Source organism: Deinococcus humi (genome assembly GCF_014201875.1).
Lineage (GTDB): Bacteria > Deinococcota > Deinococci > Deinococcales > Deinococcaceae > Deinococcus > Deinococcus humi.
In genome coordinates, this window is record NZ_JACHFL010000001.1 from 166,226 (window position 1) to 387,537 (window position 221,312).

General features: G+C 65.0%; 221 protein-coding genes, 5 tRNA genes, 1 other RNA gene and 3 pseudogenes (2 of these 230 running past the window's edge). 100 read left to right on the plus strand and 130 right to left on the minus strand.

The features are described from left to right. Window positions 1-24: the 3' portion of a metal-sulfur cluster assembly factor gene (locus tag HNQ08_RS00825; protein ID WP_184127712.1), read on the plus strand. It extends 339 nt beyond the left edge of the window; the window shows 24 of its 363 coding nt (coding positions 340-363); its start codon lies beyond the left edge, outside the window; the stop codon is at window positions 22-24. A 75-nt stretch (window positions 25-99) separates the two neighbouring features. Here the strand turns inward: HNQ08_RS00825 and HNQ08_RS00830 are convergent, their stop codons facing one another. Beyond that, entirely contained in the window at window positions 100-780 is a 681-nt protein-coding gene (locus tag HNQ08_RS00830; RefSeq protein WP_184127115.1) for a zinc metallopeptidase, read from the minus strand. 195 nt (window positions 781-975) lie between these two features. Next, a complete protein-coding gene (locus HNQ08_RS00835) occupies window positions 976-1,251 on the minus strand; it encodes a stage V sporulation protein S (RefSeq protein WP_184127117.1) in 276 nt (91 codons plus the stop codon). A gap of 157 nt (window positions 1,252-1,408) precedes the next feature. Between HNQ08_RS00835 and HNQ08_RS00840 the strand changes: the two genes are divergently transcribed. After that, window positions 1,409-1,924: a hypothetical protein gene (locus HNQ08_RS00840; RefSeq protein ID WP_184127119.1), complete on the plus strand. Its 516-nt coding sequence runs from the start codon at window positions 1,409-1,411 to the stop codon at window positions 1,922-1,924. On the opposite strand, the gene HNQ08_RS00845 is transcribed toward HNQ08_RS00840, so the two are convergent. Continuing rightward, window positions 1,921-2,592: a pentapeptide repeat-containing protein gene (locus HNQ08_RS00845; protein WP_184127121.1), complete on the minus strand. Its 672-nt coding sequence runs from the start codon at window positions 2,590-2,592 to the stop codon at window positions 1,921-1,923. The two genes, HNQ08_RS00840 and HNQ08_RS00845, sit on opposite strands and share 4 nt — an antisense overlap. 11 nt (window positions 2,593-2,603) lie before the next feature. Next, a complete protein-coding gene (map, locus tag HNQ08_RS00850; RefSeq protein WP_184127123.1) occupies window positions 2,604-3,365 on the minus strand; it encodes a type I methionyl aminopeptidase in 762 nt (253 codons plus the stop codon). Between the two features lie 174 nt (window positions 3,366-3,539). On the opposite strand from map, the gene HNQ08_RS00855 reads away from it, so the two are divergent. After that, the gene (locus HNQ08_RS00855; protein ID WP_184127125.1) at window positions 3,540-4,391 is read left to right on the plus strand and encodes a M55 family metallopeptidase; all 852 of its coding nucleotides are present in this window, start codon (window positions 3,540-3,542) and stop codon (window positions 4,389-4,391) included. Window positions 4,392-4,460: 69 nt separating this feature from the next. Beyond that, window positions 4,461-4,880 carry a hypothetical protein gene (locus HNQ08_RS00860; RefSeq protein WP_184127127.1) on the plus strand — a complete coding sequence of 140 codons (420 nt, stop codon included), beginning with the start codon at window positions 4,461-4,463 and terminating at the stop codon, window positions 4,878-4,880. Between the two features lie 35 nt (window positions 4,881-4,915). Here the strand turns inward: HNQ08_RS00860 and HNQ08_RS00865 are convergent, their stop codons facing one another. Both HNQ08_RS00865 and HNQ08_RS00870 read right to left on the minus strand, forming a co-directional pair. Next, on the minus strand, window positions 4,916-5,842 hold the full coding sequence (locus HNQ08_RS00865) for a histone deacetylase family protein (protein ID WP_229789536.1): 927 nt from the start codon (window positions 5,840-5,842) through the stop codon (window positions 4,916-4,918). A 28-nt stretch (window positions 5,843-5,870) separates the two neighbouring features. After that, on the minus strand, window positions 5,871-6,476 hold the full coding sequence (locus HNQ08_RS00870) for an FMN-binding negative transcriptional regulator (RefSeq protein ID WP_184127129.1): 606 nt from the start codon (window positions 6,474-6,476) through the stop codon (window positions 5,871-5,873). Window positions 6,477-6,565: 89 nt separating this feature from the next. Here HNQ08_RS00870 and HNQ08_RS00875 point away from each other — a divergent pair, with 89 nt between their 5' ends. Next, complete coding sequence (locus tag HNQ08_RS00875; RefSeq protein WP_184127131.1) at window positions 6,566-7,579, plus strand: NAD(P)H-dependent flavin oxidoreductase; 1,014 nt, start codon at window positions 6,566-6,568, stop codon at window positions 7,577-7,579. Next, window positions 7,576-8,082, plus strand: a complete 507-nt coding sequence (locus HNQ08_RS00880) for a GNAT family N-acetyltransferase (RefSeq protein ID WP_184127133.1) — start codon at window positions 7,576-7,578, stop codon at window positions 8,080-8,082. The genes HNQ08_RS00875 and HNQ08_RS00880 overlap by 4 nt, the downstream gene beginning before the upstream one ends. 272 nt (window positions 8,083-8,354) lie before the next feature. Here HNQ08_RS00880 and HNQ08_RS00885 read toward each other — a convergent pair whose 3' ends face one another. Next, window positions 8,355-8,735 carry an ACT domain-containing protein gene (locus HNQ08_RS00885; RefSeq protein WP_184127135.1) on the minus strand — a complete coding sequence of 127 codons (381 nt, stop codon included), beginning with the start codon at window positions 8,733-8,735 and terminating at the stop codon, window positions 8,355-8,357. 115 nt (window positions 8,736-8,850) lie between these two features. Here HNQ08_RS00885 and HNQ08_RS00890 point away from each other — a divergent pair, with 115 nt between their 5' ends. Next, entirely contained in the window at window positions 8,851-9,867 is a 1,017-nt protein-coding gene (locus HNQ08_RS00890; protein WP_229789541.1) for a S1C family serine protease, read from the plus strand. 74 nt (window positions 9,868-9,941) lie between these two features. Next, entirely contained in the window at window positions 9,942-10,529 is a 588-nt protein-coding gene (locus HNQ08_RS00895) for a response regulator transcription factor (protein ID WP_184127137.1), read from the plus strand. A gap of 56 nt (window positions 10,530-10,585) precedes the next feature. Here the strand turns inward: HNQ08_RS00895 and HNQ08_RS00900 are convergent, their stop codons facing one another. The 3 genes from HNQ08_RS00900 to HNQ08_RS00910 are packed head-to-tail and all read right to left on the minus strand — an operon-like array spanning window position 10,586 to window position 12,178. Beyond that, window positions 10,586-11,587: an aldo/keto reductase gene (locus HNQ08_RS00900; RefSeq protein WP_184127139.1), complete on the minus strand. Its 1,002-nt coding sequence runs from the start codon at window positions 11,585-11,587 to the stop codon at window positions 10,586-10,588. Then, a complete protein-coding gene (locus HNQ08_RS00905; protein ID WP_184127141.1) occupies window positions 11,584-11,988 on the minus strand; it encodes a MerR family transcriptional regulator in 405 nt (134 codons plus the stop codon). Before HNQ08_RS00905 ends, HNQ08_RS00900 begins: the two co-directional genes overlap by 4 nt. 46 nt (window positions 11,989-12,034) lie before the next feature. Beyond that, a complete protein-coding gene (locus HNQ08_RS00910) occupies window positions 12,035-12,178 on the minus strand; it encodes a hypothetical protein (protein ID WP_184127143.1) in 144 nt (47 codons plus the stop codon). A gap of 17 nt (window positions 12,179-12,195) precedes the next feature. Between HNQ08_RS00910 and HNQ08_RS00915 the strand changes: the two genes are divergently transcribed. Then, on the plus strand, window positions 12,196-12,804 hold the full coding sequence (locus HNQ08_RS00915) for a metallophosphoesterase family protein (protein ID WP_229789545.1): 609 nt from the start codon (window positions 12,196-12,198) through the stop codon (window positions 12,802-12,804). 100 nt (window positions 12,805-12,904) lie between these two features. On the opposite strand, the gene HNQ08_RS00920 is transcribed toward HNQ08_RS00915, so the two are convergent. The 3 genes from HNQ08_RS00920 to HNQ08_RS00930 all read right to left on the minus strand — a co-directional run bounded on the left by HNQ08_RS00920 (window position 12,905) and on the right by HNQ08_RS00930 (window position 14,418). Then, window positions 12,905-13,609: a metallophosphoesterase gene (locus HNQ08_RS00920; RefSeq protein WP_184127145.1), complete on the minus strand. Its 705-nt coding sequence runs from the start codon at window positions 13,607-13,609 to the stop codon at window positions 12,905-12,907. Window positions 13,610-13,682: 73 nt separating this feature from the next. Continuing rightward, window positions 13,683-13,759 (minus strand) — tRNA-Pro (locus HNQ08_RS00925). Window positions 13,760-13,860: 101 nt separating this feature from the next. Next, complete coding sequence (locus HNQ08_RS00930) at window positions 13,861-14,418, minus strand: regulatory protein RecX (protein WP_184127147.1); 558 nt, start codon at window positions 14,416-14,418, stop codon at window positions 13,861-13,863. A 197-nt stretch (window positions 14,419-14,615) separates the two neighbouring features. Between HNQ08_RS00930 and rpsT the strand changes: the two genes are divergently transcribed. Beyond that, window positions 14,616-14,903: a 30S ribosomal protein S20 gene (gene rpsT, locus HNQ08_RS00935; RefSeq protein ID WP_184127149.1), complete on the plus strand. Its 288-nt coding sequence runs from the start codon at window positions 14,616-14,618 to the stop codon at window positions 14,901-14,903. Between the two features lie 78 nt (window positions 14,904-14,981). Here the strand turns inward: rpsT and HNQ08_RS00940 are convergent, their stop codons facing one another. From HNQ08_RS00940 to HNQ08_RS00950, 3 genes are all read right to left on the minus strand, one after another. Continuing rightward, window positions 14,982-15,347 (minus strand): hypothetical protein, encoded by a 366-nt coding sequence (locus HNQ08_RS00940; RefSeq protein WP_184127151.1) that lies wholly within the window; start codon window positions 15,345-15,347, stop codon window positions 14,982-14,984. Between the two features lie 74 nt (window positions 15,348-15,421). Further along, window positions 15,422-16,885 (minus strand): MocR-like pyridoxine biosynthesis transcription factor PdxR, encoded by a 1,464-nt coding sequence (pdxR, locus tag HNQ08_RS00945; RefSeq protein ID WP_184127715.1) that lies wholly within the window; start codon window positions 16,883-16,885, stop codon window positions 15,422-15,424. Further along, a complete protein-coding gene (locus HNQ08_RS00950) occupies window positions 16,858-17,169 on the minus strand; it encodes a hypothetical protein (protein WP_184127153.1) in 312 nt (103 codons plus the stop codon). The genes pdxR and HNQ08_RS00950 overlap by 28 nt, the downstream gene beginning before the upstream one ends. A gap of 175 nt (window positions 17,170-17,344) precedes the next feature. On the opposite strand from HNQ08_RS00950, the gene HNQ08_RS00955 reads away from it, so the two are divergent. The 4 genes from HNQ08_RS00955 (at window position 17,345) to HNQ08_RS00970 (ending at window position 19,664) form a co-directional block, all read left to right on the plus strand. Continuing rightward, a complete protein-coding gene (locus HNQ08_RS00955; protein ID WP_184127155.1) occupies window positions 17,345-18,529 on the plus strand; it encodes a class I SAM-dependent rRNA methyltransferase in 1,185 nt (394 codons plus the stop codon). Window positions 18,530-18,696: 167 nt separating this feature from the next. Next, complete coding sequence (locus tag HNQ08_RS00960) at window positions 18,697-19,368, plus strand: TrmB family transcriptional regulator (protein ID WP_184127157.1); 672 nt, start codon at window positions 18,697-18,699, stop codon at window positions 19,366-19,368. Between the two features lie 90 nt (window positions 19,369-19,458). Further along, a tRNA-Ala gene (locus HNQ08_RS00965) sits at window positions 19,459-19,534 on the plus strand. Between the two features lie 53 nt (window positions 19,535-19,587). Next, window positions 19,588-19,664, plus strand: a tRNA-Met gene (locus HNQ08_RS00970). Window positions 19,665-20,274: 610 nt separating this feature from the next. On the opposite strand, the gene HNQ08_RS00975 is transcribed toward HNQ08_RS00970, so the two are convergent. The 4 genes from HNQ08_RS00975 to HNQ08_RS00990 all read right to left on the minus strand — a co-directional run bounded on the left by HNQ08_RS00975 (window position 20,275) and on the right by HNQ08_RS00990 (window position 25,346). Beyond that, window positions 20,275-23,175, minus strand: coding sequence for a transglutaminaseTgpA domain-containing protein (locus HNQ08_RS00975; RefSeq protein WP_184127159.1), 2,901 nt, complete (start codon window positions 23,173-23,175; stop codon window positions 20,275-20,277). A 52-nt stretch (window positions 23,176-23,227) separates the two neighbouring features. After that, window positions 23,228-24,178 (minus strand): AAA family ATPase, encoded by a 951-nt coding sequence (locus tag HNQ08_RS00980; protein WP_184127161.1) that lies wholly within the window; start codon window positions 24,176-24,178, stop codon window positions 23,228-23,230. Between the two features lie 347 nt (window positions 24,179-24,525). Then, window positions 24,526-24,912 carry a VanZ family protein gene (locus HNQ08_RS00985; protein ID WP_425321328.1) on the minus strand — a complete coding sequence of 129 codons (387 nt, stop codon included), beginning with the start codon at window positions 24,910-24,912 and terminating at the stop codon, window positions 24,526-24,528. Beyond that, window positions 24,909-25,346, minus strand: a complete 438-nt coding sequence (locus HNQ08_RS00990) for a VOC family protein (RefSeq protein ID WP_184127163.1) — start codon at window positions 25,344-25,346, stop codon at window positions 24,909-24,911. Before HNQ08_RS00990 ends, HNQ08_RS00985 begins: the two co-directional genes overlap by 4 nt. A gap of 90 nt (window positions 25,347-25,436) precedes the next feature. Here HNQ08_RS00990 and HNQ08_RS00995 point away from each other — a divergent pair, with 90 nt between their 5' ends. Then, window positions 25,437-26,309, plus strand: a complete 873-nt coding sequence (locus HNQ08_RS00995) for a hypothetical protein (RefSeq protein WP_184127164.1) — start codon at window positions 25,437-25,439, stop codon at window positions 26,307-26,309. Window positions 26,310-26,379: 70 nt separating this feature from the next. On the opposite strand, the gene lepA is transcribed toward HNQ08_RS00995, so the two are convergent. Beyond that, the gene (lepA, locus tag HNQ08_RS01000) at window positions 26,380-28,203 is read right to left on the minus strand and encodes a translation elongation factor 4 (RefSeq protein ID WP_184127166.1); all 1,824 of its coding nucleotides are present in this window, start codon (window positions 28,201-28,203) and stop codon (window positions 26,380-26,382) included. 327 nt (window positions 28,204-28,530) lie between these two features. Here lepA and HNQ08_RS01005 point away from each other — a divergent pair, with 327 nt between their 5' ends. Both HNQ08_RS01005 and HNQ08_RS01010 read left to right on the plus strand, forming a co-directional pair. Beyond that, window positions 28,531-29,349: a hypothetical protein gene (locus tag HNQ08_RS01005; RefSeq protein ID WP_184127168.1), complete on the plus strand. Its 819-nt coding sequence runs from the start codon at window positions 28,531-28,533 to the stop codon at window positions 29,347-29,349. Between the two features lie 264 nt (window positions 29,350-29,613). Continuing rightward, window positions 29,614-30,423, plus strand: a complete 810-nt coding sequence (locus HNQ08_RS01010) for a GNAT family N-acetyltransferase (RefSeq protein ID WP_184127170.1) — start codon at window positions 29,614-29,616, stop codon at window positions 30,421-30,423. On the opposite strand, the gene HNQ08_RS01015 is transcribed toward HNQ08_RS01010, so the two are convergent. Continuing rightward, window positions 30,420-30,962 (minus strand): MOSC domain-containing protein, encoded by a 543-nt coding sequence (locus HNQ08_RS01015; RefSeq protein ID WP_229789547.1) that lies wholly within the window; start codon window positions 30,960-30,962, stop codon window positions 30,420-30,422. The genes HNQ08_RS01010 and HNQ08_RS01015 overlap by 4 nt on opposite strands. A gap of 21 nt (window positions 30,963-30,983) precedes the next feature. Further along, window positions 30,984-31,199 carry a hypothetical protein gene (locus HNQ08_RS01020; protein WP_184127174.1) on the minus strand — a complete coding sequence of 72 codons (216 nt, stop codon included), beginning with the start codon at window positions 31,197-31,199 and terminating at the stop codon, window positions 30,984-30,986. Between the two features lie 268 nt (window positions 31,200-31,467). On the opposite strand from HNQ08_RS01020, the gene secA reads away from it, so the two are divergent. Further along, complete coding sequence (gene secA / locus HNQ08_RS01025) at window positions 31,468-34,077, plus strand: preprotein translocase subunit SecA (RefSeq protein WP_184127176.1); 2,610 nt, start codon at window positions 31,468-31,470, stop codon at window positions 34,075-34,077. A 116-nt stretch (window positions 34,078-34,193) separates the two neighbouring features. On the opposite strand, the gene pdxH is transcribed toward secA, so the two are convergent. The 3 genes from pdxH to HNQ08_RS01040 all read right to left on the minus strand — a co-directional run bounded on the left by pdxH (window position 34,194) and on the right by HNQ08_RS01040 (window position 36,156). Next, entirely contained in the window at window positions 34,194-34,838 is a 645-nt protein-coding gene (gene pdxH, locus HNQ08_RS01030; RefSeq protein WP_184127179.1) for a pyridoxamine 5'-phosphate oxidase, read from the minus strand. Between the two features lie 96 nt (window positions 34,839-34,934). After that, window positions 34,935-35,792: a DNA-formamidopyrimidine glycosylase gene (locus HNQ08_RS01035; RefSeq protein ID WP_184127181.1), complete on the minus strand. Its 858-nt coding sequence runs from the start codon at window positions 35,790-35,792 to the stop codon at window positions 34,935-34,937. Between the two features lie 61 nt (window positions 35,793-35,853). Continuing rightward, a complete protein-coding gene (locus HNQ08_RS01040) occupies window positions 35,854-36,156 on the minus strand; it encodes a putative quinol monooxygenase (protein ID WP_184127183.1) in 303 nt (100 codons plus the stop codon). 43 nt (window positions 36,157-36,199) lie between these two features. Between HNQ08_RS01040 and HNQ08_RS01045 the strand changes: the two genes are divergently transcribed. Further along, window positions 36,200-36,856, plus strand: a complete 657-nt coding sequence (locus HNQ08_RS01045) for a pyroglutamyl-peptidase I (protein ID WP_184127185.1) — start codon at window positions 36,200-36,202, stop codon at window positions 36,854-36,856. Here the strand turns inward: HNQ08_RS01045 and trpS are convergent. Further along, complete coding sequence (trpS, locus tag HNQ08_RS01050) at window positions 36,847-37,857, minus strand: tryptophan--tRNA ligase (RefSeq protein WP_184127187.1); 1,011 nt, start codon at window positions 37,855-37,857, stop codon at window positions 36,847-36,849. The two genes, HNQ08_RS01045 and trpS, sit on opposite strands and share 10 nt — an antisense overlap. 534 nt (window positions 37,858-38,391) lie before the next feature. After that, window positions 38,392-39,423 carry an L-threonine 3-dehydrogenase gene (tdh, locus tag HNQ08_RS01055; RefSeq protein ID WP_184127717.1) on the minus strand — a complete coding sequence of 344 codons (1,032 nt, stop codon included), beginning with the start codon at window positions 39,421-39,423 and terminating at the stop codon, window positions 38,392-38,394. A 153-nt stretch (window positions 39,424-39,576) separates the two neighbouring features. On the opposite strand from tdh, the gene HNQ08_RS01060 reads away from it, so the two are divergent. Together HNQ08_RS01060 and HNQ08_RS01065 are read left to right on the plus strand one after the other, a co-directional pair. Next, window positions 39,577-39,720, plus strand: coding sequence for a hypothetical protein (locus HNQ08_RS01060; protein WP_169745418.1), 144 nt, complete (start codon window positions 39,577-39,579; stop codon window positions 39,718-39,720). Between the two features lie 61 nt (window positions 39,721-39,781). Further along, complete coding sequence (locus tag HNQ08_RS01065) at window positions 39,782-40,213, plus strand: uracil-DNA glycosylase (protein ID WP_184127189.1); 432 nt, start codon at window positions 39,782-39,784, stop codon at window positions 40,211-40,213. 9 nt (window positions 40,214-40,222) lie between these two features. Here HNQ08_RS01065 and mqnB read toward each other — a convergent pair whose 3' ends face one another. Then, complete coding sequence (mqnB, locus tag HNQ08_RS01070) at window positions 40,223-40,867, minus strand: futalosine hydrolase (protein WP_184127191.1); 645 nt, start codon at window positions 40,865-40,867, stop codon at window positions 40,223-40,225. Between the two features lie 79 nt (window positions 40,868-40,946). Here mqnB and HNQ08_RS01075 point away from each other — a divergent pair, with 79 nt between their 5' ends. The 4 genes from HNQ08_RS01075 (at window position 40,947) to lgt (ending at window position 44,020) form a co-directional block, all read left to right on the plus strand. Beyond that, window positions 40,947-41,675, plus strand: coding sequence for an SDR family oxidoreductase (locus HNQ08_RS01075; protein ID WP_184127193.1), 729 nt, complete (start codon window positions 40,947-40,949; stop codon window positions 41,673-41,675). A gap of 205 nt (window positions 41,676-41,880) precedes the next feature. Continuing rightward, complete coding sequence (tatA, locus tag HNQ08_RS01080; RefSeq protein ID WP_184127196.1) at window positions 41,881-42,129, plus strand: twin-arginine translocase TatA/TatE family subunit; 249 nt, start codon at window positions 41,881-41,883, stop codon at window positions 42,127-42,129. A 15-nt stretch (window positions 42,130-42,144) separates the two neighbouring features. Then, window positions 42,145-42,933, plus strand: a complete 789-nt coding sequence (gene tatC, locus HNQ08_RS01085; RefSeq protein ID WP_184127198.1) for a twin-arginine translocase subunit TatC — start codon at window positions 42,145-42,147, stop codon at window positions 42,931-42,933. 139 nt (window positions 42,934-43,072) lie between these two features. Beyond that, the gene (gene lgt / locus HNQ08_RS01090) at window positions 43,073-44,020 is read left to right on the plus strand and encodes a prolipoprotein diacylglyceryl transferase (RefSeq protein WP_184127201.1); all 948 of its coding nucleotides are present in this window, start codon (window positions 43,073-43,075) and stop codon (window positions 44,018-44,020) included. 267 nt (window positions 44,021-44,287) lie between these two features. On the opposite strand, the gene acnA is transcribed toward lgt, so the two are convergent. After that, a complete protein-coding gene (gene acnA / locus HNQ08_RS01095; RefSeq protein ID WP_184127203.1) occupies window positions 44,288-47,011 on the minus strand; it encodes an aconitate hydratase AcnA in 2,724 nt (907 codons plus the stop codon). A gap of 146 nt (window positions 47,012-47,157) precedes the next feature. On the opposite strand from acnA, the gene HNQ08_RS01100 reads away from it, so the two are divergent. Continuing rightward, window positions 47,158-47,991, plus strand: a complete 834-nt coding sequence (locus tag HNQ08_RS01100; RefSeq protein ID WP_184127205.1) for a hypothetical protein — start codon at window positions 47,158-47,160, stop codon at window positions 47,989-47,991. Window positions 47,992-48,194: 203 nt separating this feature from the next. On the opposite strand, the gene HNQ08_RS01105 is transcribed toward HNQ08_RS01100, so the two are convergent. The 6 genes from HNQ08_RS01105 to mraZ all read right to left on the minus strand — a co-directional run bounded on the left by HNQ08_RS01105 (window position 48,195) and on the right by mraZ (window position 53,858). Further along, complete coding sequence (locus tag HNQ08_RS01105) at window positions 48,195-49,400, minus strand: ABC transporter permease (protein ID WP_184127207.1); 1,206 nt, start codon at window positions 49,398-49,400, stop codon at window positions 48,195-48,197. A 130-nt stretch (window positions 49,401-49,530) separates the two neighbouring features. Then, the gene (locus HNQ08_RS01110) at window positions 49,531-50,169 is read right to left on the minus strand and encodes a 3D domain-containing protein (protein WP_184127209.1); all 639 of its coding nucleotides are present in this window, start codon (window positions 50,167-50,169) and stop codon (window positions 49,531-49,533) included. A gap of 497 nt (window positions 50,170-50,666) precedes the next feature. Continuing rightward, entirely contained in the window at window positions 50,667-52,019 is a 1,353-nt protein-coding gene (locus tag HNQ08_RS01115) for a peptidoglycan D,D-transpeptidase FtsI family protein (protein WP_184127211.1), read from the minus strand. Beyond that, window positions 52,010-52,501, minus strand: coding sequence for a hypothetical protein (locus tag HNQ08_RS01120; protein WP_229789548.1), 492 nt, complete (start codon window positions 52,499-52,501; stop codon window positions 52,010-52,012). The genes HNQ08_RS01115 and HNQ08_RS01120 overlap by 10 nt, the downstream gene beginning before the upstream one ends. Then, window positions 52,498-53,424, minus strand: a complete 927-nt coding sequence (gene rsmH / locus HNQ08_RS01125; protein WP_184127213.1) for a 16S rRNA (cytosine(1402)-N(4))-methyltransferase RsmH — start codon at window positions 53,422-53,424, stop codon at window positions 52,498-52,500. The genes HNQ08_RS01120 and rsmH overlap by 4 nt, the downstream gene beginning before the upstream one ends. 5 nt (window positions 53,425-53,429) lie before the next feature. Continuing rightward, the gene (gene mraZ / locus HNQ08_RS01130) at window positions 53,430-53,858 is read right to left on the minus strand and encodes a division/cell wall cluster transcriptional repressor MraZ (protein ID WP_184127719.1); all 429 of its coding nucleotides are present in this window, start codon (window positions 53,856-53,858) and stop codon (window positions 53,430-53,432) included. 377 nt (window positions 53,859-54,235) lie between these two features. Between mraZ and HNQ08_RS01135 the strand changes: the two genes are divergently transcribed. After that, on the plus strand, window positions 54,236-54,619 hold the full coding sequence (locus HNQ08_RS01135; RefSeq protein ID WP_425321329.1) for a DUF423 domain-containing protein: 384 nt from the start codon (window positions 54,236-54,238) through the stop codon (window positions 54,617-54,619). A 7-nt stretch (window positions 54,620-54,626) separates the two neighbouring features. On the opposite strand, the gene HNQ08_RS01140 is transcribed toward HNQ08_RS01135, so the two are convergent. Further along, window positions 54,627-55,223, minus strand: a complete 597-nt coding sequence (locus tag HNQ08_RS01140; protein ID WP_184127217.1) for a TetR/AcrR family transcriptional regulator — start codon at window positions 55,221-55,223, stop codon at window positions 54,627-54,629. A gap of 100 nt (window positions 55,224-55,323) precedes the next feature. On the opposite strand from HNQ08_RS01140, the gene HNQ08_RS01145 reads away from it, so the two are divergent. Both HNQ08_RS01145 and HNQ08_RS27810 read left to right on the plus strand, forming a co-directional pair. Then, window positions 55,324-55,638, plus strand: coding sequence for a DMT family transporter (locus tag HNQ08_RS01145; RefSeq protein ID WP_184127219.1), 315 nt, complete (start codon window positions 55,324-55,326; stop codon window positions 55,636-55,638). Further along, window positions 55,635-55,922 (plus strand): annotated as a pseudogene (locus HNQ08_RS27810) (DMT family transporter); the annotation flags it as partial. The gene HNQ08_RS01145 and the pseudogene HNQ08_RS27810, both read left to right, overlap by 4 nt. Before the next feature lie 98 nt (window positions 55,923-56,020). Here HNQ08_RS27810 and rnpB read toward each other — a convergent pair. The 7 genes from rnpB to HNQ08_RS01180 form a co-directional block, all read right to left on the minus strand. Then, window positions 56,021-56,459, minus strand: an RNA gene (gene rnpB, locus HNQ08_RS01155) — RNase P RNA component class A. Window positions 56,460-56,496: 37 nt separating this feature from the next. Further along, window positions 56,497-57,186, minus strand: a complete 690-nt coding sequence (locus HNQ08_RS01160) for an SCO family protein (protein WP_184127221.1) — start codon at window positions 57,184-57,186, stop codon at window positions 56,497-56,499. A 68-nt stretch (window positions 57,187-57,254) separates the two neighbouring features. Beyond that, entirely contained in the window at window positions 57,255-57,389 is a 135-nt protein-coding gene (locus HNQ08_RS27815; protein ID WP_268239989.1) for a hypothetical protein, read from the minus strand. Between the two features lie 149 nt (window positions 57,390-57,538). Then, a complete protein-coding gene (locus HNQ08_RS01165; protein WP_184127223.1) occupies window positions 57,539-60,004 on the minus strand; it encodes a cbb3-type cytochrome c oxidase subunit I in 2,466 nt (821 codons plus the stop codon). Next, a complete protein-coding gene (gene coxB, locus HNQ08_RS01170) occupies window positions 60,004-61,320 on the minus strand; it encodes a cytochrome c oxidase subunit II (protein WP_342355670.1) in 1,317 nt (438 codons plus the stop codon). Before coxB ends, HNQ08_RS01165 begins: the two co-directional genes overlap by 1 nt. A gap of 284 nt (window positions 61,321-61,604) precedes the next feature. Beyond that, a complete protein-coding gene (locus HNQ08_RS01175; RefSeq protein WP_184127225.1) occupies window positions 61,605-62,528 on the minus strand; it encodes a heme o synthase in 924 nt (307 codons plus the stop codon). Next, the gene (locus HNQ08_RS01180; RefSeq protein WP_184127227.1) at window positions 62,525-63,505 is read right to left on the minus strand and encodes a COX15/CtaA family protein; all 981 of its coding nucleotides are present in this window, start codon (window positions 63,503-63,505) and stop codon (window positions 62,525-62,527) included. The genes HNQ08_RS01175 and HNQ08_RS01180 overlap by 4 nt, the downstream gene beginning before the upstream one ends. Before the next feature lie 274 nt (window positions 63,506-63,779). Here HNQ08_RS01180 and HNQ08_RS01185 point away from each other — a divergent pair, with 274 nt between their 5' ends. Further along, window positions 63,780-64,259: a DUF420 domain-containing protein gene (locus HNQ08_RS01185; RefSeq protein ID WP_184127229.1), complete on the plus strand. Its 480-nt coding sequence runs from the start codon at window positions 63,780-63,782 to the stop codon at window positions 64,257-64,259. A gap of 103 nt (window positions 64,260-64,362) precedes the next feature. Here the strand turns inward: HNQ08_RS01185 and HNQ08_RS01190 are convergent, their stop codons facing one another. Next, a complete protein-coding gene (locus HNQ08_RS01190; RefSeq protein WP_184127231.1) occupies window positions 64,363-64,620 on the minus strand; it encodes a hypothetical protein in 258 nt (85 codons plus the stop codon). Between the two features lie 104 nt (window positions 64,621-64,724). Here HNQ08_RS01190 and HNQ08_RS01195 point away from each other — a divergent pair, with 104 nt between their 5' ends. After that, entirely contained in the window at window positions 64,725-66,059 is a 1,335-nt protein-coding gene (locus HNQ08_RS01195; protein WP_229789554.1) for an MFS transporter, read from the plus strand. A 73-nt stretch (window positions 66,060-66,132) separates the two neighbouring features. On the opposite strand, the gene cysS is transcribed toward HNQ08_RS01195, so the two are convergent. The 3 genes from cysS to HNQ08_RS01210 all read right to left on the minus strand — a co-directional run bounded on the left by cysS (window position 66,133) and on the right by HNQ08_RS01210 (window position 69,433). Then, on the minus strand, window positions 66,133-67,614 hold the full coding sequence (gene cysS, locus HNQ08_RS01200) for a cysteine--tRNA ligase (protein WP_184127235.1): 1,482 nt from the start codon (window positions 67,612-67,614) through the stop codon (window positions 66,133-66,135). Between the two features lie 171 nt (window positions 67,615-67,785). Beyond that, window positions 67,786-68,211 (minus strand): hypothetical protein, encoded by a 426-nt coding sequence (locus HNQ08_RS01205; protein ID WP_184127237.1) that lies wholly within the window; start codon window positions 68,209-68,211, stop codon window positions 67,786-67,788. Window positions 68,212-68,227: 16 nt separating this feature from the next. Further along, window positions 68,228-69,433 (minus strand): 23S rRNA (cytosine(2499)-C(5))-methyltransferase, encoded by a 1,206-nt coding sequence (locus HNQ08_RS01210; RefSeq protein ID WP_184127239.1) that lies wholly within the window; start codon window positions 69,431-69,433, stop codon window positions 68,228-68,230. 69 nt (window positions 69,434-69,502) lie between these two features. On the opposite strand from HNQ08_RS01210, the gene HNQ08_RS01215 reads away from it, so the two are divergent. Continuing rightward, the gene (locus HNQ08_RS01215) at window positions 69,503-70,198 is read left to right on the plus strand and encodes an amino acid ABC transporter permease (protein WP_184127241.1); all 696 of its coding nucleotides are present in this window, start codon (window positions 69,503-69,505) and stop codon (window positions 70,196-70,198) included. Window positions 70,199-70,236: 38 nt separating this feature from the next. On the opposite strand, the gene HNQ08_RS28055 is transcribed toward HNQ08_RS01215, so the two are convergent. From HNQ08_RS28055 to HNQ08_RS01255, 8 genes are all read right to left on the minus strand, one after another. After that, entirely contained in the window at window positions 70,237-71,067 is an 831-nt protein-coding gene (locus HNQ08_RS28055; RefSeq protein WP_229789556.1) for a TipAS antibiotic-recognition domain-containing protein, read from the minus strand. Between the two features lie 96 nt (window positions 71,068-71,163). Beyond that, window positions 71,164-72,633: an alpha-amylase family glycosyl hydrolase gene (locus HNQ08_RS01225; RefSeq protein WP_184127243.1), complete on the minus strand. Its 1,470-nt coding sequence runs from the start codon at window positions 72,631-72,633 to the stop codon at window positions 71,164-71,166. A 107-nt stretch (window positions 72,634-72,740) separates the two neighbouring features. After that, window positions 72,741-74,264 carry an aldehyde dehydrogenase (NADP(+)) gene (locus tag HNQ08_RS01230; RefSeq protein WP_184127245.1) on the minus strand — a complete coding sequence of 508 codons (1,524 nt, stop codon included), beginning with the start codon at window positions 74,262-74,264 and terminating at the stop codon, window positions 72,741-72,743. Beyond that, the gene (locus tag HNQ08_RS01235) at window positions 74,261-75,184 is read right to left on the minus strand and encodes a dihydrodipicolinate synthase family protein (RefSeq protein ID WP_184127247.1); all 924 of its coding nucleotides are present in this window, start codon (window positions 75,182-75,184) and stop codon (window positions 74,261-74,263) included. The genes HNQ08_RS01230 and HNQ08_RS01235 overlap by 4 nt, the downstream gene beginning before the upstream one ends. Before the next feature lie 58 nt (window positions 75,185-75,242). Next, on the minus strand, window positions 75,243-76,523 hold the full coding sequence (locus HNQ08_RS01240; RefSeq protein WP_184127249.1) for an FAD-dependent oxidoreductase: 1,281 nt from the start codon (window positions 76,521-76,523) through the stop codon (window positions 75,243-75,245). Continuing rightward, window positions 76,513-76,767, minus strand: a complete 255-nt coding sequence (locus HNQ08_RS01245; RefSeq protein ID WP_184127251.1) for a (2Fe-2S)-binding protein — start codon at window positions 76,765-76,767, stop codon at window positions 76,513-76,515. Before HNQ08_RS01245 ends, HNQ08_RS01240 begins: the two co-directional genes overlap by 11 nt. Then, window positions 76,760-77,878, minus strand: coding sequence for an NAD(P)/FAD-dependent oxidoreductase (locus HNQ08_RS01250; protein ID WP_184127253.1), 1,119 nt, complete (start codon window positions 77,876-77,878; stop codon window positions 76,760-76,762). The genes HNQ08_RS01245 and HNQ08_RS01250 overlap by 8 nt, the downstream gene beginning before the upstream one ends. Continuing rightward, window positions 77,875-78,846 carry a proline racemase family protein gene (locus tag HNQ08_RS01255; RefSeq protein WP_184127255.1) on the minus strand — a complete coding sequence of 324 codons (972 nt, stop codon included), beginning with the start codon at window positions 78,844-78,846 and terminating at the stop codon, window positions 77,875-77,877. Before HNQ08_RS01255 ends, HNQ08_RS01250 begins: the two co-directional genes overlap by 4 nt. Before the next feature lie 84 nt (window positions 78,847-78,930). Between HNQ08_RS01255 and HNQ08_RS01260 the strand changes: the two genes are divergently transcribed. Together HNQ08_RS01260 and HNQ08_RS01265 are read left to right on the plus strand one after the other, a co-directional pair. Next, a complete protein-coding gene (locus HNQ08_RS01260; protein WP_184127257.1) occupies window positions 78,931-79,701 on the plus strand; it encodes an AraC family transcriptional regulator in 771 nt (256 codons plus the stop codon). 37 nt (window positions 79,702-79,738) lie between these two features. Then, window positions 79,739-80,701 (plus strand): NERD domain-containing protein, encoded by a 963-nt coding sequence (locus HNQ08_RS01265; protein ID WP_184127260.1) that lies wholly within the window; start codon window positions 79,739-79,741, stop codon window positions 80,699-80,701. A gap of 16 nt (window positions 80,702-80,717) precedes the next feature. Here the strand turns inward: HNQ08_RS01265 and HNQ08_RS01270 are convergent, their stop codons facing one another. Then, on the minus strand, window positions 80,718-81,539 hold the full coding sequence (locus HNQ08_RS01270) for a pyruvate, water dikinase regulatory protein (RefSeq protein ID WP_184127262.1): 822 nt from the start codon (window positions 81,537-81,539) through the stop codon (window positions 80,718-80,720). 148 nt (window positions 81,540-81,687) lie between these two features. On the opposite strand from HNQ08_RS01270, the gene ppsA reads away from it, so the two are divergent. The 3 genes from ppsA to HNQ08_RS01280 all read left to right on the plus strand — a co-directional run bounded on the left by ppsA (window position 81,688) and on the right by HNQ08_RS01280 (window position 85,637). Then, entirely contained in the window at window positions 81,688-84,075 is a 2,388-nt protein-coding gene (gene ppsA / locus HNQ08_RS01275) for a phosphoenolpyruvate synthase (protein ID WP_184127264.1), read from the plus strand. A 506-nt stretch (window positions 84,076-84,581) separates the two neighbouring features. Further along, the gene (locus HNQ08_RS27830; RefSeq protein ID WP_268239990.1) at window positions 84,582-84,716 is read left to right on the plus strand and encodes a hypothetical protein; all 135 of its coding nucleotides are present in this window, start codon (window positions 84,582-84,584) and stop codon (window positions 84,714-84,716) included. A gap of 57 nt (window positions 84,717-84,773) precedes the next feature. Further along, window positions 84,774-85,637 (plus strand): IS5 family transposase, encoded by an 864-nt coding sequence (locus HNQ08_RS01280; protein WP_184127266.1) that lies wholly within the window; start codon window positions 84,774-84,776, stop codon window positions 85,635-85,637. A 15-nt stretch (window positions 85,638-85,652) separates the two neighbouring features. On the opposite strand, the gene HNQ08_RS01285 is transcribed toward HNQ08_RS01280, so the two are convergent. The 3 genes and pseudogenes from HNQ08_RS01285 to HNQ08_RS01295 form a co-directional block, all read right to left on the minus strand. After that, the gene (locus HNQ08_RS01285; protein ID WP_184127268.1) at window positions 85,653-86,183 is read right to left on the minus strand and encodes a hypothetical protein; all 531 of its coding nucleotides are present in this window, start codon (window positions 86,181-86,183) and stop codon (window positions 85,653-85,655) included. Window positions 86,184-86,306: 123 nt separating this feature from the next. Next, a pseudogene (locus HNQ08_RS01290) lies at window positions 86,307-86,882 on the minus strand (IS630 family transposase); the annotation flags it as partial. Between the two features lie 17 nt (window positions 86,883-86,899). Further along, window positions 86,900-87,265, minus strand: a complete 366-nt coding sequence (locus tag HNQ08_RS01295) for a helix-turn-helix domain-containing protein (protein WP_184127271.1) — start codon at window positions 87,263-87,265, stop codon at window positions 86,900-86,902. 146 nt (window positions 87,266-87,411) lie between these two features. On the opposite strand from HNQ08_RS01295, the gene HNQ08_RS01300 reads away from it, so the two are divergent. Both HNQ08_RS01300 and HNQ08_RS01305 read left to right on the plus strand, forming a co-directional pair. Next, window positions 87,412-87,597 carry a hypothetical protein gene (locus HNQ08_RS01300; RefSeq protein WP_184127273.1) on the plus strand — a complete coding sequence of 62 codons (186 nt, stop codon included), beginning with the start codon at window positions 87,412-87,414 and terminating at the stop codon, window positions 87,595-87,597. A 2-nt stretch (window positions 87,598-87,599) separates the two neighbouring features. Continuing rightward, window positions 87,600-87,989 carry a hypothetical protein gene (locus HNQ08_RS01305; protein ID WP_184127275.1) on the plus strand — a complete coding sequence of 130 codons (390 nt, stop codon included), beginning with the start codon at window positions 87,600-87,602 and terminating at the stop codon, window positions 87,987-87,989. Between the two features lie 215 nt (window positions 87,990-88,204). Here HNQ08_RS01305 and HNQ08_RS01310 read toward each other — a convergent pair whose 3' ends face one another. From HNQ08_RS01310 to HNQ08_RS01335, 6 genes are all read right to left on the minus strand, one after another. Continuing rightward, complete coding sequence (locus tag HNQ08_RS01310; protein WP_184127277.1) at window positions 88,205-88,900, minus strand: 4'-phosphopantetheinyl transferase family protein; 696 nt, start codon at window positions 88,898-88,900, stop codon at window positions 88,205-88,207. Between the two features lie 2 nt (window positions 88,901-88,902). Then, window positions 88,903-93,168, minus strand: coding sequence for a non-ribosomal peptide synthetase (locus HNQ08_RS01315; protein WP_184127279.1), 4,266 nt, complete (start codon window positions 93,166-93,168; stop codon window positions 88,903-88,905). Window positions 93,169-93,197: 29 nt separating this feature from the next. Then, window positions 93,198-94,859 (minus strand): AMP-binding protein, encoded by a 1,662-nt coding sequence (locus HNQ08_RS01320; RefSeq protein WP_184127281.1) that lies wholly within the window; start codon window positions 94,857-94,859, stop codon window positions 93,198-93,200. 349 nt (window positions 94,860-95,208) lie between these two features. Next, on the minus strand, window positions 95,209-95,637 hold the full coding sequence (locus tag HNQ08_RS01325; protein ID WP_184127283.1) for a P-loop NTPase family protein: 429 nt from the start codon (window positions 95,635-95,637) through the stop codon (window positions 95,209-95,211). Between the two features lie 17 nt (window positions 95,638-95,654). Continuing rightward, window positions 95,655-95,730: transfer RNA gene (locus HNQ08_RS01330), tRNA-Lys, on the minus strand. A gap of 26 nt (window positions 95,731-95,756) precedes the next feature. After that, the gene (locus tag HNQ08_RS01335) at window positions 95,757-96,914 is read right to left on the minus strand and encodes a glutamate ligase domain-containing protein (protein WP_229789558.1); all 1,158 of its coding nucleotides are present in this window, start codon (window positions 96,912-96,914) and stop codon (window positions 95,757-95,759) included. Between the two features lie 28 nt (window positions 96,915-96,942). Here HNQ08_RS01335 and purE point away from each other — a divergent pair, with 28 nt between their 5' ends. The 3 genes from purE (at window position 96,943) to HNQ08_RS01350 (ending at window position 99,263) form a co-directional block, all read left to right on the plus strand. Beyond that, window positions 96,943-97,491, plus strand: coding sequence for a 5-(carboxyamino)imidazole ribonucleotide mutase (gene purE / locus HNQ08_RS01340; protein WP_229789563.1), 549 nt, complete (start codon window positions 96,943-96,945; stop codon window positions 97,489-97,491). Beyond that, window positions 97,488-98,606 (plus strand): 5-(carboxyamino)imidazole ribonucleotide synthase, encoded by a 1,119-nt coding sequence (gene purK / locus HNQ08_RS01345; protein ID WP_184127287.1) that lies wholly within the window; start codon window positions 97,488-97,490, stop codon window positions 98,604-98,606. Before purE ends, purK begins: the two co-directional genes overlap by 4 nt. Window positions 98,607-98,705: 99 nt before the next feature. Further along, a complete protein-coding gene (locus HNQ08_RS01350) occupies window positions 98,706-99,263 on the plus strand; it encodes a GNAT family N-acetyltransferase (protein WP_184127289.1) in 558 nt (185 codons plus the stop codon). Window positions 99,264-99,269: 6 nt separating this feature from the next. Here HNQ08_RS01350 and argB read toward each other — a convergent pair whose 3' ends face one another. From argB to HNQ08_RS01375, 5 genes are all read right to left on the minus strand, one after another. After that, a complete protein-coding gene (argB, locus tag HNQ08_RS01355; protein ID WP_184127291.1) occupies window positions 99,270-100,019 on the minus strand; it encodes an acetylglutamate kinase in 750 nt (249 codons plus the stop codon). Window positions 100,020-100,097: 78 nt separating this feature from the next. After that, a complete protein-coding gene (locus HNQ08_RS01360) occupies window positions 100,098-101,066 on the minus strand; it encodes an MBL fold metallo-hydrolase (protein WP_184127292.1) in 969 nt (322 codons plus the stop codon). A 152-nt stretch (window positions 101,067-101,218) separates the two neighbouring features. After that, a complete protein-coding gene (locus HNQ08_RS01365) occupies window positions 101,219-102,295 on the minus strand; it encodes a PilT/PilU family type 4a pilus ATPase (RefSeq protein ID WP_184127293.1) in 1,077 nt (358 codons plus the stop codon). Between the two features lie 291 nt (window positions 102,296-102,586). Further along, window positions 102,587-103,204 carry a DinB family protein gene (locus HNQ08_RS01370; RefSeq protein WP_184127294.1) on the minus strand — a complete coding sequence of 206 codons (618 nt, stop codon included), beginning with the start codon at window positions 103,202-103,204 and terminating at the stop codon, window positions 102,587-102,589. A gap of 56 nt (window positions 103,205-103,260) precedes the next feature. Next, window positions 103,261-103,863: a 5-formyltetrahydrofolate cyclo-ligase gene (locus HNQ08_RS01375; protein ID WP_184127295.1), complete on the minus strand. Its 603-nt coding sequence runs from the start codon at window positions 103,861-103,863 to the stop codon at window positions 103,261-103,263. A gap of 177 nt (window positions 103,864-104,040) precedes the next feature. Between HNQ08_RS01375 and HNQ08_RS01380 the strand changes: the two genes are divergently transcribed. Both HNQ08_RS01380 and HNQ08_RS01385 read left to right on the plus strand, forming a co-directional pair. Further along, window positions 104,041-104,961 (plus strand): carbon-nitrogen hydrolase family protein, encoded by a 921-nt coding sequence (locus HNQ08_RS01380; RefSeq protein WP_184127296.1) that lies wholly within the window; start codon window positions 104,041-104,043, stop codon window positions 104,959-104,961. After that, window positions 104,951-105,481 carry a GNAT family N-acetyltransferase gene (locus HNQ08_RS01385; protein WP_184127297.1) on the plus strand — a complete coding sequence of 177 codons (531 nt, stop codon included), beginning with the start codon at window positions 104,951-104,953 and terminating at the stop codon, window positions 105,479-105,481. The genes HNQ08_RS01380 and HNQ08_RS01385 overlap by 11 nt, the downstream gene beginning before the upstream one ends. A 56-nt stretch (window positions 105,482-105,537) precedes the next feature. On the opposite strand, the gene HNQ08_RS01390 is transcribed toward HNQ08_RS01385, so the two are convergent. After that, a tRNA-Leu gene (locus HNQ08_RS01390) sits at window positions 105,538-105,621 on the minus strand. A 181-nt stretch (window positions 105,622-105,802) separates the two neighbouring features. On the opposite strand from HNQ08_RS01390, the gene rpsO reads away from it, so the two are divergent. Then, window positions 105,803-106,078 (plus strand): 30S ribosomal protein S15, encoded by a 276-nt coding sequence (gene rpsO, locus HNQ08_RS01395; RefSeq protein WP_184127298.1) that lies wholly within the window; start codon window positions 105,803-105,805, stop codon window positions 106,076-106,078. Window positions 106,079-106,149: 71 nt separating this feature from the next. On the opposite strand, the gene HNQ08_RS01400 is transcribed toward rpsO, so the two are convergent. Further along, a complete protein-coding gene (locus HNQ08_RS01400; RefSeq protein WP_268239991.1) occupies window positions 106,150-106,602 on the minus strand; it encodes a gamma-glutamylcyclotransferase in 453 nt (150 codons plus the stop codon). A gap of 31 nt (window positions 106,603-106,633) precedes the next feature. Further along, entirely contained in the window at window positions 106,634-107,329 is a 696-nt protein-coding gene (locus HNQ08_RS01405) for a S24 family peptidase (protein WP_184127299.1), read from the minus strand. Between the two features lie 148 nt (window positions 107,330-107,477). Here HNQ08_RS01405 and HNQ08_RS01410 point away from each other — a divergent pair, with 148 nt between their 5' ends. The 17 genes from HNQ08_RS01410 to HNQ08_RS01490 all read left to right on the plus strand — a co-directional run bounded on the left by HNQ08_RS01410 (window position 107,478) and on the right by HNQ08_RS01490 (window position 127,321). Continuing rightward, on the plus strand, window positions 107,478-107,858 hold the full coding sequence (locus HNQ08_RS01410) for a hypothetical protein (RefSeq protein ID WP_184127300.1): 381 nt from the start codon (window positions 107,478-107,480) through the stop codon (window positions 107,856-107,858). 121 nt (window positions 107,859-107,979) lie between these two features. Continuing rightward, entirely contained in the window at window positions 107,980-109,188 is a 1,209-nt protein-coding gene (locus tag HNQ08_RS01415) for a S1C family serine protease (RefSeq protein ID WP_184127301.1), read from the plus strand. Window positions 109,189-109,320: 132 nt separating this feature from the next. After that, a complete protein-coding gene (locus tag HNQ08_RS01420; RefSeq protein ID WP_184127302.1) occupies window positions 109,321-109,815 on the plus strand; it encodes a multidrug DMT transporter in 495 nt (164 codons plus the stop codon). A gap of 291 nt (window positions 109,816-110,106) precedes the next feature. Then, on the plus strand, window positions 110,107-111,612 hold the full coding sequence (locus HNQ08_RS01425) for a SulP family inorganic anion transporter (RefSeq protein WP_184127303.1): 1,506 nt from the start codon (window positions 110,107-110,109) through the stop codon (window positions 111,610-111,612). 221 nt (window positions 111,613-111,833) lie between these two features. Beyond that, a complete protein-coding gene (locus HNQ08_RS01430; RefSeq protein ID WP_184127304.1) occupies window positions 111,834-113,189 on the plus strand; it encodes an ArsB/NhaD family transporter in 1,356 nt (451 codons plus the stop codon). Window positions 113,190-113,327: 138 nt separating this feature from the next. Then, window positions 113,328-114,602, plus strand: coding sequence for a cation:proton antiporter (locus HNQ08_RS01435; protein ID WP_184127305.1), 1,275 nt, complete (start codon window positions 113,328-113,330; stop codon window positions 114,600-114,602). Between the two features lie 191 nt (window positions 114,603-114,793). Then, window positions 114,794-116,110, plus strand: a complete 1,317-nt coding sequence (locus HNQ08_RS01440; RefSeq protein WP_221283943.1) for a nucleotide sugar dehydrogenase — start codon at window positions 114,794-114,796, stop codon at window positions 116,108-116,110. Beyond that, window positions 116,107-117,066 carry a Gfo/Idh/MocA family oxidoreductase gene (locus tag HNQ08_RS01445; RefSeq protein WP_184127307.1) on the plus strand — a complete coding sequence of 320 codons (960 nt, stop codon included), beginning with the start codon at window positions 116,107-116,109 and terminating at the stop codon, window positions 117,064-117,066. Before HNQ08_RS01440 ends, HNQ08_RS01445 begins: the two co-directional genes overlap by 4 nt. 1 nt (window position 117,067) lies before the next feature. After that, window positions 117,068-117,658 (plus strand): acyltransferase, encoded by a 591-nt coding sequence (locus HNQ08_RS01450; RefSeq protein ID WP_184127308.1) that lies wholly within the window; start codon window positions 117,068-117,070, stop codon window positions 117,656-117,658. Next, a complete protein-coding gene (locus HNQ08_RS01455; RefSeq protein ID WP_184127309.1) occupies window positions 117,655-118,779 on the plus strand; it encodes a DegT/DnrJ/EryC1/StrS family aminotransferase in 1,125 nt (374 codons plus the stop codon). The genes HNQ08_RS01450 and HNQ08_RS01455 overlap by 4 nt, the downstream gene beginning before the upstream one ends. Continuing rightward, entirely contained in the window at window positions 118,779-120,047 is a 1,269-nt protein-coding gene (locus tag HNQ08_RS01460) for a lipopolysaccharide biosynthesis protein (RefSeq protein WP_229789669.1), read from the plus strand. Before HNQ08_RS01455 ends, HNQ08_RS01460 begins: the two co-directional genes overlap by 1 nt. A gap of 117 nt (window positions 120,048-120,164) precedes the next feature. Then, window positions 120,165-121,490: a hypothetical protein gene (locus HNQ08_RS01465; protein WP_184127311.1), complete on the plus strand. Its 1,326-nt coding sequence runs from the start codon at window positions 120,165-120,167 to the stop codon at window positions 121,488-121,490. 118 nt (window positions 121,491-121,608) lie between these two features. Continuing rightward, on the plus strand, window positions 121,609-122,829 hold the full coding sequence (locus HNQ08_RS01470; protein WP_184127312.1) for a glycosyltransferase family protein: 1,221 nt from the start codon (window positions 121,609-121,611) through the stop codon (window positions 122,827-122,829). Beyond that, window positions 122,816-123,727, plus strand: a complete 912-nt coding sequence (locus HNQ08_RS01475; RefSeq protein WP_184127313.1) for a glycosyltransferase family 2 protein — start codon at window positions 122,816-122,818, stop codon at window positions 123,725-123,727. The genes HNQ08_RS01470 and HNQ08_RS01475 overlap by 14 nt, the downstream gene beginning before the upstream one ends. Then, a complete protein-coding gene (locus HNQ08_RS27835) occupies window positions 123,727-125,505 on the plus strand; it encodes a sugar transferase (RefSeq protein WP_342355676.1) in 1,779 nt (592 codons plus the stop codon). Before HNQ08_RS01475 ends, HNQ08_RS27835 begins: the two co-directional genes overlap by 1 nt. Continuing rightward, entirely contained in the window at window positions 125,502-126,125 is a 624-nt protein-coding gene (locus HNQ08_RS01485) for an acetyltransferase (RefSeq protein WP_184127315.1), read from the plus strand. Before HNQ08_RS27835 ends, HNQ08_RS01485 begins: the two co-directional genes overlap by 4 nt. After that, a complete protein-coding gene (locus tag HNQ08_RS01490; RefSeq protein ID WP_184127316.1) occupies window positions 126,122-127,321 on the plus strand; it encodes a DegT/DnrJ/EryC1/StrS family aminotransferase in 1,200 nt (399 codons plus the stop codon). Before HNQ08_RS01485 ends, HNQ08_RS01490 begins: the two co-directional genes overlap by 4 nt. Here HNQ08_RS01490 and HNQ08_RS01495 read toward each other — a convergent pair. The 14 genes from HNQ08_RS01495 to HNQ08_RS01560 form a co-directional block, all read right to left on the minus strand. After that, window positions 127,240-128,163: a hypothetical protein gene (locus HNQ08_RS01495; protein WP_184127317.1), complete on the minus strand. Its 924-nt coding sequence runs from the start codon at window positions 128,161-128,163 to the stop codon at window positions 127,240-127,242. The genes HNQ08_RS01490 and HNQ08_RS01495 overlap by 82 nt on opposite strands. Window positions 128,164-128,236: 73 nt before the next feature. Beyond that, window positions 128,237-129,343, minus strand: coding sequence for an LptF/LptG family permease (locus HNQ08_RS01500; protein WP_184127318.1), 1,107 nt, complete (start codon window positions 129,341-129,343; stop codon window positions 128,237-128,239). Window positions 129,344-129,503: 160 nt separating this feature from the next. Next, window positions 129,504-130,550, minus strand: a complete 1,047-nt coding sequence (locus HNQ08_RS01505) for an LptF/LptG family permease (RefSeq protein ID WP_184127319.1) — start codon at window positions 130,548-130,550, stop codon at window positions 129,504-129,506. Between the two features lie 120 nt (window positions 130,551-130,670). Beyond that, window positions 130,671-131,522, minus strand: coding sequence for a hypothetical protein (locus HNQ08_RS01510; RefSeq protein WP_184127320.1), 852 nt, complete (start codon window positions 131,520-131,522; stop codon window positions 130,671-130,673). A 247-nt stretch (window positions 131,523-131,769) separates the two neighbouring features. Next, complete coding sequence (locus tag HNQ08_RS01515) at window positions 131,770-132,327, minus strand: hypothetical protein (protein WP_184127321.1); 558 nt, start codon at window positions 132,325-132,327, stop codon at window positions 131,770-131,772. Between the two features lie 503 nt (window positions 132,328-132,830). Continuing rightward, window positions 132,831-133,532 carry a DNA damage response protein DdrC gene (gene ddrC / locus HNQ08_RS01520; protein ID WP_184127322.1) on the minus strand — a complete coding sequence of 234 codons (702 nt, stop codon included), beginning with the start codon at window positions 133,530-133,532 and terminating at the stop codon, window positions 132,831-132,833. 128 nt (window positions 133,533-133,660) lie between these two features. Beyond that, window positions 133,661-134,818: a diguanylate cyclase domain-containing protein gene (locus HNQ08_RS28060; RefSeq protein ID WP_184127323.1), complete on the minus strand. Its 1,158-nt coding sequence runs from the start codon at window positions 134,816-134,818 to the stop codon at window positions 133,661-133,663. A 62-nt stretch (window positions 134,819-134,880) separates the two neighbouring features. Continuing rightward, window positions 134,881-135,828 (minus strand): nucleoside hydrolase, encoded by a 948-nt coding sequence (locus tag HNQ08_RS01530; RefSeq protein WP_184127324.1) that lies wholly within the window; start codon window positions 135,826-135,828, stop codon window positions 134,881-134,883. Window positions 135,829-136,275: 447 nt separating this feature from the next. After that, on the minus strand, window positions 136,276-137,796 hold the full coding sequence (locus HNQ08_RS01535) for a glycine--tRNA ligase (protein ID WP_184127325.1): 1,521 nt from the start codon (window positions 137,794-137,796) through the stop codon (window positions 136,276-136,278). A gap of 321 nt (window positions 137,797-138,117) precedes the next feature. Then, window positions 138,118-139,356: an MFS transporter gene (locus tag HNQ08_RS01540; RefSeq protein ID WP_184127326.1), complete on the minus strand. Its 1,239-nt coding sequence runs from the start codon at window positions 139,354-139,356 to the stop codon at window positions 138,118-138,120. Between the two features lie 86 nt (window positions 139,357-139,442). After that, window positions 139,443-140,978, minus strand: a complete 1,536-nt coding sequence (locus HNQ08_RS01545) for a 3-keto-disaccharide hydrolase (protein ID WP_184127327.1) — start codon at window positions 140,976-140,978, stop codon at window positions 139,443-139,445. Window positions 140,979-141,196: 218 nt separating this feature from the next. After that, window positions 141,197-142,594: an FAD-binding oxidoreductase gene (locus HNQ08_RS01550; protein WP_184127328.1), complete on the minus strand. Its 1,398-nt coding sequence runs from the start codon at window positions 142,592-142,594 to the stop codon at window positions 141,197-141,199. A 126-nt stretch (window positions 142,595-142,720) separates the two neighbouring features. Beyond that, complete coding sequence (mutS, locus tag HNQ08_RS01555; RefSeq protein WP_184127724.1) at window positions 142,721-145,267, minus strand: DNA mismatch repair protein MutS; 2,547 nt, start codon at window positions 145,265-145,267, stop codon at window positions 142,721-142,723. A gap of 158 nt (window positions 145,268-145,425) precedes the next feature. Continuing rightward, entirely contained in the window at window positions 145,426-145,608 is a 183-nt protein-coding gene (locus HNQ08_RS01560) for a hypothetical protein (RefSeq protein ID WP_184127329.1), read from the minus strand. Window positions 145,609-145,770: 162 nt separating this feature from the next. On the opposite strand from HNQ08_RS01560, the gene HNQ08_RS01565 reads away from it, so the two are divergent. Beyond that, entirely contained in the window at window positions 145,771-146,112 is a 342-nt protein-coding gene (locus HNQ08_RS01565) for a 4a-hydroxytetrahydrobiopterin dehydratase (RefSeq protein ID WP_184127330.1), read from the plus strand. After that, complete coding sequence (locus HNQ08_RS01570) at window positions 146,109-146,609, plus strand: acyl-CoA thioesterase (protein WP_229789569.1); 501 nt, start codon at window positions 146,109-146,111, stop codon at window positions 146,607-146,609. The genes HNQ08_RS01565 and HNQ08_RS01570 overlap by 4 nt, the downstream gene beginning before the upstream one ends. Window positions 146,610-146,812: 203 nt before the next feature. Here the strand turns inward: HNQ08_RS01570 and HNQ08_RS01575 are convergent, their stop codons facing one another. Together HNQ08_RS01575 and rnr are read right to left on the minus strand one after the other, a co-directional pair. Further along, window positions 146,813-148,831, minus strand: coding sequence for a DNA topoisomerase subunit B (locus tag HNQ08_RS01575; RefSeq protein WP_184127331.1), 2,019 nt, complete (start codon window positions 148,829-148,831; stop codon window positions 146,813-146,815). A 367-nt stretch (window positions 148,832-149,198) separates the two neighbouring features. Then, entirely contained in the window at window positions 149,199-153,206 is a 4,008-nt protein-coding gene (gene rnr / locus HNQ08_RS01580; RefSeq protein ID WP_184127332.1) for a ribonuclease R, read from the minus strand. A gap of 396 nt (window positions 153,207-153,602) precedes the next feature. Here rnr and HNQ08_RS01585 point away from each other — a divergent pair, with 396 nt between their 5' ends. The 5 genes from HNQ08_RS01585 (at window position 153,603) to HNQ08_RS01605 (ending at window position 160,557) form a co-directional block, all read left to right on the plus strand. Continuing rightward, the gene (locus tag HNQ08_RS01585) at window positions 153,603-155,888 is read left to right on the plus strand and encodes a RelA/SpoT family protein (RefSeq protein ID WP_184127726.1); all 2,286 of its coding nucleotides are present in this window, start codon (window positions 153,603-153,605) and stop codon (window positions 155,886-155,888) included. A 136-nt stretch (window positions 155,889-156,024) separates the two neighbouring features. After that, complete coding sequence (locus HNQ08_RS01590) at window positions 156,025-156,999, plus strand: hypothetical protein (RefSeq protein WP_184127333.1); 975 nt, start codon at window positions 156,025-156,027, stop codon at window positions 156,997-156,999. Between the two features lie 102 nt (window positions 157,000-157,101). Further along, the gene (locus tag HNQ08_RS01595; protein WP_184127334.1) at window positions 157,102-158,850 is read left to right on the plus strand and encodes a sensor histidine kinase; all 1,749 of its coding nucleotides are present in this window, start codon (window positions 157,102-157,104) and stop codon (window positions 158,848-158,850) included. Next, window positions 158,847-159,878, plus strand: a complete 1,032-nt coding sequence (locus HNQ08_RS01600) for a DUF4097 family beta strand repeat-containing protein (RefSeq protein ID WP_184127335.1) — start codon at window positions 158,847-158,849, stop codon at window positions 159,876-159,878. The genes HNQ08_RS01595 and HNQ08_RS01600 overlap by 4 nt, the downstream gene beginning before the upstream one ends. A gap of 25 nt (window positions 159,879-159,903) precedes the next feature. Continuing rightward, a complete protein-coding gene (locus tag HNQ08_RS01605; RefSeq protein ID WP_184127336.1) occupies window positions 159,904-160,557 on the plus strand; it encodes a response regulator in 654 nt (217 codons plus the stop codon). A gap of 127 nt (window positions 160,558-160,684) precedes the next feature. Here HNQ08_RS01605 and HNQ08_RS01610 read toward each other — a convergent pair whose 3' ends face one another. Further along, the gene (locus HNQ08_RS01610; RefSeq protein ID WP_184127727.1) at window positions 160,685-161,431 is read right to left on the minus strand and encodes a chlorite dismutase family protein; all 747 of its coding nucleotides are present in this window, start codon (window positions 161,429-161,431) and stop codon (window positions 160,685-160,687) included. 86 nt (window positions 161,432-161,517) lie between these two features. Next, window positions 161,518-162,537 carry an aldo/keto reductase gene (locus HNQ08_RS01615; RefSeq protein ID WP_184127337.1) on the minus strand — a complete coding sequence of 340 codons (1,020 nt, stop codon included), beginning with the start codon at window positions 162,535-162,537 and terminating at the stop codon, window positions 161,518-161,520. Window positions 162,538-162,754: 217 nt separating this feature from the next. Here HNQ08_RS01615 and HNQ08_RS01620 point away from each other — a divergent pair, with 217 nt between their 5' ends. The 3 genes from HNQ08_RS01620 to HNQ08_RS01630 all read left to right on the plus strand — a co-directional run bounded on the left by HNQ08_RS01620 (window position 162,755) and on the right by HNQ08_RS01630 (window position 168,419). After that, the gene (locus tag HNQ08_RS01620; protein WP_184127338.1) at window positions 162,755-165,106 is read left to right on the plus strand and encodes an NPCBM/NEW2 domain-containing protein; all 2,352 of its coding nucleotides are present in this window, start codon (window positions 162,755-162,757) and stop codon (window positions 165,104-165,106) included. Window positions 165,107-165,630: 524 nt separating this feature from the next. Then, window positions 165,631-167,970, plus strand: coding sequence for an NPCBM/NEW2 domain-containing protein (locus tag HNQ08_RS01625; protein ID WP_184127339.1), 2,340 nt, complete (start codon window positions 165,631-165,633; stop codon window positions 167,968-167,970). Between the two features lie 50 nt (window positions 167,971-168,020). After that, window positions 168,021-168,419 (plus strand): VOC family protein, encoded by a 399-nt coding sequence (locus HNQ08_RS01630; protein ID WP_184127340.1) that lies wholly within the window; start codon window positions 168,021-168,023, stop codon window positions 168,417-168,419. Window positions 168,420-168,499: 80 nt separating this feature from the next. Here HNQ08_RS01630 and HNQ08_RS01635 read toward each other — a convergent pair whose 3' ends face one another. After that, window positions 168,500-169,543, minus strand: a complete 1,044-nt coding sequence (locus tag HNQ08_RS01635) for a GGDEF domain-containing protein (protein WP_184127341.1) — start codon at window positions 169,541-169,543, stop codon at window positions 168,500-168,502. A gap of 381 nt (window positions 169,544-169,924) precedes the next feature. Next, entirely contained in the window at window positions 169,925-170,341 is a 417-nt protein-coding gene (ndk, locus tag HNQ08_RS01640; protein WP_184127342.1) for a nucleoside-diphosphate kinase, read from the minus strand. Window positions 170,342-170,485: 144 nt separating this feature from the next. Here ndk and HNQ08_RS01645 point away from each other — a divergent pair, with 144 nt between their 5' ends. The 4 genes from HNQ08_RS01645 (at window position 170,486) to dnaG (ending at window position 176,447) form a co-directional block, all read left to right on the plus strand. Continuing rightward, the gene (locus HNQ08_RS01645; protein WP_184127343.1) at window positions 170,486-172,465 is read left to right on the plus strand and encodes an ABC transporter permease subunit; all 1,980 of its coding nucleotides are present in this window, start codon (window positions 170,486-170,488) and stop codon (window positions 172,463-172,465) included. Further along, a complete protein-coding gene (locus HNQ08_RS01650) occupies window positions 172,465-173,379 on the plus strand; it encodes an ABC transporter permease (RefSeq protein WP_184127344.1) in 915 nt (304 codons plus the stop codon). The genes HNQ08_RS01645 and HNQ08_RS01650 overlap by 1 nt, the downstream gene beginning before the upstream one ends. Before the next feature lie 62 nt (window positions 173,380-173,441). Next, on the plus strand, window positions 173,442-174,464 hold the full coding sequence (locus HNQ08_RS01655) for a helix-turn-helix domain-containing protein (RefSeq protein ID WP_184127345.1): 1,023 nt from the start codon (window positions 173,442-173,444) through the stop codon (window positions 174,462-174,464). A gap of 207 nt (window positions 174,465-174,671) precedes the next feature. Continuing rightward, entirely contained in the window at window positions 174,672-176,447 is a 1,776-nt protein-coding gene (gene dnaG / locus HNQ08_RS01660; RefSeq protein ID WP_184127346.1) for a DNA primase, read from the plus strand. 189 nt (window positions 176,448-176,636) lie between these two features. On the opposite strand, the gene HNQ08_RS01665 is transcribed toward dnaG, so the two are convergent. Then, entirely contained in the window at window positions 176,637-177,770 is a 1,134-nt protein-coding gene (locus HNQ08_RS01665; protein ID WP_184127347.1) for a citrate/2-methylcitrate synthase, read from the minus strand. A gap of 95 nt (window positions 177,771-177,865) precedes the next feature. Here HNQ08_RS01665 and tsaB point away from each other — a divergent pair, with 95 nt between their 5' ends. Beyond that, window positions 177,866-178,420 carry a tRNA (adenosine(37)-N6)-threonylcarbamoyltransferase complex dimerization subunit type 1 TsaB gene (gene tsaB, locus HNQ08_RS01670; RefSeq protein WP_184127348.1) on the plus strand — a complete coding sequence of 185 codons (555 nt, stop codon included), beginning with the start codon at window positions 177,866-177,868 and terminating at the stop codon, window positions 178,418-178,420. On the opposite strand, the gene HNQ08_RS01675 is transcribed toward tsaB, so the two are convergent. The 5 genes from HNQ08_RS01675 to fba form a co-directional block, all read right to left on the minus strand. Next, entirely contained in the window at window positions 178,411-179,376 is a 966-nt protein-coding gene (locus HNQ08_RS01675) for an oxidoreductase (protein WP_184127349.1), read from the minus strand. The genes tsaB and HNQ08_RS01675 overlap by 10 nt on opposite strands. An 88-nt stretch (window positions 179,377-179,464) precedes the next feature. Continuing rightward, window positions 179,465-179,881: a CBS domain-containing protein gene (locus tag HNQ08_RS01680; RefSeq protein ID WP_184127350.1), complete on the minus strand. Its 417-nt coding sequence runs from the start codon at window positions 179,879-179,881 to the stop codon at window positions 179,465-179,467. A gap of 106 nt (window positions 179,882-179,987) precedes the next feature. After that, window positions 179,988-182,648: a S8 family peptidase gene (locus tag HNQ08_RS01685; protein ID WP_184127728.1), complete on the minus strand. Its 2,661-nt coding sequence runs from the start codon at window positions 182,646-182,648 to the stop codon at window positions 179,988-179,990. A gap of 199 nt (window positions 182,649-182,847) precedes the next feature. Further along, window positions 182,848-183,558, minus strand: coding sequence for a hypothetical protein (locus HNQ08_RS01690; RefSeq protein WP_229789572.1), 711 nt, complete (start codon window positions 183,556-183,558; stop codon window positions 182,848-182,850). Between the two features lie 160 nt (window positions 183,559-183,718). Then, on the minus strand, window positions 183,719-184,636 hold the full coding sequence (gene fba, locus HNQ08_RS01695; protein WP_184127352.1) for a class II fructose-1,6-bisphosphate aldolase: 918 nt from the start codon (window positions 184,634-184,636) through the stop codon (window positions 183,719-183,721). A gap of 128 nt (window positions 184,637-184,764) precedes the next feature. Between fba and HNQ08_RS01700 the strand changes: the two genes are divergently transcribed. The 7 genes from HNQ08_RS01700 (at window position 184,765) to dusA (ending at window position 189,715) form a co-directional block, all read left to right on the plus strand. Then, window positions 184,765-185,976, plus strand: coding sequence for an aminotransferase-like domain-containing protein (locus tag HNQ08_RS01700; RefSeq protein ID WP_184127353.1), 1,212 nt, complete (start codon window positions 184,765-184,767; stop codon window positions 185,974-185,976). Then, the gene (locus HNQ08_RS01705) at window positions 185,976-186,266 is read left to right on the plus strand and encodes a nucleoside triphosphate pyrophosphohydrolase family protein (protein WP_184127354.1); all 291 of its coding nucleotides are present in this window, start codon (window positions 185,976-185,978) and stop codon (window positions 186,264-186,266) included. The genes HNQ08_RS01700 and HNQ08_RS01705 overlap by 1 nt, the downstream gene beginning before the upstream one ends. A gap of 15 nt (window positions 186,267-186,281) precedes the next feature. Continuing rightward, window positions 186,282-187,091 carry a glutamate racemase gene (gene murI / locus HNQ08_RS01710; RefSeq protein ID WP_184127355.1) on the plus strand — a complete coding sequence of 270 codons (810 nt, stop codon included), beginning with the start codon at window positions 186,282-186,284 and terminating at the stop codon, window positions 187,089-187,091. Window positions 187,092-187,101: 10 nt separating this feature from the next. Next, complete coding sequence (rph, locus tag HNQ08_RS01715) at window positions 187,102-187,851, plus strand: ribonuclease PH (RefSeq protein ID WP_184127356.1); 750 nt, start codon at window positions 187,102-187,104, stop codon at window positions 187,849-187,851. A 95-nt stretch (window positions 187,852-187,946) separates the two neighbouring features. Further along, window positions 187,947-188,306: a DoxX family protein gene (locus HNQ08_RS01720; RefSeq protein ID WP_184127357.1), complete on the plus strand. Its 360-nt coding sequence runs from the start codon at window positions 187,947-187,949 to the stop codon at window positions 188,304-188,306. 78 nt (window positions 188,307-188,384) lie between these two features. Beyond that, window positions 188,385-188,612, plus strand: coding sequence for a hypothetical protein (locus HNQ08_RS01725; protein ID WP_184127358.1), 228 nt, complete (start codon window positions 188,385-188,387; stop codon window positions 188,610-188,612). Between the two features lie 65 nt (window positions 188,613-188,677). After that, window positions 188,678-189,715, plus strand: a complete 1,038-nt coding sequence (gene dusA / locus HNQ08_RS01730) for a tRNA dihydrouridine(20/20a) synthase DusA (RefSeq protein ID WP_184127359.1) — start codon at window positions 188,678-188,680, stop codon at window positions 189,713-189,715. A gap of 22 nt (window positions 189,716-189,737) precedes the next feature. Here the strand turns inward: dusA and HNQ08_RS01735 are convergent, their stop codons facing one another. The 6 genes from HNQ08_RS01735 to sufC form a co-directional block, all read right to left on the minus strand. Next, entirely contained in the window at window positions 189,738-190,754 is a 1,017-nt protein-coding gene (locus HNQ08_RS01735) for a hypothetical protein (protein WP_184127360.1), read from the minus strand. A 239-nt stretch (window positions 190,755-190,993) separates the two neighbouring features. Beyond that, window positions 190,994-191,587, minus strand: a complete 594-nt coding sequence (locus tag HNQ08_RS01740; protein WP_184127361.1) for a TMEM175 family protein — start codon at window positions 191,585-191,587, stop codon at window positions 190,994-190,996. Between the two features lie 166 nt (window positions 191,588-191,753). Continuing rightward, a complete protein-coding gene (gene sufD, locus HNQ08_RS01745) occupies window positions 191,754-193,106 on the minus strand; it encodes a Fe-S cluster assembly protein SufD (protein WP_184127362.1) in 1,353 nt (450 codons plus the stop codon). Between the two features lie 28 nt (window positions 193,107-193,134). Continuing rightward, complete coding sequence (locus HNQ08_RS01750; RefSeq protein ID WP_184127363.1) at window positions 193,135-193,494, minus strand: VOC family protein; 360 nt, start codon at window positions 193,492-193,494, stop codon at window positions 193,135-193,137. A gap of 398 nt (window positions 193,495-193,892) precedes the next feature. After that, on the minus strand, window positions 193,893-195,299 hold the full coding sequence (sufB, locus tag HNQ08_RS01755) for a Fe-S cluster assembly protein SufB (RefSeq protein ID WP_184127364.1): 1,407 nt from the start codon (window positions 195,297-195,299) through the stop codon (window positions 193,893-193,895). A gap of 64 nt (window positions 195,300-195,363) precedes the next feature. Next, the gene (sufC, locus tag HNQ08_RS01760) at window positions 195,364-196,134 is read right to left on the minus strand and encodes a Fe-S cluster assembly ATPase SufC (protein ID WP_184127365.1); all 771 of its coding nucleotides are present in this window, start codon (window positions 196,132-196,134) and stop codon (window positions 195,364-195,366) included. 288 nt (window positions 196,135-196,422) lie between these two features. Between sufC and HNQ08_RS01765 the strand changes: the two are divergent. The 6 genes and pseudogenes from HNQ08_RS01765 to HNQ08_RS01790 all read left to right on the plus strand — a co-directional run. Then, a pseudogene (locus HNQ08_RS01765) lies at window positions 196,423-197,052 on the plus strand (MotA/TolQ/ExbB proton channel family protein); the annotation flags it as partial. A 248-nt stretch (window positions 197,053-197,300) separates the two neighbouring features. After that, window positions 197,301-197,720, plus strand: coding sequence for an ExbD/TolR family protein (locus tag HNQ08_RS01770; RefSeq protein WP_184127366.1), 420 nt, complete (start codon window positions 197,301-197,303; stop codon window positions 197,718-197,720). Between the two features lies 1 nt (window position 197,721). Then, window positions 197,722-199,896: a hypothetical protein gene (locus tag HNQ08_RS01775; protein ID WP_184127367.1), complete on the plus strand. Its 2,175-nt coding sequence runs from the start codon at window positions 197,722-197,724 to the stop codon at window positions 199,894-199,896. Between the two features lie 78 nt (window positions 199,897-199,974). Next, a complete protein-coding gene (locus HNQ08_RS01780) occupies window positions 199,975-200,757 on the plus strand; it encodes a hypothetical protein (protein ID WP_184127368.1) in 783 nt (260 codons plus the stop codon). Window positions 200,758-200,851: 94 nt separating this feature from the next. After that, window positions 200,852-201,628: a type III pantothenate kinase gene (locus HNQ08_RS01785; RefSeq protein WP_184127369.1), complete on the plus strand. Its 777-nt coding sequence runs from the start codon at window positions 200,852-200,854 to the stop codon at window positions 201,626-201,628. Between the two features lie 67 nt (window positions 201,629-201,695). Then, window positions 201,696-202,595 (plus strand): TroA family protein, encoded by a 900-nt coding sequence (locus HNQ08_RS01790; protein WP_184127370.1) that lies wholly within the window; start codon window positions 201,696-201,698, stop codon window positions 202,593-202,595. A 71-nt stretch (window positions 202,596-202,666) separates the two neighbouring features. Here HNQ08_RS01790 and HNQ08_RS01795 read toward each other — a convergent pair whose 3' ends face one another. The 3 genes from HNQ08_RS01795 to HNQ08_RS01805 form a co-directional block, all read right to left on the minus strand. Next, on the minus strand, window positions 202,667-203,665 hold the full coding sequence (locus HNQ08_RS01795) for an inorganic phosphate transporter (RefSeq protein WP_184127371.1): 999 nt from the start codon (window positions 203,663-203,665) through the stop codon (window positions 202,667-202,669). A gap of 10 nt (window positions 203,666-203,675) precedes the next feature. Then, window positions 203,676-204,314 carry a DUF47 domain-containing protein gene (locus HNQ08_RS01800; RefSeq protein ID WP_184127372.1) on the minus strand — a complete coding sequence of 213 codons (639 nt, stop codon included), beginning with the start codon at window positions 204,312-204,314 and terminating at the stop codon, window positions 203,676-203,678. A gap of 247 nt (window positions 204,315-204,561) precedes the next feature. After that, window positions 204,562-207,636, minus strand: a complete 3,075-nt coding sequence (locus tag HNQ08_RS01805) for an alpha-amylase family glycosyl hydrolase (protein WP_184127373.1) — start codon at window positions 207,634-207,636, stop codon at window positions 204,562-204,564. A 123-nt stretch (window positions 207,637-207,759) separates the two neighbouring features. Between HNQ08_RS01805 and HNQ08_RS01810 the strand changes: the two genes are divergently transcribed. Beyond that, a complete protein-coding gene (locus HNQ08_RS01810) occupies window positions 207,760-207,924 on the plus strand; it encodes a DUF427 domain-containing protein (protein ID WP_184127374.1) in 165 nt (54 codons plus the stop codon). Between the two features lie 177 nt (window positions 207,925-208,101). Here HNQ08_RS01810 and HNQ08_RS01815 read toward each other — a convergent pair whose 3' ends face one another. Genes HNQ08_RS01815 through HNQ08_RS01875 form a run of 13 tightly spaced genes read right to left on the minus strand, consistent with a single transcriptional unit; the run spans window position 208,102 to window position 212,130 of the window. Beyond that, complete coding sequence (locus HNQ08_RS01815; protein ID WP_184127375.1) at window positions 208,102-208,353, minus strand: hypothetical protein; 252 nt, start codon at window positions 208,351-208,353, stop codon at window positions 208,102-208,104. A gap of 51 nt (window positions 208,354-208,404) precedes the next feature. Then, window positions 208,405-208,671, minus strand: coding sequence for a hypothetical protein (locus HNQ08_RS01820; protein ID WP_184127376.1), 267 nt, complete (start codon window positions 208,669-208,671; stop codon window positions 208,405-208,407). A gap of 49 nt (window positions 208,672-208,720) precedes the next feature. Beyond that, window positions 208,721-209,059: an SLOG family protein gene (locus HNQ08_RS01825; RefSeq protein WP_184127377.1), complete on the minus strand. Its 339-nt coding sequence runs from the start codon at window positions 209,057-209,059 to the stop codon at window positions 208,721-208,723. Continuing rightward, window positions 209,056-209,337, minus strand: coding sequence for a hypothetical protein (locus HNQ08_RS01830; RefSeq protein WP_184127378.1), 282 nt, complete (start codon window positions 209,335-209,337; stop codon window positions 209,056-209,058). Before HNQ08_RS01830 ends, HNQ08_RS01825 begins: the two co-directional genes overlap by 4 nt. After that, complete coding sequence (locus tag HNQ08_RS01835; RefSeq protein ID WP_184127379.1) at window positions 209,334-209,732, minus strand: hypothetical protein; 399 nt, start codon at window positions 209,730-209,732, stop codon at window positions 209,334-209,336. Before HNQ08_RS01835 ends, HNQ08_RS01830 begins: the two co-directional genes overlap by 4 nt. A 17-nt stretch (window positions 209,733-209,749) precedes the next feature. Beyond that, the gene (locus tag HNQ08_RS01840) at window positions 209,750-209,974 is read right to left on the minus strand and encodes a DUF1653 domain-containing protein (protein WP_184127380.1); all 225 of its coding nucleotides are present in this window, start codon (window positions 209,972-209,974) and stop codon (window positions 209,750-209,752) included. Further along, the gene (locus HNQ08_RS01845) at window positions 209,971-210,219 is read right to left on the minus strand and encodes a hypothetical protein (RefSeq protein WP_184127381.1); all 249 of its coding nucleotides are present in this window, start codon (window positions 210,217-210,219) and stop codon (window positions 209,971-209,973) included. Before HNQ08_RS01845 ends, HNQ08_RS01840 begins: the two co-directional genes overlap by 4 nt. Beyond that, complete coding sequence (locus HNQ08_RS01850; RefSeq protein ID WP_184127382.1) at window positions 210,216-210,662, minus strand: hypothetical protein; 447 nt, start codon at window positions 210,660-210,662, stop codon at window positions 210,216-210,218. The genes HNQ08_RS01845 and HNQ08_RS01850 overlap by 4 nt, the downstream gene beginning before the upstream one ends. Continuing rightward, on the minus strand, window positions 210,659-210,904 hold the full coding sequence (locus HNQ08_RS01855) for a hypothetical protein (protein ID WP_184127383.1): 246 nt from the start codon (window positions 210,902-210,904) through the stop codon (window positions 210,659-210,661). The genes HNQ08_RS01850 and HNQ08_RS01855 overlap by 4 nt, the downstream gene beginning before the upstream one ends. Then, window positions 210,901-211,170 (minus strand): hypothetical protein, encoded by a 270-nt coding sequence (locus HNQ08_RS01860; RefSeq protein WP_184127384.1) that lies wholly within the window; start codon window positions 211,168-211,170, stop codon window positions 210,901-210,903. Before HNQ08_RS01860 ends, HNQ08_RS01855 begins: the two co-directional genes overlap by 4 nt. Beyond that, a complete protein-coding gene (locus HNQ08_RS01865; protein WP_184127385.1) occupies window positions 211,167-211,532 on the minus strand; it encodes a helix-turn-helix domain-containing protein in 366 nt (121 codons plus the stop codon). Before HNQ08_RS01865 ends, HNQ08_RS01860 begins: the two co-directional genes overlap by 4 nt. Continuing rightward, a complete protein-coding gene (locus HNQ08_RS28065) occupies window positions 211,529-211,942 on the minus strand; it encodes an HNH endonuclease (protein WP_184127386.1) in 414 nt (137 codons plus the stop codon). Before HNQ08_RS28065 ends, HNQ08_RS01865 begins: the two co-directional genes overlap by 4 nt. Beyond that, the gene (locus HNQ08_RS01875; RefSeq protein WP_184127387.1) at window positions 211,939-212,130 is read right to left on the minus strand and encodes a hypothetical protein; all 192 of its coding nucleotides are present in this window, start codon (window positions 212,128-212,130) and stop codon (window positions 211,939-211,941) included. Before HNQ08_RS01875 ends, HNQ08_RS28065 begins: the two co-directional genes overlap by 4 nt. A gap of 75 nt (window positions 212,131-212,205) precedes the next feature. Between HNQ08_RS01875 and HNQ08_RS01880 the strand changes: the two genes are divergently transcribed. The 8 genes from HNQ08_RS01880 (at window position 212,206) to HNQ08_RS01915 (ending at window position 214,904) form a co-directional block, all read left to right on the plus strand. Then, complete coding sequence (locus HNQ08_RS01880; RefSeq protein ID WP_184127388.1) at window positions 212,206-212,490, plus strand: hypothetical protein; 285 nt, start codon at window positions 212,206-212,208, stop codon at window positions 212,488-212,490. A 42-nt stretch (window positions 212,491-212,532) separates the two neighbouring features. Continuing rightward, window positions 212,533-212,802, plus strand: a complete 270-nt coding sequence (locus HNQ08_RS01885) for a hypothetical protein (RefSeq protein ID WP_184127389.1) — start codon at window positions 212,533-212,535, stop codon at window positions 212,800-212,802. Further along, complete coding sequence (locus tag HNQ08_RS01890) at window positions 212,799-213,095, plus strand: hypothetical protein (RefSeq protein WP_184127390.1); 297 nt, start codon at window positions 212,799-212,801, stop codon at window positions 213,093-213,095. The genes HNQ08_RS01885 and HNQ08_RS01890 overlap by 4 nt, the downstream gene beginning before the upstream one ends. Further along, window positions 213,088-213,459, plus strand: coding sequence for a hypothetical protein (locus HNQ08_RS01895; RefSeq protein ID WP_184127391.1), 372 nt, complete (start codon window positions 213,088-213,090; stop codon window positions 213,457-213,459). Before HNQ08_RS01890 ends, HNQ08_RS01895 begins: the two co-directional genes overlap by 8 nt. Before the next feature lie 251 nt (window positions 213,460-213,710). Continuing rightward, window positions 213,711-214,043, plus strand: a complete 333-nt coding sequence (locus HNQ08_RS01900) for a hypothetical protein (RefSeq protein ID WP_184127392.1) — start codon at window positions 213,711-213,713, stop codon at window positions 214,041-214,043. Next, window positions 214,040-214,426 carry a hypothetical protein gene (locus HNQ08_RS01905; RefSeq protein WP_184127393.1) on the plus strand — a complete coding sequence of 129 codons (387 nt, stop codon included), beginning with the start codon at window positions 214,040-214,042 and terminating at the stop codon, window positions 214,424-214,426. The genes HNQ08_RS01900 and HNQ08_RS01905 overlap by 4 nt, the downstream gene beginning before the upstream one ends. Then, entirely contained in the window at window positions 214,423-214,665 is a 243-nt protein-coding gene (locus HNQ08_RS01910; protein ID WP_184127394.1) for a hypothetical protein, read from the plus strand. Before HNQ08_RS01905 ends, HNQ08_RS01910 begins: the two co-directional genes overlap by 4 nt. Continuing rightward, window positions 214,662-214,904, plus strand: a complete 243-nt coding sequence (locus HNQ08_RS01915) for a hypothetical protein (protein WP_184127395.1) — start codon at window positions 214,662-214,664, stop codon at window positions 214,902-214,904. Before HNQ08_RS01910 ends, HNQ08_RS01915 begins: the two co-directional genes overlap by 4 nt. 193 nt (window positions 214,905-215,097) lie before the next feature. Here HNQ08_RS01915 and HNQ08_RS01920 read toward each other — a convergent pair whose 3' ends face one another. The 7 genes from HNQ08_RS01920 to HNQ08_RS01950 all read right to left on the minus strand — a co-directional run bounded on the left by HNQ08_RS01920 (window position 215,098) and on the right by HNQ08_RS01950 (window position 220,149). Continuing rightward, on the minus strand, window positions 215,098-215,544 hold the full coding sequence (locus tag HNQ08_RS01920) for a hypothetical protein (RefSeq protein WP_184127396.1): 447 nt from the start codon (window positions 215,542-215,544) through the stop codon (window positions 215,098-215,100). A gap of 29 nt (window positions 215,545-215,573) precedes the next feature. After that, window positions 215,574-215,981 carry a hypothetical protein gene (locus HNQ08_RS01925; RefSeq protein ID WP_184127397.1) on the minus strand — a complete coding sequence of 136 codons (408 nt, stop codon included), beginning with the start codon at window positions 215,979-215,981 and terminating at the stop codon, window positions 215,574-215,576. Next, a complete protein-coding gene (locus HNQ08_RS01930; RefSeq protein ID WP_184127398.1) occupies window positions 215,981-216,751 on the minus strand; it encodes a M15 family metallopeptidase in 771 nt (256 codons plus the stop codon). Before HNQ08_RS01930 ends, HNQ08_RS01925 begins: the two co-directional genes overlap by 1 nt. Then, a complete protein-coding gene (locus tag HNQ08_RS01935; RefSeq protein WP_184127399.1) occupies window positions 216,748-217,047 on the minus strand; it encodes a hypothetical protein in 300 nt (99 codons plus the stop codon). Before HNQ08_RS01935 ends, HNQ08_RS01930 begins: the two co-directional genes overlap by 4 nt. Continuing rightward, entirely contained in the window at window positions 217,044-217,463 is a 420-nt protein-coding gene (locus HNQ08_RS01940; RefSeq protein WP_184127400.1) for a hypothetical protein, read from the minus strand. The genes HNQ08_RS01935 and HNQ08_RS01940 overlap by 4 nt, the downstream gene beginning before the upstream one ends. Next, a complete protein-coding gene (locus tag HNQ08_RS01945) occupies window positions 217,447-217,821 on the minus strand; it encodes a hypothetical protein (protein WP_184127401.1) in 375 nt (124 codons plus the stop codon). Before HNQ08_RS01945 ends, HNQ08_RS01940 begins: the two co-directional genes overlap by 17 nt. 81 nt (window positions 217,822-217,902) lie before the next feature. Next, window positions 217,903-220,149 (minus strand): Ig-like domain-containing protein, encoded by a 2,247-nt coding sequence (locus HNQ08_RS01950; RefSeq protein WP_184127402.1) that lies wholly within the window; start codon window positions 220,147-220,149, stop codon window positions 217,903-217,905. 84 nt (window positions 220,150-220,233) lie between these two features. Between HNQ08_RS01950 and HNQ08_RS01955 the strand changes: the two genes are divergently transcribed. Further along, window positions 220,234-220,374, plus strand: coding sequence for a hypothetical protein (locus tag HNQ08_RS01955; RefSeq protein ID WP_184127403.1), 141 nt, complete (start codon window positions 220,234-220,236; stop codon window positions 220,372-220,374). A 9-nt stretch (window positions 220,375-220,383) separates the two neighbouring features. Here the strand turns inward: HNQ08_RS01955 and HNQ08_RS01960 are convergent, their stop codons facing one another. Then, window positions 220,384-221,312: the 3' end of an SGNH/GDSL hydrolase family protein gene (locus HNQ08_RS01960; protein WP_184127404.1), read on the minus strand. The gene runs 1,852 nt beyond the window's last position; 929 of the gene's 2,781 nt are visible here — the last part of the coding sequence; its start codon lies beyond the right edge, outside the window; it ends in the stop codon at window positions 220,384-220,386.

Consider the following 221,312-nt stretch of genomic DNA (forward strand, 5'->3'; position numbering starts at 1 on the left):
CGGATGTTCGGCTTCAACGTCTGACCCCCAGACCCCAGCAAACAGCGACAAGAAGAGGCGGCCTCCATCAGGAGGCCGCCTCTTCTTTGGTGCTGAGGTTTAGTCGCTGTTGCGGGCGATGCCCAGGATGTTCAGAAACTGCACCAGCGCCATCGCGAACCCGGCCACGTAGGTCAGGGCGGCGGCGGTCAGCACGTTCTTCGCGCCGCTCTTGCCTTCCACCGTGCCGTTCAGACCCCGGCTGTCCAGGTAAACGAGCGCGCGGCGGCTGGCATCGAATTCGACGGGCAGCGTCACGACATGAAACAGCAGGGCCGCGCCGAACAAGATCACGCCCAGCCACAACAGGCCGGACAGTTGCAGGAAGATCCCTGCCAGCAGGAGCCACGGGGCCAGATTCATGCCCAGGCTCAGCGGCACGGCCATCTTCCCGCGCAGGACCAGCGCGGGCATATGAACCTTGTCCTGCATGGCGTGCCCAACCTCGTGGGCGGCCACCGCCATCGCGCCGACGCTGGCCACGCCGTAGACACTCTCGCTCAGATTGACGGTTTTCTTGGTGGGATCGTAGTGGTCGGTCAGGTTACCGCGCACGGCCTGCACCGGGACATCATGAAGCCCGTTGTCGTCCAGCATCATGCGGGCCACCTGCGCGCCAGTCAGGCCACGGGCGTTGCGGACCTGTCCCCACTTCCGGTAGGTGCGGCTCAGGTAACCCTGGATGAGCATGGAAGCCACGAACACGAGAATGATCGGAATGGTGTAGGGGCCAAGAAACATAGGGGAACTTCCTCCGGGAAGTGGGGCGCGGCCCTGAAACGGGTCCGGCCAGTGGTCAGGGAACAGACACAGCGCAAAGTCCCGTCAGCGTAGACCTTTCGCTCCCTATATCTTAGCGTCCTACACTCAAGTCTTATGAGAGCTAGCAGGAAGTAGATTTACCCTGGCTCCACTTTTTTTCGCTCCCAGGGCCCCCTAAACAGTGACCAGCGGCTGGGCCATCACGCTGAACTTCAGGGCGGTGCGTTCCTCGCTGTGCACATCCAGTTTGACGAATTCCGGCTGGGCGCACAGGTCCAGACCGTCGTTCACGAGATAGCCGCGCGCAATCGCCAGCGCCTTGACCGTCTGGTTGACGGCGGCGGGGCCGATGGCCTGAATTTCCACGCCTCCCTGGGACCGTAGCAGGGCGGCAATGGCCCCGGCGATGGCATTGGGACGGGAAGTGGCAGACACGCGCAGGGTTTCCAAGATCGGGGTTCCTCCAGGAACTGAGTCGCCCCGAGTCTAGGGGACGGCCTGCTGTGGGGCAATTCCCCCAGCGGGTGCGGCCTCCGCCTTTGGACGGACGCTGGAGTGCAGGCGGGCCGATAACGTAGGCGGCAGTCACCGACAGGAGGTTCAATCCGTGGAAGATGTCCTGGTCCCCATTTTTTTCTTTGGCAGCCTGTTTGCCTTTCCCCTGCTGCGCCGCCAGATGATCCACCGGCACCGGCTGGAACTTTTGCAGCAGGCGCCCGCCGCGCCTGCTGCGCCGCCCACCCCCACGGACAGCGCCGCCGAACTGGCCCTGGGGTTGCCCGAACCGCACCGCCTGTACGCCCTGGCCCTGCTCTGCCGCCTGCAGGACGCGCTGGACAGCGGGTCTCTGGACGCCCACAGCACCTTCGTGCTCCGGCAGGCCCGCACCGAATATCTTCCCGCCACCCTGCGCGCCTACCAGAACCTGACCCCCGCCGCCCACGCTCGCCTGAATGCGCGGGGCCAGAGTGCCGAGGATCTGCTGCGTGAACAGCTGGAACAGATCAGCGGCGGCGTCGCTGAGGCACTGGGTCAGAACCACAGTTCCGCAGACCGGCTGCTGACGCAGGGAAATTTTCTGGCAGAACGCTTCGAGACAAGTGCCGAACGGGTGCGGGCCTAAACCTGCTCGGGCAACTCCTCTACCCGCACGCCCAGCAGGTGCGCCAGATCGAGCAGCTGAACGGCCTCAACGGTCACGCCGGCCAGTTCCCGCAGGCCCAGCCGGACACCGGCCAAAGCGGAGCCGCGAAAGTCGGTGCCCTCCAGTTGCGCGCCACGGAACTCGGTCTTGCCGAGGGTGCAATCCCTGAACACCGCGCCGGGTAATTTAGCGTCCATGAAGACGGCCTCGGTCAGGTCACAGTGCTCCAGCCACAGGTGTTTCGATTCGACTTCCGGCCACAGGGAAAGCGGGGCCAGTGCGCGGGTCAGGCGGACGTGGCGCAGCGCGGCACCTGGCAGTTGCAGCCCCGTCAGACGGCAGTCGCTGAGCTGAACGCGTTCCAGCGCCGCTTCGGTCCATCTCGCGCCGCTCAGGTCACAGCCCTCGAACCGCACGTCTTTCAGGCGAATCAGGTTCCAGGCCACGCCGCCCAGGTTGACTTCGCGGAACACGCAGCCCTCAAAGGACACGGTCTGCAGCGCCCCCGCCTCCAGCGAACCGCCCTCCATGACGCCGCCCCGGTAAACCGACTCATCCTCCAGCTCAGCGGGCACCAGGGTCCGCAGCCCACCGCGCGGGAACTTCGGCGGGCTGGGCATTCTGGTTTTCAGAGGCTGCCGGGTCACAGCTTCAGATTCTAGAGGGTCAGGATTTCATGGCCCTTGGGCGTGACCGCCAGCGTGTGTTCGAACTGCGCGCTGGGCTTCTTGTCGGCGGTGATGACAGTCCAGCCGTCGCCCAGCAGGCGGGTTTCGGGGCCGCCCAGATTGATCATCGGCTCGATGGTAAAGACCATGCCGGGCTGGAGTTTCAGGCCGGTGTAGCGCGCCCCATGGTGGTAGATGGTGGGCTCCTCGTGCAGCCGCTTGCCAATGCCGTGGCCGGTGTACTCGCGCACCACGCCGTAGCCCCGGCCCTCCGCGAGCGACTGGATCGCGTGGCCAATGTCGCCGGTTCGGGCGTTCGGGCGCACCACGCCCAGGCCAGCGGTCAGCGCCTCACGGGTGGTGTCCACCAGGGCCTGAATCTCGGGGGCGACGTTGCCCACCGTGTAGGTGTAGCAGGCGTCGCCGTACACCCCGTTCATCAGCACGCCGATATCCACACCGATAATGTCGCCTTCAATCAGCACACGCCCGTCTGGGATGCCGTGGCAGATCACCTCGTTGACGCTGGCGCAGATGGTGGCTGGAAAGGGATTGTTGCGCGGGCCATACCCCAGGTAGGCGGGGGTGGCCCCGGCCTTGCGGATGTGTTCCTCGGCAATTCGGTCCAGTTCGGCCAGGGTCACGCCGGGCTTGACGAAGGGATCGAGGATGCGGAAAGTTTCGGCGACCAGCGCCCCCGCACGGCGCATGGCCTCGATCTCATGGGCGGATTTCAGGGAAACGCGGCTCATAACGTATGAGGCTAGCACGCCTGTCAGCAGGCCTCTGGAACCGCATTCGGCTTGTCAGAAGTGGGCGATGGGCAGCCGGGAGCCACCCGCTGAGCGCTGCCCTGCCCCCTTCACCTCGTGTCCCTGAGCCCCCAGAAGCCATCTCGCCTAAACTACGCCCATGAGGCAACAGCCGTGAAAGTCGTGATCAGCGTGGATATGGAGGGCGTGTGCGGCGTGGCGTCGTGGGTGCAGGTCAGCCCGCCGGAATTCGGGGGGCTCGTTAACGGCACGGAATACCAGACAGCCCGCGAGCGCATGACGCTGGAAGCCGCCGCCGCCGCCGAGGGCGCGATCATGGGCGGCGCGACGGACGTGCTGATCAACGACAGCCACGACACCATGCGGAATCTGATCCCCGAACTGCTGCCCCAGCAGGTGCGCTTCACCAGCGGCAACGACAAGCCGCTGAGCATGGTGCAGGGCGTGCAGGAGGACGGCGTGGGCGCGCTGCTGTTCGTGGGCTACCATGCCCGCGCCGGCAGTCCGCGCGGCCCGCTGGCGCACACCTGGAACGGTTTTATCCGCAACGTGCGGGTGGGCGGCATCGACACGGGTGAGTACGGTCTCAACGCGCTGCTGGCCGGACATTACGACGTGCCGGTGGTCTTTGCCTGCGGCGACGACGTGGCGATGGGCGAGATCCGCGCCGAGCTGGGCGAGGGGGTGGTGACGGTGGCGGTCAAGGAAGGCCTGAGCACCTACGCCGCCATTCACCTGCATCCCGCCGAGGCGCAAAAACGCATCCGCGAGGGCGCCGAACAGGCTGTCCGCGCGGCCAAGAAAGCCCAGCCCTACACCACCCGCTGGCCCGCGCCGTGCCAGCTGTCCTTTGACCACCAGGCCCGCGCCGACGCCTGCGCCCGCGTTCCCGACATCACGCGGGTGGACGCCGTGACCGTGGGCTGGAGCAGCGAGAACGCGTATCACCTGTTCCAGACTTTCCGCATGCTGGCAACTGTGGCTGGTGTGCGGCTGAACGGGTAGGGACAGACCGTGGGCCACCGTGAGAACGCCATGCCCATCCTCCTCACTTCCGCCCGCTACCCTGCGGGCATGAACCTGCGTTCCCTGCTCGTCGCCGCCGCCCTCGCCCTTCCTGCCAGCGCCTCGGCGGCCACCGTCTGGGCCGGGGTGGACGCCACCACCAAGGGCTACGGTCTGCACGCCGGCGCGTCGGTCTTCCGCGTGCCGATTCTGGGCACCCTGGGAATAGAGGGCGCGGCCGAGAAGGCCTGGCGCAGCACCAGCGCCAACCGGTTTGCGGTAGGGGCAACGCTCCGGGACCTCAACGTGCCGATCACGCGGGTGGACGCCTTCGCCTCGGCAGGCGCGGAATACACGGACCGCTTTGGCGTGTACGCCGAGGGCGGCGTGCGTGGGCCGCTGCTGGGGCCAGCCGGTTGGCGGGCCTACGTGCGAAGCGGCACAGCTTCGGGCCTTGGCGCGGGCGTGGGCGTGGAATTGCGGTTTTAAGGGGAAAGTGAAGGCCAGGTGGACGGCCAGCTGCACTAGCGGCCCCTGTCCCGCGTCGCCCGCTGTTCGAACGCCTCCAGGGCCGCGGTCACCGTGCCCAGCCGCGCCGCGATGAGCTGTTGCGGATCGCGGTTGTACCCCCCGGCCATGACGGTCACCAGGGGAATGTGGGCGCGAGCTGCCCAGGTGAAGACCCGGTCGTCACGCAGCCGCACGCCGTCCACACTCAGGGACAGCTTGCCCAGCTGATCGCCCGCCAGCACGTCGGCCCCCGCCAGGTAGAAGATGAAATCCGGGCGAAAGGCGGCCACGGCGGGGGCCACCTGCTGGTCCAGCACGGTCAGATACGCTGCGTCGTTCGTCCCGTCGGGCAGGGCAAGGTTCAGGCCCGCCGTTTCCTTGGTGAAGGGATAGTTGTTCGCCCCGTGCAGGCTGACGGTCAGCGCCCGCTCCTCGTGCGCCAGCATGGACGCCGTGCCGTTGCCCTGATGTACGTCCAGATCCAGAATCAGGATGCGGCGGGCATGCCCGCTGTCCAGCAGCCACTGCGCGCTGATCACCACGTCGTTGAGGAAGGAAAAACCCTCGGCGTGATCGGCATAGGCGTGGTGGGTGCCGCCGCCGAAGTTGAGGCCCAGCCCCACCTGTAAAGCGTCGTGGGTGGCGGCCAGGGTGGCCCCGCTGCTGCCCAGGCCGCGCTCCACCACCGCCGGGGTCCAGGGAAAGCCCAGCGCGCGTTCCTCCGCGCGGGTGACCTCGCCGTTTCGCCAGCGGGCCAGGTACGCCGCGTCATGCACCCGCTCGGCCAGTGCCCAGGGCAGGTCCGGGGCCTCCTCGAGCGGCAGGAGCGCGCCCACCCTGTCCAGCATTTCCAGCATGGCCTCGCGCGCCATGAACTGCCGCCGGGGCGAGGGCTGTCCAGCGTAAGCGGCGCGGCGATAGGCGGTGAAGGCGCGGAACACGGGCCGAGTCTAGGGCAGACCTCGCCCGTCAGAGGGTGTGCATCATCGCCGCAACGTCGCGCTCATGCTCGTGTCCGCTGGACGCCAACGCGCGCTGAACCGCCACCCGGTCTGCGTGCGGCTTGTTCTGGCTGAGTTTGAACTTGCCCTCTAAAAGGCTGACCGAGATTTCAAAGGTCACGACACCCGCCAGCAACCGCCGCTCGAAATCGGCAGGGAGAGCCGCCATGTCGGGCGTGTGCTGCCGCACCAGACCGTAGGCGATCCGGCGGGTGGCCTCGCCCTCCACGACGTTGGCCTGCCCGTAAGCGTGAACCACCGCGTAATTCCAGGTGGGCACGTTCGGGTGGCTGGTGTACCACGCCGGGTCGACCAACGCGTGCGGCCCCTGGAAGATGACCAGCACTTCTGTTTCGCCGCCGTGGTGACGGCTGAAGTGCTGCCACTGTGGATTGCCCCGTGCCAGATGGGAGCGCAGGAAAAGCTGATCGCCGTCCTCCTCCAGCAGCAGAGGCACGTGCGAGGCAAACGGCACGCCGTCCGGCGCGGTGATCAGGGTGGCGAAGGGGTGCGCCCGCATGAAGCGCAACAATTCGGTGTGCTCGGTGATGCGGAAATGGGGCGGCTGATACATGACCTGAGCTTAGGCGGCGGGGCCGGAGCGGCACAGGGCCACTTCTGGCAGTGAAAGGCGGTCCAGTTCAAGCGGGCTACAGTCTGGGCATGCCTTCCCTTATGCAGTCTCTGAACCTGCGCGTCCCCATCATCCTGGCACCGATGGCGGGCGGGGTCAGCACGCCGGAACTGGTGGCCGCCGTCAGTGACGCGGGCGGTCTGGGCAGCCTGGGTGCGGCCTACCTGACCCCCGCACAGATTCTGGAAGCGGGCGCGGCTGTGCGGCGGCTGACCGGTCAGCCTTTCGCCGTGAACCTGTTCGCGCCGCAACCTGCCGTGGACCCCACCCCGCTGGAGGTAGAGCGGGCCATCGCCGAACTCGCCCCCTTCCATGCCGATCTGGCCTTGCCTCCACCCACGCTGACGGCGCAGGGGGAACCAGATTTCAGGGCTCAGCTGGAAGCCGTGCTGGAGGTCTGCCCCGCCGTCCTGTCCTTCACCTTCGGGCGGCTGGAACCACGGGATCTGGATGCGTTGCGGACGCGAGGAATTCTGGCCATAGGCACCGCGACAGGGTTGGAGGAGGCGCGGCAGCTGGAGGCCGACGGTGTGGACGCCATCGTGCTGCAGGGGGGCACAGCGGGCGGGCACCGGGGCGGCTGGTTGGAGGATGAACTGGCCGACACGTTGGCGCTGACCCGTGTGGTGGCCAGCCACAGCCGCGTCCCGTTGATCGCGGCGGGCGGCCTGATGACGGCGCCAGACGTGCGCGCCGCGCTACAGGCCGGGGCCAGCCTCGCGCAGTGCGGGACTGCTTTCCTGCGGGCAGCCGAGGCCGGGACGTCCGCGCCGTACCGCGCAGCTCTGGCTGCCGCCAGGGCAGGCGACACGGTCCTGACCCGCGCCTTCAGCGGACGCACGGCGCGCGGACTGCAAAACGCTGTGACACAGGGCGTCACGCAGCCCCTCCCGTATCCCCATCAGAATGCGCTGACCCGCCCGATGCGCGCGGCAGGCGCAAGGGTGGGCCGCGCGGAGGTGCTGAGCCTGTGGGCCGGAGAGGGAGTGGCCCAGGGGCAGGAGGGTCCGGCGGCACAGATTCTGGCCGGGCTGTGGCCGTGACCGAGGTGCGCCTGCGTCCACTCCGTCCTGGAGACGAGGAAAGCGCCGTGCGCTGGGGGGCGGACGACGAGTTCTGCCTGGCCATCGACTGGCCGGTGGGGCTGCCCGCCGATCACATCCGCCAGCACTGGCGGGGGTTGCTGACGCTGACGCCACCGGAATTGCTGCGCCACGGCGTCACGCTGGACGGCGTGCTGGTGGGCTACACCGATCTGGCCGGGTTCACCGACAGCAGCGCCGAATTCGGCATCGCCATCGGGGAGCGGGCGCTGTGGGGCCAGGGTCTGGGCCTGCGGGCCGGGCAGCTGACGCTGGCACACGCCTTCGGTAAACTGGGGCTCCAGACCGTGACCGCCGAGGTTCACGCGCCAAACGGACGTTCGCGGGCGCTGATGCTGCGGCTGGGCTTTTCGGAGAACGGGCGGGGCGCACCGGAGGAATACCGCGGCGAGGTGGTGCCGGTGATCCGCTTCACGCTGGAGCGTGCGGATTTCGGAGGCTGAACATGTCTCGTCCGCTTCCGAAAAAGTGTGCACGTGAAGCACCCGCAGCGAAGCAAGGCTGCCTTGGCCTGGACCCCGAGCTGCGCCCTCTCGATGTCCGTTGCGGTGCGGGCCCATCCGCCCCTCCCCGCTCCGCCCACGCCGCCTGACCCCTCTGGACGCTGGTCTGACAGGCAGAGTTCAGCGGCGCGGCGGGCACGCAGCCGGACGAGCGCACCTGGAATGACGATTACGGCAACGGATTGACCACATGCGGCTCTGGAAGAGGAACGTCAGGCCTTGACCGTATGCCCCGCCGCCCGCAGCGCGGCCACCGCGTCGGCCAGCCGCGATTGCGCCACCAGGACATAATCGGTGTCGAAGGTGGACAGGGCGAAGATGCCCACGCCCGCATCCCGCAGCGGGTTCAACACACTTGCCAGGATGCCGGTCAGGGTGAACTCGAAGGGGCCGTGCAGTTGCAGGGCTGCCCAGCCCCTTTCCGCCGCCACGGCGTCCGGGACAGCCGCCGCTGCGCACACCACCGACAGTTCGCCGGGCGCGCGAGTCACGCTCCAGAGCTCGCCCGCGTAGGCCCAGACGGGCGGCGTGGCGTCTGCGGGAAGCTGGCAAACGGCGTATTCGCCGCTCAGGACAGAAAGGGTCAGAGGCATGGAGAGGATGCTACCCGAGGTTCAGCGTGAGGCAGTCCCCTCCCCCATTCGGCCAGGGTCCCGTCCCCACCATTCGCCCGGCGCGCCTTTTGGAGCTGAAGCGCACCATGTGGGCATGACGAACTTTTCTGATCTATCGAACACCATGGCGGACGCGGTTGAGGCCGTGTCCACAAGCATCGTTTCCGTACGCGCCGACCGACCCATCAGCGGCACGGTGGTCGGCGACGGTCTGATCCTGACCGTCGCCCACGTCCTGCACGGCGATGAGGTCACAGTGATGACGCCCGACGCACGTGAGCTGCACGCCACCGTGGCGGGCCGCGATCCTTCCAGCGATCTGGCGCTGCTCAAAGTGGAGGGCCTGAACATGCCGGCCCTGAAAGCAACGGAGGGCGTGCGCGTCGGCGAGCTGCTGCTGGCGGTGGGCCGCCCACGGCACGGCGTCCAGGCCACGCTGGGCCTGCTGGAACGGCAGCCCGCTGATCCTTCCGCAGAGGGGAATGCCCCCGAACGCGGTCAACGCTCCAGCGGCTGGCTGCCCAGCGGCGCGGCTCCCTTCCGGGGGGTGAGCGGCGGGGCGCTGGTAGACGCGCGGGGCGGTCTGGTGGGGGTGCTGAACGCGGGCGTGTCGCGCGGCGAACTCCTGGCCGTGCCCGCCGAACGTGCCATGAGGGTGGCCGGCCTGCTGGGCAGCACCGGACGCGTGCCGCGTGGGTACCTGGGCATTGCCACCCAGCCGGTGATGTTTCCGCAGACGGATGGACCGGAGACGCAGTCCAACGCCAGCAATGAACCCTCCACTCGTGGCCCACGCGCAGGCCGGGGCGAGTGGGGCCAGGGCCGCGAAGGCTGGGGCGGCGGACGTGGGCGTGGCCCCTGGGGTGGCCGGGGCCGCTGGGGCCAGGGTGGCCGGGTTGGTCTGACGGTCGTGAGCGTCGAGGACGGCAGCCCCGCCGCGCAGGCCGGGTTGCTGGTGGGCGACGTGCTGCTCGCGCTGGACGGCCAGCCCGTGCGCCGGCCGCCGGAGTTGCTGTGGCGCATCCGTGAACGCGCCGGGCAGAGCGTCATCGCCCACATCCTGCGCGGCGGCCAGGAACAGGACGTGACGCTGGTGGTGGGCGAGCGCTGAACGTGGGCACGGGCCAGTCGGCCAGGGCAGACGCAGACGGAAGCAAGGGGCCGTCTGCCCGCCTAACATGGAGCATGACCGCGCCTCTGATGGCCCTCCCCACCGTGCGAATCGCGGTGACGAACGCGGTGATGGGGGCAGGGCTGGCCGCTGTGCTCACCTCGGCAGGATTTCCGCTCACGCAGGGGGCCGAGGAAGACGTGCTGATCGTGGACGACTCGTGGCTGACCGACGCTGAGGCGCTCGCCGACGCGCCAGCGGTGGTGGCGCTGGGGTCGCCCGACTGGGCGGCGCTGCTCCCCGAACTGATGACGGCAGGCTGGGCCGCGTTGCCCGCCGACGCCACACCGGCCGAGTTACTGGCGGGTGTGCTGGGCGCGGCGGCGAGGCTGGCAGTCCTGCCTCCAGATCAGGTGGGCCTGCTTGAAGACCTCGAGGTGGCCGAGGCCGCCGGACCTTCCGACATCACCCTGACCCCGCGTGAGCTTGACGTGCTGAATCTGCTGGCCCTGGGTCTGAGCAACAAACGTGCCGCCCGTGACCTGGGCGTGTCGGAAAGCACCGTCAAGTTTCACGTCGCCTCGCTGTATTCCAAGCTGGGCGTCCAGAGCCGGGCGGGAGCGGTGGCGCGTGGCATCGGGCTGGGACTGGTCAGCGTGTAGAGGACGCAGAACGCGAGAGGCCACTGGTCAGAAAACCTGCTGCCGGTTGGGGCTTTCTAGCTCCGCGCCGCAGCGTACCGGCCACCCGTCGCCACGCCCATCGGGAAGGTGGCGTCGATGCGCGCCAGATCGTCCGGGGTCAGCTGCACATCGAGTGCGCCCAGATTCTCTTCCAGGTACTTGACGCGCTTGGTACCTGGGATGGGCACGATGTGCTGCCCCTGCGCCAGCACCCAGGCCAGGGCCAGTTGCGCGGGCGTGCAGTCCTTGTCATGCGCCATCGCCTGCACCTCGGCCACCAGATCGAGGTTCTTCTGAAAATTCTCGCCCTGAAAGCGCGGGCTGCTGCTGCGGAAATCGTCGGGACCAAAGTCGTCGGGGGATTTGAGCTGCCCGGTCAGGAAACCGCGTCCCAGCGGACTGTAGGGCACCAGCCCCACGCCCAGATCACGGCAGGCCGCCAGCACGCTCTCGCCACCCGAGGCCTCCTCCGGGTCACGCGTCCACAGCGAATACTCGCTTTGCAATGCGGTGATCGGATGGGTGGCGTCAGCGCGGCGCAGGGTTTCGGCGTTCACTTCCGAGAGGCCGAGATAGCGCACCATGCCGCGTCCCACCAGTTCGCCCATCGCGCCCACGGTGTCCTCGATGGGCGTTTCAGGATCGAGACGGTGCAGGTAATACAGATCGACGTGATCGGTTTTCAGGCGTTTGAGACTGGCCTCGATGGATTTCCGCACGTAATCGGGGCGCCCGGACAGGCTGCGCTGGGCAGGATACCCCGGCTCGCGCACGATGCCGAATTTGGTGGCCAGCACCACCCGGTCACGCTTGCCCTTCAGCCAGCGGCCCAGGAGTTCCTCGTTGGTGTGGGGGCCGTAGATGTCGGCGGTGTCGAAGAACGTGACGCCCAGTTCCAGAGCGCGGTCAAGGGTACGGATGTTCTCGGCTTCATTGGCCTCGCCGTAGAACTCGCTCATGCCCATGCAGCCCAGGCCCAGGGCGGACACGGTGAGATCGCGGAGCTGGCGGGCGGGCAGATCGGTGCTGGGGGTCATGGTTTCTCCTTGGCGGTGGGCGTCGGGGGCGAATAGAGCTGATCGTACTTCGCTATCTTGCGCCGGATGGCGTGCAGGGCTGTTTCCAGCGCCACAAGCTGCGCGTTCACGGCCTCCTCGTGCCGGGACAGCAGGTCGCGCCGGGCAGCCACCGTGCCGTCTCCCTGCCGCACCAGCGCCACGTATTCGCGCAGGCCCGCCATGTTCACGCCGATCCCGCGCAAGTGCAGCAGAAAACGCAGGGCGTCCAGTTCACGCGGGCCGTACTGCCGTTCGCCGCCCACCGTGCGCGGCACGGTCAGCAGGCCCTCGCGCTCGTAATAGCGCAGGGTGTGGGCACTGACGCCCAGCGCCGCGGCAGTCTCGCGGATGGAGAGGGGTGAGGCAGCGTCCGGCACCATCAGACCCTACGCCCTGGCGCGCACTCGAAGTCAAGATATGGCCGGGTCAGGGCGCAACTGCCTCAAAGTGCATCGGGGCCGTGCGGGTGGCCGCGAAGACCAGCGCCAGACCGAGGAACCGCCCGGTGATCCCCACCCGCAGGGCCCCGGCGTCCTGGAGAGCAGGGATTTCGGGCGCGACAGCTGCCATGGCCGTAGTCTGCAGACATGCGCCTGGCCCTCTTCAGCGACATCCACGACAACCTCCCCGCGCTGGAGGCAGCGCTTGCGGACATGAACGCGCACGCCCCTGACGCGCTGATCTGCCTGGGTGACGTGACTGCGGGTGGCGCGTGGCCGCGCGAGTGCATCCAGCAGGTGGCCGCGCTGGGTTGTCCGGTGGTCCGCGGCAACGCAGACCGGGAAACGCTGGAAGCGCCCCAACCCCTCAAAAAGCGCGGCTTCCCCGACGAGACCGAGATTCACGACATCGGCCAGTGGAGCGCGGCCCAGTTGACGGGGGCCGAGCGCGACATCCTCCGCACCTTTGTCCCGACGGTGGAACTGGAACACCTGCTGTGTTTCCACGGCAGTCCCGCCCGTGACGACGAGACACTGGACGCCGGGACTTCGCTGGAGCGACTGGAAGAATTGCGCGCCCAACACGGGCAGCAACCGGTCTGGATCGGCGGCCACACGCATCAGCCGTTGAGGGCTGGCGGCTGCTCAACCCCGGCAGCGTGGGCCTGCCCTTTCAGAAACGCGGCGCGCAGTACGTCAATGTGGCCCACGCCGAATATCTGTTGCTGGACTGGACGGACGGGCACTGGGCCGTGACCTTCCGCCGAGTTCCCTACGATCTGGCCTCACTCAAACGCGGCATCCTCGCCTCCGGGATGCCGCATGCGGGCTGGCTGGCCGACGGGTGAGTCCCGGCCTAATCCCCGGTGTCCAGCAGCAGCTTCGGCGTGAATTTCAGGCCGTCCGCCGCCACCAGATGGGCCGGAATGCCGTTGACATGGCGCATGGACTTCTCGACAGGAACGCCGTGCAGGTGGCCGTAGACGATCAGATCGGGCCGGGCTACCCCGATCACATCGGTCAGCGGATTGGGCGGGTAGGGGGCCGAGGCGGGCGGGTAGTGCAGCATCATCAGAAAGTGATCGCCCGGCTGCCGCAACCTGACCGCCGCCTCCACGCTGAGGCTCAGGCGCTGCGCCTCCCGGCTGAGCAGGCGCTCGTCCTCGTCGTTCAGGGGCTGATACCCCGGTGTGTTCCAGCCGCGTGTGCCGCAGACCACCACGTCCTCCACCCGTACGGCGTCGTTGTGGACAGCCAGCATGCCGGGGGGCAGGGCCGCGCGCAGTTTGGAGGGCGTGGGCCACCAGTAGTCGTGGTTGCCGCGCAGCAAAATCTTGGTGCCGGGCAATTCCGCCACTTTTCCCAGATCGGTCATCGCGTCGTGCAGGCGCATGGCCCACGACAGATCACCGGGCAGCAGCACCACGTCGCCGGGGCGCACAGCCTCATGCCAGCGCTCGTAGATGGCCTCAGGATGCCCGGCCCACTGCGGTCCAAAGACGGTCATGGGTTTGGGGGTCACGTAGGCCAGGTGCAGATCGGCGATGGCAAAGACGCGCATGGGGTGCTCCGACGGGCAAGGGGGCGGCGGGCCAAAAGAAAACCTCCCGCGTCGGGGAGGTCATTTCTGTGCGTGGTCGGGGCGAAAGGATTCGAACCTTCGACCCCGTCGTCCCGAACGACGTGCGCTACCAGGCTGCGCTACGCCCCGCCACGGCTCCTGTCACGCTGGGGCCAGAAGGGTGGCCGGACAGCATTTCAAGCGCGTCCGGCAGTTTATCCGCCGCCCTGTGGGGTGTCAAGGCAGGCGGATCACTCCCACTCGCCCTCCTCTTCTTCCCCGTCCTCGTCAGGCGGCAGGCGCTCGCTCAGTTCGCGGATGGCAGGCCAGATGGCGTCACCAGCGTAGCCCCGGCGCGCCAGAAAAGCGTAAGCGCTGGCCCTGGGGTCCTTCTTCCGGGCCAGCGCGGGCCAGCGCCGCTCCAGGACTTCCAGCGCCCCGGCACGTTCCTGGTCCGGATCACGGGCTTCCAGGGTGTCCTGAATCAGTTCCTCGGTCACGCCCCGGCGCTTCAGGGTCTGGCGCACGCGGAACGTGCCCACGCCGCGCCGCGTCCCCTCGATGCGGGCCACCTGCCCGTCGTCCTGATAGCCCAGTTCCTGTACCCGCTTCAGGACTTCTTCTACCAGTTCGGGGGTGTCACTGCGGCGTTCCAGCTTGACGCGCAGTTCGGCCTCGGTCAGTGCGCGCCCCCCCAGCGCCCGGAAGGCGTAGGCCAGCAGAGCGTCGCGCCGCTCCTGCGGCGTCTTGGGCCGGACCTCGCGTGGGGGCTGGTCGCCTTCGGGTGGGCGGGCACGGCGACTTCGCATCCTGATATTTTACGGCTTGCCCAGCGCCCCCAAAGCGCGTATAGTCACGAGGTTGTCTCTATCCAGAGGCGGCCCGGCGCAGGCGGTCCAGCGTGACCGCCGCCCGGCGCGTGCAGCAGGCCCGAAACCTCTGAACGCCACGAGTTCCCTCTTCCCTGGGAACCGCCCCGCGACGCGGGAGAACAAGGAGAACGAAAATGGCATTACGTCACAAGTCCGCCCAGAAGCGCCACCGCCAGAGCCTCAAGCGCCGCATGATCAACCGCAGCCGCAAGAGCACCATCAAGACCTTTACCAAAAAGGCGCTGGCTGCCATCACCAACGGTGAGGACCTGAACGCCGCCCAGAGCAAGGCCGAGAGCCTGATCGACAAGGCCGCCAAGGGCAGCACCCTGCACAAGAACACCGCCGCGCGCAAGAAGAGCCGTCTGGCAAAGGCCATCAACAAGGCCAAGGCCGCCCAGGAAGGCGCGCAGCAGAGCTAAACAGCAATCCCCATCAGACCGACAGGCCCTTCAACCGGCCTGTCGGTCTTTTTCTGTGGCTTGGCAGGCCCGGCCCCGCTACTTGCGAGCTTCCCTGATGTCGATGGTTCCGGTGAATTTCTGCAGATCGATGGTCAGATTGTAGTTGCCGACATCGCCGGTACCCAGCACGTTCAGCGCCCACTGGCCCTTCGGGCACACCTGCCCGGCGATCTGGCTGCCCTTGGGATCGGTCAGGCGGAAGGTGGCCCGGCCACTCGTGACGGAGCAGGTGCCGCGCACGCCTATCTCCTGGTTCTGGTCATAGACGCGAAAAGTGTACTTGTTTTCGCCCGTCGCGTTCACCATGTAGGTGGGCGTCAGCGTCACGTACCCCACCCTCAGCCCGAAGGTGAAATACAGTGCGGCCAGGGCGAGGAGAAGAACCACGACGAGCAAACGCATCGGCCCAGTGTAACGCGTCTCCCGGAGGCTTTGAAAGGGAGGTCACACTTCGCTGGGGGAAACTGGCGGGGGGGCTAGTGCGAAGAATTCAGCCGCCGGATGCCGTGACGGATGGCCTCGGGGGTCAGGTGCGCGAAGGCCAGCAGCACGGCTGCCTGACCCCCAGTCGCCGAGAGGGGAGCCACGGGCGAGAGGGCCACGCCGCGCCGCGCCGCCACTGCCACCACCCGCCCTTCCTCCAGGCCGCCGGGCAGACGCACGTACACATGCAGCCCGGCGGCCACCTCCTGAACCTCCCACTTGGGCAGCGCCTCGGCCAGGGCCGTGAGCATGACCTCCTGCCGGTGGGCCAGCACCTGCCGCGCGCGGCGCAGGTGTCTCCCGTAAGCCCCCGAATCCAGCACGTCGGCCAGCGCCAGGGCATCGAGGGTGCCGGGCGCGCGGTCCGTCAGCGGGCGGGTGCGGGCAAGGACGCGCAGGACCGGGGGCGGGGCCACCAGGAAGCCGCTGCGGGTGGCAGGGGCCAGGCTTTTACTGAAGCTGCCCAGCAGGATCACCCGATCCGGGGCCAGGCCCTGCATGACCGGCAGCGGACGGCCCGTGTGGTGCAGGTCGGCGGCGTAGTCGTCTTCCAGCACAAAAGCATTGCCGCGCCGCACCCAGGCGATCAGTTCGGCGCGGCGGGCGGCCCCCAGGGTCACGCCGGTGGGGTACTGGCAGCCCGGAGTCAGGTACAGCAGCGTGGCCTGCGCGGGCAGCTTCGCAGGCTGCAGGCCGCCGTCATCCACCGCCACCGGAACCACCGCCGCCCCGGTGGCGGAAAGTGCCGCCCGCGCACCCGGGTAGGTGGGGTCCTCCACCGCTGCCACCCGTCCCGGCTCCAGAAACACGCGGGCCAGCGCGTCCAGCGCTGATTGCGTGCCGCCGGTCAACATCACCATCTCGGGTGTGACGCGTGCGCCGCGCGCCGCATTCAGATAGGCCGACAGGGCGCGGCGGGTCTCCAGCGGTCCCAGCGGATCGGAGACCTTCCCCTCCTCCGTCCGCCGGCCAAGGCGTCCCGCCTGCCGGGCCAGCGCCGCCGTCCAGGCCGCTTCCGGGTACAGTTCCGGCACTGGCTGGCCTACGCGGAAATCCACGGCGTAGTCCCCCCCGGCGTCGTCCGCACCGCCCGACAGCGCGCGGGTGGCCCAGGCGCTGAGGGGCAGATCGTCCGTGGGCTGCGCAACGGCGGGTGCCGGGGTAGGTACACACACCACCGTTCCGCTGCGGCCCTGCACACGCAGGTAGCCCTCGGCCTCCAGCCCCGCCAGCGCGTCCACCAGCGTGTTGCGCGAGACACCCAGCGCCCCGGCCAGCCGACGGTGGCCGGGCAGGCGCGTGCCTTCGGGAAGCAGACCACCGGTCACAGCGTCACGCAGGGTGCGGGCCACGCGGGCGTGCAGCGCCTCGCCGGGCAATGGGGCGGCCAGGGCAAGATCGCTCCAGGCCCCGGACGCGCCGCGCCCGCTCAGCGCCCGAACTCCCGCTCCAGCCAGCGGCGGTCCCCGCCTTCGGCCTCCAGCGCCTGCCCCGCCAGTTCCAGAAAACGGTCCCGCGCGGCCTGCGCCTCGGCCAGGGTCAGGCCGTGTGCCGCCGGATCGGCCAGCAACTCACGGATCAGCGGGTAGATGGGCTGCTCGGGGTAGACCCTGCCCCGGACGCTCAGTTCCGCGGGCCATCTCAGCAGGTAATCCAGCGCGTAGGGGCCGGGTTCCAGCACGCAGCCGCCCGGATAGGGAATGCGCCGGGGCGCAGGAAAGGTCACGGCGGGATCGGACATGGGCAACAGGATGCGCCGCAGGGGGGCAGGGGGGCAAGGGACAGGCTGATCCGCAGACGCCCTCGACTGCTTCGCTCCCCTCTCCCCTCGGTCCGGCGGCGATGCCACGTCCACCACCTCCCAGTGACGTATCACACCCCATTGCTCCCGGCCCCCATCCGTTAGCCTGACCCCCATGAAGAAGTCCGCCTCCGTCACCCTCCAGCCCGCTGCCGTCCGGCGTATCGCGGGCCGCTACCCCTTTGGACACACGGGCGACATCGCCGACGCCGACGCTGGAATTGCCCCCGGCGAGGTGGTGGACGTGAAAGCCCCCGGCGGCAAGGTGATCGCGCGCGGTTACTTCAACCCGGACGGCGCGACGCCGCTGCGTCTGCTGACCTGGGAACGGGAGGAGGTGAATCTGGCGTTCTACCGCGCCCGCGTGAAGGCCGCACTGGGCCGCCGCGAGGGCCGCATCCTGAACACCGACGCCGTGAGAGTGGCCTATGCCGAGGCCGATGGATTGCCGGGGGTGGTGGCCGACAAGTTCGGGGACGTGCTGGCGGTGCAACTGCGCAATGCCGGGGCCGAGCGTCACCGGGACCTGATCCTCAAGGCCCTCCGCGAGGTTACCGGGGCCGGGAGCGCCTATGAGCGCAGCGATACGGGGGAGCGCCGCCGGGAGGGGCTGGGGATGGTGGCCGGCCCGTTGTGGGGCGAGGTGCCGGAACGCGTGGAGTTCCACGAGGACGACCTGACCCTGCACTTCGCGCCAATGGACGCCCAGAAGACCGGCTTCTTTCTGGACCAGCGCGACAACCGCCGCCTGATGCGCTCCCTGGTGCGGCCCGGCGCGGGGTTTCTGGACGTGTACTCGTACACCGGGGGCTTCAGTCTGCACGCCGCGAAAGCCGGAGCAAAAAGTGTGGCGGTGGACAAGGACCAGGTGGCCCTGGCCGCGCTGGAAGGGGCGGCGCGCGGAAACGGCGTGAACAGCAACGTAGGCGTGCGCTGGGGCGACGCGCTGGAAGTGCTGGCCGCGCTGGAACGCGAGAAACGCAGTTTCGGGGCTGCCGTGCTGGACCCGCCGACCCTCGCCAAGCGACGCGACGACGTGCCGCGCGCCAAGCGCATCTTCACCGACGGCGCAGCCCACACCCTGCGCATGCTGGAAAATGGCGGCTGGCTGATGATCAGCACCTGCGCCCACTACATCCGGGTGGATGACCTGCTGGACGCCGCCCGCGTGGCCGCCGCCGAGGCCGACTGCGACGCCGAGGTGGTCGCCGTCACCTATCAGCCCGCCGATCACCCGCAGTTGCTCAGCGTCCCCGAGAGCCTGTACCTCAAGAGCATTGTGCTGCGAAAGCACGCGTGATCTCTGTTCCGATGCAATGGGCGGCAAAACGGTGAAAGGCCAAGCAGGCCGGACAGGAAGAAAGCAGGGTCCCAGGAGAGGGTTCAGCGTTCCAGCGTTTGCCCGAAATGTTAAGGAATGAACCAGCAGCCGTACGCGCAGCCCTTTTCCCGTATGCTGATCGGCAGATGAGCGCCGTGATTCACCTGCAAGCGCTGGGCCTGACCGAGTACGAGGCCCGCGCGTATACCGCACTGCTGGCGCTGGGACGCGCCGTTCCCGCCCGTGTGGCGCGGCAGGCCGGGATTCCCAGGCCCAAAATCTACGAGACTCTGGAACGGCTCGAGGGCCGGGGACTGGCCGCCAAGATGGGCCAGAACCCGCTGGAATACGCCCCCCTCAGCGCCCGCGAGTATCTGGCCCGGGCCCGCCGCAGTTTCGATGACCGTCTGGGCGCGCTGGACCGCGACCTGTCGCGCCTGGCCCCCGATCCGGCCCCAGAGGCGGTGTATCACCTGTACGGTGAGGCCGCCATCCGCAGCCTGTGTGAGGACCTGACCCTGAACGCCCGGCGCAGCCTGTTCATGGCTGGGGAGGCCACCTTTGCCGGAGAACTGGAGCGACTGACTCCGCGCGGCGTGCAACTGCGCCGTACACTCCTGACCGGCCTGCCCAGCATTGCCGCCGAGGGGCAGCGCGCCTTTTTGCTGACCCGTGACGGCGAGGCCGCCCTGATCGCTCACTTTATCGACGAGGACGGCATAGGACAGGCACACGGCGTCCACACACACAATCCGGTGATCATCCACTTGATCGAGGGATATGTGAATCTGGCGTCGCGTGAAGCTGGGTCCGCTTGAACCCTCCGGTCGGCGGGCCACCCTGACCGTTGACAAGCTGGGAACGCGCTGTTAATCTTGCTGAGCCTTGAAAGAGGCGAGCAACAAAGCGGGGCTGTGGCGCAGTTGGGAGCGCGTCTGAATGGCATTCAGAAGGTCAGGGGTTCGAATCCCCTCAGCTCCACCACCAAAAAGCCCCCGCCAGCGCGCGGGGCTGCTTTTTTCCAGAAGGACCCTGTCGGCGATGTAGCTCAGCTGGTTAGAGCGAACGACTCATAATCGTTAGGTCCGCGGTTCAAGTCCGCGCATCGCCACCAAACGGAGAATCCTGTCCTAGACGGGATTTTCTTTTTTTGGTTATGCAGCTTTGAATCTGACGATGCGGTAGGTACCTCCGGATCATCAAGACGGCTGCCCTGAGACTGAATACTCTGATTCTCCGCCCGCCTGTGCTGATGGCGAAGGTGCGCCTGGATCTGGCCGAGCTAAGCTGCTTCGCATAGCAGTTCATAGAGTCGAACCCCCTGGCTGCTGTTCGGGGAGTAGAGAACAGCGCCACATTGAGTACGATCTTTTCAGCTCGCCGTACTGTACCCGGCACCTGACACTGCGCGGCACTGCGTATAGGCCTGGGGTGTGCCTCAGAAGCCATATGGAAAACAGAAAAAGCGGCCCAGAGGCCGCCTTGATTTCTTTAATTTAGCCCGGAATACGGAACCTGTCAAGAATATGCAGCCGGATCTGGCCCATCTGCTCCAGGACGTTGCCCAGGGCCATCTTGCAAGGTTCAGCAAATAGGAGCGACGCTGTGCCGGATATCCATTCCCAGATAATCGGCCCTGATCGTTAGCTTCGCGGTTCAAGTCTGAGCATGACGCCCGGAGACCAAAACCAATTATTGAACGGGAGCTTTTCGTTTGCATCCCCTTAGCGCTTCACTCTGCTCAGGGCGGCCTTCAATGCTTTCAGAGCCTCCGCCGGATCACCCGGCGCATAGCGGGCGGCGTGGTAGGCCCGCACCACCTCCTCCAGGGCGGGCGCCAGATGGGGCCGGAGTTGGGCAGCCCGGGCGGCGTAGTCGCTGGGGGTCTCGCCCGGAGAGCGGGGCAGGCCCAGGCGCACGGTCAGTTCATGCAGGGCGCGTGACGAGGGATCGCGCGGGCGGGCCTGTTGCCGCAGCCACCACAGGGCGGGCAGCAGCGCCAGCGCGACGAGCAGCGGTAAGACGGCCAGATAGGGACCTGACCCGACGCCCCCCAGACCCACCCGCGAGAGCAGCGCCTGTTGCTCACTGCCGCTATACCCCACCACCAGGTCGTTCCAGCGATTCTGCAGGGCGTCCAGTCGCAGCCCGAAGCGGCTGAGTGGAGTGGGGGCGGCGGCAGCGCTGGCCTGTGGCTGGCTCAACGCGGTCGGCAGCCCCGCGTTCACCCGTGCGGGGGCCACCACGGCGGTGGGGTCCACTCGCTGCCAACCCTGGCCCTGTATCCAGACCTCGGCCCAGGCGTGGGCGTCCTGCTGGCGCACGATCAGGTACCCCCCGTCCGGGTTCTGCTCACCACCCAGGTAGCCGCCGACGATGCGCGCGGGCAGTCCAGCGGCGCGCATTAAAAAGACGAAGGACTGCGCATAGTGCTCGCAAAAGCCCTGCCTGGTGCCGAAGAGAAAGGCATCGACCCGGTCCTGCGCGGGCAGCAGCGGCGGCGAGAGGGTGTATGAGAAGCCGCCCCGGCGCAGATAGCTCAGTCCGGCCTCAATCCGCTGCTGCGGAAGAAGACCCCGCCAGCTCGCACCCAGTGCGGCGGAGCGCGGACTCTGTCCCGGCGGAAGATAGAGATCGTACTGGAGACGCTCTAGGTTCTCGCCGACGCCCACGCGCGACGGGCGGCTGTGCAGGGTCACGCGGCGACGGGCGCTGACGGGTCGGAAAGAAACGGCCTGAAACGCGGTGGTCAGGACTGCGTCCTGGGGCAGTTCCACTGGGGTATCCAGGGCCAGCAGCCAGGGATTGCCAGACGGCTCCAGGGTCAGGGTGTACGTCCAGTCGGGAGCCGAGGCGAGTGGCTCGATGCTGGGCGATGGCCCGCCGATCCGCACCTGTTTCCACGACTGGCCGTCGTAAGCCTCGTACACTGGGCCGCGCCAGTACCGCTCATCAGGTGACGGCAGCTCACCCGTGAAGTCGGCGCGGAAGGCCACCGCACGGTTTTGCGCCAGATTGCTGTACTCCCCGGCGCGAATCTCCCCTGACAGGCCCGTGCTGGCTCCACCCTGCACAGGTAGTTGCCACAGTGGACGTTCTGGACGAGGGAACAGCATGAACAGCGTCAGCGCCAGCGGCGCAGCCAGGGCCAGCAAGCCTCCGCTGCGGATCAGGGTGGAGGGCAGGTCCACGTCCTCTGGCCGATCTGTACGCGTCGGAGCCGTCCAGCGTGAGGCGGCGGCCAGCAACAGCGCCGCGCTGAGAACGACGTGCAAGGCCGTCAGCGGTCCCTGCCCGTGAAAGAAGTGCGTGCTGGCCACGAACAGGCCCAGCAGCACCAGCAGGTGGCCGTCGCGTCTGCCGTGGCTCTCAGCAGTCTTGAGGGCCACCAGCAGGGCCAGCAGCGCAGTTCCGGCGTCACGCCCCAGCAGCGTGCCATACGTGGCGTTCAGGCCCACCGCCGCCAACCCGGCCACCAAGCCCAGCCCCCAGGTGGGGATAACGGGCAGTGGCCTGCGCGTGCGGACAGCCCCGTACAGCAACAGTCCCGCCACCAGCGCCGAGGCCCACAGCGGCTGCCGCAGCACCCCCGGCGCCAGAGTGAAGGCCAGCGCCAGCAGGGTGACCCGCAGGGCGTCGGCGTCGGTGGCGGCCCGCACTTTAATCCGGGCCGCCGGCGTGGCCGCAGGAAAGGGAGTGACGCCCGCCAGCACGTTCAGCGCGGCCAGCCGCTGGCCCTCGCCACCGCCTGCTGGCAGGGCAGTGCCGGGAACATTGAGCGCAAAGGGCACTCCCCGGCGGTCCAGTTCCAGCACCCAGGCGGCCAGCCGGGAGAGGCGGGATTCCGTCTCTCCTGCCGTATCGGCCCAGTCCAGCAGACGCACCCGACCCTGCGCGGCGTCGGTCTCGCGGGTCAGCAGGGTGCCGGTGCGGGCCACATGCCGCCACGAGATCTGCCGGGGCGAGTCGCCGGGGGCGTAGGGGCGCAGTCCGGCAAACTCCTCGTCGCCGGAGGTGCGGCGGTGGCCATCACCCGGTCCTGGCAAGCTCCGCAGCGGCGCAGGCGGCGCCTCGTCTTCCGGGGCCGGAGCCACGTTGACCGTCACCGGGGTGGGGGGAGTCAGACTCGCGGCCCACAATCCCAGGAAATCCAGCGCCGCTGCCCCATGCGACGTGAGGGTCAGCGGGCCACGCGTGCGGACAGGGAAAGGCACCATCAAGGTGCGAACCTCGCCCGACTCCACACGCAGGGTGACCGTGCGGCTATCGCCCGCGCTGCTTTCCAGAACAACTGTGACCGCTCCGCCCACCGCCGCCGTGACCGACAGGGTGAACAGCGCCTCACCCCCGCCACCGGCGCTGGCCCCCGTGGGCGCACTCAAATTCAGGCGGATCTGCTGGGCCACGCGAGCCACCCCGGTGGAGGCCATGACCCATACGCCGCCCAGCAGGAAGGTCAGGCCGTAGCCCAGGCTCAGGCCGTAGTTGATGCACCCCACCAGGGTCAGCGTGACCAGCAGCAGAAAGGCCAGGCCAAAGCGGGTAGGGCGCAGGGAGCTTGCAGGGATGGGGTTGCGTGGGGCGACGGGAGGCGCTGCCGCATGCTGGGTGCCGTTCGTGGTCATGGGCAGCGTGCGGGGAGCCCAGTCCAGGGCAGAGCACCATTCAGACGCCGCCTCATGGAATCGGCGTGTCGGCCAACAGCCGGGACAACAGTTGGGGCATGCTCGCGCCTGGATCGCGCGGCGGCAGGCGGTGGGCGGCCAGAGCGGGGAAAACCGCCTGCACGTCCTCTGGCAGCACCATGGGGCGACCTGCCAGGTAGGCCCAGGCGCGGGCCGCCGACAGCAGCGCCAGCAGCGCGCGGGGGCTGAGACCCGTCAGGAGCCCCCCGTGCTCGCGGGTGGCGCGGGCCAGCAGTTGCAGGTAATCCAGCAGTGGGGCGGCAGCATGAATGCTGTCCACCTCGCGCTGCATCTGAAGGAGGGTTGGGGCATCCAGTACGGCCCCCAGGCCACGCACGCTCAGGCTGCGGCCACCAGTTTCCAGCAGGGTGCGCTCGGCACGGGGATCGGGATAGCCCAGCGTGATGGTCATCAGGAAGCGGTCCAGCTGTGCCTCGGGCAACGGCGAGGTGCCCACGAAGGCCGCCGGGTTCTGCGTGGCGATCACGAAAAAGGGGTCCGGCAGGGGCCGGGTCACGCCGCCCTCGCTGACCTGCCGCTCCTCCATCGCCTCCAGGAGGGCGCCCTGGGTGCGTGGAGTGGCGCGGTTGATCTCGTCGGCCAGCAACACCTCGCTGAACACCGGCCCAGGCTGGAAACGGAACGTGGAATTTGGGGCGTCCCACACGCTGACGCCGGTCAGGTCAGCGGGCAGGAGATCGGCGGTGAACTGCACGCGCCGGAAATCCAGCCCGAAAGTGCGGGCCAGCGCCCCGGCCAGCGTGGTCTTGCCGACCCCCGGCTGGTCCTCAATCAACAGGTGGCCACGCGCCAGCAGGCAGGCCACGGCCAGCCGGGTCTGTCCAGGCTTGCCCAGAATGACGCCGTCGAGTTGCGCCAGCGCGGCTGTCAGGGCGTCCGCGTGGCGGGCGACGGGAGGGGCAGGGGGCACGGCGCGCATCATCTGAAGCCCAGCGTAGCGGGCGGGGTCTGACAGAACTGCGACCCGGCAGACGGGGATCAGGCAGCCGTATTCTCCCGGGTCGCCTGAGCGGGGCCACCGCCTCTTCTGCGTCCACCGCAGCATGGCTGACCTTGTGATTCTGGCCTCCCTAATCGTCACCCCGCCCCGGCTGATCCACCAGTGGGTAATGGGTCCGCGCCCGTCCTCAACTCGAACAGCAAAGGCGTTGCGTCGATCCTCTCACTGGCGCGTTGTACGCCGACGCGCAGGCGAAAGTCCGTAAGGGCCTGAGTGGCCGGGGCATTTCTGGCGGGTGTCGAGTCTCCCCTTTGAGGGCCTGTATCAAATCAGGTCGATTCGGTCTCCTTTTCCCCACCCTGCTTTCGTCTCCTGCGCCGCATTGCCAGCCGGGAGCCGATCCACGCCCCGACCAGATCGAACAGCCAGTCGGTGACGCCCGCGTCGCGGCCCGGCACGAAAGCCTGATGCACCTCGTCCAGCGCGCCCCACCACACGGCTATCACCAGCGCCACGTCGCGCCGTCCCGTCGCCCGGCCAAGCGCGTAAGCCAGCGCAAAATACGCGGTGAAGTGGGCGATCCAGTCCAGCGGGTGCACCAGCGGCGGCCCCGGCGTGTCTGCGGAACTGCTCAGCCACCAGACCGTCCCCATGATGCCCAGCGAGATCAGCCACCACACCGCCCGGAAGCGGGAAGAGGTTCCGGGTGGGGTCAAACGCCTGTCCCGTCAAACCCAGCCTGACCGCGAAGATGTTCCACCAGTTCGATCAGCGTTCCCGCGCCCCATTTGGGGTGCAAAAAGGCGACCCGCGTCCCGGCCCGGCCCGGCGCGGGCGCGTCGCTCAGAAAACGTGCCCCCTCCGCGCGCAGGCGGGTCATCTCGGCATCCAGATCGGCCACGCGGTAGGCGGTGTGGTGCAGTCCTGGCCCGCGCTTCTCCAGATACGCGGCAATCGGGCTGTCGGGCCGGGTGGGCATCAGCAGTTCGATTAAGGTTTCGCCCACCATAAAGGCACGAACGCGCACACCCTGACCGTTCACATCCTCGTCCGGTCCTTCGGGGTGCAGGCCCAGTGCCAGATACGGTGTGCTTCCAATATCCAGATCGGGGGTGGCGATGGCGACATGATCCAGGTGCGTGACAGACATCGCTTCAGCCTACGCCAGCAGGCCGTCTCAGGGTCTGCATGACATCCTTTCAGAACGGCGCAGAGGACCACCAGAGCGGTAGGCTGGAGCATGACGCATCCTGGCTGGTGGACCCTGCTGCTCTGCGGCGTTCTGGTGATCTCCGGGGCAAGGGGTCAGGCCGCCGCACCTACCAACTTTTTTCCAGTGCTGATCCACGCTCCGGGTGACGATGCCCGGGCGCAACTGCTGGGCGCGGTGGCAGACGGGCGCTGGCTGACGGTGGCCCAGACCGCGCCGCGCCTGAAGGGCCAGGAACGCTACCTGCGCCGCACTCTGGGCGGGCGGCCCGTGCCTGTTGTGGGCAAAACGGCCAGGAGCTACGGCGAGCCATGCACGGACGCCTACGAAGTGCCGGTCAACCCGGGAACCGCCTCCAATCAGTTTCAGGTCTTCACCGTTGCGGCCCTGAAGTCCCAGCCCCGGCCCGTCACCGCACTGCCCACCGGCAACGAGACCTACCGCCAGATCGTGCGCGCAGAACTGATCAAGCGCGGCATTCCAGACCCGCAGGTACAGCTGGTGGGCCTGACCCGCACCGATCTGGACGGCGACGGCACGCAGGAAGTGATCCTTGAGGCGACGCACTACGCCGACAGGGACGGAATCTATCCGCCGACCATCGGCCAGCCGGGCGACTACAGCATTGTGCTGCTGCGCCACGTGGTGCGCGGGCAGGTTCTGACCGTCACCCTGGGCGCGGACATCGCGCCGCAAACTCCCGTGGGGCCGGAAGACAACATGTCCACCCGCCCCCTGGCAAATGTCATCCGCTTGGCCGGGGCGGCGGACCTGAACGGCGACGGGAGGATGGAACTGATCCTGTTCGGGGCGTATTACGAGGGGTCATCGTTTGCAGTCAACGAATGGACGCCGGCACGTGGCCTGACCCCGACGCCGCTGGAAACGGGGTGTGGGGTCTAGGCCGAGCAAGCCCGGAGGCCGGAAGTGGGGGCACAGCCCACCCCTGGAACGCTCAGCGCATTGAAGTGCCCTATTCCTCGGTACTCAGGACGGCCAGGAAGGCCTCCTGGGGCACCTCTACCGTGCCGATCTGCTTCATGCGGGCGCGGCCCTTCTTCTGCTTGTTCAGCAGCTTCTTCTTGCGGGAGATATCGCCGCCGTAGCACTTCGCCAGCACGTCCTTGCGGTACGCCTTGACGGTGGCGCGGGCGATGATCTTTGCGCCGATCGTGGCCTGCACCGGTACCGGGAACATCTGGCGCGGGATCACCTCCGCCATCTTGTCCACGATCTTGCGCCCCAGCGAGTAGGCCTTGTCCTCGTGAACGATCACGGCCAGCGCGTCGATAACCTCATTGTTGACCAGAATGTCCACCTTGCGCAGATCGCCCTCGCGGTAGCCGAGCTGCTCGTAATCCATGCTGGCATAGCCGCGCGAGATGCTCTTGAGACGGTCATGGAAGTCATACAGGATCTCGGCGAACGGCACCTCGTAGACCAGTTCAACGCGCTTGCCCAGGTAGTTCATGGTGACCATCGAGCCACGCCGCTCCTGCAGGAGCCCCATCACCGGCCCCACGTAATCCTCAGGCAGCATCACCGAGAGCTTGATGTACGGCTCCTCGACATTGGCAATCCGGTCACGGGTGGGGAACTCCGCCGGGTTCTGGGTCTCGAACACGTCGCCGTTGGTGAGGCTGACGCGGTAGACCACGGCGGGAGCGGTGGCGATCAGGTCAAGATCGTACTCGCGTTCCAGGCGTTCCTGAATGATCTCGGCATGGAGCAGCCCCAGAAAACCGCAGCGGAAACCGAAACCCAGCGCCTCGGAGGTCTCGGGATCGAAGCTGAAGGCCGCGTCGTTGAGCTTGAGTTTCTCCAGGGCGTCTCGCAGCTTGCGGTAATCCTCGGTGTCGGTGGGGTACAGGCCTGAAAACACGACCGGTTGCGCGGGCTTGAACCCGGGGAAAGCCTCGTCGGTGCGCCGCTCCTTGCCGGTCAGGGTATCGCCCACCTGGGCGTCGGCGATGTCCTTGATGCCTGCGGCCACCCAGCCCACCGCCCCGGCCTGGAGTTCCTGGCCCACCACCAGCCCCGGCGTAAAGGTGCCCACCTTGTCGACCTCGAAGGACTTGCCCGCGTTCATCAGCGTGATCTGATCCTTGGCGCGTAGCGTGCCTTCCAGCACACGCACAAACAGGATCACTCCCTGGTAGGCGTCGTAGAAGGAGTCGAAGACCAGCGCCTTGAGGGGCGCTTCCGGATCGCCGGGCGGCGGGGGAATGCGCGCCACCACCGCTTCCAGAATCTCGTCGATCCCGATCCCCGCTTTGGCCGAGGCAAAGACGGCGTCCTCGGCTGGAATGCCGATGACCTCTTCGAGCTCCTTGGCCGCACCTTCGGGATCGGCGGCAGGCAGATCGATCTTGTTGATCACCGGCACGATCTCCAGGTTGTTGTCGATGGCCAGATAGGCATTGACAATCGTCTGCGCCTCCACGCCCTGCGAGGCGTCCACCAGCAGCAGCACGCCCTCGCAGGCAGCCAGCGAACGGGACACCTCGTAATTGAAGTCCACGTGCCCTGGCGTGTCGATCAGGTTCAGCACGTAGGTCTCACCGCCCGTGCCGTCCTCGAGCCTGGGCCGCGTATATTCCAGCCGGATCGGGGTCGACTTGATGGTGATGCCACGTTCACGCTCCAGCTCCAGCGTGTCCAGGGTCTGATCGCGCTTGTCGCGCTCGCCCATGGCACCCAGTCGCTCCAGAATGCGGTCCGCCAGCGTGGATTTGCCGTGGTCCACGTGGGCGATGATCGAAAAATTACGGGTTGCTGCGGGGGGCCTGACACTCATCACCGCGCAGTGTAGCCGGGCGCGGCGCAAATGACAGCGGCGGCGGCACAGGGAGAGACCGTCGGGCCACCCCACGGGAAGGGAAACGCGCTGCATGAAGAAGCAGGCTCCTCGCGTGCCGTCCCACAACCGACGGCGGGCCTGCCTTCATGAAGAAAGGATGTCATGGAACTGTCAGGTGTCCCCTCGTTTGGTGCTACACTGTTAGATATCTCACAAGAAAAGGCCACACCCCTGGTTGGTGGGTGTGGCTGGCGATTGTTCAGCCCTGTGCCTTCGAATTCCCGTCTCTCCAGATGCGCCGACGCGTCCGCCAGGAGGAGCCCCATGATTCAAAGTTCAGTTCCCTCTACCAACCGATCTGGAATCAAAGCTGCAGATGTCAGACCAGAGACGGACTCTGTGCTGCTGGGCATGGTGCTGCGGGAGCGCCGGGTCGTAGGCACCCTGCTGGGCATCACCGCCTTCCTGGGGCTGGCAGGGCTCATGAGCCTGATCGCCAAACTTTACCTGACTGACTTCTTCGGACGCGATCTGTTCATCGGCCTGTTTGACCTGAACAACGAGAGCAACGTCCCCGCCGCCTTCTCGGCCCTGCTTCTGCTGCTGGCCACACTGATGCTGGGGGTCATTGCCTGGGCCAGAAGGCAGGGTGCACGTGCGGACGCGCTGTCCTGGAAGGCCCTGACTTTTATTTTCGGCTTCCTGGCCCTGGATGAGGCAGCCATGCTGCACGAGCGTACCGCCGACATTACCCGCAACGTGGTCAAGACCGACGGCATCCTGCATTACGCCTGGGTCCTGCCCTACGGCGTCCTTGCACTCATCGTGGGCCTGGCTTTCGTGCGCTTCCTGACTCAGCTTCCGGCCAGCATTCGCAACCGTGTGATCGTGGCGGGAGCGATCTATGTGACGGGCGCACTGGGTTTCGAGCTCCTGGAAGGTGCGGTGGTCAGCGATGGTGGAACGCAATCCCTGTTGAATCAGTCGCTGGTCGTGGCAGAAGAAGGAATGGAAATGCTCGGTGTGATCCTGTTTATCGGGGCGCTGCTGAGTTACATCAGAATGTACCTGCCAGGCCTGCAACTCCGGCTGAGCGTTGCGCCCGTCAGCCCGCTGACCCCCAGAGATTCCAGCGGCGATTAAGCCACAGGGTTCAGCCGTTTTCAGGGCTGGGTCCACCTCGCGCACATCATGCGGACAGGCCTGGGAGCGTGTGTTGCTTCCACACCCGTTCCCGGCGACAGGACGCCCAGCCCTGCCCGGATACCCAAACTCGCCGTGGGCTTGGGTGATCGCAGCGAACAGCATTTGAATCTCGCGACGTTAACGGACGGGATTGCGCAATCCGACCCTTCATAAGCACTCCAGCAGATGTATCGGGACACTGCCCGGCGTTAGTCTCGCCGCATGCCCTTCTCACTGGCGTACCACACCGATCTGGCGCTGCGACGTCAGGAGGGCGCGGTCATCACCCGTGCAGCCGATCTGACCGTAATCCGCTCGCCGAACAATCCAACGTTCTGGTGGGGTAATTTTCTGCTGATGCCGCGCCCTCCTGCATCAGGAGATCTGGAGCGCTGGCAGACCGCCTTCGAGGCGCACTTTCCTGGGGCCACGCACCGTGCCTTCGGGGTGGACACCGCCGAAGGCGACGCTGGGGCTGCGGAGGCCTTCGAGGCGGCAGGCTTCGAAGTTCACCGGGACACGGTACTGACTGCCGGAAGAACGGTGCCGCCCCGCAGCTTCAACCGGGAGGCGCGCTTTCAGCCGCTCGCGAACGACGCTGACTGGCAGGCCGCTCTGACCATGCGACTGGCTGTCAATGCCGCCGATCCCGCGCCGCTGGAAGAGGACAGCTACCGCATCTTCGCCGCGCGCAAACTGGTCGCCTACCGCGCCGCACAGGAAGCTGGGCTGGGCGCGATGTGGGGGGCCTTTGACCTTTCGGGGCAGATGCTCTGTGGCCTGGGCATTTTCGACACCGGGCAGGGCATCGCCCGCTATCAGAATGTCGAAACGCACCCGGACGCCAGGTCACGCGGTCTGGCCGGAACCCTGGTCCATACAGCGGGAGAGTGGGCACGCGAAACGCTAGGGACACGCACGCTGGTCATCGTGGCCGATCCTGACTACCACGCTCAGCGGCTGTATGAGCGCCTCGGCTTTCGCCCCACTGAGATTCAACTGGGGTTCCAGAAGCGTCCAGCGGCCGATTAAACCCGCTCCAGGGGCAGATAGGGGAGCGGTGGCAATTGCACCCTGATCTCATCGTCTGGACAGACTGTTCCACCGCGCAGCACCACGCCCATGATCCCGGCCTTGCGAATCACGTTGCCGCTCCCATCGGTGGCCAGGACGGCTTTCAGCAGGCCCGGCTGGAAGCGGTCGATCTGGGCGCAGGGCTTACGCAGGCCTGTAATCTCGACAAGCGCTTCCGCGCCAATGTGCAGGCGCGTGCCTTGTGGCAGGGTCAGGAGGTCCAGACCGGAGGTCAGGATGTTCTCACCCAGATCTCCGGGACGCACATCGAAGCCTTGACCCGCCAGTTCGCCCAGCAACTCCGCGTGGATCAGGTGGACCTGTCGCAAATTGGGCTGATCCGGGTTCTGCCGCACGCGCGACAGGTGTTGTACCGTCGCTCCCGCATGCGCGTCCCCCTCCACGCCAAGACCCGCCAGCAGGCGAATCTGCGACTGGCGGGCCTTGCTGAAAGCATGCTGTGGACTGGCACTGACGCTCTGAACAGTGCCGCTCACCATTTCAGACGACAGCAGATCTCACTCGCCTTCGTTGACGGCGGCCTCGTTGTACTTGTTGGCCAGCACGAAGAACGTGGGGGCCCACAGTCCCACGAAGATGCCGAAACGCTCCCCATGCGACTTTTCCTCATGGGTTTTCTCGGTGCCGCCCTGGGTGGCCCAGATGGCGATGGAGGCCAGGATCGAGGCCAGGCCAGCAACGGTCAAAAGGTTGGAGATGCTGCGGTTGGACATAGTTGTTTCCTCCTGGGTGATGATGGGGGCTGCGCCGGATTCCCCGCCACGGCCCCTTGCCTGAGTCCACTGTGACCGACTTCAATTGCCGGATTTGCACGATGGCAAACAGAAGGACAGCCCAACGCCTTTAGCTGAAATTTACCTGTCTCCAGCCACAGAGCGACGCAGGCCACAGACCGTGAGTCGGCTGCGCTCAGGTTGCCTATGTGCGTCACTGTGAAGTTGTGAGGCCACCGTCAGCTCCGGGGCGGTATACTCGCTTGTCATGTTCCGTGTCCTCAATAAACTATTCGATAACAACCAACGCGACGTGCAGCAGATCGTGAAAACCATCGTGCAGCCGGTCAACGCGCTGGAAGAAGAGATGATGGGGGTAGAAGACCTCGCCGCTGCCTTCAATGAACTGCGCGTGCGCGTGCAGGAGGGCGGCGAGTCCCTGGACGACGTTGTGGTGCCCGCCTTCGCGCTGATCCGCGAGGCTGGGCGCCGCTCTATCGGCAAGCGGCACTATGATGTGCAGCTGATCGGTGGCTACGCGCTGCACAAGGGCCGCATCGCCGAGATGAGAACCGGCGAGGGCAAGACCCTGGTGGCGACCCTGGCGCTGGCACTCAATGCGTTGGAGGGACGTGGGTGTCATCTGGTGACCGTCAACGATTACCTCGCCCGCGTGGGGGCCGATGAGATGGGCCTGCTCTACCGCACCCTGGGCCTGACGGTGGGTCTGGCGAGCCGTGAGCTGCAACCCGCCCAGAAGCAGGCCGCCTACGCCTGCGACATCACGTATGTGACCAACTCGGAACTGGGCTTCGACTACCTGCGCGACAACATGGCCCAGAGCCGTGAGGCGCTGTCTCTACGCGCCGAACACCCGCTGAATTTCGCGATCGTGGACGAGGTGGACTCGATCCTGATCGATGAGGCCCGCACGCCGCTGATCATCTCTGGCGCAGCGGAAAAGGCCACCGATCTGTACTACGTCTACGCCAAGCTGACCCGGCGGCTCCAGAAGGGCGAACCCGCCGAGCCCGGCGTGCGTACCGAACCGACCGGCGACTACACCATCGACGAGAAGACCAAACAGGTGCACATGACCGAGGGCGGCATCAGCAAGATCGAGCGCCTGCTGAGCATCCCCGATCTGTTCAGCCCCGAGAACATGGACAAGGCGCACATGATCACCCAGGCGGTGCGCGCCAGGGAGCTGTACCACCGCGAGAAGGATTACATCGTTAACGCCGAGGGCGAGGTCATCATCATCGATGAATTCACCGGGCGCAGCATGCCGGGCCGCCGCTACGGCGAGGGACTGCATCAGGCCATCGAGGCCAAAGAGGGCGTCAAGATCGAGAACGAGAACCAGACGCTGGCCACGATCACCTACCAGAACTTCTTCCGCCTGTACAACAAATTCTCGGGCATGACCGGTACGGCCAAGACCGAGGAGAAGGAATTCTTGGACATCTACGGCTCCGACGTGCTGGTCATCCCCACCAACCGCGACGTGATCCGCAAGGATTCCGAGGATCTGGTGTACCGCAGCAAGATGGGCAAATACAACGCGGTGGTGGAAGAGGTCAAGGAGATGCACGCCACGGGTCGCCCGGTGCTGATCGGCACGGCCAGCATCGTGACCAGCGAGCAGCTCAGCGAACTGCTGACGGCGGCGGGAGTTAAGCACTCCGTCCTGAACGCCAAGTTCGAGGCCCAGGAGGCCAGCATCATCGCGCAGGCCGGCCGCAGCGGCACCGTCACGATTGCCACCAACATGGCCGGGCGCGGCACCGACATCAAGCTGGGCGGCGACGCCGAATCGATCGTCGGGGCCAGCATCGAGCAGAGTCTGGGCCTGAACCGCTACGTGCCTGAAGTCGAGGCGTTCATTACCGCGCTGAGCCGTCAGGACCCACAGACCCTGGAAATCGGTATGCGTATTCCCGGCATGACCGAGGACTTTATCCGCCAGGCGCAGCAGCTCCACTCGGAAACGGTCGCCGATCACCAGCGCGTCCAGCAGCTGGGCGGCCTGCACATTATCGGCACCGAACGCCACGAGTCGCGCCGCATCGACAACCAGTTGCGCGGTCGCGCCGGACGGCAGGGCGATCCCGGCAGCAGCCGCTTCTACGTGTCGTTCGAGGACGACCTGATGCGCCTGTTCGCCAACGAGCGCGTGGTGGCCATGATGGACCGCCTGGGCATGGACGACACCCAGCCTATCGAGGCCAAGATGGTCACGGGGGCCATTGAGAAAGCGCAGGCTCGCGTGGAGGACCGCAACTTCAGCACGCGCAAGCAGCTGCTGGAATTCGACAACGTGATGAGCAAACAGCGCGACACTGTCTACGCCCAGCGCCGCGAGGTCTTGCTTGGGCCAGACGAGGCCGTCGAGGAATCCACCGAGGGCATGATCGCCGACTTCGTGGACATGCAGCTGGCCACCTACCTGCCCATCGAGGCCAGCCCGGACACCTGGGACATCGAGGGGTTGCAGGCCGCCATTCTGGACGCCGTGCCGCAACTGGAAGGCTTCGATTTCGAAGGGCTGCGCAGCATGTCCCCCGCCGATGCCCAGAACGCCATGCTGGGCGCGGTGGCCGACAGCTTCGACGCCCGCAAGGAAGAGCTGAGCCCCACCATGCTCAACAGCCTGGCCCGCTACGTGCTGCTGCAAACGGTGGACCAGCACTGGAAGGAACACCTGCACGGCATGGACGTCCTGCGCCAGGGCATCGGCCTGCGCGGCTACGGCCAGCGCGACCCCTTCACCGAATACAAGTTCGAGGCGACGAACATGTTCAACGACATGATCGACAACCTCAAGACGGACGTCACCAAATTCGTGTTCCGGATGCAGTTCGGACAGACGGGCTAAGAAACAAAACAACGTGACGCGGGGAGCAGTTGACACTGCTTCCCGCGTCAATTTTTTGATGTCTCAGCTGATGGTTCCATCACGCCGTCCCTGACGGTGGGGCCGGAGCGAACGCTTCAGGGCATCAAACGCTCGATCTTCCAGCGGTTGTCGTGATGGGTGTACCGGAACCGGTCATGCATGCGGTTGGGGCGTCCCTGCCAGAATTCCCACTCCTGCACGGTCATGCGGTAACCGCCCCAGAACTCCGGACGGGGCACGGGCTGGCCTTCGGGGAAGCGTTCCTGCAAGGCGGCGAACCTGGCTTCCAGCGTCTCGCGGCTGGCAATCGGCGCACTTTGCGGATCGCTGGCGTGGGCGGCCAGCTGGCTCTCGCGGGGACGGACGTGAAAATAGGTGTCGGCCTCCACATCCGGCACGCGGGCGATGGTGCCGTAGGCGCGGATCTGCCGCTCCAGTTCGGCCCAGTAAAACAGGATTTCGGCCTGTGGGTTGGCGGCCAGATCATGGCCTTTGTGCGACTCGAAGTTGGTGTAGAAGGTCAGGCCTCCCCCGTCTGCGCCGCGCAGCAACACCGTGCGGACGCTGGGGCGCCCGGATGCGTCCGCCGTCGCCAGAGACAGCGCATAGGGCTCAGGCAGTTCGGCCCCCTGCGCCTCGTCGAACCAGCCCTGAAACTGGGCCAGCGGGTCATCGTTCAGGTCCGCCCGCCGCAAATTGTCACGGGTGTAGGAGATTCGCAGGGCAGTGAGATCAGTCATGAAAGCTCCTTGAGGATGATCTGGAGGTCTGGAAAGGCAGGACGGCAGATTCAGTGGGGCTGAGACGGCTTCTGTCCCAGGCGCCCACCTGGTCATCTAGCTCCTGGGCCGCTCCTCGAACACCTGACATTTCGGGCAAAAATGCGTTCCCCGTTGCGCCAGCACGGTCTTCACGATGTCGGTGCCGCAACGGGGACAGGGCTGCCCGGCCCTGCCGTACACGTGGTGCTCGTGCTGAAAAAGACCGGAAAGGCCGTCGTGTTGGCGGTAATTGCCCACGCCGTTGCCCAGGCTGCTGCCACCGGCGTCCACCGCCTGCGCCATGACCTCGCGGATGGCGGTGTACAGGCGCTGGCCCTCTGCGGCGGTCAGGCGGGTTTGGGCGGGGTGGATCTGGGCCTGCCACAGGCTCTCATCGGCGTAGATGTTGCCCACACCGCTGACCGGCTTCTGGGACAGCAGCCACGGCTTGACCGCACCTGCCTCGCGGGCCAGCCGCACGAAATCGCCCTCAATGAAGTCCTCAGAGAGGGGTTCGGGACCCATCGCAGCCAGGGTGGGCATGCCCGCGTACTCGCCGGGGCGCACCACGGCCATCTTGCCGAAACGGCGTGGATCGTGGAAGAAGAGTTGCTGGCTGTCCCCAGCCCCATCCGGTTCCAGGGTCAGGGTGACGCGGGTGTGTGGCCCGCTGTCCAGGCGAAAGCCCCCGGTCATTCCCAGGTGGACGATGAACTCCAGATCGTGCAGGTCGTCCTCCGCTGCGTCCGCCGACGCGAGTTGCAGCATCAGGTACTTGCCGCGTCTGGACAGCCCCTGCACCCGCCTCCCCACCGCCAGATGGGTATCGCGGTACTTGTGCGGCGCGTCATGTTCCACACTGGCGATCACGCGCCCGCGCAGCAGCGGCTCGATCTTTCGGCGCGTGGTTTCGACTTCCGGCAGCTCAGGCATACCGCCCCAGCATAGCGGCGACGCTGCGGGGCGAAGGTAGCGGCGACTGCGGCGAGGAGCTTCAGGCCACGTCCACCTCTTCCAGCACGGTGACCACCGGAGCCTCCTGAAACCACGCCCCAGCCTTGGCGCGGTACGCCTGGTAGTGGGCCGAATCGCGGTGGGCCTGCACGGCGTCCATGTCGCGGTAACGCTCCTGGACATGCAGGCGCACGGTTCCCGAGTCATCCTGACGCAGCAGATCGTAGCGCAGGCAGCCCGGTTCCTGGCGGCTGCCCTGGACCATGCCCAGCATCTCGGTCAGCACGTCCTTGACGTGTTCGGGCTTGGGGGTGATGACGGCGTGGACGGCAATGGTAGGCATGGCGCATTCTCCCTCAAAGTCGACCAGCGTCTATCATTCCGCTATGCCAAAGCTGCTGCTGACCGGATTCGAGCCGTTCCACACGCATCCCGACAATCCCAGCGCGTGGGCGGCGGCAGCGCTGGATAAGTTGGAAGTAGGCCACCTGCAGGTCGTCTCGGCCCTCCTGCCCGTGGAGCCACGCTCGGCGGGCGAGTCGCTGGAGGCGCTCCTGGAACGGCACGATCCGGCGGCAGTGCTGCTGACCGGACTGGCGGCAGGGCGGCCCCAGGTCACGCTGGAGCGTGTGGCGCTGAACGTTATGGACTTCAACATTCCAGACAACGCTGGAAACACCTACCGCGACGCCCCGGCCCACCCACACGCGGACGCGCCCCCGGCGTACCTGTCCACGCTGCCGCTGCGCGACATTCTGGCGGCGTGGCGCGGGGCCGGTCTTCCCGGCCACATCAGCAACACGGCGGGCCTGTACGTCTGCAACTTCGTGATGTACCGCGCCCGCCACTGGCTGACGGCACACGGCAAGGGCGGGGTGCCCTGCGGCTTTCTCCATCTGCCCGCCAATCCGGCGGTCGCGCTGGCCGTCCCGGAGGACCGCCCGCCTCTCCCCTACCTGCCGCAAGAGGAGATCACGCGGGCGGTGCGGGTTGCGGCGGGTGTCCTGGGCACACAGGTCGAGGTTCTGACCACTCAGAAGTAGTTCAGGCCCATCGCCTCCCGCACCGCGTTCATCGTGTCGGCGGCCACCTCACGCCCCCGGCCGGTGCCCATCCGAACGACCTCCCGCACGCTGTCCATGTCGCGCGCAAAGTCCGCGCGGCGCTCACGGATGGGGGCCAGTGTCGCCTCCAGCACCTCGGTCAGGTGGCGCTTGACCTTCACGTCGCCCAGACCGCCCCGGCGGTAGTGGTCTTGCATGGCCTCCAGACCAGAGCGGTCCGGGTCAAAGGCCTCCAGATAGGCGAAGACCGGGTTGCCCTCCACCCGTCCGGGGTCCTCGGCGCGCAGGTGTTCCGGATCGGTGTACATGCCGCGCACCTTGCGGGCCACCGTGTCGGCGCTGTCGGACAGGAAAATGGCGTTGTTCAGCGACTTGCTCATTTTGCCAGCGCCGTCCAGGCCGGGAAGGCGGGCCGCCTGACCCACCAGCGCCTGAGGCTCAACGAGGACCGGGGCATACAGGTGGTTAAAGCGCCGCACGATCTCGCGGGTCTGCTCGATCATGGGCAGCTGATCCTCGCCTACCGGCACCAGATGCGCGCCGAACGCGGTGATGTCGGCGGCCTGCGACACCGGGTAGACGAAGAATCCGGCGGGCACCGACTCCCCGTACCCCTTTTGCGCGATCTCGGTCTTGACGGTGGGGTTCTGGCGCAGGTGGGACACCGTGACCAGATTCAGGTAGAAAACGGTCAGTTCAGCAATTTCAGGCAACTGCGACTGGATCACGAAAGTGCTGAGGTCCGGATCCAAGCCCACGGCCAGGTAGTCCAGGGCGACTTCCAGAACGTTGTCCCGCACCTTCTGGGGATTTTCAAAATTATCGGTCAGCGCCTGCACGTCGGCCAGAAGCACAAATGTTTCGTACTCGTGTTGCAAGGCCACCCGGTTGCGCAGCGAGCCGGCCAGATGGCCGATGTGCAGCGGACCGGTCGGGCGGTCTCCGGTCAGGACGCGTTTTCTGGGGGGTGGTGTGGTCATGGTTCACTCCTTGCAAACAGTGGAGAGCGATAAAAAAAGGCCGCGCCGGGAGGTTCTCCGGGCGCGGCCTGTCGGTTCGACGGCACAAAGGAACGGGCACCCGGTCAACTGCCGGGCCACCATGCCTGAGCCTGTGCCTGCCTGGGATGCATGGACGCAGGATACTGCGCGAGAAAGGACGTGCAGCCAACAGCCACCTCAGCTCTGCCAGGGGAGACAGGCAAGAGAGGGAGAAGAGGCGGTCAAGACGTATGGTGCTGGCGCTCTCCGTCTGACCTGCTGTCCCTGAGCCTCCTGCTGGAAGTCGTCGCCGAGCAGGGGTGAGTCAGCCTGAGAAAAGAGGACTTCCCTGCCGTCTGCGTCACTACCCGAACCCATCTTTGGCCAGCAAAAGAACTTCAGGAACGTCCATTCCTGACCGAAGACCTGATCAATGACGGATGGGCGGGTACTGGACGAGTTGGGGGCAGATTCTGGACCCCACGGCGCGGTACCCGCATATGAGAAATCCTGATCTCCAGCGCGGGGCCTCCCTCAACCCTCCCAGTCCAGAATGACCTTCCCGCTCTGGCCGCCCAGCATGGCGTCAAAGCCCTGCTGGTAGTCGCCGATGCCGAAATGGTGGGTGATGATCGGGTTCAGGTTCAGGCCCGACTGGATCAAGGCCACCATCTTGTACCAGGTCTCGAACATCTCGCGGCCGTAGATCCCCTGGACCGTCAGCATCTTGAAGATCACGCTGTCCCAGTCGATGTCCACACGTCCTGCGGGGATGCCCAGCAGGGCGATCTTGCCGCCGTGGTTCATCAGCTTGACCATCTGGGCAAAGGCCACGCCGGAACCGCTCATCTCCAGCCCCACGTCAAACCCCTCGGTCATGTGCAGCTCGTCCTGCGCCACCGTCCACAGGTCCTCCTGCGCGACGTTAACAGCGCGGGTCACACCCATTTCGCGCGCCAGCTCCAGACGGTACTCGTTGACGTCGGTAATCACCACGTTCCGCGCGCCGACATGCTTTGCGACGGCGGCGGCCATCACCCCGATCGGCCCCGCGCCGGTAATCAGCACGTCCTCGCCCACCAGATCGAACTTCAGGGCGGTGTGAACCGCGTTGCCGAAGGGATCGAAGATGGCAGCCAGATCGTCGGAGATGTCGTCGGGCAGCTTGAAGGCGTTGAAGGCGGGCAGCACCAAGTATTCGGCGAAGGACCCGGGGCGCTGGACGCCCACACCCTGGGTGTTGCGGCACAGGTGGCGGCGGCCCGCGCGGCAGTTGCGGCAATGCCCGCAGGTGATATGGCCCTCGCCACTCACTCGGTCACCGATCGAGAAGCCACTGACCTCGGAGCCCATCCCAGCCACCACGCCCACGTACTCGTGGCCCACCACCATGGGCGTTGGGACGGTGCGGCTGGCCCAATCGTCCCACTTATAGATGTGCACGTCGGTGCCGCAGATGCTGCTCTTCTTCACGCGGATCAGCAGGTCATTGGGGCCGGGGACAGGCACCTGTGTTTCGGTCATCCAGATGCCGACTTCGGGTTTCAGTTTGCTCAGGGCGCGCATGGTGGCAGGGGGGGCAAAGGTCACACAGGCTGTTTTACTCCCACGGAGGCTGCTTCGCCGTGACCGCGTTCACCTGGGCCGGACAGCTGATCTGAATGCTCCCTAAGCTTCCGTACCGACACCCAACCTACCCCATGTCGTACCCTGCAGGGTATGATCAAGTACCGCAAGCAAAATCCCCTGGAACCCGAAAAGGACGCCGAGGTCACCCTGAACGTCACGCCGCTGCTGTTCTTCGTGGTGGGTTATCTAGCGGTGCGGGCGCTGATCCGTACTGTCCGCACCTACGCGGACTGATCGTCCAACGATGAACACGGGTGTGGCCCCCTGCGGGCGGTCAATCCGCTAGGCTAGGCCCATGACCGACGCCACCCCTCAACAGTTCAAGAGTGCTGCCAGCAACCGTTTTGTCGTCCCCGGCTGGACCAATCTGGTCGAGGGGATGCCCGACAGCGTGGAAGTCCAGCTCGATCTGGATCAGGCCGACACGGGCCGCGAACACGCCAGTCTGCTCGTCGAATACTGGGCCACCAATGCCGACATGACCCTGCAAAGCATCCTGCCGGTGCGGGCCTTTACCACCACCCCGGAGGGCTGGTGTGTCTTCGTGCCCGCGCAGGGACGTGTGCTGGTGCGCGCTGTCGATCCGCAGCCCACTCCTCCCGTGCTGGTCAGCCACTGGATCAACATTGATCCCGCCACGCCCGCTGGGACCACGGTGAATGTGAAGGTCAACTTTCCCGGCGAAGCGGCCAACTCCACCAGCGGCAAGCTCTCGCTGAACAGTTAAGGCGGGCCTCTACCCTTCCCGTTCCTTCCAGACTTCCAGCGCCGCCGCCACGCCCCTCCGGGTGGCGGCGAGCGCCTGTGGAATTCGCCACGAGGCGCGGTCACGGGGGCCCACCGCGTTGCTGACGCCGCGCACCTCCAGCACCGGCACGCCGGCCAGTAGGGCGGCGTGGGCGATGCCCGCACCCTCCATCCCCTCGGTGAGTGCGCCGGGAAAACGTCGTTCCAGAAAGTTGGCGGCCTCCACGCTGCCGGTCACGCTATTTAAGGTGAGCATCGGCCCCAGGCGTGCGCCCGTACGCCGCGCGACTTCAGGCGCGTGGTTCCAGGCGGCAAAGCGGCCAGTGTGCGGTGAATCCGGGAGAATGGATAGGCCCAGCTCGTCGAAGGCTAGAAACCGTTCGCCGTCCCATGCTCCCAGATCGGCCTGGACAATCTCGGATGAAAGGCCGAGATCACCGGGCAACAGACCCGACGGGGAATATGCGCCGCCTATACCCGCGCTGACCACCAGTCCAGACTTCTGTTCAGCCAGCGCCTTTGCTGTTGCCAGAGCGGCGGCCACCACGCCCACCCCGGAGACCACCACACGGGCGTTCAGGTCCAGCAGGCGTTCGGCCTCGGCATGGGTGGCAACGACGATCAGGGGAAGCATGGGCCACAGGGTAAGGGGTGGAGCGGGGCCGCGCCCGCTCTCCCACGAACCGGCTGCGGCACAGGTGTAGCCTGCCCACATGACGTTGTTCAGGCTGGACGGCAAACGCGCCCTGGTGACGGGCGGCAGCAGGGGAATCGGGCTGGCGGCGGCGCATGACCTGGCCCGGCTGGGCGCACGGGTCACGATTGCCGCGCGGCACGAACGGACCCTCAAGGCGGCGGCGGACGCCATTGGCGCGCGCTGGGTGGTGGCCGATGTCAGCACCCAGGAGGGCGTGACGGCGGCGCTGGAAGCTGCGGGTCAGATCGATGTTCTGGTCAGCAACGCGGGCGGTCCCCCGCCGGGAAAACCCAGCGAGGTCAGCGAAGAAGCGTGGCAGGCCGGGTACGACACCACCTTCCTCAGCACCGTGCGGCTGGCGAACGGAGTGCTGGCAGGGATGCGCCAGCGGCGGTGGGGCCGCATCATCGCCATCACCAGCCTGGCGGTGGGGCGGCCCTCGCCCACCCTGCCGGTCAGCAACGCCATGCGGGCCGCCGTGACCAATTACCTGCGAACGCTGGCGCTGGAGGTGGCCGCCGACGGCGTGACCTGCAACACCGTCGCGCCGGGCTACACCGCCACGGATCGCCTGAAAGCCCTGAACACCGATCCCAGCGACGCCGACAGACTGACCGCCCGCATTCCTGCCCGCCGCTTCGGACAGCCCAACGAGGTGGCGGCGGCAATTGCTTTTCTGGCAACGCCCGAGGCCGCCTACATCACCGGGCAGGAACTGCTGGTGGACGGCGGCTGGAGCATCTGAGAGTCGCGGCCATGCCGCGTAGATTGCGCGTTAACCGGCACTTGTCCAAGTGTCATTAAGGTTTAATAGGTAATCCGATCGGCCCGCCGCCGCATATCTACAGGGCAGAGAGAAGCCGTTCCACCGTCCGCCCGGTCCCGCCCCTCATCCCCTTCAACCGCAAGACATGCCCGGGCACGGCCCGGCACACAAAGGAGTTCGCACTATGGGTCCCCTGGAAATTATTCTGATTATCGTCGTGATCGCCCTCGTCTTTGGGGCCAGCAAGTTGCCGCAGCTGGGCAAGGGCCTGGGCCAGGGCATCAAGGAATTCAAGCGCGAGACGGGCAAGACCGATGCCGACACCACCGAAGGGGTCACGCCCATCACTGACGTGTCCTCGCGCCAGATCGATCCCGTGACCGGCGCGCCGCTGCCCACCGAACGCGAGACCGTCGGCAACCGCCGCGCGTAAGGGAAGGGTCGCGCCATGTCCCCCAAAACCGTCCCCAGTACGGACCTGAAGAGCGCCCCTCTGTTCGATCACCTGGACGAACTCCGCAAGCGGCTGGTCATCAGCGTGATCTTTCTGGTCATCGGGATGTCGGTGGCCTTCGTCTATCGCGTGCAACTGATCGACTGGGTCAAGGGACCGCTGCAGTATTCGGAGCTGTACACCGCCGGCAAGGTCCAGGTGGTGACCTATACCCTGACTGAGCCGCTGCTGCTCAGCCTGAACCTGGCCTTCTGGGCGGGCCTGGGGCTGGCGCTGCCTTTCATCCTGGGTCAGGTCTGGGGCTTTATCTCGCCGGGGCTGTATCCCAGCGAGCGGCGCTGGGCCATTCCATTCATCGTTGGGGCGGGTCTGTCGTTCCTGGGCGGCGCCGTCTTCGGCTACAAGCTGGTACTTCCCACAATGGTGCCCTTTCTGGTGGAATTCCTCGCGGGGGCCGTCACGCCGATCCTGGGCCTGGGCCAGTACATCGGCACAGTCACGACGTTCCTGGTCGCCTTTGGGCTGGCCTTCGAAATGCCGATCCTGGCGATCATCCTGACCCGCATCGGCATCGTGAACCACGTGATGCTGCGCAAGGGCTGGCGCTTCGCGCTGGTGGCCATCATGATCGCCGCCGCCGTCATCACGCCCACGCCGGACCCCACCAACATGATGCTGGTGGCCGTGCCGCTGTACGTGCTGTTCGAGCTGAGCGTGCTGCTCTCGCGGGCCTTCCGCCTGCCGCCTCCCGAAGAGGAAGAAACCCCCGCGCTGGGCCTCTGATCCCTCTCCCGTCCGCCCTCTCCAATGTGGAGAGGGCTTTTTCTTGACGTCCCGGTGGCGCACCTGCCGAGCCTGCTGGAAGCTACCGCCGCGTCTGGGCCATGCGCACCCTGCAAAAGGCTTAAACTAGCGCCGTCTTATGAATCCTGTCTTCCTTCAAATCGGTACCTTCACGATTGCCTGGTACGGCGTGCTGATCACGCTGGGCATCGTGATCGGCGCGTGGCTCGGCACACGCATGGCCCGGCAGCGCGGCCTGAACGCCAACCTCTTCAGCGACATGATCCTGTGGATGATCATCTGGGGACTGGTCGGCGCGCGGCTGGTCTTCGTGCTGACCTCCTGGGGACAGTTCTCGGGCACCCCCTTTCCGCGGATCCTGCTGGACATCATCAATCTGCGCTCGGGCGGCATCTCGATCCACGGCGGCCTGATCGGCGGCATTCTGGTGCTGATCTACTACACCCGGCGCTACAAGCTCAATTTCTACCAGTACGCGGACCTGTGCGTGCCCGGGGTGGCGTTCGGGGTGATCGGCGGACGGCTGGGCAATATCATGAACGGCACCGACACGGTGGGCCGCGTGACGAACTGGGCCGTCGGCTACCGCTGGCCGGACAGCGCGCGGGCCTTCCACAACGGCATGTGCCAGCCCAACCCCAACCCCAATCTGGATCTGTCGCAGTACTGCCAGAACATCGGCGGTCAGGTGGTTATGACCGCTCCGGTGCATTTCACGCAGCTTTACGGCGTGATCATCGGCATCATCCTGTCCGTTGCCTCGTACTACTGGCTGCGTTCGCATAAGCCGGGCTGGACCTTCTGGCAGTTCTGGCTGTGGTACAGCATTCTGCGCGCCGGTTGGGAAGAAACCTTCCGGCTTAACCCGCTGCTGCCCAACGTGTACCTCAGCCAGGGGCTGGACAAGGCGGGCATCGGCCTGCTCACCGAGACGCAGCTCATCAGCATTCCCCTGATCATCGTGAGCATCATCATGCTGATCCGCATTCGTAAGCAGCCGGATGTGCCGTTCCCGGTGGGCAGTCAGGTGGATTCGCCCGCAGGTGGGCAGGCGCAAACGCGTTAGGGAAAACGAAGCATCAAGGAGGGCGGCCCATGATCACTGGGGCCGCCCTTCTCCAATTGAAATTGCTGAGTGATGAGCTGATATGGAGTCTCGCCCCACCGCACCCAAACCTGGCCTTTGAGTTGCCAGGCCACAACTGCGCGTCCATTGCTTTGATCATGATCCCAGCGAGGCTGCTTGCGAACGGGATTCCTCGTACGAGCACATCAAAAAATATGCCGCCAGTGGAACGGCGGCATACTCAGTCTTGCGAAGCGAGACAGAAGTTTAAGCCTTAACTTCGCCCTTGCTGCGCTCCAGAATGCTCCTCAAGACCGTTTGCAGGATGCCGCCATTCTTGTAGTAGTCAATCTCCACCGGGGTATCGATGCGGCACTGGACGGTGATCTCGCGGGTCACGCCGTTCTTGCCCACGCGCAGGGTGACGTCCTGACGCGGCTTCAGGTCAGCAGGCAGCACCACGTCAATCAGTTCGTCGCCCATGATGCCCAGGCTCTCGGCGGTGTCGCCGTTCTTGTACTGCAGTGGCAGCACGCCCATGCCCACCAGGTTGCTGCGGTGGATGCGCTCGAAGCTCTCGGCCAGCACCGCTTTCACGCCCAGCAGCATGGTGCCCTTGGCGGCCCAGTCGCGGCTACTGCCCATGCCGTAGTCCTTGCCTGCCAGCACGAACAGCGGGATGTTGCTGGCCTTGTAGTTCTGCGCAGCGTCGTAGATGCTGGTCACATTGCCGGTGGTGAAGTCGGTGGTAAAGCCGCCCTCGGTGCCGGGTGCGAGCTGGTTCTTCAGGCGAATGTTGGCGAAGGTGCCGCGCGTCATGATCCGGTCATTGCCCCGGCGGCTGCCGTAGCTGTTGAAATCCACGGGTTTAATGCCACGGTCGGTCAGGTACTTCCCGGCGGGGGTATCAGCCTTGAAGCTGCCTGCGGGCGAGATGTGATCGGTGGTCACGCTGTCGCCCACCTTGACCAGCACGCGGGCGCCCTCAATGGACTCGATCTCGCTGGGGCCGCCTGCCAGAGCGTCGAAGAAGGGCGGGTTCTGAATGTAGGTGCTGTCGGCGTTCCAGTCGTACAGTGCGCCTTCGGAAACAGGGATGGCGTTCCACTCCGCGTTGCTCTTCTCGATGCCGTCGTAGACCCGCTTGAACATCTCGGCGTTGATCGCGCGGTCCATGATGTCCTGAATCTCGGCGTTGCTGGGCCATACGTCGCGCAGGTATACCGGCTGGCCGTCCTTGCCCGTGCCGATCGGGTCGTTCACGATGTCGTTCACCACCGTCCCGGCCAGTGCGTAGGCCACCACCAGGGGCGGCGAGGCCAGGTAGTTGGCCTTGATGTGCGGGTTGATGCGGCCCTCGAAGTTGCGGTTGCCGCTCAGGACGCTGGCCGCCACCAGATCGCCGCCGTTGATGGCCTCGATCACGGGCTCAGGCAGCGGCCCGCTGTTGCCGATGCAGGTCATGCAGCCGTAGCCGACGGTGTTGAAGCCGATCTGGTCCAGATAGGTCTGCAGGCCCGCGTTTTCCAGGTAATCGGTCACGACGCGGCTGCCGGGGGCCAGCGAGGTCTTGACCCAGGGCTTGACGGTCAACCCCTGCTCCACGGCCTTCTTGGCCACCAGTCCGGCGGCGATCAGCACGCTTGGGTTGCTGGTGTTGGTGCAGGAGGTGATGGAGGCCAGCGTAACGGCGCCGTGGCCGATCTTCAGGTCGGTGCCGGTGATCTGGCCCTGCGCGTTCAGCTGGTCCGTGGACAGCTCGAAGCCGCGCGCCTTGACGGGGGCGGTCAGCGCCTCGGCAAAGACCGTGTGCATGTCGTTCAGGTTCACGCGGTCCTGCGGACGCTTGGGACCGGCCAGGCTGGGAACGATGGTACCCAGGTCCAGCTCGATGGTGTCGGTGAACACGGGGTCTGGCGTTTCATCGGTGCGGAACATGTTCTGCGCCTTGTAATACGCCTCCACCAGCTCGATCTCGTCTTCCAGGCGCCCGGTACGGCGCAGGTAACGCAGCGCCTCGTCGTCCACCGGGAAGAAGCCCATCGTCGCGCCGTATTCCGGGGCCATGTTGGCAATGGTGGCGCGGTCCGGCAGGGTCATGTTGCTCAGGCCCGCGCCGTAGAACTCCACGAACTTGCCGACCACGCCCTTCTCGCGCAGCATCTGGGTCACGCGCAGCGCGAGGTCCGTAGCGGTGGCGCCTTCCGGCATCCGGCCCGTGATCTTGAAGCCCACCACTTCTGGCATCAGCATGTAGATCGGCTGCCCCAGCATGACGGCCTCGGCCTCGATGCCGCCGACACCCCAGCCCACGATGCCCAGACCGTTGATCATGGTGGTGTGGGAATCGGTGCCCACCAGACTGTCGGGGTAGACCACGATCCCGTCGTCCTCAGGACGGCTCTGCACGCCCTTGGCCAGGTACTCCAGGTTGACCTGGTGAACGATCCCGGAAGCGGGCGGCACCACGCCGAAGTTGTCGAAGGCCTGCTGGCCCCAACGCAGGAACTCGTAACGCTCGCGGTTGCGCTCGAACTCGATTGCCATGTTGTTCGCCAGCGCGAACTCGGTGCCGAATTCGTCCACCTGCACCGAGTGATCGATGACCAGATCGACGGGAATCAGGGGGTTGATCTTGTTGGGATCGCCGCCCATCGCCACCATGGCGCTCCTCATGGCCGCCAGATCGACGACGGCGGGCACGCCGGTAAAGTCCTGCAGAATCACGCGGGCAGGCTTGAAGGGAATCTCGACCTCTTCATTCCTGGGGCTCCAGCCCGCCACAGTGAGCACGTCCTCGCGGCGCACGTCGTATTCGTTGGCCTCGCGCAAGACGCTCTCCAGCAGCACCTTGATGCTCACGGGCAGCCTGGAGATGTCATGGCCCTGCTGTTCAAACTTGTTCAGGTTGTAAAAGTAGAGTTTCTGCCCACTCTGGGTGGTCAGGGTGTCGCGCGCGTCAAACAGGTTCATCGCCTTATCGGTAGCCATTGTTGGTCGCCTCCTTGCCCTTTCGGGCGCTGCCTCTATGATATGCCGCGAGTGCCCGGAACCGGGCGTCACCCACGCAGTCACGACGTTCATAATATGTCACTACATCAGGAACAACACATCACTCAACTCTAAGAGGAATCTCCATGCCCGAACAGCTCGAACCCCATCAGAAAGCCCGTCTGACCGCCCTGGAAACCACCGTGCGCGACGGCCTGCGCGACTTCCGCCGGACTGGACAGGCCCTGAGCGAGATCCGCGACAACGAATTCTTTCGCGCAGGATACGACTCCTTTGAGTCGTACCTGCAGGACCGCTGGGGCTTCACGCCGCCGCAGGCCGGACGGCTGATGGAGGCGGCGGACGTGGCGAAGGTGCTTGATCCCCTGGGCATTCAGCCCAAGAACGAGGCCCAGGCCCGTACCTTCAAGGCCGCCGCGAAGATCGTCACCGAGCTGGAACCGGAGCAGCAACGCGTGGTGGCGCGTCTGGTGGAGGGCGTCATGCCGCCTCAAACTGAAGTTGAGGGTGACGACGGTTCCCCGCCCTGGGATCTGCCCGCTGCCGAGGTGCGGATCATGGCCAGCGTGGTCAAGAAACTGGACGCCGACGCCACCGTGTACCACCCGGACAGCGGCGCGGAGGTGGCGATGGGCACCCTCAGCGCCCCGGAGCGCTACGAGATCATCCGCACGCATGTGGACCAGAAAACCCAGGCTTACCGCGAGAAGCAGGAGGCAAAAGCAAACGCCCCGCAGCCCGAGAAGGTCAACTGGGGCGACTGGGTGCTGAACTACGCCTCCCAGAATCTGGGACCGGGGCAACGGCTGGAACTGGTGGTGGAGCCGGACGGTAGCGGCGCTTCCCGCGCGGTGGCCAGGGTGGTGGACGGCCACACTGGCGAGATTCTGGCGTCGGGGCAGGGGGCCGTGACGCTGAAGAAAGCAGCGCTGAATCTGGCGGCAGAGGTGCGCGGCTGAGTCTCTGAGTGTCGTTCTGGCGGAAAGGTCTACCGTTGTGGCGCTCCGAACGAGACCGGACATCTCATTCGGAGCGCTTGGGCGGTCAGGCCTCTCTTCCCTGCCCCGGACCTCAGGAGCCGGTTCACACCTGCATTCCGCCCGTCACCGCCGGCTCGCGTCAGCTACCTACACACGGCACAGGTGTTCTTTACCTCCGCTCCTCAACGAATAATCCGGGCGGGCTCAATGTTGGCGGCGCGGCGGGCGGGGATCAGGGCAGCCAGCAGCGTGGTGATCAGGCCCACGACGTTCACGCCCAGCAGATCGGTCCAGCGCACCTCCACCGGCAGTGAGGTGATGAAGTACAGATCGCCCGGAATCTGGAAGGGCCGCACGGTGAAATACGCGCTGATGCCCAGGCCCAGCAGGTTGCCCAGCAGCAAGCCGCCCAGGCCCAGCACCAGCCCCTCCAGCAGGAAAATCCGCGTGATCAGCCCGCGCGTGGCCCCGATCGCGCGCAGGATGGCAATTTCCTGGGTCTTCTCGAACACCGCCAGCGTCAGAACATTGGCAATCCCGAAGGCCGCGACGATCACGATCAGAAAGACCACGAAGCCGATAACCTTCTTCTGCAAGGCCAGTTGATCCAGCAGCGTGCCATAGATGCTCTGCCACGGCAGGGAACTGTAGGCGCGGGGCCGGGTCAGCTCAGCACCGACGTCCGGGGCGAGGTTGGGATCGGTCAGGCGCAACTGGTAGCCGGTGATGTTGGTGGTGGCCTGCAAGTTCTGCAACGTCGCCAGACTGGTAAAGGCGTAGGCACTGTCGATCAGGTAATTGCCGGTGGTAAAGATGCCCTTGACCGTGAAACTGCCCCGGCGCTGGGTGCTGTTCAGCAGCCGCACCTCGTCGCCGGTAAAGCCGCCGATGCTTCGGGCCAGCGCCGAGCCGAGCAGGATCTCTCCTGGCCCCAGCGTACCGAGCAGCCTGCTTTCCTGCGGCGGCAGTTGCAGCACCTGCGCGGCTTCCGGCGCCACACCGAACAGAGTGGCGAAGTCTACCCCCGCGCGGTTGCCCGGACCCGCGGGGCGTGTGAGCAGCCCCTTATCGGCCAGGAAGGGCGTGAAGGCCAGCACACGTGAATCGGCCTTGATGGTCTGTTCCAGTTCAGGGTCACGTCCCTCGGGACTGAAGGAGTTCAAGCTCAGGTGAGGGCTGGCACGCAGGGTGGCATCCACCAGGGCGCGGGTAAAGCCATTGGTCAGGCTCAGGGCGGCGATCAGGGCCATCACCCCCACGGCAATCCCACCAATCGTCAGCAGGTTCTGGGTGCGCCGCCTCGACAGGTGTGCCCGCGCGATGGACCACGCCAGCGCCCCCGTGCTGGAACGGGTGGGCGGGGCAGCGGACAGCTGTGGGCGGGACATGCGAAGCGGAGGATAGCAGACGCACTCCAGAGGACAGCAGGCCCAGTGTCTGAAAAGACAAAAAAGAGCCGCCCGCATGGACGGCTCAATGATTCAATTGGAGAGGAACGGTCTCCAGGATAGCCAGGGTTCAGCGAATGGCCGTGATCCGCACCTGCCGCGCGCCAAAGTTGATGGCCTGACTGCGGGTGCTCATCCAGATATCCAGGCTGCCGGTCTTGCGGGCGGCCATGGTGTCCTCGACGATAAAGGTGCGGCCGCGCAGCAGGTTGTTGTAGCGCCCACTAAGGTCCTCGATGGTGATGCGGGTACCGTACGGGAAGGAACGCAGCATGTCACGGCTCAGGGCCACCACGCCGGGCCGTGTGCGGGTGCCGGTAGCGGTGATGAACGGCGTGCTGTCGGTCTGTCCCGCCAGGCTGTTGTAGGCGGTGGCGCGCACAATGGCTGAGCGCCCCCGCGCAGTGATCGCGGCCACGGGCGCGGGCGCGGCGGGCCTGGCCTGAGCCTGCTCCCGCTGCGCCTGAGCCACGGCGGCGGCGCGGGCCTGGGCGGCCTGGGCCTGCGCCGTGGCCTGTGGCCGGGCCACCAGGGCTGGGGCCGGAGCGCGCCGAACGATGGGGGCAGGAGCAGGAGGCGGCGGGACCACCATGGCCTGACGAACAGCGTCACTGGCCACCGAACTTGCGGGAAGGGCAGGAGTTGCGCAGGCCAGGCCCGCAAAGCCGAACAGGACACCAAAGGCCCAGCGATTGAGTTTTGAAACCATATGTTCTCCTTGGGACCTGGGCAGCGCTGCGGCCCGCGTCCAGTGCGCCGCCAATCAGGCAGCGCGCAATTCGGAACTGAGTCGTACTTAAATCTGAGAGCAGTCGTTAAGACACCCCCGACCTCGCAGGTGAGCCTAGAGGCACAACATTCTCAGGATATGAGCCAGACCTATCTCCAGACTCACAAAATCGGAATAAAATTCTGGACTCAGATCAAAAGAATTAATATTTCGCGCTATATACAGCGAAATCAAGATGAGAGAGCGTTCAATACCTTGCCCGCACTCTCATCCTTTTGGATGACAAAAGAACCCTGAACAGGCTCTTTGGCCCTCAATCGTGAAGTTTTTTCGCCAGAACATAATCTGACCGACAATTGAAAGTGAACTGAACTGCCCTTCGATTCCAAGCATCGCCAACAGCATTACCAATGTGCATGATGTTTTCAGCAGAAGCTCAGACAGGGCCTGTCGGCAGTGCCTGAGTCGCAATGAACCTATTTCTCCTTGGTCTTTGGAGCCTCAATTTTAGGGGCCGCGCCCCAGGTCGACAGCACATCTTTCATAATCTCGCGGAAGACAGGAGCGGCCAGCATCGAACCGTGATAACCCAGCTTGGCGCCGTGCGCCATGGCCACCACCGTAATTTGTGGGGCATCGACTGGATAGAAGCCAGTGAAGACGCTGTTGTAGATGGTCGAGGAGTACCGGCCATCAATGACAACCTGCGCCGTGCCAGTCTTGCCGCCCAACGCGTAGCCCTTGATTCCAGCCTGATGCGGAATCCCCTCCTCAATGACAGCCTGCAACATGTTCCGGGTGGTCCGGGCCACTTCAGGACGGACGATCTCGTGCCTCTGGGTGGCGCCCGCCACACCTTCCACGAGCTGGGGCGGCAGGTAAAGGCCGTCGTTGGCCAGCGCGTTGTAGGCGGAGGCCAGCTGCAGGGTGGTGGTGCTCATGCCCTGTCCGAAGGAGTTGGTCACCCGCACCAGATCGTCCCACTTGCGCAGCGGCTGAAGCTGCCCCGTGGCGGCGGGCACCACGGGCATGTCCGGGTAGCTGCCGAAACCGAAGCCCGTGAAATAGGTGCGCAGCTTGTCGGACCCGAACTTCTCGACGATATGGCTCATACCCACATTGCTGCTGTAACGCAGGATCTGCTTGGTGTTCAGGGTGGGGGGATGGTCCACCGCGTCGTGAATGACACTGCCCCAACGGCCACCGACATGCCGGTGCATGGGCGTCTCGTAGGTGGTGGTGGGGGTGGTGATGCCCTCGTTGATGGCGGCGGCCACCACCAGCCCCTTGATCACGGAACCCGGCTCATAGACGTCCAGGAAGGGGCGGTTGCGCCGGGCATCCAGGCTGTAATCACGCCAGTTGTTGGGATCGAATGCGGGATAGCTGGCCGCAGCCAGCACACGCCCGGTGCGGGTTTCCATGACCACCACCGAACCGTATTCGGCCTCGTGTTCTGGAATGGCCTTGCTCAGCGCGGATTCAGCGGCGGCCTGAACGCTGGTGTTGATGGTCAGGCGCAGGTCCTGGCCCGCGGCCAGACTGCGGTCATAGGCGTATTCCAGCCCTTCCAGACCGTCGGTGGTGCCCATCATCCCCAGCACCTGCCCAGCCAGACGGCCCTGAGGATAGACGCGCTTGCCGTCCACGCTCTGGGCCAGCACCTTGCCGTCACTGGACGTGATCGTGCCGCGCGACTGCACCAGACTGCGCCCCACGCTGCTGGGCACGTTCCACTCCAGTTGCGCGTAGGCCCACACCAGCGACAGGAACAGCAGGGTCGCCACAAGCTGCATCAAACGGGAGCGGTTGCGAATTTTTACCTCCACTGCGTTCTCACCTCCACGGTGTTGTCGGGCTGCCCCAAACTGCTGGGCTGGACTGGACTGGACGGCTGGGCTGGGCGGGCTGACACGGATTTGGCTGACTCTGGACTGGTGGGCTCCGCTTTGACTGCGTCCGCACTCACCCCCGCGTTCCGCTGACCCGGGGGCGGCAACGGCAGGAAAGCCTGTGATTCGTTGGGAGCCTCAGCGAAGCGGATCATGCCGTTGGCAAAAGCCCAGTCCCGGATACGCTGCGGGTTTTCCAGGGTCTGGACCCGCACTGCCAGGTCGTTGCGCTGGGTCAGGAGTGTCGCCTCACGTTCCTGAACGGCGCGCAGAGCCGGGCGAATGTCCTGGGTGAAGTACCGCACGCCGACCAGGGCCAGGGCCAGGGCCAGATAGATCAGCACATAGCGGATGGCCCGGCTCCGCCAGGTGGCCTCGCTCAGGTCAATGTTGCGCAGGCGCGGGCGCAGGGCACTCACTGCGTTTCCTCCGGAGCCAGCTTCTCGGCGCTGCGGAGTTTGGCGCTGCGCGCGCGCGGGTTGCTGTCCTGCTCGGCTTCTGCCGCGATCACCGGACGCTTGGTCAGGGGGCGCAGGGCCGCACTCCCCAGCAGAAAACGTTTGACGATGCGGTCTTCCAGCGAGTGGAAACTGATCACCGCCAGCCGTCCGCCGGGACGAAGCAGCGCCTCGGCAGCGCTCAGGCCGTCGCGCAGCGCACCCAGCTCGTCGTTGACATGAATCCGCAGCGCCTGAAAGGTGCGCCGCGCCGGGTGGATGCCCTTGGTGAAGCCGGGATAGGCCCGTTTGACGATCTCGGCCAGTTCCACCGTGGTTTCAATCGGCGCCTTCTCGCGGGCGTACACGATGCCGCGTGCGATGCGGCGCGACAGGCGGTCCTCGCCGTATTCGTAGATGATCGAGGCCAGCTCGGCTTCGGGATAGGTGTTGACCACCTCGGCGGCGCTCTCACCCGACTGGCTCATCCGCATATCCAGCGGGGCCTCACTGTGGTACGAGAACCCCCGGTCCGTGTCGTCCAGCTGGAAGGAGCTGACGCCGATGTCGAGCAGCACGCCGTCCACCCCATTCACCCCAGCTCCGGCGAGCAGGTTCCCCATGTCGCGGTAATTGCCCTCCAGCACGGTCAGACCGTCCAGACCGGCGTCACGGGCACGGGCCAGCGCGAAGGGATCCTGATCAATGCCGTACACGGTTGCGCCCGCTGCGAGCAGCAGCCGGGTATGGCCCGCGCCGCCCAGCGTGCCATCCACGAACACCTTGCCGGGAGCTGGAGCCAAGGCATTCAGCACCTCGGCGGCCAGCACGGGCACGTGGGTCAGGGCGGGGGAAACAGGGGTGGACGGAGAGTCGCTGGAGAGGTCAGGAGCAGTGTTGTTCATGCGAATCACGCCACGAAATTGATGAGCAGATCGGGTTTAGGAGGATTGTCCTGCACGGCGCTGATGGCCGCGTCCCAGCGTTGTGGACTCCACAGTTCCAGTCGACCTGGCGCGCCCGCCACGACGACATCGCCGTCAAGAGCGGCGAAGGTCCGCAGGGGCTGGGGCACGGAGACGCGGCTCTGGTTGTCCAGCCGCGCCTTGCTGGCGCCAGAGTAGAAGAAGCGGACAAAGGAACGGGATTCGGCGTCGGTCAGAGGCAGCCCCTCAAGCTGTTCTTCCACCCGCCGCCAGCTGGCGAGCGGAAAGACGTACAGGCAGCCTTCCATCCCGCGCGTCAGGATCATGCCGTCCTCGACGAATTCTCGAAAGGCTGGTGGCATGACCACGCGTCCCTTGTCGTCGATGGTGTAGGGGTACTCTCCAAACGGCAAATCCTGTCCCGCTCCTTTTTCGGCTTTTCCCACCCTTTCCCACCAGATGGGGACAGGGCCGAGGCCAGCCTTCCAACCTGAAAGGTACGTAAAGAGAGGCTTCAGGTTGTACGCAGGAGTGTAACAAGCGCTCCCACGAATTACCACCCGTTCCCACGTTTTCCCCGAATTCTTTCCAAATTCTCCCTCTTTTCCCACTGACATCTCCAACTGTTGATCCAGGGACCAGCTGGTTTTGAGGAAGGAAGGGCGGAAGAATCACGCTCTAGACAGCAAAATAGCATTTTTGGCCGCTGGGGCATGGATATGACTGGAGATTCCCTTGATTTCCCACCCCGCAGGACAAATCCCCACCCCTTCCCTCCTAAGCTGGGGACATGCGAATGACCCGTTCCACCGCTTCAGTTTCCTCGCTGTCCACCTTTCAGATGGGGGCAATCCTGGCTGCGCTGGGCGTGGCGCTGGGCGCCTTCGCGGCCCACGGCCTGAAGGCTCGACTGGAGCCGAACCTGCTGGCCAACTTTGAAACCGGGGTGCGTTACCAGATGTATGCGGCGCTGGCGCTGCTGGTGCTGGGCACGCGCCCGGAGCAGCGTCGGGCGCCCATGCTGTTGCTGTCGGGCGCAGTCATCTTCAGCGGCACACTGTACATCCTGGCGCTGACTGGTCTGAAATGGCTGGGCGCGATCACCCCGATCGGTGGGGTCCTGCTGATCGCCGGATTCGTGCTGGCGGCGCTGGACGCCCGGCGCTCGGCTTAGGCGCCGCTCAACCCGAATCAGGGGGGGTCAACAGGCGCGACAGCGCCGTCTCAAGCGTCGTCCGGGCCTGCTCAGGGGTGATCTGGCGCAAGAGCAGGTGCACGCTCAGGCCGTCAAGCAGTGCGTGGATCTCCGTGGCCGCCGCCTGCGGCGTGTGCGCGGGCAGCCAGCCCTGCCGGGCAAACGTCTCAAACGCCCCGACAAAGATCGTATTCAGATCGCGGTACAGCACGCCCTGGGCGTCGGCGAAGTCCTGATCGCTGACCGCTGCGCCCACGAAGGCCAGCCATACTTCCAGCCACACCCGGCCCTCCTCGTCCAGCGGCAGGGTGACCTCCAGACGGTTCAGAAAGTCTTGGAACGGATCGGAGCTGGCGGGCACGGACTGGACCCGCTGCCAGGCCTGTTCGCCGATCTGTCCTGCGGCGAAGTTGAGGATGGCCTCGCGGTTGGGCAGGTAGTGCCGGATGGCACCGCTGGACCAGCCGCTGCGCTGAGACAGGTTACGAATGGTGACCCCAGCCAGCCCCTGCTCGCGGATCAGGCTCCAAACCGCTACCGTCAGTTCGGCACGGCGCTGGGCATGATCGACAATGCGGGGCATGTGGAGCTGTTTTAGCACAGTGTTGCCAAAATAGACAGACTGTGGTATTTCTGCTCTGACGCATTTGGCACCTTTGTGCTAAAACGCGAAGGAGACCACTGTGGGATGGACCGCCCTTTTGCTGGCTGGCCTGTGTGAGATCGGCTTCACCACCTGTTTGCAACTCAGCAACGGCTTCAAGAGGAAGTGGCCCAGCGCGTTCTTCGTGCTGTTCGCCATCGCCAGCTTTCAGCTGATGAGCATGGCGCTGGAAACCCTGCCGCTGGGCACGGTCTACGCTGTGTGGACTGGCATAGGGGCGGTAGGCACGGCGCTGGTGGGCATCTTCTATTTCCGAGAATCGGCCACGCCGCTGCGGCTGGGGCTGCTGGCCGTGGTGGTGCTGCTGATTATCGGGCTGCGGGTGGTTCCATGAAAGCGCCCGCCATCAAGGGCTGGACAGGCTGGCACTGGCTGATCCTAGGCGGGCTGATGGAAATCGGCTTCGCCACCGCGCTCAAGCTGGAGCAGACCCAGCCCCAGTTTTTCTACGTGTTTCTGGTGTGCGCCTACCTCAGCTTCGATTTCCTGGCACGGGCACTGAAGACCATTCCGCTGGGCACCGCCTACGCCATCTGGACCGGGATCGGGGCCGTGGGAGCCGTCCTCGTAGGCACGGCCTTGTTCGGGGAAGTCCTCAGCCTGGCACGGCTCATCCTGATCGGGCTGCTGATCGCTGCGCTGATCGGGTTAAAGCTGGTGGGCGGCAACAGGGGATCACAGGAAGCCGCCTCTCCCTTTCCGGGAGAGGCGGCGGGTGGTGCGGGGGAACTGTAAGCCGGGTTCTGTCCATCACTCGCGTGACTGTTCGGCCATCTCTCTGGGACGGGCGTCGCCGCCGCGCCTCGATGCGACCATCCTGGCGGTCAATGGAACGGGCCGTTCCTCGCGCACTGTCGGGTCTTGCACCGGATGGGGTTTACCAGAACGCCGCAAGTCTCCCTGCGGCCTGGTGCGCTCTTACCGCACCGTTTCACCCTGACCAGCCCCGGCCCACGCCCGGCCTTGAATGGATGCTGGCGGTCTCGTTTCTGTGGCACTGTCCTTCGGCTTCGCCGCCACCCACGCACAGGCGCGTGACACGGGCACTTGACTCGCCGACCAGCCGTTAGCTGGCATCCTGCCCTGCGGTGCCCGGACTTTCCTCACCCCCCAGTCCACAAGTGGACGGAGAAGCGCGGCCGAACGTTCCCCCGCGCCGGAAAGGATAGCAGAGGTTGCAGGCCGCCCGGCTTCAGCCTCCTCCACCATACTTCCGGATCAGCCCCGGCAAATCCTGCTGTAACGCGCCGCCGATCACTTCCAGATTGCTGTAGACGCGCACGAATTGACCCTGCGCATCTACCACGCTGACCTGATCGCCGTGGATGCGGGCAGCCTCGCCTGCCCCCGCTCCGGCCGCTGCCGCGTTGTCCGCCCCAGAACCTGCCGGAGCAGCCAGGTGTGCGCTGTGGTCTACCTCCACCACGGGCTGAGGCTTGACATTGGCCACGAACATATCCCTGGCGGCCTCATCAATGGTGTCGGCGTTCCCCGTCAATCCGGTGAAGGCTGGCTCGAAGCGGTCCAGGTACGCCCGCACTTTTTGTGGTGTGTCAAAGACGGGGTCCACCGTGATGAACTGGATCTGAAGTTCCTGTTGCTGCTGCGGCGTCAGCAATTCGTAGCTGTTCTTCAGGCTTGCCAGCGTGGCCGGGCACACGTCCGGGCAGCGCACGAAGCCGTAGAAGATCAGCCGCAAGCGCCCGTCGCCGTGGGCCAGCGTCGTCGCCTCGCCCCGATCATTGACAAGGTTCAGCGCGGGCAGGGCCACCGGATGGTCCAGCGCCGTGCCCCCCGTCACCCCGGGATCGGACTGCCGCACAAACAGCAGGCCGCCCAGAATCACCGCGATTCCCAACAAGATGCCCGTCAACCACTTCATATGTTCAGGCTAGGGCGGGGCGGGCGGGCGGCGTGTCCCAGACGTTGAAGACAGAGGCCCTTATCAATTCAGCAGCCATGCATCCAAACTTCCACCACGATCAATATTCCGGTGGCCAGCGGCGTCACGCGCGTTGTAGGCAGAACCAGCGACGCCAGGGTCGCCAGACCGGTTAGGGGCGAGGCCGGAATCCGTCCGGTCATGTTGCACTCGCTTGCACAGCAGAAACAACGCAGGAGCGCCCAGATCCGCCAGCGCCAGTTCGTCGGCCAGACCTCGCGTTCCAGCAAAAAGAGGTGGGGAGAGCATCTCTGCCCTCCCCACCCTGCTTCTCTGGCTTTCTACAATGGGTCTACCACGCGTAGAAGATCGCCACGATCAGCAGCCACACCACGTCCACCAGGTGCCAGTACAGGCTGGCGGGGGTAATGGAGCCGTGATTGTACTTGTCCATCTTGCCGGTCATGGCCTGGTAGTAGGGCAGCGCCACACCAGTCCCGCCGATCAGGATGTGCAGACCGTGCAGGCCAACGATGATGAAGAAGCACGACTGCCACAGGTTCTGTCTCCAGTCGCTCTCCGCACCGAACAGCGAGAATTCGTAGACCTGGAAGAGCATGAAGGCCGCGCCCAGCAGCAGCGTCACGAACAGGCCCAGACGGAAGCGGGTGAGCTTGCCGTGGTGGTTGTCCTGCTCGGCGCGGTGGATCACGAACGAGGACGACACCAGGATCAGGGTGTTCAGCGCGGCCAGCCAGACGTTGGGACGCAGGGCGGGCGGCTCGGCCAGCCCGGTGACGCGCAGGTACACGTACCCGGCGATCAACACGCCGAACAGGCCGATTTCGGAGATGATGAACCACGCCATGCCCATGAAGCCGTTGTCGTACTTGGTCAGGTGGTGGTGCGCGACCGGCACAGCGTACTCACGCGTTCCGGCCCACTTGAACAGGCCCCACAGGAACACCGGGAAGCTGAGATACAGCACTAGGCTGGCGAAGACGTGGCCGGCAGAGGCTTCGAAGAAGGGTTGCAGGCCGCCAGCCGGCGTGTAGTTGGTGAACCAGCCGAAGCTTAGTCCGTAGCCCATCAACAGCAGGCCCACAGCCGTCACGAAGGGCCAGATGCTGTCCTGCGGCAGGTGAATGGTCTTGGGGTCCACCGGGGTCAGGGTGTCGCCATTCTTCTCCCAGTCGTACAGGGGACGCTCGGTGGGAAAGGTGGTGGGGAATTCGTGGGCGAAGTTGTACGCGGCAGGCGGGCTGGAAGAGGTCCACTCCAGCGTGAAGCCGCCCCAGGGGTTGTTCGAAGCGGTCATGGGCTTCTTGGCGGTGACGTAGATGTTCCACCACCACACGGCGCCCCCGGCCAGCAGCGTCAGCGCGCCCAGCGTGGAGATGAAGTTCAGTTCGGTCCAGGCGAAGTTGCCTGCGGGGTAGGTGTAGTAACGGCGGGGCATGCCCAGCAACCCCAGGATGTACTGCGGCAGGAAGGTCAGCCACGAGCCAACCATGAACAGCCAGAAGTGCCACAGGCCCAGCTTCTCGTCCATGAAGCGCCCGGTCATCTTGGGCCACCAGTAGTACAGACCCGCGAAGGCCAGGAACGCCGTGCCGAACATCATGACGTTGTGGAAGTGAGCCACGACGAAGTAGGACATCGTGACCTGATAGTCGAAGGGAATCATGCCCAGCGCGACGCCCGTGATCCCGCCGATCAGGAAGTTGAAGATAAAGCCGACCAGCCAGTACGTGGGGGTCTTCATGATGATCCGCCCGCCGTACAGCGTGCCGATCAGGTTGAAGATCTTGACCCCAGTGGGCACAGCCACGATCAGCGTGGCGATCATGAAGGCGATCTGCCAGGACTCGGGCAGACCCACGGCGAACATGTGGTGCGCCCACACCAGCAGAGAAACCAGCACGATGCCCAGCAGCGAGTAGACCATCACGCGGTAGCCGAACAGCGGCTTGCGGGCCATGGTGGAAGCGACTTCAGCGCCAATGCCCAGATAGGGCAGCAACATCACGTACACGGCGGGGTGCGAGTAGAACCAGAAGAACTGCTGGAACATGACCGGCACGCCGCCGATGCCCGGGTTGAACATGCTCAGGCCCAGCTTGATTTCCAGGTAGGTGACCAGCGCCGCCGCCGTCAGGCCGCCCAGCGAGATCAGCTGCAGGATGGAGGTGGAGAAGATCGCCCAGCAGAAGATCGGCATTTTCCACAGGCTCATGCCGGGGGCACGCATGTTCACGATGGTGGCCGCGAAGTTGGCACTGCCCAGCAGTGAGGCGATGCCGTTGAGGGTCAGCGCGACCATCAACATCGACACGCCGGTCTGGTTGGCATCTACTGACAGGGGGTAATAGAACGTCCAGCCGACGCCGGGAGCGCCGCCGTTGACGAGGGAGGTCACCACCAGCACCAGGCTGAAGATGAACAGCCACACCGCGAAGGTGTTCACGCGTGGCAGCGCCACGTCGCGCACGCCCAGTTGCAGCGGCAGGAACCAGTTGCCGAAACCGAACAGGCCGATCGGAATCAGGAAGAAGAAGATCATCAGTGCGGCGTGTACGGTCAGCACCTGGTTATAGGTGTTGCCCACCAGGAAGGTGTTGTCCGGCACCGCCAGCTGAATGCGCAGGCCGACGGCCAGGATGCCTGCAAGGGCGAAACCGATCAGGCTGGTGAGGATGTAGAGCGTCCCGATCTTCTTGTGATCGGTGGTCATCATGTAATCTTTGAGGATTTCCCAGGCGCTGGGCCGCGCGGAGGGCGCGTGACTGGGAACTTGCTGTGGAGCCTGGATGGTCACTACTTACCTCCCGGTACGGGGCTGGAAGTCTTTGCAATTTGGGCAGAGGCATTTTGAGCCGCGTCCGATGAACCGTAGACGGGCGTGTCGTTCCAGTAGTTGGCCTCTTCGGGCAACTTGAGGGTCCGCAGATAAGCGGCCACGTCGTCAATTTCCTCATCGGTCAGGACGCCGCCCTTGACCTGCTTGCCGTTGGCCGTGTATTCGCTGCCGTCATAAGTGGGCATCAGGCTGCCGGGTTTGACGTAGGGGCTGTGCTTGATCCAGGCATGCAAGATCTCTTTAGCCCTTGGAGTTTCCCAGTGTTCTTCTTCCATGAACTCCCACATCCCCGCGCCCAGGGTACGGCGGGTCCCGAAGAAGCTCAGGTCTGGACCAGCTACGCCCGCCGCCGTGGTGCCCTGAATACGGTGGCAGGCGGCGCAGGCCAGCGCACCAGTCGCGGGTTTGCCCTGCATAAAGATCGCGTAGCCACGCGCTTCAGCGCTGTCTGCGGCAGGTTCGGGAGCCCGGTAGGCTTTGGCCGCCGCGAGGAAGCTGTTGTAGCGGGCCTGATCCAGGGCGATGACCTTGTAGCGCATGTTGGCATGGCTGGCGCCGCACAACTGCGTACAGTTACCCTGATAGACGGCGGCGCGGTCGATGTCCACGTTCCAGGTCTTGAGGGTGGCGGGCATGGCCGCACGCTGCCCACCGATGTTCGGTGCCCAGAATCCGTGGATCACGTCACCGCTGGTAATGGTCAGTGCCACACTCTGCTTGGTCGGCATGATCATCTCGTTGCCGTTGGTCACGTTGCCACCCGCATCCGCCTTGACCTCAGGATACGAGAAGTTCCACCAGAACTGCCGGGCCAGCACGTCAATCTTGCTGGCCTGGTCTGGCACGGGATTGAGGATCGCCATGCTGCGCACGGTCAGCACCGCCAGCGCCATAACGATAATCACCGGCACCACCACCAGGATCACTTCCAGACGATTGTTGCCGTGGAACTGCGCAGGCGGTGCGGTGTTCTTATCGTCACGGAATTTGTTGACAGTGTAAAAAAGTGCGTAGGACACGGCCACGAAAATAATGACCGACATGACGATGGCGAAGATACTCATGAACGCAACTTCCCGATTGAAGCCCGACGCCAGATCGCCCATGCTGATCAGCTGCCGCGAGCCGCATCCGCTGAGCAGCGTCACGCCCAGGCCAGCCATGACGCCGTACCCAAGATTGCGCCGCAGTCTCTCCCTGGCTGCTGCCCCCGACTTCCCATGAGGCGGGTGCCCCCCCTGAGACTGGCCGCTGTGACGGTGTATGGTATTCAACTTCCGCTCCTTATCCTGTGCCCTGAATCCTGTGTTCCGGCTCTAGCGCTGTGGGACTTTTCCCGTGCTGTCTTCTTTGAATCACCGGCAGTTTAACGCCTCACGCGGCAGATTGGGAGTTTGCTGCCACGCCCCGACACCCGTAACCGGGCGGGACTGACCGAACGGTCAAGCGTTGCCCCTATTTAAGCAGAGGTCCGGGTGGGCAAGTGTCCTTACTCCGCTGCTGGAGCGGAGTATTTCGTGCCCTGTTCTCCTCACGGGCGCGTCTGGTTAGGGAAGTTTCAGCCCAGATGTGCGAAGACGATGCGGTCCACCGCGCCCATGACGAACAAGATCGCCAGATACAGCATCGAGTACAGATACAGCGGCACAGCCACCTTGCGCTCGACCTTGTTGCCCGCAAAAATGTGCTTGTACAGCCGCCATGACAGCGTCAGCAGCCAGCCGCCCAGCGCCGCCGCGCTGATGATGTAGATCGCACCGACCTCATGCAGCAGCACCGGCATCAGTGACAGCACCACCGTATAGATAGCGTACAGCCCGATCTGCGCCACGGTCAGCTTGTCACCGTGCACCACCGGCAGCATGGGAATGCCCACCTCACGGTACTCGTCCTTGATCATCAGGGCCAGTGCCCAGAAATGCACCGGCGTCCAGAAGAAGATGATCGCGAACAGGAACCATGCGAACAGATTGAGGTCGCCTGTGACGGCGGCCCAGCCCACCAGCGGAGGAAAGCAGCCGGCGGCCCCACCCAGCACGATGTTATGCCAGGTATGCCGTTTGAGCAGCATCGAATAGACGACCACGTAGGTCACAAAGCCCGCCAGGCTCATCCACGCAGCCAGGGGTGAGCCCCAGACCCACAGCATGATGAACGACAGGAGTTGCAGTGAGGTGCCGAAGATGGCCGCGTCGCGGGAGCTGATCAGCCCGCTGGTGGTGGGCCGCTTGGCCGTGCGCGCCATCTTGATGTCGATGTCGCGGTCGATAATCATGTTGAACACGCCCGCCGACCCGGCGGACATGAACCCGGCGACGCTGACCACGATCAGCAGCCACAGCCCCGGCCACCCGCGCGCCGCCATGAACATGGCCGCGACGGTGGTCCACAACAGCAGCGAGATCACCTTGGGTTTGGTCAGCGCCAGATAATCGCGCCAGCCGGCCCGAGTGGGTGTTCCGGACAGTCGGGTGGTCGTCATGCCGCCACCCCCGACAGAGCCGGGCGGGTGGCCCGCAGCGCCGTCAGTGCATGGTAGGTCAGCATCACGGCGGCCAGCCACAGCGCGCAGGCCAGCAGCAGGTGGGTCAGTTGCATCCACGCCGGGGCCTTGAACGCCACGTTGGCGAAGCCCGCGACCATCTGAAGACCCAGGACACTCCACATGTACAGGCTCCAGCGACTTACCTCTGCCGAGGGGCGCTCACGGCGCAGGAACAGACCCAGCCACACCAGGAAGGCCGCCGTCAACACCGCCAGCATGGGATGAACGACACGCAGGTTCTCGATCACGCCCGCCGTGGCCGCAAAATCGCGCCGCACCGTGTCGACCGGAGTGCCGTCGGCGGGCAGGAACAGCAGATCGCCCAGGGCCGTCACTGCGCCCGCCATGCCCAGCACCAGCACCAGGCCCAGGCCGGTGAAACTCCACAGCCCGGCCAGTCCCTGCCCGCGCAGTCGCAGGCGCGGTTTGCCCAAGGCCCACAGCGCGGTCAGCAGGAGCGCTCCCAGCAGAAGGAAGGTGTTGGCCAGATGAATACCCTGCACGAAGCCGCGCGCCGGATCGGTGCTCTGCGCGGTCAGACCCAGCAGCACCTGCACGCCGCCCACCAGCCCTTCCAGAAAAATCAGGCCCAGGCTGAGCAGCGCGCCGAAACGGGCCGGATGGCCGGGCCCGGTGACCAGAAAGGCCAGCGCCACCAGCGCGATGGCCAGCAGCCCGCTCACGCCGCTGGTCAGACGATGACTGAATTCGATCACCGTGTGAAGTGTCGGATTCTGCGGCACCACCACACCATTACACAGAGGCCAGTGGTCCCCGCAACCGGCCCCGGCCCCGGTCAAACGCACCACCGCACCCCACAGGATTACCAATACGTTGTAGGCCAGCGCCCCCCAGGCCAGCCGGGGCAACCACACCCCCGGCAGCGTGCGCGGGGCAGTCAGCGTTCTGCTCAACTCCTCACCTTCCCTTGTCGCCCGGTGCTCTGCCACGCATGAAAGCTGTCAGAGACCGGGCAGCGAATGACAGAACATATTCTACTCGCCTATACCGGCGGCGGATTGTCCCCCACTGGGAATTGGGCGGCACAAACCTCTAGGGTCCTGGGGCACAAGGGGCTCAAGGACCTGTCCTCTCGCCTTACCCCTTGCCGCGACTCCTTGGGTCACCCGACTCACCCCTTCGTCCGGGCCATCCCGCCCACAGCCCGGCCCTAGACTGCCCGGTGATATGGCAGCAATCATCAACGAGTGGGCGGTCATCATGATCGTTTTGAGTGGAATCGCCCTGTGTACGGGCGTGTACTTTATTCGCACGGGCAGGCGCGTGTGGCACATGCGCGCCATGCTCACCGCCAGCGCCCTGGCCACGGTCTTTCTGGTGCTGTACCTGACCCGTCTGGGCCTGGGCTACGAGAAGGTCTTCACCGGGCCGCAGGAGTGGCGGCCTGCGTACTACATTCTCCTCATCAGCCACATCATCCTGGCCGCCGCCAATCTGCCGCTGGCCCTGGTGGCCCTGTGGAACGCCTGGAATGGCCTGAAGCGGGCCGGAACGCTCGAGAATATCGAAGCGCCCGCCGCCCGCCCCTACTTCAACCGCCACCGTGCGTGGGTGCGCTGGACCGTGCCGGTGTGGCTGTACGTGGCGGTGACAGGCTGGATCATCTACCTGGTGCTGGGCCGATGGGGCGAGGTGGTCACCGGGTAACACCGGCCCACAAGAAGCGCCACTCCGATCCCGACAAACGGAACCTGGAGCGGCGCTTTGTACAGCTGGGCTGTACCTCCAGCCGATCTGAGACCTGACTGGGTCAGGCTTTAGGCGGGAACGCCAGATGGCCCTCGAAGTGCCAGCCGCTGAACTTGTAAGGCTTCTTCTCGATCAGTGTGCCGCGCATGATGCCGTGCTGGGTGTTGACCTGCACGTCGCAGCGGCCCTGGCCCTGGCAGTTTTTCTGCAAAGCCTCGATATCGCTTTCCAATGTACCGGCGGGCAGCGTCTTGCCCTCGGCGTAGATCGCCAGCTTCTTGTTTGGCTGCACCACATATTTTCCTTCCAGAATCAGCATCCCTTCAGAATACGCGATGGCAGTAAAGAAGAATGTTCCACGGCCAGAGCAGGGCTCCCTCTGTCACCTGGGGAGAGACGCCCGCACAGGCCTACACTGCGCGGGTGAGCCTCACGCCTGAACCGCAGACCCCAGGCCAGTCCACCGCCGGCCAGAACGTGCTGCACCTGCCCGAGTTCCGCGCCATGCTGCTGGCCGCCGTGACCAGCACGCTGGCCAGCCGCGCCGTGGCCCTGACGGTGGCCTACCAGCTGTACCAGATCACCAAAAACCCGCTGACGCTCGGCATCCTGGGACTGGTGGAGGCCATTCCAGCCCTGAGCCTGGCGCTGTTCGGCGGCGTGGTGGCGGACCGCAATGACCGCCGCCGCATCCTGCTCATGACCATTGGGGTGGAGGTGATCTGTGCCCTGCTGTTCGCTCTATACGCGCCGCACGCCGCCGTCAACGGCATCTGGCCGATCCTGGCCCTGATCTTCACGCTGGGGGTGGCGCGCGGGTTTTCCGATCCGGCGCTGCCCGCCTTTCAGGCGCAGGTGGTGCCGCGCGAGTTGCTGCTGCGGGCCTCGGCGTGGCGCTCGAGTGCAGGGCAGGCGGCGGCCATCACGGGTCCGGCGCTGGGCGGGGTGCTGTACGCCTCGGTTGGCGCGGCAGGTGCGTACGGTGTGGCCTGCGCGTTGCTGCTGGTGTCGCTGGCCTGCGTGGCCTACGTCAAGCCCAAACCGAAACCGCGCTTCGTTCCCGGCGAGCCAATCTGGCGGAGCATCAAGGAAGGGCTGGCTTTCGTGGTGGGCCGACAGGTGCTGGTGGGCAGCATGGCGCTCGACCTCTTCAGCGTGCTGTTCGGGGGCGCGGTGGCCCTGCTGCCCATCTTCGCCTCCGATATCCTGCGGGTGGGGCCGGTTGGCCTGAGCGTCATGGTGGCCGCCCCAAGCGTGGGGGCGCTGGGGGTCATGCTGTACGCCACGCACCGCCCGCCGGGCAAGAATGCGGGCCGCACGCTGCTGGTGGCGGTGGCGGGCTTCGGCGTGAGCATCATCACCTTCGGCCTGTCCCACAATTTCTATCTGAGTGTGGCCGCGCTGGTTGCCACCGGCCTGTTTGACGGCATCAGCATGGTGATCCGCAGCGCCACGTTGCAACTCAAGGCACCGGACCATATGCGCGGACGGGTCAACTCGGTCAGCGGCATGTTCATCGGGGCCAGCAATGAACTGGGCGCTTTCGAGAGCGGCGTGGCGGCCAGCCTGCTCGGCACGGCCCGCAGCGTGTGGCTGGGCGGCATCGTCACCTTGATCGTGGTGGGTGTGACTGCGTACCTGGCTCCCGAACTGCGGGCCATGAATCTGGACGACATCGAAGATGATCTGCCGCACGACCTGCCCGAGGCAGATATGGCGGCACCCAAGCCTTCGCCAGACGTCGCGCCGCGTCTCTGATCGGCGGGCTGGGGCCTTCAGCCTCGACCCCAGCCCGGCTGTTGAGCTTGCCAAGACCGCTCGACTGTCCGGCCTAGCGCCGCCAGCGCGGGCCGTCCTTGGTATCTTCCACGGTCACGCCCACCGCCGTCAGGGTGTCGCGCAGCTCGTCGGATTCGGCGTACTGCTTGTTCAGGCGGTAGTTCTGGCGGGCCTTCAGGACCAGTTCCATCAGGGTGCTGACCACCTGTGAATCGTCCTGCTGGGCCGTACCTCCCCCGGCGAACAGGCCCAGCACACCCTCGCCCAGATTGCGGAAAGCGTCACGCGCCCGCTCCAGCGAGGCCCGCCCGACGGTTCCGGCGGCTAGGGCGGTGTTCAGGTCACCACTCAGACCGAACAGCGCCGCCACCGCCTTGGGGGTATTGAAGTCGTCACGCATGGCGTCCTCAAACGCCCTGACGTGCGCCTCGATTTTGCGGTCCAGCGCGGCGTCCTCCCCGTCCGGCGCGTCGCCCAGACGGCGCTCGATCTCGTGCAGCGTCTCGCTCAGACGGCGGTAACCGTTCTTCGCCGCCTCGAAGGCCGCGTCGCTGAATTCGGTAATGGAGCGGTAGTGGCTGCTGACCAGCAGGAAGCGCACCACCATCGGGTCATGTCGCTTCAAGACGTCCTCAATCGTGGTGAAGTTGCCCTTGCTCTTGCTCATCTTCTCGCCGCCGATGGTCAGCATGTTGTTGTGCATCCAGTAGCGCGCAAAGGCGTGGCCGGCCGCCTCAGCCTGCGCGATCTCGGCCTCGTGGTGCGGGAATTCCAGGTCAAGGCCGCCGCCGTGGATGTCGAAGCCCTCGCCCAGGTACTTGAGACTCATGGCCGAGCATTCGATGTGCCAGCCCGGAAAGCCCTCGCCCCACGGGGAAGGCCAGCGCATGATGTGGCCGCCTTCCGCCTTCTTCCACAGCGCAAAGTCACGGGCGTCGCGCTTGTCGCCGCGCACCGCCTCGCGGGTCCCTTCCTCCTGATCGTCGATCTTGCGCCCCGACAGCTTGCCGTACTCGGGCCAGCTGCGCACGTCGAAATACACGCTGCCCTCGGATTCGTAGGCGTGACCGCGCTCAATCAGTTCCTCAATCAGGGCGATCTGCTCGGTGATGTGCCCGGTGGCGCGCGGATTGATGCTGGGCCGGAGGACATTCAGGGCGGCCATGTCGTTCATGAACGACCAGAAGTACTTGTCGGCCACCTCCATAGGCTCCAGCCGCTCCAGCGCGGCGCGTTTGGCAATCTTGTCCTCGCCGTCATCGCTGTCGTCCTGCAGGTGGCCCACGTCGGTGATGTTTGCCACGTAACGCACCGCGTAGCCGAAATGCATGAAGGCGCGGCGGATCACGTCGAAGGCCACCTCTTTCTTGGCATGTCCCAGGTGCGCGTCGCTGTAGACGGTGGGTCCGCATAGGTACATGCCCACATGCCCCGGCGTGGTAGGCACGAAGGGCACTTTCTGGCGGTGCATGGTGTCGTACAGGACGATGCCCGAATCGGGCTGGGACGGTGTGGTGGAAGAGGGGGTGGTCACGGGCGGCTCCTTGGCGGGCTGAGAGGATGGGAAGACAATAAAAAGCCGCGCCACAACAGCAGTCGGGGCGCGGACGGCAGACGGAGGGCTGCTTTACCGCAATCGGAGGCAACACACGGTCTTCATAGGGAGCAGCTTAGCAGATGGAGGGGCGAAGAGCGGAATCCAAACTCAATCTTCAGGCCACACCTGAATCACAAAGGTCAGACCGCCTTCTGGATTTGGCCGCCCCGCGACCCGCAGCCAGACCCGGCCAGGTGGCACCGGAACGTAAATTTCTGGACTCTCCATAAGTACGATGTCTCCCATAGCGAGAAGGCCGGAATCAATCGTCAGAATGGCCTCAGCGTAAGTGGGCCATTCGCCCGATGGGGGCAGGGGAGCATTTGGAAAGACCTCAATGCCGACGAATATTGTGAAAATCCAATCACGCTCATCCCAGCAAGAAACCGATAGTTGTGTTTTTCTAACACTTAACGGCTCATCATCTTCCGCCGGAGGATCCCAAAGCGGGGCTTCGTCGGGGTCATAGTGGGCGTGGGGATCATAGAGAACGAAACAACTATGGGATGGCTGAAAGCTTGCTTCGTGTGCCATATCCCAGCCTAGACCCTTACTCCAGTTCCAGATAAATCGCCTTCAGGTATTCGGCTTCGGCAAAGGAGGCGTGGTGATCGGGAGCGTGGCGGGTGGTGGCCAGTTCCTTCCATTTTCTGCCGCTGGCCTGGGCTGCGGCGCGCACGGAGTCCCAGAATTCCTCGGCGCTGACGTGGGCAGAACACGAGGCACTCAGGAGGATGCCGCCCCTGTCCAGCCGCGCGATCCCATCTGCCGCCAGCCTGCCGTAAGCGCGAATGGCCCCCGCCCGCTCAGTCTCGCGGCGGGCCAGCGAGGGTGGATCGAGGACCACCAGATCGAAGGTGCGGCGGGTCCCGGACAGCCACTCGAACACATCCGCCTGTACGGTCTCATGTGACGTGGTCAGGTCCGGATTCAGCGCGAAATTGCGCTCCGCCCCGGCCAAAGCGTGAGCGCTGATGTCCAAGCTGACCACCTGTGTGGCGCCGCCCCGCGCCGCGTACAGCGAGAAGCCGCCCGAAAAGGAAAAGGCATTCAGCACCCGCCTGCCCCGCGAGAGCCGCTCTACCCGCCGCCGGTTTTCGCGCTGATCCAGAAAGAAGCCGGTTTTCTGGCCGCGCAGCACATCGGCCTCGAAGGCCAAACCAGATTCGTGAAAGACGACGGGGTTCTCTGGCAGCTCTCCCAACAGCACCTGACCGTCCGACAGTCCTGCCTCTGCCGCGTGGGCCTGAATATTGCGGCTGAGGCGCAGGATCATCGCACAGTCCGGGAAACGTTCTGAGAGAAGGTCCAGCAGGCGGTCCAGATGCGGGAACCACGCCGCCGTGTAGACCTTGAGGACCAGCACGCGGCCATAACGGTCCACCACCAGACCGCCGAAGCCGTCGGATTCGCCGTTCAGGACGCGGTAGCCGTCGGTGTCCGGCGAGTTCGCCAGGGCCGCGCGCCTGGCCAGCGCCGTCTCCAGATGGGCGGCCCACCAGGCGTCGTCCAGCGTGGCCGGGGAGCCGGCATGCAGCACGCGCACCCGCAGCGGCGAGTGCGGGTCATACAGGCCGATCGCCAGAAAGCGGTCCCGACGGTCATAGATCACCGCCAGTTCCCCGGCCTGACCATCGCGGTTCTGCTCGCGCACGCTGGATTCGTAGACCCAGGGATGGCCGGCACGCACGTAGCCTTCCGCCGCCGCCGTCACGCGCAGGCGCAGGCGGGGGCGGGCGGGGATGGAGACGGACATTCGCGGAGGGTAGCAGATGGGCCGGGGGCTGCGGGCGTCCCTGGCCCCAGGCCCTACACTGCTGGGCGCATGGCCGATCTAGCCGAAGGTTTCCGCACCGTCTTCTCGGGCGACTACCCGCGCCTGCTGCTCTCAGGGCTGGCCCTCACGCTGGCGGTCAGCGTGTGTGCGCTGGGCGTGTCCGTGGTGCTGGGGACGATGCTGGGGGTGCTGCGGGTCTTGCGCGTGCCGCTGCTGGGGCCGATAGGCAACGCTTACGTGGAGGTGGTGCGCGGCATTCCGCTGATCGTGCTGCTGAGCGTGGTGTATTACGGCCTGCCCGCGCTGGGCCTCACGCTGGGCGGCTTTCCGGCGGCGGTGCTGGCCCTGGGCCTTTACTCGGCGGCCTACACCTCCGAGATCGTGCGGGGCGGTCTGAGTAGCGTGCCCCTGGGCCAGATCGAGGCGGGCCGCAGCCTGGGGCTGAGCCGCGCGCAGGCGATGCGCTTCGTGGTGCTGCCGCAGGCGTGGCGGGTGGCGCTACCGGCCCTCGGCAACGAGTTTGTCAGCCTGATCCTGGGCAGCAGCCTCGCCAGCGCCGTGACCCTGCAGGAGCTATTCGCACAGGGCAAGTACATCACCGGGGTCACCTACCGCCAGTTCGAGGTCTACGCCGTGCTGGCGCTGATCTACTTTCTGCTGACCTTCAGCCTGACGCGGCTGGTCCGGGCGCTGGAACGGCGGCTGGGGCGTGGGCAGGTAGGGGTGGAACGGCGGGTCATCTAGGAGGGATGCGGGCAGGTGACGGCAGGCGAAGAAAGCTCCTACTGCGAGCGTCCCGCGTCCCGCTCCGCCATTTCGTCCGCCCATGCCAGCACCGCCGCGCTCTGGTACGCGGCCAGCCCTTCGCCCGCGCTGTCGATATTGCGGGTAAAGCGTTCGTCGGCCACCCACATCTGCGCCAGTCCGCGCATCATCCCCGGCGAGGCGTCGTAATAACGGGCCGAGAGATGGGCGCGGTGATCGGCAGCCACTGCCCTCGCCTCAGGGGAATCCGGCGGCGTTCCGGCGTACATCAGGGCCAGATAGCGGGAAGAAATGGCGTTCATCTCGGCCTTCACCGCTTCCCAGTCGGCCCTGCTGTACTTGCTGGTGCGCCGGGCACTCTGCCGGTAAGCGTCGGTGTCCCCCCAGCGTTCATTGGCCTCGGCCTCGTGTTCGGCAGGATCGAAACCGTCAAAGAGGTCCTTCAGTTCTGCGTTGGTCATGATAGGAACTCCCTCGCCGCGCTCGGCGGCTTTCAGATAGATCAGGGCGGCGTCCAGGGCGATCTGGGTGCGGCGCTGCTTCTCGCGCAGCAGGGCCACCTGGGTCCGCAGTGCCTCCACCTCGCTGCCGGGCGGAGCGTCCAGCAGGCGCGTGATCTCGGCCAGGGGAAACCCCAGTTCGCGGTAGCTCAGCGCCCGCCATAGCCGTGCCAGATCGGCGGGCGTGTACAGGCGGTAGCCCGCCTCCGTCCGCCCACCGGGCCTCAGCAACCCGATGTCGTCGTAGTGGTGCAGCGTGCGGACGCTCAGCCGGGTCAGCAGGGCCACCTCGCCCACCGTCCAGGTTTGTCCGGCGCTGTGTTCCGGGATCTGGGTCACGTCGTGCACCACAGCAGCGTAACGGCTGACGTAACGTGAGGGTCAAGGGAATCAGACTGGCAGGACAATAGAGAAGCACAGGACGAGCAGACCTGCTGGCCGCGCTCAGTCCAGCTTGAAAGCGGTCGCGTCTTCCGGGGGCAGGGTCAGATGCAAAAAGCCGTTGCTCACGCGGATCTTGGCGTTCTGCCCGGCGAACAGGGTCGGAATGACGGCGCTGGTTCCGTTGTTCAGCTCCAGGCCGTCTAGCTTCAGGCCCAGGCTGCTCAGCCGGACCGAATAGCTGCGCCGCTCCTTGCCGCCGTGCCAGGCCACCAGCACCCGCTGGCCATCCTGTTCGCGCGTGAACAGCAGCAGCCGGTCGGCGAGACTGGATGGCGTTTTCAGGAGGCTCAACGTCCCACGGCTCAGCGCCGGACTGGCCTGCCGAACGGCGATGGCGTTCCGGGCCACCTCGAACACACTCCTCTCCTGGGGCGTCCACTTGTCCTCGAAGCGCATGTCACGGCGGTTGTCGGGGTCCGCCCCGCCGCGCATGGCGATCTCGGTGCCCTGCCAGATCACCGGCACGCCGCGCAGGGTCATCATGGCCCGCAGGCCGTATTTGGTGCGTGCCTGGCCCACGTCCTCAAACAGCGAACCCTGCGCGAAACGCGGCACGTCGTGGTTGTCCAGGAACAGCGCCACCTCGCCGGGGCGCGGCAGTTCTCCCTGCCGGGAGAGCACGGCGGCCACGCTGTCGAGCCCCTGGCCGGACATGATGCTGTTCTTCATGGCGGCCTGCAGACTGAACAGGAACAGGCTGTCGAAGCCCCGGCGCTGCCACTCGGCCACCGTGCCGCTGTCGGCGTTGTACCACTCGCCCAGCGTCCAGATCCCGGCGGCGCGGTCATCGGCCAGCAGATCGCCCAGGAACATCCCGTCCACGTTCTTGATGGCATCGTAACGGAAGCCCTGCACGCCCTGATCCCGCCAGAACCGGGCGTTGCCCAGCAGCAGGTCACGCACCTGGGGATTGCCCTGCTTCAGGTCCGGCAGCCCCGCCAGCGGGCAGTCAACGTCCTTGAGGCGTGAGGCATCACATTCGACCTTGCCGTTGAACCACGTCGGATGCTCCCTGACGGCGGGGGCCAGATACCCGTAATGGTTGATGACCTGATCCAGCACCACCCGCATTCCCTCCACCTCTGCGGCCTGCACAAAGGTCCCGAAATCGGCCAGGGTGCCGAAGTGAGGGTCCACCTTGCGGAAATCGGCGGGCCAGTACCCGTGATACGGGGCGGTGTCGAAGGAATTCGTGGGCTGCTGCTGGTAGATCGGCGTCAGCCAGACGGCGGTGGCCCCCAGCTTCTTGATGTAGGGCAGTCGCTGGGTCAGCCCGGCCAGATCGCCGCCGTGCCACGCGCGCGGGTCCGCGCGGTTGACACCCGCGTTGTTGGCAGCGTTCCCATCGGAGAAGCGGTCCGGCATGACCTGATAGATGACCTGCCCCTCGAACGAGGACAGCGGCATGTTGCCCTGGGCCGCCGCTCCTGCCGACCCGAGGAGGAGGCCAAGGAGAATGGTTTTTCGCATGCAGCATGTTAGTCCCGCATGGGCGGCAGATGGGAAAGTCAGAAGGGGGCATTGGGGGTATTGCCTCCCCCAGTGCCCCTCAACGAGAGTTCAGCGCAGCGCCACCCTCAGCGCGTCCGCTCGCCGTCCATCAGGCGCCACAGCCCATGCGGGTTGGCGTCCTGCAGTTCGGGGGGCAGGGCGCGGTCGGGAAAGTCCTGATACGCGCGCAGTCGCGTAAAGCGCTCGATGGCGCGGCTGCCCACGCTGGTGCTGCTGCCCCCGTCGCTGGTGGCCGGAAAGGGACCGCCGTGGACCATCGCGTGGCCCACCTCCACCCCTGTCGGGAAGCCGTTCAGAACCACACGCCCGGCCCGCGTGCCCATAGCGTGCAACAGGTCAGACAGGCCGTCCAGTTCGTCGTCCGTGGCGTGAAGCGTGGCCGTCAGTTGACCTTCCAGCCCGGCCAGCACGGGCGTGACCTCGGTCAGGTCTTCATAACGCACCGCCACACTGATGGGGCCGAAGACTTCATCGGCCAGCTCGGCGGTGAACTGGGCGAGAGGGACGCCGAGCAGTTGTGGCTGTGCCCCGATCTGGGTGGCCGCACCCTGGGTCAGGGCCTGGATGCCTGCTTTTGCCAGATGCCCCGCTGCTCCTTGCTGATAGGCCTTCAAAATGCCGCCCGTGAGCAGGGTGCAGGCCGGCGTCGCGTCCAGCCTGGCCGCCACCTGTTGCAGGAATTCATCGCCCACCTGACCCACCGGGACGAACAGCAGGCCCGGCTGGGTGCACAGCTGACCGCCCGAACCGCTGATGCTGACGGCCAGCCCGTCCGCCAGCGCCGCCGCCTTCGCCTCCAGCGCAGCCTGGGTAAACACACTGGGATTGACGCTGCTCATCTCCGCGTAGACCGGGATCGGCACGTCGCGGGCCTGGGCCGCCGCCACCAGGGCCAGACCGCCGGTGCGGGAGCCGGTGAAGCCGACGGCGTGAATGTCGGGATGCTGGGCCAGTTGCACGCCCAGCTCGTAACCGTCCTCGTAAATGATGCCGAAGACACCTGCGGGCAGGCCAACTTGCGCGGCCGCCTCCTGAATGGCCTCTGCGGCCAGTCTTGACGTGGCCGGATGCGCCGGGTGCGCCTTGACCACCACCGGACAGCCCGCCGCCAGCGCCGAGGCGGTATCGCCTCCGGCCACGCTGAAGGCCAGCGGAAAGTTGCTGGCCCCGAACACTGCCACCGGCCCCAGCGGGACGCGCAGGCTGCGCACATCCGGTTTGGGGAGCGGCTTGCGGGACGGGTCGCCGTGATCAATGCGGGCGTCCACCCATGAGCCCTCTGCCGCCACCCGCGCGAACAGGCGCAGCTGGTTGGCGGTGCGCCCCACCTCGCCGCGCAAGCGGGCCTCCGGCAGGCCGGTCTCCCCCATCGCCGCCGCGATCAGCTCGCCGGCCCGCGCCTCGATGCCGGCGGCGGCGGCGTTCAGGAAGTCGGCGCGCAGCTGGGGGGCACTCGCCGCGAAGCCCCTCGCCGCCTCGCTCGCCGCCGCCACGATGCTTGCCAGCTCCTGGGGGGTGGTCACGGGGAACGCGGGTGACAGCGGTTGTCCTGTGGCCGGATTCGTCGCCTGGAAAGTGCGGGCGGTCATGCGCCCACGACCGCAGGCACGCGCGCGGACGCGGCGTTCAGGATCTCGCGGGTTTCGGCCTTCTCGGCGTCGGTGAGTTCCAGCCGGGGGGCGCGGACGCGGGCGCTGCCGTGCCCGGTTTCCTCCTGCACGAATTTGATCAGTTGCACGAACTTGTTCACCACGTCCAGGCGCAGCAGCGGCAGGAACCAGCGGTACAGTTCGGCGGCCTCCACCGTCCTGCCGTCACGGGCCAGTTCGAACAGGCGCACGCTCTCGGCGGGGTAGGCGTTGATCAGGCCCGCGACCCAGCCGGTGGCCCCCGCCGCCACCCCCTCCACGATGGCGTCGTCGAGCCCCACCAGCACGTCCACCGACTCGGGCAGGGCGGCGCGCAGGGCGGTGACGCGGCGCACGTCCCCGCTGCTCTCCTTGACGCCGCGCAGGTTGGCGTGCTCCCCGGCCAGCTCGGCGATCTGGTGGGCCAGGAAATCGGTGCGGTACGCGCCGGGGTTGTTGTACAGGATCACCGGCAGTTCGGTGGCTTCCACCAGCGCGGCCATGTGCGCCTTCATCTCGCGCCAGTCACTGGTGTATACGTAGGGCGGCAGAGCCATCAGGCCGCCGCAGCCCACATCCCGCGCCGCTCTGGCCAGCCGCACGCCGCCCGCCGTGCTCAGGCTGGCGATGCCGGGAATCACAGGCTTGCCGTCCAGCGCGTCCACCAGCGTTTCCAGCACCGCCAGCTTCTCGTCCATCTCCAGCGTGTTGGTCTCGCCCAGCGAGCCCAGCGGAATCATGCCGCTGCACCCGGCGGCCATCATCCAGCGGGCGTGCTCACGCAGAAAGCCGTGGTCGACGCTGCCGTCGGCATTGAAAGGGGTGGTGATGGCGGGAAAGACGCCGCGGAAGGGGTGGGCGGTCGAGGCAGTGTTGGTCATGGCAGGGCTCCTTGGGGTGAGGGGATGGGTTTGAGAAGAGACGGGAAGCTTTATGCGGTTACGGCGGACCCAGGGTGCTGGGGTCTTCCAGGAGATGGGCCAGCGGCAACGGCGCCAGCGGGGCGCGCACACCGCCAAAACGCCAGCCATACACGGTTTCACACGCGGGGCCACAGACCCGGCCCTGACACGCGCCCATGCCGCAGCGGGTCTGGAGCTTGGCGGCGGTCCAGTCCGTGAACGGCTGCAACTGACCGTGCCGAACGTCCTCGCAGCGACAGACGACGGTGGTGGGCGACGGTGTGGGGAGGCGATCCGGGCGCAGGGCGAACGAGCGTTCCAGCACGCGCTGAAAGCGGCGCTGAAGCGCGGCGCGGCGCGGCGCATCCCGCAGGCGCTCCATCTGACCGCTGGCCGCGCAGCCAGCCACGAAGCCCTCCAACAGGGCGCCGTCCACGCCGCCGATGCCGCAGACCTCCCCGGCGGCGTAGACCCCCGGGACGCCCGTGGCCCCCCAGGCACTGACCTGAACCGCGCCCGCACCATCGAGAGGGCAGCCCAGCAGCGCCGCCACGCGGGTTTCCGGCACGAGCCCGAAGCCCACGGCCAGCCAGTCGCAGTCCAGGGTGATTTCGCGCCGTCCACGCCGCAGGGTGACGCTCTGGAGCTGGTCCTGCCCACCGGCACTCACCACGGCGCAGTCTGCCCAGTACGGCACGCCCAGCAATCCGGTGGCCAGGGCCAGCGCCTCGCGGGATTTGCCAGGCAGCCGCGCCGCCGCCATGCCGAAGGCCGCCACGTCCGGCAGGCTGGCCTGTTCGGCCACCGCCAGCACCCGCGCGCCCGCGCGCCGCAGCCCCGCCGCCACCGCCAGCAGCAGCGGCCCCGAACCGGCCACCACCACCCGGCGGCCGCGCACGTCCAGCCCGCCCTTGTGCATGGCCTGCAGGCCGCCCGCCCCGACAACGCCGGGCAAGGTCCAGCCGTCAAAGGGGAGAAAGCGTTCGGTGGCCCCGGTGGCGAGAATGATTCGTTCTGCGTGAAGGTGACGCAGCCCAGCCGCAGAGGTCACGCTCAGCAGGTGTGTCCGCCCCCCGGCCTCTGCCGCAACCACTTCCGCGCCGCTCAGCACGGTGATGGCCGGGTGGGAGGCGACCTCCCGGAGCAGATCGCCCGCCGCTCCCTTCTGGCCGGCCGCCGCGCCGCGCCAGATCTGGCCGCCCGGTCCCGGCTGGGCGTCCAGCAGCAGCACCTGCAGCCCGCCCTGGGCCGCGACGAGGGCCGCCGTCAATCCGGCCGGACCAGCGCCGACCACGACGACTTCCCATTCAGAAGTCACGGTTCACCTCCAGCAATCGCCGCACGTCCTGACCGTTGCGCACGGGCGTCAGGCAGGTGCGCACCGTCACGCCGTCCACCACGGCGCGGCATTCGGAGCAAGTTCCCATTCCGCACAGCGCCCCGCGCGGCTCGCCGCTCAGGCTGCGGCGCAGCGGCGAGAGGCCGGCGTTCTGAAGAGCGGCCAGCACCGTCGTTCCGGGCCGGGCCGTAACCCGCAGGCCGTCCAGCGTCAGCTCAGGCATGGATGGCCTCGGGCACCCGGCCAAAACGGGCGGGCGTGAAATCATGGGCCAGCAACGCGGAGGGCTCCCCAAACAGCTGGGCGCCCAGCGCTTCCGCCGTTCCCAGCGCCGTGGTGATGCCGAGTCCCTCGTGGCCCGTTGCCAGGAACACGCCGTCCAGGTGGGGATGCGGCCCGATCAGCGGCAGGTGGTCGGGCGTGGCGCAGCGTTGTCCGGTCCAGACGCGCAGCGCGGAGGTCCGGGCCAGCGCGGGCAGAAAGTCGGCGGCGCGGCGCAGCATCCGGCGCAGCAGCGGCCAGTCGATGTCGCGGTCTGGCCGCTCGAACTGACGGCTGGACCCGATCAGCAGTTGCCCGGTGGGGCGTGGCTGCACGTTGAAGGCCACGCTGTCCCCGTCTCCTCCATGGGCGCTTTTCAGATAGCCGAGTTCGACAAGCTGATGGTTGACCGCTGGGGCACCGCGTTCGGTGATGAGCAGGTGGCCCTTGCGCTGCCGCAACGGTAGCTCGGGCAGCAGTTCCGCGGCCCCGATGCCGTTTGCCACCACCACCACATCGGCGCGCAGAACCACGCCGCCCGCCAGCCGCACGCCACCGTCGGTCAGGGCCATCGCCGCCTCGCGCCGCAAGGTTGCGCCCGCCCGCTCCAGCAGAAACCGGGCCACCACCGGAGCGTAGACCACACTGTCGCCGGGGACGCGCAGGGCCCCGGCCAGTCCGGGACGCAGCTGTGGTTCGGTGCGGGACAGTTCGGCGGCGGTCAGCAGGGTCGCCCTGCGGCCCGCCGCCAGATACGCCTGACGTTTGGGCTCCACCGCCGCCAGTTCCTCGTCGTCGCTGGCCACCCACAGCGTGCCGCAGGTGTGGTAGTCGGCCTGCGGGGGCAGGGCCGGAGCCAGCGCCTCCCACAGTTCCAGGCTGCGGGCCGTCAGGGCCAGTTGCGCGGGGCTGTCGTCCATGACCACCAGATGACCCATGCTCGCCGCCGTCGCGCCGCCGCCGACCGGCCCCGGCTCCAGCACCGTCACCCGTGCGCCGCCGCGCGCCAGGGTGTCCGCGCAGGCCGCGCCTACCATGCCGCCGCCAATCACGATGGCGTGCAAGGCGCTCACCCCTCTCCTGGCCGGATGCCCCAGGCGAAGGGATCTTCGGGCTGCACGATCAGATCGCCCTGCATGGTCACAAAGGCCCGCCCAGTGATGACGGGATGCACCTGCCCGCTGTGCAACGAATACTGCCCCTCGAACACGCTGCCGATCACGCTCTCCTGCCGCCAGACCTGGCCGGGTGCCAGTCTGCCGTCCGCGGCCAGGCACGCCAGCTTGGCGCTGGTGCCCGTGCCGCAGGGGCTGCGGTCGTACGCGCCGCCAGGGCACATCACGAAGTTGCGGTTGACGCCGCCTGCATGGCTGAACAGCTCGATGTGGTCGATCTCCGCCCCACCTTCCCCGGTGATCCCCGCCTCCTCCAGGGCCTGACGAATCCGCAGCGTCTCGTCGGTCAGGGCCGGGAGAGTGTCCAGGCTCAGAACCCGCTCTCCCACGTCCACCAGAAAGAACCAGTTGCCGCCCCAGGCCACGTCGCCGCGCACCTCGCCCAGCCCTTCCACGCTGACCGCCACGTCCTGCAAATGCCGGAAGGCGGGCACGTTCGCCACGCTGACGCGGCCATCGTCATGCAGGGTGGCGGTCACCACACCCACCGGGGTCTCGATGCGGTGGGCGCCGGGACCGATGCGCCCCAGGTACGCCAGCGTCGTCACCACGCCCATCGTGCCGTGGCCGCACATGCCCAGCGGCCCGGCGTTGTTGAAATAGATCACTCCAGCCACGCAGTCCGGCGACCTGGGCGGCAGCAGCAGCGCACTGACCAGGACATCGTTGCCGCGAGGCTCCAGGTTGACCAGGGTGCGCCAGCGATCAAAGTCGCGCCCCAGGGCCTCGCGCTGCTGCGCCAGGGTCTCGCCCGGCAGTTCCGGAAAGCCGCCCAGCACCACGCGGGTCGGCTCGCCCGCCGAATGGGAATCCACAAAGCTGATCCGGTGCCTGACCGTGGAGACGGAAGTGGGGGCGAGCGACATGCCTCACGGTACGCCTGTCCTGGGTCCCCTGTCTTGGCGAACTTCGTGGGATTGGCCGCCGAATTCGGCACAATGGGCGTGCCTATGTTCTCCTCTGCTCCCAGCACCGGAAAACGGCCGGACCCCCTGCCACAGGAGATCCGGGACCTGGGCCTGGACGCCCTGCTGGACGTGCTGCACTATCTGCCCGACACCGTGGCCTTCGTGAAAGATGCACAGGGCCGCTACCTGTACGCCAACCGCACGCTGCTGGAGCGGCTGGGACGACCCAGCGTCCTGGGACTGCGGGCCAGCGAGGTCTTTCCGGCGTCGCTGGGCGCGGCCTACACGCAGCAGGACACGGCGGTGCTGGCCGGGCGCACCCTGACCGAGCACCTGGAACTACACCTGTATCCGGGCGGTGGGGCGGGCTGGTGCCTGACCACCAAACGGACGCTGGGAGAACCCCACGCCCCGGTCGGCCTGCTGGGCCTGTCACGCGATCTCCACCTGCCGCGCTCACACGTCTCGGCCAGAGGACTGGCCGCCGCCACCGCCCGGATCGAAGCCGAGTACGCCGCGCCGCTGAGCGTGCCGGAGCTGGCCCGCGCCGCCGGCCTGAGCGTGACCACCTTCGAGCGCCAGATCCGGCGGGTATACGGCCTGACGCCCTCACAACTGCTGACCCGCACCCGCATCCAGGCGGCCACGGCGCTGCTGTCCCAAACCCAGCTCTCGGTGGGACAGATCGCCGTGGAGTGCGGCTACTTTGACCACAGCGCCTTTGCCCGCGCGTTCAAGGGGGCCGTAGGTCTGACCCCCAGTGGGTTCCGGAGTTTTGTGCGAGGTGACGCTGCAGCGCAGGCAAAGAGGTGAGAGTCGTGTCAGACGTCCATTTCTAGACTGCGGGTCCATGATCATCAAAGAGCTGGAAACGCAGACCCACACCGATCCTCTGCGCCGCGCCGGGTACGAGGCCGAACGGCAGATGGCGCATTATCTGAAGAGGGCTTACGGCGAAGACCCGAACAAATTCGTCCTCAATAATCTGCGCGTGGAGCGTAAGGGCGAGGTGGCCCAGATCGATCACCTGATCGTGCTGCGTTTCGGGCTGCTGGTGGTGGAGAGCAAGAGCGTGGCTGGGCAGATCAGTGTGAACGAACAGGGCGAGTGGACGCGCTGGTGGAACCGTCAGGGCCGTGGAATGCCGTCACCCGTACTTCAGGGACGCCGGCAGCTTGAGCTGCTGTGCGCTCTGCTGACCGATCACACCGCCGAATTGCTGGAGAGGGGATTGTTCGGCCTGAAGCAGCGCACGTTCAGTGCCATGCAGCGCGACGTGCTGGTTGCCATCTCGGACGGTGGGCGAATCACCCGCAGGACCGAGGTGCCGGAGGTGGTCAAGGCCGATCAAGTACCAGAGCGGATACAGCACAAGGTGAGCGAGTTGCAAGGACGCCTGACAGCCTTCGCCTTCAGCGACGCCGAGATGACACGCATCTGCGCTTTTCTACAGAACCGCCATGTCCCGGCCAGTGAAGCTCAGTCGGCCACGGCATCGGTACCAGCGTCCTCCAAACCCACACCGCCCAGAGGCCTGACCGGCGTGGTCTCCCCTCCGCATTGCCCGCCCGTCGCCGCGCCTGCCACCCAGGCTTCCCAGGGGCACACCTGTCGTCAGTGCCAGTCGAACCAACTTTCAGTCCAGTACGGCAAATACGGTTATTACTTCAAGTGCGGCGCATGTAGCGGCAATACACCTGCCCGACCCGTCTGTCCCACCTGCCAGGAGCCTGCTCGCCTGAGCAAGAGCGGTGCGGAGTTCACGGCGGCCTGTGCGGCTGGACACCAGTGGCGCTACTGGACGAACGTCTAGACCTGGGAAGTGTCCCTCAGCGCCGCCGCAAGGCGCTCAGGATGCCCGCCGCGATCTCCTCGACGCTGGTGCTGGTGGTGTCGCGGACGGGCAGGCCCACGCGCTGAAACAGGCGTTCGGCGCGGCGGACCTCGAATTCACATTGTTCGGGGCTGGCGTAACGGCTGCCCGCCTTGCGCTGGGTGCGGATGGCGTGCAACCGGCGCGGATCGATGGTCAGGCCGTACAGCTTGTCGCGGTGGTGCTCCAGCGGAGCAGGCAGACTCGCGCGCTCGAAGTCATCCTCCGCCAGCGGATAGTTGCTGGCACGGACACCGTGTTGCAGGGCCAGGAAGAGGCTGGTGGGGGTCTTGCCCACCCGGCTGACCCCCACCAGGATCACGTCGGCCATGCCGTACTGCCGGTCACCCACACCGTCGTCGGTGGCCAGGGCAAAATCCAGCGCCTCCATGCGGCCCAGATACGCGCCCGAATCGTGCATGTCGTGGTAGCCGCCCACCGTGCGCGCTGCCGGCTGCCCCAGTTCGGCCTCCAGGGCGTTGATGCCGGGGGTCAACAGGTCGAACAGATGGGCGGGGGCGGCCTGTAACTCGGCGAGCACCTCCGGCTGGGTGATGGTGGTGAAGAGGATCGGGCGTTCCCCGGCCTCGCTCAGCGCCCTGACCTCCTGGGCCACGGCCCGCGCCGCCGCCACGTCCGCCGTGAAGGGCCGGGCAACGTAGCGCAGCGGCTGGCCCGGAAAGTGCGACAGCAACGCCCGGGCGATGTTATCGGCGGTCAGACCGGTGTGGTCGCTGACGATCAGCACCGGGCGGGCAGGCGGAGGCGTGGTGGACATGCCTCTAGGGTGACAGGTCCATGGCCGGGTGTCTCCCTTCGCGGAACAGCCCGCGCCCTGAACGTCCCGACCCGCTAAACTGCGGGCGTACCCAACACTAATCCGATTGCTTTTCGCACGTTCTTCCCCACACCAACGGAGAAAACCCATGCAGATGACCAGAGCGTTTCCAACACTAAGGATGACCGATGTAGAGGTGGTGGGGGGCAAGAACGCCTCCATCGGCGAGATGATTCATGGGCTGGCCGGGGCCGGGGTGCGGGTGCCGGGGGGCTTTGCCACCACCGCCGACGCCTTCCGCCTGTTCCTGACTGAGAACCAGATCGAGGAAAAAATCAACGCCCGCCTCTCGGCGCTGGACGTGAACGACGTGGTGGCGCTGGCCGCGGCAGGCAAGGAGATTCGTGGCTGGGTGGAGGCGGCGGCTCTGCCCACAGCGCTCGAAGACGCCATCCGTGAAGGCTACGAGGCAATGGCCAGCGACTCTGGCGTGACCGATCCCGACGTGGCCGTGCGCTCCAGCGCCACCGCCGAGGACCTGCCCGAGGCCAGCTTTGCCGGGCAGCAGGAAACCTTCCTCAACGTGCGCGGGATTGACAGCGTGCTACACCATGTCCGCCTGGTGTTCGCCTCTCTCTACAATGACCGCGCCATCAGCTACCGCGTCCATCACGACTTTGCACACGCGGAAGTGGCGTTGTCCGCCGGGATTCAGCGCATGGTCCGCACCGATCTGGGAGTCTCCGGCGTGGCCTTTACCCTGGACACCGAGAGCGGCTACCGGGACGCCGTGCTGGTCACCGCTGCGTACGGTCTGGGCGAACTGGTGGTGCAGGGCGCGGTCAACCCCGACGAGTTCTTCGTCTACAAACCCGCGTTGAAGGCGGGCAAGAAGGCCGTGCTACGCCGGACCCTGGGCAGCAAGGCGCGCAAGATGGTCTATGCTCAGGATTCCGCGACGCAGCGCGGCGGCGTGGACAGCGTGGATGTGCCCGCAGACGAGGCGCAGCGCTTCTGCCTGTCGGACACCGATCTGACCGAGCTGGCGCGGCAGTGCGTCGCCATCGAGGACCATTACGGGCGCCCAATGGACATCGAATGGGGCAAGGACGGACGGGACGGCCTGATCTACATTCTCCAGGCCCGCCCGGAAACCGTGCAGAGCCGCAGCGGGCGCACGCTGGAGCGTTTCGAGATTGGCGGGGGCGGCACGGTGCTGGTGGAGGGACGCGCCGTGGGCAACCGTGTGGGGAGCGGCGTGGTGCGGGTGGTGCGCGACATCTCACAGATGGACAGCGTGCAGGACGGCGATGTGCTGGTGGCCGACATGACCGATCCCGACTGGGAACCCGTGATGAAACGCGCCAGCGCCATCGTGACCAACCGGGGCGGGCGCACCTGCCACGCCGCGATCATCGCCCGCGAGCTGGGCATTCCCGCCGTGGTGGGGAGCGGCAACGCCACCCGCGAACTGAGCAGCGGGCAGACGGTCACCGTCTCCTGCGCTGAGGGGGATACCGGCTACGTGTACGAGGGCAAGCGCGACTTCAAGGTTCACCGGGTGGAACTTGACGCCATGCCCGACGTCCCGATGAAGATCATGATGAACGTGGCCTCGCCGGACCGCGCCTTCTCCTTCGCGGCTCTGCCCAACGAGGGCGTGGGGCTGGCCCGAGTGGAATTCATCTGCTCGAACGTGATCGGCGTCCACCCGCGCGCCCTGCTGGACTACCCGGGCGTGCCACAGGACGTCAAGGCGCAGATCGAGGAGCGCATCCGGGGCCACGCCTCGCCGCGCGACTTCTTCCGGGACAAGCTGATGGAAGGGGTGGCCAACATTGCCGCCGCCTTTGCGCCCAAGCCGGTCATTGTGCGGCTCTCAGATTTCAAGAGCAACGAGTACGCTCACCTGATTGGCGGCGCGGCCTACGAGCCGCAAGAGGAAAACCCGATGATCGGTTTCAGGGGGGCCAGCCGCTACCGCAGCCCCGACTTCGCCGCCGCCTTCGCGCTGGAGTGCGAGGCGATGAAGGCCGTGCGCGACGACATGGGCCTGACCAACGTGCAGATCATGATTCCCTTCGTCCGCACGGTGGGCGAGGCAAAGACCGTGCTGGAGGTTCTGGAGAAGAATGGCCTCAAGCGAGGCGAGAACGGTCTCAAGATCATCATGATGTGCGAGATCCCCAGCAACGCCATCCTGGCCGAGCAGTTTCTCGAACTTTTCGATGGCTTCTCGATTGGCAGCAACGACCTGACACAACTGACGCTGGCGCTGGACCGCGACTCGGGGCTGGTGGCGGACCTGTTCGACGAGCAGGATCCGGCCGTGCTGGCGCTGATGGCGCAGGCAATTGCCGCCGCCAAGAAACAGGGCAAATACATCGGCATCTGCGGCCAGGGACCCAGCGATCACCCGGCGCTGGCTCAGTGGCTGATGGACCAGGGCATCGACTCGGTCAGCCTGAACCCGGATTCGGTGCTGAGCACCTGGCTGCATCTGGCCGAAGAGACCGGAGAGCCTGCGAGAGCCTGAGCTGAATCAGTAAGGAAGTCCGACGACGGGGGAAGCAGGATAAAAATTTCCTGCTTCCCTTCTTAGATAATGACGTGTTGTCGCGCCAGCTAAAAAACGTTTGCCCAGGCCCGAGAATGAACGCGTACAGTCTCAACTACTTTGAGGAAAGTAAGTAAAATAAAGGGAAGAAACGCAGTTCTAGATTGCGTTCCGTTTGGTAGATCGTGTAGAAATCGAACCTATATTCTGCTGATTACGAGACAAATGCAATGCGCTCTCAACAGCTTCTAAGGCACTCATCGTATGCAAAAAGAACGTCTGGGAGGCATCATTCTCTTCCATAACCCTAACACCTCATCCTGAATCAAACCGCAATCACGGTGGCGTATGGAACACGCCAGTGACCACAAATTGTCCGTGTGCGTCGGCTCATTGATATTTTAAATTGGAAGAGAAAGATAGGGACTTGTTGCCGGAACTGATCAGCAACTATCCCTCCGATAGATTTTCAAAGAAAACGCGAGGTGTTCCAGGACGGGGAGTTCTTTGTCCTGTTCAACTTTGCCTTTCTACTGGAGATCGCTATGGATCCCTTCATCATGCAGCACCTGCTCGGCACGCGGGACGTGATCTACTTCACGCTGGCCCGGCGTCTTTGACGCGCTGCCACTAGGGTCTGTGCGACTGAACTCATGGGAAGCCCGTAGCCTTATGGCTTGTCGTGCCGAACTGATCTAACCGACGCTCAATGGCATGCCCTTTCCCCGTACCTTCCGGCCAATCCTAAACGTGGACATCCGTTCGCTGACCATCGACGCGTGATCAACGGCATCTTGTGGCGCATCAAGCTGGGAACACCTTGGCGTGACATCCCTGAACGGTACGGGCCATGGCGCACATGTCATGACCGCCTCGCTCGTTGGGAACGAGACGACACATGGCTGCGAATCGTTCAGGCGCTTCAAGGCGTCACGGATACTCAGGGACACATCAACTGGGAAGGCGCGTCCATTGACAGTACCCACTTACGTGCACACCGCAGTGCCGTCGGTGCTCGCAAGCAATCCCCGCAGCATGATCCACGAGTGGTGATTTTGGAGGAGTGGCTGGGCCACTCCCGAGGTGGACGCACCACGAAATTGCACCTGTGTGCTGATGGAAATGCGCGTCCATTGAGCATAGTGCTGAGCGCGGGACAACGCGCGGACGGGCCGTTTCTGATTCCTGTCCTGGAGGCTATTCGTGTTCCAAGACCGGGGAAGGGAAGACCAAGGTCGCGACCACCAGTCATTCGCGTTGATCGCGCTTACGGTGCTCGAGTGTATCGCCGCCTTGTTCACGCCCGAGGGATTCGGTTCGTGTGTCCAGAGCGGGAAGATGCCAGACGGCACCGAATCAAGAAAGGCGCCCATGGTGGGTGCCCACCAGCGTTCGACGCAAACGCGTACAAGGGCAAGAACGTAGTGAAGCGGGCCGTGAATCGGCTCAAAGATTTCAGGGCAATCGCAACGCGTTACGAGAAACGGGGAAGGAACTTCATGGCCGTGATCCTGGTTGCGTGTCTTGTCCTTTGGTTGTGAGCGCCAGACACTGCCTCAGCCGCCATTCATCGTCAGTGTCCCGGTGGTGTCTTCAATGACTGGGGGGATCTTAAAACTGGTCACGAACGGCTGATCAACGTTGCCAAGAAGGTTGGTTCCAGCCACAAAGTGACATCTGCGGATGACTACGGGGCCCAGGTACCAGCAGTCGAAGAAGTTGACGAAATGGATGAACATACAGTCGGTCAGGACGAATGACGCAGGTGGTTCATTATGTCCACCGCACTCAAACGTGACCGGGCCATCAAATGTACACTCGATAAACTGCGCTCCTGCTCGAAAATATGTGGCCCAGCAAACGGTGGTGCCGAAATGACATCGTTCAAAGATGACGGAGTGATGGAAGACCAGGGATGAACTGTCGAGGGTGCCAATCCGGCTGTCTCGAGCGATGATCGGCACATGCACCTCGGTTTGGCCGTGGCCCACCAGGCTGTGGAAGTCAAGCGCTCCCAGGTGCACGTCTTGGAGCGGCTGACCAGATTGGAGAAGATCAAGGGCGTGTGACGCGTCGATGGCGTTCATACCATCAAGCGTAGAACAGAGGATTGCCGCACAGACCCTAGTGCATGACCACAGGCATATTCATAGCTATTCCTGAGTTGGATAGTGGCGCCTGAGTTTCTCCCGAGCTGCGGGTGTCGAGAACTACCAGCTCACGCGCACAGACCGCGCGTTACGGTCTGTTTCCCAGGCGTGGATTTCACGCTCGACGGCCTCTTTCTTCGCCAAGCGCTGACCCAGACACTGGCGTTGCAAGGCCGACCACTCCAATTCCGCCATGTTGAGCCAGGACGCATGTTTTGGGGTGTAGATCCACTCGAAGCGTCGGCGCAGCCGACGCGCTTCCTCCAGCGGAAGATGTTGATACAGCGCCGCTGGACTGTGCGTGGAGAGCTGATCGAGCACCAAAACGATCTTCTCGGCATCTGCATAGCGCCGCTCCAGTGCCTGGAGCCGCGCAGCGAAGTCCACATTGCCTCGTCGGCCGGTGACCGTCACGGTGCGTTGACCAGTGTGGGGTTCCAAGGCTACGAAGAAATTGACAGTGCCACACCGCTTGTATTCATGATCCACCCGTGCCGGAGATCCCGGCACAGGTGGGAGTGGGTCACGGACATGATCCAGCAACTGGTAGGACTTTTCGTCGAAGCAGATCACAGGTCGACATGAATCGTAAGGTTGAGCGTAGGTGTCCAGGGCGGTTTCCATGCGCCACACGAAGTCCGCACCTACCTGGGCTACACACCAACTTTGAACCTGCCACGGTTTGAGCGCGTTTTTTTCAGTGTTCGCCGCACCGTTTCGTCACTGATGCTGTCTACCACACCCAGCGTCACCAGACGATCGGCCAGCAGTTGCATCGTCCATGTCTCCCGCCCGTCTGGGGCCGAGCACACTTCGGCGATCAAGATCGCCGTTTGCTCCGCGTTTAGTTTGGGCGGCTGTTTAGGCCGTGCTTTCTCGTAGAGGGCGGCTTCCAGGCCGCCTTGGGTATACTTCCTGCGGATCGACGCGACGGTCGCGGGACTTACGCCCTGCCGCTCGGCGACGCCTCGATCAAGCAGGCCCCCATCGCTCAGAAGCAGGAGACGCGCGCGGGTCATGACCCGCGCACTATGCACACCTTTCCGAGTCATGTCCGTCAAGTGTTGCCGCTTGTCGTCGCTCAGCTGCACAACCCACTGTTTCTGTCGTCCCATTCTTCAATTTATCTGCAGGCATGCCTGTGGTCATGCACTAGGGCATCGACATGCTGGTGGACGTGCTACTCAAGGCCGCTGGCCTGCAGGGCACGCCGCTCCAGATGTTCCGCGTGGGCGCAAAGCTGGCCGTGGTGGCCCCCAACCTGCTGGACGGCGACGTTCACCTGTCCAGCGAGAACCTGGCCCGCATCAACAACGTCATTCTGGACCTGAAGAAAGCCGTAGGGCTGTAACCATGAAACGACTGCTCTTGCTCTGTGCCCTGACCATGACCGCCTGCGCCCCTATCGCCCAGCTGGCCCAGCCCGACGAGTCTGCCCGTCTGACCCAGGACGGTCTCTCGCTGCTGGTGAGCAACCCTGGCCCTGAATCGCTGACGGGTGACCCTTCCAGGAACATCCCAGGCGGTGTGCTGACGGTGGACGGCCTGGGCCTGACGCCGGATGACCAAGCTAAACAATGGTGCATGCTGAACAGCTCCGCCCGCTGGGACTGCTTCGTGCCCGAGGTCAAGGCCGGTGAACGCGTCCTGGTGACCTTCACGTCCGGCGTGATCAACGACGCAATGTTCACCGGGTACCGGGCCAGCAGGGGTGCGGTACCAGTGGTGTTGATGTTGAAATAGCGGAGAGAGCGCCGTTTCTGTACAGGTCTTGGACCACCTGGACAGAGCAATGGTGGGTGCTGGACTGCGCGACGACGATCCGCGCAAAAGTGACCTGGGCGCGCGTCTAAGCCACAAGCGCCTGCGGTTGCTCGGTCTGCTGCCCCGCTGCTCCACGGGGCTCAGCACAGATCAAGGGGGTTGATCTGCCATTTACACGATCCAAAAAGGTCTCGCTATCCATAGGGGGGAACAAAAATGAAACTCGGCCAACAGCTGACGACGTCGCTGTGATCGCGTGTGCTGACAAACCAGTTTGAGCCTTCGACCGCAACCGCAGCGCGGTAGCCTTCCATCAAAGCGAGATTCTGGTACGTTCCTGCGTCTTCTGACGCCGACAGGTGGTGGCTCAAGCCAGCTCCAGTGGCTTTGAGCACGGCCTCATGGCCAGTCCAGAGATCAAAAAAAGTGACGAGTCGATGTTGTTCAGCCGAGAACAATGTTGCCTGACTGGCGATGGAGAAGCGTTGAGCGGCAATCAGGTCCAGCTCTGGAAGCGGACGGACCTGCTCAAGATCAACGCCAATCCGACAGTCCCAGACGTGAGCCAGCAAAGCATGATCCCCTGATCGTGACAGGCTGAAGTGCAGCCGCCCCCCTTTGAGGTGTGGTTTGCCGAAGGGTCCAGTTCCAAAGGTCAAGGCATCAGGCTGTTGGCCTAAAACTCGGCCCAGAATGAGCCTCTTCAAAGCGTGGGTGATCACGTAACGATCTCGGTCGCGCGCGGAACGAAATGTCTGTCCTCTGGCTTTTTCATCCTCCGAGAGCAGCACGTTGAGGGCCGGGAGGCGATAGAGCCCACTTTCCAAATTCAGAAGCCAGACCGTCACTTCTGATTCGGGGACTCTGCTTTGCCGAACAGAAGAATGCATCCTCAGGTCTCGATACGGTCCACAACGGTTTGGCCCGCTGCTCGCAACTCGAAATTGATGTGATCAGCCAGCACCTGAACAGCCGGTTCGGTGAAGATGGACCCGTGGTCTCCAGGCAGCCCAATCGTTTTGTAGCCCTTGACGAAAAGCGCTTCCCAGCCCGCGATTTTGAGAGGATCGTGGACGGGTCTTTCATTCGCTTTGAAGAAGATCGCCTGAACGTCCAATGGACCTGCCCGATACGCGCGGGCAGCGGACAAGATGTCACGGTCGATGCGTTGACGGAGCCGGGTCTCCGCGTGGGCCGTGTCCTGGGCTTCTCTCTTTGTCCTGAGGTCACGCAGCCGGGTGGCGTATCTCGCGATCGACGCTGTGGGGGATTTCCTGAAAGCGGCCAGTTCGTTGGAAACCAAGTGGCTTGCCAGCCTGGACGGGGCCACGTTCTGTTGCGCGCTGCGAGGTGCATAGGTATCAACAATGATCAGGGCCTCGATCTCGTCTCCACGTGCCCTGAACTTCCGGGCAAGCTCATACATCACGAGCCCACCAAACGAATAGCCATATAGCCGATATGGCCCGCATGGCTGAATCGCTTTGATCTCTTCCAGGAAACACTCCGCCAGATCTTCAATGGTGAACGCCAGCGAATGGTCCTCCTGACGCTCCATGTGGGGGTTCAAACCATAGCTCTCCAGAGCCAGAAGATTGAAATGGTACACGCTCTGGCATTCGAGGAGAGGCTTTAACTGGCGAAGTCTGCCCTCGTCTATGCCATAGGCCTGATAGCAGAAGAGCGGTTTCGAGTCCTTCGAATCCTGTTGCCCCAAGACGAGGCCGGATTTGAAGTCCTGCTGTTCGATGCGCCGAGCAAATTCAGCGATGTTTGGAAACTGAAACACTGCGGCGACCGGCAAGCGGATGCCGAGGCGTTGCTCGATCTGCACGATGAGCCGCATGGCCAGGAGGGAATGGCCTCCGAGGCCAAAAAAGTCATCATGAATCCCGATGGGCGACTGGTTAAGCAGGTCTTCCCACAGGTCAACCAGCTGGCTTTGCAGCGGAGTTTGCGCCGGAACCCGAGACGGCTGAACAATCACCTCCGGTGCTGGGAGTGCCCGCCAGTCGAGTTTCCCGCTCGGGGTAAGTGGCAAGGCCTTCAGCACAACAAAATGGTTGGGCACCCAATGCCCCGGCACCTGGCTGGCCATCCAGACGCGCAACTCGTCAACATCAACCACACGACGCAGCACCAAGTGGGCGGTCAACACCTGCTGATCCTGACTGTACGCTCCCACCGTGCAGGCCTGAACCGCCGGGTGGCTCATGAGCACAGCTTCAATTTCGCTCGGTTCAACGCGCACACCACGAATTTTGAGCTGGCGATCCGTCCGGCCCAGGAATCGGAGCTGCCCCTCTGACGTCAGGGTCACCCGATCACCTGTCCTGTAACACCGGCCCTGACCGAATGGAAGCGTGACAAAGCGCTCGGCCGTGAGCCCGTCCTGGCGATGGTAGCCCGCGGCAACGCCAGCCCCGGCGACCAACAATTCGCCTGCCGTGCCGGGGGGCACGGGCCGCAACTGGCGGTCAACCACGTACGCCTGCATGTTCTGGATGGGCCGTCCGATCCGCTCTGGTGCCCCGGCCGTGATTTCGCATGCGGTGGCGTCTCCCGACACTTCCGTCGAGCCATATAGATTGAGCAACCGCGCCCCTGGCCAAGCCTCATGAAACCGTGAGATCAGCGTCTGGCTGAGCGCTTCCCCGCTCACCGTCCACAGCCGAAGGTTGTGCAGCCGCTGGGTGAGCCTGGGGCCAAAGTCGAGCAGCGCGCCGAGCAACGACGGCACCAAGACGATGCGGGTCACGCCCTGGACGCTGAGCAGAGTGGTCAGCCGCTCCGGATCGCGCACCACTTCATCGGGAATGATCACGCTGGGGACACCACGCAGCAGCGGTCCGAAGATCTCCCAGACACTGTCCACAAAGCCCAGGGCGGTTTTGTGGCACAGCACTTCGCCTGGCGCGAACGGATAGGTCTTCCACATCCACTCCAGCCGGTTGACCATCCCGCGGTGAAGGCCGAGCACGCCCTTGGGCGTTCCGGTACTGCCGGAGGTGTAGATGATGTACGCCAGCTGCTCGGGTGAGGTGGGGAGATCAGGGTTGTTCTCGACGTGGGGATCACCCAACAAGTCATCGGTATACAAGCGCAGCGGAGCTGTGGAGGGGAGCAGCCCCTGCAAGCCCCTGGTCGTGATCACGATCGGCGCAGCCGCATCCTCGAGGATAAAAGCCAGTCGGGGGGCCGGATGTGAGGGGTCCAGTGGGACGTACGTGCCCCCCGCCTTCAGCACCGCCAGGATGGCCAGGACGCTTTCAAAGGACCGGTTGAGGAACAGGACGACGGGCGTTCCAGGGGTCAGGCCTCTCTGGAGCAGCTGCCGGGCCAGCCGGTTTGGCCCGGCGTTCAGTGCTTGATAGCTCAGCTCCTGATCGCCCGCGCGCAGGGCCACGGCGTGTGGCGTGCGCCGGACCTGTTGCTCGAAAAGGCCATGCAGGCTGGCGTCGGGAAAGGGAGCCTGAGTGTCATTGAGCGCTTCAGTCAGGCGCAGATCGTCTGGGGTGAACAGGGACACCGCGTCCATCGGCTGGTCGGCATCCTCGGCCATGGCGGACAGCAGCTGCCGATACTGAGCCAGCAGCCGCTGCGCGGTGGTTGTGTCGAAGAGGGCGGTGTTGTATTCGAGGATGATTCGTTCTTCTCCCGGCAGCTCATGCACCGTGCAATTCAGCGCGATCTGAGCGCCGCCGCGGTCCAGGACCACAGGCGCAAATTGAATGTCCCCCATCTGCATCAGGGGCATCGGTACATTGATGTGGTTGAAGAGCACCTCAACTAAGGGGGCGCGGTTGAGAACGCGTGGCGGCTGAAGTTCCGCTATCAACTGGGCAAAAGGCATATCCTGGTGAATCAACGCCTCGATGGCGGTGGTCCGCACCTGCCCGAGCAGGTCACGAAAGGTGCGTTGACCAGTCAGATCGGTTCGCAGCACCAGGGTATTGACGAAGACACCAACGAGTTGCTCCAGTCCCTGGTGTTGTCGCCCGGCCATCGGCGTGCCCACTGCGACATCATCGCTCCCCGTCCAGCGCTGGAGCAGCACCTTGAAGGCGGTTAACATCACCATGAACAGGGTGGCATTCTCCGTTTGCGCCAGCTGGCGCAGGCGGCCCAGCATGGCCTGATCCAGGTCCAGGGTCTCAATGGCGCCTTTAAAGGTCAGCGTGGGAGGAGCCGGGCGGTCAAGCGGTAAATCAAGCGGGACAAGACCCTCAAGCCGGTTGATCCAGTACGTTCGCAACGCCTCGTAAACCTCACCACGAAGCCAGCTCTGCTGCCAATGGGCAAAGTCGCTGTACTGGAGAGGCAGATCAGGCAACCGCGGGACCTGCCCGAGGCTCAGCGTCTCGTAGCTGACCACTAGGTCCCTCATCAAGACACCCATGGACCAGGCGTCCGAATTGATGTGCGGCAGGTCAAGCAGCACCAGATGTTCCTCGGCACTTAATCGGTAGAGCGCCGCGCGGAAGACGGGGCCAGCTTCGAGATCAAACGGGTGGATCATGGTCTGCCCAATGGCCTCGAGGGCCAGATGCTCGCGCTGCTCGGCAGGCTGGTCACTCAAATCCAGGATCGGCAAGGTCAATGCTGGGGGGTGCAGGTGAGCGACCAGCCGCTCGCCTTGTTGAGAGAAGGTGGTCCGCAGGGTCTGGTGCCGTTCGAGAATGAGCCGCAGGCTCGCCTCCAGCCAGGTGACGGAGAGGGGTCCGCGCAGCCTTCCGACGCCCGCCACGTTGTAAGCGGTGCCGCCACGGTCCATCTGATGCAGCAGCCACATCCTCTCCTGCGCCGCCGACAGCATGGATTCGCTGCCCGGGGGTGCCGGCGACAGCTGGGGTAGGTTCAGGCCTGTGTTGCCGAGCAGCGCCGCCTGAACCTGCCGGACCATGCCCTCGAGGGTGGGTGCCTGAAAGAGAGCCGCCAGCGGAACGTCCACGCCAAAGGTCTCGCGCACACGGGCTGCCACCCGGATAACACCCAGCGAGTTGCCGCCCAGCTCGAAAAAGTGATCGTCGGCCTTCACTTGAGGGAGCTCCAGCACGGCCTGCCAGATGTGGGCCAGTTGCCCTTCGAGCACCGAAAGGGCGGGTGCCTCGAGCGCGGGTTGATGGCCTTTGAGAGGACTAATGCCCAGAATTTTCATCGGTCTTGCCCCTTACTGCTTTGGAAAGCTTAGGCGGAACTGGTCCCCGATTCACGCAGAAAGAGTGTGCGCGCGTGTAGACGTCGGATCTTTCCCGTCTCCGTCCGTGGGATACTCCCCGCCTCGACCAGAACCACGCTATGAACGGGGAGCAGGTAGCGTTCGCCAATCAGCCGCCGGACGGCCGAGGCCACCTGTTCAACGTCAAGGCCCGCCTGATCAGGACGCACTTCATGCACCAGCACCAGCTGCTCCTCGCCGTCCACCGGAATCGAGAACGCGGCGCTGCTGGCGGGCAGAAGGGCGGAATGCGCCGTCTCAGCCGTTCGCTCCAGGTCCACCGCGTAAAGATTTTTGCCGCGCACGATCAGCATTTCCTTGAGACGGCCGGCCACGTACAGTTCCCGCTCGTGGAAGAACCCCAGATCGCCGGACCGCAGGTACGGCCCCTCGCCGCCGCTGAGCTGGGCCTGAAAGGTGAGGGCGGTCGCTTCAGGCTGATGCCAGTAGCCGTCCGCCACCTGCGGTCCCCGGATCCAGATCTCGCCAATCTGATCGTCACCACAGGGCCGACAGGTGTCGGGGTCAACAATCACGATCTGTTGACCGGGCACGGTCTGTCCGCACCCCACCAGGACACGGCCTGATCCCGAGGTCGTCACACGCACCTGGCCCTGTTCCAAGGCCTCGGCGTCGACCCTGAGTGTGATGGGTTTGGGCGTCTGTGGCTGCACGTCGAAGGTGCCGATGCTCTCCGACAGTCCATAGGAGGTGTAATACGCACTGCGCTGAAAACCGAAAGGAGCATACGTTTGCGCGAACTGATCCAGCGTCTCGATGCGGATCGCTTCGGTGCTGAGGACAGCGATCTTCCAGGCACTTAGGTCCAGATCCTGGCGATCTTGCGGCTCAATCCGGTCGACGCACATCTGGAAAGCGAAGTTCGGGGCGCCGCTCGAACCGGCCCGGAAGCGCGTCATCGCCTGCAGCCACCGAACGGGCCGTTCAATCACTTTGGACGTGGGCAACACCACCGCCTGAATCTCCATATACATGGGCTGCAGGACGCTGCCAAACAAACCCATCAGATGTTGCAGCGGAAGCCAGTTGACTGTCGCGCCCGACGTATCGATGGCAGCCATGAGGTCGGCCAGCCCGCCGAGTCGGCGCAGAATGTGTCCATGCGTCATCATCACGCCGCGCGGCAGGCTGGTGGAGCCTGAGGTATACAGCAGCGCGGCGAGTGACTCGCCGGTGATGGCCGGAGGTGACCAGTCCGACACGTTGCCTGATGGGGCGTCCGTAAAAACCATCGGCAGGGCCCCGGCGACGCCCGAGGCTTCCAGCATCGGCTTCAGGTAGTGACCAAAACCCGTGGTCGTGAGCAGCACGCTCGGCTGGGCGTCGGTCATCAGCGAGACGAGATCATCGCTCGGCTGACCTGGCCGGGGCGGAATCAGGGGCACGGCCACCAGCCCCGCGTACAGCACCCCGAAAAAGGCAGGGATAATGTCAATACCTTCACCGAAAAGCAGGATGGCCCGGTCGCCGGGGTTGAAGCGTTGTTGCAACTGCGCGGCCAGGAGCCGGGCCTGTTCGTGCAGCGCCTGGTGACTCAACTGGACTTCCTGGGTTTCTCCGTCCGTAAGATAAATCAGGCCGTGCTCAGGGGTGGTCTGGGCACGGTCCACAAGGAGATCAACGAGAGTCACCCAGGGTGACGGGCTTGAAGCCTGACCAGTTTTCATCTGGACTTAAGTTAGAGTCCTGATCAGGAACCTTTCAAGCATTCTGACCTTTAGCCTTCAGGAGAAGCGGGTGAGGACACTTGGGGCGAACAGGACTTCCCTGGACCCTACTGCTCCTCCTGACGAAGCCGAGCCAGAACACCTGGCACGGCGTCCTCCCAGTGACCGGCTCAATACGCAAGTGATGCAGCAGCGTCGAAATCCCGCTCGCCCTCGCTCTGCGGCCAGCCGCCGTGAGAGGCACACCGACACTCTCCCACACGGCCCGCGCCTGCAACGCTCTTGGGGTCTCCTAGAGGAGTCCAAAAATCAACAAGGTCTGGAGCTGGGCGGACTGCCCAGGCTCCAGAACAGGCAGCAGAGGCTTGCCATGGTGATCAATGCCCACGGATCGTTCCAGCAGGTGCGAGGCAAACCGTGCCAGGGTGTCCGGCAACGCCCGCAGGTACAGGTCAAGGCCAACCGTGAGGCCATCGGCAGGCCGAACCCAGGCCTGATCTTCAGCCAGCACTTCCACTCCCTCACCGGCGATCCGAAGGGCAGCGGTGCTTTTGCCTGCGCTGCTCACGCCGGTCAGTCCTACGGCCCTGTGGCAGTTCATCAGGACCGCGGCGTGGAGCATCAACCAGCCGCCCGCCCGGTGCACTTCCACCAGCGCCAGCAGCCACAGGTCCGGGTGAAAACCGATGTCGCCTTCTGACCAAAATGAAATCCCCCGCACTAGACGGGGGAATTTAGTGGTGGATCGTGTAGGAATCGAACCTACAACCCGCTGATTAAGAGTCAGCTGCTCTGCCAATTGAGCTAACGATCCAGAGCAGAGCGAAGTATAGCAGCTCTCTATGGCCTGTCAAGCTGCGCCCGCACGCCCGCCGCCAGATACAGACTGCCCGTGACCAGCAGCGTCCCGCCGGAGGGAGTCAGCGCCAAGGCGCGGGCCAAAGCGTCAGCGGGATCAGGGCACTCCTCGCCACCATAGCGGGTCGCCAGAGCGCGGGGTGACGTGGCCAGATCGCCAGGAGCGGTGAACACCCGCAGCGGGGCCACGGGCAGCAGCGGGGCCAGCGTGGCGTCCGTGTCCTTGCGCGCCAGATTGCCGAACAACAGGACATCGACATGCGGCACCGCCAGGGCAAGCGCGTGGGTGGCGTGCGGATTGTGCGCGCCGTCCAGCAGTACGGTCTTGCCGTCCACGTTCAGACGTTCAAGACGGGCCGGGTGACGGGCCTGCAAGGCTGCCTCCACCCCCGCGTCATGCCCCAGCATCCGCAAGGTGGCGACAGCCAGCGCCGCATTGGCGTGCTGGTGTACTCCCTCCAGGGCGGGCGGATGCGGCAGCGCGAACAGTTCCGGGTGGGTCCGGGGCGTCAGCAGCGGCGCGCCTCGCTCCCGGGCCACCGCCCGCGCCACGTCCAGTGCGTCACCGCTCGCAGTGGTCAGCAACGGAACGCCGGGCTGGGCCGCTCCGGCCTTGTCGCGGGCAATGTCGGCCACAGCGCTGCCCAGCACGCTGGTGTGATCCAGGTCCACGTTGGTCAGGGCCACCGCCACAACATGGCCCAGCGCGTGGGTGGCGTCGCTGATGCCGCCCACACCAGCTTCCATCACCGCCAAGTCAACGCCATCCTCAGCGAAGACCTGACAGGCCAGGGCCAGCGTTAGATCGAAAAAAGCAGCGTCCGGCGCGTGCACCCTGGCCCAATCGATAAATTCCTGTGTCCGCGCCGGGGCGAGGTTGACGCCGTTCACCCGGATGCGTTCCTCGTAGGCGTGCAGGTGCGGGCTGGTAAAGCGCCCCGTCCGGACGCCAGCGGCGATCAACCCCGCTTCCAGCATGGCGCAGGTGCTGCCCTTGCCGTTGGTGCCGATCACACGGACTGAGCCAAACCGGGTGTCCGGCGAGCCCAGCGTGTCCAGCAGGGCCCGCACTCCCCCCGGCCCGCGCGCCCGGCCCGCGCGGGTCCGGGAATACAGCCAGTCATAGTCGGGCGCCGTCACAGGCCAGAGGCTAGCGCGTCCGGGTAGCATGCGGGGCGTGAGTGAAACACCGTCCGTGAGTCAGACACCGCCCCCGCGCCTGGGCGTGGTGATGGGCAGCCGCAGTGATTTTCCGACGATGGAGGCTGCGCTGGAGGTGCTGGCCGCCCTTAACCTCCCTTACGAGGTGCGCGTGCTGTCCGCCCACCGCACGCCGCAGTTGCTGCCCAGCTACGCGGCGCGGGCCGAGCGCCTGAACTTCACCTGCATCATTGCCGGGGCGGGCGGCGCGGCCCACCTGCCGGGGATGCTGGCGGCCTTCACGCGGGTGCCGGTGCTGGGCGTGCCGGTGCAGAGCCGCGCCCTGAGCGGCCTGGACAGTCTGTACAGCATCGCGCAGATGCCGGGCGGCGTGCCGGTGGCCACCTTCGCCATCGGCACGGCAGGCGCGAAGAACGCCGCGCTGTTCGCCGCCGCCATGATCGCGGTCACCGATCAGGAGGTCAGAGACCGGCTGAACATTTACCGCCAGCAGCAGACGCAGGCCGTGCTGGACGAGCCATTCTTCGAGGGTCACCCCAGGGCAGGAGCGGAATGACTCCCGCCGCACCACAGCTGGGCATTCTCGGCGGCGGGCAGCTGGCGCAGATGCTGGCGCTGGCCGCCCTGCCGCTGGGCGTGCGCGTGACCATGCTGGAGCCGGATGACCAGGCCCCCGCACGGCTGTGTGCCACGCACCTGCACGCCTCCTACACCGACGCGGCGGGACTGGACGCGCTGGCCGCCTGCGACGCGGTGACGCTGGAATTCGAGAACGTCCCGGTGGCCGCCCTGACCGCGCTGGAAGGCCGCGTGCCGGTGCGTCCGGGCCGGGAGTTGCTGGAACGCAGCAAGCACCGCGCCCGTGAGAAGGAAGCCCTGCGGGTGGCCGGGGCGCGAACGGCTCCGTTTGTGGTGATCGAGACCGGGACCGATCTGGATGGCGCGCTGGTACGGATCGGCGGACCGGGCATCCTCAAGACCTCCGAGTTGGGATACGACGGCAAGGGGCAGGCGCGCGTCTCGGACGAGGCTGGACTGCAGGCCGCCTGGGACGAAATGGGGCGCGTTCCATGCGTGCTGGAAGGTCTGGTGCGATTCGAGCGCGAGGTCAGTCTGGCGGTGGCCCGCACGCCGGACGGTCAGGTGGCGTTCGGACCACTGATCGAGAACGTCCACAGGAACGGCATTCTTCGCACCAGCCTTTTCTTAGAGGGAGACCCTCACGAGGCGCAGGCACGCGAGATCGCCGGGCGGGTGGCCTGGGCCTGGGGCCTCGAAGGGCTGATGACGCTGGAATTCTTCCAGCTTCCAGGCAGTGAGCTGCTGGTCAATGAGGTGGCTCCGCGCGTCCACAACAGCGGCCACCTGACGCAGGACGGCAGCAGCGTCAGCCAGTTCGAGGCTCAGGTCCGGGCGGTGCTGGGCCTGCCGCTGGCCGACTGGCGGCCCCTCCTCCCGTGCGCGATGGTCAACATCATCGGGATGGAGGGCACAGACGGGCAGCCCCTGGAGCCGGACTGGGCAGGCATCGACGCGCTGCCCGGCACGCGGCTGCACCTGTACCACAAAGCCTGGCGCGCCAGGCGCAAGCTGGGACATGTCAACCTCGTCGCGCCTGACGCCCGGATACTGCGGGAGCGGCTGGCACAGCTCGAACGCCTGATCCCCTGAGATCCTTCAGGACGCAAACATCGGCATTCACAGCCCTATCGCCGCCTTGGCGGACCGGACAGCACCAGCGATCGCGGCCACCCCACTATTCTGCCTGGCATGACCGCCCCACCTGTGCCCACCGAACTCCGCACGCCCCGGCTCTGGCTGCGTGCCCCACGCGAGCAGGATGCCGGGGCGGTTCATGCCGCCGTTCACGCCTCGCTGCCCGAACTCCAGCCCTGGATGGTCTGGGCCCAGCAGCCGGATGATCTGGCGGGCACGGCCCGGAACCTGCGCGAGGCTGCCGAGCGCTACGCCGCCCGCGAGGAACTGCGCCTGCTGGTCTGGAACGCGGACGGCAGCGAGTTGATCGGCAGCAGCGGCTTTCACGCCCTGAACTGGAGCGTGCCGAAGGGCGAGATCGGCTACTGGATCGCCAGCGCCCACACGGGCCAGGGCCACGCGCAGGAGGTGGCCGGGGCACTGACCGAATTCGGGCTGAACACGCTGGGGCTGCGCCGCATCGAGATCCGCTGTGACAGCGCCAACGAGCGCAGCGCCCGCATTCCGCGCAGGCTGGGGTACACCCTGGACGCCACCTTGAAGAACAACGCCGTGGCGGCGGATGACCCGAATCAGCTGCGCGACACGCTGGTCTTCAGCGTCGTCCGCTAGAGCGGGTCAGGGGGTGATGCGCGTACCCGCCTCCCCGCGCACTGCCGCCGCCAGCACCCCCGCGGTCATGCCGCTGGCCACCGTGGCGAACGGCGCGCCGAGGTCGAGGGCGTCCAGTGCGGCGCGCACCTTGGGAATCATGCCCCCGGCGATCCACCCTGCCGCAATACCCTCCTCGACCTCGGCGCGGCTCAGCTGGGCGGCGCGGCTTTCAGGGTCAGGATAGTGGCGGTACACCCCGTCCACGTCGGTCAGAAAAATGATGCCCTCCCCCAGCGCCCCGGCCACCGCCCCGGCAGCCGTGTCAGCATTGATGTTCAGCGCCTCGCCGTCCGGCCCCACGGCGACGCAGCCCAGCACCGGGGTGATCCCCGCGCCCAGCAGGGTCCGCAGCAGCCCGGCGTTTACCCCGGTCACGCGTCCCACCCGGCCCAGCGCGGGATCGAGAACCTCAGCCCGCAGAAGTTCGCTGTCGCGGCCCATCAGGCCCACCGCCCCTCTCACTTCCTGGCTGAGGCGCTTGTTCAGGGCGCACAGCGCCATCTCCACCACATCCATCAGTTGGGGTGGTGTGACGCGCAGGCCGTTCCTGAACTCGCTGCTCAGACCACGCGCCGTCAGCTCACGCTCAATGAATGGGCCGCCGCCGTGGACCACCACAGGGAGGTATTGATCGCGCAGGGCCGCAATCTCGGCGGCCACTGCGCGGCGCAGTTCGGGGCTTTTCATGGCGTTGCCGCCGTATTTGATGACCATGCACAGAGTGTAATTGTCGACTGTCCCGTCGGGCACGGTCAGAACAACGGCAGCTCCGTGGACAGGCGTTGCTTGCCGCTAGTCGCGCCGCAGCGAACGCCACACCAGCGCCGCTCCGGCAACGGCGAGCGTGCCCAGCACAAGGGTTTTCAGGGGATCACGGGTGCCGGCCTGCGGGAGCGTGACTGGCACCGGGTGATTGAGATACCAGCCGCGCACGGGCCGCGCCGCCTCGTCGAAGTTGCGTGCGAGGCGGGCCAGGGCAGCGTCCATATGTGTTCCGGCCATGGGATGCCCGTGTCCGGTGGCTGCCAGCGCAGGGCTGAGCGCCGCGAGGGCACGCACTGATTCGCGCGCCGCGTCCCAGTTGGGGGTGTAATACGCGGGAGGGCGGTGAACCAGGACAGGCTTCAGCGTCAAGGCGCCCACCGCCGACTCCTGCTTGGTGGTGACGAAAGCATCTCCGGCTATCAGGGTGCGGTCGGACTCGCGCCACAGGGAGACATGACCGACGCTGTGTCCCGGCGTATGCAGCCAGCGCCAGTCGGGCAGGAACGGCACGCCACCCCCCTCAGGCAGAGCCTGAATCTGAGGACGGAAATCGAACGGACCGGGGACAAAGGCGGGTGAGAGCAGGCTCATCAAACCGCCCACGGTGGGATCCGGGAACGGATACGGCACCTGGCCTGTCAGATAGGGCAGTTCCAGCGGATGGGCGTACACCGGCACCTTCCATTCCTCGAGCAGGTCATGCAGGCCGCCGATGTGGTCGAGATGTCCGTGGGTCAACACGATGGCCGCAGGCGGCCTGCCCGCGTGGTGTTTCTCGATGGCGGCGCGAATCATCGGGGCGGTCAGAGGCATCCCCGCGTCCACCAGCACCCAGGGTTCTCCGGGCAGGCCCAGCAGGTAGGCATTCACCATGGGCAGCCGCACCCGGACCACATCGGGACGGAGCAGCTGAGTCCCGCCGAAAGTGGAGACCGACGGCGCAGGCGGGCGAATCTGGTCGCTTGGGAATGGTGGCGTGTCAGGCGTCTGGCTCATGGGCACATCCTCTCGGGCTCAGGGAGAAACTTCGGGTGTTTCTCCCATGCTAGGGAACCCTCGTGAGGAGCGACTTGCGCCCGGCCTAATCCGGCCTTAAGTGGTCCCGGACCCCGTTTGAGGGCGACTGCTCAACAGGCCGGTCCTGTGGCCTAGGCGAACTGGCGCTGCATCAGCAGGATTTTCAGCTCGTGCGGACTGGTGGCGGTGGCCATGGCGTCCTCGGTGGACATGTGGCCGTCCTGCACCAGCCGCGCCAGATGCTGATCGAAGGTCTGCATGCCACGGGCGCCGCCCTCCAGCAGGGCCTGCTTGATCTCCTCGGTGCGGTCCGGGTCCTTGATGCACTCGCGGACGGTGGGCGTGCCCAGCAGGATTTCCATGCCCAGCACCCGGCCCCCGCCCTGACGCGGCAGCAGACGCTGGCTGACGATGCCCACGACGCTCTCTGAGAGGCCCTGGCGCACCTGGAGCCGTTCGTGCGGCGCGAAGAAATCGATAATGCGGTTGACCGTGCGAACAGCGTCCTGGGTGTGCAGCGTGCTGAAAACCAGGTGCCCCGTCTGCGCGGCGCTCAGCGCGGCTTCCACCGTTTCCTTGTCACGCATCTCGCCAATCAGGATCACGTCGGGGTCCTGGCGCATGCTGGCGCGCAGGCCCGCCGAGAAACTCAGGGTGTCCATGCCCAGTTCACGCTGGCTGATCATGGCCATGCGGTCGCGGTGCAGCACCTCGATAGGATCTTCCAGGGTCACGATGTTCACCGGCTGCGTGGCGTTGATGTGATCGATCATGCTCGCCAGCGTGGTGGTCTTGCCCGAGCCTGTCGGGCCGGTCACCAGCACCAGGCCGCGCTCATGCTGGGTCAGTTCCGTGAAGGTGTTCTCGGGCAGCCCCAGTTGCTCGAAGGTGGGAATGGCCTTGTCCTCGATCACGCGCATGATCAGGCCGACCGTGCCGCGCTGGTAGTAGGCGTTGACCCGGAAGCGCGCCAGCCCGGCGATGCCGTAGGCGAAATCGGCCTCGCGGCGGTCCTGGAACTGTTCCCACATGGCCCCCGGCATCATCTCGCGCGCGAAATCGGCGACGTGCTCAGGGGTCATGCGGCCCTCGCCGTAGCGCTTGATCGAACCGTTGACCCGTCCTGCCGGGGCGCTGCCCGCCCGCAGGTGAATATCGCTGGCCCGGTCGCGCACGATGGCCGTCAGGATGGAATTGAGAATACTCATCTGGTCACCCTCATCTGAGGCCAGATTAGGGGTCAGGGTCTTACAGTTTTCTGCGTGGCTGGGCGGGCGAATTTCGCCCTCAGCAGGGTGGGCGAAGCCTCTCATACAGGGCTGGCCGAGTGGTCGGCACACTGTTCTGGACACCCTTTTCCTGGAACACTCCCTCAACGGACGGCAAAGACCGGGCCATGGCAGAACAGGCGGAGTGGTGTTCCAGAGCCGTTTTCTCGCCTTTAGTCGCCCGGCCTGCTCCGCGTGTTTGAAAGGTGTAAAGGCCCGTCGGCCCCACGCTCAGGAGGGCGCGGCTTCCGGCATGACCTGTTCCTCGGCCCGGCCACCGTCTTTCTCGCCGCGCAGCTTGCGGCTTTCCAGGTCCGCATGCTGGTTCAGGTAGCGGAGCCAGGCCTTGGCCGTCAGTGGCCCAAGGCCGTTGTGATTCACGGTGGCCCCCTCCTCCGGAGGGTTTGCATGCAGTTGCCGGGCCAGATCCACGGTGCCGGCACGGGTCTGCGACAGCAGGTTGCGCAGATCGGTCAGGCTGGCGTCCTGCGCGGGGCGGTAGGCGTGGTAGGTGTCGGACCCATACGGCTGCCGTCCCAGCGCCACCCGCAGGCGGTTCTGGCCCCAGCGCTCGATGCCGATGATGTGGGACAGCACCTCGCGGTTGGCCGGGGTATCGGCCGCACGCGCGGCGCGTCCGGCCAGCGCGATGCCCCCGCGCTCCAGGCCCTGGCCCAGGTCGGTGTAGCTGCTGCGCCCGGCAGGGGCTTCCAGCACGCGCGAGACCACGAACTCCTTGACCTCTTCCTTGCGCTGGCGGGCCAGGTACGCGGCCCCGGCGGCCAGCCCCACCCCGGCCACCGTGATCAGGGCTGGAACGAGGGCCTTGCTGCTACTCGACTTGGTCATGGTGCAGTGTACGCGGCCCGGGGCCGGCAGGTTCCCGCCGGGTCACTCGTGAACCCTTAGCGAACTGGAGGCTCCACCACCCCGTCCGGCGTGCCGATCAGGGTCACGTACGAGTCGGCGGCACACGGCAGCGTGGGCGCCAACATCAGCGGGTGGGCCAGGGTCAATTCTGGCAGGCCCATTCCCACGCCGCGCGCCGCCCAGCCGAAGCCCTTGCCCAGCCGCGCGCCGTTCCGCCCAAGCGCCACGCTGGCGATCACGGCGGCCTGCGCGTCTTCCAGCGAGGGCCTGTCTGGTACGAAGAGCGCCGGCTCACCCACTCCCGGCATGGCACTCAGGCGGGCGCCCGCCGGGTCGGTCAGCCGCCAGTACCACACCCCCCCGCGCTGGCCCACCTTCTTCTGGTTGGGCACGTACAGCGTCATGCCCGCGTCCAGCGCCAGCTTTCGCAGCGGGTACAGCGCGCGGTCCGGCCCGACGATCAGCGTCCGCAGTCCGGCCACCTGCGGGTGTGCCAGCAGATGGCGCGCCGCCTGCCGGGCACGGGTGAAATTGGGATGATGACCGTGCGGCGGCAGCGGGTATGCACAGGCCCGCGCCCGCAGCAGCGCCGTCCAGAGCTGTTCCCGGTACGCGCCGGGGGTGATGGGACCGTCCATTCTCCGGCCCAGCGTAACGTCCGCTGCCACTGGGAGCGAGCACTGCGCCGTTCAGTTCCGCCGGTGAGGGGGGTAGAGGCCGATCAAGCTGACTCCAATCCCTAAGAATCTCTCGGCGGCCTGCTGGAGGAATGAGACAGCACCCACTGCGGGCAGTGTCCCGGCTAAACTCGGTGCATGACAGTGGTGCGGGTGGCGGCGGCGGCGTATGGGGTGGACTTCCTGCCCGACTGGGCCGCCTATGAAGCGAAGATCGCGTCGTGGGTGGCCGAGGCGGCGGCAGCGGGGGCGGAACTGCTGGTGTTCCCCGAGTACGCCGCGCTGGAACTGGTGGCGCTGCTGCCCGCCGAACTGCGGCACGACGTGCTGGGGATGAGGCCCGCCCTGCAGCTTTTCCTGCCGGAGTTTGTGGGCCTGCATGCCCGGCTGGCACGGCAGTACGGCGTGTGCCTCGTGGCGGGCAGCTTTCCGGTCCAGGTGGGTGAGAGCTTCGTCAACCGCGCGCACGTCTTCGCGCCGGACGGCCGCTCTGGCTGGCAGGACAAGCTGCTGATGACCCGTTTCGAGGCGGAGGAATGGCAGATCTCGCCGGGCGAGGGCGTGCGCGTCTTCGAGCTGAGCTTGCGCGGGGGCACAGAGTTGCGCTTCGGGGTCGCCACCTGTTACGACAGCGAATTTCCCGGTCTGGCCCGCCGGGTGGCGGAAGGCGGCGCGGAACTGCTGCTGGTGCCGTCCTTCACCGGCAGCCGCGCCGGGTTCACCCGTGTGCGGGTGGGCAGCATGGCCCGCGCACTGGAAGGGCAGTGCTACGCGGTCCATGCCCCCCTGATCGCGGACGCGCCGTGGTCCTATGCCATAGAGGACGCCGTGGGCCGCGCCTCCATCTACGCCCCCGCCGATCATGGCCTGCCTGACGATGGCCTTGTCGCCGAGGGGGGCTGGAACGCGCCGGGCTGGCTGATCCACGACCTCGATCTGGCCCTGACCCGCCACGTGCGCGCCGACGGCCATGTGCTGAACTGGCGGGACCGGACGGCGGCCTCAACGCGGGCCACCCCTGCCGAAGTCGTGACCCTGGGGGCCAGCGTTGGCGTCTGAGCCGCAGGTTCGGAAGCTGGGGGAAGGGGACACCGCCCTGTACCGCGAGGTGAGGCTGGCCGCCCTTCTCAACGACCCGGACGCCTTCATCACCACCGCCGCCGAGTTCCAGGCGAGGACGCCCGAGTCGGTGGCGGCTCAGCTGCGGCCACGGCCCACGCTCGTCAACTTCGGCGCGTTCGTGGACGGCGCCCTGATGGGCCTGCTCTCTCTGGCGCGCGAGGAACGGCCCAGATTGAAACACAGGGCGAGTATTTTTGGCGTCTCGGTCGCACCAGAGGCCCGTGGCCAGGGTTGCGGCGACGCGCTGCTGCGGGCAGCCCTGGCCCACGTACAGACCTGGGAGGGCGTGACCTCGGTCCACCTGTCCGTGACCGAGACACAGGCTGCCGCACGGCGCCTGTACGAGCGTCACGGCTTCCAGGTCTGGGGCACGCAGCCCGACGCCGTTCGGGACGACCAGGGGCGGGCCCTGATCGAACATCACCTCTGTCTGTTGCTTGAAGACCCGTCCGCCTGAGGCCACAAAAGCCAGCGCCGGACCCTCGTCAAAGAGTCCGGCACTGGCTTGAGATCTGGTGCTCGGGATGGGACTTGAACCCACACAGCTAAGCTACACGCCCCTCAAGCGTGCGCGTCTACCAATTCCGCCACCCGAGCAGACGATGAAACGAGGGCAGAAGCAATACTAGGGGTGACCCCTGCCCATGTCAAGACACGGGCCCTCCAGCTGTGGTATCGTCCTGTGCCGCCGCGAGCGGTTCGGCCCATGCCCGGTCACCGGGAATGGATTTTGCCGGAGCTGCTGCGCGCGGGACTTCAAACAAGAGAGGGAACATTCATGATCGACAAGAAAGCCACCATCGAGGCCCACGCCAAGAGCGACAAGGACACCGGCAGCACCGCCGTTCAGGTCGCCCTGCTGACCGCCCGCATCAACAACCTGGGCGCCCACCTGGCCGAGAACAAGAAGGACAAGCACGGCCAGCGCGGCCTGCAGCTGATGAACGGCCAGCGCCGCCGTCTGCTGAAGTACCTGGAGCGCACCAACTACGACGAGTACATCGCCCTGACCGATCAGCTCAAGATCCGCCGCGGCCAGCGCATCGTCCGCTAAAGACTGCTTCAGGCAAACCGCCGCCCCGTCTTCGGGGCGGCGGTTTTTTGTGGCTTTCTAAGAGCTGCCGCTCAGCGGTCACTCTCAGCGGTGCGGCGGCGGTCCACAACGCTGGTCCAATCCCCACCCCTGACCGGAATCACGCCGGGACGCTTCATGCGCTCGGCCAGGGCGTAAAGGTAAACCCATGCGGGCAGCGTCTCGCCACCTTCCAGCGTCAGCGTGACCTGCTCACGGGTGTACAGGGGCGGCGTCTCGGCCACGCCCTCCAGCTCATCCAGAAACGGCAGCGCCAGCGGCCAGTCGGTGGGCGCGTAGGTCAGGGCAAACCCGCGGACCGCCTCTTCCCCATCGCCGGGAACGACGGCGGGATACGCTTCCGGCCACAGGTGCAGCAGGCGGTGGCCCCACAGGACCGCGGGGCGGGCCTGAAAATGCCCCCCAAGCGCAGCGATATGGGCGTTGCGCTCGCCGGGCATCAGCGTGCCGTAAACAAAGACGGTGGTGGGGGGCGACTGGGACACGCCCAGAACTGTAGCGTCCGCGCCCGGCCCTTCAGAGCCGCACGCCGCGCGGCTGGTGAAAGTAGACACGGCCCACCACCGTCACCTCCTCGGGCTTGACCGGCGGGTGATCGGGGTTGTCGCTGGTCAGCCACAGCGCCCCCCCGTAGCGCCGGAGACGTTTGACGGTCAGGCCCAGACCCGAGACATGCAGCACGTACACCAGCCCCTCGCGCAGGTCCAGATCGCCCGGATCGACGTAAATCCGGTCACCGGGCCGGATGCCCCCGCCAGCGGTGGTCATGGACTCGCCGCCCACCTCCAGCACCAGCATGCCGGGGCGGTGATCCCGCACGGGGACCAGTTCGTGGTCGATGACGCTGGCGGGGTCCTCGGTCACGGGCAGCCCCGCGCTGGCCAGCGCGCGCACCGGTACGCGCACCAGTTCCAGCACGTGCAGGGCCTCATCGCTGGGAGCGGCCTGCAGCAGCGGCAACCCGGTGCGGGCCACCCACTCGCCCGCCGGAATCTCCAGCGCGCGGCGCAGCGCGTCCTGGCGGGCCGGGGTCAGCGCCCCCAGCGGGCGGGTGCCGCGTTCCAGACGGCTCAGGTACGGCTGCGTGACGCGCCCGGCCTGCCCGCCGTGGTCCAGCGTGCGGGCGCTGACCTCCCCCTGCTGCAAATTCAGGGCCGCGCGCCGCGCCCCCAACCAAGCTGCCAGTTCTGGAGAGGGTAGTTCGCCCGTCATGCGCCAAGTTTAACGGGAAGCCCAAAATCTACGGGAATCCAGATCACTTGTAATATGCCTGTAGACATAATAGGCTATGGCTCTGAAATACGCCTAAAGCAGAATGGGGCGTCCGTTTCCGTCCTCAGCCGTTCCACCGGAGGTCCGCATGTCCGACAGCTCCCCTGTTCCCGCCTCGCTGCTGATCCTGGCCCCCCTACTGGGTGCGGCCTTCGTGGCTGGCGGCATCACGCAACTGGCGCGGCTGCTGGGCCAGGACGAGACGCCGCGCGCCCGCGCAGTGGCTGCCCTGGCGGTGGCCGCTGGCATTGCTGCCCTGACCGTGGTGGCCCTAATGACCGTGACCCTGCCCCCCGACCCGTCCCCGGCCCTGCTCCTGGCGGCCGCCTGCGTGACTGGCTGGAGTGGCCCCGGCATCCTGGCGCGGCTCGGCACGGTGATCGAGCGCCGCCTGGGTCTTTCTCCCTCCCCCACCGTGTTCGGGCCAGAACCCGGGCCGGACGAGCGGGAAGGGCGCGGGCCGGCATAGACGAGCCCACACCCGTGCCTTACCCGGTGAAATGCAGGGAATCTGACCGTTGACCGGGCCAGGAAGCCAAGATGGAAAGTCCCGCCACAGACCCTTCACCCCATCACAAGCACAATGAATCATGACCGCCGAGACTGACCGTCTCCCGCGCCGGGATGTCCGGGGCCGGGACTCCAAACCACGCTCTTTCCTGCTGTCCGCGCTGTTGCTGGGCAGCCTCTGCCTGTCGAGCGCGCAGGCGTTGCAGGGCCTGCCGCTGACCGCCCAGAAACCAGCCCAGAGCAGCACGGACAGCACTTCCAGAAACACCCCCAGACCGCTGACCGACGCCGAGCGGCAGACCCTGAGGACGCTGTTCAGCAAGGTCCGGCCCGCCACCCTGCGCATCGAGCAGTGCGACCTCAACAAGCCGGGGGCCTGTGACGATCCCGACGGCATCGGCTCCGGCGTGCTGATCTCCGCGGACGGGCTGGCGCTGACCGCCTACCACGTAGTGGAAGGTGCGCCCAAATTGAGCGCCCAGACGGTGGACAAGAAGCGTTACGCGGTGGAAATCGTGGGCTACGACGACCAGGACGATCTGGCGCTCCTTCGGGTCTCCGTGCCGAAGGGCACGCCCTTCGTGCCGCTGGCCGCTGCGCGTCCCAGCGTGGGCGACGCGGTGCTGGCGGTCGGCAACGGTGGAGGCAGCTTCCTGCAATCCAAGTCGGGCCGTCTGACGGGTCTGGATGCCAACGCCGGACCCGGCGGGGCCACCTTTCCCCCTGGAACCTTGCAGATGAGCGCGCCGCTGGTGCCCGGTGACAGCGGCGGTCCGATCCTGAACACCAAAGGCGAACTGACCGGGATCGTCAGCTACATCAGCATCAGCCGGAACACCGGGCCGGCCTCCTTCGCCGTGCCGGTCACGGCCAGCGACGCCCGGCTGGCGGACCTGCGCGCCGGAAAGAAACTGGACGCGCCGATCATCGGCATCAGCCTGAATGGGCCGTACACCGCACTGCTGACCATCGACGCCACGACCTTTAAACGTGCCAGCGAACTGCTGAACCTGGGAGACACGCCTGGAGCGTTCTTCACCGCCGTCAATCCAGGCAGCCCCGCAGAGAAGGCGGGGCTCCAGCCGCTGAAACTCAACGACAAGGATCAGCGGGTTTCCGGCGACATCGTGACCGAGGTGAACGGCAAGCGCATCATCAACTTCGATGAATTCCAGTACGCCGTGCGGACGTACAAGCCCGGCGACACGATCACCCTGACCGTGTTGCGGGACAGCAAGCCGCTGATGGTCAAGGTGACCCTGATCGGGCGCAGTCAGAGTCAGCCCTGAACCCAGAGATCGAGGGGAGGCATCGAATGTCTCCCCTCTTTTTTGTTCTGTAGCACGGGTTTCAGGTCTCAAAGCAGCAGAAGTCTTAAGAATCCCTCTTGACATTTATGTCCAAAACAGAATAATGGCCGTATGGATACCCTCAAGAAAGCAGGTGCGATGCTGGCCCACCTCGACCTCTTCCACCAGATGCTCGATCTCCGGGGGCTGTTGCAACTGGCCGCCCACATGGAGGAGCGCGGCGACCGCGTGACCCTGATCAGCGGCGAGACCATCACCCTGATCGGCGCGGAGATGCTCAGCGACGCGGGCGTGACCACCGGCAAGGGGGCCAGAATCGAGGCCGCCACCGCGTACCGGGTGTTGCAGGGCCTCAAGGGCCACGACGCCCCGGAATACGCCGTGACCCGTGAGGAACTGGGCGCACTGAACGCCCGCGCCGTGTCCGAGCTGGAAGGTGGGGACGCCCTGCGCGCCTTTGCCGATACGCTGGCACGCATCGGGGCGGCTGGTGCAGCCGCGGCCCCAGCCCCCACGCCCGCAGCCGAGACCCCTGCCGAGCGTCCGGGCCGTGGACGCCGCGCCGCCGAGACCGAGGGCAACCCTTCCGAACAGCCTGCCGCGTAAGCCAGCACCTGTCGCCGCGCCCCACACCGACCCATCAGGGATCAGTGTGGGGCGCGGTTCTTTGAGGATTAGGGTCAGGGACGGTGGGACGCAAACCCCTCCTCCTGGCCCACCGTGACCTGCACCCTTGCGGCCTGCCTGTGACGTCCGGCATACTTCCGGACGCCGCAGGCAGGCGCGCTGTTTTTCAGCAGTCGATGCCCCCTGACGATAATTGCAGAGTCCTTCCGTCTCCCGGCCCCCCAGGCCGAGTTCACAGCGACGTGTTTCACGCGTCCAGAGAGGTTCAACTTGACCGTCCTTCCCAGATCTTCCGGCCCCAGATTTAACTTTCAGGCGTACCTGCACGAGTGGTTCCAGAACCCGCGCGGCGACATTCTGGCGGGCATCGTGGTGGCGCTGGCGCTGATCCCGGAGGCGATCGCCTTCTCGATCATCGCCGGAGTCGATCCCAAGGTGGGGTTGTACGCCTCGTTCATTATCGCCATGGTGATCGCCTTTATCGGAGGGCGCCCGGCCATGATCAGCGCGGCGACCGGCGCGATGGCGCTGCTGATGGTGGGCCTGGTCAAGAACTACGGGCTGGACTACCTGTTCGCGGCCACGGTGCTGACGGGCGTGCTGCAGATCGTCTTCGGCTGGGCGCGGCTGGCCCGCTACCTGAAGTTCATTCCGCGCCCGGTGATGGTGGGGTTTGTCAACGCGCTGGCGATCCTGATCTTCTCGGCGCAGCTGCCGCAGTTCGTGAGCGCGGGCTGGGCGATGTACGCAATGGTGGCGGCCGGTCTAGCGATCATCTACCTGCTGCCGCGTGTGTTCAAAGCAGTGCCCAGCGCCCTGGTTGCCATCGTGGTGCTGACCGTGGTGGCTATTTTCGGCCATGTTGACGTGAAGACCGTGGGTGACATGGGGGCGCTGCCCGGCGCGCTTCCCCCCTTCCACCTGCCCAGCGTTCCGCTGACCCTGGAGACGCTGCAGATCATCTTTCCGGTGGCGCTGACGCTGTGCCTGGTGGGGCTGCTGGAAAGCCTGCTGACCGCCCAGCTGGTGGACGAACGCACCGACACCACCAGCAACAAGAACACTGAGTCGCGCGGACAGGGCGTGGCGAACATCGTCACCGGCTTTTTCGGCGGCATGGCCGGCTGCGCCATGATCGGCCAGAGCATGATCAACGTGGGCAACGGCGGGCGCGGGCGGCTGTCCACCTTTGTGGCGGGGGCCTTTCTGCTGGTGCTGATCCTGGTGCTGCAGCCGCTGCTGGTGCAGATTCCGATGGCCGCCCTGGTGGCGGTGATGATCGTGGTCAGCGTGAGCACCTTCGACTGGAACAGCCTGCGGACGCTGACCGTGTTCCCCAGGGGCGAGGGCATCGTCATGGTTGCGACCGTGCTGACCACCGTGGTCACGCATGACCTGTCCAAGGGCGTGCTGGTGGGGGTCATCCTCAGCGCCCTGTTCTTTGCGCGCCAGGTCTCCAAACTGTCGGGCGTCACGCACAGCGACTCCGAAGCGGGGCGCACCTACCGGGTCCAGGGGCAGCTGTTCTTCGTCAGCACCCACGACTTCGTGCACCAGTTCGATTTCCACCATCCGGGCGACAGGGTCACGATTGACCTGAGCGCCGCGCACATCTGGGACGGGTCCGCCGTGGCCGCGCTGGACAAGGTGATCGTCAAATTCCGCTCGCTGGGGGTTGGGGTAGAGGTGGTGGGCCTGAACGAGGCGTCGGCGCACCTGCTGGACCGGCTGGCGACCCATGACCGCTCCAATGCGGCGGGTGTTGATATACACTGAGCCTCACAATCCTGTCATCCGGTGCATCTGCACCGGGGCGCGGGTTCCGGCGGCCATACGCCGAACTGGGGGAAGTCTGCTACCGCGGCTTCTCCCTTTTCGTTTGAGGCGAGTGCCGGCTGTTCCCGCCCGCCTCCTGTTCCCCTTTCCAAGGAGTCCCATCTTGATCAAATTTCTTTCCCGCCCTGTCCATGCCCCCATTCGCGTTCCGGTGCAGCCCCATGCATGAGGCGGGCGGCGAGACCCTGAACCTGCTGTCCAGCCTGGGGGTGAACCTGTCACCAGGGACCCTGACGGTGCTGGCCATCACGCTGTTCGTGGCCACCTACGCCATGATCCTGTTGGAAAAGTACGTTCACCGCACGGTGGCCGCGCTGCTGGGGGCCTGCGCGGTGATGGTGACGGGCATCCTGACGCCCACCCTGGCGTGGGCCAGCATCGACTTCAACACCATTTTCCTGCTGTTCGGCATGATGAACATCGTCAACGTGCTGAGCCGCAGCGGTTTCTTCGATCTGGTCGCTCGCCGGGCCATGATCGTGACGCGCGGCGAACCGGCGCGGGTGCTGTGGATTTTTTCCATCCTGACCGCCGTGTTCAGCGCCTTTCTGGACAACGTGACCACCGTGCTGTTCATGGCCCCGGTGGTGGTGACGGTGGTGGCGCGGCTGGGCCTGCGCCCGATGCCATACCTGATCGCCGTGATCCTGGCCAGCAACACGGGCGGCACCGCCACGCTGGTGGGTGACCCCCCCAACATCATCATCGGCTCGGTGGCGGGCAAGGGCTTCGGCGACTTTCTGGTGAATGTCGCGCCGTACGCGGCGGTCGCCACGGTGCTGGGCATCGGCCTGATGCACCTGTTGATGCGCGCACGCGGCGATCTGGCAGGTGCGGGTAACAGTGATCGCCTGCGGGCAGCCCTGACCGACACCACGCCGATCAAGACCAACCCCAAGCTGATGACCCAGGCGCTGAGCGTCTTCGCGGTCACGCTGCTGCTGTTCATGATCGGGCACCCGCTGGGCCTGGAGGCCGGGCTGGTGGCGCTGACCACCTCCACTTTCCTGATGCTGATCGCGGACCTGACTCCAGTGGAGCTGTTCGAGCAGGTGGAGTGGACCACGCTGCTGTTCTTCATGGGCCTCTTTATCGTGGTGGGCGGCCTGGAGCATGTCGGCGTCTTCCAGACGGTGGCCGCCGGACTGACGGGGGCCATCGACGGCAATATCGGCACGGGCATCCTGGCGGTGGGCTTTGCCAGCGCGATCATCAGCGGTTTCGTGGACAACATTCCCTTCACCATCTCGATGGCCAGCGTGCTGCGCGAGTTGCAGCTCACCCTGGGGCCGACGATGGACCCGCTGTGGTGGGCGCTGTCGCTGGGTGCCTGCCTGGGCGGAAACCTGACGCTGATCGGCGCGTCGGCCAACATCGTGGTCTCCGACATCGCCGCCCGCGAGGGGCACCCGATGGGTTTCGTGCAGTTCATGAAGTACGGGACCCCGGTGGCGCTGGTGACGGTCACGGTGGCGCTGGGGCTGTACTACGCCGCCTTTGTGCTGCGGGGCGGGTAAGAGGGAGCAGAGCAGGTTCAGAAGGCCCGAGCGCGTGAGGGTTCTCTCCTCGATTCCTGATGTTCGACACTAAGGCCGTTCGACTGTTTGGCCCCTTAAGCTACTGATCCCACCCCCGCCCTCCCAAGGAGCTTTCCCATGCAAATCCTCGATCTGGCCACCCTGCTGGTCTGCGTGACCGCCGCGCTGGCCTTCGTGAACGCCCGCTACTGGAAGCTGCCGGCCTCCATCGGCGTGACCGTGGGCGGCCTGGGCGTGAGCCTGATCATCTTCGCGCTGGTCAGCCTGGATGTGCCGTTCGCGCGCGAGGCCGTGACGCTGGTGCGCGGCATCGAGTTCAGCGATTTCGTGTTCGAGGGCGTGCTGTCGTTCCTGCTGTTCGCCGGGGCGCTGGGGGTCAACTCGCAGGCGCTGTGGGGGCTGCGCGGGCCGGTGCTGACCTTCGCGCTGCTGTCCACCGCCATCTCGATTGCGCTGGTGGGCGGGGCCACCTACGCCCTGCTGGGACTGTTCGGGCTGAACGTCTCGCTGATTTACTGCCTGCTGTTTGGGGCACTGATCAGCCCCACCGATCCGGTGGCGGTGCTGGGCATGTTAAAACAGGCGGGGGTGCCCAAACGAATTGAAACGCTGGTGGCGGGCGAGAGCCTGTTCAATGACGGCGTGGGGGTGGTGGCCTTTGCGGTGCTGGCCGGGATCGCGGCTGCCGGGGGCGGCGGGGAAGCGCACGGCCCAGCGATGGGCGCGGGCAGTGTGGCGGCCTTCTTCGCGCAGGAGGCACTGGGCGGGCTGGCACTGGGCTTGTTCCTGGGCTGGCTGGGCTGGCTGGCGCTCAGGTCTGTGAGCGACTTCGTGGTGGAGGTGCTGGTCACATTGAGCGTGGTGCTGGCCTGCACCGCCGTCGCCGTCAACCTGCATGTCTCCGCCCCGCTGGCTGCCGTCGCCGCCGGGCTGCTGATCGGTTCGCTGGCGGATCGCCGCCCGGAAGGGCTGTCCTCGCGCGAGCGCTATGAGGGCTTCTGGCACTTGGCCGACGAGTTGCTGAACATCTTCCTGTTCGCGCTCCTGGCGCTGGAGGTGGTGGTGGTGCGCTTCAGCGGGCAGTCGCTGCTGCTGGGGCTGATCGCCATTCCGCTGGTGCTGCTGAGCCGCACGGTTTCCGTGCAACTGCCGGTCATGGTCCTGGGACGGCGGCGCGACTTCAACCCCTACACCCGCCGCCTGATGATCTGGGGCGGCCTGCGCGGGGCCATCAGCGTGGCGTTGGCCTTCACGGTGCCTGCCGGGGCGGAGCGTGACCTGTTTCTGGTCATGACCTACGTGGTGGTGGTCTTCTCTATCATCGTGCAGGGGCTGACGGTGGGGCGGCTGGCAGCGCGAGCCACCGACACTGAGCGGGGTGGAATGGCGTAGGCACGTCCCTGCTAGGCATCCCGACATCAACGCTAGCGGGAGCGACACGCCCCGTTTTGATGCAAATTCCGTTCAGCTTTTACAATGCAATGTGAATTTCAAACAGTTGTTATGTCAGTTGGACTCAGCTGTCTGGGACGCATATGAAGTTCATTATATTTTTGTAAAGAATAGTCGGTATGCTACGGGGCGTGATTAAGACCGATCCCGTCTCCGCAGCTGTGGAAAAGATAGTGGCCCATACGGCCAGAGTGGGGGTGGTGGGCCTGGGCTACGTGGGTCTGCCCTTCCTAGTTGAGAAGGCCAAGGTGGGCTTCGAGGTGGTGGGCATCGATCGCAGCGCCGAGCGCGCGGGCATGGTGGCGCGCGGCGAGAACTACATCGGTGACGTACGCGACGAGGACCTGAAGGCTGTCGTGGAGCGTGGGCTGGTGACCACCACCACCGACTTCGACGTGGTGCCGGACCTGGACGTGATCGTGATCTGCGTGCCCACACCGCTGGACCGCAACCTGACGCCCGATCTGAGCTATATCCGCAGCGTCACCCACGAGATCGCTGCCCACCTGCGCCCTGGCCAGCTGATCAGCCTGGAAAGCACCACCTACCCCGGTACCACCGAGGAAATCATGAAGCCCATCCTGGAGGCGGGTGGACTGAAGGCGGGCGTGGACTTCTTCCTGGCGCATTCGCCGGAGCGCGTCGATCCGGGCAACGCGCGCTACACCACCAAGAACACCAATAAAGTGGTGGGCGGCAACGATCCGGCCAGCCTGGAAGTCGCGTTGGCCTTCTACCGCCAGACCATTGAACATGTCGTGGCCGTGAGCAGCGCCAAAGCCGCCGAAATGGTCAAGGTCTACGAGAATACCTTCCGGGCCGTGAACATTGCGCTGGCCAACGAGATCGCGCTGCTGTGCGACCGCATGGGCATCTCGGTGTGGGAAGTGCTGGACGCAGCGTTTACCAAGCCTTTCGGCATCATGCCCTTCTACCCCGGCCCTGGCGTGGGCGGCCACTGCATTCCGCTGGACCCACACTACCTGGAGTGGAAGGCGCGCGAATACAACTTCCAGACGCACTTCATCGCGCTGGCGGGCGAGACCAATCGCAAGATGCCAGAATTTGTGGTCGACAAGGCCGCCCGCGTGTTGAACGGGGCGCGCAAGGCGCTGAACGGCTCCAAGGTGCTGCTGTTAGGGATGGCCTACAAGAGCGATCTGGACGACTACCGCGAGTCTCCGGCGTTGGAGGTTTACCGTCTCCTCAAGGAATCGGGAGCGGAAGTTTCTTTCCACGATTCCTGGACCCCGGAAGTCAACGAGCACGGGATTCAGGCCACGGGCATTGACCTGACGGATCAGGTCCTGCAGGACGCCGATCTGGTGATCATCACCACCAAGCACAGCGACGTGGATTACGCCAATGTGATCGAGCAGTCCCAGGCCATCCTCGACACCCGCTACGCCACGCGCGGGATGACCAGCGACAAGGTGACCCTGCTATGACCTCTCAGACCAATGAACAGAAACGCTTTGGCCTGACCGGAGTTTCCGGGTACATCGCGCCCCGGCACCTCAAAGCCATCAAGGACACCGGGAACGTGCTGACCGTGGCCCTCGATCCCTTCGATTCGGTGGGCATCATGGACTCGTACTTTCCGGATGCCGAGTTCTTTACGCAGCCCGAGATCTTTGAGCGTTACCTGTATGACGCTCGCCGCCAGGGAATGGGCGTGGATTACGTGGGCATCTGCAGCCCCAATTACCTGCATGACCCTCACATTCGCATGGCGCTGCGGGCCGGGGCGGACGCCCTGTGCGAAAAGCCCATCGTGCTGAACCCGGAAGACATTACCGCGCTTAAGGAAGTCGAGGAAGAGACCGGACGGCGGGTGTGGACCATCCTGCAACTGCGCGCGCACGCCGCGCTGGAAAAGGTCAAGGCCGAGTTGAGCCCCAGCAGCGGCGACAAGTACGATGTGGACCTGTCGTATATGACCAGCCGCGGCACGTGGTATCTGCGCAGCTGGAAGGGCCGCACCGACGAGAGCGGCGGCCTGGCCACCAACATCGGTGTGCATTTCTTCGACATGCTGGCATGGCTGTTTGGGGACATCGAGCATGTCGAGGTTCACCAGCGCAGCGAGACAGTGTGCGCCGGGTACTTGGAACTGGAACGCGCCCGCGTGCGCTGGTTCCTGTCCATCGATCCCAGCTACCTGCCCGAGGAGCAGATTGCGAAGGGACAGCGGACCTACCGCTCCATCACCATCGATGGTCAGGAAGTGGAGTTCAGCGAGGGCTTCACGGATCTGCACACCGAGGTCTACCGCCGCACGCTGGCGGGCCAGGGTTTCAGCCTGGACGACACCTACCAGGCGATTGCCACGGTGGCCCAGATTCGCAAGCAGGCCATCGTGAGCGCCACGTCCGATACGCGGCACCGCTTTCTGAGAGGCTGAGATGACGCAACAGCAAGCATGGTGGAAACACGACAGTGCCTACGTGGATGAGGGAGCGCAGATCGGGGACGGCACCAAAGTGTGGCACTTCAGCCATGTTATGGGCGGCGCGACCATCGGCGCGGGCTGTTCTCTGGGACAGAACGTGTACGTGGCGAACGGCGTGACCATCGGGAAGGGTGTCAAAATCCAGAACAACGTCAGCGTGTACGAGGGCGTGATTCTGGAGGACTACGCCTTCTGCGGCCCCAGCATGGTCTTTACCAACGTCCGCACACCGCGCAGCGAGTTCCCGCGCAACACCAGCGCCGACTACACGGTGACGCGGGTGGGGCGGGGGGCCAGCATCGGGGCGAACGCTACCGTCGTGACCGGCGTGACCCTGCATGAGGGTGCCTTCGTCGCGGCGGGTGCTGTGGTGACGCGTGACGTGCCCGCCTTTACCATCGTCGCTGGCGTTCCGGCCCGGCCCATCGGCTTTATGAGCGCCAGCGGGGATAGTCTGGACTTCTCCAGCAGTGACACCGTGACCGATTCGGCGGGCCACATCTACCAGAAATTCAGCGACACCGATGTCAGGAGGCTTTCATGACTGCCACCGCACCATTACAAATTCCCATTCTTGATCTAAAGCCCGAGATTGACGAGCTGCGCCCCGAGATTATGGCCGCCATTGGGCGCGTGCTGGACCGTACCGATTTCATCATGGGCGAGGATGTTCACCTGTTTGAGGCTGAGGTTGCCGCGTACCTGGGCGTTAAGCATGCCATCGGCGTGAACAGCGGCACCGACGCGCTGGTGATTGCCCTGCGCGCCCTGGGAATCGGTCCCGGCGACGAAGTGATCACCACGCCGTTTACCTTCTTTGCCACTGCCGAAAGCATCAGCATGGTGGGGGCAAAGCCGGTCTTCGTGGACATCGATCCGGCCACGCTGAACCTGAACCCGGAGTTGATTGAGGCCGCCATCACCCCGGCCACTCGTGCGATCATGCCGGTTCATCTGTACGGCAACCCAGTAGATATGACCCGCGTCATGGAGATTGCCCACAAGCATGGTCTGAAGGTGGTGGAGGACTGCGCCCAGAGCTTCGGCGCACGCTGGCAGGGCACGCAGACGGGCACCATTGGAGATTTTGGGGCGTACTCCTTTTTTCCCAGCAAGAATCTGGGGGCTTACGGCGATGGTGGGCTGCTGGCCACGAATGACGATGCGCTGGCCGACACTGCCCGGATGCTGCGTGTCCACGGGAGCCGCAAGAAGTACCACAATGAAACTGTGGGCTACAACAGCCGACTGGACACCATGCAGGCCGCAATCCTGCGCGTGAAGCTGCCGCACATCGAAAAGTGGAATGCTCACCGCCGCGAGGTGGCCCGGCAGTACAACGAGGGATTGAAGGGAATTGAGGGCATTGTGACCCCTGAACTGACGGACGGCCACGCCTTCCACCAGTACACCGTTCGCGTACAGAGCGGCAGGCGCGATGAGGTTCAGCAGAAGCTGGCTGCACATGGCATTGGCACGATGATCTATTACCCGATTCCTCAGGATGAGTTGCCGATTTACAAGGGCCAATACCCAGTATATGAACACAGCAGCTTGGCGGCTCAGGAGGCTTTAAGCTTGCCGATTGGGCCGGGGCTTGATGCAGCTACTCAGCAAAGAGTACTTAAGTCTGTAACGCTAATCTTCACTTCAATACAGCAGTGATGCGTGCGTTCTTCGCATCCTTTCTGGGCGGTAGTACTTTAAGGCGTAATATTATTCGTATAGTTGGAGGAGCCGCCAGTGGACAAATCATTGTGTTGCTAACTTCGCCATTGATCGCTCGTCTTTACACTCCTGCCGATTTTGGCTCCCTAGCAACTTACGCATCTCTATTAAGCATATTGCTTGTCGCAGTCAATCTACGCTACGACCTTGCTATTATTCGCCCATCAAACGATGATGAAGCGCTTAGAGTATTAGCGATTGCCCTTGTTTGTGCGGTTGTCTTTAGTTTAATTTTACTTACGATTGTTCCAGTTCTCGTCCCACTAATTAGCACACTTATGCCACAAATTTTGGCCTGGCTCTTGCCATTAGGTTTGCTCTTAACTGGTATCTATCAGGCTCTCAATTATTGGGCGGTGCGCAGAAGCGAAGGAGGAGTCATAGGACAGACACGTCTGGTTCAGAGTAGTGCAATGGTTGGCATTCAACTTCTAGGTGGTCTATCAGGCGGAACTGCGTTAGGACTTGGTCTAGGATACATCGCTGGACAGGCCGCTGGCGTGGGGCGACTATTCCGTTTGCTGCCCATGCGCCTGTGGATCGTTTTAACACACCCCGAATTGCTGTCTACTGCACTTAAATACCGACAGTTTCCGCTATTGTCCCTTCCTTCAGGTTTAGCAAACATAGCTGCCTTGCAACTACCGACGTTGTTTGTCGCGCATAACTATGGCTTAGGTGTTGCGGGTTGGTTGGCCTTAGCACAACGCATTTTAGGTGGACCGCTTGATCTCTTAGGTGCTGGGGTTTCTCAAGCATTTATGAGCGAACTTTCACGTGATCAAAGCGATACCATTACGATTAGAAAGCTATTTGATTCTGTAGCACGTCGGCTAGCAGTGTTATCTTTCCCTATTATTTTAATAGGCATGGCATGTCCTACTATATTCACTTTAGTTTTTGGTCCTACATGGCGAGAGTCTGGAATTATTGCAGCTTTGCTAAGCATGATGTATGCAAGTCGGCTATTGAGCAATGCCCTATCTCAGACTCTAATTATTCTGGATAAGCTTAAATGGATGTTCTGCTTAGATTTACTTAGACTTAGCTTAGTATTAGCTGTGTTTGCGATTTTCAATAGCTATACGTACATAGTGCTGATATGTGCCTACTCAGTCGTGATGTCTATTTCATATATTGCTTATTTTATGATTGCCCGATTAGCTTTACAGCACCATATTCCAATGATAGTCGGTAAGTCGTGATTCTAATGCTGATTCGAATGGACCTAAACTGTAGATGTCCGATTATGATAAACTCTTATGGATTTAAGTATATTAGTCTAGAAAACTCACCTGATATTATTATTAGGACTGGCCTTTATGCTTGAACTTATATCTCTATTTCATTTATGTCTTTGTTCCAGCATACTTCTCTTTGCAGGTAAAATGATTGCAAGTGGGCGGCCTTCACTGTTAGCTGTTACAGCTATAGGATTCATATTAATTGATTCACTTGGTATTACTTTTGCACCGTACTTGCGTCTAAGTGATATAGAATATCTTAACAATCCGACATTCCTCATTAATGAGAAGAATGCCGATTTATACCTATTGCAAGTTAGCGCGCACTGGATATTTTTCTTTTTTGTTTTATTTGGCTTGATTCTGGAAGTTCTACAAAAGCCTAAAAATATAATACGGCGAACCATTACTCCAGGAGCTATAAAGCTATTCTCAGGATTATTAATAATGCTTGGACTTATCTTTTATTTCCGGTACTTTATTATTGGTCCTGGCCTAAATATTTTACTGAATTCGCGTATAACTTTTAGCAGTACTAGTGAGGCTATAGCCCAGCGTCTTGAATTGCGTTATAATTTAGAAAATGGTCAAGGTTCATACCTTGCATCACTAGCATCCAAAATCATATTTCCACTATCAGTGGCATTGCTAATCGGCAATAAAATAAGATTGAATATCTTAATATGGTTAATGGGCTTTAGTTTGTCTGCAATATACGCATTCCAAACACGTGAAAAGGCGCCATTGATAGCCATATTCGTTCTATATAGTGCTCTTTTTCTATGGAACAGAATAGCATCAAAGAATGTTAATACACGTTCGATATTTCGCCTTGCTATTCCTGCGGCTTTAGTCTTCTTTATTGGTGGTGCCATATTCTATAGTTTAAACTTTGGTTTAGATTTTTCAGCTGCCATTACTGCCATTGTAGCGCGAACAATCGCCATACCTGGTACGGCGGAGACAAATTTTTTCTTCGTTTTTCCTGAGATATACGATTTTCGAGGCTTAGCCAATATATTTCGTATTGGTCTGCTTGGATACGGCGGGCAGGATACGTCAATTTACGAAGTTGCGGTTGCCGCGACTGGTGACGCATTTGCTACTAACGCTTCCATGCTTGCAGTCGCCTGGAGTGGTGCCGGATATTTTGGCGTGATAATTATATCCTTTATATTAACCTCAATCATTTATTTAATTGATTACTTTTTAGCCCGTTCTGATTTTCAAATTTTTGTGCTATCAGCTATTCTTTCCATGCCAGCCCTTGTTGGTTTAACTTCAGGCAGCGTCATTGATTATATGAGCTGGGGTGGCGTTGTTTCGCCCGTTTTGCTCATAATAATGTCAAATCTCCATTCCCTAACATTCAAGAGGCGAAAATATGTAGGACAGAGTTCGTAGCTTCTTTCATCCAAACAGTACTACTATTTACTTCTTAGCATTCTAAAGATCTTATTTCGACATATAGAGTGATATTAGTTCGTAGAAATAGGCATTTGAGAACTTATAATTCAAGTGAATGGGAGTCGAGCAGAGGTCCTATGAATTATTCTTCAGACCAGCTTACAAGAAATTACAATCGGGAAGAGAGGTTAATTTCATGCGTATAGCATATTTCTTGCAACTAAATATGGGACCAGGCACAGGAGTTTACCGGAAGGTAATTGCGCAGGCAACAACATGGCAACAAATGGGAAATACTGTAGCGTTTTATGTAGCTACTAAGAGTGCCTCACTTGCAGACGATCTACAAAGAACCTGCAAGATCCTTGGAATTGAAGTCAATTGCGAAATTTATGCAGGTAAATTACCACCTCCCTTTGATGGGCGCCTCAGCTCATTATCAAATTTGATCAAGAAATTAGAAATTCTTCCACCAGATATTGTATACACAAGGCAAGACATTTACTTACCGCCGTTAAAAAGATTATTAGGGCACTATAAAGTTGTTGTGGAAGTTAACACAAATGACTTGGGCGAGTTGAAAAATGCATCGAGATTATTTCTCTTTGTCTATAAATTAGGCCGACACATCTTACTGGGAAAGGCCTCCGGAATAATTTATGTATCTAAAGAGATCTCTAATCTGCCGCATTATAATTTATTCAAAACCCCTAAACTAGTTATAGGCAATGGTATCGATCTTGCGGCCACTCGCCCTTTACCGCCAAACGCAGATAAGGCGATTCGACTCGTCTTTATAGGACAATCTGGCCAGTCTTGGCATGGCATAGATAAAATAATTAAGTTGGCCACATTGCGCAGTACATGGGAATTCAATTTGATCGGTATATCAAAAGAAGAAATGCCAGATGGCTGTCCTCCAAATGTCGCTCTTCACGGCGTTCTCTCCACAAACATGTACGAGCCTATCCTTCAGTCTTCTGATTGCGCAATTGGATCTCTTGCCCTACACAGGAAGGATATGAAAGAAGCCTCTCCTCTCAAGGTAAGAGAGTATCTGGGATATGGACTACCAGTGATAATCGGATATGAAGACACGGATTTACATTCAGAAGAAAACTTCATACTTAAAATTCCAAATTGCGAAAGTAATGTAGAAGAATCAATTCATCAAATAGACAATTTTATAGGCAATTGGAAGGGTATAAGAGTGCCAAGAAAGTCGATTGAGTCACTAGACTATAACTTCAAAGAAAGAAAAAGGCTTATGTTTTTTCGGGAAGTAGGCGGACTCGCAGAAGACACTATTCACAATCACAATAATGATAAGCTATAATATGGTGCCGAAAATATCTATCGGTCTTCCAGTTTATAATGCCGCTAATTTCGTTGATCGGGCCATCGCATCTATTTTAGCCCAGTCAGAAAAGAACTGGGAACTGATAGTAGTCGATGATGGCTCATCAGATGAATCCCTGATGGTTGTTCAATCATTTAATGATAATCGAATAAAGATCTTCCAAGATGGTGAAAATAGAGGATTAGCAAATAGACTCAATCAAATTACTTCTCTAGCTAAAGCACCTTATTTAGCCCGTATGGATGCAGACGATCTTATGCATCCAGAGCGCTTAGCACTTCAATTGGGTTACTTAATCGAAAATCCGCATATAGACGTAGTTGGTAGCGGTGTATATACAATAGATAAACATGACAATGCTTATGGCTATCGGAAAACTAGGATACCCACATCCATTGATCAAGCATTGCGCGGCGGGGTTTTTATACATCCTACCATTATGGGAAGATCGAGATGGTTCCAAAAATTCCCATACGATGAAATATATGGCCGAGCAGAAGACGTTGATTTATGGTTACGCAGCTTGCCATACTCAAACTTTGCGGTTATTGACCAGCCGCTACTATTTTATCGAGAAATGGGCTTGCCTTATTTAAAAAAATATCTACTCTCTTCAAAAGAGGTGAGGCTAATCATAAGGCAGCAAGGCAAAGAAAAATTAGGTCGGATGGGCACTCTGCGCGCATTAAGAAACACATACTTAAAGGATGTAATTTATCAAGTCACGAGCAGAATTGGAAAAGAAGATGCGCTACTTCTCCGTCGCAACCGATCTCTTGACCTAGCGGAACAGGCAGACGCTGCCGAGATTCTAAAATACATCCGCCAGTTTCTCTCCACCGACTCTGCAACGCAGGAGAACGGAAATTCATGATGCGAGTTCTGTATCTGGTGACGATTCCACTCAGCGCCCGCGTCTTTCTGGAGGGTCAGCTTCAATTCATGAAGCGACGTGGCTATGATCTGCACCTGGCTTCGTCGCCTGCTCCCAGACAAGATCTACTAGCTGTAGCCCTACGGGAAGGCGCTCAGGCTCACTTCGTTCCTTTGGCTCGCGAAATAGCTCTGAGCCAAGATGTGCGGGCGCTGGATGCTATCTGGAAATTGACACGTCGACTTCGCCCCGACGTGACTAACGCAGGAACCCCAAAAGCTGGGCTAATCGGTGGAATTGCGGCGTCGCTTTCAGGTGTTCCAGCACGCATTTATACTCTTCATGGCCTGCGCTTGGAGACAACATCTGGTCCCAAACGCAAACTCTTGACTTGGATGGAACGCCTTGCTTGCGCTTGCGCCCACCGTGTGGTTTGCGTCAGCCCTAGTTTGCGAGACAGGGCTATTGAGCTTGGCTTGGTGTCTTCATCCAAAGCATTAGTTCTAGAGTCCGGCACCTGCAATGGCCTCGATGCCCAGCGTTTCCTCCCAGATTCCATACCCGCAGAGCGACTAATAAATTTGAAGGATGCCCTTGCACTCCCCACTGACGTCCGTGTCGTAGGTTTCGTTGGGCGCTTTGTACGAGACAAAGGCATCACAGAACTGTTGGAAGCTTTCAAGCAGCTTTATGAAACCGACTCGAGAACACGTCTGCTTCTGGTTGGAGATTATGAACAGGGCGACCCAATAGCCACTGACGTTCGCCAAACCATTGAAACTCATCCGGGAGTGGTACGGGCAGGCTTTGTGGCCGACACTGCGCCCTATTACCAGTTGATGGACGTGCTGGCTTTTCCGACCCACCGCGAGGGCTTCGGCAATGTCGCCTTGGAGGCTGCTGCCGCCAGGAAACCAGTCGTCGCATCAAATGCGACAGGCGCGGTGGATGCCATTGTGAATGGTGCGACTGGCATCACGGTTCCAGTCGGAGACACAAAGGCGCTGGCTGACGCTCTACGACGTTTGCTAGAAGACAGGGAACTTGCCCAACGATTCGGGCAAGCAGGACAGGAGCGGGTCTTGCGTGACTTTCAGCCGCAGCGCATCTGGGAAGCGCTCGATGAGCTGTACCAGGAGCTCCTAGCCGAAGCACGGATCCGGCGAGGTCAGCGGCTTCGGCGAATCGTGGACGTAGCCGCTGCGGGCACGGGGCTGGCGGTTCTGTCTGTCCCTATGCTGGCACTGGCGCTGGCAGTACGCTTCAAACTCGGTTATCCCGTCCTGTTCAGCCAGAAACGCCCCGGACTCCACGGAAAGCCCTTCACCATGTACAAGTTCCGCACCATGCGCGACGCGGTGGACGCCCACGGCCAGCCCTTACCGGACAGCGAACGCCTAACCCCACTGGGCCGCTTTCTGCGGGCGTCCTCGCTGGACGAACTGCCTGAACTTTTTAACGTGCTGCGCGGCGACATGAGCCTGGTGGGGCCGCGCCCGCTACTGATGGAATATCTGGAACGCTACACGCCCCAGCAAGCGCGGCGGCATGAAGTCCGCCCCGGCATCACTGGCTGGGCACAGGTGAACGGGCGCAATGCCATATCCTGGGAAGAGAAGTTCAAGCTAGACGTGTGGTACGTGGACAACCGCAATTTCGCGCTGGACCTGAAAATCCTGTGGATGACCATTCAAAAGGTCTTCAGGCGTGAGGGCATCAGCGCGGCGGGCGAGGCGACCATGTCTAAATTCTTGGGCGAACCCAGTCCCGAAGCGTGAGCGGCATACTGGTGGTCGGTGCGGGCGGACATGCCAAGGTGGTGATTGCCACCCTGCGCGCGGCGGGGCTGGAGGTGGCCGGGGTACTGGATGACCACACCAAGTCGTGGGGCGGATCGGTGCTGGGTTGCCCAGTGCTGGGTGATTTGGAACACTTGAAGGAAACGCATGACCGCGCCGTCCTTGCCATAGGGAGCAATACGGCACGGCGCGACATTGCCGCCCGATATCCTAATACGAATTGGGCCTCGGTCACCCACCCGGCAGCTACCGTGCATGAAAGCGTTCAGGTAGGGCCGGGAACGGTCATTTTCGCGGGCGCGGTGATCCAGCCGGATACGGTACTGGGCCGTCACAATATCGTGAATACAGGTGCGACTGTGGACCACGACTGCATACTGGAGGACTTCGTGCATGTGGCACCTGGCGTCCATCTGGCGGGCGCAGTTCATCTGAAAGAAGGTGTCTTTTTAGGCGTCGGCGGCGCGGTCATGCCGGGTATAACGGTGGGACGCTGGACGACGGTAGGCGCGGGCGGCGTCGTCGTTCGTTCGTTGACTGCAAACACGATAGCCATAGGTATACCCGCCCGCCCGATAGAGGAGAATAAACAGTCATGACCTACACCGCCCCCAAGCAACTGGATCGCACCCTGGCACCCTGGCCCGTCTTCGAAACCGACGAGATCGAGGCAGTCTCCGAGGTCCTGCGCTCCGGCAAGGTCAACTATTGGACGGGTACTGAAGGCCGCGAGTTCGAGAAGGAATACGCCGCCGTGCTCGGTGTGCCCTACGCTATTGCTCTCCACAACGGCACGCAGGCGTTAGAGCTGGCACTTTATGCCTTGGGCGTCGGCGCAGGCGATGAGGTGATTACTACACCGCGTACCTTCATCGCCTCGGCCAGCGCCGCCGTCATGCGCGGCGCGGTGCCTGTGATTGCTGAAGTCGACCGTGATAGTGGCAACATCACCGCCGAGACCATCCGTGCCGTGCTGACCCCCCGCACGCGCGCCATCATTGTGGTACACCTGGCTGGGTGGCCTGCTGATATGGCTCCAATCATGGACTTGGCCCGCGAACATAACCTGTTTGTGATCGAGGACTGCGCCCAGGCCCACGGTGCGAAGTACCACGGGCAGCATGTAGGCACCATTGGGCATATGGGCTGTTTCTCGTTCTGCCAGGACAAGATCATGACCACCGGAGGCGAGGGCGGCCTGCTGGTCACGCACGACGAGGACTTGTGGCGCAAAGCTTGGGCCTTCAAGGACCATGGCAAAAGTTACGATGCTGTGTACAACAAGGAACATCCGCTGGGCTTCCGCTGGCTGCACGAATCCTTTGGCACCAACTGGCGCATGCTGGAAGTGCAGGCCGCGATTGGCCGCCTGCAGTTGCAGAAGTTGCCCGCTTGGACTCAGCAGCGCCAGCGCAACGCAGCGGTGCTAGCCGAGCGCTTCTCGCAGTTGCCTGCCCTGCGCGTTCCCACCGTCCCGGAAGGTTCCGAACACGCTCAGTACAAGTTCTACGTGTACGTGCGGCCTGAACAGCTGCGGGCTGGCTGGGACCGGGACCGGATCATGGTCGAAGTAGTGGAGCGCGGCGCACCGTGTTACACCGGCACCTGCTCCGAAATTTACCTGGAAAAGGCATTTGTGGACGCCGGGCTGGGGCCGAAAGAACGGCTGCCCGTCGCCCGCGAACTTGGCGAGACCTCACTGATGTTCTTGGTTCACCCCACGCTGACCGAGACGGATATGAACGCGGTGGCCGACGTGGTGGAAGGAGTCGTGCGGGAGGCAACGCGCCCCTGACGCCTGAACTCAGGGTTAGCGGGGAGTGAACTCCAGTTGGCGCACTTCAGATTGCGATCCGCCAAGGTTTTGTTGTAGGGGTTAATCAGCCAAATATCGATTGGCGCAGAAGTGAGCTTAAAGCTGAGAGGCTGCCATTCTGACGTCGTAGTCAGCGTTTTGAAAACTCTTTCCCCTTGTCTAAAGATTAAAATTGGAAAAGCCCCATTCCCTTCACTACCTCGAACTTTGAGAGTTAGCTCTCCAGCTCCACAAGGAGTCAAGGTTATTGGAGGCAAATTCACGAGTGAAACAGAGCGGGCAGCTGGATACCAGCTGTTTCCACTCCCTTTCGGGACGCTAACGCTTTGGAACCCTTTACACGCTGGTGCATTTAACTGGACATAACTCAACGTGGCAACACGCACATCTGCCGAATAAAAGTCATTCAAATACCCCAGATAAAGGCTACCTGCTTTGGGAATTGAGATCTGAATGCTCCGTTCTTGAGAGAAAGCCGGATTTGCAATTATATCGCCATCAAAAGCAACAAGCAGGCGGGGCTGTTCATCTCCACCCAATTCACCATCAGCGGTGATTTTGAGTATCCCCGCCGAACAAATATTCGCTTCTAACCAAGCATCACTGAGAAATTTGAAGCCCTGGCCCTGTGGAACAACATAGTTTTCGCCGCGCTGATATCCCGGCTTGAATACGATCGGTTGGGCACAGGCCAGTTGCGGAGGCGCCAGAGCCAACTTTTCGGGTGGCATACTCCGTCCGCCAACCATGCCGAGTCCAGCCGCAACCATAACTGGCCCCACCCCAAGCGCCAGCGCCCGCAGCAGCGGCTTCATCTTCATGGTGGTGTCCTCCCGCCGTAGACACTTTTCGACGCCATTTGACGCCACTTACAGCCACTTGCCGACATCCGCCTCACCGTCGCCCCGTCCGCCACAGCAGCGCCGCCCCAGCCACCACCGCAATCAGGTCCGGCGCGTAGGCGGCCACCACGCCCGACACCGCCCCGTTCTCCCCCATTACCCGGAACACGCTCCAGGTAGCGTAGTAAGCAAACGTCAGCAGCAGCGCCCACACCAGCCCCAGGTCCCGCCCACTGCGAAAGGTAAACACCGCCAGACTGACCGCGAAAAAGGCCAGCGCCAGGGCCGCCAGCGGCTCGGCAAACTTGCGGTGCAGCGCCGTAAAGTCGGCGGGCGAACGGACGCCCTGCGCGCGGTACATGGCGGTCCTGGCCCACAGCTCACGCAGCGGCGTGTAGATCGGCTTCAGCTCGCCGCCGCCCGCATCCAGATCCGCCTGCACGTCCTGTACCGGCAGGCTACCCGTCTTGAAGGTCAAGATGGTCACAGGACGCGCGTCCTGGTAGGTGATGCGGCGGCCATCACGCAGTTCCAGCACGTTGCTGCCCGCTTGCAGGCGCCCACTGGCAGCCGTGATGACCTCACGCGGGGGCAGGCCCGGCTGCATGGTCACGATCCGCAGGTCTTCCAGCTCCCCACCGGGGCCGATCTTGCCCACGCTGATGGCACGGTCCAGGGCGTCGCGCAGCACGATGCGCTGGCCGTCCGCGCCCACGCCGTCCAGACCGATCACGCGCGGGTTGTCGAAGACGATCTCCTGCTTGACCTTGCGTTCCTGCACCTTGGCGCGCGGCACCAGGCCCTCGCCCAGCGCAAAGGCCAGCACGGTCACGCCCAGGCCCAGCGCCAGCACCGGCCACAGCAGCCGGGTGGCCGGAATCCCGGCGGCCAGGGCCCCCTTCAGTTCCGAATCGGCACTCAGGCGCGACAGGCCCAGCAACGTGGCGAACATCAACGCAATGGGCAGGGCGCGGGCGGCGGCCTCCGGCACGTTCAGCGCCAGCACGCGAGCCACCAGCACTGGATCGGCCCCCTTGGCCAGCAGCGGCGCGATGACCTCCTGCAGCGCGGCCAGCACCAGCAGCACAATCACGGCGGCCAGCGCCCCCAACAACAGGGGCAGGATCTCGGCCAGGACGTAACGCTCGAACAGCTTCATGGCTGGGCCACCGTGGGTCTGGAGGAAAGGTGGTCAGAGGGAATAGGTGAGGTGCGTCTGGCCCCTTCATGTCCCCTGGAGGCTTGGAACGTTGCAGCGACGGACAGAGCCAGGGCTCGGCCCCTTGGCCCCTCCCCTCTCAGGGACGCCTGTCCCCGGCTCACCTTAGCCTCCAGGCCAGGCCGCCCGCCAGCAGCAGGAAGGCCAGGTTGGGAATCCAGGCGGCCAGCGTGGGGTTCAGCGCACCAGCCCCCGCCAGCCCCGGCATGGTGGTCCACAACACGTAGAAGCACACGATAAACACCAGCACGGCGGCAAAGGCGGCGGCGCGGTTGCGGATCAGCAGGCCCAGCAGCCCGGCGGCCAGAGCGAACACCACCGGGGTGGCAGGGTCCGCGACGCGGGCGGCCAGCTGGAAGGTGTAGTCGCGCACGCCCTTGCGGCTCAGCCCTCCGTCCGCCAGTGCGGTGCGCAACTCGGCGTTGCTGACCTGCTGGGCAGCGGGGGGCGGCGGGCGCAGGGTGTCGTTCTGCGGAATCACCAGATCCGTGGACGACTGCTGCGGATTCTGGCCAGGGCGCGAGATCCAGGGACTGTTCAGGGTCCAGATCCCCTTGCCCGAATCCCAGGTGCCGTACTGCGCGGTGATGGTCTCGTCGCCGCGCTGTACCATCACGCCGCTGAGCTGCGCCACCGCGCTCCCAGCGTCATCGGCGCTGACGCGGCCCGCGTAGTACAGCGCACCGGGCGGGGCGTAGGTGTAGTTCTCCTGCTTGGGCGGTGGGGGCGGCTGATCGTAGATGGTGTACCACGCGCGGTCCCAGTTCGCCAGCCCTGCGGGAACCAGGGTGCCCGCGTTGAAGTACGCCACCACGCCCACCAACGCGAACGGCAGCGCCAGCGGCCACACCAGACTCAGCGGGCGGATGCCGCTGGCCAGGACCGCCTTGAGCTCGTTGTCGCGCTGCATGCGCGAGAAGGCCAGCAGGATCGAGAACGGCACCGCCAGCGCCAGCGTCTTGTTCAGGCTCTGCGGCAAGATCGACAGGAAGGCCGCCAGCGCCTGGCTGACCGGCGGGTGGTAGATCAGCAGCTTGCCCACGGTGCTGCTCAGGGCGTCGGTCATCAGCAGGGTCAGGAACAGCGCCACGCCCCCCAGATACCAGCGGGCGATCTCGCCGAGTACGGTTCGGGTCAGGATGGGCACGGGCGCGATTCTAGCGGTCCCGGATGAGGAAAAGGGAGCGGAAGGCGGGGGTGCCGGGGGCACTGGGGAGGGTCAGAGGGCAAGGGCGCACTTGACCGTGCGCCCCTTCCCTGTTGTCCGTTATTTCTGCGCGCGGTCCTCGATGACGCTGTCAATCATTGCCCGGATGTCCGGCGCCGTGAGATACAGGGCAAGCAGGTCGATGTGCAGGTAGGCCAGCGTGCGCTCTGCGGCCGGCAGACTGCGGCGTAACTGATCGTTCGCCGCCAAGGTGGTCCGATAGCTCAGCTGCACCACCTCGTTGCGCAGGGCGGGCGCACCCCGGGCGGGCAGCCCGCAGCGGGTCAGGAGCGCGGCGACGTTCCTGGCCTCCTGGGACACTGAGGTCACGGGGGTTCGCGCGTAGCGCACATCCTGTACCTGCCTCACGCGCGCTCTGAACTCCGGGAGGCTGAGGTAGGCCAGCGCGAGCGTACCTTGCAGCACGCTGCGGGAGGCTCCACGTGGGGCCTCTTCCTTCCAGGCATCATGCAGGGCGCGTTCAAAAGACCGGGTGACGCGGTAACTGACCTGGGTTTTGGCCCGAGTGATGGGCTGACGGGTGAACCAGGGAAGACCTAGCCCATGGGCCAGTTGCTGCATCTTCTCCAGGCCGGAGTTTGACGGGAGACGGCTGACGTCCTCTCCACTGGGCCTCAGCCATGGTCCGGGGCGCTCGTTCGACTGACGCAGGTGCTGGGCCTCCAGGCGGTCAAGCTCGCTGCCGTGACCGCGCAGGAGTCGGGCGTGGGAGTGGAGGTGATCGGTGAGTGTCGGCTCGCCGGGTTGGCTCTGCTGATACAGGGACCATAGGCCAGCCTTGAGGGTGAGCCCCTGCAGCTCCCGCTGGGTAAACGGGGCCAGGTGAGGCAGCAGACGGGTGAGGTAGAGACGGGCGGCGTGAAGATTCAACTGGTCTTCGGACTGCGTCATGGAGCCTCCTGCCCCGCCTGCGGTCTGGCGGGGCAGCACACACTGGATCAGCCTCGCTCACACAGTCAAGCCCGTCCAGCACAGCCTTTTCACACAATCTGCCCCAATTGCATAGGGGGGCTAAGGGTGACGGCAATCTTCTTGCCCGCAGGACTCTAGATCTTCTGGCTGGTGCCGGGACGCATGCCAGTCCGGGCGGCAGGGAGGGGTCCTACCAAGCGAGGACCCTGTGCTGTTCTCAGCTGGTTCAAGAGGGCTCAGAAGGCTCGAGGTAGTCTTCCAGGCGAAACCCCTCGCGCCGTTCTGCCAGCAACTCCTGTTCGAATTGCTGTTTCAGAACCGCCGCGGCAGGCACGCCCTGCTGCAGCGCCCTTATCAATGGCCGGATCTGATCGGTGCACTGCTGGCACAGCCGGAGTTGATCCTGCTCGCCCAGCAGGTTGTAAGTGCAGTGTGGACAGATCTTGTCCACCGCCGCGATAAGTTGCTCGGCCGCCCACTCCTGGGGATGCAGTTCCCTGTTGTAGTAATACTCCCTCCGGCGGCTGCGGATTTTCTCGACCCAGCGCGTGGCTGCGGCCTGATCCTTGGCCTGATCCTTGACAGAGAGCTGCCGCAGCTGTTCTGTCCACTTATACAGCTCGGAGTAGCGCTCCAGCGTCCGTAGGCTGACTGAGATTTTTTCCTTCTGCAACTCGGCTCGGAGCCGAGCGAGGGAGCGTTCTCCTAAGGGGAGACGGGCGTACTTCAGGAAGAAATGCTCGGCCTTCTGTCGGCTAGCCCTGGTCTTGTGGTGTTCAGGCATGCTTTGGGTTCTCCTGGAGCTGAGCGGACGGCCGTGAGGCGGCTCCCGGCATGTCGATCCAGCTTATCTGTCGGTATCTGCCGCCAATGTGTCGGTATTTGCCGACGATTTGTCGGTATCTGCGCAGGATATATCAGTACCTGCCAAAGCGCTATCGAGAGAATGAAAAAAACGAAAACCCTCTCCAGCACGTTGGGAATAGCCCACTGTTGCATAAGGAGATCAGGAAAGCAAGGTGGAAAGTGGCGAAAAGAGTGCATCTAGGTGTATGAAAGTGCATCAAGCAGAGGCGAGAAGAAGCTGGAAGGGCTTAGAGAAAGTGGCGTAATCCCCCGGTTTGAAAGCCGGGGGATTACGCCACCGCCCCAACGGGGGCACAAGTGGCTGGGCGGGGCGACACGGCCCGGGAGTTCCAGACCCGACGCAATAAAGCTCGTGCCTCTCTCCCGCCCCGGACCTCAAAAAAGCCCCCTCCATCAGGAGAGGGCCAGATCAGTGGTTTCTCAACCCGCCTGCGGTGAGCCGGAGCCTTGCCCAGCCCAGCCCCGGCGCTCGTGGCGGGCTAGCCGCTCGTGCAGGTGCAGGATGGCGGCGTTGCCATGAGCTCCGCGCTCGGTGATGGCGCGGGCGGTGGCGGCGTCCAGGTAAGCCAGCCGCAGCAGCTCGGTGCTGCTCAGGCCATCGCGGGTGGCCCGGACGCCGCGTTCACGGCGGATGGTGGCGCTGTCGGTGCCCAACACGCTGCGGTTGCTGATACTGCCCAGCTGCCCGTACACGTTGCCCTCGCCGCCGTGACGGGCCACCGTCGCCATCAGCTCGCGCCGGGCGTCGGTGCTCTCCAGGCGGGAGGCCAGCCAGCGCCGCGCCTCGGGATCGGTGCTGCGCTCGGCAATCTGGGCGGCCAGTTTCACGTCGCCGCTCATCGCGCGGGTCAGCAAATCCTGTGCTCGCTTGCGCCAGCGCCGCGCCTGCGGGGTGTCGATCACGAAGGCCAGCCGCGTGAACTCGGCCAGGCTCAGGGTGGCTTCAGGGCCAGCACCAAAGTCGCGGGCGGGGGCCTCCAGGTCATGCTCGGCGGCCAGCGTGTTCCAGTCGGGATCGGTCAGCCCCAGCTGGGCCAGGGCAGAGGAAGCGAGAAGGAGTCCGTCGGCGCTGATGGGCAGCCGGACGGTGCCGAATTCAAGGGTCAGCGGAGCGTTCTTCATACGTAGAGTATAGCATAAATTCTGTTAATAGCATAATTTCAGCGGAAGGAAAATGATCGCTGAAGGCTGTACTGGTGGGCTTCAGCGGCCTGTAGGGGGACTAGAATCAGGTCAGGCAAGACCCTTCTTCAGGCCATCTCGATCCGGTCGCGGCCTCCCGACTTAGCGCGGTACAGCGCGTCGTCCGCCCGCGCCACCAGCCGGGTCAGGTCATCGCCTGCGAGACTGGCACTGACGCCAAAGCTGGCGGTCAGCGGGCCGACCTGTGGGTGGGGCGAGGACGCGAGCAACCGCTGGACTTCCTGTGCGCGGCGCAGCGCCCCCGCCTGACCGATGCCGGGGAGCACCAGCATGAATTCCTCCCCACCCCATCGTCCCGGCGTCTCGCCAGGCTGGGCCGTCGCCCGCAGTAGGGCCGCGACGTGCATCAGGGCGCTGTCCCCAGCCAGATGGCCGTGCAGGTCATTGACGCGCTTGAAGTGGTCGAGGTCAAACATGACCACGCTGCCCCCCTCGCCATCCTCCTGCGCCCCGGCGACGGGCTCCAGCAGATCAGCAACCCGCTGGTACAGGCGGCGGCGGTTGGCCAGCCCGGTCAGGGGATCGGTATACGCCTCGTGCTCCAACCGCAGCTGCGCCTGGGCCTGAGTGACGAAGCGGGACTTGTACCACGCCAGAGCTTGTAGCAGTAGCAGGATAGTGCCGGTGGACAGGTACAGCTGTGCGCTGGGCAGCGCTCCGTCCAGGCCCCCCTGACGCGCGCCCAGCAGGCCCGCCACTACCGCCAGCACGAAGCCCCCCAGGGCCAGCCGCCCGGCGCGGCGCGCCCCGAAGATCAGGTGGCCCAGCACCGCGTTGGCGATCAGCATCAGCAGCATGCTGAATTGCGTCTGCGCCTCGCTGACCGACTGGCCTGCGCCGCCCACGTACGCCTGGGCCGCAATGAACACCAGATTTGAGGAGACGATAATCTTGAGCGCCACGTCCAGCGAACTGCGCCGCAGCACCCGCACCACACCCCACAGGCACAGCAGCGCCATCACGGCGTACACCCCGATCAGTTCGGCGTTGGGCGAGGGAGAGCGGGCCTCCAGCACCCACAGGATGGCCAGGACCGGCAGCCCGCAGGCCAGTGCCGCCAGCGCCAGCCGCTGGTGCAGGGCGTGCTTGAGTTCGTCGCCCGGCGCAATGACCGGCGTGAGCGGGTGGCCCGCACTGTCCACTGGCTGGCCGGAAGGCCGGGACGGCGCTGGGCGGCCAGACCGGACCGGGGCCGGGAGTCGCACCTCCACAGTTTAAGCGGTGCGCGGTGTCAGAATTCTGACGGCTTAAGCTGGCCGCCGGAGGCTCAGGAGTAGCGTCCCAGCCGTTCCACCAGCAACGCGAAAAAGCCGTCGGCGTCCACAGCTGTCGCCACCCGGACATTCTTGGGCTGCCCGGTCACGTCCCACACATCCGCCACGGTGCGGCCCACGCTTGGCCCAGCCGTCAGGTCCAGGGTGACATGCATGGGCCTGGACACGAACAGGTCCGGGCGCAGCAGCCACGCCACGGTCATCGGATCGTGCAGCGCGCCGCCCTCCCAGCCGTAACGCTCGCGGTGGTGCTCGGCAAAGAATTCCAGCAGCACCGCCGCGAACTCGCCCACCCGCGTGCCCAGCGCCCGGAACGCCGCCACGCGGGCCGGGTGCGCGATGGCCTGATGCGTGACGTTCAGGCCGAACATGGTCAGCGGAACGCCGGACGTGAAGACGACGTGCGCGGCGTGGGGATCGGCCAGTGCGTTGAACTCGGCGGCAGGCGTCCAGTTGCCGGTGTCGGTGCTGCCGCCCATCCACACCACCTCCCGCAGCAGCGGCACGATATCCGGTGCGAGGCGGAAGGCCAGCGCCAGATTGGTCAGCGGCCCGGTGGGGACGAGGGTGACCTCGCCGGGCCGGGCACGCACCTGCTCGATGATGAAATGCGCGGCGTGCATGGCTTCCGCACCGCGCGTCGGCGTGGGCAGCTCGGGGCCGTCCATGCCGCTCTTTCCGTGCACGGCCTCGGCACTGATGCGCGGTACCACCAGCGGACGGTCCGCACCGGCGAAGATGGGCACGTCCGCGCCGATCAGCTCGCGGGTGATCAGGGCGTTGCGGGTGGTGCGTTCCAGCCCCACGTTGCCGAACACCGTGGTGATGCCCAGCACCTGGAGTTCAGGGCTGGCCAGCGCCAGCAGGATGTTGATGGCGTCGTCGTGGCCGGGATCGCCGTCCAGAATTACGGGGCGGGGCGTAAGGGAGGCAGCGGTCATACCCCTCATTGTGTCATTTGCGGATTTAGGCAGGTTTAACGTACTGCCTTTTAGCGCACCCATCGTAAGCTGCGCGCCATCTGTCCCAGTCCCCAACCGATAAACTGCGGTCATGAAGGGCCTGAGAGAATTTATTGACTGGCTCCGGGAAATCCTGGGCGGCGCTCCACAGCCTCAGCCAGTGCCCATCCCCGTTCGCGTGCGCGACCGCTAACGGCCCCCATCCTCCTCTCCTTCAGCAGAACCATCCCCACTCTTCCCCAACACTACTCACCCACCCTTTCCGGTGGGTGTTTTGCTGGGTTGGGGCAGGTGACCTGAGGGCGAAAGCGCCACAGCAATGTCCTTCTTTGAAGGGCAGACGGGCGGCGGCGGGGTGGCCGCAAGTCTCTGCCTGTCGCCGGGCCATTAGCGCTGGCTTGGCGGCGACAGGAAGAGGCCCGCGACTCAGCGCAGCTTCTCGCGGATCCAGCCCGCCAGTTCGCTGATCCTGACGCGCTCCTGCGCCAGCGTATCGCGGTCGCGGACGGTCACGGTGTCCTTGAGTCCCCTGTCTTCTCCCTCACTCTGGCCGATGGTGTCGAAGTCCACGGTCACGCAGTACGGCGTGCCCACCTCGTCGTGGCGACGGTACGCCTTGCCGATGTTACCGCTGTCCTCGTACAGCACCCGGCCCAAGCCCAGGCCCTGCAGCTCGGCCTTGATCGCCCGGGCCACCGTCGTGATTTCCTCGCGGTTGCGGGCCAGCGGGATCACCGCCACCTTGATCGGTGCGAGATGCGGCCTGAGCTTAAGCACGATGCGCTCGCTGCCGTTCTCCAGCGTCTCTTTCGTGAACGCCTCGCTCAGCACGGCCAGCAGCGCCCGGTCCACGCCCGCCGACGGCTCGATCACGAACGGCACGACGGGCTTGTTGGTCTCGGGGTGCGGGATGGTCAGCTTAGCGATGGAGTCGTTGTTCTCGGTGACGCTGGCCACCAGTCCCAGCTCGGCCTGCGATTTGGTATGAGACCCCAGGTCGTAGTCGCTGCGGTTGGCGATGCCCTCGATCTCCTCATGGCCCAGGGTGGGGTAGTCGTACATCAGGTCGTAGGTGCGCTTGGAGTAGTGCGCCAGGTCTTCACCTGGCACGTCCAGAATCTCAATTTTGCTCCTGGGCACGCCCTGCGCCTCCCACCAGCTCAGCCGACGCTCCAGCCAGTGCTCGTGCCACTCCTCATCGGTGCCGGGCACGCAGAAGAACTCGATCTCCATCTGCTCCAGTTCCCGCACGCGGAAGATGAAGTTGCGCGGCGTGATCTCGTTGCGAAAGGCCTTGCCGATCTGCGCGATGCCGAAGGGCAGACGGCGGCTAGTGGAGTCCACCACGTTCTTGAAGTTGGTGAAGATGCCCTGGGCGGTTTCCGGGCGCAGGTAGCCGTAGCTGTCATCGTCGGCGACCGGACCGATGGTGGTCTTGAACATCATGTTGAAGGGTTTGGGCTCGGTCCAGTCGCCCACCTCGCCGGAAAAGGGATCGCGCACGCCCGCCGCTTTCAGGGCCTCTGAAGCCCTGGCCGGCTGACGGACCAGGGCCGCCACCACCGCCGGGAAGTTGGCCGCGTCCTCACCGATGCCCTGGGCAACCTTGTCCACCACGTCGGCCTTCTGGTCTTTGACCAGATGGTCCAGGCGGTAGCGCTTGTTGTTCTTCTTGTTGTCTACCATGGGGTCCGAGAACGTCGCCTCGTGGCCGCTGTGACGCAGAACCATGCGGTGCATGATGATGCTGGAATCCAACCCTTCCATGTCGTCGCGCTCGTAGACGTTTGCGCGCCACCACGCGGCCTTGATGTTGTTCTTCAGTTCCACGCCGAGGGGACCGTAGTCGTAGAAGCCCTGCAGGCCGCCGTAGATCTCAGAGCCCTGAAAAATAAAGCCGCGGCGCTTGCACAGGCTGACCAGTTCTTCCATCGATGATGCGGGCATAGGCTGTCCTCCTTTACGGACCTCGCGTGCCAGCGGGACATGAAAACACCCCAGACGGCACCTCTCGGCCCGTCTGGGGACGCGAATGGGTCTCCGCGCGGTTCCACCCCAGTTCCAGCGCGCGGCGTTCTGCCGCCCTCTGGCCCTCTTCGACTCTTCAACAGCTCCCCGCCGCCCTTCACGCGCTGCCGCCCACCTGACTCCCACCGTCTCAGGCTCGCTCCCCGGGCACATACGCGCTACTCCTGCGGATCAACGCTTGGGGCATTGTCGCCCGAGGGGAGGCAGGGGTCAAGGGGTGCGTCCCTGGCCCACCGGGCATCAGGCCCCGGCGTGCAGGTCAGGGCCAGGGCGCCCCCTCACCACGCTGAACGCCAGCAACGCGGCCCCGATCACACCGATGGCGACCGAGCCCCACACGAAGCCCTGCGCGGGATGGTTGCTGGGGGCAGCCAGCAGCAGCGGACTCAGGAACTGCCCCAGGAAGATGGCGCTGCTCATGCCCGCCACGATGCGCCCACGCCACGCGCGCGGGGTCAGTTCGGCCAGCCAGGCGTTCAGGTTGGGCAGGGCCAGCCCGCCGCCCATCCCGGCCACAATCAGCCCGGGCAGCACGCCCGCAGGGCTGCCGGACACCGACACCAACCCCCAGCCCGCTGCCAGCAACAGCAGCCCCAGGCCCGCCACACGGCGGTGATCGAAGCGGCCCGCGAAGCGCGAGTAACCCAGCGCCGTGATGGCCGCCGTCAGCGTGAACGCGCCCAGCAGCAGTCCGGTGGAGGCGGGCGACGCCCCCAGGAACTGCAGCAGGAACGGGCCCTGAGCGGGCATCAGGTAGAAGACCGCCATGTAGGCCAGCGCCAGCACGTAGATCACAGCGATAATGCCCCAGCGCGGCTTTTCCTCCGGCTCATCCACCTGCGTCGGTCCGGGAACACCGCGCGGCAGGCGCAGGACCAGCGGCAGCAGCAGCAGGGAGATCAGGTAAAGCCCGAACGGCGCGCGCCAGCCCACGCTTGCCAGCAGACCGCCTAGTGGCAGCAGCACGGCCCCACCAAAACTGGTGAACGACGCCTGCTGGCTCAGGAACCTGCCGCGCGCCGCGCCCGCAAAGTAGTCGTTGACCAGCGCGCCGCCGGCCGTCATGGTGCCGGCCACCGCCAGCCCCAGGACCACGCGGCCCGCCAGCAGGGCGTCCAGCGACGAGATCACCAGACCGCTCGCCCCGCCCAGGGCATAGAGTAGCAGCGAGCCGATCAGCACTGGCCGCCGTCCGAAGCGGTCGGCCAGCAGGCCACCCAGCGGCGCGCTCACAGCAATGGCCAGTCCCACGATGGTCAGGGAGAGTTTGACGAGCAGCCCCGCGTTGGGATGGTCCGCGAAGTGCACGGTCATGGCGGGCAACGCGGGTGCGATGGTGGCGCCCGACATGATGGTCAGTGCGGCCAGCAACAGCAGGGTCAGGCGGGTCAGCGTGTCCGGCGGGGCAAACGAGGGGGAAAGGGGCTCAGTGGTGGTCGGCACCGCCGAACGGGGAACAGGCGATGGCGTCCGGGTCATCCCATCAGTCTAGCTTGGACAAGTCAAGGGGTTTGCGAATCAAAGTAACTGTTGTGGAGTGACTGCTGCGGGAACACCCCGGAGCCTCAGGGCGTCTGGCCCGTCTCGCTCCCCGGCACCACCCAGATGTTGCGGAAACTCACGTCGCTGCCGTGGTCCTGCAACACGATCGGGCCAGGCGTCGGCGCCTCGGCATCACCCAGCAGGGTGGAGCCGCTCAGGGCCACGTTGTCCTGAACCTTCTGGCCGTTGAGGTACACCGTGGCGCGGGCGTCCTCGGTCTTCTGGCCGTTCTGCCAACGCGCGGCGCGGAACTCAATGTCGTAGCTCTGCCAGGTCCCAGCGGGAAGCGCCTCGTTGCTGCTGGCATCGTGCTGACCGTAGATGGCCCCCAGATCGTTCTTGCCCCCCAGACCTGTCCCGAAGGAGTCAAGAATCTGCAACTCATAGCGGCCCTGCAGGTACACGCCGCTGTTGCCCCGGTCCTGCTCGCTGAGTCCGCCGCGGCTGGGCGGCAGGCGGAATTCCAGATGCAGCCGGAAGTCCCCAAACTTCTCACGCGTGTGCAGGTCATTGGTGTCCTGTGGATTGCCGCTGGGCCTGACCGTGGCCACGCCGCCCTGTACGCCCCACCGCACCTCTCCTCCACGCCGGTCCTGCCAGTCGGCCCCCAGGCTCTGGGTGCTGCTGTCCTTGCCTAGCAGCACCCGCGCGCCCGACGGGGGACGCAGGTAGGCCAGCGGGCGCAGTTCGATGTCGCGGTAACTCACGGCGGCCCCTTCGGCCTGCAGGGCAATACGGCCTGCCGTCAGGGCCGCGCCCCCCGGAGCCCGGAGCCCGGTGGCCTGCGCCGCGAGCTGCCCGTTGACGATCTGCGTGGCCTCGTCCCCAGACACCACCAGTTCCAGTGTGTTCCAGCCGGCCACTTCCTTGACCCCGTCGGCCCGGATCAGCCGCCGGTAGCTGCCGGGAGCCTCGTTGGTGGTCACGGCCCGCCCCAGGGGGTCGTACTCCAGTTCACGGACACCCGGATCGCGGACCGTGGAGGTCACGTTGGTCCCGTCCAGCAGCCACAGGTCTCCCGTGCCGCCCTCCAGGATCTGGAACTCCATGCTGCCAGGCCAGATCTTGTTGGGGCCAGTGACGTGGTACAGCACGCCCGAATCGCGGGGCTCTCCCGCACGCGGCGCAAATTTCTGGCTGTCCCAGCGGTATTGCAGCCGCAACCGATAGTTGGCGTAGCGCTTGTCGGTCAGCAGGTAACCGAACTCGCGGTCTCCAGGAGTGGGCGCCACGTCCAGTACGCGCAACTCGCCATTCTGGACCTTGAACACCTCTTCCGGATCACTGCCCGTACCGCGCGACGGCAGCCAGGAGGTCCAGCCGCTCAGGTCCTGCCCATTGAACAGCGTGGTCCAGGCGGTCTGCGGCTCGAGAGGCGTCGGCAGATCATCCCCGTCCCCTGACGGCGCGGGCGTCCCCGACACGTCGGCGCAGGCCGAGAGCAGGCCGCCCAGCAGCAGGGTCAGGGCGGTGCGGCGAACATTTGGCCATGGCAGTCGCTTCGCTAACGGGCCTTGCGCTGAGCGGCGGGTGGAAGGGGGGACAGAGGCGTCGGGCATGGGGCTCCTTGCATGAAAAGGGGCGGATTCGCTGAGAACGGTAGATCAGGGGCACAGGACACAGGGGCGGGGCCATCAGACGCAGCCCGGCGCATGTTGATGGGCAGTCCAGCCACTCCATGATTTCCCACTTCAGTGAGAGGGGGCGCCCAGTCTGGCTCAGGTTCCATTGAGCTACCTGAAGTGTCAGGCAGCTTTTCGTCTCAGTGAAGACACCCTCAGGGCAGAATTTTCCCAGGATTCAGCAGGCCTTGTGGATCAAGCAGCGCCTTGACGCCGCGCATCACCTTCAGTGTGTCCGCGTGCTCGCGGGCCAGGTAGGCGCGTTTGTGCAGCCCGACGCCATGTTCGCCCGTGCAGGTGCCGCCCCGTGCCAGCGTCTCGGTGATCATGGCGTCGTAGACCGCCTGGACCTTCGCCCACGTTGCCGCGTCGTCCGGGGGGGCGTGGAACAGCACATGGAAGTTGCCGTCACCGACGTGGCCCACGATGCTGGCGTCCAGCCCCGCCGCGTCGGCCTGCTGGCGCGTGAACTCCACCACCTCCGGCAACACGTGCAGCGGCACGCACAGATCGGTGGTCATGTTGACGTGGCCGGGGTGCAGCGCGGTGATGGCGTAGTAGGCGTGATGGCGGGCCTCCCACAGTTTTGCGCGTTCCTCCGCGCTGTACGCGGCGTGCAGCCCGGTGCCCCCGCCGTCGGTGACCAGTTCACGGCACAGTTCGAGCGCCTCGGCCAGCGCGGTCTGGCTGGGAGAGGCCAGCTCGATCCATAGGGTCGGCGCTTCGGGAAAGTCGGTGCCCTTGTGGACATTGACGGCGTGGATCTGAGATTCGTCGATCAGCTCCAGCCGCTCGGGTTGCAGCGCCGCGCCCATGATGTCCACGGCGGACCGGGCCGCCTCGCCCAACGTTCTGAAATTGGCCCGCAGCACCACCAGATGCGCGGGCAGCGGCCACAGCTTGACCGTCAGCTCGGTGATCACGCCCAGCGTGCCCTCCGCGCCGATAAACAGGTTCTTGAGGTCATAGCCGGCGCTGGTCTTTCTGGCCTTGCTGCCCACCCGGATGACCTCGCCATTGGCCAGGGCCACCCGCAACTCCAGCACGTTGTCGCGCATGGTGCCGTAGCGCACCGCCGCCGTGCCGCTGGCATTGGTGGAGGCCATGCCGCCCAGGCTCGCCTCGGCACCGGGATCAACGGGGAAGAACAGCCCAAGATGGCGCACCTGCCGGTTGAGCTCCGGATACGTCACCCCCGGCTGGACGGTGGCCTGAAAGCCGCCTGCGGCCACCTCCAGCACCGCCTTCATGCCGCTCACGTCCAGGGACAACCCGCCTGCCACCGGGATCACCTGACCCTCCAGGCTGCTGCCCACCGCGAAGGGCACCACCGGGAAGCCGTGCTCGGCGGCCAGTTGCAGCGCGTCCACCACATCGGCCTCCGTGAGCGCAAACAGAACGGCGTGCGGCGAGGCGAATTCCTGACGGCTCTCGTCGCGACCATGCGCCTCCAGCACAGCCGGAGCGGTGCTGAGCTGCTCGCCGAAGCGGGCTTGCAGGGCGGTCAGGGCCGCTGCAGTGAAGGTGTCGGGGCGGGGCAGTGAAGTTGTCATGGGCGGCTCCTTCGACGGGGGCTGTGGGTTCGAGTGACGTTGTGGAGGCTCTTTTTTAGGTCAGACTTGTTCTTGCGGAAAGTGGAGCGGACCTTTTGGTGCTCGGCTTGTGCGCTCTGCAGTCGCTCACACCTTCTCCGCCCCCACCACGTCCCGCTGCCAGCTGTGGAGCAACTCCAGCGCCTGCATGGGCGTCAGGCGGCCCAGATCGAGGGCAGCCAGTTCGCGGGTCAGACGCCCGTCGTCACTGCCAGTGTTCAGGGCGGTCAGCAGCTGGGCGGCGCGGGCGGTCACGGGAGCAGGCAGCCCCGCCAGCCGCGCAACTTCCACGCCGTAGCTCTGGCGGGCAGCGCCGGGAATCACCTGATGGTAGAAGGTCAGGCCCCCGCGCCCGTCGTGGGCGTCCTGGTCCTCCTCGGCGGCCACATGCAGGTTAATCAGCCCAGGATGCTCGCCTTCGAGGCGGGTCAGCTCGAAGTAGTGCGTGGCGAACAGTGTGTGCGCCCCGGTGCCGTGCAGGTGTTCCAGTGCCGCCTGCGCGATGGCGAGACCATCGAGGGTGGAGGTGCCACGGCCCACCTCGTCCAGGATGACCAGGCTGCGCGCCGTGACGCCGTGCAGGATGGCGGCCAGTTCCGACATCTCCACCATAAAGGTGCTGCGCCCCCCCGCCAGATCGTCCGACGCGCCGATCCGGGTGTGGATGGCGTCGTACACGGGTAGGTCCGCCCCGTCAGCCGGCACGAAGGACCCGATCTGGTGCAGCAGGGCGCAGATGGCAATGGTCCGCAGGTAGGTGGACTTGCCCGCCATGTTGGGGCCGGTGAGCAGCAGCGTGGTGCGGCCCGTGCCCAGAAGGGCGTCGTTGGGCACGAATTTGCCGCCCGTCGCCGATTCCACCACCGGGTGCCGGGCCTGGGTCAGCCGCGCGCCGCCCTCCACCGTCTGCGGGCGGCTCCAGCCGCAATCCACAGCGATCTCGGCCAGGGCTGCCAGCACGTCCAGCTCGGCCAGCGCGCCCGCCGCCTCCGACAACGCCTCGGCGTGGGCGGCCAGACTGTCGCGCAGCTCGGTAAAGACTTCGAGCTCCAGCCGCTCGGCGGCCTGTTCCAGGCGGGCGATCTCGCGTTCACGCTCGCGCAGGTCGGGGCGGGTAAAGCGGGCGCGGTCCTTGAGGGTGGCGATCTGGCGGTAATCGGACGGCACCTTGCTCAGGTGCGGCCCGGTCACTTCCAGGAAATAGCCGAACACATTGTTGAAACCCACCTTGAGGTTGCCAATCCCGGTACGCGCCCGCTCGGAAATCTCCAGCTCGGCCAGCCACGCGCGGTGGCCCACGGCCCCGTTTCGCAGCTCGTCCAGTTCGCCGTGAAAGCCGTCACGGATCAGGCCGCCGTCCCCGGCGCGGATAGGCGGATCGTCCACCAGGGCGGCGCGGATGCGGGTCACGACTTCGGGCAGGCTGGCCAGACGGGCGCGCAGACCGCCCAGCAGGCCGTCCAGCCCGTCGAGCAGCCGCACCGCCTCGGGCAACAGTTCCAGCGTGCGGGCCAGCGAGGCGACCTCGCGGGGGGTGGCCCGCTTGACCGCCACGCGCGCCGAGAGCCGCTCCAGATCGTGGGCGCGGTACAGCAGTGAACGCACACCGTTTCGAAGGTCAGCGGCGCGGGTGAGGGTTTCCACGCTGTCCAGCCGGGCACGGATGCTCAGTTCGTCCAGCAAGGGAGCGCGCAGCCAGGCCCGCAAGCGTCGCCGCCCGCCCGCCGTGCGGGTCTGGCACAGCACGTCCATCAGCGTCACACCCCCTGGCGCCTGCGCCGTGAACAGTTCCAACGCCCGCACTGCCGCTTCGGGCAGACGCATATGCGCGCCCGGCTCAAAGCGCACCGCACGGCGTACCATTTTCAGCTCGCCCTGTTGCGTGACCCGCGCGTAGCCCAGCACCGCCCCGCAGGCCCGCCGCAACGCCGCCGAGGTCAGACTGCCCGGGACCTCGCCCAGCACAGTCTTCAGTTCGTCACAGCAGCCCGCTTCCTCGAAATTGGCCGGGGAGAGCATCACCGGAAAGCGGGTCTGAAAGTCCGAGAGCAGCGCCGGATTCCCGGACAGTTCGGGGGCCAGCAACACCTCCCGTGCGCGCCAGCGCGACAGTTCGTCGTACAGCGCCGAACGGGTGTGGAAGGCGGCGCATCTGAACTCGCCGGTGCTGACGTCCAGCAGCGCCAGCGCGTAACCGTCCCCGGTGGCCACCGCGGCGAGGTAGTTCTCGTCGGCACTGAGGTGCCGTTCCTCGGTCACGGTGCCGGGCGTGAGCAGTTGCGTGACCTTGCGCTCCACCAGACCACTGCCCGGTTCTTCTATCTGATCGGCCACCGCCACGCACACCCCTGCTGCCAGCAGCCGCTCCACATTGCTGTCCAGTGTCCGCAGCGGAATGCCGGCCATCGGGGTGCTGAAATCCTTGCTGCTCTTGTGGGTCAGCGCGATGCGCAGCAGCCGGGCCGCGCGCTCGGCGTCCTCACCGAAGGTCTCGTAGAAGTCACCCACCTGAAAGAGCAAGATGGCATGCGGCAGTTGCGCGGCCACATCATCGCGCATGCGGACATACTGCTCGAGCATTGGCGGCAGCGCCCCATTGCCCGTTCCCTTCAACACGTTCTGAGCCACCCGCATATGCGGGGCAGCATAGCGGGCAGCGGTCGGGGTCATGGAGAGCTGGGCGGCAATGGCGCTCAGGGAAGACTGCGCAAAAGGCTGCAGCAGGGTGCTTCAGGAAAATCCACCTGCTGCAGCCTTGGTCCCTGGAGATTCACAGGGACCCTCACACTGCTCTACACGTCACAGCCCAGTGCCCGCAACAGGTCAAGGTCCGTGATGGGTGGCACACTGGCACCGAGTGAACTGGAGTGTCCGTCGTTTTGATCGCTGCCCAGGAAAAGCAGGCCCGAAGCGGACACAGTGGCTGGACGCGGAGGGGCAAACAGCAAACGAAAACGGCGAATCCAGGTATTCATGTCAGACACCTCATGGGGGCCGGGCAGGGGCGTGGAGCACGGGCGAACTCCTCAAGACGTTCGGATGGGCGGGGAAGTTATATGCCGCACAGTACATGACCCTGCTGGCCTGCGCCTTGGCTTCCGGCCCATCTCCTCTTGACAGTCCCCTAACATAGGTGGATGGCTTACGACTCCAGGATGGGTTACGACCCGGACCGCAAATTGACTGAGGGCGACGTGCATGACCTCAAGCCTGACGGATGGTGGGGCGACGACGGCATGCTGTTCCGCGAATTCACGTTCGACAGCTACCAGGCTGGGGTGGACTTTGCCGTGCAGGTGGCGGCGCTGGCCGAACAGCAGGGACACCACCCGGATATTCATCTGTTTTACAAACGGGTCAGGCTCAACTACTTCACGCACGATGCGGGCGGGATCACCGGGGCAGACATTGCGGGAGCGCAGGCCGTCAACGATCTGGTGGATCTGAGCGCCAAACCCCTGGATGGCGCTGAAAGTTGAAGCTCAGCATTCCCGACGCCGATACCCTGTGGGCCACGCTGCCTGCCGCACGGCGACACGAGGTGGTGCTGATGGTGGGCACGGAGCATCTGGACGAGCTGGATCACGTCAACAATACGGTGTATCTGGTGTGGTGCGAGGCGGCGGCACGTGCCCATGCCGACCGGCTGAGGATGGGCACCGAAGCGCTGCGCGCGCTGGGCGCGGTGCCCGTGGCCAGGCAGCACGTCATCAACTACCACCGTCCGGCGCTTCTGGGAGACCGCCTGCGGGTCCGCACGGCCCTGACGGTTCATGCGGGTGTGCGCAGCGTGCGGGCCTATACCATCGACCGCCTCAACGACGGCGATCCGCCGGAACAGGGCATTCGCCTGGCGGAGTGCCAGACCGAGTGGGTCTGGGTCGATCCCGTCTCGGGCCGTCCCCGGCGAACACCTGTCGAGGTCATTCGCCGCTTCGGGTTTACGGTTGAGGGGCCGGGTCAGGAGCAAGGGTAAAACTGGTCCTTCACCCGAAGAGCTGGCCGAGATGCTCTGACCGGAGGCGCTCAGAGCCCCATGAACAGCCCGGCGCGCCAGAGGCTGCGCCTGCGAACGCTCCATTGCCGCTGGATCAGAGCGCGGGGCATCCCTCTTATTAACAGTACCAGCAAAACGTCCCCGCCTCCAGATCGGAAGCGGGGGCGTTTTAGGGCGGAGCTTTAAACGCTGATCTCGGCGAAGCGGGCGTTCTCCTGAATGAACAGCTTGCGGGGCGCAACCTCATTGCCCATCAGGTCCTCAAACACCTCGTTGGCGACAATCAGGTCCTCAATCCCCACACGCTTCATGGCGCGGGTCTCGGGGTTCATGGTGGTGTCCCACAACTGATCGGCGTTCATCTCCCCCAGCCCCTTGAAGCGCTGGATGTCGTACTTCTTGCCTTCCCTGTTGGCGACGGAGACGTGCTTCTTCAGTTCCTCTTCGGTGTACAGGTAGGTGCCCTTCTTCTCGCGGCCCACGGTGATGCGGTACAGCGGCGGCTGGGCAATGTACAGGTAGCCGGCCTCCACGACAGGGCGCATGTAACGGTAGAAGAAGGTCAGCAACAGCGTGGCGATGTGCCCGCCGTCCATGTCCGCGTCGGTCATGATCACGATCTTGTGGTAACGCAGATTGGACAGGTCGAAGTGCATGCGGTCGCCGGTGCCTTCCACACCTGCGCCGATGGCAGCGATCAGCGCGCGAATCTCGGCGTTCTTGAGGATCTTGTTCAGCTCAGCCTTTTCCACGTTCAGGATCTTGCCGCGCAGGGGCAAGATGGCCTGGAAGCGGCGCTCGCGCCCGCCCTTGGCGCTCCCACCCGCGCTGATCCCTTCCACAATGAACAGCTCAGACTCGGCCGGATCCTGCGAGGAGCAGTCGGCCAGCTTGCCGGGCAGATCATCGTTTTCCAGCGGGTTGCTGCGGCGCACGATGTCGCGGGCCTTGCGGGCGGCTTCACGGGCGCGGGCGGCCTCGGCGGCCTTCTCCACGATGGTCTTGCCCACCTTCGGGTTCTCTTCCAGGAATTCGGAGAACTTCTCGCCCACCACAGCGTTAACGGCAGTCTGCGCCTCGCTATTGAGCAACTTGACCTTGGCCTGCGACTCGAACTGCGGCTCGCTGAGCTGCACGCTCACCACGCAGTAGATCCCTTCGAGCAGGTCATCGCCACTGGGCACGGGATTGCCCGCCTTGATCATGTTCTTGTCTTTGGCGTACTTGTTCAGGATCCGGGTGTAGGCGGTCTTGAAGCCGGTCAGCGGCGTGCCGCCGTCGCGGGTGCGGATCATGTTGGCGTAGGTCAGGATGTTGTCCGACGCGTAGGTGTTGGCGTGGATGAATGCCACTTCCACGATCACATCGCTGTGGGTGCCGCGCATCACGATGGGCTGGTCGTAGAGCAGCTTGGTGTCGTCGGTGACCAGCGCGCGGGCGAAGTTGGCGATGCCGCCCTGCTCGTGGAACACCTCCTCGCGCACCACGCCGGCGTGCAGACCGGTGCGCTCGTCGCGGATCACGATCTTCAGGCCCGTCAGGTAGGCCAGTTCCCGCAGACGACCCCGGATGCGGTCATAGCTGAACAGGTTGTCGAACTCCTTGAACACACCCGCGTCGGGGTGGAAGCTGACCTTGGTGGCCCAGCTCACGTCTTTCGGCGTGTCGCCCAGCACTTCCAGCGGAGTGGTCACCACGCCCTGCTCAAAGCGGATGTGGTGCAGCTTGCCACCCTTGTTGACGGTCACGTCCAGGTAGGTGCTCAGCGCGTTCACCACGCTGGAGCCGACGCCGTGCAGACCGCCGGAAACCTTGTAAGCTCCCTGACCGAACTTGCCCCCGGCGTGCAGCTCGGTAAAGATCACCTCGATGGCTGGGCGGCCCTCAGACTCCATCATGTCCACGGGAATGCCGCGCCCGTTGTCGGTCACGGTGGCGCTGCCGTCAGCGTGCATGATGACGTGGATCTCGTCGGCAAATCCGGCGGTTCCCTCGTCAATGGCGTTGTCGATGATCTCAGTCAGCAGCTGGTGGTAGCCGTCAATGCCCGTACCACCCTGCACGTACATCCCTGGCCGCTTGCGAACAGCTTCCAGGCCCTTGAGAATGGAGATGTCGGCGGCGGTGTACTGCGCGCCCGGGCCACCCGCGACGCGGGACTGGGCCGGAGCGGCGGTATTCTGGTCTTCGAGTTTGGTCATGTAACTCCTGCGGCGCGGCCCGGATCTGACGCGAGGCCGCGTCCGAATTGAGAGGAGAGGGTTTTGAATGGGGCGAGCGCTCAGGGACGCTCTTTCTAGATACCCACTATACTACATCAGTTGAAATAGGTCAATAAAATTACGTATATGACATAATTGAGCTGTGGTGTTTGGAGCGTCTTAAAACCCTGTCCTGGCACGGAATTCGAGGGGTTGTCAGGAAGGACTGGGGCAGGCAGGAGCACTGAAGTTCTGCTTCTGACTTCGGGGCGCTTTTATGGTGCAGCATCGAAAGACAGAGATGCGGCCCCAGACCTCCGAGAAGGCTGGGACCGCGTCATTGATCTTGAAGCCTGACTTGCGGGGTTTACTCGGTGCCGTTGCCGGTGCCCCGGCGCCCCCGGCGGCGGCGGCGGCGTTTGGCGTCGTCGCTCTGGGCCGCGCTCGACTGCTCGGGCTGCGACGCCGCTGCCTGAGCCTGAGCGGCCTGCGGCGCGGCCTGACGCTGCCCCTGCGGACGGCCATTCGGACGGCCCACCGCGCCCCGATCATTGCCGCCGCGCGTGTGGCCGCGCTCCCCGCGTGAAGCGCTACCGCGGTTGTTGCTGCCGCGCTCCTGCACTCCACGCCCGCCCCGGTTGAAGTCGCGGCGACCACCGCCGTCGTTCCCGTCCTCGGGGGGCATGTTCTCCAGCGTCCAGTCGCCGAAGTACATGCGCTGCACGGTGATGTTCACGGGGCGCAGGTGCTCGTTGCGGGGGCGCTCCAGCGTGACCACACGGCGCGCGCCGCGGCGGGGGCCGGAGTGGCCGCCACTGTTGCCGCCCTCGGGGCCGTCCATCCGGACTCCCCCGAAGGTGCGGGCCTGCTGACCCCGGCCCTGGCCCTGTTGGCCCCGGCCACGCCCCCCCTGGCGGGGGGAGGCGTCGGCGGAGGACGACGCGGCGGGGGCCGGGTCATCAAGCGTGAACTTGCGCGGCTCGCTCACGGGAACGTTCTGCAGTTTTTCGCGCTTTTCCTGCTCGCGGTCCTCGCGGCGGCGGGCGCGCGGTTTGACGGGTGAATCCATGTCGTTCTCCTCGTTGAAATTGCCGGGCCTGTACTCCGGGTCGGTGGGATCGGCCAGCGTGAAATCGGTCTGACGGGCCAGCGGCTTGACGCTGCTGACGGTGACGGTCACGGTGTCGCCCAGGCGGTAGCTCTTGCCCCGGCTGCGTCCCCGCAGCATCTGCGCGTCTTCCAGGTACACGTAGTAATCGTCGTCCAGGTTGCTGATGTGCAGCTTGCCTTCCACGCCGTTGTCCAGCATGACGTACAGGCCGCTGGCGACCACACCCGACACGTTGCCGGGGAAGGACTCGCCCAGGTGCTCCTGCGCCCACTTGGCCTGGTAGTACTTGGTCAGGTCACGCTCGGCCTCGGAAGCCGTGCGTTCGCGTTCGCTGGTGTGGTCGCCCATGCCGGGCAGGCGGCCCTGCAACTGCGCGACCTCGCGGTTGCCAGCCCTCAGTTCACCGCTAAGGATGCCCTTGATGACGCGGTGGACCAACAGGTCCGGGTAACGCCGGATCGGCGAGGTGAAGTGCAGGTACTCGTCGAAGGCCAGCCCGAAGTGACCCAGGTTCTCTCCCGCGTACTTGGCCTGCTGCATGGAACGCAGCAGCAGCGTGTTCACGACGCTCTCGCGGTTGGTGCCGCGCACTTCCTTGAGGACCGCCTGATACGCCTGGGGCGTCGGCTCGCCGCCGGGGAAGGCGAAGCCCAGGCGCCCGATGGCCGCCGTCACGTCCTGAAAGCGCTGCAGCGTGGGTTCCTCGTGGATGCGGAAAAGGGCCGGAATCTCGCGCTGGATCAGGAAGTGGGCCACCACCTTGTTCGCCAGCAGCATCAGGTCCTCGATCATGCCGCGCGCCGTTTCCTCGCGGATCGGGATCAGCTCCATGCGTCCGTCCTTGCCCACGTCGACCTTGACCTCACGCAGCTTGAAGTCGAGGCTGCCCTCGCGCAGCCGCTTCTGCCGCAGCTTGGTGGTGATCTTCAGCAGCAGGTGCAGGTCACCCTCCAGGTTGCGGGCCGCCTCGGGCAACGTGGCGGTGGCCTCGCTGTAGGCCTGCACCTCGTCGTAGGTCAGCCGCGCCTTGGAGTTGATCACGCTGGGCGCGATCTTGACGTCCAGAATGTCGCCCTCGGCGGACAGCTCTATCAGGGCGGTCAGGGTCAGGCGGTCCTGGTAGGGCACCAGGCTGCACACGCCATTGCTGAGGTGTTCAGGGAGCATCGGCAGCACGCGGCCTGGCAGGTACACGCTGGTGGCGCGGGCGTAGGCTTCCTCGTCCAGCGGGCTGCCCTCCTGCACGTAATGGCTGACGTCGGCGATGTGCACGCCCACCACGAAGTTGCCCTCCGGCGTGGGCTGAATGTGGATGGCGTCGTCAAAGTCCTTGGCGTCGCGCCCGTCCACTGTGAAGATGTTGTACTCGCGCAGGTCCAGGCGGCCACGCAGCGCCGCCGCCGGAATCTCGGTGGGAATGGTACTGGCCTGCGCCGTCACCTCGTCCGGGAACTCGCCGCGCAGCCCGAACTTGACGATGACCGCCTCGGTCTCGGTCTCAGGATCGTCCTCGGCGCCCAGCACGCGTGTAACCTGTCCGAAGACCTCGTCCTCGCCGGTGTTCTCGGGCCAGAACAGCTCGGTGACGACGCGCGCGCCCGCTGCCAGTTCCTCGATTCCTTCCGGCAGCACCAGGATGCGGTGGCGGGCACGGTGATCGTCGGGGCGCAGGATCGGGTGGCCGTGGTTGTATTCCAGCGTGCCCACCAGCTGTTTGTAGGCGCGCTGCACGATGCGGACCACGCTGGCGCGCGGACTGCCATCGCCCTTCTGACCGCGCCGGGGGCCGCCCCGCCCACCCTCACCGCGTCCAGTGTCGCCCCGGCCCTCCATTCTCACCAGCACGATGTCGCCGTTCCAGGCTTCCAGGGTCTGCTCGGCAGGAACGTAGAAATCCTCGCCGCCGCTGTCGGGAATCACGAAGCCGAAGCCTGCCGCCGACGCCTGGAAGCGCCCCCGCACCAGGCTCATGGCCTCGGGCAGACCGTAGGTCTTCTTGCGGGTGCGGATGACCTGGCCTTCCTCTACCAGCGCGTCCAGCAGCGCTTCCAGCTCACGCCAGCCACCGATGCGGTTGATGGCCTGGCGGGTAAAGGTACGTTCCAGGTCCCGCACATGCACGGGGCGCCCCAGCTTGCGCAGCTGGCCGACCACCAGCTCACGCTCGGGGCTGGCGGGCTGGGCGTCCTGCTGCTCCTGCGCCGCCGTTTCCCGGGCGTCCTGCGCAGGCTGCGCTTCAACCGCACTGGCCTGGACCAGGGGTTCCTGGGGTTGAACGCGCTTGACCCGGCCCCCGCGCCCGCGCGGCTTGGGTTCGGGCTGCGCGCCGGACGCTTCCTGCACGGCCAGGGTCGAGTCCACCGCTGGCACCGCATCGGGGGCGGCCACCACCTGCACGGCCTGGGCCGTTTCCGGCTCCAGATCCACCGCTTCCACGCCGCTCAGGACGTCGGGCAGGGGCGTGTCAGGGAGGGTCTTCCTGCGCCCCCGCGTCTTCTTGGGCACTTCCAGGATCAGCGGCCCGTCAGCCTCGGCAGCCTCGCTATGAAGCGTCTGGGGCTGCGGTTGTTCGACCGAGGCGGTCTCAGTTGACTCGACGTCGACTGTCGCCGCTTCGGTCTTTCTGGGCTTACGGCCGCGGCGGGCAGGCTTGGGGGCTTCCGCTTCGGGAGCGGCGTCCTCTGCCGCCTCCAGCACGGGTGTATCCGTCACAACCGACCCTGTCTCCGCCTCGTGGGACTCGGCGGACGCTTCGGGCGCCGCGGCAGGCTCAGCCTTTGCGGCGGCCTTACGGCCCCGGCGCTTGGGTTCTGCGGGGACCGAGACCTCGGTCTGGGCTTCGGCAGCAGGCTCAGCCTGCGTAGCAGGCGTCTTGCGCGGCTGCCTGCCCTTTCTGGGCGGCGTGGGAGCGGGTTCCTCTATGATCACGGGAACAGTCGCCTCTGCCTCGGTCGAAGCGGCCTCTTCCCGGGCCACGGCGGCAGGCTTTCGGCCCCTGCGCGCTGTCTTTTGGGGCTGAGCCTGCTCCGCCTGAGGGGCCTCGGCATTCTCCGCCTCAACGGATATCTGCGGCTGGGCTTTGGCTGTGCGGGCCACTGTTTTCTTTTTTGAAGGCGTGGGTTGCGCCACGGCTTCTGGGGCGGCATCTGCCGCCGGGAGCGCGGCTTTCCGGGGCCGCTGGCCTGTCTTCTTCACTGGTTTTTCGGATCCGGCGCTGGGCTGTGGGGCTTCCTGCGCCGCGTCCTGCTTTTTCACTTTAGGCATTCACGCACCTGGTTACTCAGGACGCGCCCGTGGGGGTTATGTCGTGGGCGCACACCGATTCCGGCCGGTCTTCAAATCTGGCGCTAGGATCTCGGCGCGCGCGGCCCGCCCACGGGCAACTGGTTATCGCTTCCTCGGGTTTGCGCCTTCTGGTGCCACGGCCCACTGCTCGGGGCCAGTCTGGCGGCGCTGTCCTGAAACCCGGCAGCGAACGCAGCATAACACGCCGGAGCTAAAGCCAACCTGATCCAGCTTGGTTTTGCGTGAAGATCAGTGGGAGCCAGACGATCCCCAGGCAGGAGCAATTGCCACACACGCTTGTATGGATGCCCCGGCCGCCGCGCTATGCTGCCGGGCGTGCCGGAGCGCGTGGAGCAGAGAATGGAAGAACATGGGATGCAAGAACTCCGGGCACTGGTGATGGACCGCCCGGCTCCCGAGGTGGACGGCATCGAGCGCGCCTATCTCTTCTCGCGCGACGCCCACGCCGGGGTCAACCGCAAGAGCGGCGAGCCGTACATCACGCATCCGGTGGCGGTGGCGGTGATCCTGGCGCGGCTGGGCATGGACAGTGACAGCGTCATGGCCGGGCTGCTGCACGACACGGTGGAAGACGTCGACGGCGTGACCTTCGAGCAGATCGAGACCCAGTTCGGGCGTGACGTGCGGCGGATCGTGGAGGGTGAAACCAAGGTCAGCAAGCTGAGCAAGCAGGGCTCGCAGACGGCGGTGGTCAGCGACGCCGGGCGCGACCTGCAGGCCGAGAACTTGCGCCAGATGCTGATCGCCATGACCGACGACATCCGCATCATCGTGGTCAAGCTGGCGGACCGGCTGCACAACATGCGGACGCTGGGCAGCATGCGCCCCGACAAGCAAAAGCGCATCGCCCGCGAGACGATGGATATCTTTGCCCCGCTGGCGCACCGCCTGGGGATCGGGCAGATCAAGTGGGAACTGGAAGATCTCAGCTTCCGCTACCTGTATCCCGACGAGTACGCCTACCTGCAAAGCCGGCTGCAAAGCCGCCAGGACGAGCGTGACGTGCTGATCGGCGAGGCCGTGACCCAGCTCGACGAGGCGCTGCGCGACGATCTGGAACTGCCCGAATGGGTCATGGACATTGACATCTCCGGGCGCAGCAAACACCTGTGGAGCATCCACTGCAAGATGCAGCGCGAGGGCAAGGGCCTGGAGCAGATCTTCGACCTGCTGGCGATTCGCGTGATCGTGACCCCGCGCGAGTTGGTGGTCCCACCCGGCACCGACGAGAAGCGGCGCGAGAAGGCTGAGGCCACACGCGAAAAACGCATCTGCTACCACACCGTGTCCATCGTGCACAGCATGTGGACGCCGCTGCCGGGGCGCTTCAAGGATTACATCGCGGTGCCCAAGCCCAACGGCTACCAGTCGCTGCACACCACCGTGATCAGCCAGAGCGGCCAGCCGATCGAGGTGCAGATCCGCTCGAGGCGCATGCACGAGGTGGCCGAATTCGGTGTGGCCGCCCACTGGATGTACAAGCAGGGCTCCATGCTGGCCCAGAAGGACCGCGAGAACTGGATCGCCCAGCTGCGCGAACTGCAAGACGAGATCAACGACGCAAGCGACTACATGGACGCCGTGAAGTCCGACATCCTGGGTCAGCGGGTGCGGGTCTTCACGCCGCGCGGGCTGGCGATCAGCCTGCCAGCGGGCAGCACGCCCATCGATTTTGCCTACCACATCCACAGTCGCATCGGCGAGACCACCGTGGGCGCGCGGGTCAACGGCAGCATCGTGCCGCTGGCGCACAAGCTGGGCAACGGTGACATGGTGGAGATCGTGACCAGCAAGAACGGTCACCCCAGCAAGGACTGGCTGAACTTCGCCGTGACCCGCAGCGCCCGTGCCAAGATCCGCCACCATTTCCGCCAGCTGGAGCGCGAGGACGCCCGGCAGCGCGGCCACGACATGCTCGAACGCCACCTGCGCAAGAGGCAGCTCCCGGTGCGCCAGCTGATGCGGACCAAGCTGCTCGAAGACGCGGCCCAGAAACTCCTGAGCACCCGCAACCCCGACGACCTGTATTTCGCGATCAGCGCAGGCAAGCTGACGCCCTCGGCCGTGGGCCGGGTGCTGTCGCCCAGCCTGGCCAGTGAGCAGGGCCAGGTCCGCCCGCCATCCAAGCGCGCGCCCGTGCCGCGCCCACCGGAGACCGGCGGCGTGTACGTGGAAGGCTTTACCACCACCACCAAGCTCAGCAACTGCTGCAGCCCGATCCGGGGCGACCAGATCATGGGCTACCTGACCCGTGGACGTGGCGTCAGCATTCACCGCATCGATTGTCCTAACATGATCCGGCTGCTGAAAGACGAACCCGAGCGCTGCGTGGCTGCCAGCTGGGACGCGGGGATGCCGGGCCTGACCCTGGTGGACATGGACGTGGTGGCCCCGGACCGTCACGGTCTGCTGGCCGACGTGCTGGGCGTCCTGAGCGCCGAGAAGCGCAGTCCGCTGAAGGTAGAGGCCAACGTGGACCTGGACGACGTGGCCCACATCCTGCTGCGGCTGGGCGTGCGCGGCAACGCGGACCTGGAACACGTGCGCGCCGCGATTGGCAAGGTCGAGGGCGTGACGGCTATCGTGCGGCTGGGCCGCAACAGCAGCCGTGGGCGAAAGGACAGCGGGGCCAGCGCGTGAGCGGGCCAGCACGCAACGTCCCTGTCACCGCGGCCTCCGCCTCTCCCCTGCCGCGCGCCGTGATGCGCGGAGTGCCAGTGCCCACCGCTTCTCCTGAACTCCTGAGCAAATTGGCGCGGGGCAGCGCGGGGGCCATATGAGCCTCACGCTGATCCCTGATCTGGGAGACCTGCTGCGCCTGAACCCGCAGTACAACGCCGGAACCATGGTGGAACTGCTGCGCCATCTGGGAATAGGGGAAGTCCTGTGGGCCAGCGACGGTGACCCGGACCATCCCCTGCGTGACGCGCTGCCCGCCGCCCGGATCAGCATCCGCGACGGTTTTACCCTGGACTGGGAGTGGGCAGAGGCTGAACACGGGCAGCTCCAGGGCTTCCTGAGCCAGTACCCACAGGGCCGCGAGCGCCTGCGCGAGGCCGCCGCGGCCGAGCGTGACTTCGCCGCGCTGGTCACCACGCCCATGACCCCCACGCGGGTGATGGGCGTTGAGGTGCTGGAGGCCGCCCGCGTCTACCACGCGGCCTTGCGCGCCGCGCTGGACGAGGGGCCGGGCACGCACTGGCGGGAGCGGCGGCTGTCGGAACTCGCGGCGAGGCTGACCGGGCAGTCCGGCGCGGTGATCGCCCCGCTGGACGATCTGCCCGGGCTGCTGGAGACGCTGCCGGACGCGCAGCTGCCCGACCTGACGGCCTTTGCTCCTGGCGAGACCAGTCGCCTGCGCGCCCTGGCAGACCGCGCCTGGCAGCTGCGCGAGGATGATGACCTGAACGCCCTGCTGGCTGCCCTAGAGCGCGAGACCGGGGACGCCGTGACGCCGGGGGCCGAGCTGGCCGCCGCCGCCGCCAGCATCTACCTGGCGGTTGGTGAGCTGGCTGCCGCCCGCGAGCTGCTGGAGCGCGCCGCCCACGCGCTGACCGATGAGCTGCCGCGCAGTCTGGCCGGACTGACGCTGGCCCGGCTGGGGCAGGTGCGCGACGCCCAGGGGGATAGGGAGCTGGCCATGCGCACCTACCGGGCCGTGCTGGCCCTGAACCACGCCCCTGCCGTCGCCCGCGCCGCGGCGGAGGCTGGTCTGAAGGAGCCGTTCAGACTAAACCTGGAAACGGAATAACCTCAGCGCATCTCCCGGTGCGGCCTGGGTTGCCGCCGCTCTCCGGACCCCTTCCCCCTTTCGGCGGACGCCTTTGCGGCCCGCGGGCCGTAGCTTCGTCGCATGATGGTGCGGATGAGGGGCGGACAGACAGCGGAGCGGAGGCGCGAGGGCGCGCTGTCCGATCTGCTGGACCCCCACACCTACCGCGCGGCGCTGTACATCTTGCTGGCGCTGCCGATGGGGGTGTTCACGGCGGGCCTGATTACTGGGGGCGTGGTCGGCGGATTGCTCACGCTGGCGCTGCTGATCGGCGCGGCCTTCCTGCTGGGTTCGCTGTGGCTGGTGGGCGGCCTGGGCGACGTGCAGCGGGCGCTGGCCGGGGTGCTGGGCGTGACCTTCGCGCCGCCGCCGTTGACGCCCGCTTCCCGCGGTACGCTGGCATGGTTGCGCAGCACGCTGGCGGACCCGCTGACCTACCGCACGCTGCTGTTTCACGTGGTGCAGTTGCCACTGGCGCTGGTGTGCTGGTTGGTGTTGGCCGCGCTGCTGACAACCACGCTGCTGGGGCTGCTGGCGCCGCTATGGACGCTGTACCCCACCCTGTTTCCGGTGGTCTGGGGCGAACTGACCCTGTTGCCCGGCCCGCTGGCCACCGCCGGTCTGGTGACCTTAGGCCTGGGGGGCCTGCTGATCTCGGCGGGCGTGCTGAACCTGATGGGCCGCATGTGGACTCGGCTGGTCGTGGCGCTGCTGTCGCGCGATCCCGGCTACGAGGCCGCCCGGCGCGAGGTGGTGGCCCTGCGCCGCGCTGCCGGAAGGGTGGCCCTGGGCGACGATCTGGACGCCACCCTGGCGGACCTGACCGCCCAGGCACGGGCGGCGAGCACGGCGCTCTCCGTGGCGCTGACCGCCCCGGACGGCACGCTACGTGCGGTCAGCGGCCCGCTGGGGCCGGGGCTGGCCGGTCCCCTTGACCGGCTGCCGTCCCAGGGGGAGGCGGACGTGCGTCTTGTTCAGGGTGGCGGCGCGCTGGCGACCCTGCCCATCACGCTCCCCGCCTCCGCGGGAGCGCTGGAGGGCGGGCAGTTGCAGGGTGGCACGCTGCGGGCGCTGTATCCGGCGGGTGTGCGCCCCGGTGCGGACGAGTTGGCCTTTCTTCTGAGCATCGCTGATCATGCCGGAACCGCCCAGCACGCCGCGCAGCTGATCGAGCGGGCCGGGGCCAGGGCCGGGGAACAGGAACGCGCCAGGCTGGCCCGCGAGCTGCACGACAGCGTGGCACAGGCGCTGTACGGCATCTCGCTGGGGGCCAAGACCGCCCGCGCCACGCTGGACCGTGACCCGGGGCGCACCCGCGCCAGCCTGGACTACACCATTCGGCTGGCCGAGGGCGGCGTCTCGGAGATGAAGGCCCTGCTGTTCAGCCTGCGCCCCGACGCACTGGAGGAAGGCGGGCTGGTGGCCGCCCTGGCGCAGCACGCCCACGCGCTGGAGGCCCGCCACGGCCTGACGGTCCTGGCCCAGCTGGACCGCGAGCCGCCGCTGACGCCCGACGCGCAGGCCGCCGCCTACCGCGTGGCGCAGGAAGCCCTGCACAACGTCGTCAAGCACGCCCGCGCGCAGAGGGTATGGCTGGAGGTGGCGCAGGACGGCCCAGCCGTGACCGTCAGCATTCGCGATGACGGGAGGGGCTTTGATCCCGCCGCCGCCGGACGCGGCACGCTGGGCCAGCGCAGCATGCGTGAGCGGGCGGCGGGGGCGGGCGGCACGCTGGAGGTCCGGAGTGCGCCCGGTGAGGGAACGGTCATCACCCTGCGCCTGCCCGCCGCCCAGCTCCCGGCGGCCCAGCCGGTAGAGGTCAGGGCATGACGGTCAGCCCCGGCACCCGCCCCCTTCTCCCGGTACTCGCGCGCATGGCGCTGGGTCTGCTGCTGGCCGGGGCCGGCGCACTGCTGGCCTGGCAGGGCGTGACGGTCAAGCCCACCCCCGGCATGGGCACCGAGACCACCCCGCTGAGCGTGGCGCTGGACGGCCCCCTCCCCAACGATCTGGCACGGACGGCAGAGCTGAAGATCGACGGGGACCGCACCAACCTCAGCGTGGGGGCGCTGCCCGCCGGAAGCGCACTTGTGGTGGGCGGACAGGTCACCCACCGCGCCCGCAATCCGGTACAGCTCAGCGTCAGCCGGACCAACGGACAGCCGGGCAGTCAACTGAACTTTGGGCTGACCATGCGGGTCCAGTCGCTGGATCGCCCCGGCGTGACTGTGGCCTACCCCGAACCCGTGCAGCACGTCATTGCTTTGAAAGCAACGCGCAGTATTCCGCTGACCTTGAGCACCCGCACCGTGGGCGGCGACCAGACGCTTGACCTCTCAACGCTGCGCCTGCGGGCGCTGAATGTCCGCAGCGTCAGTGGCGATCAGCTCGTGACCCTGCCCGCGCGGGCGGGGGGCCCCTTCGCGCTGGTCAGCACGTCCGGGAGTATTGGCGTCACCGCCCCCGCGGGCGCGTCACCGGAAGCGGTGCGCGTCAACACGGTCAGCGGCGCCCTGACGCTGAATCTGGCCGCGGCCACCACCGGCACGCTGGGCGCCGGCGCCGCCAGCGGGGACGTGGCCCTGACCTTGCCCGCCAGCTTCTCGCGTGGCACGGTGACCACCGCCAGCGGCGACGTGACGGTGAACGCTCCGGCAGGCACGCATGGCAATCTGGACATCCGCACCCAGAGCGGCGACGTGACCCTGCGCGCCGCCCCTGGCCTGCGCCTGCGCGTGCGTTTCACAGACCGCGAAACCCTGAGCCTGCCCGCCGCCCAGCTGCCCGCCAGCGCCCCTGATCTGGACGTGTTCATCGACGCGCCGGGCGACCATTTCAAGCTCGAATCCCTGCCCTGATCCCCCACCCTAAAGGAGAAGCTCCATGTCTACCGTTCCCGTTCGCGTTCTGCTCGTCGATGACCACGCCGTCGTGCGCCAGGGCCTGCGCCTGTTTCTGGGGCTGGACCCCGACATTGAAGTCGTGGGTGAGGCCGGCAACGGCGAGGAAGCCCTCTCGGAAGCCGAGCGCCTGATCCCCGACGTGGTGGTCATGGACCTGATGATGCCCGTGATGGACGGCATCACCGCCACCAGAGCGCTGCGCCGCGCCCTGCCCGAAACCGAGGTCATCGCCCTGACCAGCACCCTGGAAGAGCACAAGGTCAACGGCGCCATTGAGGCCGGGGCGATCAGCTACATGCTCAAAGACGCCTCCAGCGACACGCTGGCCGAGGCCATCCACGCCGCCGCGCGCGGGGAGGTCCGACTGCATCCTGAAGCGGCCCGCCGACTGGTCCGCGACTTCCGCAGCAGTGAAATGCGCGAGACCCTGACCCCCAAGGAAACCATCGTGCTGCAACTGATCGCACGCGGCCACAGCAACCGCGACATCGCCGCCGATCAGGGCGTCAGCGAGGCCACGGTCAAAACGCATGTCTCCCGCCTGTTGAGCAAACTGGAACTGGAAAGCCGCACGCAGGCGGCGCTGTACGCGCTGAAACACGGCATCGCCAGTCTCGACGGCGTGGAGGGGTAGGGCAAGTTCCCGGCTGGAGGCCCTCCCGCTGTGTCGGCAACGACAACCCGGACGGCTCGTTCACATCCCCAGTCAACAAGAGGCAGGGGACGCCATACACGCCCCCTGCCATGTCAGTAAGGAAAACTCACCCCAAATCCGTCAGAACCTCCGCCAGTTCCTTCTTGACACACGTGAACATCGGCGTGTCCTGCAGGGTGTACATGCTGGCCTCGGTGTAGCGCAGGCGGTGCACCAGATCGACGAATTCCTGCGGGTAGTCGCTGTCGAAAGACACCACGAACTCCTGATCGTCGATGCCGTAGCTGTACGAGGTGTTGATCCGCACCCCCTTGAACGGGGCCGAGGCGTGGATGTGCTCGTCCATCATGCCCTGGCGGCTGTGCGGCGTCAGGTCATACCACGCCCGCGTTTTCACGAAGGGGTAGATGAACAGGAACTGTCCCTGGCCCGGCAGCACTTCCAGGCCATGTCCGCTGCCCTCCACACGGTTGACGTACTGGCTGCGCTTGTTCATGGACACGAAGTTGTACGGTTGCGTCAGGTAACCCATCAGACGGGTGCGGTTGAGGCGGGCCTGCGCCTCCTGAAACTCGCGCACGTCGAAAGCGATGCGCCACAGCATGAAGTCCACGTCGCCGCGGACACCCACCAGGGAGTAGGGGCGCTGGATCAGGCCTTTTGCGGCGGGGGCGTCAGCAACCCAGCCCTCGGCGGCAGCCTGGAACTCGGCCCTGATCTCGTCGCGTTCGGCCTGTGGCAGTCGGCGGAAGGCCGGGTCCAACTTGAAAAAGGCGTAGTTCATGAATTGCCGGTTGCTGCGGTCACCCTCACGGCCAGTCACCTGCCCGCTAGGGTCAAGGTCCACCATCATCCTGGGGCGGCCACCGCCCCCACCACTGCCAGCGGCGGGGCGTCCGGCGGGAGGCGTGGCGGGCGTCTGCTCTGTCTTGTGCTCGCTCACTGGGCCACCGCCTGGCCGCGCAGGTCATGGGTCAGGCCGAAGTTGGCGCGGTAGAGGGTCTGGATGGCGTCGTACTCCCCAGCCGTCAGGGGGGCGGCCTCAAAGGTGGCGACGTATTCCCGCAGGCCCTTCTCGTCATAGATGTTGGGCAGGACCGAGGCCATCATCGGCGATTGCAGCGCGAACTGAATGGCGAGCTGACCGATAGTGCGGCCCTTGACGAACTGCTGCAGGTCTTCCACCTTTTTCAGGCCGTCCTCCATCCACGCCTTCTTGCGTGCGTTGGTGGTCATGCGCCAGTTGCGGTGGTCGCCCGGCTCGAACTCGGTTTCCAGCGTCATGTAACCCTCCAGCAGCCCGGAAGCGTGTGGCACGCGGGCCACGACACTCACACCCTCTGCTTCCGCCACCGGCAGAATGGCTTCGCCCAGCACCTGTTCCAGCAGGTTGTAGATGATCTGGGTGGGGGCGCGGCGGTCGCGTACAGAGGCGATGCCTTCCTCGATCTGTCGCTCGTTCAGGGCCGGCCCCAGCGCGGTGCCGTAAGCGCGGATCAGTCCCTCATCCTTCAGCTTGTCCAGTTCGGCCCACAAGTCGTCAAGCGCAATCGCGTCCACGCGCGGGTTGTGCAGCTGATAAAAGTCGATGTAATCAGTACCCAGCCGCTTCAGGCTGCCTTCCAGCGCCTTACGCAGGTAGGCGGGAGACCAGTCGTGCGGGCGCTCCTGCTGCCCCGGACGGTCCGGGTTGTTGTAGATGTCGTAGCCGAACTTGGTGCCGATCACGATCTTTTCGCGCACGTCGCCCAGGGCCTCGCGCTGCATCTCCTCAGCGCGGCCCGAGGCGTAGGTGTCGGCATTGTCGAAGAAGGTCACACCCACGTCATAGGCCTCGCGCAGCAGTCGTTTGCCCACGCCTTCGTCCTTGACGCCCCACCATGTCGTCCCCACTGTCCACACGCCGAAGCCCACGGCACTGAGGGTCAGGTCTGTGCCTTTTAATTCGCGGTATTCCATACCCTGTACTCTTCCACCGCTTCCGGGGGAGGGATGACCCCGAACGAGCGGTCAGGCTGGGCAAAAAAGCGCCGGGCTTGAGGGCGGCCTCATAAACTTAGGCCCTGAACTTAACCCTTGCACATGTAAGAAAACTGTCATACTGCGGCATTCACCACACACCAATTTCAACCCGTCCGCCGCCCAACCCACTGTTGTCCGATTGACCTGGAGACCCATGACTCGAAAGTTTGCTTCCCTGACGGCTGGCGTGTCCCTGCTTTTGCTGGCGGCCTGCTCGCAGACGCCGGCCCCCACCGCCGGCAACCCTGCACCCCTGCCCGCCGACAGTCCCTACGCCAATGGCGCGCAGTATCCCTGGAGTGACCGGCTGGACAGTGCGGCTGCAGACCCCTACGCCGACGGACGCAGCTACGACTGGGCCTCGCCCACCGCCGCCTCCGGCCTGAATCCGCAGGCGCTGGGCAGCGGCCAGAACTTCCTGTCCGATCTCCAATGGACTTCCGCCACCAGCGGCTGGGGCCCCATCGAACGGGACCGCAGCAACGGTGAACAGGGCCAGAAGGATGGGACTACCCTCAAGGTTGGGGGACGTAGCTTCGCCAAGGGGCTCGGGGTCCACGCCGCCTCGGAGATCAAGTACGCGCTGGGCGGGCAGTGCAATACCTTCACGGCCTTCGTGGGCATCGATGAGGAGGTCCGGGGGCTGGGCAGCGCCCAGTTCAAGGTGTTCGGCGACGACACACTGTTGTTCGACAGCGGGCTGCGCCGCGGCCGAGACCTGAGCCTGCCGGTGAACGTCAGCGTGGCCGGCGTCAAGGAATTGAGGTTGGTGGTCTCGGACGGCGGGGACAACAACTACTACGATCACGCCGACTGGGGTGAGGCGGCGGTGGAATGCGCGGCGGCGCAGCCAGTCGGCGACGTTGTGCTGAGTGCGCTGCCCTATGTCTCGGCCACCAATGGCTACGGGCCGGTGGAATTCGATCGCAGCAACGGCGAAAAGGCGCAGTTTGACGGCAAGCCACTGACCATCGGTGGACAGGTCTTCGCTAAGGGACTGGGCATGCATGCCTCGTCCAACTTTGCCGCTGCTCTGAACTATGACCTGGGGGGTGCGTGCACCACCCTGACGGCGAGCATCGGCATCGACGACGAGGTGGGGGACCGGGGCAGCGTGGTGTTTCAGGTCTACGGTGACGGCAAAAAGCTGTTTGACAGTGGTGTGGTGCGGGGCAGCGAGGCGGCCCGGAGCATTGCCGTAGACGTGAAGAAGGTCAAGGCGCTCAAGCTGGCCCTGCGCGATGCAGGCGACACCATGAACTACGATCACGCCGACTGGGCCGACGCCCGGCTGAAGTGCGGGCTGGGCACAGGCGGTCAGCCCGGCGCCCTCGACCCCTCCTTCGGCAGCGGGGGGCGTGTCAATGCGGGCGGTGTCGACGTGGTGGCCGAGGACGGCGGAGTGGTGGTCGTGCTCGACAGCAATTTCAAGGTGACCCGGCTGTCGCCCTCCGGCACGGTTCTGGCCCAGAGTGCCCTGATGTCCGGTGGAGTTGCCAGGGCCATTGGCCGGCAGACCGATGGCAAACTTGTCGTCGTGGGCCAGATCAACGATGAGATGGCCGCCGTGCGCTACCTGAGCAACCTGACTCTGGACTCCAGTTTCGGCGTGGGCGGCGTGGTGAGGCTGACGCTGAGCCAGCCGGGCGACCTCATCAGCAACAACGATGGCGTCACCTCGGGGTCAGGGGCCAGGGACGTCGTCCTTCAACCGGACGGCAAGATCGTGTTGGGAGGCTACGCTGCGCGGCGGTTTGACGCGCCTGACTCGCCATTCACGGCCCTGGACTTCGCCCTGGTCCGGCTGCAGGAGGACGGCACCCCTGACCCTGGGTTCGGTCAGGCGGGCAGGGTCTTTACCGCGTTCGAGACTCTGCCCGGCTTCGACTTCACCTCGTATTCCAACGACGACATCTACGGCCTCGCCCTCCAGTCCGACGGCAGGATCGTGGCGGCGGGACTGTCCGAATCTGGAGGAGCCAGCCCCGCGATCCTGGCCCGCTACCTGCCTAACGGGCAACTCGACGCCTCATTTTCCGGCGACGGTATTGCGCTAGGCGGCGACAGCGGGTACGCCGTCTTCCGTACCCTCGCCATCGGGCCGGACGGTCAGATCGTCGCGGGCGGCGCGGACGCGCGCTTCTTTACCTCTCCGTTTCTCCAGCAGTTCGGCCCGGACGGAACAGGTGGGGTGAGCGTCAAATTTCAGTTTACCGACGCGGGAAACCCGGACTTTCAGCGGGCCATCGTCACCTCGCTGGTTCCAGAAAGTGACGGCAGCATTGTGGTGGGCGGCTACCAGGAAGCCGACATCTACCTTGCCCGCTTCACGTCCACGCTGACGCGGGACACCTCGTTCGGGACCCTCCCTGAGGGCGCAGTCCGGCTCGGCACGGGCAACCTCGTCTCGCTCACCACCAGCACTGACGGCAAGATTGTCGCGACCACCGTCACGGAGTTCGTTGAAGGTACGCCCGGGCAGGGCACCTATCGCCTGTTCCCCTGACGCGTCCGTCCGATTACCAACACCCGCCTGTTCATAGGCCGTCCGGGAAAGCCACCCGAACGGCCTGTTGCTGTCGTCGACAGCTGAGGATCACGCCGCGGCGGATCGCCCTATGCACATTGCATTCAATTCCAAAACAGGCGGGAAAGCGCCGTAGGTTCTTCGGTTCCACGCAACACGTCTTTTTTGCGTCTCCTTCCACTCGGGTTGCTGTTGGCACTTCAACGGTCCCCCTTGCCACCTGAACCCACCACTGCCCCGCTGTTTGCCATTTACGCGAAAGCGGTCGTAGGCAGGTGGGGCAACAGTGTCCCTTCGGCCTCCCGAACCGCAGAGCGGTTGGCCGCCGCGTCCTTGTGCCATGGGGAAGAGTACAGCCCGCAGACATCCTTCTGGGCCAGGCCTCTCCACCTTAAGTCGCTATTCACCCCGCTGGTCTGGGGCTACCATCTGAGACGTAGACATCCGCCGGACTCTTCTTGCTGAGCGTTCCTCACGTCTTCTCAACTGGCTGGAGAATCGATATGCCGACCCCGTCTGTCCCACTGCTGCTCGGCTGCGCCGCCCTGATGCTGGTGGCCTGTTCGCCAAAGCCCGCCCCAGCACCGTCCAAACCACCACCGGAAGTCAGCCAGCCCGCAAAGGACCCCTACGCGGGCGGCCAGCAGTATCCCTGGAGTGACCAGTTAGACACCCACGAGGCCGATCCCTATGCGGACGGACGACGTTACCCCTGGACTTCACCCACGGCGGCGTCGGGCCTGGAAACCCACTCCCCGGAAGACAGCCAGAACTTCCTGTCCAGGCTGCCGTGGACGTCTGCCACCAACGGCTGGGGGCCGGTGGAGCGGGACCGCAGCAACGGCTGGCAAAATCCTGGGGACGGTGCCCCGCTGAACATCGCTGGACGTCGCTTCACCAGAGGGCTGGGGGTCCATGCTGCTTCCGAGATCAGGTACGCGCTGGGGGGGCAATGCTCCACCTTCACGGCCTTTGTGGGCGTCGACGACGAGGTCGGCGGACGGGGCAGCGTGCGCTTCAGGGTTTTCGGCGACGCCGTGCTGCTGTTCGACAGTGGCGTCCGCCGCGGTGGCGAGCGGAGCCTGCCCGTCAACGTGGGCGTGGCCGGGGTCAGGGAACTGCGCCTCGTGGTCAGCGACGGAAGCGACGACAACACCTACGATCACGCCGACTGGGGTGACGCGGCATTGACCTGCGCCGCCACGCCACCGGACACCGACGTCTTCCTGAGCGACCTGGCCTACGTGTCGGCCAGCAACGGGTGGGGGCCGGTAGAACTCGACCGGAGCAACGGTCAACAGGGTCTGCGCGACGGCGGGACGTTAAGTCTCCGGGGGCAGACCTTCGACAGGGGCCTGGGTGTTCATGCTCCTTCCACCCTCGAATACGACCTGGGCCGCGCCTGTACGGCCTTCAGCGCCCACCTGGGCCTGGACGACGAGGCCGGGGGCCGGGGCAGCGTGGAATTTCAGGTCTTCGGTGACGGCAAAAAGCTGTATGACAGCGGCGTGGTGCGGGGCGACGCTCCGGTGCAGCTGGCCGGGGTGGATGTCACGGGGGTCCAGGCCCTCAAGCTGGTCGTCACGAATGGGGGCGACGACATCAACGACGATCACGCCGACTGGGCCGGTGCCCGGCTGAGGTGCGGGCTGAGTACAACTGGCACGCCCGGAACCCTCGATCCCGACTTCGGCAACGGGGGCCGGGCGGACGCAGGGGGCGTCGATGTCGTGACCGAGGACGACGGCGCCCTGGTGGTCCTGGACGCAAACTTCGGGGTCACGCGGCTCTCAAAGTCCGGCGTGGTGCTGGCCCAGGGAGCGGCCACCCTGGACGGCGAGGCCAGTGCCCTGGCCCGTCAACCGGACGGCGGGCTGATTGCCGTGGGCCACTCGGACGGTCAGATCACCGCGCTGCGCTACCGCCAGGATCTGACCCTGGACCCGACTTTCGGCCAGGGGGGTGTAGTCCGGCTCAGCCTGGGCACGCCCGGCCATTCCGCCGACAGCGATTCGGTTCGCTCGGCGGCCACCGATGTGGCGGTGCAGCCCGATGGCAAGATCGTGCTGGTGGGGTACGCCGCGCGGCCCTATTCACCCTTCCCCGACGTCACGCTCTCGGACGATGATTTCGCTGTCGTCCGGCTGGACAGCGGGGGCACACCCGATTCCAGCTTCGGTCAGGGGGGTGTGACCATCACCGCCCTGAACGGGCAACTGGGGGCCATGGAAGAATCTTCGGACCGCCTGTACAGCATGGTGCTGCAACCGGATGGGCGCATCGTGGTGGCCGGAGAGGCCCATTACGACGCCAACAACTACAGCGCGGTGGTGGCGCGCTATCTGAACAATGGAACGCTGGACCCGGCCTTCGCGCAGGACGGCGTTGCTTACGGGGATCTCGGTGAGCGCAACACTTTCCATGCGGTGGCCCTGGCTCCGGACGGCAGCATCGTGGCGGGCGGCGGCACACGGCGGTTTTTCACCAGCGCCCTGCTCCAACGCTTCAGTGCGGACGGCGTGGCCGGACCAGCGGTTCACTTCCAGTTCAAGGAGCCCGAAAATCCACTGGCCTATCAGACTGTCGTGACCACCCTGCTCACTCGGGAGGATGGCAGCGTCATCCTGGGCGGCTACGAGGACGGCGACACCTACGTCTCCAGATTCGATCAGACCCTGACGCAGGACCCGACTTTCGGAAACGCGCCGCAGGGCAATCTGCGGGTCAGTCCTGGTCTGGTGATCGCTCTGACCAGGGCTGCCGGGCGCAGCTTCATCGCAACGACGGCTCAGGCTACCGCTACCGGAACCGAGGGGCGGGGCACGCTGCGCCTCTTCTACTGACGCTGGCGGCCATCCAGGGACCGCCGGGCCAGATGCTCTAGGCTGGGACCATGCTCAAACATGTGTCGTTCATCACCGCTGATCTGGACGCTGTCCTGGCCTTCTATGAACGGCTGGGCGGCGTGGCCGAGAAGAACCTGACCACCGCAGAGGGCCACCGGCGCGCGGTCCTGCGCCTGGACAGTGACTCAGACCGCCAGGATGGGGGGGGAGGCCGCCTCCAGTTCTTCCAGGTAGCAGGCGAGTTGCCGAATTCGCACGCCCACTGGGCCGAACATATCGCGCTGTTCGTGACAGACCTGCGCGCGCTGCTTCCCATCCTGCGGGCGGCGGGCGTGACGGTCAGCCGGGACCTGACCCCCAGCCCCAGCGGACGGGATATGGCCTTCGTGCTCGACCCTGACGGGCGGCAGGTCGAGTTGCTGGAGGCCGGCGCGACGCGGAACTGAGCACGAGGCCAGCCGTTGGTCAATCCCCGGGACGGAATGACCTGGCTCAATGCCCTCTGCCCCTTCCAGTCCGGCGCGCTTCAGCGAACGGCGTTGCGGCCCAGATTCTTGGCCTCGTACATCGCCTGGTCGGCACGTCCGAACAGCTGATCGGCGGTGTCGTAGGCTCCCCGGTACGAGGCCACACCGAAACTGGCCGTGATGTCCAGATCCGCCAGCGGCTGACCCGAGATCTCGCGTCTGAGCCGCTCGGCGATCACCAGTGCCTCGGGCTTGGCGAGGCCCGGCAGCAGCACGATGAATTCCTCGCCCCCCCAGCGCCCCACCATGCCGCCGCTGCTGCCCACCGCACGGCGCAGGCGCTTGGCCACCGCCCGCAGCACATCGTCGCCAGTGGCGTGACCGTACAGGTCGTTGACGCTCTTGAAGTGGTCAATGTCGGTCACGATTACGCTCATGGGCGTGTTGTGCTGCCGGGAATACGACATGGCCCGCTCCAGTTCCTCCTCGATGGCGCCGCGGCCATACACCATGGTCAGGGCGTCCTGCCGCGCCGCCAGCAGCTTGCCCTGATCCTGCTCGTGGGTCAGCAGGTTTCCCTCAATAAAGGTCACAACCAGATACGACACGTAGGTGGTGATCGTCAGGGTCAGGCAGACCGTCAGCCAGTCGGCCAGCTGGGCCATGGAAAACGGCCCACGCAGCATCAGGGAACCCAGGATGGTCAGCAGGGTCAACACGTTGGCCCCCAGGCCCCAGCGCGACCCCAGGATCAGGAACGAGATCAGCACGCTGACGCTCTGCCACAAGAACAGCTGCAGCACACTCTGATCGGCACCCAGCACCCGCGGAATCTCGGTCATCACAGCCAGCAGGCAACCGAGGTAAGCCGTCAGGTAGATCCAGCGCATGCTCTGCGGCATCGCCCACACCGCCAGCGAGGTCAGTATCAACAGCAGCGCGAGACCGAACCTCGGCAGCAGAAACGTCTGGGGACCTGAACTGGCAGGGTTGACCAGCGACACCAACAGAACGAACAGCACGTAGGTCAGGCTGGCGGCGTAAATCACGTACTGCTGACTTTTCAGCAGCCGCTGTTGTAGTGAATCTGTGCGCCTCTCCATGACCTCGCGTCATCCTAGTGGACACTCCCTGACAGCAGGCTCAAAGTTAGAGCCTGCGTCCAGGCAGGGTTGCCAGTACGGCTCACTTCCTCTCTCTCCCCCAGCCGTCCTGGCAGGGGCCCATGCAGACGGCCCCCGCCAGGACGGCGTGAACAAAAATTCACAGTGGCGGCGGCACCCCTGAATCAGAGGTGCCGCCGCCACGTTTGCCCGCCTTGAGCCGGGCATTCTTAATGTCATTTTCTCTGTGTCCGCCACACCTTACACGAGGAGGGCGATCCACACCGAGCCTTCAGAGGATGCCCATGCTGCCGTTCCGAAACGAACTTCAGTCTCATCCGGGAGTCATAGGGGCCGCGCCCCTGAGCCTGGTGTCCTGACTCAATCCAGCAGTTCGCCTGCCGCGAAGAACAGGCCCAACTCGCGCTCAGCACTCTCGCTGCTGTCGCTGCCGTGGGTGACGTTCTCGCCGGTGGTGGTGGCGAAATCGGCGCGGATGGTACCGGGCGCGGCGTTAGCCGGATTGGTGGCCCCCATCATGGCCCGCCAGCCCGCGATGGCCTCGTTGCCTTCCAGGGCAATGGCCACGACAGGGCCGCCAGTGATGAAGTCCACCAGTTCACCGAAGAAGGGGCGCTCCTTGTGCTCGCCGTAGTGCGTCTCGGCGGTCTGACGCGAGATCATCATCTGCTTGAGGCCCACCACACGGTAGCCCTTGCGGGCGATGCGGGCGAGGATTTCGGAGGTCAGGCCGCGGCGTACGCCGTCGGGTTTGATCATGGCAAAAGTCCGTTCCATAGCGCCAGAGAGCATAGCAAAAAGGCGAAGGTTCTTTTCACCCGGTTTTCTCTGGCCGCGGTGGGAAGCTCGGGGGTTATGCCCGAATGCCGCAGCCCTGCGCGGGACCGCCCACAACCTGTTTTTGGCCCGTACAATGGCCGCGTGACCCACAACACCCAATCTCGTCCATCCGGGGATGCGTCGCGCGTCGCGCTGATCGCGTGCGCGGTGGCCGCCGCAGGTATGCTGCTCTTTCCACTCGCCTCGCTGGGACGGGGCTTCAGCGCCGACGCCGTGTTGCTGCATCTGAGCGGTTCCATTCTAAATCTGGCCAACAACCAGGAGGCCCCACTGGTCAATCCCGGCAGCGCCCTCGCGCTGGGTTGGGCCACGCTGGCCGCCGTGATCGCCACCCTGGTCGGAGCGGTGCGCCGCGCGAACTGGTTCTGGATCACCGGCCTGCTGGCTTTCGCACTTTCGGTGGCGACCGTGCTGGCTCTGAACAGCGGGCTGGCCGCGCAGGTCGAGCGGGTGGCCGCTGACACCACTCTGCGGGCCGGGGCCAGACGGCAGCTCCGTAACTTCTACGACGGCGGCGGCATGAACCTGGGTCTGTTCCTGCCTATGCTGGCCGGACTGATCGCGGCGGGCGCGGGCCTGAGCGCCCGTGCATGGGTGCTAGACCGCTTCAACCGCCTGCGCGGGCTGCTGGTCCCGGTCTCGGCCATCACACTGGCCGTGCTGGTAGGGGCCATCGTGGTCCTGGTGGTGCAGCCCATCGTCAACCCCACAGGCAAGAATCTGAACCTGTGGCAGGCCTGGCTCGCCAAGAGCGATGTGGTGTATTTCGTCTACTCCACGCTCTTCGCGCCGGTCACCCGCCTGTCGCCACTGCTGTCGAGCCTCAAGCTAGCGACGCCACTGATCTTCACCGGTCTGAGCGTGGCCTTCGCCTTCCGCACCGGCCTCTTTAATATCGGCGCGCCGGGGCAACTGACCATGGGGGCCATCGGCGCAATGCTGATGGGTGTGTACGGTCCCCCCAGTCTGGGCTGGGCGCTGCTGCCCCTTTCGGTGCTGGCCGCAGCGGCAGGTGGGGCACTGTGGGGCGCGATTCCAGGCCTGCTCAAGGCCCGCTTCGGCTCCAGCGAGGTCATCAACACCATCATGCTCAACTACGTCGCCTCGGCGGTATTCATCTTTATGATCGGTTCGGAGACCTTTCCGTTCCTGGGCAGGGAGTACAACCTGCCGTTCAAGGCCCCCGGCTTCGAGGCCAAAAGCGAGGAATTACAGCAGGCCGCCCGGCTGCCCACCTTGCTTGACCTGTTCAACGTCGGTCCGGCGGGCGGCGGTTACGTCCTGAGCATCGGCCTCGTGGTGGCGCTGATCGCCCTGCTGATCGCGCGTCCGCTGCTCAAGGCCGTCAGGAACGGTGGACTGATTGCCGTCGTGATCGCCCTTGCGCTGGGCGCGCTGACGTGGCGCATCGGGGTTCCGGCAAACATCAACGGCAGCCAGCTCAACGCGTCCTTCCTGATCGCGCTGGCCTGCGTGGCGCTATTCGGCACGCTGATGTGGCGCACCGCCACCGGCTACGCGCTGCGGGCAGTGGGTCTTTCACCCCGCGCGGCGGAGTACGGCGGGATCAGCGTGGCGCGCGGCACAGTGCTGGCGATGACCCTGGCCGGCATGTTCGCCGGGCTGGCCGGGACACACTACGTCAATGGCGGCGCGCTGGACGAGTACCGCCTGAAGGGCAACATGCCGGTCAACGTGGGCTTCGACGGCATCGCCGTGGCCCTGATGGGCCAGAACACCCCCACCGGGGTGGTGCTCGCCAGCCTACTGTTCGGCACGGTCGATACGGGCGGCGTAGACGTGGACCAGCAACTCGACGGCGTGAACAAGGACATCGTGACGGTGCTGAAAGCATTGATCGTGCTGTTTATCGCCGCCGGGGGCTTCCTGAGCCGCCGCCTGGTGGACCCGCCGCCGCCGCAACTGGTGGCCGCCACCGACAGGACGGGCAGCGATGAGGGCGGCAAGCTCTCCCCCAGCGCCGCGGCGCAGCAGGCGGGCACCCCCAACCCCAACGTCGGTTACAGCAGTGAAGAGAACACCCGTGAAGGGGGCAAATAATGGACGGGCTGTTCGCACAACTGATCACGGCGGCATTTCTCGCCACCTTTATCCGCAGTCTGGTCCCACTGCTGTTGACCGCGCTGGGCGGGCTGTTCAGCGAGCGCAGCGGCGTGGTGAACATCGCGCTGGATGGGCTGATTATCTTCGGAGCACTGGGAGGGGCAGTCACGACCCTGCTGCTGCAACCCACGCTGGGAGCCGCCGCACCATGGGCTGGCTGGCTGGGCGGGGCGCTGGTCGGCGGGCTGATCGCGTGGGTTCACGCCGTTATCAGCATCAAGTACCGTGCCGATCAGGTCATCAGCGGCACGGCCATCAATCTGCTGGCCACTGGGGTGCCGCCCGTGATCCTGACCGCGCTGTACAACAGCTCTACCGAGAGCCCCAAGGTCGCCAACGCGCTGCCCCTGTGGGGCGTGGGCGAACTCCGCTTCTCCCCCCCGGTGTACTTCGCTTTCCTGGCGGTGGCGATGACCTGGTACGTGCTGTACCGCACGCCCTTCGGCCTGCGTCTGCGCGCCACCGGGGAGCAGCCTGGCGCGGCGGCCAGCATGGGCATCAACGTGCGGCGCATGCGCTACACCGCCGTGATCCTGTCCGGCGTGCTGGCCGGGACCGCAGGGGTGTTTCTGAGCATCGGCAACCTGGACTCCTACGTCCGCAACATCAGTGCGGGGGGCGGCTTCATCGCGCTGGCCGCGCTGATCTTCGGGCAGTGGAAACCGCTGGGTGTGCTGGGCGCCACCGTGCTGTTCGGCTTCCTGCAGGCGCTGTCTATCGCGCTGGGCGGGGGCGACCTGCTGCCGCCGACACTGGTGCAGGCCCTGCCGTACCTGATCACCATTCTGGCGCTGATCTTCACCGGACGCAGCCGCGCGCCCAAAGCGCTGGGCAGGCCGTATGACGGATGATGGACGGCGTGGACGCTGTGCCGGTGTCCACACGCCCAGGGGTGTGGGAGGTTAGGACCAGCATGACGTTCGGCGCGGCCCTGCGCAGCGCGCGGGAGGCACAGGGCCTGACCCTGCGCGAGCTGGCCCAGACCACTGCCATTCGCCGCGACTACCTGCAGGCGTTGGAAGATGGTCAGCTCGGCGGCTTGCCCGAATCCACCTTCGCCCGCGCCTACCTGCGCACTTACGCCCGCGAACTGGGACTGGACCCCGCACCGCTGCTGGCCGACTTTGACCGCCTGATCCGGCCCCCCGCACCTGAACCGGAGGTCACGGCACCCCCGCAGCCAGCCCAGGAGGACGTTGCCACGCTGGGGCCAGTCCGGATTGCCCTGATTGCCGTCCTGCTGGTCCTGCTGCTGGCCGTGGGCGCGTTGCTGATCCGCCGCTCAGCCCCAGCGGCGCTCACGCCTAACGCTCCCACCACCCAGACCACCCCACCAGTCCAGCCTCAGACGCCCCAGTCCTCAGCACTGCCACCTGCCGTTCCCAAGCCAGTCGCCCCGCAGGGTACCGTGCACCTGAACGTCAAGAGCGTGCCGGACGGTGCGATGGTGTACCTCGACAACCGCAACCTGGGCCGGACCCCGGTGCAGTCTTTCCCGGTGGACCCACGCAGCCGGGCGGAGTTGCGCGTGGAGGCAGCGGGGCGCACCCCCCTGAAGCAGACCATTGACCTGGGCCAGAGCCGCAACCTGCGCGCCACGTTGCCGCCGATTGGGGGCGAGACCAGTGTCCTGACAGACCTGAACACCGGGGTCCAGACGCTGACGCCGCTGCCCCCAGCCCCTCCACCAACCACGTCCGCCCCTGCTGGCGCTGGCGGGGTGGCCGTCCGCTACGTGGGCCAGTCCTGGGCCCGCGTGACCGACCGGGGAGGCCGCGTGCTGTACGAAGGCGTCCCGGCGAAGGGAAGCGTCCAGAATTACCCGGCGGGCGTGAGCATCCGCGCCGGCAACGCGGGGGCGGTGCGGGTGACTGTGGGAAGCGGCCCCGAGCAGGCCATGGGCGAGGCTGGACAGGTGCTGACCCGGCAGTACTAGGTCAGGCACAGCGCACCCCTCTTGAAGCCGCGCCGCCGTCTGGCAGCGCCGCCCCGCGAGTCTCCATAATTTTCTGCGTGCAGGAGGGCCTTTTCTCCCACTAGCAGAGAAGTGTCTTTGCGGCGTACACTACGAGATCATGACCGGACGGCGGCCCCCTCTCGGCAGGGTGGAGGCCTCCGCGGCATCCGGGGAGGTGAGGACACATTGGGAACCAAGGAGGACGTTCGTTCGCGGCTGAACATCGCGGAAGTCGTCGGTGAATACGTGCGCCTCACCCCCGCCGGGAAGGGCAGGATGAAGGGGCTGTGTCCGTTCCACAACGAGAAGAGCCCCAGTTTTCAGGTGGACACCGAGCAGGGCTACTTCTACTGCTTTGGCTGCAAGGCAGGCGGCGACGTGTTCAGCTTCGTGCAGCGCAGCGAGAACCTGAGCTTCGGCGACGCCCTGCGTAAACTGGCCGAGCGGGTGGGCATTCAGGTGGAGGCCAAGTACGGGGAGCGCAGCAACCGCGATCTGTACGACGTGAACGCCTTCGCCCTGGCATATTTCCGCGAACACCTGCCAGGGCCGGCACTGGACTATCTCCGGCGCCGCGGGTTGACCGACGAAACCATCGCCGCCTTCGAGCTGGGCTACGCTCCCGACAGCTGGGACGGCCTGCTGAAGCACGCGCGCACCAAGGGCCTGAGCGAGCGGCAGCTGCTGGAGGCGGGCCTGCTGACCGAGAACGCCGAGAATGGACGCGTCTATGACCGCTTCCGGGGCCGCGTCATGTTCCCGATCCGCGATCACCTGGGTCGGCTGGTCGGTTTCGGCGGGCGCGTGCTGGACGACAGCAAGCCCAAGTACCTGAACACCCCCGAGACCGACGCCTTCCACAAGGGCGAGGTGCTGTACGGGCTGGACAAGGCGCGCAGCGGGCTGGGCAAGGCGGAGAATGGGGACGCCGAACTGATCGTGGTGGAAGGGTACATGGACGTGATCACCATGCAGCAGCACGGCTTTACCGGGGCCGTCGCCAGCCTGGGCACCGCCCTGACCGCCGAGCACGCCACGCTGCTGGAGCGGCTGGGCACGCGCAGCATCTCGCTGATGTTCGACCGCGACGAGGCCGGGCTGAAGGCCATGCTCAAGGGGCTCGATCAGGTGCTGGGCGCGAAGTTCCGGGTGCGGGCCACCTCGGTGCCCAGCGGCAAGGACCCGGCCGACGCGCTGCTGGCCGGGGACGAAGCGGGCATTCGCCAGGCCCTGGCCCAGGGCGTGGATGAGGTGCAGTACCGCGTGCAGGCCGCCATCGAGACGCACGGCACCGCCACAGCGGAGGGCAAGAGGCGCATTCTGATGGAACTGCTGCCGCGCATGCAGAACCTTGATCCCCTGGACGAGATCGCCGAGGGCGTGCGCGCAGCGGCCTGCGAGACGCTGGGCATCAAACCCGAGGCGCTGCTGGAGTGGATCGGCTCGAAGGCCAAACGGCGCACCCTGACTGACACCCACCTCGCGGGGATGAGCGCCGGGCGCGGTGAGGAGGAAAACGAGCTGAAGCTGCTGCGGCAACTGCTGATCGATCCCAGCCTGCTGGCCAAGCTGGACGGCAGTACGCCCTGGCGCAACGAATCGGTGCGCAAGGTGATGCTGGCCGTGCAGGGGGCCGTCAGCTCCGAAGCGATTCTGGACGTGTTCCGCGGCCAGCCCGAGGAGCAGCTGCTGATCCGCCTCCTGTTCGAGGGCCGCGATTCCGGCGGCCTGTCGCGCGCCACCAACGAGCAGTACGATCAGAAAGTCAACGCCTACGCCGCCGCCGCCGTGGACGACATTCAGGCCACCCTGAGCATTGACGCCATGCGCGCCGAGATCGGCCTGTTGAAAAAACAGGTGGCTGAGGCTGCCCCCGCGGAGCAACTGGGCCTCCTGAAGCAGATTCAGGAATTGCAGCGCGCCGTGGAAGCCGAGAAGCGGGGACGGCGCGGCATCGCGTAGCACGCCAGCAGCGGGACCTCTGACGACTGAAAAGAGGAGCGGTGCCCTCTCCGTCCATGGGGCGAGAGCCGACTCAATTGACCTTGATCGTCACCAGCTGATCCGCTCCCGCCTCGCATACCACCCCGGTACCTGGCTCCAAAAAAATCCCCTCCCGGGCCTGGGAGGGGAATGACAGCTGGTCTGGGCTTACTTGCGGTCCTGAATCTGCACGTAATGCGCATCCTTCTCGCCGGTGTAGACGCTGCTGGGACGCAGGAGGCTGTTGTCCTGGCTGTACTCGATCACGCTGGCGCACCAACCGCTGATGCGCGCCAGAGCGAAGATCGGGGTGAAGAACTCCTTCTTGATGCCCAGGTCGCTGTACACCGTGCCGCTGTAGAAATCCACGTTGGGATAGATGCCCTTGTCGCCCAGGCGGTCCACCACCGTCTTCTCGATGGTTTCGAGGATCTGGTAGTAGTTGCTCTTGCCTTCCTTGTTCGCCACATGCTCGGCGTAGTCGCGCAGCACGCGGCTGCGGGGATCGAAGTTCTTGTAGACGCGGTGGCCCACGCCCATGATCTTTTCCTTGCTGTCCAGCTTCTTGCTGATGTAATCCGCGGCCCGGTCAGGGGTCCCCACTTCATCCAGCATGTCCATGACGGCCTCGTTCGCGCCGCCGTGCAGCGGCCCCTTGAGCGCGCCGATAGCGGAAGTGATGCACGAGTACATGTCGCTGAGGGTGCTGGAGGTGGCAATTGCCGTGAAGGTGCTGGCGTTCATGGCATGATCGACGTGCAGCACGAGGGCAATGTCAAACAGGCGTGACTGCTCGGCGGTGGGCTCCTGGCCGGTCAGCATGTAGAGGAAGTTGCCCGCGTGGGTCAGGTCCATGCGCGGCGCGACCATGTCGTGCCCTTCCTGCGTGCGGCTGATGGCGGCGATGATCGTGCTGAACTGCGCGATCATGCGGACCGTGATGGCGCGGCGGGCCTCCGGGGTGATGTCCTCGGACTGCGGATCAAGCAGTCCCAGGTAGGACACGGCGGTGCGCAGCGCCTGCATGGGGTTGATCCCGCGCGGCATGTCGTGGATGACCTGCTGCAGTTGCTGCGGAATGGCGCGGTTTTCCTTGAGGTGCGCGTCGAATGCGGCCAGCTCGCTCGCCGTGGGGAGCTTGCCTTCAAGCAGGGCGAGCGACAGTTCCTCGAAGGTGCTGTTCTCGGCCCACTCCTGAATCGGAATGCCCAGGTGAAGCAGGATGCCCTCTTCGCCGTTGATGAAGGTCAGCTTGCTCTCGGTGAATTTAACGCCTGCCAGGCCCTTGGCGATTTCAGTCATGATGCCCGAGGATAGCACCGCCGCCTGATACGGTCAGAGTCGCGTCAGTTCCCGAATGGGTGACAACCTTCATGTCAGCCCTACAATGTCCGGCGATGACCGCTTCTCCCCAAGTTGTTCTGGCCCTGGATACGGCCACCCCCTGGCTGACCCTGGGCCTGCGCTGGGGAGGGGGTGAGGTGACCTTTTCCAGAGAGGTCGGGCGGGCGCACGCCGAGGAATTGCCCGCCGCCACACGTCAGCTGTTCGGGGAGGCGGACCTTCCGTTTCGTGCTGACCTGATCATCGTCGGCACCGGCCCCGGTTCATATACCGGCGTGCGCGTGGGCGCGAGCTATGCGCTGGGACTGGGACGCGTGTGGAGCGCTCCGGTGCGCGGTGTCGTCACGCTGGAAGGATTGGTTCGCGGCGACGGCCCGCAGGCCGTATCGCTGGACGCCCGCAAGGGCAACGTCTACGGCGCGGTCTATGAGGTCAGGCGCGGCGCAGTGGAGGGGGTGCGCCACGCTGCTCAGAAATTCAGCGCGGAAGAGTTCGGGGCGCTGATTGACCCACTACCCTGGCATCAGGACGATGCGCCGGACGGTCTGGCATTGCTCGAAGCGGGGCTGAGGCACGGGACAGAGGACTGGGCGCTGGCCTATCTGTAACCACTGACCAGGGACTCACTCAGGGTCCACAGCCGCGCGGCACTCCCGGAATCGCGGGTATAGGGTTTGTGACCGAACATAGGGTCCGGGTTCTGGGGGTCCAGCGGCGTACTCTCCTGAAGGTCCTCAAGGAACAGCCCGCCCACCCCTTGCAGTTGCGGCGAGGTGGCAGCCCAGACCGTGGTAGACGCCCCCTCCTCCGTGGTCTTGAACACCGGGTTCAACTCGCCCGCCTCGTTCTGCCAGCCCATCGCGCGTTGTTCTTCTAGCGGTACAAACTTCTGCAATCCGGTCATGATGCCGCCGGGATGAACGGCGTTGGCCGTGACGCCCCGTGCCCCGTACTGCTGCGTCAGGCCTACGGCGAACAGGGCATTGGCGGTCTTGCTCTGACCGTAGGCCTCCCAGCGGTCATAGGGCCGGCTTTCAAATTGAATGTCGTCCCAGACGATGTCGCTGCGGCGGTGGCCGCTGCTGGTCAGGGCCACCACGCGGGCCGGCGCGGCGGCCAGCAGCGCGGGCATCAGCAGGTCGGTCAGCAGAAAATGGCCCAGGTGATTGGTGCCGAATTGCAACTCGAAGCCCTCGGGCGTCCGGCCCTTTGGGGTGGCCATGATGCCCGCGTTGTTGATCAGGATGTGGATCGCGGGCGCTGCCGCCAGAATCCGCCCTGCGCCCTCACGCACCTGGGCCAGTGAGCCAAGGTCCAGCTCGATCACCTGAACCTTATGGTTGCCAGTGGAGCTGCTCAGTTCAGCGGCTACTTTCTCCCCCTTGGCGGGATCACGCACGGCCAGGATCATAGACGCCCCTGCCCATAGCAGGGCACGGGCCGTCTCGACGCCAATGCCCGAAGAAGCCCCGGTGATAACAGCGGTCTTACCCCCCAGGTCAATCCCTTGAATGACTTCGAGGGCGGTGGCGCGCGGCGCAAGCGGACTGGCGATCGTGGTCATGCGGCTGAGCTTACGCCTTGAAGTGCGCGCAAAAGCAAGCGGTCAGCCCCCGCGCTGGAGGGTGACCGCTTGCCTTGACGCATCGAGCTCAGCTCGTCGGCTGGCTGATGCCTTGTAGGGCCGTCTCGTCTGCACCAGTCCGCGCCCGCACGGCCAGATCGCCCAGGCTGACGATGCCCACCACCTGGCTGCCCTGGGTAACGGGCAGGCGGCGCAACTGACGGTGGGACATCTCGCGCGCCGCTTCCTCCACCTGCGTGTCGGCGGTCATGGTGAACACGTCGCCGGTGGCATAGTCGCTGGCAGGGGTGCCGAAATCGTGCCCGTAGGCTACGGCGCGCACCACGATGTCGCGGTCCGTGAGGATCCCGGTCAAGGTGTCACCGTCCATGACCAGCACATTGCCGATGCCCTGTTCCTTCATGAGCGTGGCGACTTCCTTGAGGGTGGCGCGAGGGTCCACCACGGTCAGGTCCGGAGTCATGATGTCTTTCAAGGTGGCCATGCGATCACCTTAACCCGCAAGCGTAGGGGGGCAGTGGGGAGGCGCTAAAGAAACGAGAAAGGGAGAGGCGCAGTTGTCCTCTCCCCCACCTTTACGGCAGTTCCGTTTAGCGCATCAGCCAGTCAAAGGCCGTCTTGACCAGCGTGTTGCGGCTGCTGGCGGTCAGCCCTTCCAGACCGAAACCTATGTTGACGGTGCGGTAGCGGCCCGCGTCATTGGCGACGATGGCCCCGGCATTCTCACCGGCGCTCTGGGCGCTGACCCGTCCGCCGCGCGTGGGCTGGCTGGCCTGCTGGCCGCTGTTGCCGAAGATCTGGCCCAGCGCGGTGCCAATGATCTTGCCGGCAAGTTCCTCAACCAGCCCGCGCGGATCCTGCTGCTTCTGGGATGCGCGGCCCCGGTTGGGATCAGCCTTGATGCTCTGGGCATTGATGGTTCCGGCGTTGGCGTTGGCAGTGCCCCACGAGGCGACGGTGGCACTGCCACCCAGGTCGGCGATCACGTCGGGGTAAACCTGATTCTGGGCGCTGCCGGCCGCGTTCAGGGTATAGGCGGTATTGCCGAATGCTCCACTGGTCACGAGCTTGGGGGTGCCGCTACTGTCGGCCACCAGACGGGATTTGAGGATGGTGCGGTAGAAGTCGCCCTCGCCAATGTCGTAACCGATGTCCTGACCGGTCACCAGGAGCCGACCACCCCCGGCCAGGTACTGGCGCAGGGTGTTCTGGTCAGCGGGGGTAATGGTGTTCTGGTACTGCTCACCGCTGGCCCAGACCACAATATCTGCCTTCTGCATCTCGCTCAGGGGCACCGCACCCTGTGACTGCACGTTCCAGACAAAGGCTCCGCCGCTGAGGGCATTGGACTTGAGAGCGTCACGCAGCGCGTTCGTCACGTCCGCCCCCTGGCCCATGTCGTCATCGACCAGCAGCACGCGGGGCTTGTCTGCGCTGGGGGCTGGCGTGGGCTTGGGTGCCGGAGTGGGTGCGGGCGCCGGGTTCGAGGCGCCGGGGACCGGCTTGATAAAGCAGCCCTTGAACTTGCCGGGAGCGGGATCACGGCCCCACTCGGCCACCGTGCAGTTGAAGCCGTCGGTGCCGGTGCCGGTCAGGTACTGGCCCTCGGTCCCGAATGCAGCCAGGCGCTGTCCGCTGAAGTTGCACTTCTGGCCTTCCAGTGCGCACAGCTCATAGCCCGCCGGGCCGGTAGGCGTCTTGTTGGTGGGAGGAGGGGTTGGAGTGGGAGCAGGCGTCGGTTTGGGCGTGGAGACTGGGGGAGGAGTGGGCGTCGGCGTAGGAGCAGGAGTCGGCTTGGGTGCGGGCGTCGGGGTAGGGGTGGGCGCAGGAGTTGGAGTAGGGGTGGGTGTTGGTGTCGGAGTTGGGGTGGGCGCTGGCGCGGGAGCGGGCGTCGGCTTGGGGGCCGGGGCAGGAGCGCTCACATTGACACCCAGCTTGCCCAACGCTCCAGGCAGGCTGATCAGGCCGAAGCCGACGTTGTTGTTCTTGGACCCGGCATTGCTGGCGCTGGTGTACAGCGCGTTCTTGATGGCGTCCACAGTGCTGCCCGGCTTGGCCGAGAGCATCACGGCCACCGCGCCCGCCGTGATGGGGCTGGCCTGCGAGCTGCCGCTCTTGGCCCCGTACTTGTCCCCAGGAATGGAGCTGGTGATGTCCACCCCCGGCGCGGCGATGTCGGGTTTGACGAAGACCCCGTTGATCCTGCCGGTCCAGGCCACCGGCCCACGGCTGCTGAAGGACGCCACGTTGCCGTTCTGGTCCACCGCGCCCACCCCAATCGCGTCGGGCAGGTTGCCGGGGCTGCCGGTGCTGCTGGAGGCTGGACCGAAGTTGCCGATGGCGAACACCGGGACCACGTTCGCCTTGAGCATGTTCTCGAGCGGCACGATGAACTCGTCGTAGGTGCCGGGAATGCCCAGGCTCATGTTCACCACGTCCGCGCCGTCGTCGGTGTCGGCGTTGTTGTCAGGGTCCAGCACGTACTGCATCCCGGCGATCACCTCGGCGAAGGTGCCTTCGTTGTTGGGCAGGACCAGCGCGCTGATGATCCTGGCACTGGGTGCCACCCCCACCGTATCGCCTACCAGAAGACCCGCGGTGTGGGTCCCGTGGTCTGCACTGTCGTGCGGCTGGCTGTTGATGCGGTTGCCCTCAGCATCAAACTCGGCGAAAGCGGCGATCTTCCCTTTCAACTGTGGGTGGTTGGGATCAATGCCGCTGTCGAGGTGACCGATCTTGATGCCCTGGCCCTTGAACCCGGCGGCCCAGGCCTGGGGCGCGCCGATCTTGGCGAGGTGCCACGGCTCTCCGGCGGCGGCGGCCGATGCACTCAGGGCCACCGCCCTCTGCGGCTTGGGAATCTGCACCTTGAAGTTCTCGAACACGTCGGTCACAAAGGGCAACGCGGACAGGGCGCGGGCCTGCACCGGAGTCAGTGGCAGGAAGATGCTCTGATCGAGCCACAGTGAGGTGGCCTGACCGCTTTTGATCGCGCTGGCCAGAAAGCCCGCCGCCGAACCGAGCTGGTTGAGGCGCCCGTTGAGTTGCGAACGCAGGTTCTTGAGCTGGGCACGACCACGCGCGTCATTGCCGAACTGAAAGCGCACGATCACACCCACCTTGGTCTGGTCGCCACGCTTGGCCCGTTCCAGCAGGGTCGGCGACAGGCCTGCCGCGCCCGCCGAGGAGAGGGACGCGCCGCCCAGCAGCAGGGCCGCACCCAGCATCAGGCTCTTTTTCTTCAGAGGCATCTTCATGGGAATCAGCGTATCCGTCCGCCCATGACGGCCCCTGAACAAGGCGTGAGGAATCCTTAAAGTGCCGTCAGGGCCGCGTCAGTCTGGTACAGAGACCCGCGAGGACGTCCGGGAGCGCCCTGTCCCGCCGTCCGGCGTTCCCGCGCTCCCGTTTTTCCGACCTTGGCCCTTTGCTGAGACAGTGGTGGGGCTCTCAGCGGTCGTAACCGATGATGATCTCACCCTCGGTCAAGCGGCGGTTGATCATGCTGGTGCGGCTGTAATTGAGGATAATCAGGCCGCTTTCCAGTTCCAGCAGATTTAGCGTCGCCCGGACTCCGTTCCCAGCAGTGGCGTCGCTGCCCAGCAGCTTCCACTGGAAACCGTTTCTGACGGGCAGCACCCGGTCGGGGGCGGTGCTGGGCACGACCAGGGTCGGCAGGGCGCTGTACCCCTCGGGACCACGCAGTTCACCTGTCCGCAGATTGATGCTCAGTCCATCGAGCACGTTGTTGAGACCAGGAGTGTTGCCGAACTGCACCCGGCTGGAATCCCGGGTCAGCGCCAGCCTCACGTTCTTGCTGGTGGACACCAGCACCTCCTGAAAGACCAGATAGCGCCGGTAATCCTCCTCGGAGATGCCCAACCGGGGATCGTACGGCGCGCGCACGCCCTTGCTGGCGCTGACGATCACCTGGTATAGCGCCTCGGGGCTGCCGCCCACCCGCTCCACGCGCATGCGCAGGTCCACCGTGGACAGGCTGGGGCGCTTTTCCATGACCGTTACAGTCTGGCCCTGAAGCGGTAACAGCGCCGAAAGCCGCGAAAGCCCCACCCCGGTGAGCGGCGGCGCGGCGTCAGTTTTAACCGCCGTCCCCAGGGACGCCAGCAGCAGGACAGATGGGAGTAAACGCGCCGCTTTCATGCCAGGCTTGAGCATAGGGTGGGCGGGTGAGAACTCCTGTGTGGAACGCTCACCCGGGCATCAGCCAGGGCCGTCCCGGAACGACGCCAGCGCCCCGGCGTCCCCACCAAAAAAGGGTGAGGCGAGACCGCGGCCTCGCCTCACCCTTCAGCGCTCTGGCTTACGCCTTGCCGACGCTGCCCAGCACGCCCATCTTGTGCTCGATCACCTGTGACATCACGTCTCTGGCACGGCCAAAAATCTTGCGCGGATCGAATTCTTTCGGTGTGGCTTGCAAGACCTCGCGGATCCCCACGGTGCTCGCCAGACGCAGATCGGTGTCCACATTGACCTTGGCGATGCCGAACTGCGTAGCGCGCTGCAGGTCCTCGTCGGCGATCCCTGCCGCGTCGCCGATCTCGCCGCCCGCCGCGCGGAAACGCTCGATGATGTCTTGGGGAACGCCACTGGAGCCGTGCGCCACTAGGGGAATTCCGGTCATGCCGGCGATCTTCTCGATGCGTGCGTGATCAATATACGGGCGGCCCTTGCCCTTGAACGCGCCGTGGCTGGTGCCGATGGCAATCGCCAGAAAGTCGGTGCCGGTCTGCTCGATGAACTGCACCGCTTCCTCGGGATCGGTCAGGAAAGCGTCCTTCTCGTCTACGACGATGTGTTCCTCAATGCCCCCCAGGCGGCCCAGCTCGGACTCCACGCTGATCCCCATGGCGTGGGCGGCCTCCACCACCCGGCGGGTTTCCTTGACGTTGCCTGCAAAGTCGTGGTGCGAGGCGTCGATCATCACGCTGGTAAAGCCCATGCGAATGGCATTCAGGGCAGATTCATAACTGCTGCCGTGATCGAGGTGCAGGGCCACCGGAACTGTTGCGCGGTGGGCCAGATCCTTGACGATGTTCGCCAGATCCTGTCCGCCGTACTTGATGGCTCCCTCGCTCATCTGCACCATCACCGGACTGCGCAGTCGCTCGGCGGTGTGGATGATCGCCTGCGTGATCTCCATATTGTTGGTGTTGAACGAGCCGACGCCGTACTTACCAGCGCGGGCGGGAATCAGAATGTCGTTACCGGTGACGAGCATGGTTGCCTCCTTATAAGCCCCTCTACTGTACCTGGCCTGCTGGAAAAGAGGCCAGGTACGTTTGGACACGCTCAGGGAATAGGGACACGCAGGCGCGGCCCGCCCGGCCCCGGCGTAGCATGAACTCCATGACCCCAGCCCGCCCCGCACCCGATTTCACGGCCCTGCTGTCTGACCGTGCCCGGCGCATGACGGCAAGCGCTATCCGCGAGATCCTCAAGATCACACAGCAGCCAGACGTGATCTCTTTTGCCGGAGGGCTGCCCGCCCCCGAACTGTTCCCGGTAGAGGCCGTCAAGCTGGCCACCGACGCCGTCCTGACGCGATACGGTCCCGCCGCCCTGCAATACAGCACCACCGAGGGCCACCCGCCGCTCAGAGAATGGATCGGGGCGAAGGCCAGAATTCCCGCCGCCAACGTGCAGATCATGACCGGCAGCCAGCAGGCGCTGGATCTGCTGGGGAAAGTCCTGATTTCGGAGGGGGACACGGTGCTGGTGGAGGCTCCCACGTATCTGGGCGCGTTGCAGTCCTTCCAGCCGTATGGCCCACGCTACGTCGAGTTGCCCACCGACGACGGTGGCATCGATGTGGACGCGCTGGAGGAGTTGCTGAAAACCACTTCGGCCAAGCTGCTCTACGCCGTGCCCAACTTTCAGAACCCCACCGGACGCACCCTGAACGCCGAGCGCCGCCGCCGGCTGGTGGAACTGACCGGCCACCACGGCGTGCTGGTCATCGAGGACGATCCCTACGGCCAGTTGCGCTTCACGGGCGAGGCCGCCCCCAGCCTGTACGAACTGGGGCTGGAGTACGCCGGAGACGTGAATGCAAACCACGTCATCTACTGCTCCAGTTTTTCCAAGACCCTGGTGCCGGGCCTGCGCGACGCCTGGGTGCAGGCCGCCGCGCCGATCGTTTCCAAGCTGGTGCAGGCCAAGCAGGGCGCCGACCTGCACACGCCCACTCTGAATCAGATGATCGTGACCGAATTGCTCGAGGACGTTCTGCCACGCCAGATCGAGACTGTGAAAAAGGCTTACGGCGAGCGGGCCGCCCTGATGCTCGGCCACATCCGGCAGCAGTTTCCGGGTGGCGTGGAGTACACCACCCCCGAGGGCGGGATGTTCCTGTGGGTCACCCTGCCGGAGGGGATCGACAGCACGCGGATGCTGGAGCGCGCGCTGAGCCGCAACGTGGCCTACGTGCCGGGCAGCCCGTTTTTCGCCCTGGGCGGCGGCGAGAACACCATGAGACTGAGCTACAGCAGCGCCACGCCGGAGCAGATCGAACGCGGCGTCGCGGCGCTGGGCGAGACGATCCGCGGGGCGCTGGACTGATGGGCGAGGCGACTGGAGGCGTGCTGGCCGAGGTACTGGGCGAGCGGCAACACCAGGACGCGAAGTGGGGCCAGCAGAACCACGCGCCCGAGGTCTGGCTGATGGTGCTGGCCGAGGAGGTGGGCGAGGCGAATCAGGCCGTGTTTGAAGCGCTGTTCCCCCGTTTCGACAAGCGCGCGGCGGAGCGCGGCCCGCGCGATCTCGCGGAGTACCGTCAGGAACTCGTTCAGGTGGCGGCGGTGGCCGTGGCCGCCATCGAGAGTCTGGACCGTCAAGGGTCGCGGGGCTGATCTATCATCGGCAGCATGAGTCGCGCGGCCCCCATCGGAGTCTTTGACAGCGGCGTGGGTGGCCTGAGTGTGCTGGCCGAGCTGCGCCGCCTGCTGCCGCACGAGCAGTTCATCTACCTGGCCGACACCGCGCACCTTCCCTACGGCGCGCGGCCTGGCGAGGAGATCCGCGCCCTGACCGGGCAGGCGGTCCAAGAACTGCATTCGCGCGGGGTCAAGGCGGTGGTGGTGGCGTGCAACACCGCGTCCGCGTACAGCCTGGAACACCTGCGCGCCCGTTTCGACATCCCCATCATTGGGCTGGTGCCCGCGCTCAAGCCTGCCGTGGCCGCCACGAGGACGGGGGTGGTGGGCGTCCTCGCCACGCCCGGAACGCTGCGCGGTACGCTGCTTCAGGACGTGATCCGCACCTTCGCCGATCCGGCGGGCGTGCGCGTTCTGACGGCCGTGAGCGCCGAACTCGTGCCGCTGGTGGAGGCTGGGCAGGCAGAGGGCGAACAGACCCAGGTCGTACTGCGCGAGACCCTGCGCCCTCTGGCCGAGGCGGGAGCAGATCAGCTGGTGTTGGGCTGCACGCACTACCCGTTTCTGGCGGGCAGCATCCGCGCCGGGTTCGGTCACACCTTCACCCTGCTGGACAGCGGCGCGGCGGTGGCGCGGCACACCCGCAACGTCCTTCAGAGGGCCGATCTGCTCAATGACCAGCAGGCACCGGGGACGGTGGCCTACTTCGTGACTGGGGAGGTGGAGGCCGCCCGCCCGGTGTTCGCCGCCCTTAGCCCAGACCGGGCCGAACCTGTGCACCTGGCGGCAGCCGGAGGTTAAGCTGCGGGTCATGTCGTCTCTCCCTGGCCCCCACAAATTGCCCCTCCGCGAGGGACGTGACCTCCTCCAGCCACGGCCCCTGTCGGTGCGGCGCGGCGTCAACCCCTACGCGCCGGGCAGCGCGCACCTGCAACTGGGGCGCACAGAGATCCTGGCCACGGTGACGCTGGAGGACAAGCCTGCCCCGCACATGCGCGGCAAGAAGGAGGGTTGGCTGACCGCCGAGTACGCCATGCTGCCGCGCGCCACACATGACCGCACGCCCCGCGAGCGCGGCCTGCAAAACGGGAGGCGGCACGAAATTCAGCGCCTGCTGGGCCGTGCCCTGCGCGCCAGCATGGACCTGCGCCCCTTCAAGAACCAGACCATCTACGTCGACTGTGACGTGCTGGTGGCCGACGGCGGCACGCGGGTGGCGAGCATCCTGGCGGCGCACGCGGCGCTGCACGATTTCTGTGACCGGCTGGTGCGGGACGGCACCCTCAGCGAGTGGCCGCTATTACACGCGGTGGGAGCGATCAGCGTGGGCTATGTGGGCGCGGAGTTGCGTGTGGATCTCGATTACGCCGAGGACAGCACGGCGCGCGCGGACCTGAACGTGGTGGCCACCGACGCCGGGCTGATCGTGGAGGCCCAGGGCGGCGCGGAAGGCGGCCCGCTGAGCGTGGCAGAGTACGTGGCGCTGCTGGAGGCGGGCACGGCGGCGGTCCAGGGTGTGCTGCGCGAACTGGGGCGACAGTTGGCGGCGGCGCGAGTCTAGACAGGGCGGGGCAAGTCCCAGCCTGTCTTCATGGTGGCCCGGCCCATCGCTGGCCCCCTGCGCTAAACTTCAGAGCATTCCCAAGGAGGGTCACCATGAGCGTAGCGAAATTCATCGGGCGGGCGTTGCTCGCCAGCGTCTTTATCAAGAACGGTCTGGACCATCTGCAGAATCCCGATCCCGTGGTGCGCGCCGCGCGTGGGGCCGAGATCCCGCAGCCTGAACTGGCCGTTCAGATCAACTCCGGCGTGATGGTGGGCGCAGGCGCGCTGCTGGCACTGGGCCTGCTACCCCGGCTGGCGGGCACGGCGCTGGCCACCAGCCTGGTGCCTACCACTGTCATCGGTCATCCGTTCTGGGACAAGCAGGGCAAGGAGCGCGAGCAGCAGCAGACCCAGTTCCTGAAAAACCTGGCGCTGTTCGGCGCCTTGATGTACGTCAGCGGCCACGACTGAGCGTGGCGGGACAACGTCGCAAGCCTGGGTAAAGGCCTACCTTGCCACGCCGCCCCACAACCTCCCTACACTCGCGCTATGACGAAAAACGATTCGGCCCCTGACCTACAGGGCGGTCTGCCTGACGACTTGGGCAATGACATGAGCGAGCGCAGCGGCTACTCAGACGAGTCCAGGACTGGCATGACCAACACGCCGGTGGGCCGGGAACGCCAACCGCCGGACGCGGTGCCGGACCGTCCGAAAGACACCGACGGCTCGGGTACGACGTTTGACGCGGACACGGGAACGGGCCGGGAGGTGTAACCTCACTGGAGCGAGGCGCGGAGGCACTTTTGGCCTCCGCGCTTCCCTTTACACTGCCCCCTGCCATGCTCGCCTCTCCCCTGCCCCCCCACACGCTCTCCGTGGCGCCGATGATGGACTGGACGGATCGGCACTGCCGGGCCTTTCACCGCACCCTGACCCGGCGCACGCTGCTGTACACGGAAATGATCACCACAGGCGCGATCTTGCATGGAGACCGGGACCGACACCTGTCCTTCGGCGAGGCCGAGCATCCAGTGGCCCTGCAACTGGGGGGCAGCGACGCCTCTGCTCTAGCCGAATGCACCCGGATCGCCACGGACTACGGGTACGACGAGATCAATCTGAACTGCGGCTGTCCCAGCGACCGCGTCAGCAGCGGCTCATTCGGCGCGTGCCTGATGGCCTCGCCGGACGTGGTGGCCAGGGCAGTGGAAGCCATGCGCGGCGTAACCGCCTTGCCGGTGACGGTCAAACACCGCATCGGCATCGACGATCTGGACAGCTACGAACACCTGAGCCATTTTGTGCGGACCGTGGCCGCGTCGGGCTGCGAGACGTTCATCGTCCACGCGCGCAAGGCCTGGCTGTCGGGCCTGTCCCCTAAAGAGAATCGGGAGATTCCGCCGCTGCGCTATGACGTGGTCCGTCAGCTCAAGGCCGACTTTCCAGGGCTGACGGTCGTGCTGAACGGCGGGCTGCTGTCGCTGGACGCCGCCGCAGAGGCCCTGACCTGGGCCGACGGCGCGATGATCGGGCGGGCGGCGTACCAGACACCGTATCTGCTGGCGACGGCGGACCGCGACGTGTTCGGTGAGGAGGGGTCTCCGCCCACCCGCCGCGAGGCGATCACGGCTTTTCTGCCGTTCGTGGCCGCCGAACTGGAAGGGGGCCAGCCCCTCAACCGCATGATGAAGCACACGCTGGGCCTGTTTGCCGGACAGCCAGGGGCACGGCACTGGAAGCGCGTCCTGAGCGAGCAGGGCCATAAGCTTGGCGCGGGCCTCGAGGTGGTACGTGAGGCACTGGCCGGCGTGCCGGACGCGGTACTCGATGCCCGCCCCGAGACAACAACAAGTGGGGAATTGCAAGGGCTGGCCTGATGCAGCCTGCGGCCCATCGGGTCTACCTGAGCGTGATTGTGCCGCCAAAGGTAGCCGAGACATTGAACTGTTCGGGAAGGACCTCGTTGAAGCTACTGAGGTTCCCCGACATGGCCGTGATCCAGCTCTCGTAGTTTCCGGCAGGGACAGCGCTGCCCACCTTCAGTGTCGTCGGCAGTGTTGTGGCGTACACCGAGACATTCAGGGGATCTGTTCCCTGATTCAATTCCTGACCGCGCAGCACTGCGCTGCCCGACGGGCGGGGGCCAGCGAGCGAGGAGGTCTCCAGCCTGCGCTTCGACACATAGGCATACAGCCACCCGGCCTGCGCAGGAACCTCACCCGCGAAGGTGACCTCTCGCCCGCTGGTGCTTGCGGTGGCGCCGTTCACGAAACCAAGTACAGCCTCAGGGTCCGGCAGGGACGCCGTGGTCTCGTAGGTCACGCCGTTCTGCACCAGACTCGCGCGGTATTCGCCCGCCGGATATTTTGTGGCGTCCGTCTCCGCCCACCAGCAGGCCCGCTCTATGGCGTTCTGTGAAAGCGAGCAGCTCAGGCTTTCGCCGCCTGGAGCCGAGACAGTGTATGTGGAGGCCTGAATTTCTCCAGCTGCGCTTTCCGGGCGGTAGCGCACGACGATGAAGCGCCCGGGGGCAGCTCCGGCAGCCTGAAGATTCCACACGTAGGTTCCAACGGCCAGTTCCAGTCCGTACGTCGAGACCACCAGAGAGGCGCTCTTGCCCCCCGCACTGGCCGTGAGTTCCACCGGCCTGTCGGTGGCCGTGAGGCGTTTGACGGTCAGATTGCCCCGGGCATCCACCGCGATGACGTCCGGCTGACTGGAGGTGTAGGTCACGGCGCTGTTCAGCGCGTTGCCACTACTATCACGCACCACGGCGGTCAGCGAGGATGGTGCGCCGACGGACAGAGAGGTTGCACCATTCAATTCGAGGGCGGCGGCAGGAGGAGCCGTACCGCCCCCACAGGCGCTGAGAACGGCGGTCAGAAGCAGGGCGACGGGCAACAGTACTCTGGACATACGGGCTCCTTAAGGTCATCCAGCATAGAGCGCTCCAGACGGGCGCAGCACCCCCATTCCCCCTCCCCGTTGGGGGTACGGTAGACTGAATCTGGGGACAGCTGCACTATTGACGTCTTACCTTCCAGACACCACAGGACCGCCCATCATCCGTCCAGTCTGCATCCAAGCCAGCGTGCGATCCCTTCGGACACATGGCACTGATGGATGATGGGCGCAGTTGCGGGGAAGGTGGCACTTCAGCCCTCGGCCTCGGCCAGCGCGCGCTCAATCCGGCGGTCTGGGATGATCCAGCTCAGGCCCACGCCCAACAGCAGCAGACCCGCCGCATATGTCGCCGTCTGGCCCAGCAGGGGCAACAGCAGGGCCGCGGCGCAGGCTGCCGTGGACATCTTTTCTTTCAGGCCACCCTGCACGGCCTTTGCCAGCAGGATGTTGTGCTGGTCGGCACGGATCAGTGCCCCCTGAAGAAGGGCAAAAGCGACAGCGCACATCAGGAGATCGAAGGCATACACGCTGATCGGCGTGGAGGCAAAGTGACTCTCCCCCACCCAGGCCGTGAGCCAAGGTAGCAGCGAAAGCCAGAACAACAGGTGGAGATTGCCCCACAGCACCGAGCCATTGATCCGCTCAACGGCCTGAAACATATGGTGGTGGTTGTTCCAGTACACGCCAACGTACACGAAGCTGACGATATAGGCCAGGATCTTGGGCCAGTCCCTGAACAGGTCACCCAGCTCATGCCCCTCGGGCACGGCCAGTTCCAGCACCATGATCGTGATCACGATGGCCAGCACTCCATCCGAAAACGCCTCTACCCTGCCTTTGTTCATCTCCGCAGCTCCCCTGAAAGCGGCCCACCCTCCATCAATGACTGAGGCTTGCCTTCAAGGACAGCATAGGCTGTGTCCGCAACGCATAGGGAACTAAAAAAGCCAGCCCATTGGGGGCTGACTCTGCGAAATTGAGAACCGGGCGCGTGGCCACAGTGGGGGTGCCTCAGGCCGCGCCCACCTTCTCGGCAATGATGCCCTCGATGTACCCCACAACGCTTTTCAGGGGCACGCGGGTCAGAACGTCTTCCAGGAAGGCGGTAACCAGCATCTTCTCGGCCAGTTCCTGCCGGATGCCGCGCGAACGCAGGAAGAACAGTTGCTCCTCGTCCACCGGGCCAGTGGTGCTACCGTGGCTGCAGCGCACGTCGTTGGCGTTGATCTCCAGCTGCGGCACGCTGAAGTTACGGGCCTCGCTGGACAGCATCAGGGTGCGGTGCTTCTGGTAGGCGTCGGTTTTCTGTGCCCCCAGATCCACCTTGATCATTCCAGAGAACACGCCCACGCTCTGATCGTCGCCGACGCCCTTGTACAGCAGATCGCTGTAGGCGTTCGCGGCAGCGTGGTGCTGGAGGGTGTAGTGATCGAAGTGCTGGTCCTCGTTGGCAAAGTACAGCGCCAGCATCTCCGAGTTCGAGCCCTGACCCAGCAGGTGACTCTGCATTTCCGTGCGGCTCAGCGTGCCGCCCATCGTGACCACCAGGCTGTTGAGGGCAGCGTCCTTGCCCACCTGACCGCGCTGACGCTGGATGTGGGTCACGCCCTTGCCCCAGTTCTGGATGGACACGTAGCGCAGCCTAGCGCCGTCCTTGACGACCAGTTCCACCGCACCAATCGCGTAGGTGCCGGGCAGAGCCTCGGAGTCCTGTTCATCGATGAACGTGACCTGCGCGTTTTCCTCCGTCACCACCAGGGTGCGGGTGGCGGTGAAGGTCCCAGCCTCACTCATCACGCGGAAAGACCCCAGCGGGAGATCAACTTCCACGCCGCGCGGCACGTATACGAACGCGCCGTTGGTCCACAGGGCTGCGGCCAGCGCGGAGAACTTGCCTTCACTGGGGTCGGGGGACTTGCTGGGCGTGGTGCCAGGGGCGGCAATGGTCGTGTCGTCCGGCACTTCCGCCGGGACCACGCTGTAGAGGTACTGCTGCACCTTGTCGGCGTGCTGCTCCACTGCCGTCTTGAGGTCGGTGAAAATGACGCCCTTGGCGGCTAACTCGGCAGGCAGCTCGGTGCGGTAGACCACGTCGGGGCCATCCAGCACCAGGAACGCGCCCACGTCGGTGCCCTTCAGGCGCTTCTGCACGCTTTCGGGCAGCCTGGACACGTCGGAGACGACTTCGCGCTTGGGATGCGGCTGCAGCTGGCCGAAGTCCACATTGACCTGGGTGTACTTCCAGGCCTCCACGCCGCTGTGCGGGACTTCCAGCGTGTCGAACAGATCAAAGCTGGCCTTGCGCTTGGCGGTCAGCCACTCGGGGCCGCCGTGCTGGGAGAGTTGTTCGCTGAGTTGGGTCATGGGTCCTCCAGGGATTTAGAAGCTTGACTTAGCCGACAAAGGACTCGACTTCTAGAACAAAGCCGCCCGGTGTCTGAAAGTAGAAGGTCAGCCTTCCGTGGTTTTCGCTCGGAGGCGTGATGGTATGGCCGCCGTCCGTCAGTTGCTGGTAGATGGCGCGCACCTGTTCCGGCGTGTCCTGCAGAAAGCCGATGTGAAAGACCTTCGGGTACGTCACGTCCTTGGCCTTGAACACAGAGATGAGCGAGCCAGCATCGTCGCGCAGGAAGGCCATCCGATCATCCATCGGCATACCGTGGCCTGCTGGCCGCAACCCGAAGTAGGTCTGGAACAGTTCCACGGTGGCAGGCACGTCCGTTACGCCCAGGTTGATGTGGTTGAGTTTCAAGTCCTTCCTCCGTTGATTCCGCTCGATCTCATCCGAGATGCCAGAAATTCTGTTGCCGTTCTATTTTTTTGCTGGCTTGATGCCTATGCACTGGCGGGGAAAACCTCAGCCCGTTGCTCGGTCAGCTTCTTTCGACAGGAAGCGTAAAGGAACACCGGGCTCAGCGATTGCCCTGCCAGGGCCGCTATAAGCGGCAACAACAGTCCTAAAGCGGACGGACGTTCTGCCTGACTTGGAAGTCACGTCGGAGCGAAGACGTCAGGCACCTCCTCGCTCTTTAGGAGTCAAATCCGGGCGTAGTTCTCTAAGAGTCGACTTAGAGCCCTGCGACTCTCCGGTAAAAGGGGCCCTCCGGAGAACGTCAGCCATCTGACGATCAACGAGGGCCGTGTTTAACCTCAGCCGACGGAACCTTCCATCTCCAGTTCGATCAGCCTGTTCAGCTCCACCGCGTATTCCAGCGGCAGTTCCTTGGCAATCGGCTCGATAAAGCCGCGCACGATTAGCCCAGCCGCCTGGTCCTCGCTGAGGCCACGGCTCTGCAAATACAGGATCTGCTCGTCGTTGATCTTGGACACGGTGGCCTCATGGCCCACGCGAGCGGTCTTTTCCTCGATCTCGATGTATGGGTAGGTGTCAGTGCGGGCTTCCTCGTCCAGCAGCAGGGCATCGCACTCCACGTTGGTCTTGGCGTACCGGGCTCCTTCGTAGATCTTGACCAGACCACGGTAGCTGCTGCGCCCCGAATCCTTGGAAATCGACTTGGAGACGATCGAGCCGCTGGTGTGGGCCGCAAAGTGGACGATCTTGGCCCCGGCGTCCTGGTGCTGTCCGCGCCCGGCCATCGCAATGCTCAGCACCTCGCCGCGTGCGCCTTCCTCGAGCAGGTAGCAGGCGGGGTACTTCATGGTGACCTTGCTGCCCAGGTTGCCGTCCACCCATTCCATCACGCCGTTGCCGTACACGGCGGCGCGCTGGGTCACGAGGTTGTAGACGTTGTGGCTCCAGTTCTGGATGGTGCTGTAGCGGAAGCGCGCGCCCTCCTTGACCACGATCTCGATCACGCCGGAGTGGAAGGAATCCGACGAATACGACGGGGCGGTGCAGCCCTCAATGTAGTGGGCCTGCGCGCCCTCGTCGATGATGATCAGGGTGCGCTCGAACTGGCCGCTGCTCTCGGCATTGATGCGGAAGTACGTCTGCAGGGGGATATCCACCTTGACGCCCTTGGGCACGTACACGAACGAGCCGCCGCTCCAGACCGCGCTGTTGATCGCCGCGAACTTGTTGTCCTCAGGCGGCACGATGGTGGCGAAGTGCTCGCGGAACAGTTCCGGGTACTCCTTGAGGCCGTCCTCAATGCTCAGGAAGACGACGCCCAGCTTCTCCCACTCCTCCTTGAGGTTGTGGTACACCATCTCCGACTCGTACTGCGCGCCCACACCGGCCAGCGCGGCGCGTTCGGCCTCGGGGATGCCCAGGCGCTCGAAGGTGTTCTTGACGTCTTCCGGCACATCGTCCCAGGAACGGGCGTTCATGCCCTCAGGCTTGATGTAGTAGTAGATCTCGTCCAGATCGAGGCCGGAGAGATCGGCGCCCCACTCAGGCATCGGCTTGGAGTTGAAGATATCCAGCGCCTTGAGCCGGAAATCGAGCATCCACTGCGGCTCGTCCTTGGCCTTGGAGATCATCTCGACGACGTCGCGCCTCAGTCCCTTGGGGGCCTTGACAGCGTACTTCTCGGGGTTGCTCCAGCCGTACTCGTAGCTGGCGTTGATGTCATTGACTTCTGGATTGATGGTCATCTGAACTCCTTGAGGAGGTTTGAAGGGCTGGAGGGGCGAAGGGGTCAGACCCCTAGACGCCGTCTCAGGCCGTGGTCAATTCCTTGACCCAGTCGTAGCCCTGACTGTCGAGTTTCTTCGCCAGTTCGGGACCGCCGCTCTGCACAACCCTGCCTTCCACGATGATGTGAACCTTGTCGGGCACGATGTAGTCCAGCAGGCGCTGGTAGTGGGTGATGATCAGGCCGCCGAGGCCGGGGCCACGCATGGAGTTCACACCACGGGCGACGACTTTCAGGGCGTCCACGTCCAAGCCCGAATCGGTCTCGTCCATGATGATGTAGGTGGGTTCCAGCATCAGCATCTGCAGGATCTCATTGCGCTTCTTCTCGCCGCCGGAAAAGCCCGCGTTCAGGTAGCGCTCAACGATGCTCTCGTCCCAGTCCAAGGTCTTGAGGGAGGCCTGCAGCTTGCCGTAGAACTCGGTGAAGCTGACCTCTTCGCCCTCTGCCTTGCGGGCCTGCATGGCCAGGCGCAGGAAGTTGGCGATGGTGACGCCGGGAATCTCTACGGGGTACTGAAAGGCCAGGAACAGACCCAGACGGGCCCGCTCGTCAGGCTCCATCTCCAGGATGCTCACGCCGTCCACCAGAATGTCGCCGTCCGTGACGGTGTACTCGGGATCGCCCGCCATGACCTTGGCCAGCGTGCTCTTGCCGTTGCCGTTTGGCCCCATGACGGCGTGCAGTTCACCGCGCGGAATGGTCAGATCCACGCCCTTCAGAATGGGCAGATCGCCCACAGAGGCGTGCAGGTTGCGAATCTCGATCTGGTGCGGCTGTTCAGTCTGGGTCATACTGGGCTCCTTGTCAGAACTCTCTCTTGGGCAGCAGCAAGGCTGCTTCTTGAGAATGATTCCTACTTACCCTCCCATTTTAGTCCTTTGGCCCATTAAAGTCGAGTGCGCCACTAGGGATTGGAGAACTGTGAAAGCATGCTGTCCACCCCAGACGAACTGGGGGGGCCTGTGGCTGTCCGAGAGGATCCGAACAGCGGGCGCCCTGGCACCTGTGCCTGAATGCAATGAGGCGTCCGCAGGCCATTTTCATGCTTGTCACGCGCCCGCGTGCTACCCGTGTAGCCAATGAATGTCCTTGATCTCGCGCGCGCTGCCGGTCCACTGCTGTGGGTCCTGATTGCCCTGTCCTTATATGTGGTGTACCTGACTGTGGCGCGGGCACAGGCTCTGTCCCGGCTGGGCCGCAACGCCGATGCCCTGATCGAGCGGGCCCGGGCCGTCACGGCGGAAAGCGGCCCTGCGGCGGCGCTGGCCGAAGTGGACCGTGCGGGCCACCCTGCGCCCGCCGCCAACGTGCTGCGCGCCGGGCTGGGACGCGCGGACCGGGGCGTCGACGCTGCCGGGGCCGCCATGCAGTCCGCGCTGCTGGCCGAGGACACCCGGCTGTATGCCGGCCTGAGCGCGCTGGGCACCGCCGCCCAGATCGCGCCGCTGCTGGGGCTGCTGGGCACGGTCATCGGCATGGTGCGCTCCTTTTTAGTCTTCAGTTCCACCGCAGCGCCCACGCCCGCGCAACTGGCCACAGGCATCAGCGAGGCCCTGGTTAATACGGCGGGCGGCCTGATCGTGGCGATCATCGCCTACGTGGCCCGCAACGCCCTGCGCGCCCGCGCGGACCGCATTGCCGTAGCTGCCGAACGGGTGCGCGAGGACCTGCCCGGCTGGCTGGCCCGGCCCGAAAGCCGCCCACGCCCCGAAGCCCGTCTGTCCAGGGCACAGGAGTACAGGGACCAGAACTACGACGCACAGCTCTACCGGGACCACGAACGCGGCACACAGCCGCAGCAGGCGGGTTTGACCCCGGTGCTGGCCTTCGATTTTGACGAGGCAAGCGAGAAGACCAGGGCCATCAGCAGTGGCCCGAACAACACGGGAGTGTTTCGCACCACGACTCCAGCGAAGTCCGCTCCTGCGGCCCGCAGCGACGGCACGGGTAAGGGCCAATGACCCGTGCCCAGGGCCGTCGCCGGATGCGGGACAGCGGGGACGGCGTGACCTTCGACTTCGCGCCGATGGTGGACGTAGTGCTGCTGCTGCTGATCTTCTTCTTCCTGACCAGTAGTCTGGGCGCCCGCCAGAACGCGTTGCCGCTGGACCTGCCCCGCGCCAGCACCACCGTGCAGGAAACCCCGGCCCTGCCCATCGTGAGTGTGGACCGTGCTGGGAAGCTGTTTCTGAACGGCCAGGAAACCACCCTGACCAAGCTGAGCGCTCAACTGAAGCCCCTGCTGAGCACCTCAGGCGGCGTGGTGGGCCTGCGCGCAGACGAGCGCGGCAGCTACGGCACGGTGGTGCGCGTGATGGACGTGATCAAAAAAGCAGGCGGCGAACGCTTGGCGCTGGGCACGAGGCCCAGCGAGTGACATGACCACTTCCCCACCCCCACGGACCGCCTCGGGATTCTCCACCGAGGGCCTCGAACGTTACCGCGCGCTGGCGGCCACCATCGGGATCCACGCGGCGCTGTTCACCGGCCTGTTGCTGCTGCGCCCCGGCACGCCGGACGCGCTGCAACCTCCGCCCGATCCCCTGCGGACGCCGCTGGAAGTCGTGACGCTGGCCCCCCCGCCGGATTCGGTGCCCGTGCAGGCCAGCGCGCCATTGACGCAGAAGCCAGTTCCAGTCAAGCCGCCAGCCGTCCCCAAGCCGGTGACGCCCAAACCCGTGACGGCCAAGCCAGTCACACCGCCGAAGCCTACGCCTGCCCAGACCAAACCAGCGCCTGCTCCAGAGCCTGCACCCACGCCTAAACCAGCCCCGATACCCCAGCCCGCACCGCCGCCCACGCCCACCCCGGCCCCGGCAGCCCGGCCCTCGCCGCCCCCTGCGCAGGTCAGAGCGCCCTCACCCGCGCCGAGCCCCGAACCGGCCCAGGCACCTGTAGAGACGCCCGTACCAACGAAGCCAGCGGCGGCCCCAGCAGCGCAGGCGCCGGTCACCCCACAACCTGAGGCACCTGCCCCGGTTCGCACTCCAGCCCAGCCCGCGCCGCAGCCAACCCCAGCCGAGAGAACGCCCGTGCCCCAGCCGACCCCCGAGGCCCCCGCTCCGGCCCGCACGGCGGCCACCGCGCCCACCACGCCGTCTCCACAACCTGCCCCTGAGATCGCTCCGGAACGGGTGGCCACGCCGCAGGTGGGCAGCGTCGAGCCGCAGACCCGCACCGCCCCGGACGCGCCAGCCGAACCGGTGCAGGCTGCGCCCGCTGCCCCCGCACCTCAACCGGAGGCCGTGACTGCCCTGCCCCGCCGTGAGGACGCCGCGCCCCCTGTGCCAGAGGTCAGCACACCTGCGGCCAGTGCCCCGGCCAGGGAACAGACCGCGCCAGAAACCCCTGCCACGGCGCGGTCCACCGCCCAGACGCCTGCTGCCCAGACGCCAGCGGAAGCTGCGCCCGGAGCGATAGCACGGAGCGACAGCACGGAGCCGGTGGCCGCCATTCCGGCCCGTCCACAGGTCAGCGCTCCGCCCCAGGCCAGCGCCCCCGCCGCCCCCGTCACGGCCCGCGAAACGCCCCTCCCGGTGGCCCCACGCGCCGAGGCGGGACGGGCCGGAGCCGCGACGAATACCCCAGCCACCGATCTGTCCGCCCCGGTGGCTGCGCGCCCCAGCCGCACGCCCATTCCGGCAGCGCCCGCCACACCCGCCGGGACGGAGCGTACGACCCCGGCAGCCAGTTCACAGGGCAGCGCTCCCGTCGCTGCCACGCCCGCCCGCACCCCGGTCCCGGCGGCCCCCGCGCCGGTAGCCGGCAGTGGGGCAGCAGCCAGCGGCCAGAGCAGCACCCCCGTCACCCCCCGGCCTAGCGAGGCAGCGGGTACGGGAACAGGCAGCGCCACCGCGCCCGGCAGTGCTGTCGAAGCGCCCTCGCGGGGAACGTCAGACAGCGGCGGGGCCACGCCCGGCGCACCCGCCGCACCCCGCGAATCGGCAGGAGGCACAGGCAGCGGGACCGGGGGCAGCCCCGAGACTGGCACGCCCGTCAGCGGACGCGGCGGCGATGCCGGCCAGCCCGGCTCCGGTCAGGACGGCAGCAGCCAGGGCGGAAGTGGCACGGCCCCGGCAGCCTCACGTCCGGGTGCAGCTGGCGGAGGCACCACTGGCAGCAGCGGTGGTGGCGCGAGCGATGACGGCGGCGTCACAGCCCGTGCTGGCGGTGGCGGCGGCGGGACCGGAGGCAGCGAGGACCGCCTGCTGAACTGCACGGTGGTGGTGGACGTGCGCGGGTTCGCCAGTTTCCAGCGCGCCCAGTCCAGCTTCGTGTTCGATCAGGCGGGCAAGCAGGTCTGGCCGGACGCCGCGCTGATCCAGGGAGTGAGCAGCCAGCTGGTTCAGGAAGGCAACCTGCAGACCTATATCACCAGCGAAGCTCAAATCGGAGATTTCAAGAACGTCACGCGCGTCAAGGCTCAGGCTGTTCAGCCCACCAAATTTGCCCCAACCAGCAACTACATCACGGACGCCGTGCTGTCCGCCGCCGCCGCCGCCCAGTTCCGCTCGGCGGGTCAGGCGTGCCGAGTGGTGTACCTCAAGAGTTGAGGGCTGGCGCCGGCAGGCTCCGCCCAGTGTCCCTGCATCAGTTCCACGTCAACCACAAGTCTCTAAATGGAGTGCAGTATGCGTAAACCCACCCACCTGATGGCCCTGCTCATTTCGTTGCCCCTGCTGTCCGGCCCGGCGCTGGCCTGGGTGCCTCAACTGGAAGAAACTGTCGCCAAGAACGTGATTGACGGCGCGTATGGGCGCCGCGCTCCGGTCCCGACATTTCTGACGGTGGACCTGGGGGTCAAGGACGGTCAGTTCGTGGCCGGGCCGAATGCTGTCACCGCCTACATGGGTGGCCCCACCTGTGTGGACGGCTGGCTGGCCGCCCCCACCGACTATGCGGCAGGCAGTCGCCCCGCCGCCGTGACCGTCAGCGGGCAGGCCGATCAGTTGTTCTTCCAGGCCCAGGACGCCCGCGACTCCTTCAAGAATCTGAGCCTCAAAGAGGCGCTGGGCACGGAGTACACCAGCAAACGGCTGCCCAACGGCGAATTGCGGGTGGACGTGGCTGTGCGCGGCCTGCCCACCGAACAGGCCCGCAGCGCCTATCTGGTGAGATTGAAGGGCAAGGACGGCGCACTGGTGCCGCCGGTGCGGTCCACCTACGTCAATGACTGGAAGCCGATGGGGGCCCAGGCTGCAGCTCCTGCGACGGCAACAACAGCTTCAACCACCACGACGGCCCCTGCAACAGCCACCCCGACCACCGGGCCGTACCAGGGCACCCTGGTCTATTACTTCGAACCCCTCAAGGCCGGATTGGGCGCCGGGGACAAGATGAACCTGCTGATCAAGACCGAGGCCGACACCGACTGCGCTTACAGCGTGGCGGTGGACCTGAGCAAGTTCCAGTAAGCGCAACCGAATCTTCTTAATGCCTCCTCCCCGTCGGGTGGAGGTTTTCTTCTGGGACGCCCGCCACTTTGCACAAACCCCTAAAATCCCGGGTGTGCCCTCCTTTCCCCTTCTGGCCGTGGACATCGGCAACACCAGCACTGTGCTGGGCCTCGCGGATGAAACGCAGAGTCTGACCCACACCTGGCGCGTGCGGACCAACCGCGAGTCGCTGCCCGACGATCTGGCCCTGCAACTGCACGGTCTGTTCTCCGTGGCCGGGGCCCAGGTGCCGCGTTCGGCGATCCTCAGCAGCGTGGCCCCCCCGGTGGGCGAGAATTACGCGCTAGCGCTGCGACGGCATTACGGTGTGGAGGCGTTCAGCGTCTCGGCCCTGACGCTGCCCGACGTGTCCGTAGAATTGGACACGCCCGACGCCGTGGGCGCAGACCGCCTGTGCAACCTCTTTGGCGCGGAAAAGTACCTGGGGCGCCAGGATTACGCCGTGGTGGTGGATTTCGGCACCAGCACCAACTTCGACGTGATCGGGCGCGGACGGCGTTTCATCGGCGGCATTCTGGCCACTGGAGCGCAGGTCAGCGCCGACGCCCTGTTCGCCCGCGCCGCCAAGCTGCCGCGCATCACGCTGGAGGCCCCGTCCAGCGCCATCGGCAAGAACACCGTCCATGCCCTGCAATCCGGTCTGGTGTACGGCTACGCCGAGATGGTGGACGGCCTGCTGCGCCGCATCCGCGCCGAACTCCCGGCTCCTGCCGTCGCCATCGCCACCGGGGGGTTTGCCCGCACCGTCGAGGGCATCTGCCGCGAGATCGACTATTACGACGAGACCCTCACCCTGCGGGGACTGGTGGAGGTGTGGGCGAGCCGGTAAGGGGCCTGTGGGGGCAGTGAGGGCCACAGGCCACTCCACACCCCCATTCCGCATTACCCTGTCCGCCATGACCACTATTCCAGACCGCATCATCAGCCTGCTGCCCAGCGCCACGGATCTGCTGTTCGATCTGGGACTGGGCGCACGGGTGGCCGGGGTCAGCCACTCGTGTGACCATCCGGGAGTGGCAGGGCTGCCGATTCTGACGCGCTCTATCGTCGATTCGGGCGCCTCCCAGGCCGAGATCGACCGCGCCGTGAGCGAGGCGGTTCGTGCGGGCCAGGCCCTGTACACCGTGGACGGCGAATTGCTGGACGCCATCGATCCAGGCTTAGTGGTCACCCAGGGCGTCTGTGAGGTCTGCGCGGTCACACCGGGAACGATCGAGGCGGCGGTGCGTTTCCTGCCCGGCTGTCTGCCTGCCGCACAGGTCCTGAGTCTGGAAGGCCGCAGCTTCGCCGGGATTCTGGACGATCTCCGGGTGCTGGCCGCAGCGGCGGGTGTAGCAGAGCTGGGCGAGCAGCTGGCCGACGCCGCACAAGCACGGTGGGACGCCATCAAGCCCGTCCAGACTGCGCCCCGCGTACTGACGCTGGAATGGGTGGACCCGCCCTTCTACGGCGGTCACTGGGTCCCCGAACAGGTCATCCGGGCAGGCGGCGTGAACGTGCTGGGCGCGGCAGGGATCGACAGCGGGCGCACGGACTGGGCCGCGATCACTGTCCTTGATCCGGACGTGATCGTGGTGATGTGTTGCGGCTTCGGGCTGACACAGAACGCCGCCTTCGCCCGCGACCTGCTGCAACGCACCGATTTACGGGCGGTGTGCAGCGGTCAGGTGTGGGCGGGGGACGCCAATGCCTCCTTCTCCCGTCCGGCCCTGGGGGTGGTGCGCGGCGCGGAGGTGCTGGCCGAACTGCTGCGCGGCCACGAGTGTGCGGGGGAAAGCGTGCGGCTGAGCCTGTAGGCCGCGGCGGGCGGGGGACGCGCTGAAGATCAGCGCGTCCCCCGCCCCATTGCCTGCTTCCCCACCCCGCGCTAGACCCCCAGCGCCAGAATGACCTTATGGATCGCCCAGCCCAGCGCGATGCACGTCGGAATGGTGAACACCCAGGCGCTGACGATCTTTCCAGCCACCTGCCACTTGACCTTCTTGAAGCCCTTGGTGGTGCCCACACCCATGATTGCGGTGCTGATGGTGTGCGTGGTGCTGACCGGGATGCCCAGGCGGCTGGCAGTCTCGATGATCAGCGCGGCGCTGGTCTCGGCCACGAAGCCGTCCACGGGTTTCAGGTCCACCACCTTGAATCCCATCGTCTTGATGATGCGCCAGCCCCCGATAGCGGTGCCCAGGCCCATCGCCGTGGCTGCCGACAGGATTACCCACAGCGGCACGGTGTCGATCTGCGTGCCAAAGTAAGCGCTGAGAGCGAAGGTGATGATGCCCATCGTCTTCTGCGCGTCGTTGCCGCCGTGCGAGAAGGCCATAAAGGCGGCGCTGAAGATCTGCGCCCAGCGAAAGGTGCGTGTAACGGTGCGCGGCCTCATCCAGCGCAACACCAGCCAGGAGAGCAGGAACATCAACAGGATGGGAATCACAAAGCCCAGCGCCGGACTCGTGATCAGGCCGGTCAGGGTTTTCTGAACCCCTTTGGGAATGATGATGCCCCAACCCCCAGCGGCCACGCCCGCACCCACCAGGCTGAAAATCAGGGCGTGGCTGGAGCTGCTCGGCAGGCCCTTCCACCACGTGAACAGGTTCCAGCCGATGGCGCTGATCAGCGCCGCGCCCACCAGCTCCAGCGTGGCGAACTCCTGCGGCACGATGTCCGAGCTGACGGTCTTGGCCACTGCCGTGCCGGTCAGCGCGCCCACCACGTTCAGCACGGCGGACATGGCGATGGCCTGGGCAGGTGTCAGGACCCGCGTGGCCACCGACGTGGCGATGGCGTTGGCGGTGTCGTGAAAACCGTTGATGAAGTCGAAAATCAGCGCCAGCGCGACGATGACCAGCAGGCCAATAAATGCGGGTTCCATGGCCCGTGACCTAAGCGTTCTTCAGGAGAATGCTCTCCACAGTCTTGGCAACACGCTGCGCCTGATCGCTGGCGTTCTCAATCAAGTCCACGATCTCACCGCTGCGCATGGCGAGGATCATGCCCGGTACGTCGGTGACGCCATCATACAGGGTGCGCTGCACCTCGTCACTGATGGTGTCGCCCTCGTCCTCCAGCGCCCGAATCTGCTCGGCAATCTTGGCCAGCTGGCCCACCTTGCCCGCGTCCTCGATCAGCGGCATCCCCTGGGCCAGCAGCGCGCACTGCGCCTCCACCACCCGCGCCAGCGCGGCCATCTGCGGCAGGGGCTGCTGGATGCGGTACAGGCTGAGCTTGCGGGCAGCGTCCTCCATATCGTCGACCAGATCGTCCAGTTCGTCGTTCAGGGCGATGATGTCCTCCCGGTCAAACGGCACGATGAAGGACTCGGCCAGCAGGTTGGTGACCTCGCGGCTCAGACGATCCCCAACATGTTCCAGATCGCGGACGCGCTGAACCTTGGCTTCTACCTCGGTGTAGTTTTCCAGCAAGTCCACCAGCGCCTGGGCAGTGGCGTGGGCGTTGCGGGCGGCCTCGGCGAAGCGGGCACTGAACCTGGGGTTGCTGGGCATGAATTTAGACAGAACCATGACAAATCCTCCGTATTGTCCCCTGTTATGTCATGGAATTGTCAGGCAGGCTCAACAGGGTGTGGGGGCTAGCCCGATTGATGGCAGCCCCCGCTCTGTCCAACGGTCAACCCTTCAATTCACGCCTGAGGATATGCCGGCTGGCAGGCAGACCTTCTTCTCAGGGCCTCCCTGCCAGCCGCACAACAGAACCTGGAAAGGAGTCGACAGGACGCCAGCGCGTTCCACCGCCTCCCACCGCCCTTTCCTACTTCACGTTGACCGGAGCGGTGAACCTGGCCCGTCGCTGCTCGCTGTCGGTGCCGATGGTGTTCGCGCGCGACGGCGTGCTGTTCGCGTCGGGCACGATGTCGCCCGCACCGTAGCCGTCGCCGCCGAAAATACCGCCCACAAGATTGACACCGCCGGCAGGGGCTCCCGTCAGGCCCAGCGCCGTCCAGGGAATCGCCAGTTCCACGGTCTGGGCAGGCAGGGTGCCGCTGGCGGCGTACTTGTAGTCGGCCGCCGCCACTTCAGGCGTAGCGGTGTCGCTGGAGACACGGCGCAGTTGCGCGGCCTGGTTCTCGTAGCGCGCCACGAAGGCGTCCACACCGCCCATCCCCCCGCTGAAGGTGGCCGCCCGTTTCCACGCCTCGAAGTTGTCGGCCTGTAGGGCACCGCCCGCCCCGGTGTCCAGGTAAACGATGGCGCTGTTGCCCTTCACGGTGTAGGTGTAGGCCAGATACAGGTAGGTGGCGTCGCTGTCGGCCAGCAGGGTCAGGAAATTGTTTTCCGCGCCAAACACACCCTCCATGGGGCTCTGCACGCTGACTTTCGGGGTTTTCCAGTCGCTCAGCCCACCGTCGATGGTGTACTTGGTATTCGTGACCGCCCTGGTCAGAACGAGATCCGCGCCCGTCTGCGGCGAGGTGGCCTGACGGGTGGCGTCCGTGAAGCCTGCCGCCGAGGCTTTCAGGGTCTGCGCGCCTGCCGGGGCAAAAAGGGTGTAGCTGCCGTCTGAGAAGCTCAGGGCGTAGTTCAGGTCTGGATTGGCGCTAGTATCTTCCACAAGTGCGCCGGACAGCGGGGCGCCCGCTCCTGTGACCTTGCCCTCAATGACTGGGGGCACGGGCACCTCGATAAAGTCGTACGTGCCGCTGTAACTGTTGCCGTCTGCGCCGACGACATAGCGGCGGTTGCCCTGGTTCGGCCCCTCGTATCCGCTGTTTTTCGCGCCGGAACCGTCGTTGCCGAACTTGAACTCGATCTGGCGGAACAGGGGAAGATCAACCGTGGTTTTCCAGATGCCGCGGCTCTCCTGCGTCATGGGCAGTTCAAGCTGGGTGCCGGTGTCGAAGCGGCGCAATTCGACAGGCCCGTTGCCCTGGCTGCGGGCGTCCACGGTAAAGGTGACTTTGACCGTGTTCTTGCTGCTGGGCGTGGCGCCGACGGTGGCCCCGGAACTCTCGGCGCCGTTGGTATCCACCGTGACCACCCGGAAGGTGGTGGCGACGTCATTGGGGACGCCGCGGGCCAGATACTTCCCGGTGCTGCTGGGCAGGGGCGCGAAGTTCAGCAGGCGTTCGGTGCCCTCGCCCGTTCTGGCGTAGACGCGGTAGCCACTGACCTTGGCATCGCTGCTGGGGGTCCAAGTCAGTTCCACGGCGCTGTCGCCGGGTCTCGCCGCCAGGGCCGCCACTTCGGGCAGACTGGGATTGACCGTGCCGCCCGCGCCGCCCCCCGCCGTGCCCGTGACCGCCAACGCGGTGCGCGGCGGCAGCGTACCGATCAGCTTGCCGCTGCTGACGCTCAGGTTGGAGGCATGCCCGGTAATTTCGGTGAGCGAGCCAGCGCCAAAAGTGCCCAGCAGGGGAATGCCTCCGCCGCTCAGGCTGGACAATTCAATGGGGGTGTCCCCATTGTTGACCACGAAGACCACCGGCTGACCCGCCGTGCCCGCGACATTGGAGATGACCCGGCGGTAGGCCAGGACACTCGGCCCGCCGTTGGGCCGCCACAGTTCCTGCTGCGCGCCGTGCGTCAGGGCGCGGTATTTCGCGCGGGCGGCGGCAAGGGCACCCAGGCGCTCGTCCAGGGTGCTGCCGCTCAACTTGCTGAAGTCCATGTCCTCGCGGTTGCCCTGGCCCAGCGGGAAGTTGTAGGGATCGCCCTGGCCCGCCTGCGCGTACTCGGTGCCCTGCCAGACGCTGGGGGTGCCGCGCGAGAAGTACACGGTAGACAGCGCCATGTCCAGCCGCTCGGCGGCCTGCGCGGGGGTGCCGCCCTTCTCGGCCACCTCGCTGACAAAACGCCTGACATCGTGGTTGTCCACGAACGTGGTCAGGCGGCTGGCGTCCTGATACACGCCGTCCTGCGCGAAGACCTCGGCCATGCGGTCCAGGTTGCCACCCGCGCTGCTCATCTGCTGGCTGACCGCGTAGTACAGCGCGAAGTCGAAGACGCTGGGCGATCCCAGATCGTCCATGAAGTGCGCCAGATACGCCGGATTGCCGTCGAAGACCTCGCCCACCGACCAGATCTTGCTGGCGTCACCCGCGCCGCCAGAGGAGAAGAACTGTTTCCAGTAGCTGTCCGGCACATGCTTCATGGTGTCGATTCGCAGGCCGTCAATGGCCGTGTTGGTGCGCCAGTACCGGATGAAGTCGTTCAGATAGGTCGTGACTTCGGGCAGGTCCTGCTTGAAATCGGGCAGGCCAGCCAGCGGGCAGTCGGTCGTGGGGTTGCTGGACGCATCGCATTCGGCTTGGCTGTGAAACCACTCTGGATGCGTCTTGGTCAATGTGGCGTCGTAACCGGCGTGATTGAGGACTACGTCCTGAATGACTTTCAACCCATTTTTATGAGCGGTGTCGATCAAAGATTTGTACTCTTCCAGGCTGCCCAGGTGCGGATCGGTCTTGAAGAAATCCTCGGCCCAGTAGCCGTGATAGCCGGCAAACTGCTTCCCGACGTTCGGCCCGCTCGTTGGCCCGGCGATGGCTGGAACCTGCAAGACCACCGGCGTGATCCACAGCGCCGTGAAACCCATGCGCTTGAAATACCCTTCCTCGATCTTGGCTTTCAGGCCCGCAAAGTCGCCGCCGTGCCACCCCAGCGGGTTGGTCTTGTCCGCCCTGTCGCCCGCGTTGCGGTTGGGACCGTTGTCGTTGGCAGGATTGCCGTTGGCAAAGCGGTCCGTCATGGCGAAATAGATCACCTCATCCTGCCAGGTGCGGACCGTATTGGGGCCCTTGTCTGGCGCCTTGAACAGGCCACACGCCGCCAGAGAGAGACTCAGAACCGTAACGGCGCTGATGCGCCCCAGCAGGGGAAGGGTTTTCATGCGGCTTCCATTCAATGCCCCAGGTGCCCGGCTGTCAATGCCAGGAGGGATAGACAGGTGCGCGGCGGGGCGAGTGAAGGCCCGGCAACGGTCTCCCCCACCGCGCCGCCGTACCCTTGAAGCATGAAAGCCACCTGGAACGGAACGGTGATCGCGCAGTCGGACGATACGGTGGTGGTGGAGGGCAACCACTACTTTCCCGCCGACAGCGTGAAGGCGGAATATTTGCGCCCCAGCGACACGCACTCGGCGGGGGCGTCGGTTGGGCTACAGGTTTCTCAAATCTGAGACGCTTTCTGTCACAGAAACCCCGTGCTACACTGCAAGCCTCTACGCATCAAGATTTGTGCTCTCCTTGAATGGCCCCCAACGTGGGGCCGTTTTATTGCCGTCAGCTTCTGACACGCGGCATGACGAAGGCCGGGATTACCCCCGGCCCAAGCAAGTGCAGTGTAGCAGGATGGACTAATTTGCAGTTGGGTCCATTGGGTGCTCAGGTGAGCGTTCGTCATCTGGAAAATCCCCAGGTTTAAACCGCGTCAAAATGCCCTCCGCAATTCCGTAATACACCTCCATTTCATCATGGCTGGCACGCATATCCACGCCGAATGAACCATCGGTGTATTCGGTGGTGATGAATCCAGTGAAGCGTACGCCTGCTTCCGAGGCCGCCGAAACAAGCTCATCCAGTGTCTTGAACCAAGTGTACCGATCCATGTCTTCTCCTGTCTGCTGCCCCTTGGGCGGGGCGGTAGGCGCGGGGTGGAGTTAGCCGGGGAAGGGCTTGCCGTCGGTATCTTCCTGCTCTCCCCATGCCAGATAGGCCCGCCCCTCTGGCGTCTCGGCAAGCTGGGCTGCCCGTTGCCTGCCCGCCTCTGTCAGCCTCACGCTCAGGGTGTCGTCACACCGCTCCACAAGGCCGATGTGAAGCAGTCGGCGGGTGTGGCTGAAGATCGGGCTGGTTGCGCCGCCCTGCTGCTGTTCGCCCCAGGCGAGGCTCATAAGCTGCTGATCTGTTTTGGGCAATACCTTCATCTTTCTTCTCCTATCCGCCCCGGTTCAGGGCGGCAGCGAGGGCGGGGGGCTAGGGCTTGAGGACGATCAACCCTCGCCTGCGTGCGGCTTGTTCCATGTGGGCCGTACCGCGTCCACCTGGAAGGACAAGGCAGGCATCGGCATACAGGCTCATCTGGACATTGCGGATTGGCCCAGCCGCACGGCCATGCTTGCCCCAATCTGCCGGGAATTGCTTAACGGGGATGCCCTGTGATACTGCCCACGCCTCCCCCATCCTGTCGGCCCCAGATGCGCCGCCGCTGACCACTTCTGAGGGGAGGCCATGCGCTTCAACCCAGCGGGCAGTCATCAGGTTAAACACTTGCCGATTGGCGAAGTTCCGGCCCCCGCAAATGATGAGCTTCATTTCCACTCCCGCACTCGCTTCAAGTGCGCTTCATCCAGCACCGCCTGATCTTCTGCCAGCAACCCGTACATCCCATCTCGCGCAAATGGCCCGCTCGTGCTGATCGGGTCCACGGGCAGCTTCAGGCCCAGTTCTAAGAGGCGGTGCGTGGCGAGGTTGTGGTCTGCCGGGGCGTAGGTGCTGCGCCCGTCGCAGTAGCGGCGGCTGTAAATGTGGATAGTCTGGATGACGGATTCAAGGGCGACAATGCGGGCCTGTAGTTCCTTGAGCTTGCTCATGGGTGGGCCTCCAGTCGGTACACCATTGCGGCCAGCAGTGCATAGCCAGCAGAGGGGTAGGCCGCCTCCCAATCATCGGGGCTGATCTCCCCATCTTCATCTGCCACAGCAGCGGCGTACTCCTGCGGGCCGGGACCATGAAGGATGTTGCCCATCTGCCAAGCGATGCCCCGTTCATTCAAGGTACGCACGCACGCCTCTTGCAACTCGCCGCCGTGGGTGTCCGCACAGGCCCATTGCAGATGAACCGATACCCAGTAGTTGTCGCTGCCCAGCCTCACCTGAAAGTGGTTGCCCTCGCAGTGCTTGAACCGTTCCGGGGCCAGCACGGCGGCGCGGTGAAGGAATTGCACGAGGTTTATCAGGAGTTGCCGCCGCTCAGCTTTGCTCCTCATCCCTCCAGCCGCGCCGCTCACAGTGGTCCCACGCGCTCAAAGCGCCCATCTGCAAACTCAGAAAGCGGGCGCACCCAGACCGTGCCAGTGGTGAAGGCATAGTGGTGTTCGGCTTGAACGTAGGACTGATAGACAACAACCTGTGTAGTGTCTGCTTCCATGCGGGCGTTCAGCAGCACCATATACAGCCCTTGCGTTTTGACGTGCCTCCAGATGCTTTCTGCTGGGACTTCCATGCTCATCTCCCTTCCTGTACGGGCACATTCAGCGCCTTGAGTGCGGCGTGAAGCAGTCGCCACTGTGTTGTCTCAAAGCCCAGCACATCATCTGTGTCCGGGTCAAAGTCCTGCTCATTGAACGCATCCCAGCAGGCGAACACATCCCGGCCCCCATCTAGGACAAGCTCAAACCCTGCGGGGAGGGTGCCAGCGCGGGCGGCGTCAAACAGTGCCTCTATGCTTTCGTAGCGGGCAGGCGGGGCGCTCATCCCTCCCCCTGTGCCTGCTGCCCCTCGGCCTGAGCCAGCGCGGCCAGCATGGCGCGGCACTTGACTTCAGGGGCCAACTCCAGCAGAAACCGCTCCCAGCTAATCCAGTCGGAGACACCGCGCTCGTACATCGCTCGCAGTTTTGCCACGTACTCATCCTCAAAGCCCAGATCAAACAAGACGCGGCCTTCTGCAAGTGAGCAGGCGTTCAGATCGGTGCTGTATTCGGGAAGCTCCTCCAGTAGCGTGAATGCCTCATACGGATCGCCATTTTGAATGTCCAGAGGTGTCAGCCACACGCCTTCCTCGCAGGGCTTAAACCCGTATACCCGCTCTGCAACCGCAATGCGGAGAGCTTGAAGTTCTGCCCGTCGCTCTTCACTCTGTGCCTGTGCAATGCGGGCCTGAGTTTCATGGTCATGCTGAAAATGGAGATTGCTCATTTCTCTCCCTCCCCCTCGCACACTTCGCCTCGCCGTGCCCCGTCCACCAGCACGGCCTTACACGCGCCCTGGCCTGGAACCGTGTAGGTGATGACGGTGGCCTGTCCAGAGACGAACTGATGGTAGACGTGCGAGGCCGAATCAAGCGCACGCAGCCAGCTCATGACGAACAGCAAAACGAAGAAGGCGACGATGATGATGGCGATTGAGCCGACAATATCCAGCAGGGTAGGAGCCTTCACTTTCCCTCCAATGCAGGCAGAATCCCCAGACCAGTCAACTGCTCTTCAATGTAGTGGGCAGCTTGTAGCGGCCCCTCAATCGTCCAGCCGTTTGCGTCCCCCACGGTTGGGTAATCAGCCTGCGCTCTCTTGACGGCATATACCTCCCAGACGATGCCCAGCACGTTGTCCTCATCTGGTGCCCGCCAGATACGGAGTTCAATGCCCAGTTCTTCGGGGAGGCGCATGGCGAGTGCGGCGAGGGCTGACATGTCTGTGCCGCTCACTTCTCCCCCTGCGCCTCTGCCCCAGCGTGGGCCATCATCCATTCCACGGTGCCGCGTAATGCCTCCCAGTCGCCTGCGGACAGCACCTTTGACGCGGCGAGGATGAAGTCTGGAAGCTCAGTCGGGTACACCAGCGCCTCCGTTGCTTCAATCTGCCCGGACAGTTGCAGCATGGTTTCCAGTGGGACGCCGTACAGCGGGGCCAGCTTACTCAGGATGCCCATGCCGGGTTTGACGATCCTGCCCGTCTCCAGTTGACTCAGGTAGGCGTTGTTGACGCCCGTAACGTGCTGAATGTCTTTGAGGGTGAGCTTCTGGGCGGTGCGGGCGCGGCGCAGGACTGGCCCCAGTTCGCCGTTCATTCTTCTGCCCCAGCGTGGTGGGTTGGATCGGGCAGGACTTCAAACAGATCACCGATGCCTACAGGCTCCCCCAAAAAGTCTGAGATGCCAAGCCATTCCTGAGGCATCTTGTCGGTCTTTTTCTTGTTGCAGGTAGCGCAGCTAAATACGATATTCTCCCCACCCCCGCCACCTTTAGTAATTGGGATGACATGATCCCTGTGAATGTCTCGATCATCCAAGGGCTGGCGGCACCACCAGCAAAGCTTCCCGATTTCCAGCCAACGCTGACGGGCAATAGCGCTTGAGTGAGTTGATCGTAGGTATGTGAGGCTGTATTGCCGCTTCTTGGCGCAGGGGCGGCATAGCGTCGTTTCTAATTTTTTATGAGTAGTGAAAATTTCAATGCCGCAACGCTGGCAGACGGTCACTTGCTCTCAACGCCTTTTGTGCGGGCCTCCATGCGCTCAAGTCCCTCAAGCACCCACGCCTCAAGCTGGGCATTTCGGCTAGGGGCTACACCGCCCATCTGGGCATAAAAACGGGCCATCACGGCGTCAATCCGCTCCATTGTTTCTTCGTCTAGACGCAGGCTGGCGAGCTTCTTGCTACTTGGCATTTCTAACAAACCGTATCACCTCGCCTCTAGTGTAGCACTTTTGACATAGGTGCTACACCCTGCTACACTGGAAGTATGGAAAACAACCCCGGCCCGCTCCTCAGCAGCCCCACCCCGCCCTCTCCCGCCTATCAAGTGGCCTGTTTCGTGTGGCATGAACTGACAGGCCGTAAAGGTGTCGGGAATGAGCTGGAGAGCTACCACCCTTCCACGCAGCGGAACATCTTTTATGCGCTGGTGGAGTGCGCCGAATCCGTGATTAGCCGCCTAGGCGGCATTGGCTATGAACCTGCTGAGCCGCCTTCCTTCCTGTTTGACGAGGACGGCGAGTTCACCACTTGGCCCACGAAAGCCGACTAAGCCCCCGCCCCGGCCCTTCGGGGCCACTCAGGAGGAGAGAGGATGAGCGAGGAAGAAACCTATCGACTGACCTTCAAGGAAACAGGCGAAACGCAACAGTTCACGGGCAATCTGGAGTACGGCCTGTCTAAGACACGCTTTACGGACTCATACCTTTACATGCGCGGAATATCTTGGCAGCGCAGCCCTCTCTTTTCCGTGCGTCGGCAGTTCATCCGTGAAATGGAGGCGGGCGCAGCATCGGCTGAATCCCCCCTGTGGCGGCTTGATCGCCTGCCCACCCCCACCGGGGCCACTCAGGAGGAGAGATGAGCGAGATTGAACTGGCATTTGAGCAAGCTGAGATGCTGTACCAGATTCAGGGCCTCCAAGAAGCAGGGGAAGCCTATTATCACGACTCCGTGACGGATGGTCTGATTCTGGCTCTGGCAAAGCTGGCGGGCGTGCACTACGAGAACCAACCCGAGGCTCAGCCCCCGGAGATCAAGCAAGGGGTGTGCGACTGGCACGGCAAGAAGTATTGCGGTCCCGAGGACGGTTTCGCGTGCGAGGCCCCTAAATGCTACGTCTCTCGCCCCACCCCCACCGAGGCTCCCCATGACTGAGCTTGAGCGGGTTCGGGGGCTGGCTGATAACGCTACGGGCGGCACTTGGTACGCACGCTATTCAGGCGGGGGCACGCATGAGGTTCTGAGCCACTGCGGCAGTGATACATCCGTGGTTGCGGAGAGGATGTACGAGGGGGACGCGGCCTTGCTGTCCAGCGCAAAAGACACCGCCCGCAAGTACGCCGATGCGCTGGGGGAAATTGAGCGCCTGAAGGGTGTGCTGGAGTGGTACGCCGATGCCTGCAACTGGAATCAGGGCATAGATCGTGAGGGGTTCCCCCAGGACAGTGGTGCCCAAGAAGACGAGGGGCAACGTGCCCGTGCCGCCCTCGCCTCAGCCCCGGAGGAACGCCATGAGTGAATGCGCTCACTGCTGGCATACGGTAACGGTCTTGCTCACCATGCCCCCTCAGCACGAGCAAGTGTGCTGCTTCTGCGGAGAGAAGCGCAGACAGCGGGATATAGGGCAGCAACCAATGGGGCATGGGCCTTTCGCGCCCGCCCTTACCCTACCCAGTCCGCGCACCGCAATGGCCCGTGATCTCGGGATTGACGTGGCCGTTGCAAAGCGGGCAGGCGTGGGCCTGGGAATGCTGGACCCGGAGGAAAGCCATGAGTGAGCAAGTGCTGGTGAGTCGGGAATACCTCAACAATCTGCTGTCCTGCTTTGAGGAAGGCGGGGATTACGGGGCGCATTTTGTCCTGCCCGAAGGCGTGGACAGTCTGGAATTGGCGGAGTGGTGCAACACGCTTTATGCCGATCTGGAAGCGCCCGCCCTCACCCCGCCTGCCCCGGCTGAGGCTGATGAACTGCGGGCGAAGCTGGAAGGGGTAGCGCAGGAGTTGGAACGCGACAGCAACCGGATGCAGGACCACTACGCGCTGGGTCTGAGTGCCGCTGCTGGCAAGATTCGTGCCGCCCTCAAATCTGAGGCCACCCCATGAGCCTGCCCACTCTGCTCAAAGAGCTTGCCGTGCTGCTGCCTGAGCGGTTCTCGTATGACTGGACTATGCGGCGGATGGAAGTCCTTGTGCCCATGATTCTTGGCGGGCACGGCGTGTGGCGCAGGACGTATTACTGGGATGACACCGATTGGGAGTTGGATGACGCCTGCGCCTTCATGTGGGTTGAGAACGCGCTCAGGGAGGAATGCGAGGCGCGGGGGTGGGAGTGGAATGTCTGGCACAACCGACAGGAGGGGCAGTATTGGGCGCTGGTGTCCGGGGAACGGCGGGCGGATTACTGGAAGGTGTCTGCCCCCACGCCCGCTGAAGCCCTCGCCGCTGCCATGGTGAGCGCATTGGCTGCTGAGAAGGGGGAAGGATGAGTTACGTCATTGTTCTGAACCGTGACGAAATGCTGGGCGTGCTGGAAGAAAACGATGTGTCCTCTGCCTTCATTGAACGCGCTGCCTTGCGCGGCGAGGATAATGAGGTTCAGTTTTTTACCTTCCGTCAGGAGGCGATTGACTTCCTGAATGAGCATTATCGGCTGGAGTACATTCACCCAGACTCGCGCCGCCTAACGCGCTCCCAGACGGCACATATGCGGAAGGGGGAAGGATGAGCCTGCCCGAAGAAATGATGGCCCCAGAGGTGGCAGACGAGATTGTCGCCCTGCGAACCGAACACGAAGAATTGCGGCGGGCAGGCGGATACCGTGACCCTCAGCGCCGTCTCCTGATGGGGAAGCTGGAGGGATTGATCTTGGCGCTGGAGGCGCAGGCGCAGGCAAACCACAGGGTTGCACTAGTCCGCGAACGCATTCGCTGGTCCCGTGAAATCCTCAAACCCAAGACGCCCTAGCCCCATCCCGAAAAAGCCCCCACCAGCCCACGCCAGAGCGCAGGGAGGTGGGGGCTTGAGGTTGGGGAACGGTTCAGGTCGCTCATCTCACACAGACGCCCTATCTGTGTTTAAGGGCTGGCCCGCCCAAGATGCCCTCAGTGCCCGCTCCATAGGTATTTTAGCAGAACCGCCTGTCCTGTCCGGTAGTCCGCTACTTGGGCTGGCCGTACTTCTCAGCCATCGAAGGGGCGAAGTCGTCAGCCGTGGCGGGCCTATTCAGGGTGTCATCGTCAATGGCGAGGCTCTGGGGGTCCGTCACTGTCACCTCACCCGTAGGCGCATCAGGCAGGGCCGCGCCCACATCCCGCGCCGCCTGCTTCACCCGCTCATCCAGCATCCCCCACGCCTTGTCCAGCGCCTTCTTCGCTGCTTCCCGCAGGAACACGTCATCCAGGTCCGTCATGCCCAGCGGTGTGGCAGCGGTGAGGGTCTTGTACTGGGCCAGCAGCAGGTTCAGGGCCAGATCGCCCTTGCCCCGGAGCAGCTCACCGTTCTTCAGCAGGAGGGCAATGGCGGCCTGCTCAATGCGCGGGATGACTTGCGCGGCGATGGTGGTCAGGACTTTCTCGCGGATGCTGCTCCAATCAAAGTTGCTCATGGTGTTACTCCTGTTTGAAAGAGGGCGGACTACTCAACCGTCAGGGTGGGGGCAGGTCGCACGGTGGGCGGCGTAATGGATTCAGTCGGCGCGGCGGGCGGATTGTCCTGGGGCGCGGCGGCGGGCTTTTGTTCGACTGGGTTACTGGCTTGCTTGAGCATCTTGTAAGCCCCGTTGGAGGTCACGAAGGCAATGACCGCCACTGCTACCCCCATCCATCCGGCCTTGTCCTGAATGGCCTGATACGCGACGATGCCCCCGCCGATCAGGGCGGACAGGACAGCGCTGATCTTCACAGCGTCCGGCCCGTCCTTCTTGAACCGCGCCTTCCAGAGCGATGTGAGCGGCCCCACCAGCGCGGCGGCCAGGATGCCAATAAATGTCGTGAGTGCCGCGCTCACTTCGGGCGAGACGCCCTGAATGACAACCGTTTCCATTACTCCCCCTTGTCCAAATAGCGAACCCAGGTATCCGGCCCACTGGCGTTAATCACGACTTCCTCAGCGTTTCGGATGGTGAGTTTTCGTCCGCTATAGTCGGTCCACACGCCCTGCCCGGTGTTCACCAGCAGGCGGCCTTTTACGGGCAGCGCGGGGCTGCTCGTCACAGGCGGGGCAGGCTTGGGGGTGGCAACAACGACGGCGGGTGGCTTTACGGGGTCCAGCAGCCCTTCGGCCTCCCAGCGGCGCATCAGTTGATCGCTGGCTTCAAAATGCATCGCGTCAGGCCGTGCCCAGCCCGCGCCCCAGTACCATCCTTCAGCGTGCATGTAGGCGTACAACTCCAGAATCCCCGCCTGAACGTAAGCCCCGCCCAGCGGCACGAGTTCCCCATTGATTTTGAGGTCAATGGCCGCGCCGAACGCATGGTTGGAGGGCACGCCCGGATAGCCGCGCACGCAGCGCACGCAGAGCATCCCCGCTGTGCCGATCACGTCATACAGCTCCGGCTTCTCCGCCTTCACCTGAGCGAACACCCGGGTCAGGCTCTCCACAGCAGGGCGCAGGCCCGTCACCCGGAACGGCCCCACGTCCGCCGTGATGAGCGCGGCTTTGAGTCGTGGGCTTGTCGGCTGCCCGCATTCTGTGGGGAGGGGTGTGGCAGGCTGCCCGAAGATGTCGAGGACGGTTTCAGGGCGGCAGTAGGTCAGTCCACTGTTGATGCTGCCCGGTGCGGGGATAGGCAATCGTGCGGCGTAGTCGGTCATTCTTCTCCTGTCCGCACGCTTGCCACGTCCACAATGCGGAAGGGGCCATAGCTGCGCGATTTGATGACGGCCTCCATACCGGGCCGCACGGTGCGCCAGAACTCCCCCGGCTGGATGTTCAACCCGTCTACCTTGAGCTGGCTGCTGAACGTGCCCACGAACGGCCTCCGCTGCCCCTCAAGGCGTAGCTCCCGCTCTACCCGGTCCACCCCCGTCAGCGTGGCCCGCACGGTGGTTGACGGGGCGCTCAGCAGCACGAACACGGGGGCCAGCAGAATCAGACGCAGGCCCTTCACGCCGACCTCTTGTTGCTGTTCATGGTCAGCCCTCTCTGTTTCAGTTCAGCGGGCTTCCTCGCGTAGTGCCAGCGCCAGAAAATCATGTCGAACAGTTGCCAGCCGCCCGTGATGGCCTGCGCGATGTTGGCAAAGATCAGGCGGTGCGGGCTGGAGGTGCGCTCGGCTTCCAGCACGCCCGCCGTCAGCACGTAGGTCAGCAGCAGCAGCAGGCCCAGGACGCGCCACACGTTCATGAACCGCGCCCGCTTGTATTGCGCGGCGTCCCAGGTGCCTTCCCGTTCCGGGGGGCGAACCACTGCCCACACGGCCATCAGGACGGCAAACAGCAGGATCGCCCCCACGCCCAGACGAATCCAGAACAGCGTTTCAGGGCCAGATTCTGCGGCGTACCACCATTCACGCAGGATTTCCATGCTCTGTTTCCTCCTCCTTGTGTGGCTCCATGACGCGGGCCATGTCGGTCAGGTCGCTGGGCTTGAGGCCCGCTTTTTCGAGTGCCTTGCGTGAAAAGGCCATGACGAACAGCGCGGCGGGAAACATGCCGGATGCTGTGCCAATGGCCCCGGCGAGGAAGGACGGCAGATGCGCGTACTCCTGGCAGAACACCGTGACGGTGCCCCCTGCTAGGCCGGACACGATCAGGGCCCCAACGGTTTTCCGTAGACTCACCCGCACGTCCAGCAGGAGGGTGACGCCGAACTGCATCAGGGCAGCGGCGATCAGTGCCCCGAAGGCCAGAACGTGTGTCGGGATGATGCTTTTCTCAGGCATACACCCTCCTTTTTCTTGTCCGGCAGAGCGTCAGCCCGTGCGCGGACCCCAGCAGCAGGGCCAGCAGGAAAGCGGCCCGCCTCATGGGTTACGCCTCCCCACCACCACGCCCGCGCTCTGCCACACGGCCAGGTGATCCGCCACCCACTGATCCAGCAGGGCCTCCGTCACCACGCCGTCATAGGAGACATTCGGCGTCGGCCCCTCAGTGGCGTAAGTGCTGAACCCGAAGTCCTTCCGGCGCGTCAGATCGCCACTCAGCGGCGCACCCCAGGCCACGAGGTTCCCGCCGACAAGGTTTGTCGTCTTGTCCATCGTGAAGCCCGACACGTAATTGCGGGCGTAGATGCCCGTATCCACCGTGCCGTCCGATTCCACTCGCGTCACGCCGTCTGGGAGGAAGCCGGTCTGCCCGATCCGGTTGTTCAAAATCTCGCCGTAGTTCATGGACGACATGGAGGCCCCAGTGTTCGTAGTCCGCACGTAAGTGTTGTTGATGACTCGCGTGCGGCTGCCTCCCGCGTCTCCCATGACTGTGGCTGAGCCACTATGGCTCTTGTTCCGGGCATCCCACGCCCCGTTGACGAGGTTGCGCTCAATCGTCAGGTAAGAGGCCGCTGTGCCCCCACTCTTGTAGGTGTTGAACACGTCCTCTACCTGCGAGACGCCGGGTTCGTTGTGAACCCAGTTGTCCTTGATTTCGATGCCTGCAATGCCGCTGATCTTGTTGAGCTGCACCGCCTGCACCCGGTACCATGCCTGATCGCCGGGGAGGTCAGACCATCCAGTCCCCGTACTCCGGTCCCGGTAGCGTCCATCAATGTTCTTGAATTTGTTCCGCAATGCCTTGACGGTGCCGCCGCCCGTGCCAGATTCCGACACGTAAATCCCGGTGCCGTTGAAATTGCAGTTTTCAACAATGACGTTTTTCGCGTACTCGAACTTGATGCCACCTGCCCGCTTGCCGTCTGGCAGGTCCATGCCCGGCGTGAGGATGCTGCAATCCCGAATAATCACGTCCACAGCCACAGTGCTGTTGACGCTGCCCACTTTGCCATTCCCAATCGCCCCGCGCCCCGTCCCGCCCCCGGCTGGGATGCTCACGGTGGCGTATTGCAGGATCAGGGGTTTGGTGGTGTTAATCGCAATGGCGCACTCACCCGTGGTCAGGGTGCGGGCGTTGTGGTCTGGGATGACGAGATAGCGCCCCGCGTCCGGCCCGCTGGCAATCGGGGTGATGCCCTTCGCTGTCAGGTAGGCGTCGTTGATCGTGATGGGTGCGCCCCAGGTGATCGCGCTGTACTCCGGTTCCACGTACTTGGCCGGGTCCGTGGGGGTGGCTCCGGCGATACTGACAGTCAGGTTGATGCTGTCGCTGAGCTGATTGTCCGAGGTGTCGAAAGCGCGGGCCGTGATTTTGACTGCGCCATTGTTGGCCGATGTGAAACTCGGGGTGGTTTCGTAGGGGGCGGTGGTCTTGCGTGCGAATTCCACGCCGTTCCAGTAGAAAATGACGTACTTGATCGCCACGTTGTCCGCTGCATTGGCGCGAAACAGGATGCTTTCTGCCGTGCTGACTGTTGTGCTGGGATGGTTCGGCATGGACAGCGCAACCGTGGGCGGCGTCACGTCGGGGGGAATGGGGATGGCAACGGTGGTGCCAGCCGTCGCGGTGGCGCTGACGTTGCCTGCCGCGTCGGTGGCGAAGGCTTCATAGCTGCGCGTGCCGTTCATGGCCGTGGTCAGAGGGGTGTCATCCTCCCAGGTCCAGGGCGCGGCGGTCACGGTGCCTAGCGTCATGGCGCTGGGGGCGGTGCGGCGGAACGTCACGCTTGCCACGCCCACGTTGTCTGCTGGAGTGGCAGTCAGCAGCGCCTTCCCTTCTGCCGTGACGGGGTTGGGGCTGACGGTCAGGGTCAGGGTGGGCGCGGTGGTGTCTGCCGGGATGACAGGGGCAATGTCCACCGTGACGACAAGTGGCTCAGAGGGCGGGGAGTAGGCAAACAGCGTGAAGGCTTTGGCTGTGTAGCTGCCTGCCGCTGCGCTCGTCTTGACTTCCACGGGGAAGGTGTAAACGCCGTTGACGGGCGTGAACTGCTCCCCGATCTTCTCGCCGTCCTTGTAATACTCCACCCGCGCAATCGTGCCGCCCGCCGCCGTGGCGATCAGGTCAAACGCGCCGGGGGCGGTGAAGGTGGTATTCGAGGCGGTGAGGTTGACGGTGGGGGGCGTGGTGTCGGGGGGTGCGTGGCCGTCCAGCAGCGCCAGCAACTCCGCAAAGATTTCTGCGAGGCGGGCGCGGAGATTGTTGTTCTGGTTCTGCGGCATGAAGCCTCCGGGGGACAATACGAAGCCCCCGCACGGGGCGGGGGCTAGGGCTGGCTGATTCTGTGTTTCGGTATAATCTGCGGCATGACCGAGCGTGAACGCGCCCAGCTCCGCCTTGCCCGCCTCAAAGAAGCTCGTGAGGACGGCTTTTTGTGGACCGCCAACGATGAGGAGGAATATCAGGCGCTGCTGGAAAAACTGCGCGTCCGCCCGAACTGGCGCTGATTTTTACTCTCAGACCCGCCACAGCCACTTGTAGAACGCATAGTGCGCGTCCGCCATCTGGTAGTAGCCCGGTACGTTGGGGTGCAGGTAATCGGTGATGTACGGCAGCGTCGGCAGCGTGCCGTCCGTGCGCGTGTTCGCGGCCCGTAGCTCGAACGGGAACCCGTAATCCGGGTCCACCGCCTGCGCCACGGGGCAGACGTAAATGCCCTCGCTCTCGCGCCCGCCGTAGGTGCTGAAAATCCGCTCCGCCCACAGATAGCGAATCCAGCGGCGCATGTGGATGAAGTCTACCCGCGCCGGGGGAATATTCGTGGCAATCACTACCCTGATGCCTGGCACGGCGGCCTGCACATTGGCAATGATGGCGTTCAGGTCACTCACCATGCCCGCAATTGTCGCCAGCGCCGCCGCCTCGGTGGTGTGGTACACGTCCGAAGTGGTCAGGTCATTGGTCCCGAGCATCACCTCGAAGGCGTCCCCGGACGCCATGCTCAGCCCGTTGGCCGTGAGGTACTGACTCAGGCTGAAGGCGGTCCCGGTGGGGTCTGCCCCATTGAAGGTGAAATTACTGGCCGCGTCCCGGTAGTGGAACGTAATGGTCTTGCCTTCCCAGCCTTCGCTCATCACGGCAGGCAGCCCCACGGGCACCTGCGTCCCGGCCCGCGTGCCGATGCTGGTGAGGGTCAGCGGATCGGCGGGGCGCTCGCTGAGCCGCACCATCTCGCTCAGCCACACGCCCCGGTTGGTGATGCTGTCGCTCAGGGCCAGCAGTTTGCGGGCAGTGCCCACGCCGCCCGCCGTGGTGGTCATGCGGATGGTGGTGGTGGCACTCGCCAGGAGTTTGCCCTTGCGATGCACGCGCAACGTGGCCGCGTAGCTGGCGGTGGCCGCCTCCGCGCCCGTGGGCGTCCACCAGAAATGGCGGGCGTCCCGGT

What these genes read in the sequence shown, in the direction of transcription:
- HNQ08_RS00960 (WP_184127157.1), top strand. Translation starts at nt 18,697, where the DNA reads ATGAGCGCCGTGATTCACCTGCAAGCGCTGGGCCTGACCGAGTACGAG.
- lgt (WP_184127201.1), top strand. Translation starts at nt 43,073, where the DNA reads ATGAATCCTGTCTTCCTTCAAATCGGTACCTTCACGATTGCCTGGTAC.
- HNQ08_RS01900 (WP_184127392.1), top strand. Translation starts at nt 213,711, where the DNA reads ATGAGTGAGCAAGTGCTGGTGAGTCGGGAATACCTCAACAATCTGCTG.
- ndk (WP_184127342.1), bottom strand. Translation starts at nt 170,341, where the DNA reads ATGGAACGGACTTTTGCCATGATCAAACCCGACGGCGTACGCCGCGGC.
- HNQ08_RS01235 (WP_184127247.1), bottom strand. Translation starts at nt 75,184, where the DNA reads ATGACCAACACTGCCTCGACCGCCCACCCCTTCCGCGGCGTCTTTCCC.
- HNQ08_RS01230 (WP_184127245.1), bottom strand. Translation starts at nt 74,264, where the DNA reads ATGACCGCCCGCACTTTCCAGGCGACGAATCCGGCCACAGGACAACCG.
- HNQ08_RS01185 (WP_184127229.1), top strand. Translation starts at nt 63,780, where the DNA reads ATGGCAGCAATCATCAACGAGTGGGCGGTCATCATGATCGTTTTGAGT.
- rnr (WP_184127332.1), bottom strand. Translation starts at nt 153,206, where the DNA reads ATGCCTAAAGTGAAAAAGCAGGACGCGGCGCAGGAAGCCCCACAGCCC.
- HNQ08_RS01315 (WP_184127279.1), bottom strand. Translation starts at nt 93,168, where the DNA reads ATGAAAATTCTGGGCATTAGTCCTCTCAAAGGCCATCAACCCGCGCTC.
- HNQ08_RS01295 (WP_184127271.1), bottom strand. Translation starts at nt 87,265, where the DNA reads ATGACCCGCGCGCGTCTCCTGCTTCTGAGCGATGGGGGCCTGCTTGAT.
- HNQ08_RS01435 (WP_184127305.1), top strand. Translation starts at nt 113,328, where the DNA reads ATGCAAATCCTCGATCTGGCCACCCTGCTGGTCTGCGTGACCGCCGCG.
- HNQ08_RS01840 (WP_184127380.1), bottom strand. Translation starts at nt 209,974, where the DNA reads ATGAGCATGGAAGTCCCAGCAGAAAGCATCTGGAGGCACGTCAAAACG.
- HNQ08_RS01245 (WP_184127251.1), bottom strand. Translation starts at nt 76,767, where the DNA reads ATGCCTGAGCTGACGCTGGACGGCCTGCGGGTTACGGCCCGGCCCGGA.
- HNQ08_RS01035 (WP_184127181.1), bottom strand. Translation starts at nt 35,792, where the DNA reads ATGCCTGAGCTGCCGGAAGTCGAAACCACGCGCCGAAAGATCGAGCCG.
- HNQ08_RS01215 (WP_184127241.1), top strand. Translation starts at nt 69,503, where the DNA reads ATGGCCGATCTAGCCGAAGGTTTCCGCACCGTCTTCTCGGGCGACTAC.
- HNQ08_RS01600 (WP_184127335.1), top strand. Translation starts at nt 158,847, where the DNA reads ATGACGGTCAGCCCCGGCACCCGCCCCCTTCTCCCGGTACTCGCGCGC.
- tatC (WP_184127198.1), top strand. Translation starts at nt 42,145, where the DNA reads ATGTCCCCCAAAACCGTCCCCAGTACGGACCTGAAGAGCGCCCCTCTG.
- HNQ08_RS01875 (WP_184127387.1), bottom strand. Translation starts at nt 212,130, where the DNA reads ATGCCAAGTAGCAAGAAGCTCGCCAGCCTGCGTCTAGACGAAGAAACA.
- HNQ08_RS01770 (WP_184127366.1), top strand. Translation starts at nt 197,301, where the DNA reads ATGACCCGTGCCCAGGGCCGTCGCCGGATGCGGGACAGCGGGGACGGC.
- HNQ08_RS00940 (WP_184127151.1), bottom strand. Translation starts at nt 15,347, where the DNA reads ATGCGTTTGCTCGTCGTGGTTCTTCTCCTCGCCCTGGCCGCACTGTAT.
- HNQ08_RS00955 (WP_184127155.1), top strand. Translation starts at nt 17,345, where the DNA reads ATGAAGAAGTCCGCCTCCGTCACCCTCCAGCCCGCTGCCGTCCGGCGT.
- purK (WP_184127287.1), top strand. Translation starts at nt 97,488, where the DNA reads ATGACTCCCGCCGCACCACAGCTGGGCATTCTCGGCGGCGGGCAGCTG.
- HNQ08_RS01370 (WP_184127294.1), bottom strand. Translation starts at nt 103,204, where the DNA reads ATGACCAAGTCGAGTAGCAGCAAGGCCCTCGTTCCAGCCCTGATCACG.
- tatA (WP_184127196.1), top strand. Translation starts at nt 41,881, where the DNA reads ATGGGTCCCCTGGAAATTATTCTGATTATCGTCGTGATCGCCCTCGTC.
- HNQ08_RS01830 (WP_184127378.1), bottom strand. Translation starts at nt 209,337, where the DNA reads ATGAGCAAGCTCAAGGAACTACAGGCCCGCATTGTCGCCCTTGAATCC.
- ppsA (WP_184127264.1), top strand. Translation starts at nt 81,688, where the DNA reads ATGCAGATGACCAGAGCGTTTCCAACACTAAGGATGACCGATGTAGAG.
- HNQ08_RS01940 (WP_184127400.1), bottom strand. Translation starts at nt 217,463, where the DNA reads ATGGAAATCCTGCGTGAATGGTGGTACGCCGCAGAATCTGGCCCTGAA.
- lepA (WP_184127166.1), bottom strand. Translation starts at nt 28,203, where the DNA reads ATGAGTGTCAGGCCCCCCGCAGCAACCCGTAATTTTTCGATCATCGCC.
- HNQ08_RS01700 (WP_184127353.1), top strand. Translation starts at nt 184,765, where the DNA reads ATGACCCCAGCCCGCCCCGCACCCGATTTCACGGCCCTGCTGTCTGAC.
- HNQ08_RS01950 (WP_184127402.1), bottom strand. Translation starts at nt 220,149, where the DNA reads ATGCCGCAGAACCAGAACAACAATCTCCGCGCCCGCCTCGCAGAAATC.
- HNQ08_RS01175 (WP_184127225.1), bottom strand. Translation starts at nt 62,528, where the DNA reads ATGACGACCACCCGACTGTCCGGAACACCCACTCGGGCCGGCTGGCGC.
- HNQ08_RS01415 (WP_184127301.1), top strand. Translation starts at nt 107,980, where the DNA reads ATGACCGCCGAGACTGACCGTCTCCCGCGCCGGGATGTCCGGGGCCGG.
- HNQ08_RS01675 (WP_184127349.1), bottom strand. Translation starts at nt 179,376, where the DNA reads ATGACCACGATCGCCAGTCCGCTTGCGCCGCGCGCCACCGCCCTCGAA.
- HNQ08_RS01100 (WP_184127205.1), top strand. Translation starts at nt 47,158, where the DNA reads ATGCCCGAACAGCTCGAACCCCATCAGAAAGCCCGTCTGACCGCCCTG.
- HNQ08_RS00975 (WP_184127159.1), bottom strand. Translation starts at nt 23,175, where the DNA reads ATGACCACGAACGGCACCCAGCATGCGGCAGCGCCTCCCGTCGCCCCA.
- HNQ08_RS01110 (WP_184127209.1), bottom strand. Translation starts at nt 50,169, where the DNA reads ATGGTTTCAAAACTCAATCGCTGGGCCTTTGGTGTCCTGTTCGGCTTT.
- rph (WP_184127356.1), top strand. Translation starts at nt 187,102, where the DNA reads ATGTCGTCTCTCCCTGGCCCCCACAAATTGCCCCTCCGCGAGGGACGT.
- HNQ08_RS01545 (WP_184127327.1), bottom strand. Translation starts at nt 140,978, where the DNA reads ATGCCCGACGCCTCTGTCCCCCCTTCCACCCGCCGCTCAGCGCAAGGC.
- HNQ08_RS01800 (WP_184127372.1), bottom strand. Translation starts at nt 204,314, where the DNA reads ATGGTTCTGTCTAAATTCATGCCCAGCAACCCCAGGTTCAGTGCCCGC.
- HNQ08_RS01270 (WP_184127262.1), bottom strand. Translation starts at nt 81,539, where the DNA reads ATGTCCACCACGCCTCCGCCTGCCCGCCCGGTGCTGATCGTCAGCGAC.
- HNQ08_RS01430 (WP_184127304.1), top strand. Translation starts at nt 111,834, where the DNA reads ATGCATGAGGCGGGCGGCGAGACCCTGAACCTGCTGTCCAGCCTGGGG.
- tsaB (WP_184127348.1), top strand. Translation starts at nt 177,866, where the DNA reads ATGACCGCTTCTCCCCAAGTTGTTCTGGCCCTGGATACGGCCACCCCC.
- HNQ08_RS01665 (WP_184127347.1), bottom strand. Translation starts at nt 177,770, where the DNA reads ATGACTGAAATCGCCAAGGGCCTGGCAGGCGTTAAATTCACCGAGAGC.
- HNQ08_RS01625 (WP_184127339.1), top strand. Translation starts at nt 165,631, where the DNA reads ATGCCGACCCCGTCTGTCCCACTGCTGCTCGGCTGCGCCGCCCTGATG.
- argB (WP_184127291.1), bottom strand. Translation starts at nt 100,019, where the DNA reads ATGGTCATCAAATACGGCGGCAACGCCATGAAAAGCCCCGAACTGCGC.
- dusA (WP_184127359.1), top strand. Translation starts at nt 188,678, where the DNA reads ATGCTCGCCTCTCCCCTGCCCCCCCACACGCTCTCCGTGGCGCCGATG.
- HNQ08_RS01140 (WP_184127217.1), bottom strand. Translation starts at nt 55,223, where the DNA reads ATGCCCCGCATTGTCGATCATGCCCAGCGCCGTGCCGAACTGACGGTA.
- HNQ08_RS00990 (WP_184127163.1), bottom strand. Translation starts at nt 25,346, where the DNA reads ATGTCTGTCACGCACCTGGATCATGTCGCCATCGCCACCCCCGATCTG.
- HNQ08_RS01460 (WP_229789669.1), top strand. Translation starts at nt 118,779, where the DNA reads ATGCGTGCGTTCTTCGCATCCTTTCTGGGCGGTAGTACTTTAAGGCGT.
- HNQ08_RS01005 (WP_184127168.1), top strand. Translation starts at nt 28,531, where the DNA reads ATGATTCAAAGTTCAGTTCCCTCTACCAACCGATCTGGAATCAAAGCT.
- HNQ08_RS01835 (WP_184127379.1), bottom strand. Translation starts at nt 209,732, where the DNA reads ATGAGGAGCAAAGCTGAGCGGCGGCAACTCCTGATAAACCTCGTGCAA.
- secA (WP_184127176.1), top strand. Translation starts at nt 31,468, where the DNA reads ATGTTCCGTGTCCTCAATAAACTATTCGATAACAACCAACGCGACGTG.
- HNQ08_RS01740 (WP_184127361.1), bottom strand. Translation starts at nt 191,587, where the DNA reads ATGAACAAAGGCAGGGTAGAGGCGTTTTCGGATGGAGTGCTGGCCATC.
- HNQ08_RS01810 (WP_184127374.1), top strand. Translation starts at nt 207,760, where the DNA reads ATGAAAGCCACCTGGAACGGAACGGTGATCGCGCAGTCGGACGATACG.
- HNQ08_RS01515 (WP_184127321.1), bottom strand. Translation starts at nt 132,327, where the DNA reads ATGCCTGAACACCACAAGACCAGGGCTAGCCGACAGAAGGCCGAGCAT.
- HNQ08_RS01020 (WP_184127174.1), bottom strand. Translation starts at nt 31,199, where the DNA reads ATGTCCAACCGCAGCATCTCCAACCTTTTGACCGTTGCTGGCCTGGCC.
- HNQ08_RS01305 (WP_184127275.1), top strand. Translation starts at nt 87,600, where the DNA reads ATGAAACGACTGCTCTTGCTCTGTGCCCTGACCATGACCGCCTGCGCC.
- HNQ08_RS01045 (WP_184127185.1), top strand. Translation starts at nt 36,200, where the DNA reads ATGCCAAAGCTGCTGCTGACCGGATTCGAGCCGTTCCACACGCATCCC.
- rpsT (WP_184127149.1), top strand. Translation starts at nt 14,616, where the DNA reads ATGGCATTACGTCACAAGTCCGCCCAGAAGCGCCACCGCCAGAGCCTC.
- HNQ08_RS01450 (WP_184127308.1), top strand. Translation starts at nt 117,068, where the DNA reads ATGACGCAACAGCAAGCATGGTGGAAACACGACAGTGCCTACGTGGAT.
- HNQ08_RS01365 (WP_184127293.1), bottom strand. Translation starts at nt 102,295, where the DNA reads ATGAGTATTCTCAATTCCATCCTGACGGCCATCGTGCGCGACCGGGCC.
- HNQ08_RS01510 (WP_184127320.1), bottom strand. Translation starts at nt 131,522, where the DNA reads ATGACGCAGTCCGAAGACCAGTTGAATCTTCACGCCGCCCGTCTCTAC.
- HNQ08_RS01720 (WP_184127357.1), top strand. Translation starts at nt 187,947, where the DNA reads ATGAGCGTAGCGAAATTCATCGGGCGGGCGTTGCTCGCCAGCGTCTTT.
- HNQ08_RS01375 (WP_184127295.1), bottom strand. Translation starts at nt 103,863, where the DNA reads ATGGACGGTCCCATCACCCCCGGCGCGTACCGGGAACAGCTCTGGACG.
- HNQ08_RS01040 (WP_184127183.1), bottom strand. Translation starts at nt 36,156, where the DNA reads ATGCCTACCATTGCCGTCCACGCCGTCATCACCCCCAAGCCCGAACAC.
- HNQ08_RS01850 (WP_184127382.1), bottom strand. Translation starts at nt 210,662, where the DNA reads ATGAGCAATCTCCATTTTCAGCATGACCATGAAACTCAGGCCCGCATT.
- HNQ08_RS01595 (WP_184127334.1), top strand. Translation starts at nt 157,102, where the DNA reads ATGATGGTGCGGATGAGGGGCGGACAGACAGCGGAGCGGAGGCGCGAG.
- HNQ08_RS01865 (WP_184127385.1), bottom strand. Translation starts at nt 211,532, where the DNA reads ATGAACGGCGAACTGGGGCCAGTCCTGCGCCGCGCCCGCACCGCCCAG.
- HNQ08_RS01590 (WP_184127333.1), top strand. Translation starts at nt 156,025, where the DNA reads ATGAGCCTCACGCTGATCCCTGATCTGGGAGACCTGCTGCGCCTGAAC.
- HNQ08_RS00915 (WP_229789545.1), top strand. Translation starts at nt 12,196, where the DNA reads ATGCGCCTGGCCCTCTTCAGCGACATCCACGACAACCTCCCCGCGCTG.
- HNQ08_RS01915 (WP_184127395.1), top strand. Translation starts at nt 214,662, where the DNA reads ATGAGCCTGCCCGAAGAAATGATGGCCCCAGAGGTGGCAGACGAGATT.
- HNQ08_RS27835 (WP_342355676.1), top strand. Translation starts at nt 123,727, where the DNA reads ATGCGAGTTCTGTATCTGGTGACGATTCCACTCAGCGCCCGCGTCTTT.
- HNQ08_RS01955 (WP_184127403.1), top strand. Translation starts at nt 220,234, where the DNA reads ATGACCGAGCGTGAACGCGCCCAGCTCCGCCTTGCCCGCCTCAAAGAA.
- HNQ08_RS01615 (WP_184127337.1), bottom strand. Translation starts at nt 162,537, where the DNA reads ATGGAATACCGCGAATTAAAAGGCACAGACCTGACCCTCAGTGCCGTG.
- HNQ08_RS00830 (WP_184127115.1), bottom strand. Translation starts at nt 780, where the DNA reads ATGTTTCTTGGCCCCTACACCATTCCGATCATTCTCGTGTTCGTGGCT.
- HNQ08_RS01585 (WP_184127726.1), top strand. Translation starts at nt 153,603, where the DNA reads ATGCAAGAACTCCGGGCACTGGTGATGGACCGCCCGGCTCCCGAGGTG.
- HNQ08_RS01775 (WP_184127367.1), top strand. Translation starts at nt 197,722, where the DNA reads ATGACCACTTCCCCACCCCCACGGACCGCCTCGGGATTCTCCACCGAG.
- HNQ08_RS01680 (WP_184127350.1), bottom strand. Translation starts at nt 179,881, where the DNA reads ATGGCCACCTTGAAAGACATCATGACTCCGGACCTGACCGTGGTGGAC.
- rsmH (WP_184127213.1), bottom strand. Translation starts at nt 53,424, where the DNA reads ATGAACAACACTGCTCCTGACCTCTCCAGCGACTCTCCGTCCACCCCT.
- HNQ08_RS00980 (WP_184127161.1), bottom strand. Translation starts at nt 24,178, where the DNA reads ATGATGCGCGCCGTGCCCCCTGCCCCTCCCGTCGCCCGCCACGCGGAC.
- HNQ08_RS01565 (WP_184127330.1), top strand. Translation starts at nt 145,771, where the DNA reads ATGGCTTACGACTCCAGGATGGGTTACGACCCGGACCGCAAATTGACT.
- tdh (WP_184127717.1), bottom strand. Translation starts at nt 39,423, where the DNA reads ATGCGCGCCCTGAGCAAACTGAAACCCGAAGTCGGCATCTGGATGACC.
- mutS (WP_184127724.1), bottom strand. Translation starts at nt 145,267, where the DNA reads ATGCGGGTGGCTCAGAACGTGTTGAAGGGAACGGGCAATGGGGCGCTG.
- HNQ08_RS00900 (WP_184127139.1), bottom strand. Translation starts at nt 11,587, where the DNA reads ATGACCCCCAGCACCGATCTGCCCGCCCGCCAGCTCCGCGATCTCACC.
- pdxH (WP_184127179.1), bottom strand. Translation starts at nt 34,838, where the DNA reads ATGACTGATCTCACTGCCCTGCGAATCTCCTACACCCGTGACAATTTG.
- HNQ08_RS01610 (WP_184127727.1), bottom strand. Translation starts at nt 161,431, where the DNA reads ATGATGGTGGACCTTGACCCTAGCGGGCAGGTGACTGGCCGTGAGGGT.
- HNQ08_RS01575 (WP_184127331.1), bottom strand. Translation starts at nt 148,831, where the DNA reads ATGACCAAACTCGAAGACCAGAATACCGCCGCTCCGGCCCAGTCCCGC.
- HNQ08_RS00905 (WP_184127141.1), bottom strand. Translation starts at nt 11,988, where the DNA reads ATGGTGCCGGACGCTGCCTCACCCCTCTCCATCCGCGAGACTGCCGCG.
- HNQ08_RS01820 (WP_184127376.1), bottom strand. Translation starts at nt 208,671, where the DNA reads ATGAAGGTATTGCCCAAAACAGATCAGCAGCTTATGAGCCTCGCCTGG.
- HNQ08_RS01845 (WP_184127381.1), bottom strand. Translation starts at nt 210,219, where the DNA reads ATGAGCGCCCCGCCTGCCCGCTACGAAAGCATAGAGGCACTGTTTGAC.
- HNQ08_RS01630 (WP_184127340.1), top strand. Translation starts at nt 168,021, where the DNA reads ATGCTCAAACATGTGTCGTTCATCACCGCTGATCTGGACGCTGTCCTG.
- HNQ08_RS01685 (WP_184127728.1), bottom strand. Translation starts at nt 182,648, where the DNA reads ATGCCTCTGAAGAAAAAGAGCCTGATGCTGGGTGCGGCCCTGCTGCTG.
- HNQ08_RS01075 (WP_184127193.1), top strand. Translation starts at nt 40,947, where the DNA reads ATGACGTTGTTCAGGCTGGACGGCAAACGCGCCCTGGTGACGGGCGGC.
- HNQ08_RS01445 (WP_184127307.1), top strand. Translation starts at nt 116,107, where the DNA reads ATGACCTCTCAGACCAATGAACAGAAACGCTTTGGCCTGACCGGAGTT.
- HNQ08_RS00890 (WP_229789541.1), top strand. Translation starts at nt 8,851, where the DNA reads ATGACGAACTTTTCTGATCTATCGAACACCATGGCGGACGCGGTTGAG.
- HNQ08_RS00930 (WP_184127147.1), bottom strand. Translation starts at nt 14,418, where the DNA reads ATGCGAAGTCGCCGTGCCCGCCCACCCGAAGGCGACCAGCCCCCACGC.
- HNQ08_RS01795 (WP_184127371.1), bottom strand. Translation starts at nt 203,665, where the DNA reads ATGGAACCCGCATTTATTGGCCTGCTGGTCATCGTCGCGCTGGCGCTG.
- mqnB (WP_184127191.1), bottom strand. Translation starts at nt 40,867, where the DNA reads ATGCTTCCCCTGATCGTCGTTGCCACCCATGCCGAGGCCGAACGCCTG.
- HNQ08_RS01790 (WP_184127370.1), top strand. Translation starts at nt 201,696, where the DNA reads ATGACCACTATTCCAGACCGCATCATCAGCCTGCTGCCCAGCGCCACG.
- HNQ08_RS01725 (WP_184127358.1), top strand. Translation starts at nt 188,385, where the DNA reads ATGACGAAAAACGATTCGGCCCCTGACCTACAGGGCGGTCTGCCTGAC.
- HNQ08_RS01105 (WP_184127207.1), bottom strand. Translation starts at nt 49,400, where the DNA reads ATGTCCCGCCCACAGCTGTCCGCTGCCCCGCCCACCCGTTCCAGCACG.
- HNQ08_RS01885 (WP_184127389.1), top strand. Translation starts at nt 212,533, where the DNA reads ATGAGCGAGGAAGAAACCTATCGACTGACCTTCAAGGAAACAGGCGAA.
- HNQ08_RS01060 (WP_169745418.1), top strand. Translation starts at nt 39,577, where the DNA reads ATGATCAAGTACCGCAAGCAAAATCCCCTGGAACCCGAAAAGGACGCC.
- HNQ08_RS01895 (WP_184127391.1), top strand. Translation starts at nt 213,088, where the DNA reads ATGACTGAGCTTGAGCGGGTTCGGGGGCTGGCTGATAACGCTACGGGC.
- HNQ08_RS01530 (WP_184127324.1), bottom strand. Translation starts at nt 135,828, where the DNA reads ATGACCGCTGCCTCCCTTACGCCCCGCCCCGTAATTCTGGACGGCGAT.
- HNQ08_RS00910 (WP_184127143.1), bottom strand. Translation starts at nt 12,178, where the DNA reads ATGGCAGCTGTCGCGCCCGAAATCCCTGCTCTCCAGGACGCCGGGGCC.
- HNQ08_RS01410 (WP_184127300.1), top strand. Translation starts at nt 107,478, where the DNA reads ATGTCCGACAGCTCCCCTGTTCCCGCCTCGCTGCTGATCCTGGCCCCC.
- HNQ08_RS01465 (WP_184127311.1), top strand. Translation starts at nt 120,165, where the DNA reads ATGCTTGAACTTATATCTCTATTTCATTTATGTCTTTGTTCCAGCATA.
- HNQ08_RS01490 (WP_184127316.1), top strand. Translation starts at nt 126,122, where the DNA reads ATGACCTACACCGCCCCCAAGCAACTGGATCGCACCCTGGCACCCTGG.
- HNQ08_RS01160 (WP_184127221.1), bottom strand. Translation starts at nt 57,186, where the DNA reads ATGAAGTGGTTGACGGGCATCTTGTTGGGAATCGCGGTGATTCTGGGC.
- HNQ08_RS01210 (WP_184127239.1), bottom strand. Translation starts at nt 69,433, where the DNA reads ATGTCCGTCTCCATCCCCGCCCGCCCCCGCCTGCGCCTGCGCGTGACG.
- HNQ08_RS01285 (WP_184127268.1), bottom strand. Translation starts at nt 86,183, where the DNA reads ATGAACGCCATCGACGCGTCACACGCCCTTGATCTTCTCCAATCTGGT.
- acnA (WP_184127203.1), bottom strand. Translation starts at nt 47,011, where the DNA reads ATGGCTACCGATAAGGCGATGAACCTGTTTGACGCGCGCGACACCCTG.
- HNQ08_RS01420 (WP_184127302.1), top strand. Translation starts at nt 109,321, where the DNA reads ATGGATACCCTCAAGAAAGCAGGTGCGATGCTGGCCCACCTCGACCTC.
- HNQ08_RS01455 (WP_184127309.1), top strand. Translation starts at nt 117,655, where the DNA reads ATGACTGCCACCGCACCATTACAAATTCCCATTCTTGATCTAAAGCCC.
- HNQ08_RS01690 (WP_229789572.1), bottom strand. Translation starts at nt 183,558, where the DNA reads ATGAAAGCGGCGCGTTTACTCCCATCTGTCCTGCTGCTGGCGTCCCTG.
- ddrC (WP_184127322.1), bottom strand. Translation starts at nt 133,532, where the DNA reads ATGAAGAACGCTCCGCTGACCCTTGAATTCGGCACCGTCCGGCTGCCC.
- map (WP_184127123.1), bottom strand. Translation starts at nt 3,365, where the DNA reads ATGAGCCGCGTTTCCCTGAAATCCGCCCATGAGATCGAGGCCATGCGC.
- fba (WP_184127352.1), bottom strand. Translation starts at nt 184,636, where the DNA reads ATGCTCGTCACCGGTAACGACATTCTGATTCCCGCCCGCGCTGGTAAG.
- HNQ08_RS01535 (WP_184127325.1), bottom strand. Translation starts at nt 137,796, where the DNA reads ATGCCCGCATCATCGATGGAAGAACTGGTCAGCCTGTGCAAGCGCCGC.
- HNQ08_RS01650 (WP_184127344.1), top strand. Translation starts at nt 172,465, where the DNA reads ATGGACGGGCTGTTCGCACAACTGATCACGGCGGCATTTCTCGCCACC.
- HNQ08_RS01930 (WP_184127398.1), bottom strand. Translation starts at nt 216,751, where the DNA reads ATGACCGACTACGCCGCACGATTGCCTATCCCCGCACCGGGCAGCATC.
- HNQ08_RS01945 (WP_184127401.1), bottom strand. Translation starts at nt 217,821, where the DNA reads ATGCCTGAGAAAAGCATCATCCCGACACACGTTCTGGCCTTCGGGGCA.
- HNQ08_RS01380 (WP_184127296.1), top strand. Translation starts at nt 104,041, where the DNA reads ATGACAGTGGTGCGGGTGGCGGCGGCGGCGTATGGGGTGGACTTCCTG.
- HNQ08_RS00870 (WP_184127129.1), bottom strand. Translation starts at nt 6,476, where the DNA reads ATGTATCAGCCGCCCCATTTCCGCATCACCGAGCACACCGAATTGTTG.
- sufD (WP_184127362.1), bottom strand. Translation starts at nt 193,106, where the DNA reads ATGACCCAACTCAGCGAACAACTCTCCCAGCACGGCGGCCCCGAGTGG.
- HNQ08_RS01550 (WP_184127328.1), bottom strand. Translation starts at nt 142,594, where the DNA reads ATGACAACTTCACTGCCCCGCCCCGACACCTTCACTGCAGCGGCCCTG.
- HNQ08_RS01010 (WP_184127170.1), top strand. Translation starts at nt 29,614, where the DNA reads ATGCCCTTCTCACTGGCGTACCACACCGATCTGGCGCTGCGACGTCAG.
- HNQ08_RS01735 (WP_184127360.1), bottom strand. Translation starts at nt 190,754, where the DNA reads ATGTCCAGAGTACTGTTGCCCGTCGCCCTGCTTCTGACCGCCGTTCTC.
- HNQ08_RS01540 (WP_184127326.1), bottom strand. Translation starts at nt 139,356, where the DNA reads ATGACCCGGACGCCATCGCCTGTTCCCCGTTCGGCGGTGCCGACCACC.
- HNQ08_RS01560 (WP_184127329.1), bottom strand. Translation starts at nt 145,608, where the DNA reads ATGAATACCTGGATTCGCCGTTTTCGTTTGCTGTTTGCCCCTCCGCGT.
- HNQ08_RS00860 (WP_184127127.1), top strand. Translation starts at nt 4,461, where the DNA reads ATGAACCTGCGTTCCCTGCTCGTCGCCGCCGCCCTCGCCCTTCCTGCC.
- HNQ08_RS01135 (WP_425321329.1), top strand. Translation starts at nt 54,236, where the DNA reads ATGCGAATGACCCGTTCCACCGCTTCAGTTTCCTCGCTGTCCACCTTT.
- murI (WP_184127355.1), top strand. Translation starts at nt 186,282, where the DNA reads ATGAGTCGCGCGGCCCCCATCGGAGTCTTTGACAGCGGCGTGGGTGGC.
- HNQ08_RS00950 (WP_184127153.1), bottom strand. Translation starts at nt 17,169, where the DNA reads ATGTCCGATCCCGCCGTGACCTTTCCTGCGCCCCGGCGCATTCCCTAT.
- HNQ08_RS01350 (WP_184127289.1), top strand. Translation starts at nt 98,706, where the DNA reads ATGACCGCCCCACCTGTGCCCACCGAACTCCGCACGCCCCGGCTCTGG.
- HNQ08_RS01310 (WP_184127277.1), bottom strand. Translation starts at nt 88,900, where the DNA reads ATGCATTCTTCTGTTCGGCAAAGCAGAGTCCCCGAATCAGAAGTGACG.
- HNQ08_RS01205 (WP_184127237.1), bottom strand. Translation starts at nt 68,211, where the DNA reads ATGGCACACGAAGCAAGCTTTCAGCCATCCCATAGTTGTTTCGTTCTC.
- HNQ08_RS01925 (WP_184127397.1), bottom strand. Translation starts at nt 215,981, where the DNA reads ATGGAAACGGTTGTCATTCAGGGCGTCTCGCCCGAAGTGAGCGCGGCA.
- sufB (WP_184127364.1), bottom strand. Translation starts at nt 195,299, where the DNA reads ATGACCATCAATCCAGAAGTCAATGACATCAACGCCAGCTACGAGTAC.
- HNQ08_RS00875 (WP_184127131.1), top strand. Translation starts at nt 6,566, where the DNA reads ATGCCTTCCCTTATGCAGTCTCTGAACCTGCGCGTCCCCATCATCCTG.
- HNQ08_RS01805 (WP_184127373.1), bottom strand. Translation starts at nt 207,636, where the DNA reads ATGAAAACCCTTCCCCTGCTGGGGCGCATCAGCGCCGTTACGGTTCTG.
- HNQ08_RS01495 (WP_184127317.1), bottom strand. Translation starts at nt 128,163, where the DNA reads ATGAAGATGAAGCCGCTGCTGCGGGCGCTGGCGCTTGGGGTGGGGCCA.
- HNQ08_RS01065 (WP_184127189.1), top strand. Translation starts at nt 39,782, where the DNA reads ATGACCGACGCCACCCCTCAACAGTTCAAGAGTGCTGCCAGCAACCGT.
- purE (WP_229789563.1), top strand. Translation starts at nt 96,943, where the DNA reads ATGCGGGGCGTGAGTGAAACACCGTCCGTGAGTCAGACACCGCCCCCG.
- HNQ08_RS01620 (WP_184127338.1), top strand. Translation starts at nt 162,755, where the DNA reads ATGACTCGAAAGTTTGCTTCCCTGACGGCTGGCGTGTCCCTGCTTTTG.
- HNQ08_RS01260 (WP_184127257.1), top strand. Translation starts at nt 78,931, where the DNA reads ATGTTCTCCTCTGCTCCCAGCACCGGAAAACGGCCGGACCCCCTGCCA.
- trpS (WP_184127187.1), bottom strand. Translation starts at nt 37,857, where the DNA reads ATGACCACACCACCCCCCAGAAAACGCGTCCTGACCGGAGACCGCCCG.
- HNQ08_RS00885 (WP_184127135.1), bottom strand. Translation starts at nt 8,735, where the DNA reads ATGCCTCTGACCCTTTCTGTCCTGAGCGGCGAATACGCCGTTTGCCAG.
- HNQ08_RS01475 (WP_184127313.1), top strand. Translation starts at nt 122,816, where the DNA reads ATGATAAGCTATAATATGGTGCCGAAAATATCTATCGGTCTTCCAGTT.
- HNQ08_RS01265 (WP_184127260.1), top strand. Translation starts at nt 79,739, where the DNA reads ATGATCATCAAAGAGCTGGAAACGCAGACCCACACCGATCCTCTGCGC.
- rpsO (WP_184127298.1), top strand. Translation starts at nt 105,803, where the DNA reads ATGATCGACAAGAAAGCCACCATCGAGGCCCACGCCAAGAGCGACAAG.
- HNQ08_RS01890 (WP_184127390.1), top strand. Translation starts at nt 212,799, where the DNA reads ATGAGCGAGATTGAACTGGCATTTGAGCAAGCTGAGATGCTGTACCAG.
- HNQ08_RS01655 (WP_184127345.1), top strand. Translation starts at nt 173,442, where the DNA reads ATGACGTTCGGCGCGGCCCTGCGCAGCGCGCGGGAGGCACAGGGCCTG.
- HNQ08_RS01780 (WP_184127368.1), top strand. Translation starts at nt 199,975, where the DNA reads ATGCGTAAACCCACCCACCTGATGGCCCTGCTCATTTCGTTGCCCCTG.
- HNQ08_RS01470 (WP_184127312.1), top strand. Translation starts at nt 121,609, where the DNA reads ATGGGAGTCGAGCAGAGGTCCTATGAATTATTCTTCAGACCAGCTTAC.
- HNQ08_RS01825 (WP_184127377.1), bottom strand. Translation starts at nt 209,059, where the DNA reads ATGAAGCTCATCATTTGCGGGGGCCGGAACTTCGCCAATCGGCAAGTG.
- HNQ08_RS01500 (WP_184127318.1), bottom strand. Translation starts at nt 129,343, where the DNA reads ATGAAGCTGTTCGAGCGTTACGTCCTGGCCGAGATCCTGCCCCTGTTG.
- HNQ08_RS01405 (WP_184127299.1), bottom strand. Translation starts at nt 107,329, where the DNA reads ATGACGGGCGAACTACCCTCTCCAGAACTGGCAGCTTGGTTGGGGGCG.
- HNQ08_RS01815 (WP_184127375.1), bottom strand. Translation starts at nt 208,353, where the DNA reads ATGGATCGGTACACTTGGTTCAAGACACTGGATGAGCTTGTTTCGGCG.
- HNQ08_RS00920 (WP_184127145.1), bottom strand. Translation starts at nt 13,609, where the DNA reads ATGCGCGTCTTTGCCATCGCCGATCTGCACCTGGCCTACGTGACCCCC.
- HNQ08_RS01920 (WP_184127396.1), bottom strand. Translation starts at nt 215,544, where the DNA reads ATGAGCAACTTTGATTGGAGCAGCATCCGCGAGAAAGTCCTGACCACC.
- HNQ08_RS01300 (WP_184127273.1), top strand. Translation starts at nt 87,412, where the DNA reads ATGCTGGTGGACGTGCTACTCAAGGCCGCTGGCCTGCAGGGCACGCCG.
- HNQ08_RS01605 (WP_184127336.1), top strand. Translation starts at nt 159,904, where the DNA reads ATGTCTACCGTTCCCGTTCGCGTTCTGCTCGTCGATGACCACGCCGTC.
- HNQ08_RS27815 (WP_268239989.1), bottom strand. Translation starts at nt 57,389, where the DNA reads ATGACCGGACGGATTCCGGCCTCGCCCCTAACCGGTCTGGCGACCCTG.
- HNQ08_RS01255 (WP_184127255.1), bottom strand. Translation starts at nt 78,846, where the DNA reads ATGTCGCTCGCCCCCACTTCCGTCTCCACGGTCAGGCACCGGATCAGC.
- HNQ08_RS01705 (WP_184127354.1), top strand. Translation starts at nt 185,976, where the DNA reads ATGGGCGAGGCGACTGGAGGCGTGCTGGCCGAGGTACTGGGCGAGCGG.
- HNQ08_RS01910 (WP_184127394.1), top strand. Translation starts at nt 214,423, where the DNA reads ATGAGTTACGTCATTGTTCTGAACCGTGACGAAATGCTGGGCGTGCTG.
- HNQ08_RS01635 (WP_184127341.1), bottom strand. Translation starts at nt 169,543, where the DNA reads ATGGAGAGGCGCACAGATTCACTACAACAGCGGCTGCTGAAAAGTCAG.
- HNQ08_RS00895 (WP_184127137.1), top strand. Translation starts at nt 9,942, where the DNA reads ATGACCGCGCCTCTGATGGCCCTCCCCACCGTGCGAATCGCGGTGACG.
- sufC (WP_184127365.1), bottom strand. Translation starts at nt 196,134, where the DNA reads ATGACCCAGACTGAACAGCCGCACCAGATCGAGATTCGCAACCTGCAC.
- HNQ08_RS01880 (WP_184127388.1), top strand. Translation starts at nt 212,206, where the DNA reads ATGGAAAACAACCCCGGCCCGCTCCTCAGCAGCCCCACCCCGCCCTCT.
- HNQ08_RS01190 (WP_184127231.1), bottom strand. Translation starts at nt 64,620, where the DNA reads ATGCTGATTCTGGAAGGAAAATATGTGGTGCAGCCAAACAAGAAGCTG.
- HNQ08_RS01360 (WP_184127292.1), bottom strand. Translation starts at nt 101,066, where the DNA reads ATGAGCCAGACGCCTGACACGCCACCATTCCCAAGCGACCAGATTCGC.
- HNQ08_RS01905 (WP_184127393.1), top strand. Translation starts at nt 214,040, where the DNA reads ATGAGCCTGCCCACTCTGCTCAAAGAGCTTGCCGTGCTGCTGCCTGAG.
- HNQ08_RS00995 (WP_184127164.1), top strand. Translation starts at nt 25,437, where the DNA reads ATGACGCATCCTGGCTGGTGGACCCTGCTGCTCTGCGGCGTTCTGGTG.
- HNQ08_RS01225 (WP_184127243.1), bottom strand. Translation starts at nt 72,633, where the DNA reads ATGCGAAAAACCATTCTCCTTGGCCTCCTCCTCGGGTCGGCAGGAGCG.